The organism is Methylobacterium sp. J-068 (assembly GCF_022829445.1).
GTDB lineage: Bacteria > Pseudomonadota > Alphaproteobacteria > Rhizobiales > Beijerinckiaceae > Methylobacterium.
The window spans coordinates 391,459-563,432 of the sequence record NZ_JAKSXY010000122.1 but is presented as its reverse complement, the minus strand read 5'-3'; the positions used below and the strand labels follow the sequence as shown (position 1 = coordinate 563,432).

Genomic DNA, 171,974 nt, shown 5'->3' with positions numbered 1-171,974 from the left:
GTTCGTCGTCGTCCGCGCCGGCGTGAACTACAAGTTCGGCACCTACTAGGATCGGATGTCCGACGCTCCCTCGGAGCGTCGTCGATCCCGAGAGCCCGGCCGCGAGGCCGGGCTCTTTTGCGTTCGAGGGCGGAGTTCGAGTACGCGAACACGCCGTTGTTGGCGTTGTCGCGGTCGAGGTTCACGTACAGGCCTTCGACCTTCAGCGTCACGGCCGCGGACTTGAAGACGTTCAGGAGCGAGTCGGTGGGCAGGGCGTACTCGATGCCGCCGCCGGCGGTCCAGCCGGTGCGGAAATCGTTGCGGCTGCTATTGGGCAGGCCGCAATCGGTGCCGCCGCCGCCGCCATAGGCGAAGCCGCCGGTGCCGTACACGAGGGTGCGGTCGAAGGCGTAGCCGAGGCGACCACGGACGGTGCCGAAGTAGTCGAGGCCCGACAGGCCGTTCGGGTTGACGGCGGTCAGGTCGGGGTTCAGCACGCCGACGATGTTGGAGTAGCGGTTCCGGCTGTTGCCGAAGTCGACGTACTGGGCGTCGGCCTCGATGCCGACCACGACGCCGGAGCCCGGGGTGAACTGGTAGTTGTAGCCGATCTGGCCACCGCCGACGAAGCCTTCGTTCGAGTCACGGCCACCGAAGGCGCCGGCGCCGCGACCGCCGACCAGCGGGCTGGCCGCCGTGCCGAGGAAGATCGGGGCATTGGCGACGATGAGGGCCGGGCCGTTGGAGCCGCTGCCGGCATCGAAGCCGTAGCCGGCGTTGAAACCGGCGTAGAAGCCGGTCCAGGTGAACACCGGCACCGGCACGAACACCGGCGGCGCCGCGCGGCGCGGAAGGTCGGCGGCCGAAGCGGCGGCGGTGAGGCCTGCCAGAACCGTGGAGGCGAGGAAGAGCTTCTTGAACATCGCGGGTCTCATCCAGATCAGAGGCGCATTCGGGATGCGGATGAGTTGGGTTTAATGGTCGCGATCCCCGCGCCATAGTGTATCCAAGTCACACTCGTCGCGGACTTCGAGCGCGGTGGATTGTCTGCATAAGACGGTGCATTCCGTGTTCAAGGAGGCGTTTCTTAAGGATTTCGCGGCGCCCGGCAAAAGCGCCCGCGAGCCGGGCGCCAGCGGGCGCTGACCTCGACGCGCAGAGCGCCCGAGGACCGGCACGGGCGCTGCCCGCGGAGAAGCGATTTCGCATCGTCCGGCGAGACGAAGGAGCGGTCTCCGCGACGCGACGGAGCGGCTCCTACACCGTCCCCCGGCGAAGCCCTTCGGCGAGCCGAAGGGCTTCGAGGACGGCCTTGCCGATCCGGTCCGCCTCGTCCTCGCCCGCCGCATTGGCGAGGACGACCGCGACCTGACGCGGAACCGACAATCCCTCCGCGCTGACGGTGACCTGAAGCTCGTCTCCGTGCGGTGCCTCGATCCGCCGGAGGCCGACGCGGAGTCCGGCAACATCCCCGAAGACATGTTCGAGCCCGGCCAGTGCCTCGCGTCCGGTGCCGAAATCGCCCGTGATCACATCGGCCATTATGTGCCCCCGTGCCTGCGCGCGCTCAGGAGGTCGACCATTCCCGCTCGACCTCCTCGGACGGCCGATCGAGCCGGACGGTGCCGCCCTCGACGGACCGGACGAAATCCACGGGCATGAAGTGGTGGAGGCCGCCCGCCTCCTGGCCCTTCCGAGTCAGCTTGATCTCGCCCTTCTCGACGTGATCGACCGTGCCGACATGCGCGCCGTCCGATCCGACCACGTCCGCGTGTTCCTCGATCCGGGATACATCGACCATCTGTTTCACTCCCTGTTTCGACGTCAATCGAAGGGGCTGCGCGGTGTTCCCGAGACGGCTCAGGCCGCCATCAGGCGCTTGGTGTTGGCCGCCACGTGCTCGCGGTAGCGGGCGATGACGCTCTCGGGCGAGCCGCCCACCATGAGCGTGCCGGTCGCCTCCATCGCCGCCTGGATCTTCTCGGACACCATCGACTGTATCTCGGCCTGCGCCTCGGTGCCGCCCCAGGCGATCCTCACGAGGCGGAGTTCGATGACCTTCTGCGCCTCGAAGGCGAGCATCAGGATCGAGAGGAAGGGATTGTGCATGCCGAACTCCTGCCGCGCCGTGCGGCGGACGGAAACGCCGGGGCCGGGAAAACGATGCAAGCCGTACGCGGAACCCCTCGGCTCCTCCGCGCTGCGGCGCGCCGCCAGACGCGGCTTGTGGGCCGGCCGAGACGGTGCTCGGCCCGACACGTCCGCTCCCACTGCACAATTTGCGCAAATCGATTGACGCAATGCGTGTTATGCGCAGAGTAATGGTCGAATGTTCCGAGGCTACCGGGAAAATCCGGCTGGGCGCGGATCGATAACGATCAAAATGCGCAAAATGCGCAGTCAAAATCACAGGGATGACACGCGCCATGCAGATTCCGATCAAACGGTCCATCGAAGCGGTGCCGGGCGGCATGATGGTCGTGCCGCTGCTGGCCGGGGCGCTGATTGCCACCTTCTTCCCCGGCACCCCGAAGCTGTTCGGATCCTTCACGGGCGCGCTCTTCTCCGGCGCCCTGACGATCCTCGCCGTGTTCTACGTCTGCATGGGCGCGAGCATCGATTTTCGCGCGACGCCCTACATCATGAAGAAGGGCGGCACGCTGCTGGCCGTGAAGGTCGGCATCGCCATGATCCTCGGCCTGGTCTTCGGGCAGGTCCTCGGCGAGGCGCCGGTGGCCGCCGGCATGTTCGCGGGCCTCTCCACCCTGGCGATCGTCGCCGCGATGAACGACACCAATGGCGGGCTCTACATGGCGCTGATGGGCCAGTACGGCCGCCCTCGGGATGTCGGCGCCTACACGGTGATGTCCCTGGAGAGCGGGCCCTTCCTCACCATGATCACCCTCGGCGTCGCCGGCCTCTCGGCCTTTCCCTGGCAGACCCTCGTCGGCGCCATCCTGCCGCTGCTGGTCGGCATGATCATCGGCAACCTCGACCGCGAGATGCGCGCCTTCCTGGGACGGGCGATCCCGGTGATGATTCCGTTCTTCGCTTTCGCGCTCGGGGCGGGGCTCGACCTGTCGAAGGTCTGGCAGGCCGGTCTTCTCGGCCTCGCCATGGGCGTCGCCGTGGTGGTCGTCACCGGCATTCCGCTGTTCTTCGCCGACCGCATGACCGGCGGCACCGGCGTCGCGGGCGTGGCCGCCGCCTCGACCGCCGGCAACGCCGCCGCCGTGCCGGCGATCGTCGCCTCCGCCAATCCGGCCTATGCCGATGCCGCCGGGCCGGCCACCATCCTGGTGGCGGCCTGCGTCGTGGTCACGGCGATCCTGGTTCCGATCGCGACGGCCTGGGCCTCCCGGCGCTTCGGCGGCTCGCAGATGTCCGAGGGCGAAGCCTCCGGGATGGAGAGCGCCGACACCAAGCCCGCGCCCGTGGCCGCCGGTCACTGAGATGGCCGGGCGCTGGCTCATCCTCGCCGACGACCTGACGGGGGCCGCCGATTGCGCCATCGCCTTCGGGCGGCGCGGTCTTCCGGCCGCCGTCACGTGGGGCGAGGTCGCTCGGGGCGAGGCGAGGGGCGTCGTGCCCCGGGACCTCGCGGTGCTGTCCTACGACGCGGACAGTCGCGGCCTCTCCGCGCCCGCCGCCGCCGAGCGGCATGCCGACCTCCTGCGGCGCCTGCTCGAACCGGAACGGGTCCTGTTCAAGAAGATCGACTCGACGCTGAGAGGGCAGCCCGCCGCCGAGACGGCCGCGACGCTGGCCTGCCTGAAGGCCCGGACCGGCGCGGCCTTCGGCATCTGCGCGCCGGCCTTTCCGGCCACCGGACGGACCACGGTGGCGGGCCGCGTCCGCGTCGACGGCCGGCCGCTCGAGGAGGCGGAGGTCTGGCGGCGCGACCACAGCTACCCGAGCGCCGATCTGGAGGAGGTCCTCGGCGGCGCCGGCATCGCGACGCAGGCGGTTCCGCTCGCGGACATCCGCGCACCGGACCTCGCCGCCCGTCTCGCCCGGATCGCCGAGGCGGGTGCGAGCGTGGCGATCTGCGATGCCGAGACGGATGCGGATCTGGCCGCCATCGCGGCGGCGAGCCTGCGCCTCGCGCCGTCCCCCTTCTTCATCGGCAGCGCGGGCCTCGCCCATGCCCTCGCGGGCGTCCTCGAACCCGTCGCGACCGCGCCGGTCCGCGTCTCCCCGAACCCGGCCGGCAGCCTGATCGTGGTCGGGTCCCTCGCGGCGGCCTCGCGCGCGGCCACGCGCCGCCTCGCCGCGCGGGACGGCGTCGTCCACCTGCCGGTTCCGCCGCACATCCTGTTGGACGACCCGGCCGGTCGGGCGGCCCTGGCGGAGCGCGTCGCCGCCGTGATCGCGTCCGGGGCGGATGCCCTGGTCGAGATCGCGATGGGCGCGGATCTCGACATGGCCCTCGGTCCGCGCCTCGCGCGCGGCCTCGCGGAAGCCCTCGATCCGGTCGCGGGGCGGATCGGTGCCTTCGCGGCCACCGGCGGCGAGACCGCCGCCGCGCTCCTCGCGCGCTTCGGCGTCGACGGCATCCGCCTCGTCGACGAGATCGAGCCCGGCGTCTCCCTCGGCCTGACGCTGGGGCGCCTCTCCGTCCCGGTCGCCACGAAGGCCGGAGCCTTCGGCGACGCCGATTCTCTCATCCGTATCGGCGAGCGCCTGCGCGCCGTCAGACTCGAAGGACGCTTCTCATGACCCGCCCCACCATCGCGATCACCATGGGCGACCCCGCCGGCATCGGGCCGGAGATCATCATGAAGGCGCTGGCCCGGGCGGAGGTCCGGACCCTGTGCCGGCCCCTGGTGATCGGCGACGCCGAACGTCTGCGGCAAGCGGGCCGGATCGTCGGCTCGGATCTGGCCGTCGCGTCCCTGTCCGATCCCGGGGCGGCGGATTTCGACGGGGCGGCGGTGCAATGCGTGGACCTGAAGGTGGTCCCGGCCGACCTGCCCTTCGGACAGGTCTCGCCCGTCGCGGGCGAGGCGGCCTATCGCTACATCGAGCGGGCCGTGCAGGTGGTGCAGGCCGGGCAGGCGCAGGGCATCTGCACCGCGCCCCTGTCCAAGGAGGCCCTGCACGCCGCCGGCCATAAGTATCCGGGCCACACCGAACTCCTCGCCCATCTCACGGGCACGCCGGAAGTCTCGATGATGCTGGTCTCGCCGAAGCTGCGGGTGATCCACGTCACCACGCATATCGGCCTCATCGACGCCATCGCGAAAATCGAGCCCGGCCTCGTCGAGCGCGTCATCGCGCGCGGCCACGCCGTCCTGGTGAAGGCGGGAATCGCGAACCCGAAGATCGGCGTCTGCGCGATCAACCCGCATGCCGGCGAGAACGGCCTGTTCGGGCGCGGCGAAGAGGCGGAGAAGATCACGCCCGCCATCGAAATCTGTCAGGCGAAGGGCTGGGACGTGCGCGGCCCGCTGCCCGCCGACACGCTGTTCTTCCTCGCCGGGCGCGGCGACTACGACATGGTGGTGGCGATGTACCACGACCAGGGCCACGGCCCGATCAAGGTCCTGGGGCTGGAAGCCGGCGTGAACATCACCGTGGGCCTGCCGGTGATCCGCACCTCCGTCGATCACGGGACGGCCTTCGACATCGCCGGCAAGGGCATCGCGGACGAGCGGAGCCTGATCGAGGCCCTGCGTCAGGCGGTCGACCTCGCGCCGAGAGCCCCGGCGGCCTGAGGAGGGCGAAGCCGACCTCCGACGAGAGCCCGACGGCGAGAAACATCCTGGCCAGCGCCGCCGGCCTCGGCCATGACGCGGGAACGAAGTCCGGAGAACCGCCACCCATGTCGATGCGCAGCCAGGAGCGCCGCACGTTGCTGCTGGAGGCGCTGAGCCTCGGGGAGATCGACGTCGACGACGTCGCCGCGCGCCTCAAGGTCTCGGCCTCGACGGTGCGCCGCGACCTCCAGCACCTCTCGGCCACGCGCGCCGTCCGCCGGACCTATGGCGGCGCGATCCTCGCGGCGCATCCGCCGGAAACCACGCTGACGGAGCGCCTCGCCGTGAAGGGGGCCGAGAAGCGGGCGATCGCCCGCGCCGCCCTCGAACTCGTGGCGGACGGCGACACGCTGATCCTCGATGCCGGCTCCACCGTGGCGGCCTTCGGCCAGCTCCTCGCCCGGCGGCGGCTCCGGATCATCACCAACAACCTGGCGCTGCTGCCCTTCCTCACGGAGGCCCCCGGCCTCGAACTCGTGGTGCTCGGCGGCGCGCTCCGGGCGACCAGCATGAGCACCGTCGGGCCGCTCGCCGTGGAGGCCCTGCGCCTCATGACGGCGGACCACGCGATCATGAGCGCGGACGGCGTCGTGGCCGGGCGCGGCCTCTGCGAGGCGAGCCTGGATCAGGTCACACTCAAATCCCTGATGATGCGGCAGGCGCGCGAGGTGGTCGTGCTGGCCGACACGGGCAAGCTCGGCCGCGCGGAGCAGACCGCCTGGGCGCCCCTGCCACGGAGCTGGACCCTGGTGACGGACGCGCGCGAACCGGCGGATCAGTTGCGGCGACTCGCCGAGGCGGGCGCCAGGATTCGCGTCGCGGAGGACGGCGACGCGGCGCAGGGCGCTTAGGCGGCGTCCGCGCCGCGAAGGGCGATGCGCGGTGCCGGCAGCGCCGAGGCCGCCGGCACCGCCGCGCTGTCAGGCCGCCACGGCCATCGGGGCCGGGGAGGGCGCGTCCATGGCGCGCAGGTACACGTCGAGCAGGGTCTCGTGCTCGTCGCGCGCGTCCTGGTCGAGTTTGCGCAGCTTCAGGATCTCCTTGAGGATCTTCACGTCGAGGCCCTCGCCCTTCGCCTCCAGGAAGATCTCCTTCTTGGCTTCCATCAGGTCCTTGATCTCTTCCTCGACCTTCTCGACGCGCTCGATGATCGAGCGGATGCGGTCGCCGGCGATTCCAACGGTGTCGGTCGTCTCGGACATGCTGTCTCCTTGGCCAATCCGGACCGGCACCCTTGCGGGTTTGGGTAAGCGGGAGGTTAAGGGCCGCCGTGGCTTCACGACTCGTCAACCGCGCGGGCGGCAGGATGGCGCCATGCCGAAGCTCTCGCCGCCCCGCGCCGTCACCTTCCTCGTGTCCCTCGCTCTGATCGGTTTGGCCCTCGCCAGCCTGTACCTGCGGATTCCGACGATCGGCCCCACCGTCGTGAAGTTCAGGACGTGGTTCTTCGTCGGCGGCTACGTCGTGCTCGCCCTCGGCGTCGTCTCGCGCAGCCTGTGATCGGACGGGCCGGCGCATCGCCGGCATCCTGTTCTGGCAAGATGCCGAACGTCGGATGTCCGGTGCGGTCAGCCCTTCGAGCCCTGGAACGGCCGCAGCAACCATGCGAGGCGGCCGGCATCGTCTTCCTCCGCGAGTCCCGCGCCCGCCTCGCTCTCGGCAGGCTGGGCCGCGTCGATCTGATCGACGATCCGCGCGAGGGAGGGCGGCAGGGCGACTTCGTACTTGTCGAGCACGATGGCGGCGTCGATCAGGGCGTGAACATGCGCTTCGGGCACCGGATGGCCGGCGGCCTGTGCCGCCAGGACGCGCTCCGCGAGCAGGGTCGCGAGCCGGGACACCTCCGCGAGCCGTTCCGCCGCCGCGCCGTGCGCCGTCGCGCGACCGGGCTCGCCGGAACGACCTTCGTCGGAGGACCGGGTGTCGGGGGCCGGCCTCAAGGTGCCGGCTCCTGCAAGGGCTTGCCCTTGTCGACGACGTAGACCGACAGGATCTTGATCGTCCGGTCCCCGACCACCGTGTAGCCGGCATGCGCCAACCCGCGCGGATTGATGCCGCGCTCGCCCGCCGGGCGCTCCCGGGGCTCCTTGCCGGGCACCTGCACGGTGCCGCCCTCGATCACGTAGAAGCTCTCCTCGCCGTTGTGGACGTGGCGCGGCGAGGTCGCGCCCGGCGGGAACTCGACGAGTTGCATGATGATCTCGCGGGTGTCGTCGCCCGACACCGGCGCGCGGCCGAGTTCCGTCCGTCGGATCTCCTGCGCCGCCGCCGCGCCCGCGGCGGCGATGCCGCTCGCCGCGCAGGCGACCGCGAGCCCCAGAATTGCGAACCGTCGCAGCATCGAACCGCGCCTCCTTTTCCGCCAGGACCATGGCACGGACGGGGCTACGCAGGAAATGCCTGGCGGGCGATTCGTCGTGTCGAACGCCATCGTGCGCGATGTTCGGCGCGGGACGGACGGCAACACGTCGAAGGAGGGTGGTCTTCGCGTGTCGATGAGTTGATGGTTTCGGAGATGAGGCATGGTCGGATTTGAATAGCGCCCAATGTCGGCGCAATCCGGCCACAGAAATGCCGACCCCCTCGGATGGGATGCCATTCGTGACGGTCCAATACTTTCGAATCCGTCGCCCGCGCATCCGATCGCGCGGTGGACAGGGCCGGCCCGGAACGACGGATGGCGGTGACGATGGATGCGGACACCCACGAACTCACGACGGGGCGGGCACGGCGTCCCGGGCGAGGCGTCCTGGCGGCGGCGCTCATTCTCGGCGGCGGTCTTCTATATACTGCCGTGACCGGGATCACCCCCTGGTCCCGGCCCCCCGCCCCGCTTCCGTCACCCACGCCGCTGGACGCGGCCGCGGCGACGTCGCGGGCCGCCGGCTCCGAGGCCTCAGAGAGCGCGGCACCGTCCGAAATGGCCGCGACGGCCCCCGACGTCGCCGCGACGCCCCCCGATGAATCCCCCGGCGCGGAGCGGGCCGAGGCGCCGGTTTCGCCGTCGGAAACCGCAACCTACGCGGCCGCGCCCGATCCTGCGGTCCCGGCCGACGCCCCCCCGCCCTCGGCCCCCGCGCCGGCCGTCCTCGCATCGCGGCTCGTGCCCCTGCCGGTGCCGCGTCCGCCAGAGTTTCGTTCCGGCCGCTCCGCCGCCACCGATTACCGCGCCGTGGCGCGCCGGGCGCCCCGCGTGTCGGCCGCGCCCCCGCCCCCGGAGGACGATCGCTCCTTTGTCGAGAAGCTGTTCGGCATCGAGCGGGCGGAGCCGCCCCGGCTGGCCTACGCGGCCCTGGAGACCAAGCCCGTCGAGAACGTCTTCCGCCGGGCCCTCAACGTCGTGCCGGGCGGCGGCGTCGCGGTCTACGACATCCGCGCCAAGGTGGTGACGCTTCCGAACGGCGAGAAGCTCGAGGCTCATTCGGGCCTCGGCGCGAGCATGGACGATCCCGGCCACGTGCATGTGCGCATGAAGGGCCCGACCCCGGTCGGCACCTACGACATCAGCGAGCGCGAGCAGCCCTTCCACGGGGTGCGCGCCCTGCGCCTCCATCCCGTGGGGGGACCGGAGGCGGTGCATGGCCGGGTCGGCCTGCTCGCCCATACCTACATGCTCGGGGCGAGCGGAGCCTCGAACGGCTGCGTCTCATTCAAGGACTACGACAAGTTCCTGCAGGCGTATCTGCGCGGCGAGATCCAGCGCCTCGTCGTGGTCGCGGGCGGCTGAGAACAGGCGCGTCGCGCGGGCGTCGATCGGCGGCCGCGACGCCCGCATCGTCCGGGACTTCGAGGCCGCTCCTTCCAGCGCGCGATGGCCTCGATCGGGGCATCGCGCGCGGCGCGCCTAACCGTCCGGTTGCGACGCCTGACGCTCCTCCTGCCGGCGGCCGAGCCAGAGGCTGTTCAGGAGCCAGGCGATCGAGAGGGGCACGGCGGTCACGGCCACCGCCGTCGAGCCGAGCCCCAGCGCGGCGATGCCCGCGAAGGACCACGCGCCGAGCTGGTCGCCGGTGCGATAGACCACCGTGTCGATGAAGTTCTTGGCCTTGTAGCGGTCCTCGCGCGGCACGACGGTGAACAGCACCTCGCGGATCGGCCGGGCGATGGCGAAGTTGCCGGCCCGGCGCAGGACCTGGAACACCACGATGGCGGTGATGGTGGGCGACACCGCGAGGGCGGCGAAGCCCAGGATGCTCGCGGCCGGCAGCAGGGCCAGCGCCGGGCCGACGCCGATGCGCCGCACGATCCGCCCCGTGAGGAAGAACTGCACCCCGAGCGTCAGCAGGTTCACGAGCAGGTCCACGCTCGCGAAGAAGGCCGTCTGCGCGCCGCGATCGGGGAAGCTGCGCTTCGCGATGCCGGCCTGCTCGAAATACAGGAAGGTCGAGGTCACGGAGAACAGCAGCAGGAACAGGCTGATGTTGAGGAGGTAGGGCGAGCGGAAGGTGCGGGTGATGCCCGCGAAGGCGCTGCCGCCGATCGCCTCCGCCGGCGTGGCGTCGCCGGCGGCGGGCGCCTGACGCAGGCGATCGGACAGGCGCGCGAGGCCGCGCATGCTGAACACCGCCACTTCCAGCAGCAGGGCCGCGCCGACGAGGAGCGCCCAGGTCGGCACGTCGCGCGCGAGGATCGCGGTCGTGGCCGAGCCCGCGATGGCGCCGAGCGTGGCGCCCGCCGCGATGAAGCCGAACAGGCGCTTGCCCTGCTCGGTGGAGAACACGTCGACGATGGTGGCCCAGAACACCGAGACCACGAACAGGTTGAAGATCGACAGCCAGATGAAGAAGGCCCGGCCGATCCAGACGTCGCCCTCCGGCCCCGCGAGGTAGAGGCCGGCGGCGAACAGGAGGATGTTGGCGGCGAAGAACCGGTAGGTCAGCGGCACGAACCGGGCGCGCGGCAATGTCTTGACCAGCCAGGCGAACGGCACGTTCAGGGCGAGCATCCCCACCAGCGTGCCGGTGAAGAGCCAGGGCAGGTTCTCGATGCCGCCCGCGACCCCCATCTGGTCGCGGATCGGGCGCAGAACGTAATAGGCGGCCAGGATCGAGAAGATGTAGGCCCAGGACCAGGCCAGGGCCGGCGCCTCACCCGGCCGGACGTCCACGAGGCGCTCGAGCCAGGAGGATGCCCCGCCCCCCGCCGCGCGCTCCGGCTGCGGCGCGGCCACCCCGGCCTCGCGGCTCAACGCGCCACACCGAGGCGCGTGGCGAGTTCCGGGGCGGTGAGGTCGAGGCCGAAGCCGGGCGAGCCCATGGCGAAGCTGTCCGCTTTCGCCAGCGGTCCGACGACCACCGGATCGAAGCCGGCATCGCTCACGAGCTTGGAGACCGCCGCCAGGGCCCGCGGATCGTCGCCCGCGATCGGGATGGCCATCCGCCCGCCCTCGCGCTGGGCGGCGTTCTTGGCGAAGAGCTTGTAGTTCGCCGCGTTGAAGCCGCGCACGATCCGGGCGCCGGCGAGATACTTGGCCGAGACCGCCGCGATCCCGCTCGCCTGCACCTCGCCGTAGACCTCGCCGTCGCGGGCCTGCGTCGCGTTGCCGGCGTCGATGACGATCTTGCCCTTCAGGGCGGCGCCGTAATCCTGTGCGAGCTGCGGATAGGCCTTGTAGGGCACGGCGATGAGGATCACGTCGCCGAAGGCGATGGCCTCGGCCGGCGTGCCGGCGCGGGCCTTGGGGCCGAGCCCCTCGACGAGACCCTTCAGCGTCTCGGGGTGGCGGGAGGAGAGCATCACCTCGTGCCCGGCCTTGGCCCAGAGGCCCCCGATGGTGCTGCCGATGTTGCCGGCGCCGATGACGCCGATCCGGGCCGGTTGCGGCGCGGTTTGCGCCCAGGCCGGCACGGCCGAGACGAGCGCGGCGGAGGCGGCGAGCGCGAGGATCGCGCGGCGGGACATGGTCTCAGAGTGCATCGACGAGGGCCTCCATCCGGGTACGCTGAGCGGCGTCGGGCATGCGGCCGCGCGCGGCTCCGAGGTTGTCCTCGACATAGGCCGCCTTGGCCATGCCGGGGATCGGGCAGGTCACGGCATCGTGCGCGAGCACGTACTTCAGGAAGAATTGCGGCCAGCTCGCACAGTCGAACTCCGCGGCCCAGGCGGGCAATTCGCGCCCCTGCACCGCCTTCAGCAGGCGGTCGCGGCCGAAGGGGACGTTCACCATCACGGCCATGCCGCGCTCGGCCGCGAGCGGCAGGATCCGCTCGGCGGCGAGCCGGTCGTCCATGGCGTAGTTCACCTGGATGAAATCGAGCGTCTCGCGCCGCATCAGGGCTTCGAGATCGGCGAACTGCCCGTCGCGCCAGACCGTGACGCCGAGATAGCGGATCTTCCCCTGTGCCTTGAGGTCCCGCAGGGTCGCGAGGTTGGCGGTCGGGTCGATCAGGTTGTGGACGGCGATCAGGTCGATCGTCGCGGTGTTCAGGCGCTTGAAGGAGCGCGCGATCTCGGCGGCCCCGCCCTCGCGGCCGGGCGTCCCGACCTTGCTGCACAGGAACACCTTTTCGCGCAGGCCGTCCTGCAGGATGAGGCCGAGGACGTCCTCGGCCGTGCCGTAGCTCGGGGCGGTGTCGATCACGGAACCGCCGAGGGCGACGAAGCGCTGCACCGCCTCGCGCAGGGGCGCGACCTTCTCCGGGGTCGGCTCGACCTCGTAGCGGCGCGAGGTGCCGATGCCCAGGACGGGCAGGGTCTCGCCGGAGGATGGGATCGGGCGGCGCAACAGGCGATCGGCTTGCGCGCGGGCGGGCCCGGCTCCGAGGAGGGGCACCGCCAGGGGAAGGAGGGCGGCACCGGCCAGGACGGTGCGTCGGGACGGGGGCATGCGGGAGGAAGGGGGCATGCGGGTGCGGGCTCCGGAAGGGACGGCTCCGATCAACCTAGGGCCGGGCGGTCGCTTTCGACATGGGCCATCTGCACCGGCCGGACGATTCGGGCGCCCGGAGCGGCCGGGCGGGACGGGGCCTCCGCGCGGTGGCGCGGGCGAGACGAGGGCTTCCTTAACCGGGGCAGGCTTAAAACCGGGCAACTTCGCCCTTCGGTTACCCGAGAGTTCCCGCCCGATGAGCCACCATACGGAAACGCTCGTGATCGGCGCCGGCCCGGCCGGCCTCACCGCCGCCTACCTGTTGGCGAAGGCGGGGCGTTCCGTGACGGTGCTCGAGCGCGATCCGGTCCAGGTCGGCGGCATCAGCCGGACCGTGTCCCACAACGGCTACCTGTTCGACATCGGCGGCCACCGCTTCTTCTCGAAGTCGAAGGCGGTGGTCGACCTCTGGGACGAGATGCTGCCCGACGATTTCATCGAGCGGCCGCGCCTGTCGCGGATCTTCTACAAGGGGCGGTACTACGCCTATCCGCTGAAGGCCTTCGAGGCCCTGCGCAACCTCGGCCTGATCGAGAGCGCGGCCTGCGTCGCCTCCTACCTCTATGCCCGGGCGCGGCCCATCGCCGAGCCGAAGAGCTTCCACGACTGGGTCCGCAACCGCTTCGGCGAGCGCCTGTTCTCGATCTTCTTCAAGACCTATACCGAGAAGGTCTGGGGCATGTCGTGCGATGACATCTCGGCGGATTGGGCGGCCCAGCGCATCAACGGCCTCGACCTCGGCGCGGCGATCCGGGACGCGCTGGTGCGCTCGCTCGGCCTGCGCAAAAGCCCCCGCGCGGGCGAGCCCGTGATCAAGACGCTGATCGAATCGTTCCGCTACCCCCGCAAGGGGCCGGGCATGATGTGGGAGGCCGCGGCCGCCCGGATGACGGCGCTCGGCGGACGCCTGCACCTCGACCGGGGCGTGGACGGCCTGCACTACGAGGCGCGCACCGGGCTCTGGACCGTGACCGCCAAGGGCGGCGACGGCACCCGCGAGACCTTCACGGCCCGCAACGTGATCTCGTCGGCGCCGCTGCGCGAACTCGTCGGCGCGATCACGCCGAGCCCGATCAGCACCTTCCAGGCGCGCGCGCTCCAGTACCGCGACTTCCTCACCGTGGCGCTGATCGCCCGCACCAACAAGGACTTCCCCGACAACTGGATCTACATCCACGATCCCTCGGTGCAGGTCGGGCGGGTGCAGAACTTCCGCTCGTGGTCGCCCGAGATGGTGCCGCACGCGGACCATACCTGCCTGGGGCTCGAATATTTCTGCTTCGAGGGGGATGGCCTCTGGACCGCGTCCGACGCGGAGCTGATCGCGCTCGCCAAGCGCGAGATCGGTCAGATCGGGCTGATCCGGCCCGAGGACGTGGTCGATGCCTGCGTGGTGCGCCAGCCCAAGGCCTATCCGGTCTACGACGCGGACTACAAGGCGCATGTCGCCACCGTCCGGCGCGACCTGGAGCACGCCTGTCCGAGCCTCCACCTCGTGGGGCGCAACGGCATGCACAAGTACAACAACCAGGACCACGCGATGATGACCGCGATGCTGACCGTGGAGAACATCCTGGCCGGCGAGCGCCGCTACGACCCGTGGTGCGTGAACGAGGACGCGGAATACACCGAGGCCGGCGTCTCGGGCGCGGCCGGGGCGCTGACCAGCGAGCGCCTGGTTCCGCGCCGGGCCGCCTGAGCCCCGGCGTGACGACCATCGCGCGGGCAGGGGAGTCGGCACGCCTGTCGCGCGGTCCGGAGGCGCCGGCACGCGGATCGGCAGCGTGGCGCGAGGCGCTCTGGCCCGGCCTCGGGGCGGCCGGCCTGTTCCTGCTGATGCATCCCTATCGCGGCATCGAGGGGGATGCGCGCCTCTATGTCGGGCGCGCGCTCGCCGACCTCGATCCGGCCGGGATCGGGCAGGACCTGATGTTCGTGCAGGACGGACAGTCGCGCTTCAGCCTCTTTCCATTGGCGCTGCGCTGGCTCGTCGAAGCCTTTGGCCCCGCGCAGGCGGCGCTGGCCGTCGGTCTCGCGGGTCTCTGCGCCTGGTTCGCCGCTGCCGCCGCCCTGGCGTACGGCCTCGGAGCCGACACGAGGGCGCGCTGGCTCGTCCTGGCGAGCCTCGTGATCCTCCCGGCCTGCTACGGTCACCCGGGGGTGTTCCGCGTCGGCGAGGCCCTGGCGACGCCCCGGACCCTCGCGGAGGCGGCAATCCTCGCCGGCCTCGCGGCGTTCCTGGCGGGCCATGCCGGGCGCGCCTTCGCCTTGGCGCTCCTCGGCTGCCTCGTCCATCCGATCATGGGGCTGGCGGGGCTCGCGGTCCTCGCCCTCGGCCTCGCCTTCGAAGACCGGCGACGGCTCGCGATCCTCGCCGCGCCGCCCCTCGCCGCGCTGGGGGCCGCGCTTCTCGGCGTGCCGCTGTTCGAACGCCTGCTCCAGGGGCTCGACCCGGAGGTCGCCTCCATCCTGCGCGTGCGCTGCGCCGAGCTCTTTCCGGGCTTCTGGCCGGGGGCGGCCTGGGCGCCGATCCTGGTCCAGGCGGCCTCGATCCTCGTGGCGGCCACGCTGGTGCGGCCGCGCGCGCGCCGGGTCCTCCATGCGGCCCTCGCGGCGGGCCTCCTCGGCGTCGCCGTCTCCGCCCTGTTCGGCGACCGCTGGCCCTCGCTCCTCGTCGTCCAGGTCCAGCCCTGGCGTCTGCTCTGGCTCACGGCGGTCGTGGGGGCGGCCGCCTTCGGCCTCTGCGCCGCGCGCCTGCGGGACACGCCGGGCGGATGGATCACCCTCCTGCTGCTGGCGCTCGCCTGGGTGTTCGCGGACGACCTCGCCATCGCGGCCGTGGCCGGCGGGCTCGCGCTCGCGCTCCACGAGGCGTCGCGCCGGGGCCGGATCGCGCCGAACGGATCGCTCGTGCGCGTCGCCGGGGCGCTGGTCGGCCTGTTCGTGCTGGGCCGGTCGCTCCTCGAAGGCTCGGCCCTCGCCTGGCTCCTCGCGCAGAGGCCCGAGGGCGCTGGGATCGGCCTCGGCATGATCCGGAACTTCACCTTCGTCCTGCCCCTGGCGCTGCTCGCAGGGCTCGCCTGGGCGCGGGCCGCCCGGCATCCCGCGCCGAAGCTCCTGCTCGGGCTCGCCCTCGGCCTCGCGCTCGCGGGATTGTGGGACGAGCGCTCGGCCGAGGCGCGCCGGATCGAGCAGCGCGAGGCGCCGCCCGGTCTCGCCCGCGCCGTCGCGGCCCGGCCCGGCGCCGTGCTCTGGCTCGACGGCGAGACCGAGGCGTGGCTGCTGCTCGGGCGCGCGAACTGGAGCAGCAACCTCCAGGGCGCCGGCATCGTGTTCTCCCGGACCCTGGCGCTGGACTGGGCGGCCCGCATCGACCGCCTGATCGCGGGCGGCCTCGCCTCCGAGATCGACCGGGCGCCATTCCACCCGGCCGGCCCCCGGCGCCCCGACGATCCGCCGGCGGCCTCGGTCGCCACCCTCTGCGCCGCGCCGGATGCGCCCGCCTGGATCGTGGTGCCCCTGCGGGCGGGGCAGGCGCTGCCCGGTCATCGCGGGATCTTCCCGCTCGCGACGCCCCTCGTCCGCTCGGTCGCCGCGCCCGAGGGACTGGCTTGGAACCGCACCGTCGCCTACGGGCTGCTCGCCTGCGGCGCCTGATCAGGCGTCGAGCAGGAGCATCAGGCCGCAGAGCACCGCGACTGGAACCGCGAGGCAGCCGAACGACCACGCGGCCACGCCGAAGGCGCCGGCGAGCGCGCCGACCGCGAAGGCCAGCACCGCCGGCAGCATCCGGCGCATGCGGATGCGGGCCGGTCCATCCGGCGTCACGGCGCCGCGCGCGAGATCCACGAGGTCGATCACCGCCTGGGTCACGTTGATGGTCATCACCGTGGTGGCGGCCAGATGCGGCAGGCCGAGGCGGCCGATGGCGTTCTGCACCCCCATGGCGGCGACGCCGAGCATGCCCACCGAGACGGCCCTGACGCCATCGGGCGAGCCGAGCGGCGCCAGGCCGAGGCCGGCGAGGCCGAACCCGGCCAGCAGCAGGATTTCCAGGCCGAGGAGCCAGCGCAAGGGCGCCCGCCCGCGCCGCTCCAGCGCCAGGGCGAACAGGCGGGTCGCCGCCACCGCGAGCACGAAGGCCGGCAGGGCGAGGAGCTTGGCGACGACGCCGACGGAGGTCGAGACCAGTTCGGCCCCGATCAGCACGAAGTTGCCCGTGACGTGCGCGGTGAACAGACCCGCCAGGGCGATGAAGGCCGCTGCGTCGACGAAGCCCGCCACGAAGGCGAGGCCGATGCCGGCGCAGAGATCCGTGTCCGGGACGGCGAGGCGCGCGCCTCCGGCCCCGGGTCCTTGTGTGGGTGTCATCGCGCGTCCGCCTCGTGACGTGGTTCAGCGTGCCGGGTTCTCTGCTGGAAAGCGCTCCGGAACGGAAGCGGGCAGAGGCCGGATCTTCGCGAAACCTTGGACAGGGCCGCTCGTTGTGGTCTCATGACCAACGCCGCATCCGACGCACCGACCGCCGCCCTCGCCGAGGCCCGCCACCGCGAACTCGCGATCGAGCACCTCCTCTTCGGCACGATCCAGTTCCTGGCCCGCCAGAACCCGGATCTCCTGACCAGCCTGGAGGGCAGCCTCGACCACCTCTGGGACAAGGCCGACGACGACACGCGCGACGACGCGGCGGTCCGCGAGGTGGCCCGTCGCTTCCTCAAGAGCCTGAAGGCCGAGCGCTAGGACGCGCCCGGCCTCGCCGACACGCCAAAGCATCCCAAACCGCGGCGCCCCGGCGGTCGGGCCGACCCGGCATCGAAGGAGGTCTCCATGTCGACATCGCTCACCCGCAAGACCCTCCGGAACACGCTGGCGGCGGCCCTGGTGCTCGGCCTGTCCGGCGCGGCCCTGGCGCGTGGGGGCGGCAGCGGCGGCGACGGGCTGTCGCCCTACGCGGCCCTGAGCGGCAACGACCGTTCGGCGGGCGTGAACAACGGCAATTACCGCGATCCGCGCCTCGATCCCTATCTCGGCGCCTATGAGGGCCGCTACGACCGTCCGGTGCGGGAGCGCTACCGCCCGAGCCGCCAGCCCTATTACGGGTACCCCTACTGACGGTTCTCGTCCGATCGTGGCCCGGCCCGTCTCCGGAAAGGCGGATCGGGCCCGATCTTTCCGAGCCCGTCCGCGTTCATGCCGGAACGGCCGCGATTTCCGCCGCCGGGAGCCCGCCATGGACACGACCCCCGACACGACTCCCTTGCCCGCCTCCGCTTTCGGCGCGCCCGCCGTCCTGCTCTCGGGACCGGTCGACCACGACATGTACCGGGCGTTCCGCCGCCAGCTCGATGCGGCGGCCGAGCGTGATCTCGTGGTGGTCGAACTGACGACCCTGGGCGGTGATCCGGAAGTCGCCCGGATGATGGGCGAGGACATCCGCTTCAACACCGACCTGTCGCCGAACCGGCGCTTCGTCTTCCTCGGCAAGGCCGCGATCTACTCGGCCGGCACCACCTTCATGAGCTTCTTCGCCCGGCCGAACCGCTACCTCACCCGGGGCACGCGCCTGATGATCCATGAGCGCAAGCTTGCCAAGGAGGTGAAGCTCAACGGGCCGCTCACCACCTGCATCGCCTCCGTGAAGGCGACGCTGCACGAGATCGAGTGTTCGATCGAGATCCAGAACGAGGGCTTCGCGAACCTGGTGCGCGGGTCGCGGGTGAGCCTGGACGAGGTGCTGAGGCGCGCGCCCGAGAACTGGTACATCGAGGCCGGACAGGCGCGGGAACTCGGTCTGATCGAGGGCGTGCTCTGAGAGCGTCTTTCGCCTGATCGAAAGCGGGGACGGTCTCGCTCGGGCGCCGGACCCCGCCGGCTCAATCCGCCGCGATCTCGTCCCTCGCGGTCGGGTCGCGCCATTCCGGGTCCGCGCCGTCCGGGAGTTGGGCGGCGGGACGGGCCGCGCGGCGGCGCTCGGCCCGTTCGCCCGCCTCGAGGCCGCATTTCTCCACGTGGACCACGCGGTTGACGACCTGGAGGTTCGGCGTCCCCCAGAAGCCCAGCAGGGTCGGCCAGGGATCGTTCCGGTGCTCGCGCCAGACGCGGTAGAGCGGAACCCGGTGATCGACCTCGGCGGTCCTGAGCAGGCGCTTGCCGGACGCCGCGCAGCGATGGCGCTGGCGAGCCTTCAGCAGCTTCACCTGATCGCTCGGGGCGACCCACAGCTTCCAGGCGGTGACGCAGGCGGCGTGCCAGCGGGCGTTCTTGTTCGGCACGCCCGCCCCCCAGAGGTCGCGGTGCCAGCCGAAACGGTAGACGGGCTGTCCGCAGAGGCAGCAATGCCCCTTGCCGCGCGCATGCGCCGGCTCGCGGAAGGGCGAGGGCGGCAGCCGGAACGTCGCGGCGAGCCCCGAATCCTTGAATCCCGCGTCCTGAATGCTGCCGAGGCGCCAGGTCCAGCCCTCGGGATGGCCCGAGCGCAGGGCGAGCGCGCGGGCGAGCCGGTCGGCGCGCAGCAGATGCGCGCGCCAGTAGCTCTCGATGGCGAGGCGCGGCGTCGGCGGGATCAGCGGGCGCGCCAGGGCGTGCCGCAGCACCGCGCCCGGAAACACCGCCGGCAGGGCCCGGTCCAGCCGAGCCCGCGCCGCGACGTTGCGCTCGGCGCGCCACTCGGAGGTCTTGCTCACGCGGAAGCCCTGCTCACTCGGAGGTCTTGCTCACGCCTCGACGCGGGCGCTGTCGCCGGATGCCGGCGGGAGGGACACCGACTGCGCGGGAATCGCTTGCGCGGGCGTCGTCGGGATCGGCCGCCCCGCCACCGCATCGGCCAGGCGGTTGAGACGCCGGCCGAGATCCACGACCTCGTTCAGGGCGATGGACTTCTCGCCGTTCTTCACGGCGCGGGTGATATCGCTGAGCTGCAGCTTGGCGATGCGCAGCAATTCGGCGGCCAACTGGTCTCGTGTCATCATACGGATCGCGGATTTCCGAAGAACGGGGTTCTCCAGGCCTAAAGCGCAAGGGTTACCGAGGCGTTGCCGGTTCTCCGGCGCGGCCGCCGAGCGCACCCGTGCCTCGCGCTCGGCCACGCGCGATATGTCACGACACGCCTGTGTCTGCATGACAACCTGACCGTTCTTTATGCGCCACATCCTGATGTTGCTTTGGGGATTTCATGAAATCAGTCGATCAGCCGGGATGATCTGCGGGAAAGCTTGATCGACGGGCCTTGGTGTCGAAAAACATCGAAACTTCCTTGCGGTCTTCACGGAAGCGTGAGTTTTGTTTAAGTGCAGGAACGCGTTAGAGTTGCGGCCCATTCGTGGACATCCCGTCCCGATGCTCGTCGATGACGCCCTCGAATTCGCTTTCCTCTGATCCGGCGCTTCCAGGTCCTCGCAACCGTGTCGCTTCCATCGATCGACTTTTCCACCCGGCGCCTCGGCCCGGAGGTCGCCTTCGGAGCGTATCACGACCTGTACGCCACGGGGGCGGACGTCGCGCGCGTCGGCGACGCCTTTCACGCCGAGGTCCGGGCCTACCGCTTCGACCGGATGATCCTGTTCAATCGTCATCTGAATGGCCTCGCGCACAGCCGGAACCCGACGCGCGTTCGGCGGGATGCGTTCGATCACATCACGCTTCACCTCCTGGTGACGGGAGAGATGCTCGCCGGGCCGCCCGGATACGAGCGCCGCATGCGGCCGGGCGAGATCCTCGTCCTCGACAGCAGCCTGCCGCAGCAGAGCCGGTCCTACGGCGTCAACGTGATTTCCACCCCCGTCGCCCGTGACCTGATCGAGCCCCTGGTCCCGAACATCCGAACCTTTCACGGAGCGATCCTTCCGGAATCGGTCGGGGGGCTCGTCTGCGACTTCCTGATCTCCCTGACCCGTCGCTCGTCGGTCGTCGAGTCCGACGTGGCCGCCCGTTCGAGTTCGGTCGTCGGCACGCTGCTGGCCTGTGCCCTGCGCGGGCAGGCGCCGCCGGTCGATGCGATCGTCTGGGCGGGAACGCACGATCTGCGGGAGGATCTGGCCCGGCGCCGGCAGGCGGAGGCCTTCATCGAGGCGAATCTCGGCGACCGGGACCTGAGCGCCGACAGCGTCGCGGCAGGGGTCGCGGTCTCCCGCAGCATCCTCTACCGGAGCTTCGCGCCGGATGGCGGCGTCGCACGCTTCGTCCGGCAACGGCGCCTCGAGCGCATTCGCCAGATGCTGCGGCGCCAGGGCGAGACGCGCTCGATCGCCACGCTCGCCTATGCCTACGGCTTTGCCAGCGAGCATCACTTCAACCGCAGCTTCCGGACCGCGTTCGGGCAGCCCCCCGGCCAGTTCCGCGCGGGCCTGAACCGGCGGCGCATCGAGGCCCGCGGCCATGGCGAGGCCGCGGCGACCCTCGCCGACTGGCTCTGCGAACTCGCCTGATGCCGGCACCGATCCCGTTCGACGGGCGGCCCGTCCGATCGCCCGGCCGGTGACGGCCCCGGGCCTCGGCGCGCGCGCCGTCCCCGAGCGGGCGGGCGTGAGCGGCTGGACGCTGGCGGCGCTCCTGACGGGGGTGCAACTCTCCGCTGCCAGCGACCGCTTCCTCGTCACCCTGGTGACCGCGCCGGTGAAGCAGGCCCTGGCCTTGAGCGACGCGGAGCTCGGCTTCCTGCTCGGCTCCGCCTTCGTGGTCCTGTATGCGCTGACGATGCCGCTCTTCGGCACGCTGGCGGATCGCGGCCATCAGCGGAGAATCCTCCTCGGGAGCCTCCTGGTCTGGACCCTGGCGACCCTCGGCTTCGGCCTGGCGGGCTCGTTCGCCGCCCTGGCGCTCGCCCGTCTCGTCCTCGGCCTGGGACAGGCCGGGCTCGCGCCGGCGGTCCTCTCGCTCATCGCGCACCATTCCGAACGCCGCCGCATGGGCCTGGCGGTCTCGCTGTTCACGGCGGCCGGCAGCCTGGGGCAGTCCTTCGCGCTGCTCTCCGGCGGCGCCCTGTTCGCGTGGCTGACGGCGCGGGGCGGCGCGTGGTTTCCCGGCCTCGGCCCCCTACCGCCCTGGCGCGCCCTGTTCGTCCTGGCCTGCCTGCCCAACCTCGCCCTCATCCTCTTCGCGGCCTCGATCCGCCTGCCGCCGACACCGCCGGTGACGCGGCCGCGGCTGGGAACCGCCTTCGCCTGGATCCTGCGCCGGCGCTCCATCTACCTGCCGCATTTCGCGGCCGCCGCCGCCGCCGTCCTGATGGGCCGGACCCTGGCCGCCTGGGGGCCGACCTTCTACGTCCGCAACCACGGCATGAGCCCGGGCGAGAGCGGGGTCACGCTCGGCCTGTTGCTGCTCGTCGGCGGTCCCCTCGGGCACCTGTTCGCGGGGCTGATCCTCGACCGGCTCGCGCCCGAGCGGCGCAGGCCGGCGGCCTCGTGGATGCTCGGTCTCGGCCTCGTCCTGGCCCTGCCGCTCGTTGGCGTGATGGCCCTCGCTCCCGGCCAAACGATCTCCCTCGGCGCCTACGCCCTGCTGGTGGCCACCCTGGGCTTCACCTCGCCCGCCGCCCTGACCGGGGTTCAGTGGCTGACGCCCGTCGCCCTGCGCGGGCGGGTCAACGCGCTGTTCATCGCCGCCGTGACCCTCACGGCCTCGGGCACCGGCCCGCTGATCCTCGGCCTCCTCGCCGACACGGTCTTCGGCGCCGATCACCTCGGCCGGGCGATGATCGCGCTCTTCCTCTGCGTGGGTGGCGCGGGGGCCGGTTTCGCCGCCCTGGCCGCGCGCGGCCGCCAAGCCTCGGCGCGTCCCATCCACGCGCGGGCGTGAGCGCGGGGAGGATTCAGCGCCGGAGCCCCGCGAACCAGGACGAGACCGGATCGATCACCTCGGCGGCGACCGATGCGGCCCAGGCCCTGGCCCGCTCCGTAAGCCCTCGGCGCGTGCCGGGGCCCGCCGCCTGCCCGGCCATCCGCATCGCGGCGGCCACGGTGGCGTCCTCCCCGGCTTGGCACTCGTCGAGGGCGCTGCGCTCGGAGGCCGCCCGGCTCAGGCCCCGGGGCTGACGCGCGAAGGCCGCGCGGACGCAATCGTGCCACGCGCGCTCCAGGCCTTGCAGATCTCCGCCGGGCAGATCGCCGGCCGCCCCATCTCCATGCGCCGGCTCTCCGGCGGGCAGGCTGCCGGAGCGATGGGACACGGGCTGCGCCATCGCGCTCTGCGCGATCAGGCCGAGGGACAGGAGGGCACCGAGGACGTGCATTCGCATGAGACGATCATGGCCGATTCGCACGGCCCGATCCAGGAACAAAATGGCAACAGGACCGACTCTTTTGGCGCGATTCTTTGATGTGCCGCGCAAGGCGCTCCGGCCGTGTCGGCGCGAGCGACCGTTGCCGCATCCGCCGGTTGATAGGTCCGCTGTCGGTCGCGGGCCGAAGCGATCGAGTTCGCCATCTTGGCGCCGAGGGCGTCGGCATCTGCTTTGGCCTCGTTGGCTCTGGGCCGGGTCACGCGACCCCTTGGCCAGCGCATGCAGGGCCTCGGCATCAAAATCCGAGCGCAGCGGCACAGGAGCAGCCATCGCATCCTCCTCGAGCTTCAAACCCGAAGACTGAGTCACAGCCCGCGCGGCACCGCGACTCGGCGTGAGGCCTGCTCAGCGAGTCTCGGTGGAAGGAGTTGCCTCGCCCAGAATTTTCTCGCGTAACCAAGTGCCGCCCCAGTGGCTGACATCTGTCGCGCTTCGCAGATAAAAAATTTGATCATCTGTCATCATATCCGGGTTGATGTACCAATCGAGGTGCCTGGCGGCATAAGGCGCATAAGTTCTCAAACCAGATCGTAAACGCTTGAATTCGGTCCCTTTTCTATACATACCGAAAGTGGTATCTATCAGCGCGTGCTGATATTGCAGGGGCCGACCATTCCAATTGCAAGACAACGGCGGTTTGTGCCAAAATTGCTCAAAATGTCTTTCTATGACCTTTTCTTTCAGAGGGTAAAAACTCGGCAGATCGTCGATACGCAACATGGGGCCAACAACTTCAATGTCCGGCATAGTTTCTAATAAATAGGCATATGCCTTGAATATATCTGCGTATCCGTCCCCATCTAGTTCAATATCAGGGTCGGTAACAACGTAATATGGCGCATCATTATTCGAATACCAGTCAGAAATAGCATAAGAAATATTATTCAGATCAGAACCTGAGAGAATTCTCTGGCTTGTGCGATAAATTTTATATCCTGAGTTCTCTAGCTCCAATAGATAATCGATGGTTGGCTGAAATGTCGAGCCAACGTCATAAAAGACAAGCTCTACATGAGTGCCGATTTTCTTATATGACGCTATGGATTGTTTCAAAACCTTCAGGCGATCACAAGTAAAAACGAAGATTGGAATTCGATCTTGCATTGCGAATACTCCGAAATAACCAAGTCGTAAGTTCGCTGGGCACTAGCTCGGGCCAAGCCTCGGTCGGGATCGTCTACACGCGATCCGTGTCGAAGACACCCGGCGCATTCATCGCCACCCTGTTCGAACCCTCCGAACAATCCGGAGAACCACCATGGACCTCTCGCCCATCGGCGAAGCCGTGCTCATCGCCCGTGAGGGGCGAAGGCTGCCCGTGACGCCCGCTGGTCGCTCGGCAATTGGCTGGCCACCTGGCTGATGACACCGTTCGACGGCCGACCCTGTCCGATCCGGACGGCAATATTCCAGACCCGTCCCCGAGCTGGCCGGGCCCACCGCGCAACCCCTGACATCGAGAGACCGACATGACCGACCGCACCGTCGAAGCGATCGCGCGCGCCTGCCATGAGGCGAACCGTGCCATCTGCGAAACCTACGCAGATCAATCGCAGACGCCGTGGAGCGAGGCCGAGGGCTGGCAGGGAGACAGTGCCGTAAAGGGGGTGCGTTTCGCCCTCACCACACGCCCAACTTGACCCTGACAGGGTACGAACTTCATAGCCCAAAACAGATGGGCGTCCCCTCGTGGAGACGCCCTCGCTGCGATTAGAAGAAGCGGCGCGGCGGTCCGTAACCACCGCCGTAGCCATACTCAGGCAGCGGGGGCGGCGGCGGGCGACGGTAGCCGTACCCATCACCCCAGTACGGCGGGGGACGCCGGTTCGGACGGCACTCACCCCAGGGGTTCGGATGCCAACCCGGCCCGCAGCCTCCAGCCACCAGTTCGATTCTCGGGCCGCCGTCGATCGAACCGAGCGAACCGGGCGCGATCGGCGCGGCGCTCACCGCTGTTACGGTACTGATGCTGCCCGCGAACACCGCAGCCATTCCAAGCACCTTCATGTGCTTCATGACAGGATCGTCCTCTATCAAGCCCGCCCGACCAATCGAGCGGCACACGTCAAGATTGATCCGCAGCCCGTGAATGGAGCCTGACGGAATCGTGGCACTCCGAAGGCCATGGTCGGCCCGGGGACACCGGGTCGTCCCATCGCTCCACGATGGAGGCTTACGTCTCAAACGCCCCGGTAGCGGACGGCTTGAAACACCCAGTCCGACCGGTCAGCATGCCTCCGGCGATCTCCTGGGGCGTGACCATGATCTACGACTGGGTGCACAGGCTGCGTCTCTGGCTCTGGCGGCGTCAGGAGAGAATGCTGGAACGCACCTACCGGCTGAAGCGAACGGACGGCGACTCCAGCGTCCCGAACGTCTCTGCAACGGCGGGATACGGCGCGGGTGCCGACGCTGGGGCTTACGCCGGCGCAGGCCTGGGCTACGCGAACACGAATATCGACTCGACGACCTGTTCCGTCAGCGGAACGTCCTGCTCGTCCGGTGGAGATGGCGGATCGTCGGGTGGGGGTGGCAACTAACCCCCGAGGGGCGATGGGGCGCCGTTCTGAAGGCGTCGTCGCATGCGGCCGATTGCGAGCCACACGGGCATGGCGTAGCAGTCGACCCGCCCGCAGGAGCGCCGTGGGTGTCGCGGCCGCTTCATGCGAAGCATCCCGCGTCGAACGCAACGTAAGCGCCCACCGTGACACAGCTTCGGCATCGAAGGTCATGAGCGTTGGCAGGTCCGAGGAAGGCTATGTCTGATATCGAGGGTGGACACCGCTCGCTGGAGGCGGGCCGGCAGGCGGAACGCCTCGGAGATCTGGCCGAAGCACGCCGATGCTGGCACAAGGCCGCCGAGGCCGCCTCGGGCGACGTGCCTCTTCAGCTTTTGGTCATCGAAGCGTTGGCCTCGGCGGGACTCCAGGGCGAGGCGGATACGATCCTCAGCCGCGCCCTCGCGCGTTTTCCGGACAACATCTGGATCGCGCGCCTGGCGCCCCTCGCCACCCAACGCAAGGGGGATTGGGAGGGCGCTCTCGTGCAATGGCGAGCGCTTGTCGAGACCTTCCCGCGTGAGGGGATCGCCTATATCGGTTTCGCCGAGGCGTTGCGGCATCTCGGACGACTGGAGGAAGCCGAGACGATGGCGCAGCAGGGCACATCGGGAGATCCCGGATTCCCTTGGCTCTACGACCTGCACGCGACGCTGGCCGAATCGCGCGGCGCCTGGGACGAGGCCGAGGCGCGCTGGCAAGTCATCAGGTCCCGCTTTCCTGAACACGGACGGAGCTATGCGAGCCTCGCCCGCATCAAGGCGCAGGCCGGGCAACTCGATCAGGTCGAAACCATCCTTCGCTCCGGCGTCGAGGCTTTGCCGAACGATGCCGAGCTGGTCTGCGCCCTGCTCTCGAACCTCGTCGACCAGGAAAAGGTCGAGGCGGCGGCCGACCTCATTCGGGACCGGGGAGCCGTCGCCGATCGGGACGACAGATTCTATCCGCTGATCGCCCGAGCCTTCGTGAAATTCGCGGCCCACCCTTCGGCGGACGCGTTCGTTCAGACGCTGCTTCGCCAGCCCTGGACCGTCGAGCGGCAATGGTTGCCCGCCATCGTGGGGCCCTTCGCCATCGCGTTGGCTCGGCAAGATCGGACCGCCGGACCCGCCGAGGAGCGGATCCGGCGCGTCTTGGCTTCGGACGAGAGGACCCGGGTCGAAGAGTACGTCGCGGTCTGGCTCAACTTCGATCGGATCACGGATGAGGATCGCCGCAGGGTCGTCGAGCGCCTGATCCGGGACGGTCAGGTCTCAGCCGTGCTCGCGCTCTCGCAGGACGCCGTTCAGAACGAAAACGACCTGTCGCGCTACGGCATCCGCGAGACGGTCGCGGAGGTCGTGCGAGATCTCTGCGACGCCGCCGATGACGGCCTTTCCGACGGAAGCGCCTTCGCACTCCTCGTCCTCAGCTTCAGGTTCCAGCCGAAATCGTTCCGGTCACTCCTCGAAAGGGTGCCGCCGGCCTTCGGCCCGGCGATCGAGCGATGGTTCCGGCCCATCGCGCGGCCCGTCGAGGCTCCGGCCCTGGTCCCCAAACGTCTGCGGATCGCCGTCTGCGTGTCGGGGCAGCTCCGGGGATACAGGGCCGCCCTGGCGACATGGGCAAAGCTCGGGCTCGACGCGCACGACGTGCATTACTTCGTCCACGCCTGGAAGGACGTCGGGCGAAAGTTGCCCGTCTCCCCCTCGTCCGGGAGTGGTTCGCCGAACCTCTTCGCGGCCTACAGCCGGTTCATGCACGAGATCGACAACGATCTGCTGCGCCGATGGTATCCGTCGTTCTTCTCGCAGGAACTCGTGACCGAAGCCGAGTTGTACGACCTCTACAAGGCCGACCGGGTCGTCGTGGACGACGATACGCTGCCGCCCTTCGCGGCGATGAACAACTCCGAGAAGATGCACTACAAGATCCACGCGGCTGGACGCTTGGCGCGCGAGGCCGGGGATTTCGACCTCGTCATCCGGATCAGGCCGGACAAAGAGGTTGCGGCATCAAACGCGGACTGGATCGACTTGCTCAGCTACTCTGAGAGAAACGATACGATCTTCGTCGATCGAGGAAAGGTTTCGGATGGGCACTTTAACCTTCTTATCGGCGATCAATTCGCATTCGGGACACAGCGCTTGATGCAGATCTACGAGGATACATACAATTTTCAGACGGAGAGTTGGGCCGTGCGGCGCCCCCTGTTTGGGCCGCCGCATCAGGCTCATATCAGTCTCGCACTAACGTGTTTCTACCAAGCGGTAGACGTCGAGGCAGCCGATACAATCCGCTTCGGGAGATTATTGGATGCCCAGGCGCGAAGCCCAGCTCTGCTACTGCAGGCGCTACAGCACGATATCGGACCGGTTCCGCGCAACCATGCGGACAGTGCCCTCCTCGCCGCGGCTCGTGCCGACGTCGCGGCGCTTGGTGCATCAATGCGCTGAGGTCCGGTTGGCTTCGCGGCCGACCGGACTTCAAAGCGAGGCTGCATATCCGCATCCAATGTCGTGCTACCGCTAGCCTAATCCCGCCGAAGCGTCACGCCATGGCTACGAGACTGGGTGCGCGCAAAGCCAATTCCAATGCGCGACCCGTGTTCCCCGGTCCCCGGCACGCTCAGGAGTTCGCGTCCGGCCGGCGTGATGAACCGGCCTGCGTCCCCTTAGCTGTGCCCCGTCCCAGCGGCGCCTGTCGCTCTGTGACACAGCCGCGTTCGATCAAGGCGGCCATGGCGGACGGATGGGCTGAGAGGCGAAGCCCGCGCGGGTGGAGGGCGACGGCCCGGAGCGCTTGAAGGGCGCGGCCCCGGATCGGTGGGCCACCCGTCGTCAAGTTCTCAGACATGGCACCGGGATAGGACGCTGCGGGCCCGCGTCACGTCCCGAGGCGAGGACGTTTGAGGTTCGGAACGGAATTGAATTTTTTCAATGGTTCAGGCTTGAAGGGGTGTTGGCCGGCGCGGAAGCTAACACTTCCCGTTTGCCGAGGGGCCAAACCCATTTTGTGCACCCGAGTTGAAACCGAAAACCGGAGTTTCAACTCGGGCCGGAAAAAGTGGTGCCGGTTGCGGGACTTGAACTCGCGACCTACCGCTTACAAGGCGGTTGCTCTACCAGCTGAGCTAAACCGGCGCGCTCCGACTGCGCTACCAGCGCCGTTCGTCCCGCGCAAGCCTGTCCGCGCGGCTTCCCGCGCGGCGGCTCAGGCGACGCGGCGCGTGTCGGCAAAGGTGCGGCCATCGGCGAAGCGGTAGCTCACCGCCTCGGTCAGGCGGCCGCTGGCGCGGACCTGGATCGCCTGCGGGCACACGAGGCCGTGCTGGCGCTCGACGGCCTCCGCGACCGTCATCGGCGCGTCGCGCCCGCCCCCGTGCTGGCGCCACCACTGCACCGCCTTCTCGCGCGGATAGCCCGCCTGCTCGAGGCCGAGGACGATCCTGTGCGTCCGGTGTCCGGTCAGCAGAAAGTCGACCGTCAGATCGTCGGGCAGGCCCGGGCGGGGCTGGCGCGCGAAGCGCCAGTCGAGGACGTCCTGCCAATCCGGGACCGTGCCCGAGAGGATCGGGTGCGCGTCGTCCGCCGCCGCCTCGTGGCTCGGCTCGGATTCCTCCGCCTCCGGCTCGACCCAGCAGGCCTCGCAGGTGCTGGCGTTGAGGGCGATCAGGGCGCCGCAGCCGGGGCAGGGCTTGGCCCGCACCATGTCCTCGCGGCCCCGGATCGCGGCGGCGCTGCGGGCCGTGACGATGTCGACGGGGCCGTGCATCCGGACGAGGCCGGCATAGTCCAGGATCAGCGCGTCGCGCTTGCCCGGCGCCCGCCGCAGGGCCCGGCCGACCTGCTGCACGTAGAGGCCGGTGCTCTGGGTGGGGCGCAGCAGGGCGACGAGGTCGACCTCGGGCACGTTGAAGCCGGTGGCGAGCACGCCGACCGAGGTCAGGCAGCGCACCCGGCCCGCCCGGAAATCGCGCACGATGCGGTCGCGCGCCCGCTTCGGGGTCTCGCCCGAGAGGGTCTCGCAGGAATACCCCTCGGCCCGGATCGCGTCGCGCACGGCCGTCGCGTGGGCGATGCCGGCGCAGAAGGCGAGCCAGGCGCGACGGCCGCTGCCGTAGCCCACCATCTCCTCCACCGCCGCGCGGGTGATCCAGTCCTGGTTGACGGCCGCCTCGAGCGCGCCCGGGATGTAGTCGCCCCCGCGCCGGGGCACGTGGCTGACGTCGAGGGCGGTGGCGGTGGCCTTGGAGATCAGCGGCGCGAGGTAGCCCTGATAGATCAGGTCGCCGACATTGGCCTCGTACACGATGGCGTCGAACAGGCGGCCCTGGCCCTCGTCGAGGCGGCCGCTGTCGAGGCGGTAGGGCGTGGCGGTGAGGCCGACCACGCGCAGATCCGGGCACGCCGCCCGGAGCGCGGCGAGGAAGCGGCCGTAGCGGGTCTCGGCGTCGCGGGGGATCAGGTGCGCCTCGTCCACCACGACGAGGTCGAAGGGCGCGAGGTCCTGCGTCCGGTTCCAGATCGACTGGACGCCGCAGAACAGCACCTGTGCGCCCCCGTCTCGGCGTCCGAGCCCGGCGGAATAGATGCCGGCCGGCGCCTCGGGCCAGAGCGCGAGGAGTTCGTGGTGGTTCTGGGCGATCAGTTCGCGGGTATGGGTGACGACGGCGACGCGGTGGTTCGGGTGCTCCGCCAGGATCTCGCGCACCAGGGCGGCGATGACCAGGGACTTGCCGGCCCCCGTGGGCAGCACGATCAGGCCGGCACCCTGGCCGCGCATCCAGGCGGAACGGAGCGCGTCGAGGCTGGCGCGTTGGTAGGGGCGAAGTTCCATCGGCCGGGCTTCTAGCGCCGGCGCCCGCCGCTGTCCGTGTCCATTCTGCCGCGCACCGTGCCGTCCCCGAAACGCGGCACGCCCCGCGTGCCGAGGCGCACGGGGCGTGAGGACGTCAGTCGGTCGACCGGCGCGGAAACCGTGCCGGCCGATCGCGGGACCGGATCAGCAATTGTCGGCGCTGCCACCCTTCACGACCTGACCCTCGGCGGGCTTCTTCTCGCCCGGGGCCGGCTGCGTGTTCGCGCCCACGTTGTTCATGGCGCCGACGGTGCCGGGGGTCTCGCCCTTGGCGCCCGGGGTCACCTTCGCGTCGGACTTGCCGTCCACCATCGACGACTTGTCGTTCGAGGCGGACTTGTCCTTCATGCTGCTGGTCGTCCCCGTCGCGCAGGGGGCCGCGAACGCGGTGGTCGCCGTCAGCATCAGGGCGGCGGTGGCAAGGCCGAGATTTCGAATGGTCATGTTTCCTCCAGAAACGTTTGTTCTGGAGCCCAACCCGGTTCTCGGACAGTCGTTCCGTCGATCGACAGGCAAAAGTGGCAGAATAAATCCGGCGGAGCGGCAACCCCGCCGGAGAATCGTCGGTGGTTTTGCGGCGTCAGGCCGCCGCCAGCGCCGCGGCCATCTTCTGCGCGAAGGCGACGGGATCGCGCGGTGTGTCGCCATCCTGCACGCGGGCGAGGTCGAGGAGCGTGCCGGCGGCGTCGGCGATGTCCTCCTGCGCCTCGACCCTGGCGCTCAGCGCGCGGATCAGCGGGTGGCGCGGGTTGATCTCCAGCACCGGCATGCCGCCGCCGCCACGTCCCGCCCGGCGGAGCAGGCGCTGCATCTGCAGGTCGGGCCCATGGCCGGAGGCGGCGAGCACGACGGCGCTCTCCACGAGGCGGTCGGTGGCGCGGACATCCGAGACGTCCGGGCCGAGCGTCGTCTTGAGGGCCGCGACGAGGGCCTCGACGGAGGCCGGTGCCGCCTCGTCCTCGGGCGAAGCGCCCGCGAATTTCGAGAGGTCGACCGAGCCTTGCGTGACGGAGCGCAGGGGCTTGTCCTCGAACCGGGCCAGCGCCTCGGGCCAGAACGCGTCCACGTGGTCGGAGAGCAGGAGCACCTCGACGCCCCGAGCCCGGAATCCTTCGAGCTGGGGCGAGCGCTTGAGCGCGTCGACGTCGTCGGCCACGAGGTAGTAGATCGCCTCCTGGCCGTCCTTCATGCGGGCGACGTAGTCCGGCAGCGACGTCCAGCCCTCGACGGCCGAGGAGTGGAAGCGCAGCAGGGGCGCGATCTCGGACCGGCGCTCGTGGTCCTCGTAGATGCCCTCCTTGAGGACGGGCCCGAAATTCTCCCAGAACGGCCGGTAGCCCTCGGCGTCCTTGGCCCGGTTGGTGAGCTCGCTCAGCACCCGGCCGGTGACGGCGCGGCGGATCCTGGTGAGCACCGGGGTCGCCTGCAGCATCTCGCGCGAGACGTTGAGGGGCAGGTCCTCGGTGTCGACCACGCCCTGGACGAAGCGCAGCCACGAGGGGAGAAGCTCGGCCTCGTCCGTGATGAACATGCGCCGCACGTGCAGGCGCACCTTGCTGGCGCGCTCGCCCTCCACCGCCTGGAACGGCTTCATGCCGGGCACGAACAGCAGGGCCGAGAATTCGAGCGCGCCCTCCGCGCGCCAGTGCAGGGTGGCCCAAGGTTCGTCGAAGTTCATGCCGACATGGCGGTAGAACTCCGTGTACTGCTCCGGGGTGACCTCGGACTTCGCCTTGCGCCACAGGGCGGTGCCCTGGTTGGCGTTCTCTTCCTTGCCGTCCTCGCCCTGGATCGCGATCGGCACCGTGATGTGGTCGGCCCATTTGCGCACGACGTGGTCGAGCCGGTAGCTCTCCAGGTACTCGTCGGCGTCCGCCTTGAGGTGGAGCACGATGTCGGTGCCGGGCTCGGCGCGCGTGGCGGGCTCCAGGGTGTAGCTGCCCTGGCCCTCGGAGGCCCAGGTCCAGGCCTCCTCCGCGCCGGCGCGGCGCGAGGTGACGGTGACCCGGTCGGCGACCATGAAGGCCGAGTAGAAGCCGACGCCGAACTGGCCGATCAGGCTCGGCTTGTCCTCGGGCTTGGCGTCGCCGAGGCTTTGGCTGAAGGCGCGGGTGCCCGAGCGCGCGATGGTGCCGAGGTTCTGGGCCAGCTCCGCCTTGGTCATGCCGATGCCGGCATCCGAGAGGGTGAGGGTCCGGGCCGCCTTGTCCGGGACGATGCGGACCTTGGCGTCGGGCGGCAGCGCGGAGGCCTGATCGGTCAGCGCCTCGAAGCGGCGCCGGTCCATGGCGTCGGCGGCGTTGGCCACCAGTTCGCGCAGGAAGATCTCACGGTCGGAATAGAGCGCGTGGACCACGAGGTCCAACAGGCGCCCGACCTCGGCACCGAACTCGTGCCGCTCCACGGTGTCGCTCAAGGGATCGCCTCCGGATGGGGATTAAGGGTCGTATCGAGCGCGGATATGCCGTCCCGACCCCGGAAATTCAATGCCGGTCAAGGTTCGGCCAGGCGGCGCGCGGCCCGCCCGGGGGGAGGGGCGTCCCTGGAGCCCCGCCTCAGGTCTTCGTCGCAGGGCCGGACGCAACCTTGGGGCATCTCGGGCGTAGCCGTGACTTCACGCAACCCGTGCCCGGAGCAGACCCCGATGGAACCGATGAAACCGATGGCCCCCATGAAGCCGATGGAACCCATGAAGCCGATGAAGGCGCCGGAGCCGTGGTGGCCGCAGGAACTCGGCCAGCCCTCGACGAGCGGCGGCCAGAACGACATGCGCTACGCGTTCTTTCCCGACAAGCAGCGGCTGCTGGTCGAGGCGGAGGGCAAGCTCACCACCTACGACAGCGGCGCGCACCGGATCAGCGGCGTCTCGCAATCGAACGGACGCGCGCCGACCTTCTCGAGCCAGGACGGCGACGTGAACGTGAACGACCTCAAGGTCGTCGGCTGACCGGGGAGCCGCGCGCCGCCCCGCCGCGCCGGCCCCGCCTCAGGCCACGGCGCGCGAGGCGCCGTTCGGCCCCGCCGACCAGCGCTCCAGCACCGCCGGCACGTCGCGGGCGGGGCCGGGCTTGGCGAAGTAGTAGCCCTGACCCTCGTCGCAGCCCTCGTAGCGCAGGCGGTCGAACTGCGCCTCGGTCTCGATGCCCTCGGCGGTGGTCCGCATCCCGAGGCTGAGCCCGAGGCCGATGACGGCGCGCACGATCAGCCCGGAATCCGTCTTGCTCGTGATGTCGCGCACGAAGGACTGGTCGATCTTGATCTTGTCGAAGGGGAAGCTGCGCAGGTAGCTGAGGGACGAGTAGCCGGTTCCGAAATCGTCCATCGCGATCCGCACGCCCATCCGGCGCAGGGCGTAGAGGGTCGCGAGCGTCGCGATGTTGTCCTTCAGGAGCACCGATTCGGTGATCTCCAGTTCCAGGCGGCCGGGCGGCAGGCGGCTCTGGACCAGGGCCTGTCGCACCGCCTCGACGATGACCTCGTCGCGGAACTGCACGGCCGAGACGTTCACCGCCACCTTGATGCCGTCGGGCCAGCGCATCGCCTCGGTGCAGGCGGTGACGAGGCACCACGTGCCGAGGGGCACGATGAGGCCGATCTCCTCGGCCACCGCGATGAATTCGCCGGGCGGCACGAGGCCGCGCACCGGGTGGCGCCAGCGGACCAGCGCCTCGAAGCCGCCGATCCGCCGGCCCCGGAAGTCGTAGATCGGTTGGTAGTGGAGTTCGAACTCCTCGCGGGTCAGGGCCTCGCGCAGGTCGAGTTCGAGGGCCCGGCGCGTCTGGAGGCTGATGTCCATCTCCGCCTCGAAGAAGCGCCAGGTGCCGCGCCCGTCCGCCTTGGCGCGGTAGAGCGCCACATCGGCGTTCTTCAGGAGCTTCTCGCAGGAGGTGCCGTCGCCGGGCGCGAAGCAGATGCCGATGCTGACCCCGACGCTGGCGCGGTGCCCGTCGAGATCGTAGGGCGCGCTGACGACCTCCACGATCCGCCGCGCGAGCCCGGCGGCGTCCTGCGGCCGCTCGGTCTCCGTGAGGATGATGGCGAACTCGTCGCCGCCGAGGCGCGCCACGGTGTCGACCTCGCGCACGCAGGCGCGCAGCCGGTCGGCCACCGCGCGCAGAAGCGCGTCGCCCACCGGATGGCCGAGGGTGTCGTTGACCTCCTTGAAGCGGTCGAGGTCGAGGCAGAGCACCGAGAAGGGGCTGCCGCGCCCGAGCTGGGCGACCGCGTCCTCGATGCGCTCGCCGAACATCGCCCGGTTCGGCAGTCCGGTGAGGACGTCGTGGCGGGCCATGAAGGCGATGCGGGCATCGGCCTCCCGGCGCTCGGTCACGTCCTCGAAGGTCGCCACCAGGCCGCCGCCCCGCACCGCCTTGTGCGAGACCGCCACCACGCGGCCGTCGGTGAGGTGCAGGAAATCGGAATCGGTCGGCCGGCCCGAGGCCGTCTCGGCCAGGGCCAGCGCGAAGGCGTCTGGCTCGGCGTGCGGGTACTCGGTGCAGGCGGCACCCAGGGCCGCGACGGCATGATAGGGCAGGCCGAGGGGCAGCGCCTCCGGGCCGAGGCCGAAGATCTCGCAATAGCGCCGGTTGACCACCGTGAGCCGGCCGGCGGCGTCGAACAGGCAGAGGCCCTGGGACATGTTGTCGAGGGCGGTGTCGAGGCGCAGGTTCGTGGATTGGAGCGTCGCTTCCTGCTGCTTGAGCAGGGTGATGTCGCTGCAGACCGCGATGAAGCCGCCGCTGCGCGTCGCGTTACGGCTGATTCGGAGCCAGCGGCCGTCCTCGAGGCGCAGCTCGCTGCGCTCCTCCGTGGCGTCGATGAGCGCCCGGGCGAGGCTGCCCGGACCGGCGGCGTCCCGCGCGAGGCCCGCGATGGCGCTGCCGGCCGGCAGGGTGCCGGCGGGAAAGCCGAGGTAATCGTCCGCCTGGCTGTTGGTGAGGGTGACGCGGCCGGCCTCGTCGACCACGACGATGCCCTCGCGGGAGGTTTCGAGGGCGTCGGCGAGCTGGTCCTCGGCCGAGATGCGCTGCGCGACCTCCCGCTCCATGGCGTGCCGGATGTTGTCCCGCATGACGCCCATGGCGGCCAGCAGCGTGCCGACCTCGTCGCCGCCGGCCGTCGGCATCGTGCCGCCGAGATCGCCGGCCGCGATGCGGGCGGCCGCCTGCGAGGCTTCGGCCAGCGGCCGCATGATGCGGCGCGCGAGGCCGAACGCCACGATGCCGGAGAGGAGCACGGCGAAGAGGGTGCCGAACAGGTTGAGCCGCGTCTCGCGGGCGACGATGGCCCGCGCCTGCTGGCGGTAGATGAAGCCGTCGCCGGCCGTGTAGTTGATGAAGAGGTCGAAGTTCTCCTCCGCGGCGGCGGCATGCCGGTCGAGCACCGCGTAGGCGGCCGCGTCCCGATGCGTCTCGGACAGCCTGGAGCGGGCCGCGTTCCAGGCCGCGACGGCCTGCTCGGCCGCCCGCGCCGCCCCGGTGGCACGGTCCGACTGGGCGCGCTCGACGGCGATCTCGAGATCCTCCGCGAGGAGGCGCTCCAGGCTGGCGAAGCGCTCGTCGAGGAGGGCCCGGGCCGCCGGATCGGCGGCCAGCCCGCGCCGCGCCTCGACGGTCCGCATCCCGGCGAAGTCGGTGGCGGCCGCGCGGGCGTAGTTGATCGACATCAGCGACCGGTCGAAGGTCTGGCTGACGAGTTCGTCCGCCCGGCGGATGCTCGAGGCCGCCGACAGGCCAAGCGCGCCGGTGATCGCACTCATCACCAGGAACGCGATCACGATCCGGCCCCGGATCGTGCCGAGCATCGCACCGACCGTGTCGGCCGCGCGTCGGCGCGGGCGCATGGGGATCGGTGTTTCGGGAGATGTCATCAAGCCTGTCCCGTCCAACGATAGGCCGCAGAATGACAGGAAGATGTTAAGGTGCTCTTGAGATATCCGCGCCTTAGATTTCAGCCTTAACAGGTGCTTCATCTCGGCATGGGATGCTTGTGATGTCGAAGAAATCAAGCCGGGCGCGGGGCTCGATGTCAGTGTCTACATCCAAGCGTCATCCTTCCCGGCATCGCTTCACGAGCGAGAAAACGATGCGGAGATTGTCTCTCGCGGCCTTCATCTTCGGCGCCGTCGGCGCGGTCACGGGCGGCATCGCCCTGGCGGCCATCGGGCCGCCGACCCTGCACGTGTCCCAGAAGGGGCGGGCGTTCCAGCCGAACGCCGTTCTCCTGCCGCGCGGCGCCTCCGTCGAGATCGTCAACGACGACGGCGACCTGCTGCACCACGTCTACGTCGATTCCCCCGAATTCAGCTTCGATTCCGGGGATCTGAAGCCCGGCAGCCGGACCCTGGTGACCTTCACGGTGGGAGGCACCTTCGCGGTCCTGTGCGGCATTCACCCCAAGATGAAGCTCGCCGTCCGCGTCGAGGGCCGCTGAGCCTGCGGATGCGTGTCCCTTGGCGCGTGACGTCAGGTCCCGCCTAAGAGACGTTCGGTTCCTGGAAAACGAAAAGGCCCCGCCCGGGAGAGGCGGAGCCCTTCGGCCGCGATGCGGGGCCGCCCGTCAGAGCATGGTCGTGCCCTGGAGCACGGCGTGGGCGCCGTAATACAGCCCGATGAAGGCGGCGAGCGCGGCGCCGTAGCCGACCGGCGTCAGGACCAGGTTGCGCAGGCGGTAGGGCGCCGCGGCGTTGTCGGCGGCGATCGCCACCATGGCGACGATGATCGGCGCGTGACCGATGGCGTCGACCTTGCCGAACTCGAAGATCGCCGAGACGAAGGTGGCGGCGAGCAGGATCGCGGCGATGCGGCGGACCAGCGGCGTGCAGATCAGCGCGAAGGCGAGGACGAACTCCACGGCGCCGGCCGCCTTCATGAAGAACTCGCCGGAAAAGCCGAGCGTCATCGCCGGATGCTCGACGAAGAGCGGGAACGACCATTGCGGGTAGGCCCACTTCTCGACGGAGGCCCACATCAGCGTGACGGCGGCCGTGTAGCGCACCACGTCGAGGGGGCGGATGCCGCCCGGCAGCGAGCGGCCGAGGCCGGTCAGCGCGATATAGGCCGCGACTCCGAGGAAGACCGGGTAGTCGGCGAGGTGGAAGGCGCCGTATTCCCGCACGGCCGTGGCGAACAGCACCACGATGCCGAGGGCCGAGAGCGGCATGGTCCGGCGCCACAGGAAGCCCGTCGCGATGGCGAGCTGAAACCAGGGCAGGACGGCGTTGGCCGTCTTCAGCTCGGGGGTGAGGATGATGCCGCCGAGGGTCCAGAGCGAGACGAAGAACGCGCCGCAGACCGCGCGGAACAGCAATTCCGTGTTCTCGCGGGCCCAGGCCGTGGTCCGATCGAGGGACCGGATCAGCGCTGCCCCCAGCACGGTCCCCTCGAGCAGGCCGCCCACCACGAGGGCGAGCACGGAGAGGCCGATCAGTTTCTCGAAATCCGCGCACAGGACGTCGCCGAGGCCGCGCGGCGCGCCGACGAGGTCGTAGGCGCAGAACCACTTCACGTGGGCCGTCGCGGCGGTGGAGCCCGCGAGCGTGAGCAGAGCCGCCGTCACCATGGCGGTGGGACGGGGGAGCCAAAACCTTCCGGATTGCATGGGGGGCCTTGTCATCAGCGTCGGCGATCGGGGACTTGCCGGCCCGATGAAAACTACGCGCATTGGCGCGTATTCGGAAGGAAGTTGTTAACGGAACTTGCCAAATGGTTAACTCGATCGGATCGGCGAACGCTTCCGGGGAGGGCGACGTGGAAAGGGCCGGGGCGGCCGGCAGTCTTCGTCGGATGCACGACTGTCCGGTAACGATTCGATGACGGTGCCATCCGAAAGCCATCGCTCGGCGATGGTTCGCTAACCTCGGGGGGACTACGAGGACAGCATCCGAAGCATTTCACCCGAGGGCCCGATGATCGCGACCCTGAGCCTGTCGAGCCTGATGGTGGGGACCGGCCTGTCCTACGCCGCCCTGCGCACGCCGAGCCGGGCCGAGGCCCTCGAACTCTGGTCCGGGCGCCTGCTCCTCACCGGCCTCGGACTCCTCGGAGCCAGCCTGCCGCTGTTCCGGTGAGGGGCGGTCAGCCGGCGCTCAGTTCAGGCGCGGCTGGCCCGGCACATCCGCCGTCAGGGTCTTCAGGAAGGTGATGAGGTCGCGCTTCTCGGCGTCCGTCAGGCCGAGCGGCCGGATCGCGGGTGACCGGCTCGGCCGCGCGATGCCGCCGCGATCGTAGAGGTCGATCACCTGCTCCAGGCTGCTCAGCGAGCCGTCGTGCATGTAGGGGCCGCGCTCGGCGACGTCGCGCAGGGTCGGAGTCTTGAAGGCGTAGCGCAACTGCTCGGAATTCGTGAAGAACGCGGCGCGGCCGATATCGTCACCGGTGCCGACCCCGATGTCGTGGAAGGACCCGTCCGTGAAGGTCCAGCCGGAATGGCAGGCGGCGCACTGGCCGCGGCCGTTGAAGACCGCGAAGCCCGCCTTGGCGCGGGCGTCGATGGCGGTCTCGTCGCCCAGGACCCAGCGGTCGAAGGGGGACTGGCCCGAGACGATGGAGCGCTGGTAGGTGGCGAGCGCGCGTTCCACGTTCCGACGGCTGACCGCCGCGTCCTCGCCGGACCCGGTCCGCTCCGGAAAGGCTTGCGAGAAGTCCCGCACGTAGGTGGGGTCCCGCTCCAGCCGCGCCAGGAGCGTGCGCTCGGGCAGGTTCATCGCGCTGGCGCTGGTGATCGGCGTGAAGGCCACGGCCTCGAGGTCGCGGAACTTGCCGTCCCATCCGAGGATCGGGTTCTGGGCCACGTCGAGGAGCGTCGGCGTGCGCAGCTTCATCGCCGCGCCGGTCTCGCCGATGCCCCGTGGCCGGCCGTCGCTCCAGGATTGCGAAGGGTTGTGGCAGCTGGCACAGGTCATGGTGCCCGCGCCCGACAGGACCGGATCGAAGAACAGGCGCCGGCCGAGCTCGGCCTTGGCCGGGCTGTAGGGGTTGTCCGCCGGATGGGCGATCGTCTCGTCGCGCCGGTAGGCGTCCCGCGCGGCCGCCAGCTCGGCCTGCGACGTGGGCGACGCCACCGGAGCCGGCTCGCCGGCACGCGTAGGATGGCGGCTGATTTCCGCGGTCACGACGGCGAGCAGAGCCGCGCCGGCGAGCGCGCTACTGATCCGTCTGCGCATCGCGATCTCCTGATCCTTTCAGCGCTAGGTCCGAACCCGTTAACGAAGTCTCACGCGACGATCGGATGTTCATGTGCCGCATCCGGATCGGGAGAACGTCTGGCGCGCTCCTTGCTTAGGCCGCCCCAGCCAGCGATGGCTGCGAATCCCGCCAGCGGTGCCGGATTTCGCATCGCTTCAGGACGAGAGACTCGGAATGACCAAATACAAACTCGAGTATATATGGCTCGACGGCTACACTCCGGTGCCGAATCTTCGCGGCAAGACCCAGATCAAGGAATTCGACGCGTTCCCGACCCTCGAGCAGCTTCCGCTGTGGGGGTTCGATGGCAGCTCGACGATGCAGGCCGAGGGCGGCAGCTCCGACTGCATGCTCAAGCCGGTGCGCCACTTCCCCGATTCCACGCGCAAGAACGGCGTTCTGGTGATGTGCGAAGTGATGATGCCGGACGGCGTCACGCCCCACGCCTCCAACAAGCGCGCCACCATCCTCGACGATGACGGCGCCTGGTTCGGCTTCGAGCAGGAGTACTTCTTCTACAAGGACGGCCGCCCGCTCGGCTTCCCCGCCTCCGGTTACCCGGCGCCGCAGGGCCCGTATTATTGCGGCGTCGGCTACAAGGAAGTCGGCAGCATCGCCCGCAAGATCGTCGAGGAGCACCTCGACCTCTGCCTCGACGCCGGCATCAACCACGAGGGCATCAACGCCGAGGTGGCCAAGGGCCAGTGGGAATTCCAGATCTTCGGCAAGGGCTCCAAGAAGGCCGCCGACGAGATGTGGGTCGCCCGCTACCTGCTCCAGCGCCTCTGCGAAAAGTACGAGATCGACGTCGAGTACCATTGCAAGCCGCTGGGCGCGACCGACTGGAACGGCTCGGGCATGCATGCCAACTTCTCGACCGAGCACCTGCGCACCGTCGGCGGCAAGGCGTATTTCGAGGCGCTGATGGCGGCGTTCAAGGAGAACCTCGACGACCACATCGCCGTCTACGGTCCCGACAACCACATGCGCCTCACCGGCAAGCACGAGACCGCCGCCATCGACCAGTTCAGCTACGGCGTGGCCGATCGCGGCGCTTCGATCCGCGTGCCGCACAGCTTCGTCAACAACGAGTACAAGGGCTACCTGGAAGACCGCCGTCCCAACAGCCAGGGGGACCCCTACCAGATCGCCTCGCAGATCTTGAAGACCATCGCCTCGGTTCCCACCGCCGGTGAGGCCCAGGCCGCCGCCTAAATCTTAGGCGAATTATTGGGCATTCTGCCTCGTTCGACATCAGAGCCTGCCGCATCACCGCGGCAGGCTCTTCTGTTTGCGCGTTTGCCGGGCGTCGATCAGGCGGATCGGGGCGTGGCGTCGAAATCAGCGGCGAAGCGCGCGCCGGGGCGGGCCATGCAGCGGTCGATCCAGGCGTCGAGGACCGGGTCGCCCGGCTTGCCGAACCAGGCATAGGGCGAGTGGAGCAGCAGGTCCGCCGCCGTGAACCGGTCGCCGAACAGGAAGGGGCCTTCCGCCAGGGCTTCGCGCAGGCGCTGGCGCAGCGCCTCACCGTCCCGGAAGGTCGCCGCGAGGGCGGGATGCGCGAGCCCGGCGGCCTCGAACACCATCACCGGCTCGACCACGCCCGCGTACCACGCGAACCAGCCGAGATAGGCCCCGCGTTGGGGATGCCCCGGCGGAATGGTGAGGCCCGCCTCCGGGAACAGGTCGGCGAGGTGGAGCATGATCGCGCTGCTCTCCCGGACCGCAACGCCGTCATGGACCAGGAACGGGACCTTGCCCTCCGGGTGAGGATTGCGCGGGTCGCGCCCGCCCGAGCCGTCCCGGCGCGGGATGGTGACCCGCTCGATCGCCACCGCGTCCAGCGCATCGAGTTCATGGAGGAGGGCGACGACGCGGGTCGAGCGGCTCTGGGGCGCGTGATAGAGGGTAAGCATGGGGCGGCTCCGCTTGGCGGTTTCGACACCCCCGCTTATACGGGAGCCCAACTGCCACTTTCCGTCAGTTGCGCGATGCCCCGCACGGACCGCCTGTTTCGCCTGCTCCAGGCCCTGCGCATGCTGCCGGCGCCGGTGACGGCCGCGCGGCTCGCCGAGGAGACGGGCGTCTCGCCGCGCTCGCTCTACCGCGACATCGACAGCCTGCGGGCGGCCGGAGCCCGGATCGAGGGCGAGCGCGGCTACGGCTACCGCCTGATCGAGGACGGGGCGCTGCCGCCGCAGGTCTTCGACCGGATCGAGATCGAGGCGCTGGTGCTCGGTCTCTCGGAGGTGCGGCACATGGGGGACCCGGCCCTGGCGCGGGCGGCCGATGCGGTGCTCGCCAAGGTGGCGGCCACGCTGCCGGACGCGAGCCAGCAGCACCTGCTCCACGCCGTCTCCCGGGTCCGACGCTCCGAGGCGCGCTTCGCGCCCGCCATCGGCCTGGCGACGATCCGGGAGGGCTGCTGGCGCGAGGAGGCGGTGACGATCCGCTACGCCGACAAGGAGGACCGCGTCACCGAGCGCACGATCTGGCCCCTCGCGATCGTCTATCTCGACAGCAAGCTCGTGGTCCTGGCCTGGTGCTGCCTGCGCGAGGCGCACCGGATGTTCCGCGCCGACCGGATCGCCGCCGCCGAGACCGCCGGCACCAGCTTCCGGCCGAAGCGCGTCGCCCTGCTGCGGGCCTACCTCGCCGCGCTGGCGCAAGGGGCCTCCGCCGGACCGGCGGCCTGATCGGCCTCACGCGCCGAAGATCGACCAGCCGAGGCGCTTCGTCAGCATCTCCAGGGCGATGCGGCCGAGATGCGAGTTGCCCGAGGCGTCGAGGCCGGGGGCCCAGACCGCGATCGAGGCCTTGTCCGGCGCGATCGCCAGGATGCCGCCGCCGACGCCGCTCTTGCCCGGCAGGCCGACCCGGTAGGCGAATTCCCCCGAGCCGTCGTAGTGGCCACAGGTCAGCATCACCGCGTTGATGCGCCGGGCCCGCTCGGGCGAGACCACCGAGTGGCCGGTGGCGGGGTTGCGCCCCGAATGGGCGAGGAAGCGCCCCGCCATGGCGAGCTGCCGGCACGACATGCTGATCGCGCAGTGGTGGAAGTAGACGCCGAGGGTGAAGTCCACGGGATTGTCGAGCACGCCGAAGGACTTCATGTAATTGGCCAGCGCCACGTTGCGAAAGCCCGTGCGCAGCTCGGAGGCGGCCACCGCCTCGTCGATGGTGATCGTCGAATCCTGCGCCAGGAACTGCATGAAGCGCAGGATCTCGCCCAGCGCCTCGCGCGGCTGGTGGCCCGAGAGGATCAGGTCCGTGACCGCGATGGCGCCCGCGTTGATGAACGGGTTGCGCGGGATGCCACGCTCGCGCTCCAGCTGGACGATGGAGTTGAAGGGACTGCCCGAGGGCTCGCGTCCCACCCGGCGCCAGAGCCGGTCGCCCGCCATGCCGAGGGCCAGGGTCAGGGTGAACACCTTCGAGATGCTCTGGATCGAGAAGGCCACGTCGCTGTCGCCGCCCGCCGCCACGTGCCCGTCCGCGTCGATCACCACGAGGCCGAAGGCGTTTCCGTCGACCCGCGCGAGTTCCGGGATGTAGGTCGCCACCTCGCCCCGGTCCGTCCGGTCCCGCATCTCGTCGGCGATCTCCCGGACGACGTGGTCGAGATCGGGCACGCTCAGGCTCATCGGGGCTGTGGCTCGGACAGGAGGGATCGGTGCGCGGCCCCGCGCGCAAGGGGCGGGCCATTCCGGGATCAGGCACGGGCGCGGCCTCGGGGACAAGGGGCGGCCCCGTCGCACGGTACGCCTTCGCTCCGAATCGCGCCCTTACTGTTCAGCTTCGCGACAGGATGTCCGAAATATAGGATTTCAACGGTCGCGCTTGTTCGTGGATTGGTCTTTGTAACCAATCGTTTCTGGATCGTTGAATTGGGTCTTTCGCCTGCATTTCGCGGCTTAAGATCAGATGAATGCTTTTTTCAGAGGTCGTTAAATCGGTCGTCGCTAGCACCTCTGACGAAATGACGGCGCTCCGGAGATTCCGGCCCCGGCCGTCGAGCGATGAGCAGCGATGACCATTGATTCGAACGACCCGAACCTCAGCGCCGATCCGGGCGAAACCGCGTCCGCCACGGCCGCCTCCGCCATCCTGGCGACGGCCGGCTCCGCGCCGGCCCGGGTCCGTGGGCGGGCGGATCGCGAGCCGATGGGGGACGAGGCCGCCGGCATGTCGCCGGAGGCCCGCCGCCGCATCGGGCGCAACCTGCGCCTGCTGTACGCGGAGGTCCTGAACCAGCCGCTTCCCGAACGCTTCGGCGCCCTTCTCGCCGATCTGGCGGCCCGCAGCGAGACGCGAGGTTCCTCATGACGAACGCGATGCAAGCCCCGGTCGGCACCCCGTGCGGCGCCGACGACGAGATGCGCGGGCTCCTGCTCGGCGCGATCCCGGCCCTGCGCGCCTTCGCGTTCTCGCTGACCTACGACCTCGATCGCAGCGACGACCTCGTGCAGGACACCCTGGTGCGCGCCTGGACCAAGGCCGACAGTTTCACGCGGGGCACCAACCTCACCGCGTGGCTGTTCACGATCCTGCGCAACCTGTTCTATTCGGAGCAGCGCAAGCGCAAGCGCGAGGTGGAGGATGCCGACGGCGTCCTGGCCGGGCGCCTGACGAGCCTGCCCGAACAGGAGATCCGGGTGGAGATGCGGGAATTCCAGGCGGCCCTGGACGACCTCCCCTTGAGCCAGCGCGAGGCCCTGGTGCTCGTCGGCGCCCAGAACTTCACCTATGAGGAGGCGGCGGAGATCTGCGGCGTCGCCGTGGGCACGATGAAGAGCCGGGTCAGCCGCGCGCGCGGCCGGCTCATCGAGACCCTGGGCATGAACGGCACCGACGATATCGGCGCCGATGCGGTCACGCGCGCGGCCCTCGGGGCGCCGCCCTGAGGGCGCCTCAGACCAGGGTGGTCCGCACGGCGCGGGCGACCGCGTCCGGCGCGACCTCGCTGCGGTCGCCGAGGAGGCGCCGGCCGGAGGCGATCACCTGAAGCGCCTCGCGGCTGCTGCCCTCGCGCAGGGCGACCGCCTCGAGGTCGCGCAGATAATCCAGGACGCCGTCGCGGGCCGTGCCGTCCTGCCGTTTGCCGTCATGAGCCAGCACCGGCTCGACCCGGGCCGTGACGTCGCTCGCCACCGAGGCCCAGAACGCGGCCGATCCGGCGGAATTCTCGTGCATCGCGCTGCCTTCCTGACGTGCGGGCTCGGTTCGAACCGGGGGGCGAACGTCGCCGCGCGGACCTCGCGGATCCGGCCCGGCGGCCAAACAACGTGGCTCGAGCGGCCCGCTCGAACGCCCTGGGGATGTTCGGCCCGAGCCTAGGGATCGGCTTGCGGAAGCGGAGTGCGGGGGAGCACAAGGCGTTGGAGGCCGGTTTTCCGGGGCCCCTCGCACGGCCCGCTCGCCCGTCGGCGGCGGCTGACGACCCACACGACGAGAGGCCCATGGCCCGCAAGCGCGCGCGACCGACCAACGAGATCCTGCTGGAGGCGGCGATGCGCCTCGGCCTTCCGCCCCGCAGCGTCGCGGCCGAAGCCCTGCGGCTGCATCTCGGCCTGCCCGAACTCGGCGGCTTCGTCGAGGATGCGGTGGTCGCCAAGGGCCTGCGCGAGCTGAAGGCGCGGCGCGTCTTCTCGGAGGGTGGGGTCGTCACCCTGAAGAAGGCGGTCCCGGCCCTGCGTGCCGCCGTGATGCGCGACGGCGGCATCACCTGGACCATCCGGACCCTCATCCCCGTCCTCGATGGCGGACGCCTCGACCTCCGGGTCGATGCCGCGCCCGAGACGGGCATCGCCGGCATTCTCGCCGGCATGGCCCACCGCAACGATCCGGCCTGGCGCCAGGACGAACTGCGCGCCGCCGTCGCCGAGACCTCGGTCCGGACCGCCAAGTCCCTGCGCCGGGCGGTCGAGCGCCTGCGCGATCAGGTGGCCGAGGACCTGCGCGAGGTCGGGGCCGACGCGGTGACGTATATCGACCACCTCGACCGTTCGCTGCGCTCGCGCGCCTTCCTGCTCTCGCCGAACCTGAACCAGTCGCTCACCGACACCCTGAAGGGCGTGCGCGCCCGCGCCCGCAACGTGGCGCGCGAGGATTCACGCCTGCGCCGCCTGCGCGATCAGGTCGGGTTCGGGGCCTATATCGAGAAATTCACCGCCGCGCGCCGCCTGAACCGGCGCATCGTCTTCCACATGGGCCCGACGAATTCCGGCAAGACCTACGCGGCCCTGGAGATGCTGCGCGCCGCCCCGACGGGCACCTACCTCGCGCCCTTGCGCCTCCTCGCCCTCGAGAATTACGAGGCGCTCGCCGAGCGCGGCCTGCGCGCCGGCATGGTCACGGGCGAGGAGATTCTGGGGGAACTCGACCCCACGCACACCGCCCGCACCATCGAGACCGCCGACCTGACCCGGCCCGTGGACGTCGCGGTGATCGACGAGATTCAGATGATCGCCGATCCGGACCGGGGCTGGGCCTGGACCAACGCCCTGTTCGGCGTGGCCGCCCGCACCGTGGTGGTCTGCGGCTCGGACGACGCGCTCGCGGCCGTGCGACGCGCGGCGGAGGCCGCCGACGAGTCGCTCGAGGTGGTCACCTTCGTGCGCAAGACCCCGCTGGTGCTGCAGGAGGCGCCGGTGCCCCTGGAGGAGGTGGCGCCGGGCGATGCCGTGGTGGCCTTCTCGCGCCGGGCGGTCCACGAGAACCGCGAGATCCTGGTCGCGGCCGGGCACAGGGTCGCGACGATCTACGGCGCGCTCTCGCCGGAGGTGCGCCGGGCCGAGGCCGCGCGCTTCCGCGCGGGCGAGGCCGATGTCCTCGTCACCACCGACGCCATCGGCATGGGCCTCAATCTCGGTCCCCTGAAGCGCGTGGTGTTCTCGGCGGTGCGCAAGTGGGACGGCGTCGGCGAGCGCGCGCTGACCAATTCCGAGATCCGTCAGATCGCCGGCCGCGCCGGGCGCTTCGGCCATCAGGACGAGGGCTATGTCGCGGCCGTGGACGAGACCGGCCTGGAGCCGATCCGCGCGGCCCTGGCCGGGGCCCCGACGGCGCCGGCCGCCGACACCCGGTTCTTCGTGCGGCCCGACCTCATCGCCATCACCTCGGTGGCCGAGGAGATGCGCACCGACAGCCTGCGCGAGGTGCTGGCGCACTTCGCCCGCGCCACCTTCTACGCCGGCTCGCCGTTCCAGCCCTCGGCCCTGGAGGAAATCCTGGAGATCGCCCGCACCGTCGACAAGGCGCGGCTGCCGATCGCGGAGAAGTTCGCGTTCTCGGTCTGCCCCGTGGACCGGCGCGATCCGGTCTCCCTCGGCATGCTCGAGCGCTGGACCCAGGCGCGCGCGCAGGGCGCCACGGTGCCCGCCTTGCGGGCGAACCTCGCGGGCGAACTCGATTATCAGGAACGCACGGTGAAGCTCGCCAGCGCCTATCTCTGGCTGTCCCGGCGCTTTCCCGAGACCTTCGACGATGCCGAGGCCATGCAGGCGATGCGCGCCCGCGCCAACGGCGCCATCGAGCGCCACCTTCAGGAGACCGCGACCCGCAGGGTCGAGCGGCGCTCACGCCGGGCGGGGGGGCAAGGGCTGACGGTCGGCGGCTGACCGGACCGGGCGGAATGGCCGGCCGGCCAAGGGGGAGGGACGGTCCCTCCCCGACGCCGATCCGGATCGTCGAACGCGCTGCCGGGCTCAGGCCGACTTCAGGTGCGCGGCCAGGTGCTTGTTCATCTCGAACATGGTGCACTTGTCCTTGCCGAAGACCTTCTTCAGCTTTTCGTCGGCCAGGATCTCGCGCTTGTTCTCGGGGTTCTGCAGGTTGTGCTTCTTGATGTATTCCCAGACCTTGCTGACGACCTCGCCGCGCGGCAGGGCGGCGTCGCCGACGACGGCGGCGAGCTCGGCGGTGGGCTTCAGGGGCTGCTGCAGGGCGTTCGGCTTGGCGCCATCGGCCTTCGGCGCGGCGACCTTCTTGCCCTTGGCGGCGGCTGCGGGCTTCTCGGCGGCCTTGGGGGCCTCCTTGGCGGTGTCCTTGGGGGCCGCCTTCTCAGCAGTCTTGGTGGTGCTCTTTGCCATGGGGTGTTCCTCCGGATGTCGGCGGTGAGCGCCGGTACGCCCACGGCCTGTGGCCTCGCAGCGCATAGCTGCAACAACTAAGCGGTGCCGCGAGCGTTCCAAGGGAAATCCGCCCCGATCCCGCCCGTCATCCACAGGCGTAGTGGTCGGGCGCGGGTTCTAGCCCGCTCGGGACCCAGACGAAACGCGCTCGACTTGCACGAGAACTTGGTCTCCACCACCCTGTACTTGAGGGCCGGCCCGCCGTCGAGGCAGAGCATGGTTGCACGGGCCGCATCGACAAAGACATGATTCCTTAAGGAGTTAAGGAGGTCGTCCGCGGAACGCGGCGCGCCCGCCACGGGGCCCGCGCCCGCCGCGCGATCCGCTTGCCGGCGCCCTCGATAGGCCGGTCCCCGCCTCGCCCGGGCGGTGCGACGCGCTCCGCCGGGACCGCCCCGCGTTTTTTGCCGATCCGCTCAAGAATTGATGAGCGACGCCGGATGTCCTTCGTCCGGCCATCGACGCCTCCGGCCGATTCCGGGACGTCGTCCCTGACGGGGCCTCACCGAACCTTAAGGAGGATCGGGCTATCCGGCGTCATGATCCTCATCGCCCTCACGCTCTCCCTCGGCGCGGCCGCCGCGCTCATCGTCGGCCTCGGCGCCATCGTTTCGGTCGAGGCGCCGGCCACGTCCGCGAGCCGGGGCGCCGCCGGGCTGATCTGAGGCACGGCCGGCCCCTGCGCGCGCCGGCCCCCGAACCCGCGCCGATCCGGAGCGTTGCGCCTGGGGCCCGTCTCGCGGGCCGCGCCACCGGACCCCGATCGCACGCATGCTCGACGCCTCCGTCGCCACGTCCCTCGACAGCACGGCGCACATCATCCAGATCGCGCTGACGCCGGTCTTCCTGCTTTCCGGCATCGCCACCCTGCTCAACGTGTTCGGCACGCGCCTGGCGCGGGTCGCCGATCAGGCCGAGCGCATCTCGCAGGCGATCGAGGGCGCGTCCGGCCCCGAGCAGCACCGCCTGGCGCTCCGCATGAACGCCCTGCGGCGGCGTTCGCTCGCCCTCGACGCCGCCGTGATCCTCGGGGCGCTCGGCGGGGTCGCCACCTGCGGCGCGGTCCTCACCCTGTTCGTCGGCGCCCTGCGGGACGCCACGGTCGCCGACATCCTGTTCCTGCTCTTCGGCCTCGCCATTCTCTGCACCCTGAGCGCCCTGGTGGTCTTCGGCTTCGAGATGCTGCTGGCGAGCCAAGGCATGCGCCAGCGGGTCGCCCGGCGCCAGTCCGAGGTCGCCGAGGAGACCGGCGTCCCGGTGGACGAGCGCGCCTGAGGCCGGAACCCGCGCGGCGATCGGGCTTTGTCCGCTCAGGCGCCGGCCGCTCCGGCACCGCGTGAGGAGTGCACATGCCGACGGATCTCCCGAACGAGCGCAGCATCCGGCCCGCCGGCTCGATGGAACTCGATCCCACGTCCGAGGGCGTCGCCATCGACGAGACGAGGCGCCTCATCGCCTCGAACAAGGTCGAGGGCACGTCGGCCTATGGCCGCGACGGCGAGCACATCGGCACGGTCTACAACTTCATGGTCGACAAGGTCTCGGGGCAGGTGGCCTACGCGGTCCTGTCCTTCGGGGGCTTCCTCGGGCTCGGCGAGAGCTATCATCCGGTGCCCTGGCGCGCGTTGACCTACAGCGTCGATCTCGGCGGCTACATCGTCGACATCGACCGCGATACCCTGGCGGGCGCCCCGACCCACGGCCCCGGCGAGGACCCCTTCGCCGACCCGGCCTTCGGGGAGCGCGTCGACGGCCATTACGGCGGCCGGAAGGCACCCACCGCCTGAGATCGGCCGGGGGCTCGGCCTTTTGATCGAGGCTCGTCTCCCGACAGGTCCGGATCTTGCTAACCGCTTCCCGACAGGCATCGCGCGCATCGCCTGCCGTGGGCCGCGCAATGGAGCGTGGCCGGATGTCGGGACTCCGTTCCCGGTGGTCCGGCGAGCCTCGCGGAAGATCCGAACCGAAAAGGACCCGATATGGCCTATCTCGCCCCGGCTGAGTTCGTCACCAAGATGGTGGATGCAGGCGAAGCCAAGATCTTCATGTCGACGCGGGACACCGTGATCCGCGCCTATATGGCCGGCGCGATCCTGGCGCTCGCCGCCGTCTTCGCGGTCAGCATCACGCAGCAGACCGGCATTCCGATCCTCGGGGCCGCCCTGTTCCCGGTCGGCTTCTGCATGCTCTACCTGCTCGGCTTCGACCTGCTCACGGGCGTGTTCGTGCTGGCGCCGCTGGCCCTGCTGGATGGCCGGCCCGGCGTGACTTGGGGCGGCGTGCTGCGCAACTGGGGCCTCGTCTTCCTCGGCAACTTCCTCGGCGCGCTCACGGTCGCCTTCATGATGGGCTTCGTGTTCACGTTCGGCTTCACGGCGCCGGCCGACAAGGTCGGCGAATTCATCGCCCATATCGGCGAGCGCCGCACCGTCGGCTACGCCTCGCACGGGGTGGGCGGCTGGTTCACGATCTTCGTGCGCGGCATGCTGTGCAACTGGATGGTCTCCACCGGCGTCGTCGGCGCGATGATCTCGACCACGGTCAGCGGCAAGGTGATCGCCATGTGGATGCCCATCATGGTGTTCTTCTACATGACCTTCGAGCATTCCGTGGTGAACATGTTCCTGTTCCCGTTCGGCCTGCTCATGGGCGGCCAGTTCTCGATCGGGGATTACTTCTTCTGGAACGAGATCCCGACCGTGCTCGGCAACCTCGTCGGCGGCCTCGCCTTCACCGGCCTGACGCTCTACACCACCCACGTCCGGACCGCCCCGAAGCGGACCACCCTCCAGACGGAGCGCCGCCTCGCGGCCTGATCGGCGCGACCGGGCCTCGCGCGCCGAAGCGCGGGGCCCGTCCGCCGGAATCCGTGGCATGGCTTCCACTCTGACGCTCTCCCTCGGCCAGCACAGCGAGCGCGGCCGCAAGGAGACCAACCAGGATTTCCACGGAGCCCTCGTCCCCGAGGGCTCCGTGCTCGCGCTCAAGGGAAGCGCGGTCGCCATCGCGGACGGGATCGGCAGCAGCGCCGTCAGTCACGTCGCGAGCGAGACGGCGGTCAGGAGTTTCCTGACCGACTATTACGACACGCCCGAGACCTGGTCGGTGAAGACGGCCGCGAGCCGGGTCATCGCCGCGACGAATTCGTGGCTCCACGCCGAGACCCGGCGCAACCGGCACCTGCACGACCCGGATGGGGGCCGCGACCGCGGCTACGTCACCACCTTCACCGTACTCGTCCTGAAATCGCGCATCGCCCACATCTTCCATGTGGGTGATGCGCGCGTGTCGCGCGTGGCCGGGCGCTCGCTCGAAGCGCTCACCGAGGATCACCGCGTCGTCCTCGGCCCTGGGGAATCCTATCTCGGGCGGGCGCTCGGCGCCGCCCCGCACGTTGAGATCGACCACCACGCGGTCGCGATCGATCACGGCGACATCTTCGTCCTGATGACGGACGGCGTGCACGAGCACGTCCGGCCCGAGGCCATCGTCGCGACCATCACCGATCACGCCGGCGATCTCGACCGGGCTGCCCGTGAGATCGTCAGGCGTGCCTATGAAAACGGCAGCCCCGACAATCTCACCGTCCAGGTGGTGCGGGTCGATGCCGTGCCGGACGGCGATCCGGCCGATCTCTCGGGCCGGGTCGACGCCCTGCCTCCGGCTCCGCTCCTCGACCCGCCGACCACGTTCGACGGCTACCGCGTGCTGCGCACCCTGCACGCGAGTCACCGCAGCCACGTCTACGTCGCGCTCGACCCCGAGACCGGGCGCACGGTGGCGCTCAAGGTGCCGTCGACGGCGCTGCACGCCGATCCGGCCGGCCTGCGCCGGCTGATGATGGAGGAATGGGTCGCGCGCCGCATCGACAGCCCGCACGTGCTGAGAGCCGCGCCGCAGACGCGCCGCCGCAGCCACCTCTACACCGTGATGGACTACGTCGAGGGCCGCACCCTGGCCCAGTGGCTGCGCGACGACCCCCGGCCTGACCTGGAGGAGGTGCGCCGCATCGTCGAGCAGATCGCGGCGGGCCTGCGCGCCTTCCACCGGCGCGAGATGGTGCACCGGGACCTGCGCCCCCACAACATCCTGATCGACACCGCCGGCACCGTCCGGATCATCGATTTCGGCTCCACCCGGATCGCGGGCATCGCGGAGGACGAGCCGGACGTCCACGAGGCGGTTCACGGGACGGTGCAGTACACCGCGCCGGAATGCCTCGCCGGACGTCCCGCCACGCCGGAATCGGACACCTTCTCGCTCGGCGTGATCGCCTATCAGATGCTCACCGGGCGCCTGCCCTACGGCGCCGAAGCCGCACGGGCCTTCAGCGAGGCGCATGGACGGCGCCTGCGCTATGTCTCGATCGCCGCCGCGCGCGCGGGCCTGCCGGCCTATGTCGACGCCGCGATCCGCAAGGCGGTCCATCCGAGCCCGGCCCAGCGCTACGACGCGCTCTCGGCCTTCGTCCACGACCTGCGCCATCCGAACCCGTCGCTTCCCGGCATCCGGCGCGCGGCCCTCCTGGAACGCGATCCGGTGCTGTTCTGGAAGCTCGTCTCCCTCGGGCTGGCGGTCGCCGTCATCGTCCTGCTGGCGCGCTAGGCCTTCGGCGCGCCGGCTCGCGATCGAGGGGTGGGCGGAAATCCGGATCAGGCCTCCGGCCCGGCGGTGATCCGGTCGAAGTCGAGGAGCGCGGTCTCGATCACGATCTGGGTGCGGCTGATGACGTCGAGCTTGCGCAGGATCTCGGAGACATGCGCCTTCACGGTGGAATCCCCGACCTGGAGCTCGTGCGCGATCTGCTTGTTCAGCTTGCCCTGGCGGATCATCGCCAGCACCCGCAACTGCTGGGGCGTCAGGCTCGCGACCCGCTCGGCGAGCGGCGCCTTGCGGGCCGCCGGGGCCGTCGGCGACCGGGACGCCGTGTTGGCCAGGGCCTTGACGTCCAGGGCCGTCGGGATGGAGAGCCCGCCGGCCAGCACGTCGGCGATGGCCCGCGTCAGGGTCGCCTTGTCGACGGCCTTCGGCACGAAGCCGGCCGCGCCGTGGTCGAGGGCCTCGCGGATGATGCGCGGGTCCTCGAGGCCGGACACCACCAGGATCGGCACCCGCGGCGCCTGCGCCCGGATCGCCATCAGGCCCTCGAAGCCGGTGACGCCCTGCATCGAGAGGTCGAGCAGGATGATCTCGATGGCGGGCTGGGCGCCCAGCACCGCGCAGGCGCTGGCGATGCCGTCGGCCTCGTGCAGCGTCGCGTCCGGATAGGCGAGGCCGACCGCGCTGGCGAGCGCGTCGCGAAACAGCGGATGATCGTCGACGATGAGGAGATGCATGCCCGTTCCGCCCGGCGCGTGCGCCCCTGCTCCGGAGCGGTCCGGCCTCGCATTGCGTGCAGACCGGTCGCCCGACATACTCGTGTCATCGCGGAGAACCGGGCGTCAAGCCCGGCCCGCGCCGAACGGGTGAGGGGGACGACGTGGCGGAGGGGACGCGGGTGCGCACGCATCTGTGCGGCATCACGACGGCCTGGACGGAGGCCCTCGACGCCGAGGCGGCGATCACCGAGATCGGCGCCGCCATCGGTGCGCGCCGCGTCGCGCAGGTCATCGCGTTCTTCTCGGCCGATTACGACGTCGAGACCCTGAACCGTGGGCTCATCGCCCGCTTTCCCGGCGCGGGCATCGCCGGCTGCACCATGTCGGGCGGCATCTCGCCGGCGGGCGGCCTGGAGCGCGGCCTCGTGGTCATCGCCTTTCCGGTGGAGGGCTTCCGCATCGTCTCGACGCTGCTCGACGCCATCGACCATCTCGACGTCGAGCGCACCGCCTCCAGCGTGCGCGCCCTGCGCCGGAGCCTCGGGAGCACGGGCGACGAGGCTGGCGCCGATCCGGCCTCGGGCGGCCGCTTCGCGCTCTCGCTCATCGACGGCCTCGCCAATGCCGAGGAGACCGTGGTCTCGGCCATCGCCTGGGCGCTCGACGGCATCCCCCTCGTCGGCGGATCGGCGGGGGACGACCTCACCTTCCGCGAGACCGTGCTGCTCCACGACGGCCGCATCCACCAGCGCGCCGCCGTGCTGCTGCTGGTCGAGACGGCCTTCCCGATCCAGATCTTCAAGAGCGACAATTTCGAGCCGACCGACACCAAGTTCGTGGTCACCGCCTCGGACGACGAGCAGCGCACCGTCCACGAACTCAACGCCGAGCCCGCAGCGCGGGAATACGCCATGGCGGTGGGGCTCGACCCCGAGCGGCTCTCGCCGATGAGCTTTGCCGCCTATCCCCTCGCGGTGAAGGTGGGCGGCGAGTATTTCTGCCGCTCGATCCGGCGCATGAACGCGGACGGCTCGCTCAGCTTCTTCTGCGCCATCGACGAGGGCGTCGTGCTCACCCTGGCGCGGCCGCGCGACATCGTGGCGGCCACCGCCGCCGAACTCGCGCGCCTCGACGCCGATCTCGGGGGCATCGACCTCGTCATCGGCTTCGAATGCGTGCTGCGCCGCCTCGACGCCGAGAGCCGGCAGGTGCGCCACGGCATCTTCGATCTCTACCGGCGCTACGATATCGTCGGCTTCGACACCTACGGCGAGCAGTACCGGTCGATGCACCTGAACCAGACCTTCACGGGCATCGCCATCGGGCGCGGCATGGCGGGGCAGGACGGGGCAGGACGGCGCAGGGGCGCGAGGTGATGGTCTCGCCCTGCGATCCCGAGAGCCTCCCGGCGGGCGAGGACGCGAATCTGCGGCGCATCGCCAAGCTGGAGCGCATCAACGCGGCGCTGATGGCGCATGTCGAGCGCAGCATGGACCAGCAGGGCGGGGCCTACTCGCTGTTCCAGACCGCCACCATGCTGGAGGGCCGGGTCCGCACCCGCACCGAGGAGCTGACGGGGCTGATGCGCCGCCTGGAGCGCTCCAACGAGGCCCTGGTGGCGGCCAAGGAGGAGGCCGAGAACGCCAACCGCTCGAAGACCCGCTTCCTGGCAGCCGCGAGCCACGACCTGCTCCAGCCGCTCAACGCGGCGCGGCTCTCGGCCTCGGCGCTCGCCGACCTCGCCCTCGGGCCGGAGGCGCTGGCGATCTCGGGCCAGATCGAGCGCGGGCTCCAGATCATCGAGGATCTGATCAAGACCCTCCTCGACATCTCGAAGCTCGATGCCGGCGTGGTCCGCCCGGCGGTCAAGCCCGTGGCGCTCAACGAACTCCTCGACGGCATCGCGGCGAGCTTCCGGCCGCTGGCCGAGCGTAAGGGCCTGCGCCTGACCGTGCGCGGGCCCGACCTGGTGGTGGCCAGCGATCCGATGCTGCTCCAGCGCATCGTGCAGAACCTGGTCTCGAACGCCATCCGCTACACCCGCCAGGGCGGCGTGCTCGTGGCGGCCCGCCGGCGCGGGGGCGCCTGCCGCATCGAGGTGCTCGACACCGGCTGCGGCATCGCGCCCGCCGAGCACGACCTCGTGTTCGAGGAGTTCTTCCGGGGTGGCGGGGAAGGGGAGGGGGGCGAGCCCGGCCTCGGCCTCGGCCTCTCCATCGTGCGCCGGATGGCGGTCGCCCTCGACCATCCCCTCGAACTCGCCTCGCGGGTCGGGCGCGGCACCCGCATGGCCCTGACCCTCCCGTCCAGCCTGACGCCGCCGGAGCGCACGGTGCCGGTGGCGCCCGTGGCGACGCGGCTCACCGGCGCGCGCATCCTCGTGGTCGAGAACGACCCGCCGACGGCCGATGCCCTGGAGCGCCTTCTGCGGGCCTGGGACGCCGAGGTGGCCGTGCATCGCGACCGCGCGGGCGTCGAGGCGGCGCTCGCCGACGGGATGGAACCGCCCGACCTCCTGGTGCTCGACTACCACCTCGACAACGGCGCCTGCGGCCTCGACGTGGCGGCCCATCTCCAGGCCTGCACGGGCCTGCGCCGTCCGGTCATCGTCACCACCGCGGACCATTCGCCCGAGATCGAGGCCGAGGTGACGGCCCTCGGGGCGCAGCTGATCCACAAGCCGGTCCGCCCGGCCCAGCTGCGCGCGCTCCTGACCTACATGCTGGCCTGATCCCGGCCTCCGCGCGGGGCCGGTTCGTCGCGGTTCGAGCGCGCGGCAGCAGGCGTCACGCGGGGCATGCCGCGGACCTCGCGCGCACCATCCGCGTGGGCCTTGCGCCGGTATTATGAATAATCCCGAGTGGAGATCCGTCGCTTCGGCGCTCCCGCCTGCGCTTCCCCCGTCCCTGCGAGATCTTTCCGAGGCGGGGCCTCAGTTGAATTTGAGGCTGCATTGAAAAATTTGCACCGCACCAAGCTCAAATTGCGCCGCAACGTCACCCCGGTCGCTCTTGCGAAGCTTCAGGCGGCTCTTTACGCTGCCGCACGAGAACAAGACTTTCCCGTGCGCGCCCTCCGGCAGGTTCCGATCCGCCGCCCGGCGCAGCCGTGGGAATGCGGAGGACGGCCCGGCCCATGAAGAAGAACAAGGTCATCACGGCCAGCGAGGCGATCGCCCTGATCCGGCACAACGACGTGGTCACCACGACGGGCTTCGTCCAGAGCTGCATCCCGGAGGCGCTGCACGCCGCCCTCGAGAAGCGCTTCGTCGAGACCGGGGCGCCCCGCGACCTGACCCTGATCATGACGGCGGGCGCGGGCGACAGCAAAGGCCTCGGCACCGGGCGCCTGTACCACGAGGGCCTGCTGCGGCGGGTCATCGCCGCCAATTTCGGCCGCATGCCGAAGGTCGCCAAGGCCGCGCAGGAGGACAAGATCCTGGGCTACAACCTGCCCCAGGGGGTGATCTCCCAGCTCTACCGGGCCTGCGCCGCCGGTCAGCCCGGCCTGTTCTCGAAGGTGGGGCTGCATACCTACGTGGATCCGCGCCACGGGGGGGCGCGCGTCAACGGCGTGACGGAGACCGAGATCGTCAAGCTCGTGGAGGTCGATGGCGAGGAGTGGCTGTTCTACACCGCCACCAAGATCGACGTGGCCTTCATCCGCGGCACCTCGGCCGATCCGTCGGGCAACATCTCCTTCGAGAAAGAGGCCCTGACCCTCGACTGCCTCGCCCAGGCCATGGCCGCGCGCAACAACGGCGGCATCGTCATCGCGCAGGTGGAGCGCATCGTCGACGACGGATTCCTGCTGCCCAAGGACGTGCGCGTGCCCGGCATCCTCGTGGATTGCGTGGTGCTGGCCGAGCCCGAGATGCACCGCATGAACTACGGCGTGCAGCACGATGCGGCGCTCGCGGGCCAGATCCGCGTGCCGGTCAGCGGCATGAAGCGGATGCCGCTCGACGCCCGCAAGGTCATCGCCCGGCGCGCCGCCTTCGAGCTGCCGCCGAACGGCGTGGTCAATCTCGGCGTCGGCGCGCCCGAGGGCATCTCGGCGGTGGCCAACGAGGAGAAGGTGACGCCCTACATCACCCTGACCACCGAGGCGGGCGCCGTCGGCGGCGTGCTGGCCTCCGGGTCGAGCTTCGGCGCCGCGACGAACGCCGATTGCGTCATCGACCAGAACCAGATGTTCGATTTCTACGACGGCGGCGGCCTGGACATGACCTGCCTCGGGCTGGCCGAGTGCGACCAGCACGGCAACGTCAACACCAGCATGTTCGGCGGCCGCCTCAACGGCTGCGGCGGCTTCATCAACATCAGCCAGAACGCCCGCTCGGTGGTCTTCGCCGGCACCTTCACGGTGGGCGGCCTGGAGACCGTGATCGAGGACGGGCGCCTGCGCATCGTCACGGAGGGACGCTCGCAGAAGTTCCTGCCTCAGGTGGAGCAGGTCACCTTCAGCGGGCGCTACGCCCAGATGCGGGCGCAGCCCGTGATCTACGTCACGGAGCGCTGCGTCTTCCAGCTCACCGACGAGGGCCTGGAACTCATCGAGGTGGCCCCCGGCATCGACATCGAGCGGGACATCCTGCCCCATATGGGCTTCCGGCCGATCATCAAGCAGCCGGTGCCGATGGATGCCCGCCTCTTCCGCGAAGAGCCGATGGAACTGCTCGCCGACCTGCTCAACCTCAACCTCGCCGAGCGGGTGAGCTACGACTCCGAGCGCAACATCCTGTTCGTGAACCTGGAGGGTTGGCACGCCCGCGCCAAGAGCGACCTCGATGACCTGCGCATGGTGCTGGTGGGCGCGTGCAAGAAGGCCGGTCAGCGGGTCAACACCGTGGTCAACCACGACGGGTTCCGCATCAACGAGAACCTGTACGACGACTACGCGCACATGATCCAATACCTTCAGGCGAACTACTACCTCACGACCACCCGCTACGCGACCAGCGCCTTCCTGCGCCTCAAGATGGAAGAAGCCCTCAACCGGCGCGGCCTCGCCCCCCACGTCTTCGAGCGCAAGGAGGACGCCCACGCCTTCCTCGAAGGCGCCGGCAAGGTCCGCCGGGCCTCGACGGCGATCGCCTCGGCGGCCTGATCCCGCGACCGCGAGGAACCGGGCCGGGCGCGCCCGCCCGGCCGGCGCGGTTCAGCGCGCGCCCATTGCCGGGGCAGTCGAACGGGCGGCATCCCGAAGGTACTGGAGGCAGGAGCCGCGCACCTCCGGGTCTCCGATCGCCTGAAAGACCGTCAGAAGCTCGAGCTGTTCCGAGACGGCCGCGAAGCGCGCGTCCGGTCGCCCGCCATCCTGTGTCCAGAACGTGCTCTCGCAGATGTCGAGTGCTGCCGCGATCCGCCGCAGTACCGAGCGCGTGCTGTCATCGTCCATGTTCGCCACCCTCCCTCTGCCGAGATCGCGGTCGAATTCAATCTTCAATATCGCGATATGAGGTCGCATCACAATTTGTTTTGTCCTTACGCCATCGCATGGCCGTCGAGCGGCTGGGGAAAACCCAATGCCGCTCTACTTGTCTCCTGAGTTGCACTAGATCATTTGTTAAGTGTGACTGCGGAGGATCCGAATGGTGTCGATGACGACGGCGATGCCCGCGCTCCGGGCGGCGGGCCTGATCGGCACCTGGAGCACGGATGTCGCCGCCGGCCGCTCGATCCTCGATCCCGGCGCGGCGGCCATGCTCGCCGGCGATCCCGGCCTCGCCGACCAGCCGCTGCCCCTCGAGGCCGCCCTGGGCTGTACGCATCCGGACGACCGGGACTGGGTCTTCGCGCGCATCCGCCGGGCCCGCCTGACCGGGGGCCCGTTCTCGGCCGAGTTCAGGATCCGGTCGGCGACCGGCGAGGTGCGCTGGGTCCTCAACCGCGGCACCCTCCTGCGCGACGTGACCGGCGCCATGCACGGCTCGGGTGCCTATATCGACACGACGGACAGCCATCCGAAGCGCTTCCTCTCGGCCGCGTCCCTCGATCGGGAGGGCGACGATCCCCTCGTGATCGCCGCGGACCGTTGCCTCGAAGTCCACGCGGCGCTCCAGCGGACCGGTCACGCGGACTTGCGGGACCTGACGGGCATGCTGCTGACCGGGATCGGCATGGCCCTCGCCCGACGCCGCGACGGGTGACGGACGCCGACGCTCGGACGCCCGGTCCTCCGCGCGTCACCGGGGATAATCGGCGATTGCGGGACGAGCCGAGGCCTGAGAAGACGGTGCGATGATCGTCCGTTCGCGTCCCGGCCTCCTCGAGATCCTCTTCACGCTGCGTGGCTCGGTCCTGCCGCAGGTCGCCCCCAAGGTCCTGGGCATCACCCTCGTGGCGGTGATCGTGGTGGCGGGGGAGCGGCACTGGCCCGAGGCCTTCCCGGTCACCGCCGGAATCGGGCCGTTCACGCTGATCGGGATCGCCCTCTCGATCTTCCTGAGCTTCCGCAACGGCGCCTGCTATGACCGCTGGTGGGAGGGCCGCCGCGCCTGGGGCAGCCTCGTGGTCGAGACGCGGGGCCTCGCGCGCCTGATCAATGCCCTGCTGCCGGGAGAGGCCGAGGCGCCCTGGCGCGGACGCGCCCTGCGGCGCCTCTCCGCCTTCGCCCACGCCCTGCACGCGCAGCTGCGCGGCGGCGATCCGGGCCAGGCGGCGCGATCCTGGCTTCCCGCGAACGAAGCCGCGACGCTGGCGCGGCACCCGAGCGCGCCGGACGCGGTGCTGGCCCACCTCACCGGCGACCTCGCGGAAGCCTATCGCCGCAACGCCCTGACCGACGTGCTCTTCGCCGCCCTGGAGCACCGGATCGCGGCCCTGGCGCAGGTCCAGGTGGTGTGCGAGCGCATCCGGAACACACCACTGCCCTTCGCCTACACGCTGCTCCTCTACCGCACGGCTTGGATCTACTGCCTGCTGCTGCCCTTCGGCCTCGCGGCCTCCCTCGGCTGGGCGACGCCGGTGGCGACAGCCCTCGTCGCCTACACCTTCTTCGGCCTCGACGCCCTCGGCGACGAACTGGAGGAGCCCTTCGGCCTCGCCCCCAACGACCTGCCATTGGACGCCCTGCTGCACACGATCGACGGCATCGTGCTCGACGCGCTGGGCGAGGCGGCCCCGCCACCGCTGGAGCCGGAGCGGTATCTGCTGACGTGAGGGGGCACGTGGCTCACAATTTGATGGCTGGCTTCCTTCGCTGATGTCCAGGATGGATGGTTTTGCGACGGTCCACTTTCGAGTAGGAGACGGCGGGATCGGACGCACATCCGAGTTTTGACCAGAATGTCTCCTGATCTATGCCATCACTCCCCCAGATAACTACGAGGCAAGCCTTTGCAAATCGCTTCCGGTGGAGCAGGATCTGCTTCGCAAGCAATTGGCGGTGGGAACGAATAGATTGCGATGGATGTCGGATTTCGGCTGTCGAGGTATAGAGCCCAAGGCTGACCTGCCGGTGGAGCAGGCTGCCCATCATCACAGGCAGCTTGAGACCCTGACCTATGGATCGGTATCGTTCCTTGATCTGCGCTTCCTCTGACGACAGTATCGATGCCGACTATGCCTTTCCACGGATGATAGTCTTCCTTGGCCTCGCCGATGTATTGGGCTTCTTTTATTCGGCCTATGACAAGAGTATCAAATCCGCCAAGTTTAATCTTATCGTGAGGTGCTCGCATGATCCGACATGCAAAACTTTGAGTCGGGAGCATCGACATGTAAAATGCAAAAACGAGAACCCCGGATAGATATTTCATTAAAATCTCGTTCGTATAGATTGTCGAGATTCACATTTTTATTTCATAAATCATCTCGCGGTGATTGATTCAAAATTTGAGATGTGCTGAATGAAAAGCAATGTACTGATGGTCGACAGTTGTCGTATTACAAACTGTCGACCATCGCTCTGATATTTTCAATACTCCCAGAAAATCCGCTGCAGGTCCTTCGTGTCCTGGGTCTTCGTCAGTGCCACGGCGGCGAGGATCTTGGCTTTCTGCGGGTTGAGGTCGTGGGCCACCACCCAGTCGTACTTGTCGTCGGGCTGCTCGGCGTTGCGCAGGACGAACCCGTCGCCGACGCGCGAGGAGCGGATGACCTGCACGCCCTTGGCGCGGATGTCCTTCAGGGTGTCCACGAGGTAGCCCGCCACCGAGCCGTTGCCGGTGCCCGCGTGGATGATCGCCTTGGCGCCGCCCGCCACCGCCGAGGTGTAGGCCTCCGGATGCATGTTGCCCGAGCCGTAGACGATGGCGACCTCGGGCAGGCTGTCGATGCCGTCGATGTCGAACTCGGAGGTGGTGCCGTGGCGCTTCACCGGCGCGCGGAACCAGTAGGTCTTGCCCTCCACCACCATGCCGAGGGGGCCCCATTGGCTGAAGAAGGCCGAGGGCTTGATGTTGACGCGCTTGGTGGTGTCGCGGCCCGCCTGGATCTCGTCGTTCATGGTCAGCAGCACGCCCTTGGCGCGCGCGTCCTTGGCGCCCGCCACCACGACGGCGTCGAGGAGGTTGAGCGCGCCGTCCGCCGAGATCGCGGTCGAGGGACGCATCGAGGCCACCATCACGATGGGCTTGTCGGTCTTCACCACGAGGTCGAGGAAGTAGGCCGTCTCCTCCACGGTGTCGGTGCCGTGGGTGATGACCACGCCGTCGACGTCGTCGCGCTTGACCAGGGCCGAGACCTGCTTGGCGAGCTGGATCAGCTGCGCGTTGGTGAAGCTCTCGGAGGCGATCTGGAAGGCCTGCTCGCCGCGCACCTCCGCCACCTGCGCGATGGCCGGCACGGCGGCGATGAGCTTGTCCACCGGCACCTTGGCGGCCTGGTAGGTGGCGCTGTTGGCCGCGTCCGCGCCCGCGCCCGCGATGGTGCCGCCGGTGGCGACGATGACGACGCGGGGCTTGGCCGCCGCGGCCGGCGTCGTCGCCGCTTCGCCGGGCCTGGCCGGGGCCGGCCCCTCCAGCGCCGTCGCGGGGAGGATCGTGCCGGCCATCAGGGCCATCAGGGCGATCGGCAGGGTGGCGCGCATGTCGGAGCCTCGAGGTCGTTTCGGGTCCGGCATTGTGGCTCCGCGAACCGGGAAGGCCCAGTCGAAAAACGCGGCCCCGTGGCGAAATCCGCGTTGTTCGTGCGCTGCGAAGTCTTCCGGTCTCGGGCCTCCGCTTGGAGCATCATGCAGGATGCTCTTGCGTCGAAGACGGATAGGCTGTGCCGTGCGGCATGGATCGCGTAAATCGAAACGAACATGACCATTGATCACATCGATCTCTCTCGCGTCGACCTGAACCTGCTCGTGACGCTGGACGCCTTGCTCGCCGAGCGCAGCGTCACCCGCGCCGCTGCCCGCATCGGCATCGGCCAGTCGGCGATGAGCAGCAGCCTCGCGCGCCTGCGCCTCCTGTTCGCCGACGAACTCCTCACCCGCGCGCCGGAAGGGATGCGCCCGACCCCCCGTGCCCTGGCGCTCGCCGAGCCGGTCCGCACCCTGCTGCGGCAGGTGCAGTCGCTGGTGCGGCGCGACGACGCGTTCGACCCCCGCACGGTGACCCGCACCTTCACCATCGGCCTGCCGGACAGCGCGGAGGTGCTGATCGGCCCGCGCCTGCTCGCGCACCTGCGGGCCGAGGCGCCCGGCATCAGCCTGCTCCTGCGCTCCATCGACCGCATCCGCATCCTGCAGGAGCTCGATGCCGACCGCGTCGATCTCGGCATCGGCTTCTTCACGGAGGGGCAGACCCACCACAAGCAGCGCCTGCTCTACCGCGACAGCTACCTCTGCATGTTCAACGCCGACCTCGTCGGCCTCGCGGCCCCGATCTCCCTCGACGACTACCTGCGCTTCCCCCACGTGCTCACCAGCCTGAAGGAGACCGCGCACGGGGTGGTGGACGACGCCCTGGCCCGTCTCGGACGCAGCCGGACCCTGGCGGTGACGACGCCGCGCTTCCTCGCCGTGCCGTTCCTGGTGCGCAGCGCGCCCGTGCTGACCACGATGCACGCGCGCCTCGCCACCTTCTTCGCCGGGGCCCTCGGCCTCACCGTGAGTCCGGCCCCGGTGGCGCTGGACGACGTGGCGATCTCGATGCTGTGGCACGCCTCCTACGACGACGACTCCGCCCATCGCTGGCTGCGGCGGACCCTGCTCACCCTGGTGGAGGCGCCGACCGGCGCGATCTGAGACCGTCGCCGCTCGATCGAAGCGGAGGACGGTCTCGCTCAGCCCGCGCGGCGCCGGAGCGAAGCCCGAATCCGCCATCCCGAACGCGATCCCTCAGGGATCGCCGGAAGGGATCGACCGGATTTGGAATGACGGGTCCGCCCGGTGCCACGGAACCGGCGAAATCCTGCGCGAATCTCCGGCGCGGGTGAGGGATCGCACCTCGGCGCGCGCGGGACGGCAAGGGCTCCTTACCGTTCATCAACCGTTCGGTGATCCTCTCCCACTGTGACGCTTCTGATGTTCGCACAGGCCCATCTTTTCGCACAGACTCATCGGGATCGAAGGAACGGAGCTATGAAGAACTCGCTGATCGCGGCCCTCGTGGCCGCCTCGGTCGCCGTCGTGGCGACCCCGAGCGCCCAGGCGCGCGACGGCATCGGGGCCGGCGGCGCCGCCGCGCTCGGCGTGCTCGGCGGCCTCGCCATCGGCGGCGCCATCGCCTCGTCGCAGAACGACGGCGGCTACTATCCGGGCCGCCCGGTCTACCGCGCCCCCCGCCCGGTCTATGTCGAGGAAGAGGTGTGCCACATGGAGCGGCGCGGCTACGTCGACGCCTACGGCTACGAGCACATCCGCCGCGTGCGCGTCTGCGAATAGGACCGATCCGGGACTTCTCGCGAGGTCCTTTCGCGTCGCGCCCGAGGGCGCGGTCCTGATGGGAGAACGAAGAAGGGCCCCGCCGTTTCCGGCGGGGCCCTTCTTCGTTTCAGGCGGACCGGAATTCGGTCCGGCTCACCACTTGTAGCCGACGCTGGCGATGATCCGGCGCTGGGTGCCGTAGAAGCAGGCGCCGGCCGAGGAACAGGATGAGACGAAGCGGCGGTCGCCCACGTTCTGGATGTTCACGGCCGCGCGCCAGCCGTCCCGCTCGTAATGCACCGCCGCGTCGAAGGTGACGTACTCGGGCACCGTCAGGGTGTTGGCGACGTCGGCGTAGGAACGGCCGACATAGTTCACGCCGCCGCCGAATCCGAAGCCGCGGAACTCGCCGACGGGAATCGTGTAATCGGCCCAGAGCGAGGCGAAGGTCTCCGGAATGCCCACCGGCGTCTTGCCGAGGTCGAGGGTGGTGCCCTCGATCGTGCGCAGGCCGTAGAGCGTGTAGGACGCCACCACGTTCAGGCCCTCGGCCAGGGTCGCCACGGCGGAAGCCTCGAAGCCGCGCGAGCGCACCGCGCCGATCTGCAGGCTGGAGAAGATGTTGTTGGGGTCCGGCGTCAGCACGTTGGAGCGCACGATGTCGAAGGCCGCCACGGTGAACAGGGTGTTCCAGCCCGCCGGCTGGAACTTGGCGCCCACCTCGACCTGCTCGCCGCGATCGGACTTGAACGGCCGGTTGTTGGCGTCCACGCCCACCGTCGGGTTGAACGAGGTGCCGTAGGTCACGTAGGGCGCCAGCCCGTTGTCGAAGTTGTAGATCAGGCCGAGGCGTCCGGTGAAGGCGCTCTCGTCGCTGCCGACCGAGTTCGACGGCAGCAGCTTGTCCTGGACGTTGTTGCTCACGAAGTCCTGGCGGCCGCCGATCAGGAAGGTGAGGTGATCGGTGAGGGCCACCTGATCCTGGGCGTAGAGGCCGACCTGCTGGAGCTGCTGGTTGATGATCCGGTACGGCGTCGGGGCCGCGGCCGACTGACCGTAGCGGGGCGACAGGATGCTGAGTGACGGCACCGGGAAGGTCGAGGCCTGATTGTCCGACAAGCTGTAGCGCTTGTAATCGACGCCCATCAGCAGGGTATGGCCGAAATAGCCGTCGCTGAAGCGCGCCTCGGCCTGGTTGTCGACCGTGAACAGGCCGGCGCGCGGCGCGGTCAGGAAACCGTAGCGGGCGAGTTCGGTCTCGGCCGCATTGGCGTAGCCGTTGCCGACATAGCGCCGGTCCGTCACCTCCGTGAACGAGAAGCGGAAGTTCTGGCGGAAGGTCCAGACGTCGTCGAAATGATGTTCGAACTCGTAGCCGAGATTGGCTTGGTTGCGGGTGTATCGGTCGATGAGGGGGTCGCTGGCATTGAGGCTGCGCGAGATGCGCAGGCCCGACGCGTTCGGCCGCACCGTGCCCGAATAGGGCAGGAACTGGCCCGCCCCGCCGGTCTCGTCGCGCTGGAAGCTCGTCAGCACCGTGAAGGTGGTGGCGCCGTCCGGCTTATAGGTGAAGCTCGGGGCGATGTAGTACCGGTCCTCGGGCGCGAACCGAACCTGGGCGTCGCTGTTCTGCAGGCGGCCGGTCAGGCGGTAGAACCAGTGGCCATCAGCGTCCGCCGGGCCGCCGAGATCGAAGGCGGCGTAGCGCTGGTTGAACGACCCGCCGCCGAGTTCGAGGTAGCGCAGCGGCTCGGCGGTCGGACGCTTCGAGACGATGTTGACGAGGCCGCCCACGGGGCTGCCGCCGAACAGGGTGGCGGCGGGTCCGCGCAGGATTTCGATGCGCTCGGCGCCGAACGGATCGATGCGGAAATTCGCGAACGAGGTCTGGAACAGCTGGAGCCCGTCCCGGAACAGGCCCGTCTCGGTGGCCGAGAAGCCTCGGATCAGGAACCAGTCGAGGCGCGTGTCGGGGCCGAACTGATTGGCGTAGACGCCCGGCGTGTAGCGCAGGGCCTCCGCCACCGTCTGCGAGCGCTGCGCCTCGATCTGCTGAGCGCCGATCACGCTGATCGATTGCGGTGTGCGGATGATCGGGGTGTCGGTTTTGGTCGCGCTCGCGCTGCGGTTCGCGACGTAGCCATCGACGGGACCGCGCGCCGATTCCAGCGCCCGCGCGCCCGGCGCGGCCACGACGCCGTTGCCGTTGCCGCGCGCGGCGCCCTCGACGCTCAGCGTCTCGAGGGTGACCGTACTCTGCTGCGCCCGGGCCGGCGCCGTGAGAGCAGCGAGGGAGAGCCCGGCCAGCATCCAGCGGGACAGGGACTTCCGGCGCATCCGAGATGCGGACATGATCATCGATCCTCGCGGTGGCGCAGCACGACGGGCTCGCCGAAAGGGCGAGGAGGGACGCGGGCGCGCAGATTAGAATTTATGTAAAGTGTTGTAATACAATGTTTTTCTGAGCTCTCGCTACGGCCCGGCCTGGAGCTTTGCAAGGCCCTCGAACGCAAACTCGGATGGCCGTTGCCGCCAGAGCACAGAGGGCCGGCGGGCTGGATTCGCCTCGCCGTACTCCGTTCCGGTCTGCGCGTGACGGGCTCGGGTCCAGGCCGGACGACGAAGCGCATTCGTCTCGGGCTCGGTGGCCTGATCGTGTCTTCGCGCCTCGTGCGCAGGCCGACCCGGTCCTGTGATCTCCGGCGTCGTTCGAGGCGTCGGCGTCAAATCCGCTGGAGCCGATCGAAATCCGCGCGTGGTACGAACGGGCCCGCATTGATCGGGCCGTCCGTCGCGGAGACGCGCGCCGTTCGGCGATCGGAGTTTCCCGCTGCTCGCGCGACCCTGGCGCGGGCCGGGAGCCGCGCGTCAGCGTGGCCCGGGCTCAGAGCGGCTGATAGGTGTGTTCGTCGGCCGGGAAGGTGCCGGAGCGGACCTCCTCGGCGTAGTCCTTCACGGCCGCCTCGATCTGGCCGCGCAGGGTGCCGAAGCGCTTCACGAATTTCGGGACCCGGTCGCTCAGGCCCAGCATGTCCTCCAGGACGAGGATCTGGCCGTCGCAGGCCTGGGTGGCGCCGATGCCGATGGTCGGGGCGGTGATGTCCGGGGAGGTCGCGATGGCGCGGGCCACCGGCTCGACGATGCCTTCCATCACGATGGCGAAGGCGCCCGCATCGCTGATGGCGCGGGCATCCGCCATCAGGCGGCGCTCACCGTCGGCCTCGCGGCCCTGCACCTTGAAGCCCCCCATGGTGTTCACCGACTGGGGCGTGAGGCCGATATGGCCCATCACCGGCACGCCGCGCTCGACCAGGAAGGCCACGGTCTCGGCGAAGCGCGCGCCGCCCTCCATCTTGATGGCGCCGGCGCCCGTCTCCTTGAGCACGCGGGCGGCGTTGAGGAAGGCCTGCTGCGGGCTGGCCTCGTAGGAGCCGAAGGGCATGTCCACCACGACGAGCGCCCGCGAGGTGCCGCGGATCACCGCCTGCGCCTGCACGATCATCATCTCGAGGGTCACCGGCAGGGTGGATTCCATGCCGTGCATCAGCATGCCGAGGGAATCGCCGACGAGGATGAAGTCGCAATAGGGGTCGAGGATGCCGGCCGTGTGGGCGTGGTAGGCGGTCAGCGCGATGATCTTGCGCCCCTCGCTCTTGCGCTTGGCGAGATCGATCGCGCGGATGCGGCGGGACTGCACGGCTTGCGACATGGAACTCCACCCGGCTGGTTCGGGCCGCAGGAACGCGGCGGCCCGTCTGTGGGTGGAGCCTCTATACACGGCCGGCGCCCGGATCGCGCGGGGTCCCGTGACGGTCCCGGCGCATTGTCGCCGTCCGCGCGACGCCCCAGTCCGGTGCCGGATACGATGGGAGAGCGAGAGCGATCGTGGATCCGAACGGCCGAAACGATCGGCCGGACGGTCTTGCCCGGGGGCTTCGATAGCGGCGATGGCGTCGCGGCTTCGTGCTCTCTCCGGGCGGTCCCTCCCTAGACTTCGGGGCACCTGTGGGCGCCTGTATTCCGCCACGACCGGACGCGTGTCAACTGCGGTCATGCCGGCGAACCCACTGGGGCGTGCCGATATTTTGAGCGCGGCCGTGGAGGCGAAAACGGGCGGGCCCGAGGTCGCGGGCCCCGCGTCGGATCGGCTCACCGCCCGCGCGGGCGGGCGTCTCGGTCCTCACCGAGAGTCGTGCCGGGTGGGGCCTTGCGTCCGGAGGGGCCGGGCGTTGCGCCATCCGGGTCCGCTCCTCCGGCGAGGCATCCGGTTTAAAGTTATGAACATCACCATTTCAAGTCAGTGCGTTCGGGGAAAGCCCGAGGATGTCGATACGGTCGGCAAGCATATCGTTTTGTGTGTTTCACACGAATCGTGATGAGGATCGATCTAATTTCTCGAGATCTGATCTGTCGTCATTCAATATGAAGTGGCTGTCCCTGGCGCTGCGTATTGCAGTTGTTCCAATCGGCTTGCGTTGCGGCTCGATGGGCGATCATCCGTTTCGCCCCGGATGGAAGTGCGAGGAGGTGAATGATCACCGTCGACGTCCAGCACAACATCGTCTTCGGCGCCGAAGGCGGCGGGAGCCGAGGCGGTGGCGGATCGGGCCGGCTTCGGACGCGCGATCACCGCCGGGGAAGAGGGAACGCACCCCGCCGCGAACGGAACCGCCTCGCCGTCACCGGTCGGACCCGTCGATCATCCACGCTGTGGTGCCCGTCCGCGTCAGCGACGGGCCTCGCTGCCCGCGCGCGCCGTCCAGGCCGTGTCCTCGGGGATCACCGTGGTGGGGTGGCGCTCCTGCCAGCCCTCGATGCCCTCGGGGAACCAGTTCACGCGGGTGTAGCCCTGGAGGACGAGGCGCTTGGCCGCGTTCCAGCTGCCCCAGCATTCGGGATGGCAGAAGACGACGACGGCCCGGCCCTTGTCGCCCCCGGTCAAGGCCTCCACCCGCTTCAGGAACAGGGCCTCGTGCGCCGGGTCGAGGGGGGCGGCGCCGGCATTGGCCATCCAGACCGCGCCCGGCAGCGAGCGGTGGGCCGGCAGCCAGGGCCGGTCGGCGGGAAAGCCCGCCGGGCGTCGGTCGGCCAGGGAGACGTCGAGCAGCACAGGCGCGTCCCGCGCCATCAGGGCGTCGAGCGCGTCGATGTCGATCACATGCGCGCCCGACAGGGTGGCGGGGGTGTAGCCCCGCTGCGGCCCGGTCCAGATCCCCTCGGGCTCGGGCACGTTGACGGGGGAATCCGCCGGGTTTGTCGAAGCCGGGCTCGCCGCCCCCAGGAGGAGGGCGGCGAGCCCGGCGGCCGCGATCCGGGCGAGGCGCTGCATCCTGTCCGGCCCGCTCAGTTGGTCGCGCTCGGCACGGTGAAGCTGTGCTCCCAGTGCCCGTTCTGGTTGTCCGAGGCCGTGACCTTGATCGGGCCCTGCCCGCCGGGACGCAGGCCGAAGTTGATGACCGGGTTCGAGGCGATCGAGATGTCGCCGTCGAGGGTCAGGACGGACTGGCCCCCGCGCGTGATCGCGAGCTTGTTGACGTAGCGGGCGGGGGTGTAGTCGCGCGTGACCTGGTTCATCTGCATGCCGCTGAAGTTCGGATGGCGGACCATCAGCGTCGTCTCGACCGGTTGGCCGGGCTGGCTGTCCGCGAACTTCATCTTCATGTCGCCCATGCCCTTCATCGCCTCCTCGTCGCTCATGCCCATGGGGGCCGAGCAGCCGCCGGAGGCCTTGACAAACTTCGTCGCCTCGAAGAGCCGGCCATCCTTGGTCTCCACCACCGCGTGGATGTTGGTGTAGTTGTTCACCCGCACCCGGAGCTTGACCTCGCCCGGATCGGCGCCCGGACCGAAGGCGATGTGCGCGGCGTAGGGCGACGGGTTGTCGTCGATGATGAGGTGGACGCCCGCCACCTGATCCTTCTCCGGCATCGTCAGGGTGATCGGCACCAGGGAGGCGTCGAGCGCCCGCACCGGCGCATCGACCTTGATCAGGCTGTCGCTGGCCTCGATCCGCTTGTCGCCGAAGATCGACTTCTGGATCTCCTTCCAGCGGGCGAGCCGCTCGGCCTCGTCGTCCGAGGCGCCGGCGGCCTGGACCAGGGCGGGCTTCAACACCGCGCCGGCGCCGGCGAGCGGGAGCGCGAGCGTCAACGCCGTGATCGCGCAGCGCAGGACGGGACGGATCAGGACAGGGTTGGCGAGGACGGACGGCATGGCGTGTCTCCTTGAGTGTTTTGCGTTGGTCGATGCGGTGCGTGGCGAGGGCGGGCGATGTTGTGCACGCCGGATGGGGTCTCGAGGGCGTTCCGTCACTCCCATTCCAGTTCCTTGAAGGCCTGGGTGACGTTGCGGCCGTTATAGGTCTCGAACAGGACCCACCTGTCCCGCTCGGCCTGGCCGACGGTCCGAACGGCCTTCTCGATCGGCATGTCCGCCGCGATCGCCCGGCGGGTCTCGTCGCGAAGGGTCGTAAGGTAGCGGGTCAGGTCGTCCATGGCGGGGGCGAAATCGACCAGCGTCGGGCCATGGCCCGGCACCGCCTTCACCGCGTCCATCGCCCTCAGCACTTCGGCCTCCTTGAGCCAGCCCACGAGACTGCCGTCGAGCGACGGGATGCGGGTCACGAACAGGAGGTCGGCCGGAAACAGGATTCCGGAGGCGGAATCACGCATGGACAGGTCGCAATTCGTGTGCGCCGCTCCGTGGGCGGTGAAGCGCAGGGTTCGCCCGCCGAGGTCGATCTCGGTGCTCTCCTTCACCTCGAGGGTGGGGTAGACGACGCTGCCGGCCCGGTCGGCCCCCAGGATCTCGACCAGACGGGTGCGATAATAGTTGCCGCGCGCGTCCAGCGCCGCCCGCAGCGCATGGTGGCCGACATAGACCGGCTTGTCCTCGGCAAAGGCCGCCGCGCCGAAGCAATGATCGGGATGCACGTGCGTCAGCACCACGTGACTGATCGGCTTGTCCGTGCGCCTCCGGATCTCGCCGCGCAGCCAGGCACCGTCCGCGGCGCTGCCGCCGGACTCGGTGACCATCACCGACCGCTCGCCCACGATGAAACCGATATTCGCGATGGCGTCGTCGTTCTCGCGGCTCGCCTCGGTGTCGGATCCCCGCCGGATGAAGATGCCTGGACCGACCTCGTTCAGCGCGAAGCCCTCCGCCGACCGCCCGAGCGTCGGCAAGCAGCACAGGCACAGGCCCCCGAACAGGGCGCCGCGCCGCGTCGCCTGCGAGCGTGACCGGGTCGTATCGACCGGCATGAATTCCTCCGTTTTTCTTTCTACCGATTAGTAGGTAGATATTTGGCGCCGTCAATGGCACAAGACGGCCCATTCCGGTTTCGAACGTTCGACGTCGTGTTCGGAGCCAGGTCTCGCGCGGTCGATGGCGACCAGGAACGATGAGGGACGATGAGGGACACCCGCGCCGAGTTGCTGCTGCAGGCCGAGTTCCTGGTGCGCCGGCGTGGCTATGCGGGCTTCAGCTATGCCGACCTCGCCGAGGCGGTGCAGATCCGAAAGGCCAGCATTCACCATTACTTCCGCACCAAGTCCGACCTCGCCCATGCCCTCGTGGCGGCCTACGATGCCCGCTACGACGCGGCCCTGGCCGAGATCCGTGCGAGCGAGCCGGAGGCGATCCGGCGGATTGCCGCCTACGGCACGCTCTATCTCGGTGGCGTCGAGGCGGGCCTGGGTTGCCTCTGCGCCGTCCTGGCGATCGAGGGCGACGCCCTGCCCGAGTCCCTGCGCGCCGACATCGCCCGCTTCTTCGACAAGCACATCGCCTGGCTGGAGACGGTTCTGGCGGAAGGAATCACGGCCGGGAGCGTGCGGGACTCGGTGGTGCCGGCGACGACGGCCCGGATGGTGGTGGCGACCCTGGAGGGCGCGCTCCTGATGGAGCGCCTGCTCGCGGGACCGGTGGGTTTTCGCGGAACGCTCGACGCCCTCTGCGACGGACTCCGGCCCGACGGGCTTTCATCGCGCGCCGATGATACAATATAACAGGCTCCAGCGACGCCACCCGCGCCATTCGAAGAGCCTCCATGTCCGACAACCCGAACTCCGACAGCCCGACCATCGCCGCGAAGATTCCCGTCACCGTGCTCACCGGCTATCTCGGCGCGGGCAAGACCACGCTCCTCAACCGCATCCTCACCGAGAACCACGGCAAGCGCTACGCCGTGATCGTCAACGAGTTCGGCGAGATCGGCATCGACAACGACCTCATCATCGGCGCCGACGAGGAGGTGTTCGAGATGAACAACGGCTGCGTCTGCTGCACCGTGCGCGGCGATCTCATCCGCATCATGGACGGGCTCGTGAAGCGGCGCGGCAAGTTCGACGCGATCATCGTCGAGACCACGGGGCTGGCCGATCCCGCCCCCGTCGCCCAGACCTTCTTCATCGACGAGGATGTGGGCGCGGCCGCCCGCCTCGACGCGGTGGTGACGGTGGCCGACGCCAAGTGGCTCTCGGACCGTCTCAAGGACGCGCCGGAGGCCAAGAACCAGATCGCCTTCGCGGACGTCATCCTGCTCAACAAGTCCGACCTCGTGGAGGAGGCCGACCTCGCCCGGGTCGAGGGCCAGATCCGGGCGATCAACCCCTACGCCCAGGTCCACCGCACCGAGCGCTGCGCCGTGCCCCTCGAGGCGGTGCTGGAGCGCAACGCCTTCGACCTCGGCCGCATCCTCGACATCGAGCCCGACTTCCTGGAGGAGGGCCACCACCATCACCACGACGACGACATGCGGTCGGTCTCGGCCAAGATCGACGGCCCCGTCGACCCCGAAAAGTTCATGCCCTGGATCTCGACCCTGACCCAGGTCCAGGGGCCCGACATCCTGCGCTGCAAGGGCATCGTCGCCTTCCCGAACGAGCCGCAGCGCTTCGTCTTCCAGGGCGTCCACCAGATCCTCGACGGCGACCTGCAGGGGCCGTGGAAGGACGACGAGGCGCGGGTCTCGCGGGTGGTGTTCATCGGGCGCAAGCTCGACCCGGAGGAGATCCGCGCCGGTTTCGAGGATTGCAGAGCGGCGTAAGGGCGGGGGGCGGCCCGAGGCGCGGACGGGCGAACCGATTCCGGATGCGGGCGTTGTTCGCGCGCCGCCCCTCCCGGACAACGCCCATGCGCCTCCGCCTCCCCCCTGCCGCCCTGCTCCTGTCCGTCCTGATTCCCCTCGGGACCGCCGCGCCGGCCGAGGCGCAAAGCCCGGCACAGGATTATCAGTACGGGCAGGGCCGGTTCCGGCAAGCCTGCCGGCCGCCGCTGAAGTTCGCGGCCGGGGCCTGCGTGCGCCGCTGCCCGGCCGGGTATCGCGATACCGGCCGCACCTGCCGCTTCAAGAACATGAACCGCTGACGCGGTCGCGGGCCGGTTTCCGCAACACCCTGTTTTCCGCAACACTTGGTTTACCATTCCGGCACAGGATCGAGTCCGTGCCGGCGTGACGCCGCCGGCCGCGACCGGCTGCCCGTCTCGGGCGCCGGCGAGGCTCCGGAGAGCGCTGATCCCATGATGTCCCGCGCGGAACGCACGCCCCTGACGGATTGGTGGTGGACCGTCGATCGCGGCCTGCTCGCCGGCCTCGGCGCGCTCATGGTGGCGGGCCTCGTCTTCCTCATGGGCGGCGGTCCGCCCGTGGCGGAGAAGATCGGGCTGCCGACCTTCCACTTCCTCAACCGGCAGGCGCTCTATCTGGCGCCGACGATCCTCATCATCGTCGCGGTGTCGTTCCTGTCCCTGCGCCATATCCGGCGGGTCGCCCTCTTCACCTGGATGATGGGCGTCGCGCTGTGCATCCTGGCGGGCAAGTTCGGCCCGGAGATCAAGGGCGCGCATCGCTGGATCCAGTTCGGGGCCATCGGCATCCAGCCCTCGGAATTCGTGAAGCCCGCCTTCGTGGTGGTGGCCGCCTGGGCCTTCTCGGAGGGCGCGCAGCGGCGCGACATGCCGGGCGGCCTCCTGGCGATCCTGCTCCTGCCGGTCACGATCGTGCCGCTCGTGCTGCAGCCGGATTTCGGCCAGACCATGCTCATCACCATCGTCTGGTGCGCGCTGTTCTTCGTGGCCGGCCTGCACTGGTTCTGGGTGGCGGGCCTGGGCGCCGGCGGCCTCATCGGCGTCGCCGCCGCCTACCGCTTCCTCTACCACGTCCGCGAGCGCATCGACCGCTTCCTGAACAGCGATTCCGGCGACAACTTCCAGGGCTTCTGGGCCCAGCAATCGTTCAATTCCGGCGGCTGGCTCGGCACCGGGCCCGGCGAGGGCGTGGCCAAGCGCCACCTGCCCGACGCGCATACCGACTTCATCTTCTCGGTGACGGGCGAGGAGTTCGGCACCCTGGTCTGCCTCGGCCTCGTGCTGCTCTTCGCCTACATCGTCATGCGGGGCCTGAAGCTGGCGCGCCGCACCGACGACACCTTCTCGCGTCTCGCCATCACGGGTCTCACCACGCTGTTCGGGCTCCAGGCCTGCATCAACATGGCGGTGAACGTGCGCCTGATGCCCGCCAAGGGCATGACGCTGCCCTTCGTCTCCTATGGCGGCTCCTCGCTGATCTCGCTGGCGCTCGGCATGGGCTTCCTCGTGGCCTTGACCCGCAAGCGCCCCCGGACCACCACCCTGAGCCAGAAGCCGCCGGGCACCGCCCCGGCGACCATCGCCGGAGTGATGCGTTGACCGTCGCGACAGCCACGATCCTGCTCTGTGCCGGTGGCACGGGCGGGCATCTCTTCCCCGCCGAGAGCCTGGCGCACGCCCTGCGCGCGCGCGGCGTGCGGGTGGCGCTGGCCACCGACGCCCGCGTGGATTCCATCGCCGCCGGCTTCCCGGCCTCCGAGATCGTCACCATCGCCTCGGCGACGCCCTCGGGCCGCTCGCTGATCAAGCGCGGCGCCGCGCTCCTCACCCTGGGGCGCGGCTTCGGCGTCGCGGCCCGGCAGATCAAGCGCATCGACCCGGCCGCCATCGTGGGCTTCGGCGGCTATCCCACCGTACCGCCGATGCTGGCCGGGCAGATCCTGCGGGTGCCCACCGTCCTGCACGAGCAGAATGCCGTGATGGGCCGGGCCAACGCCTTCCTGGCTCGGGGCGCGCGGGCCATCGCCACGGGCTTCCGGGACGTGCGCGGCGTGCCCGTGAAGGCGCTCGCGCCCCGCACGCACACGGGCAATCCCTTACGCCCGGCGGTGCTCGAGGCCGCGAAGATCGCCTATCCGCCCCTCGGCGCGGGCGACCCGCTGCATCTCCTCGTCTTCGGCGGCAGCCAGGGGGCCCGCGTCATGGGCGAGGTCGTGCCGACCGCCATCGCCAACCTGCCGGCGGACCTGCGCGGCAGACTCCGCCTCGTGCAGCAGGTGCGGGCCGAGGACCTGACGCAGGTCCAGAACCTCTATCTCGGTTTGGGGCTCGCCGGCTTCGAGGCCGCGCCCTTCTTCAAGGACCTGCCGGCGCGCATGGCGGCGGCCCATCTCGTCATCGGCCGCTCCGGCGCCTCGACGGTGTCGGAACTCGCCGCGATCGGCCGGCCCGCCATCCTGGTGCCGCTCCCCGGCGCCCTCGACCAGGATCAGGCGGCCAATGCCGCGACGCTGGCCGCCATCGGCGCCGCGCAGGCGATCCCGCAGACCGCCTTCACGCCGGACCGCCTCACGGCGGAACTGGTGGAGCTCTTCTCGAATCCGCCAAAATTGACCGCGGCGGCTTCAGCCGCCAAAAGCGCCGGTATCCACGATGCCGCCGAACGGCTCGCCGACATCGTCATCGCGACGGCGGCCGGCTCCCGAATCCCTGTCGCCTGATTGATCCCGTTCGAGTCGGTCGACCCGCGCTCCCGACGCTCCTGAGACTGGTCCTTCCCATGAAGCTGCCCGACAAGCTCGGTCCCATCCACTTCATCGGCATCGGCGGCATCGGCATGTCCGGCATCGCCGAGGTGATGCACAACCTCGGCTACACCGTGCAGGGGTCGGACGCGAACGACAACGCCAACGTCCGGCGCCTCGCCGAGAAGGGCATGCGCACCTTCATCGGGCATGAGGCCGGCAACGTCGAGGACGCCGCCCTGGTGGTCGTCTCCACCGCGATCCGGCGCGACAACCCCGAACTCGTCGCCGCCCGCGAGCGCCGCCTGCCCGTGGTGCGCCGGGCCGAGATGCTGGCCGAGCTGATGCGCTTCAAGTCCTGCGTCGCCATTGCGGGCACGCACGGCAAGACCACGACGACCTCCCTCGTGGCGACCCTGCTCGACGCCGGCAACCTCGACCCCACCGTGATCAACGGCGGCATCATCAACGCCTACGGCACCAACGCCCGCATGGGCGAGGGCGAGTGGATGGTGGTGGAGGCCGACGAGTCCGACGGCACCTTCCTGAAACTGCCCGCCGACGTCGCCATCGTCACCAACATCGACCCCGAGCATCTCGACCATTTCGGCTCGTTCGAGGCGGTGAAGGACGCCTTCCGGCGCTTCATCGACAACATCCCGTTCTACGGCTTCGCCGTGATGTGCATCGACCATCCGATCGTGCAGGATCTCGTCGGACACATCGAGGATCGCCGCATCATCACCTACGGGGAGAACCCGCAGGCCGATGTCCGCCTCATCGACGTGGACCTGCGCGGCGGCCAGAGCAAATTCCGGGTGATGATCCGCGACCGGCGTCCGGGCTTCCGCCTCGAGATGGAAGACCTGATCCTGCCGATGCCCGGCAAGCACAACGCCCTGAACGCCACGGCGGCGCTCGCCGTAGCCCACGAACTCGGCGTCGAGCCGGAAGCCATCCGCAAGGCGCTCGCCGGCTTCGGCGGCGTCAAGCGCCGCTTCACGAAGACCGGGGAATGGAACGGCGCGCTGATCTTCGACGATTACGGGCACCATCCGGTCGAGATCAAGGCGGTGCTGAAGGCCGCCCGCGCTTCGACCGAGGGAAACGTTATCGCCATCGTGCAGCCGCACCGCTACACGCGTCTGGCCTCGCTGTTCGACGATTTCTGCACCTGCTTCAACGATGCCGACACGGTCATCGTCGCCCCCGTCTACGCGGCGGGCGAGGCGCCGATCGAGGGCATGGACCGCGACGGCCTCGTCTCGGGGCTGAAGTCGCGCGGCCACCGCGATGCCATCGCGCTCCAGCGCTCGGAGGACCTGGCGGGGATCGTCGCGGGGCGGGCGAAGCCCGGCGACTACGTGGTCTGTCTCGGCGCCGGCAACATCACGCAATGGGCCTACGCGCTGCCGGGTGAACTCGCGGCCCTGGACGGTGTGCCGGCGTGAGGCGAGTCTCCGCGTCGCTGCCCTTCGGGTGCTTCGGCGCGTTGGCGCGGCTTCCCGCGAACGAGGGTCTCGGTCTTCGGAGCCATCCGGGGCCGCATCCGGGTGAGGGCGCGCGCCGCCGGACGTGTTTAGCCGACTGTCCGGGCCATCGCGCACCTCGTCCTTACACCGTTTCGGCCTGATCCGTTCGGTGATGGGGTGGCTCGCGGGTCCCCTCTCCTGGAAGGAGAGGGACAGGGTGAGGTGTGAGACCTTTCCGGAGATGGACCACACCTCTCCCCAACCCTCTCCTTCCAGGAGAGGGAGCCCGTCGCGTCCGATCGTCTCGAAGTGATCAACCGGAACCGGTATTAGTCGTGCAATCGTTCGCTGTTTCATCCGAGAAGCACCAGCCGCAATGACCGCCTTCCCGGACATCACCCCCGACATCCGCGCCCGGGCTCCGGCCCTGCGCGGGCGGCTCATCGCCAACCAGCCGCTCTCGGACCTGACCTGGTTCCGGGTCGGCGGCCCGGCGCAGGTGCTGTTCAGCCCGGCCGATGCGGAGGACCTCGCGGCGCTGCTCGCGGCCCTCGACCCCGAGATTCCCGTCACGGTGATCGGCCTCGGCTCGAACCTCATCGTGCGCGACGGCGGCGTGCCGGGCGTCGTGATCCGCCTCGGCGGCAAGGCGTTCGGCTCGGTGGCGGTCGACGGCGAGACCCTGTTGGTGGGCACGGCGGTGCCGGACATGCGCCTCGCCAAGGCCGCGGCGGAGGCCGGGCTCGACGGGCTCGCGTTCTTCCGCGGCATCCCGGGCGCGGTCGGCGGGGCGCTCCGCATGAATGCCGGCGCGCACGGGGGCGAGACCACGGACGTGCTGGTCGAGGCCCACGGCATCGACCGACGCGGGACGGCGCGCCGGTTCACCCACGCGGAGATGGGCTTCGCCTATCGCCACAGCGGCGCCCCCGACGACGTGATCTTCACGCAGGCCGTGTTCCGGGGACGACCGGGCGAGCGCGCGGCCATCGAGGCCGAGATGGAGCGGGTGACGGCGGCGCGCGAGGCGGCCCAGCCGATCCGCGAGCGCACCGGCGGCTCCACCTTCAAGAATCCGCCCGGGGCCAAGGCCTGGCAACTCGTCGACGCGGCCGGCTGCCGGGGCCTGCGGGTCGGGGGCGCACAGGTCTCCGAGATGCACTGCAACTTCCTGATCAACCGCGACGGCGCCACGGCCGCCGATATCGAGGGGCTCGGCGAGGAGGTCCGCCGACGCGTGCGCGAGACCTCGGGCGTCGATCTGCACTGGGAGATCAAGCGCATCGGTCTCCACGCGGAAGTGCCGGGCCGGTAGGACGTGACGCCTTGGGATCGGGCCGGATGCCGATGGCGGAAGCGGCCCTCGATCCAGGGCGGGATGCGGCTCCCGGTCGGACCGGAACGAGAGGCAGGAAGCGCATGATGACGGTTGACGAGGCGCTGGAAACGGCGTTGCCGGAGCGTGACGATCCTTTCGTGGCCTTCACCGAATGGGGCGGACGAGCCGACGACGAGGCTTCTACCGACCTTTGATATCCCTGCGTCCGGGCCGATGATTCCGGTCCGGGATCATACCGATCAGAGCCCCATTCTCCACGGAGTCCCCATGTCCAAGCACGTCGCCGTCCTCATGGGCGGATGGTCCTCCGAGCGCCCGGTCTCGCTGAATTCGGGGACGGCCTGCGCCGATGCCCTCGAAGGGCAGGGCTTCCGCGTCACCCGCGTCGATGTCCAGCCGGATATCGCGACGGTGCTGACCGCCCTGCGCCCCGACGTGGCCTTCAACGCCCTGCACGGACCGGCGGGGGAGGACGGCACGATCCAGGGTCTGCTGGAGCTGCTGCGCATCCCCTACACGCATTCGGGCGTGCTCGCCTCGGCGCTGGCCATGCACAAGGAGCGTGCCAAAGTGATCATGCGGGCGGCCGGCGTCAGCGTTCCGGAGGGGCGCGTCGTTAACCGTCACGAGGCGGCGAAGTCGCACGTGCTGACGCCGCCCTACGTGCTCAAGCCGGTGGCCGAGGGCTCCTCGATGGGTGTCATCATCGTGCGCGACGGACGCTCCCATCCGCCCCAGGAAGTGGGCCGGGAGGATTGGGCCTATGGCGATGAAATCCTTGCCGAAACCTACGTCGCGGGGCGCGAGCTGACCTGCGCCGTGATGGGGGACAAGGCCCTCGGCGTGATCGAGATCAAGCCGGCCTCGGGCGAGTGGTACGACTTCGACGCGAAGTATGCGGAGGGGGGGTCGATCCACGTCCTCCCGGCAGAAATTAAACCAAATCTTTACCAGCGTGTCCAAGAGTTGTCGTTAACGGCGCATCAAGCACTCGGGTGCCGGGGCATCAGCCGTGCGGACCTTCGCTACGACGACACACCGGGTGGAACCGGTGCCCTCGTCGTCCTGGAGGTCAACACGCAACCCGGCATGACGAAGACGAGCTTGGTCCCGGAGATCGCAGCCCACGCGGGCTTTAGTTTCGGTGAGCTCGTCCAATGGATGGTGGAGGACGCAACGTTGGGCCGGTAGGGGCCGAAGGCCCGTTCGGCGGCCAAGGTTCCCTGAGCCAAGGTTCCCTGGGGCCCGCCGCCGGCACGATCGCCTCCGTTCGCGCCGCGCTCGCCGCGCGCCTGCGCCGCTTCACGCCCCCCGGCCGCCGCTCCCGCCTCGCGGTTCCCATTGAGCGGCGCGTCCCGCGCCATCTCGGCACGGCGGTGTTCTCGGTCTCCTTCGCGACCCTGGCGCTGGCCGGGTTCGTCGGCAGCGGCGCGTATGACCGCTTCGTGGTCGAGCACGGCCGCCCCCTCGACATCCTCGCCCGTTTGGCCGGCTTCGGCGTCGAGCGCGTCACCATCTCGGGGATCGCCCGGCTCTACGAGCGCGAGGTGCTCCAGGCCGCCGGCATCGACGGCCATTCCTCCGTCGTCTTCCTCGACGTGGCGGAAGCCCGCGAGCGCCTGCTGGCGGTGCCGCTCATCGCCAGCGCCTCGGTGCGCAAGGTCTATCCGAACGAGATCGTCATCACCCAGGTGGAGCGCGAGCCCGCCGCCCTGTGGCAGCGCAACGGCGAGATCGCCGTGATCGCCGCTGACGGCACTGTGATCGACCAGATGCGGGACGACCGCTACGCCGCGCTCCCGCTCGTGGTCGGCGACGACGCCAACCTCAAGCTCAAGGATTACCTCGCCCTGATCGAGGCGGCGGGCTCCCTCGCCGAGCGCGTCAAGGCCGGCACCTACGTCTCGGGCCGGCGCTGGACGCTCAAGCTCGACGGCGTCGACATCCGCCTGCCCGAGACCGGCGCCATCGAGGCGCTGGCGCGCCTCGTCAAGCTCGAACGCGACAATCGCATCCTCGAGAAGGACATCATCGCGGTGGACCTGCGCATGCCCGACCGGGTCGTGGTTCGGCTCACCGAGGAGGCGGCCGCCGCCCGCGCCGAATCCCAGAAGAAGTCCAAGCCCAAGGGGACCAGCACATGAGCCGCACGATCCGTCCGGCGCATCGCGCGCATCCGTCCCGCTTCACCCCTTCCGCTCGGTAGCCCGATGCACGACCCGCACGGCCTCACCCCACGCCTGAAACCTCTCTCGGCCCGGCGCAGCACCACCCTCTCGGTGCTCGACATCGGAACGAGCAAGATCGTCTGCCTCATCGCCGAGCTTCAGCCGGCCGAGGCCCTCACCACCCTGCGCGGGCGCACCCATTTCGCCCGCGTGATCGGCATCGGCCATCAGCGCTCGCAGGGGCTGAAGGGCGGCGTCATCGTCGATCTCGAATCCGCCGAGACGGCGATCCGTCAGGCGGTCCATGCCGCCGAGCGGATGGCCAAGGTCGAGGTGCAGTCGGTCATCGTGAACATGTCCGGCGGCCGCATCGGCTCGCAGCACTTCGAGGCCCGCGTCAACACCCGCACCGGCACCGTCACCGGCGCCGACGTGGAGCGCGTGCTCGAGACCGCCTCGGCCCACGGCGTCAGCCCCGGCCGCGCGGTGCTCCACGCCCTGCCGACGGGCTACGCCATCGACGGCCAGGGCGCGGTCATCGACCCCTCGGGCATGATGGGCGACGCGCTCGGCGTCGACCTTCACGTCGTCACCGGCGAGGCGGCCGCAGCCCGCAACCTGATGCTGGCCGTCGAGCACTGCCACCTCGGCGTCGAGGCGGTGATCGCCACGCCCTACGCCGCCGGCCTCTCGGCCCTGGTGGACGACGAGGCCGAGATGGGCGTCGCCGTGGTCGACATGGGCGGCGGCACCACCAGCGTCGGCGTGTTCTCCGGCGGTCACCTCGTCCACGTGGACGCGGTCGCGGTCGGCGGCCACCACGTCACCATGGACATCGCGCGCGGCCTCTCCACCCGGGTGGCGGCGGCCGAGCGCCTCAAGACCCTCTACGGCTCGGCCCTGCCCACCGCGTCCGACGAGCGCGACATGATCGCGGTCCACGGCGTCGGCGAGGACGAGGGCGACGCCCCCACGCACGTGCCGCGCTCGCAGCTCGTGCGGATCATCCGTCCGCGCGTGGAGGAGGTGGTGGAACTGGTGCGCGACCGCCTGCGCGCCGCCGGCTTCTCCGCCCAGGCCGGGCGCCGGGTGGTGCTGACCGGGGGCGCGAGCCAGCTCGTCGGCCTGCCCGAAGTGGCCCGCCGGGTCATGGAGGGGCAGGTCCGCATCGGCCGGCCGCTGGGCATCCGGGGCCTGCCGGAAGCCGCCAAGGGCCCCGCCTTCTCGGCGGCGGTGGGCCTCCTCGTCTACCCGCAGGTGGCGCATGCGGAGCATTTCGAGCCGCGGGGCCACGGGGCCTTCGCCGGCACGGGAACGGACGGCTACCTCTCGCGCGTCGGACGCTGGATCCGCGAGAGCTTCTAGGAACGACGGCCGCCGCGCTCGAAACCCCGCAGGGTGAGCGTGACCGGCTCTGACAAATCGGCGCTTCCTCCGGGCGAGCGTCAAACGAAACGTGAAAGGCACGAGAGGCTCGACACCATGGCCATCAGTCTGCAGGCGCCGGATATCCGGGAACTCAAGCCCCGCATCACCGTCTTCGGTGTCGGCGGAGCCGGCGGCAACGCCGTGAACAACATGATCGAATCCGGCCTGCTGGGCTGCGAGTTCGTGGTCGCCAATACCGACGCGCAGGCGCTCACCTCGTCCAAGGCCGAGCGCGTGATCCAGATGGGTCTCGGCGTGACGCAGGGCCTCGGCGCCGGCTCGCACCCGGAAGTCGGTTCGGCGGCCGCCGACGAGGTCATCGACGAGATCCGTGACCAGCTCTCGGGCGCGCACATGTGCTTCATCACCGCCGGCATGGGCGGCGGCACCGGCACGGGCGCGGCTCCCGTCATCGCCCGGGCTGCCCGCGACATGGGCATCCTCACCGTCGGCGTCGTGACGAAGCCCTTCCAGTTCGAGGGCGTGCGCCGCATGCGCACGGCGGAAGCCGGCATCCAGGAGCTTCAGGCCGCCGTCGACACCCTCATCGTGATCCCGAACCAGAACCTGTTCCGGGTCGCCAACGAGAAGACCACCTTCGCCGACGCCTTCGCGATGGCCGACCAGGTGCTCTACTCGGGTGTGGCCTGCATCACCGACCTCATGGTCAAGGAAGGCCTGATCAACCTCGACTTCGCCGACGTCCGCGCCATCATGCGGGGCATGGGCAAGGCCATGATGGGCACCGGCGAGGCGTCGGGCGAGAACCGCGCCAACCGCGCGGCGGAAGCCGCCATCGCCAACCCCCTCCTCGACGATGTCTCCATGAAGGGCGCGCGCGGCCTGCTGATCTCGATCACGGGCGGCAACGACCTCACCCTCTACGAGCTCGACGAGGCCGCCACCCGCATCCGCGAGGAAGTGGATTCGGACGCCAACATCATCCTGGGCGCGACCTTCGACGAGAGCCTCGACGGCATCATCCGCGTCTCGGTGGTCGCCACCGGCATCGAGCCGGCCCTGATCGCCGCCAATTCCCAGAACAACCCCGACATCGTGCAGACCGAGCAGCGCATCGCCGAGGTCGCGGAGCGTCTGCGTGCGGAAGCGAGGGCGCGGGCCGCACAGCCCGCGCCGACCTTTCGCCCCGCCGGACAGGAGCAGGCCGTAGCCGCTCCGGCCGCCGCTCCGTTGCCCGTGCAGGCGCCCGCCCAGGCCGCTCCGCTCCAGGCTCCCGTCCAGATGCTCCGCGCTCCCGAGCCGGTGGCCCTGGCGCCCGAGCCCATGCGGATCGAGCTGCCGCAGGCCCCCGTCATGCGCGACGAGGTCATGCTGACCCAGACGCAGCCGCGCGCCGCCATGGCCTACGAGCCCGCCCCGGCCCCGGTGGCCGAGCCCGCGCCGCAGCCCGGCACCGGCGCCTTCGTGCCGCCGCGTCCGGCCGTCGCCGTGGCGCGCGCCCCGCGCATGCCGCAGATCCAGGACCTGCCGCTTCCCGCCCAGGCCCAGCTCCGGGCCCGCGAGGAGCAGCCGGCCGAGCCGGCGACCGATTCCAAGCGCATGACGCTTTTGCGCCGTCTCGCGACGGTGGGCTTCGGCGGACGCCGTGAGGATGTCGAGGCCGCGCCGCTCCCGCCGATGCGGGCGCCCGCCGCTCCGACGCCGCAGGCCCCCGCGCCGACCGACTACGCCAAGCGTGCGCCGGTCCAGGCTCCGCCGTCCTACCGCCCGGCTCAGGGGAACCTCGATCCGCAGGGCCGCGTCGCGCCCCAATCCCGGATGATGGACGACGACCAGCTCGAAATCCCGGCCTTCCTGCGCCGCCAGGCCAACTGAAAGGCGAGGGTCCACCACCCCCGCGACCCACAGGCTGAGATATTTCAGCCACAGGCCCGGAGCCCAGCGGCTCCGGGCCGTTCCTGTTGTTAAGTCATTGTTTAGAAACGGCTTCCGGAATCGCTCGATGAAACCGGGGCTGTAACACAGCGTAAGAATCCGTGATTTGGCCTCGCTTTGGGGCACGGCTATACGAAATTTGGAACGACAAGGCGCGGCGGTTTCGACCGTCAAGCGCCGGCAGGGGCTTCAAGCAGCGGACGGATCGCAGGGGCTGAAGGCCCATCCCAACGGGATGGGCACGCCCGATCACGGCCGAGGGCTATGGAATGCGAACGAACCAACAGACGACTCTCAAAGCCCCCGCGACCCTGAGCGGCATCGGCGTCCATTCCGGAAACCCGGTCGAGATCACGCTGCATCCAGCGCCCGCCAACCACGGCATCGCCTTCCTCCGCACCGGAATGCCCACCGGCAACGACCGGCTCATCAAGGCCCATCACGCCTGCGTCTCCGCCACCGAACTCTGCACCGTCATCGGTGACGTCGAGAGCGGCGCCGTCGCCACCATCGAGCACCTGATGTCGGCGCTCTACGGCCTCGGCATCGACAACGTCCTCGTCGAGATCGACGGCCCCGAGATGCCGATCCTCGACGGGAGCGCGCTTCCCTACGTACGGGCGATCGACGCCGTCGGCACCGCGACCTGCGGCGCCGCCCGCCGCTGGATCAAGGTGCTCCGCTCCGTCCGCATCGAGGTCGGCCGCGCCTTCGCCGAGCTTCGCCCGATCGACCGGGGCTTTCGCCTCGACGTCGAGATCGATTTCGAGAATCCGGTGATCGGCCGCAGCCGCAAGGCCATGGACCTCACCCCCTCCGCCTACCGTCGCGAGATCGCGGGCGCGCGCACCTTCGGGATGATGCGGGACGTGGAGCGCTACTGGAAGGCGGGCTTCGCCCTCGGCGCTTCCCTCGAGAACACGGTGGCGGTCGGTGAGACGGCCGTCGTGAACCCCGAGGGCCTGCGCTACGCGGACGAGTTCGTCCGCCACAAATTCCTCGACGCGGTCGGCGATCTGGCCCTGGCCGGCCTTCCGCTCCAGGGCGGTTACCGCTCCTATTGCGGCGGCCACCGCATGAATGTCGGCGTCCTCACGGCCCTGTTCTCCGATCGCGCCAACTACGCCATCGTCGAGGGCCCGGCCCCCCGCCGCGAGACCAGCCTGACCGAGTTCGGCGCGAGCCTGGGAATCGCCGCCTTCGTCGGCGACTTGTAGCGGCACCGCCACACCTCTCTGCTTTCTGTTAAGGGCGTGGCCCGCCCGCCGCTTTCGCGCCCAAATCGCGCTCCACGGTGAATCGAGCGTGAAAACGGGACGTCCGTCCGGTGTGCAGCGCACCCGGATCGTGGCATGAGGCCGTCAGCCACGCGACCGACCTTTGTGATGGCTTGACGACGCGCGTCCGTGAACGGACCCGTCTGTTGGGGGAAGACCGGAATGCGCCTTACTCATCCCAACCGCGGTGCGATGGCGGCCGTGCTGGTGACCCTCGTGGGCCTCGGGCTCGGTGGCTGCGACGCCCTCGACTCGATCAATCCCTTCGCCGAGAAGTACAAACCCGAAGTCATCCCCGATGTTCCCGCCGACAAGCTCTACAGCGAGGGCTTGGCGCGGATGGAGGACAAGGACTACGAGGGCGCCTCGAAGAAATTCGGTGAACTCGATAAGACCTACAGCTACTCGGACTGGTCGCGCAAAGCGCTGCTGATGACCGCCTATTCGAACTACGAGGGCGCGAAGTACGACGACGCGATCAGCGCCTCGAAGCGCTACCTCCAGCGCCATCCGGCGAGCAAGGACGCGGCCTACGCCCAGTACCTGATGGCGATGTCGCACTACAAGCAGATCCCCGACGTGACCCGCGACCAGGAGCGCTCCGAGAAGGCGCTCGCCGGCCTGCAGGAACTCGTCCAGAAGTACCCGACCTCGGAATATGCCGCCGACGCCAAGGCCAAGATCCAGATCACCCGCGACCAGCTCGCCGGCAAGGAGATGGAAGTCGGCCGCTTCTACCTCGAGCGTCGCAACTTCCCCGCCGCGATCAACCGGTTTCGCGATGTCGTCAGCAAGTATCAGACGACCCGCCATGCCGAGGAAGCGCTGGAGCGCCTGACCGAGGCCTATATGGCCCTGGGCCTGACCCAGGAGGCGCAGACCGCCGCCGCCGTGCTCGGGCACAATTTCCCCGACAGCCCCTGGTACAAGGACGCGCACGCGCTCCTGCAGAATGGTGGCCTGGAGCCGCGCGAGGAGAAGACCTCGTGGCTCAGCAAGGTCTATCGCGGCGTCATCGGCCGGACGGCCGAGGCTCAGTAGCGCGGCCCGCCCCTCACACACCGAGGGCCGCCTTGCCGCTCCCTGCCGGGGGCGGCATCTTTTTTACGTGAAGCCGGCGGCACTTCGCCGTAAAGACAGCGCCAGCGTTCACAACGGGGCCCCATACGCGGCATGCTGAGCCAGCTCGCGATCCGCGACATCGTTCTCATCGACAAGCTCGTCCTGAACTTCCGCGAGGGCCTCAGCGTCCTCACGGGCGAGACGGGCGCGGGCAAATCGATCCTGCTCGATGCCTTCGCCCTGGCTTTGGGCGGGCGCGGCGACGGCCGGCTCGTGCGCCATGGGGAAGGGCAGGGCGCCGTCACCGCCGTCTTCGACGTGCCCCTCGACCATCCCGCGCGCGCACTCGCCGCCGAGGCCGAGATCGACACCGAGGGTGACCTGATCCTGCGGCGGGTCCAGATGGCCGACGGGCGCACCCGGGCCTTCGTCAACGATCAGGCGGTGGGCGTCCAGGTCCTGCGTGCCATCGGGGCGGCTCTGGTGGAAATTCACGGGCAGCACGACGACCGGGCGCTCGCCGACCCCAGCACGCACCGCGCCATCCTGGACGCGTTCGGTGGCCTGCAAGGGCCGCTCGCCCAGGTCGCGGCGGCGGCCAAGCGCGTGAAGGCCGCGCGCAGCGCGTTGAGCGAGCACCGCGCCCGGGTGGAGGCCGCCGCCAAGGAGGCCGATTTCCTGCGTCACGCGGTCGCTGAACTCGAAACCCTCGCGCCGGAAGCCGGCGAGGAGACCACGCTGGCCGAGCGCCGGACCGTGATGCAGCAGAGCGAGAAGGTCGCGCGCGAACTCAACGAGGCGATCGAGGCCTCGGGAGGCGGCATCGTCTCCCACCTGTCCTCGGCCCTGCGCAAGCTGGAACGTCGGGCGGCGCAACTGCCCGCTCTCGTGGAGCCCTGCGTCGCCGCGCTCGATGCCGCGCTCACCGCCCTCGACGAGGCCCATACCATCCTCGACGTGGCGCTTCGCGAGGCCGAGTTCGATCCCCGCGAACTCGAACGCGTGGAGGAGCGGCTGTTCGCTCTGCGCGCCGCCTCGCGAAAATATCAGGTCGCGGTCGACGATCTCGCGGCCCTGCGGGAGCGCTACGCGGCCGATGTCGCGGCGATCGATGCGGGCGAGGAGGCGCTGGCCGGCCTGGAAGCAACGCTGGCCGGCGCGGAGGCCGCCTATGCCAAGGCGGCGACCAAACTGACGGAGGGGCGCGGGCGGGCCGCGAAGGCCCTCGACGCGGCGGTGAAGGCGGAACTGCCGCCGCTGAAGCTGGAGCGCGCCCGCTTCATCACCGAGATCGCCACCGATCCGGAATCCCGAGACCCGGCCGGCAGCGATCGGATCGAGTTCTGGGCACAGACCAATCCGGGGACGCGCCCGGGACCGATGATGAAGGTGGCCTCCGGCGGTGAATTGTCCCGCTTCATGCTGGCCCTGAAGGTGGTGCTGGCCGACAAGGGGTCCGCGCCGACCCTGATCTTCGACGAGATCGATACCGGCGTCGGTGGCGCGGTGGCGGATGCCATCGGGGCCCGCCTCGGCCGGCTGTCCACCCGCGTGCAGGTGGTGGCGGTCACGCATGCTCCGCAGGTGGCGGCGCGGGCGGTGACGCACTTCCTCATCGCGAAGGATCCCGTCAAGGGCAGCGACCGTGTCGCGACCCGCGTGGCGTCGCTGGAGGCGCCCGCCCGCCGCGAGGAGATCGCGCGGATGCTCGCGGGCGCCACGGTGACGGACGAGGCGCGGGCCGCCGCGGCGCGCCTGCTCCAGGCGGCCGACGCCTGAGGCACCCGGTTCGTGGTTGCGTTAACGCGCTCTTAACCATGCTCGGTAACACTCCCTGAACGGCGAGTGCGCTCCGATTCGGCGCCGACGTTGGATCACTCGAACGAGGGACTGAGACGTTGGACCAGAGACTCTGCGACAGTGAACGGCGGGCCGACATCGAGACTTCGTGCCAGCCCAACCTGCCCGACGACACCCGCTACCGGCTGGGGACCGCGCTGCGGTCCATCTACGAGGAAACCTGCGACACCCAGCCGATTCCCGACAGCCAGATCGATCTGCTTCTGCGCCTGAGGCACAAGGAGCGGGACCGGCGGCGGCTCGATTAGAGCGCTTTGCGCCGTTGAGGGTTTGGGCTCGACGGTGTGTCGGGCGAAGTCCGAGAACCGGTCGCGTCCGGCTCTGATGAAAGCGCCTACCAGCGGCGCGAATTCGGCTGCCGCTTGTATTCGGCGGCCCGAATGAGGGTGAGGACCCGATCCAGGCTGAGCAGCAGCGACTGCTCCTCGCTGGTCGCGCGGGCGACTTCGTCCTGTCCCGTTCCGAATTGCTGGCGGAGTTGAGCCAGGGACAATTGCCGCTCCAGCGCCTCGCGCTGGGCATGCAGGTCGAGGAATGCCGCGTCGGCGTCTTGGGTTGTGCTCGAAGTCTCCGTCACGATGCGTCACCTTCCAGCGCCGATCTTGCATCGGCGACGGAACTCAACGCGCGAAACCGGAAAACCGTGCCACTCCGCCGCGCCGCCGGCTCAGCGGAAGCCGCCGATGCGCCGATCCCGCTTGCGCTCCGCCGCCGGCTGATAGGCGATCTGCGCGTGCGTGGTGCAGTAGGGCAGGCCCGTGATCGAGCGGTCGCCGCAATAGTGGAAATCCGGCGAGGTCGGATCGCCGATGGGCCAGCGGCACATCGATTCCCGCAGATCCATGATGGTGACGCGACGCGATATCGTGAGCGCGACGGGCGCGGGCGTTGTCGAGGGGGGGATCTCCACCGGCAGGTCCACCATCGGGATCACGTCCTCGACGACGGCCAGGGCGGATTCGCTCTCGGCGTCACGGCCGGTCCTGCGCGACGCGGTCCCTGCCATCTCGGCCGACTTGACCCGGCCCGAGAGGCCGAGGCGGTGAACCTTGCCGATCACCGCGTTGCGCGTCACGCCGCCGAGCTGTGTGGCGATCTGGCTGGCGCTCAGGCCCTCCTCCCACAGCCGGCGCAGCTGATCGACGCGCTCGTCCGACCAACTCGGGACCGTATCCACCATCGCTCCCTCCGAAATCGTCCACACCCGACCGGTTCACGCCGCCCATGACGGGCGGACGCCATGCGAGCAGGGCGGGACCGTCGGATGATGGCCGAGCGGCTCCCCGGCCGTCGGCTGAACGAACCGTACAGGACGCTGCGACGCGGAAGCAAGTGCGCGTCCGAAGCCCGCGAAGAGCGTGCGGCACCTGTCCACCGGCAAAGGTCGCGCCGGAAAACCGGGCTCGCCTCGCCGGATCGCCGGGGATGGTCTAGAGCCGGGGCGAGCCAATCCCGGGCCCGACGCACGATGCGCGGCCGGCCCTACCCGTCTGCGAGCCCTCATGACGACCCTTCCCCCCATCGCCGTGTTCGATCTCGACGGAACGCTCGCCGAGACCGCCGGCGATCTCATCGGGACCCTCAACGTGATCCTGCGGCGCGAGGGGCTCCAGACCCTGCCCCTCGCGCAGGCCCGCGACATGATCGGCGCCGGCGCGAAGGCCCTGATCCAGCGCGGCTTCACCACGGCGGGCGAGCCCCTGAGCACGGAACGGCTGGAGGCGCTGTTCTCCGACTTCATCACGCATTACGGCGATCACCTGTGTGATCACTCGCACCTTTTCCCGGGCGTCACCGAGGCGCTGGACGCGCTGCGCGCGCGCGGCTTCCTGCTCGCGGTCTGCACCAACAAGTACGAGCATCAGGCGGTGCGCCTGCTCGGACTTCTCGGCATTGCGGACCGCTTCGCCACGATCTGCGGCCGCGAGACGTTCCCGTACTTCAAACCCGATCCGCGCCACATCACCCTGACGATCGCGCGGGCCGGAGGCGACCCGGCCCGCGCCGTGATGGTGGGGGATTCCCGCGCCGACATCGACGCCGCCAAGGCGGCCGGGATTCCGGTGGTGGCCGTGCCCTTCGGTTATACCGACCTGCCGGTCACCGAACTCGGCCCCGACCGGGTCATCGCGCATTTCGACGAACTCGGTGACGCCGTCGATGCCCTGATGAGAGCCGCCTGACGGTTCTCCGGCGCGAATGCGCGAAGGGCCGCCCCCAGGGGGGCGGCCCTTCCTCGTCTCACAATCCTAGTGGTCGGGCGGTCAGTTCACCCGATCGGCGAGATTGGCCGAGTGCGCATGCTCGCCCGCGATGTAGGGCAACGCCTGATTGGCGAATTCGCGGCCCTGGGCGCTGTCGCCGTTGCGGGCATAGGAGGCGTAGAGGCCCAGCGTGCGGGCGTCCGAGCGGGCCTGCTGGTCCACATAGGTCCGGTCGAAATCGCGTGCGGTCGGCGCGGACTTCAGGCGATCGATGCGGGCCTGACCCTCGGCGCCGATGGCGACGCGGCGGCCGGGCTCGGAGGGGCTGTTGTCCACGAGGCCGACGCCGCCAAGCACGCCGCCCACCACGCGCTGGGCGATGGTGGCCGAGATCGTCACCGGGGCGAGCACGACGCCGACCGGGTTGTCGAGGCGGGTCTCGAAGGGCTGGGTGTCCGAGATCACGGTGCCGCCGGCGGTCAGCGAGGTGCCCTCGGGCAACAGGGCCTGGGTGGTGGCCTTGCGCTCCACGAGAACGTTGTGCGCGTACTGCCGCACGCGCGGGTTGCGCGACCGCTCCAGGGCGATGCGGCTCGACTCGATGCTGACGGCATCCGAGCGGAGCGCGGCGGCCCGGAAGTCGGAGGTGTCGGTCACGGCCGGCTGGTTGCCATCGAACTGTGGCGCGACGCGGAAGGACAGCGGCTCCTGGGCCAGCGCCGGCGTCGCGAGGGCGGCGACCGAGAGGCCGAGGGCGGCGAGCAGGGTGGATTTGGTCATGGCGGAAGCTTCCTGTGACGCCGTGCTGGCGCCGTTCATCGGGTTCGTTTGCGGTGCGGCAACCCATGGCCCCGCTCCCCGTTCCAACTCTGCGTCGCATTGGAGCCCTGCATTCGTGGGGGTGTTTTTCTCGGCGCGAAACTCCATCGGTGGTGCCTGCCGAAGGATGGGCGAACGCGATCCTTCCATGCCGGCGTGGGGCCGGCCCGACGGTTGCGAGAGACCCGGTCTCGCCCTCACCATGGCTGAGCATCGTTCGAACCGAGGACTTCCATGATCGAACCTCAGCCCCTGTTCGACGACCTGACGCGCCTCCACCTCGCCCGCGAGATCCTGCGCTGGGGCTGGTCCATCGGTGCGCACACCTACGGCTGTCCGCGCATCCTCGAACCGGATCTGGCCAGCCTCACGATCGGACGCTTCTGCTCCATCGGTCCGAATGTCACGATCGCGCTCGGCAACCATCGGACCGACCTCGTGACCACCTATCCGTTCAAGGCGATCGCGGGGATCGTCGGCGGCGGCGTGTGGGCGCAAGCCCTGTCGGCGGAGCCGGATCACGTCACGCGCGGCGACGTGGTGATCGGTGACGAAGTCTGGCTCGGGGCGAACTGCACCGTGCTCTCGGGCGTCACCATCGGCACGGGTGCGGTCGTCGGGGCGGGCGCCGTGGTGCGGCGCGACGTGCCGCCTTACGCGATCGTGACCGGCAATCCGGCCGAGGTGGTCCGCACCCGCTTCGACGACGCGACGATCGCCCGATTGCTGCGGGTGAACTGGTGCGCGTGGCCGGACGAACGCATCGCCGAATACCTGCCCCTGATCCTCAGCCCCGACATCATCGGCTTCCTCGATCGAGCCGAGGCGGAAGCGGCGCCCAATGTGGTGACGCCGTACGAATCGTCGCCCAAGGCATGATGTAGACGGACAAGCCGCCTGCCGCCTTCGGGCGGATTGGCTGTTCATAAAAAATTTGGCCGACGCAGAATCTAGACAGCGTGAGGAATTTTTTCTTGAAATCGCCCCGATTTCGATTAGGATTATAGGCTTACAGAATCGGAGGTTCGACGATGGCGCTTCGAAGTCTTCTTCAAATTAGATCAGATTTGGACGCCGCCGCTTGCCAAGTTGCATTTCAAAAGATCCGACTGTTATTGAAATTTGACAAAAATCAGCTTCGGGCTCCTGCTGGGACCACAGGTGGCGGCCAATGGGTCGCGGAAGATAATACCGGATCAGATTTTAGTAACTTGGTTGAAGGCAATGCATCTTCGCGCCGTTATGTTCAGCTTTCGGAGCGTTCTCAAGAATATTGTGACGATCAATATAAGCGAGACGTATTTCATTGTGGAATCGTAGGACTAAGAAGCTGCTATGCGCAAGCAATGGTCAGGCTTGTCGCTTGTGAGCGGGGGCACTCGATTCCACCGTTGAACTATTAGGAGAAAAGCGATGGTCATTGCGGAGCGCACGCTTCAGTACGAAGTCGGCGGCGATGACGTGCCGATCAAAATAACGATGTTTGCCCCAGAGCAGGATAAATCCTCATGGATTTGTCGATATAAGATCGATTGGCCCTCGGGTGTCAGGTCGAGTTTCGGTGCCGGTTTCGATGCCGTTCAAGCCCTTCATTTGACGCTGCAAAAAATTGGCGTCGAAATTTACATGAGTGACTACCACGCGAGCGGTCGCCTCTTTTGGGGTGAGAAGGGGACGGGTTACGGATTTCCCGTCCCCAAGAATGGGCGAACGTTCCTGATCGGCGACGACCTGAAGTTCGAGGGTTGAGTGCGCCTCCTGGCGCGCTTCAGTGCGCCTCCTCCCAGTTCAGGGCCGCCCGCGCGTCGACCACCAGCGGCACCCGCAGGGTCAAGGCGGGGGCGGGGGCCTCGACCATGATGCGGGTGATGACGGGCAGGGCCTTCTCGACCTCGTCCTCGGGGGCCTCGAACACGAGTTCGTCGTGGACCTGCAGTAGCATGCGCACGTTGAGGCGCTCGGCCTTGAGCGCGTCCTCCATGCGGATCATCGCGCGGCGGATGATGTCGGCGGCCGAACCCTGGATCGGCGCGTTGATGGCCTGACGCTCGACGGAGGCGCGCTCGTTCGGATTGTTCGAGCGGATCTGCGGATAGTGGCAGACGCGGCCGAACAGGGTGGTGACGTAGCCGACGTCCCGGCACAGGCGCTTGGTGTCGTCGATATAGGCGCGGATGCCGGGGAAGCGCTCGAAATACTGCTTGATGAAGGCCGAGGCCTCCTCGCGGCCGATGCCGAGACGGTCGGCGAGGCCGAAGGCCGAGATGCCGTAGATGATGCCGAAATTGATGGTCTTGGCGCGTCGCCGAAGATCCGGCGTCATCTCAGGCAGCGGCACCCCGAACATCGCGCTGGCGGTGGCCGCGTGGATGTCGATGCCGTCCGCGAAGGCCTGGCGCAGCTGCGGGATGTCGGCGATATGCGCGAGCAGGCGCAGCTCGATCTGGCTGTAATCGGCCGAGATCAGGCGGTTGCCCTCCGCCGCCACGAAGGCGCGGCGGATGCGCCGGCCCTCCTCGGTGCGGATCGGGATGTTCTGCAGGTTCGGCTCCGACGAGGAGAGCCGCCCGGTGGTGGTGGCGGCCAGCGAAAACGAGGTGTGGACGCGGTCGGTCTCGCGGTCGGCGTGCTGCTGCAGCGAATCCGTGTAGGTGGATTTCAGCTTGGCGAGCTGGCGCCATTCGAGGATCTTCTTCGGCAGATCGTGCCCGGCCTGGGCCAACTCCTCGAGCAGCGTCGCGGGTGTCGCCCATTGGCCCGACGGCGTCTTCTTGGCGCCGGGCAGGCCCATCTTGCCGAACAGGATGTCGCCGATCTGCTTGGGCGAGGAGACCTGGAACGTCTCGCCGGCATCCGCCTGGATCTCCTCTTCGAGACGAACGAGAATCTGCGAGAAGTCGCCCGACAGGCGGCTGAGCATGTTGCGGTCGATGCGGATGCCTTGCGCCTCCATCCGGGCGATCACCGGCACCAGAGGGCGCTCCAGGGTCTCGTAGACGGCGACCCGCTTCTCGGCGACGAGGCGCGGCTTCATCATCCGCCACAGGCGCAAGGTGACGTCGGCGTCCTCGGCCGCGTAGGCGGTGGCCTTGTCGAGGGCCACCCGGTCGAAGGTGATCTTGGCCCGGCCCGTGCCCGCCACGTCCGAGAAGGTGATCGGCTGGTGGCCGAGATGGCGCCGCGCGAGCTCGTCCATGCCGTGCCCGCCCCTGCCGGCATCGAGCACGTAGGAGATCAGCATGGTGTCGTCGAAGGGCGCGACGCGGATGCCGTAGCGCGACAGCACGACCCAGTCGTATTTCAGGTTCTGGCCGACCTTGAGCACGCCGGGATTCTCGAGGAGCGGCTTCAGCCGTGCGATCACGGCGTCGAGGTCGATCTGGCCCGCGGCCGGCTGGAACACGTCGGTGGCCGTCTTGGCCTCGCCGAACAGGTCCCCATCGGCACCCCGGATGGGCTCGACGTGCCGGAGCGGGATGTAAGCCGCACGGCCCGGCGCGACGCAGAGGGAGATGCCGACGAGGTTGGCGGTGTTGGCGTCGAGCGAATCGGTCTCCGTGTCGACGGCGATCACGCCCGCTTCCTCGGCCTCGGCGATCCAGGCATCGAGCTGCTCGACGGCCTGGATCGTCTCGTAGGCGGCGGTGTCGAAGGGCTTGACCGATTCCGCCGCCCGCGCCGCCACGAGGTTGGCGGGCGTCGGCTCGGACGGACCGCGCGGCTTCGGCGCGACGTCGGGCAGCCCGAGATCGGCGAAGGGATCGACCTCCCCGCGCGCCGCGCCGGAGACGGTTTCGGGATCCAGGGGCACCGGATCGCCGTGCGCGTCGGGAAAGAACGGCGCGTCCGCCTCGGGCTTGCGGTGCGGCAGCAGGGCCGGGTCGGGTTGCACGGCCTCCGGATCGACGTGGAGCATCTGCGCGATGCGGCGCGTGAGGGTGTTGAATTCCATCGCCTTGAGGAAGCCGACGAGCTTCTGCGGGTCGGGCTTCGGCAGGCGCAGGTCGTCGAGCGCCACGGGCAACGGGACGTTCTCCTCCAGCGCCACGAGCCTTCGCGAGAGCCGGGCCTGGTCGATGCTGGCGAGCAGGGTCTCGCGGCGCTTGGGCTGCTTGATCTCGGCGGCCCGCTCCAGCAGCGCGTCGAGGCTGCCGTATTCCTTGATCAGCGCGGCGGCCGTCTTCAGGCCGATGCCCGGCACGCCCGGGACGTTGTCCGAGGTGTCGCCGATCAGCGCCAGGGCGTCGCCGATCTGCTCGGGCTGGAGGCCTTCCCACTTGGCGATGATCGCGTCGCGGTCGAGGTTGCGCTCGGGGCGGTAGCCGGGCTTGCCCTTGGCGCCGGATTCGAAATCGTAGAACCGCACCAGCGGCCCGACGAGCTGCATCAGATCCTTGTCGGAGGAGACGATGATGACGCCGGCGCCGCGCGCCTCGGCCTGGCGCGAATAGGTCGCGATGAGGTCGTCGGCCTCGTAGCGGATGAGCTCGATCGGCTGCAGCCCGAAGGCCCGCACCGCATCGCGCATCAGCGGCATCTGGCGCTTGAGGTCGTCCGGCGCGTCCGGCCGGTGGCCCTTGTAGTCGGGGTAGAGTTCCTTGCGGAACGAGCCTTCCGACTTGTCGAACACGATGGCGAGATGGGTCGGCATCACGCCGGCGGCCCCCTCCTGCACGAACTGGGCGATCTTGGTGCAGAACAGGCGCACCGCGCCGGTGGGCAGGCCGTCCGAGGGCCGGGTGTTGTACTTCTGGTCCTGGTTGATCGACTGGAAGTAGGCCCGGAAGATGAACGACGAACCGTCGACCAGGATGATCTGATCGCCGGGGCCGACGGGCTTTTCGGATGGAGCAGCGGTCATCGGGCGACACGGTCTCGCGAAGGGGGCATCGGGGCGGTTCGCGTTCACGGGGCCGGCGGTCGGCTCAGTTCGGCGTGGCAGGCCGCGATGCTCGGTTTCAGGTGGTCGTGGACGGTCTTCCAGACGATGTCCAGCGCCACCCGATGGTCGGCGTGCCGGTAGAAATTTCCGGCATCCGCGACGTTGCGCCAGGGAATGCCAGGATGGCGCGCGCGCGCAGAACACCCTCGTGGGTCCGCAAGATCTCGATGGCGGCGTCGCGTTCCATGGCGGGAACGTACCGCAGGGCACGCGGTCGCCGGAAGCCCCTTCAGGCCGCCGCCCCCACCGTATCCGCCATCCGCGCGTCGCGGGCGCCCAGCGGCTGCTCGGGGCCGCGCGTGGTGTCGGCCTCGGTCTGATGCTCCATCTCGGCATTGATCTCGGCGCCGATGAGCACGATCGTGGTCGAGATCCAGATCCAGGTCATGAAGCCGATCACGGCGCCCAGCGAGCCGTAGGTCTCGTTGTACTTGCCGAAATTGGCGACGTACCAAGAGAAGCCGAGCGAGGTCGCGACCCAGGCCACGGCGGCGATGGCGCTGCCCCAGGTCACCCAGCGCCAGCGCGGCGCGTCGCGGCTGGGGCCGTAGCGGTAGAGCAGGGCGAGGCCGCCGAGCACCGCGAACAGCAGCACCGGCCAGCGCAGCAGGGCGATGTACCAGGCCTTCGCGCTCAGGCCGACGATGGCGATGGCGGCCGGCACCACCACGATGCCGACGAGCGCCAGGATGATGAACAGCAGCGCGCCGGCGGTGAAGGCCAGCGAGCGCAGGTTGAGCCAGACGAAGCTGCGGCTCTCACGCTCCTCGTAGACGATGTTGAGGGCGGAGAAGACCGCCTTCATGCCGCCATTGGCGCTCCAGAGCGAGAGGACGATGCCGGTGAAGAAGGTGAGGCCCAGGGTGGTGTCGCCCTTGGCGGCGATGCGCTTCACCTGCTCGCCGATGATGTCGAGGGCGCCGGAGGGAACGACGCCCTGGAGGTTCTGAAGGTGCTCGTTGATGGTGGCCACGTCGGCCACCAGCCCGTAGCAGGAGACGAGGGCCGCGACGGCGGGAAAGATCGCCAGCAGCACGTAGAACGTGACCCCGGCGGCGACCGAGACGATGTTGTTCTCCGACACGTCGTGGAACACCCGCAGGCCGATGTCCTTCCAGCCCTTGGCCGGGATCTCGGACGGCGTCCGCGCCTTGCGTCCGCGCTCCGGTTGGCTGTCGGCGACGCGCCGCGCATCCGGGCCCGCATGGGACGGGGAGGGCTGGCGCGTCGGGTCCGCCGGCATCGCGCGGGCCGATGGTCCTGCGCCGCTCCGGCGGGGAAGCGCCACGAAGCCCAGAAGGGCGGTGGCGAGGGCAAGGGTCCAGATCGTCGAATTCTTGGTTTCGGCCGCGCTGGGCGCAGTCGAACGCTCGGTCGGTGATGTCATCGATCGTCCGCCCTACAGGATACATGGTTCTTGAAAGATGATGCGGGCGTCGTTCGCGTCACCACATCTTGTCTCGACAACCGAGCGTGGCGGCTGCGGGTTTCATCGCGGCTCACGGAAATGCGAGGGCGCACGCCGCGCGATTAGTCCCCGAAACTCCCCTCGGGCGGGAAGCGTTGTGCGTCGCGGCACCCGGGACGCCACGGGCGGTGGAATTTCGGGCACATCGCGGACGTGATGGCCGATGCCGGCTTGCTCTCGACGGCGTCAGGCGGCACGGCCCATAGACCCCTTTGTCCGACCCGGAGACCACTGACCCGTGCCGCACGCGACCGAGCTGATCGCCATCATCGCCCTGGGCCTCGTCCTTGCGTTCGTCTGCGGAATGCTGGCCCAGCGCCTGCGCCTGCCGCCCCTGGTCGGTTACCTCCTCGCGGGCGTCCTCGTCGGCCCCTACACGCCGGGCTTCGTCGGCAACAGCCAATTGGCCGGGCAGCTCGCCGAGATCGGCGTGATCCTGCTGATGTTCGGCGTCGGCCTGCACTTCTCGATCAAGGACCTGATGGCGGTGCGCACCATCGCGCTGCCCGGTGCCATCGTGCAGATCGTGGCGGCGACCGTCATGGGTGGCGCCCTTGCCCTCGCCTGGGGCTGGGGCCTAGGCGCCGGCCTCGTCTTCGGCCTCGCCCTCTCGGTGGCGAGCACGGTGGTGCTGCTGCGCGCCCTCGAGGAGCGCCAGCTCCTCGACAGCGACAAGGGCCGCATCGCGGTGGGCTGGCTCATCGTCGAGGATCTGGCGATGGTGCTGGCCCTCGTGCTGCTACCGGCGCTGGCGCCATCCCTCGGGGGCGACGGGGCGGGCGCCGCGCACCACGCGGGCGACGGCAACCTCTGGCTCACCCTCGGACTGACCCTGGCCAAGGTGGGAATCTTCACCGCCGTGATGCTGGTGGGCGGCCGGCGCTTCGTGCCCTGGCTCCTCGATCAGGCGGCGCGCACGGGCTCGCGCGAGCTCTTCACCCTGGCGGTCCTGGCCCTGGCGCTCGGCATCGCCTTCGGCTCGGCCGAACTCTTCGGCGTCTCCTTCGCGCTCGGCGCCTTCTTCGCCGGCATGGTGCTCGCCGAATCCGACCTCAGCCACCAGGCGGCGGCCGATTCCCTGCCGCTGCAGGACGCCTTCGCGGTGCTGTTCTTCGTCTCGGTGGGCATGCTGTTCGACCCCGGCATCCTGATCCGCGAGCCGCTCTCGGTGCTGGCCGTGCTCGGCGTCATCCTGGTCGGCAAGTCGCTGGCGGCGGTGGCGATCGTGCTCGTGTTCCGGCACCCGCTCGGCACCGCCCTCACCATCGCGGCGAGTCTTGCCCAGATCGGCGAGTTCTCGTTCATCCTCGTCAGCCTCGGGCTGTCCCTGAAACTCTTGCCGGAGGAGGGGCGTGACCTCATCCTCGGCGGCGCCATCCTGTCGATCACCCTCAACCCGCTGTTCTTCGCGCTCACCGACTGGGTCGGCCGGAAGGTCGCGGAGCGTCCCCACCTCGCCGCGCGCTTCGAGCGCAAGGGCGCCGATGCGCTCGCGGTCGCCATCGAGAGCCCCCCGCATCGCGGCCACGCGATCATCGTCGGGTACGGCCGCGTCGGCAGCACCATCGGCAATGCGCTCAAGGCCTGGGACCTGCCCTACGTCGTTCTCGACCGCGACCGGCGCCGGGTGCTGGATCTGCGCCGGGACGGTATCGAGGCCGTGTTCGGCGACGCCACCGCGCCGGGCATCCTCCAGGCCGCCGACATCGCCCAGGCCAAGCTGATCGTGGTGGCGACCCCGGAGGCGCACACCACCCGGCGCATCGTCGAACTCGCGCGCGAGGCGTATCCGGGGATCGACACCCTGGTGCGGACCCACAACGACGCCGAGCGCCGCCACTTCGAGGAGCAGGGCGTCGGCCTCGTCCTCATGGCCGAGCGTGAACTGGCCTTCGGCATGACGCTCTATGCCCTGCGCAGCCTCGGCCTGAAGGAGGGCGAGGCCCGCATCTTCGTGGACAGCACCCGCGTGGAGAGCCGGTCGGCGCCCGTGGAGGCCGAGATCGACCACGGCGCGCCGGAACTGCGCCCGCACAAGGGCGAGGCCGGGGAAGGCTGAGGCCTATACCCGTAGCGACTGCCCGAGTTCCTGGACCCGGCGCAGGTCGGCCACGAAGGCGGCGTAGGCCTCGGCCTTCGCCTCGTCCGGCAGGCGCAGCAGGTAGGAGGGATGCACGGTGATGAAGCCCGCATAGGGCTTCTCGAACTGCGCGGGTCCACGGGCCCGGGTGATCGGGATCGCCTTGCCGGTCAGGGCCAGCACGGCGGTGGCGCCGAGGGCCACCACGAGCTTCGGCGCGACGAACTCGAGTTCGCGCTCGAGCCACCAGCGGTAATGGCTGACTTCGCCGGCCGTGGGCTTCTGGTGAATGCGGCGCTTGCCGCGCTCCTCGAACTTGAAGTGCTTGACCGCATTGGTGAGGTAGGCCTCGCCGCGCGCGATGCCGGCCTCGCCCATGGCGCGCGACAGCAACTGCCCGGCCGGTCCCACGAAGGGACGCCCCTGGCGATCCTCTTGGTCGCCCGGCTGTTCGCCCACGAAGGCGATGGTGGCGCCCGCCGGCCCCTCGCCGAGGACGGCCTGGGTCGCGCCCGGCACCAGCGGCTCCGAACGCCTGATGATGGCATTGAGCGCCTCCAGTGAGTCCGGGGCCTGGTCGGCCATCGCGGCGACGGCCCGGGCGGGGTTGCGCTTGACCGGCATCTGCGGCTCCCTCTCGATCATGGCGCCCGTCCGGGCCGCCGCCTGCCGGACGAGGCCCGGAATCGCGGCGGTCTCGGGCATGTTGCGCCAGTACTTCTTCGGCATCTCGGCCCGCATGGCGGTGAGGTTGGTGCGGGCGGGGTTGAACGTGCTCTCGTAGTAATCGCGCCAGCCCGCCTCGAAGCCGTCATGGGCCGGTGCGTCCTCGCGCCGGCCCGGCGGCCCGAAGGTCAGGGTGGTGCCATCCCAGGACACGGAGGCCTCGGGGGTCAGGATCGTCCAGGTCAGGGCGCGGAAACGCCCGACGAAGAACGGCGCGGCGGCGGCCAGGATGTGGTGGTCGGGCTCGAACCAGGCCACGAAGCGTTCCGGCCCCTCGGCCTCGACCCGCCGGAAGCGCAGGAAGGCGTGCATCTTGTGCAGGTCGCGGCCGATCGCCTTGCGCATCCGCTCCAGGCGGTGGACCAGCGGGTCGCTCGACACTTCGAGGAGTCGACGCTCGCCCTGCAGGATGCGCCAGATCAGTTCGTAGAGGAGGGCGTAGCGTTCCGGATCGCGGTGCGGCACCACCGCGCCGACCATCTCGGCGATCCCGCGCGGCAGGCGCAAGGGGGCTTCGGCGGCGGGGCCGTCCGTGGCTTCGCCGAACAGCCCGGGCGTTTCGCCGATGGACCAGAGCACCCGCTCGGGCGGAACGCCCCGCCCGGCGAGGCGACGGGTGGCGGCGCGAAACCCGTCGAGGTCGGCGCCCGCGCGCAGGAACACGGCTTCGAGCGGCCCACCACCCGTTCTCCCCTCCTGCGCGGGGCCGGGGGGAGGGGGATCCAGGCGCCGGTTCATCCTCAAAACAGGCTCAGCTGCTGGGGCGGATCGGCCAGTCGCGCGCGGAGATCGAGGCGGTCGGTCAGTCCGCCGGCGGGATGGTAATCGGCCGTGATCAGGAAGGGCCGCGCCCGCTTCAGGGCCGAGGTGAGCCGGGCGACGTCGTCGAGGCGCAGCCGGGTATGGCGCCGCGCCCGGACGATCTTGTCGACCGCCCGCGCCCCGAGGCCCGGCACCCGCAGCAGCATCTCGCGGTCGGCGGCGTTCACGTCGACGGGGAAGCGGTGGCGGTGCTTCAGCGCCCAGGCGAGCTTCGGATCGATGTCGAGGGAGAGCATCCCGTCCTCGGTCGCGTCCGCGACGTCGTCGGGAGTGAAGGCATAGTACCGCAGCAGCCAGTCGCCCTGGTACAGCCGGTGCTCGCGCTGGAGCGGCGGCGATTTCAGGGGCAGGATGGTCGAGCCGTCCGGGATCGGGCTGAAGGCCGAGTAATAGACGCGCTTCAGGTTGTACGAGCCGTAGAGAAGCGCGCTCTTGCGGATCAGGGCCTCGTCCGTCGTGGCATCGGCGCCCACGATCACCTGCGTCGATTGCCCGGCCGGCGAGAACCGGCGCTTCTCGGACTTGGCCTGCGTGATCCGCTCGCCGATCTGCGCGATGGCGTTCTGGATGACGGCGCCGTTCTTCTCGGGCGCCAGGCGCTCCAGGCTCGCCTCGGTGGGCAACTCGACGTTGATCGACAGACGGTCGGCATAGAGGCCCGCCTCCTCGATCAGCCACGGGCTCGCCTCCGGGATCGACTTCAGATGGATGTAGCCGCGAAAGCCGTGGTCGCGCCGCAGGGATTTGGCCACCCGCGTCAGCAGCTCCATCGTGTGATCGGGCGACTTGATGATGCCCGACGAGAGGAACAGGCCCTCGATGTAGTTGCGCTTGTAGAATTCCACCGTGAGGGTCACGACCTCCTCGACGCTGAACTTCGCCCGCGCCACGTTGGAGGAGCGGCGGTTGACGCAATAAGCGCAGTCGAACAGGCAGTAATTCGTCAGCAGGATCTTCAGGAGCGAGATGCAGCGCCCGTCCGGCGTGTAGGCGTGGCAGATGCCGGCGCCCGTGGTGGAGCCGAGTTCGCCCTTGCCGGCGCTGCGCTTCGGCGCCCCGGAAGAGGAGCACGAGGCGTCGTACTTGGCGGCATCGGCAAGGATGCGCAGCTTCTTCGCGAGCGTCTCGTCCATCCCTCGGAAATGCGCTTCGTTCGTGATTCGTTCAAGCGCTCGCGGTGAATTCCCGGCGCTGTCCGATGCCCGGTTGTCGCAGGCTCATGCCGGGTCGTCCGGCGCCTCCTCGATGATCCGGCGCCCCAGGCCGTAGCCGAAGCCGGCCCGCGCCATCGCGGCGAGGTCACGCTCGCGATACGCCTCGCGGGTCTCCGGCCGGCGCCAGGGGCCGAGCCGCCGGCGCTTGGCGTAGGCCCGCGCGGCGGCCTCCTCGAGATCGGTGCCCGCATCCGCCGCCTCGCGCTCCTCCTCCATGGCGGTCTCCACCTGCGCGCGCGACACGCCCTTGGCGGCGAGCTTGGCCGAGACGGCGCGAGCGGAGGCGCCGCGCCGGCGCAGGGCCGCCAGGCGGCCGGCGGTGAAGCGGGCATCGTCCACGAGGCCCGCGGCGACCGCGCGCGCCACCGTGGCCTCGATCGCCTCCGCGAAAGCGCCGGCCTCCTCGCCGCGCAGGCGGCACCGCTTGTCCACCCGGCGCTTCAGGGTCTGCCGCAGCATCGCCACGGACGCGCTGTAGCGTTCGAGGTAATGAAGCGCCGCGCGCTCCAGGTAGGCGGGCGTGACCGGCGGTGGCGGCTTGATCTCGGCCGGTCGGTCGTCGGCCGGCGGTTTCCCGGGAGCGCGCGACGCAACATTTCGCAGTGTCATCGGTTCATCACGATCCGGATGTGTTTCGGGAGCGGGCCTCTCAAGATGGTGATCACGCGGGACAAAAGCGCGAGCCTGTCATGCCGGCATTCCTTGTGAGACGCGAGTGGCTTCTCGTCCTCCTGGCGCTCGGCTTCGCCATGGTGGCGGGCATGCTGGTCTACCTGTCGCGGCCCACCACCCTCACGGTGGCGGTCGGCCCGCGCGAGGGCGCGGAGGCGGTGCTGCTGCAGACCTACGCGCAGGCGCTCGCCCGCGGCCATGAAGATGTGCGCCTCAAGCTGAATTTCTACGACGACGTCCGCGACAGTGCCGAGGCGCTTCAGCGCAACAAGGCCGATCTCGCGGTGGTCCGGCCCGACGTGCTCCTGCCCGAGAACGGCCTGACGCTCGCCATCCTGCACGACGAGGCCCTGTTGATCGCCGCTCCCGAGGCGGCCGGAATCGAGAGTTTTCCCGACCTCGCGCGCAAGCGCCTCGGGGTGGTGGAGCGACATGCGGCCGACCTGCCGTTCCTGACGAACCTGCTCGGCTTCTACGACTTCGTGCCCCAGGCGCCGGGCGAGGCCGGACCGGAGGTCGTTCTCGGCCTGGCCCGCGTCGCCCTCATACCCTTGAAGCCCAACGAGGTGACGAGCGCCATCGCGGACGGGCGGGTCGATGCCGTGGCGGTCATCGCCGCTCCGGCCTCGAAGGCTGCGATCTCGACGGTGCGTGCGGTCGAGGCGGCCTCCGCCGAGAAGAAGATCACCTTCGTCTCGGTCTCGGACGGCGAGGCCATCATCCAGCGGATGCCGGAACTGCAATCCGTGACCATCCCGGCCGGCACCTTCGGCGGTCGCCCCAAGCGTCCCGACGAGGACGTTAAGACGGTGGGGGCCTCCTACCGGCTGATGGCGCGAGGCGGCGTCAGCCGCTTCACCGTCGCCTCGGTGACCCAGCACCTGTTCGAGTGGCGCTCGAAGCTGGCGCCGCTCGCACCCATCGCCAACCTGATGAAGGCGCCCGATTTCGATTCGACGGTGGCGGCCACCAGCGCCCGCCTGCCGAACCATCCGGGGGCGGTGGATTACTTCGAGCGCGAGCAGCAGACGATGTTCGAGCGCTACGAGGATTACATCTACCTGCTCGCCTTCTTCGGCGGCACGGTCGGTTCGGGCGTCGCCTGGATCGCGCAGCGCCTCGCCCGCAAGCGGCGCGAGCGCATCGATATCGTCCTCGACCGCCTCCTCGACATCCTGCGCGAAGTGCGGACCGCCACCGCCAAGGCCGATCTCGACGGCCTCGTGCGGGAGACCGACGAACTCGTCTCCGACGTCGTCCAGCACGCCCGCGAGCGCAACATCGACAACCGCACGGTCAGCGCCCTCATCCTCGCCATCGACGCGGTGCATGCCGCGATCAACGACGAGCGGCGCAATCTCGGCGATACGGGGGCCGAGGGAGGCCGCGCCGTGGACCATGCCCGCACGGCCCGCCTGTTGTCGCTACACACGCCGGCGGCGGAATAGCCGTCAGTATCGGATCGTTCCGCGCAATCCGAACACGGCCGCGTTGCGGATGCGGGCGCCGCCGGCGTCGCGCGGGTTCGGGATGCCGCCACCCGGACGGAACACGTACTGGAAATCCGGCTGCAGGGTCACGCCGGGGCCGAGCACGGCCTGGTAGGTCGCCTCCAGCACCGCCTCGCTGCTTCGGCGCGCGGTGGCGATGCCGGTGACCCGGATGGTGTCGGTATCGAGGCCGCGCGCCTGGGGCGAGATCCGCGACAGGCCGAAGGCGAGGCCGACCGTGTCGTCGGAGCGGCCCGGCAGCAAACCCTTATAGGCGATGCCCACATCGGCGTAGAAATCCACGAGGCTGCGGTCGGAGGGCGAGCCGGAGGCACGCAGGAACACGCTGGCGCCGTCGTTCGGGTCGTCGGGCTCGCGGTAGATGGTCTGGTCGATGAGGCCGTAGAGCCCGGCCTGACCGCGAAAGCGGCGGGCGACGCCGGTGCTCGACGGGGCGGCGAGGGAGGCCCCGGTCTCGTCGTAGCGCAGGCTGTCGAAGCGGCCGAAATGGGACCAGCCGCCGAGCGTCACCGTTCCGGCCTCGCCCGTGCTGCCGGGCGCGATGTTGTAGGCGTAGGAAACCTCGGCGATCACCAGGGCGGGGTCGCCGGTGCGGAAGTTGGTGCCGGTGCGGTTGCGGCGCTGCGGATCGGGGTCGAGGGTGCCGCGCGCGGGGCCTGCCGGGTCACCGTCGAACAGCCCGACCTGGAACGAGAGGTTGGCGTCGGGAACGTATTTCGCCCGCACGCCCGGCACCGCCAGGGGATAGATCGGCCCGCCGCTCGGGACCACCACCGCCATGTTGTTGGGCCAGCCGAAGGTGGAGTTCACGAACACCGTGCCGGTCTGCGTCACGGCGAACTCGGTGTCGGCTGCGATCTGCCCGAACTTCAGGCCGAATTGGTCACCGAAGACCTTCTGTTCGAACCACAATTCGTAGAGGCGCGAGGACGGCAGCGCCTCAATGCCGCTCACCGTGATCAGGTTGCCCACCGCGCCGCGTGACAGGCCAGCCCCGTGGATCTGGAACAGGTTGGTGTGGAGCGCGCCCCCCTTCCAGCCGAGCAGGGGTTCGAGGTCGACGTCGATCTCGAGGTCGAGCAGGCCTTCGTAGATTCCGCGATGGCGCAGGCCCCCGCTGACGTTGCCGAGGCTCTCGCCGATATAGGTCAGGCTGTAGGTCACGCCGCGCGCCTTCAGGGCGGCCCGGACGCCGAAGGGATCGCCGTAGGAGCCGAGCTGGTCCTGGATCGACGTGTCGAGGTTGGCGGATGGCCGCGAGGAGGTGACGGATTGGGCGACCGAGGTCTGCGGGTCGCCGCCGGCGCCACGCGGTGAACCGATCGCGATTCCCTCGGCGGCGAGGCGCGCGGCCCTCTCCGCGGGGGTTTCCGCCCGGACGGCGGTCCCGGCCGTGACGACGAGGAGGAGGAATCCGCCCAGGATGGCGGCAACCGGCCGTCTCGGGGTGGAGGCATGCGGAAACTGGATCAAGCGTCTCGAGGGTCCCGGGGCGGTCCAACACCGTGCCGAGGCGCAGTCTATCCGGTTCGCGTGACGCTGAGGCAACCGTCCTCGGGAGGGGTCAGCCGGCTTCGTCGAGTTCGGGGCCGCGGGTCACGTCGAGGCCGCCGCCCGCGCCGGGGGGCGGACCCACGGTGACCGGCCTTCCCGTGCGGGCGGCCTCGTAGATCGCCTCCATCAGGACCTGGTCCTGCAGACCTTCCTCGCCGGGCGTGCGCGGTCGCCGATCCTCCAGGATGCAGCGGGCCATGTGGTCGATCTCCAGGGCGAACTGGTTCTTCTGGGTCAGAACGCGCGTGTCCTGGGATTCCACCTGTCCGTCGGGGCGCGCCACGACGAGCTGCTGGCCGCGATAGGCGAAGGCGTTCCGCAGGTCGATGTCGGCCCGCTCGGTATGGACCTGGAGGCGGCGCGACTCGTGCACGCCGTAGCTCGTCATGCACTGGGCGATGACCTGGGACGGAAAGCGCAGGGTGAAGGAGACGGTCTCCTCGACCTCGGCGAATTTCGCATCGCCCGAGGGCGCGTGGATCTGCGCCTCGATCGAGACCGGCTCCTCACCGGTGAGCGCCCGTACGCCATTGAGGCAGTAGAGGCCGATATCCGGCAGGGCGCCGCCCCCGGCGAGCGCCTTCTTCAGCCGCCATTGCTGGGGCAGTCCGGTGGTCTGGCCGTTGAAGGCCTGGATCAGGCGCGGCCGGCCGAACTCGCCCGAGCGGGCGAGGCGCACCACCTCGCGATTGTAAGGCTCGTACTGGCAGCGATAGGCGATCATCAGCTTGACCTTGGCCGCCGCGCAGGCCGCGATCATCTCGCGCGCCTCGGCCGAGGAGGTCGCCATCGGTTTCTCGCAGAGCACGTGCTTGCCGGCCTTGGCGGCGGCGAGCACGTCGCCGCGATGGACCGCGTTCGGCGTCACCACGTAGACGGCCTGGATCGCGGGATTCTGCGCCAGCCTGTCCCACTCGTCGTAGCCGTAGACCGCCTCCGGCGCGATGCCGTACTGCTCGGCGACCAGCTTCGCCTTGGCCGGCGTACCCGACATCACGGCGACGACGCGTGCCTTCCGGGTCTCGCCGAAGGCCGGCAGGATCTCCTCCAGGCTGAGCCGTCCGAGGCCCACGATGGCGAAGCCCACGCGCTTGCCCGGCGGCATCGGGGCGGGCGGGGGCGGAGGCGCCCGGTCGCCGGGGCCGCGCCAGTTCGGGAACATCACCCTGCCCCCCTGCACCGCCCCCGTATCGGCCGGGACCGAGGGGCCCGGCGGCCCGGATTGCGCCCCGGCGCTCGTGGCCCCGAGGGCGAGACCGGTCAGCGTGGCGCTGCCGGCGCGCAGGACGTTGCGGCGGGAGAGCGGAATGTCGTCCGTCATGAAACTCGCTGTCGATTCGGCGGGACCCGGCATGGCACGCGGACGCGCCGGCCGTACCGTGCGGGAACGTCGCCGCCCGAAACGCAGTTCCGGCAGCCGCGAGGTCCCCTGCCGTCGCACCGCGTCGACGAATGTCCGTTCAGGCCTCGTCGCCCAGGCGCGACAGGCGCGCGCGCAAGGTCGCGATGTCCTGCCGGGCCGCATGCAGATCGCGCATCAGGCTCAAGGGAATCACCTCCGCGTCGGACGGCTTCACCGAGACGAACCTGACACCCATCGCGCCTTCGTCGCGCCAGACGACCTCGACCTGCCGCGTCTCGCGGGTCTTGGGGATGTGGATCTCGAAGCTGTGCGGGAGCGGGACCGCGTGGCTGAGTTCGAGGCGCAGGCCCGCGACGCCCCTGTCGCGCACCACGCATTCCGTCTCGGACGGATGCAGGTCCGTCCGGATCGCGGCTCCGAGCAGGCTGCGCCTGCGTGTCGCCATGCGACGATCAGGGAGTGTGCCTGCCATTGGGATCGCTCCGGACGCTGCCTGATGCGACAACGGGATCAGGGCCGAGCCGTGCCCTGCCCGACCGGCCTGCGCCCGTCTTTATCTCCGGTTAGGGTTAAGAGCGTCTCAGAAAACTCCCGCCCGTCTCGGTTCTCGCTCCGAGCACCACGGTGCCGCGGGCGTCTTGTGAGCGGCACTAAGGCTCGCTCCTCGCTGCTCCCGGGTTGCTCGGCGCTTCCACCTCGCCCCGTTGCTGCAGCACGAGGGCGACGAACCAGCACAGGGCGGCCCAGGCCGCGCCGACGCACCAGCCGGCGAGCACGTCGCTCGGCCAGTGAACCCCGAGATAGATCCGGCTGATGCCCACCAGCAGCGTCATCGAGACGCCGATGGTCAGCACCAGCACCTTGACGCCGCGCTGCCGGTCGACCCGGGCGATCAGGCTCGCCAGCGTCAGGTAGGCGATGGCCGACATCATGGCGTGTCCGCTCGGGAAGCTGGCGGTGAACACCTCCATGCCGTGGGGCACGAGATCAGGCCGGGGCCGGTGGTAGAACAGCTTCAGGATCGTGGAGGCGACTTCTCCTCCGCCGATCGCCGCGATCACGAACACCGCGATGCGCCGGCGCCGGGTGATCGCGAGGTAGGTGCAGGCCGCCGCCGTCACGAACACGATGGTGAACACGCTGCCGAGGCCCGTGATGTCGCGCATCGTCTCCTCGAGCCAGCGCGGGCCGATCGGGTCGGACAGGTCGGCCGGGTTGCGCAGGCCCAGGAGGATCTTGCGGTCGAGGGCGGCGGTCGAGCCTTCCCCGACCTCGTGGGCGAGGGCGAAGAACCCGTAGCCGAGCAGGCTCACCGCCAGCAGCGTGAGAACGGGACCGACCTCGTTGAGGCGCAGGGCGAGGCGCAGGGCATTGGCGCGGCTGACGAGCGGGTTGTTCCGGTAGCCGGAGGGCAGGGCTTTCATGGAACCGTCCTTAGCGCGCTGAGACCCGGACGTAACCCCGTCTCGGCGGCCGCGAGGCCGCGAGGCCCGTCATCCGAACCGGAAGGTGGCCCGGCGCTCCCAGGGGCCGCCGAGGTAGCGCCAGAGCAGCAGTCCCGGCGCGGTGAACCGATAGGGCGCGAAATCCGCCTCGAGTTCGGCGTGCAGCCTTCGTGCCGTGGCGGGTTCGACCTTGTTCTGCACCGTGACGTGCGGGCGCCAGCCCTGGCGGTCCTGCGCGGTGAGGCCGCCGTCGAGGGGTTCGAAACGCTCGACCAGCCGAGCCCGGAAGCCCGACAACGCCTCCGAGGCGAGCACGTAGGCGACCCCTCGCCCGATGAAGCGCAGGCCCGTCACCGCGACCTCGGGCGGAGCCTGGCTCCGCATCAGCGCCGCCAGGGTCTCGACGATGCCGGCCTCGCTCGCGCCCGGCATGTGATGGAACAGGGTCACGTGGGCCGGGATATGGTTCAGCGCCTGCGGGAAGTGCCGGCGGCGCAGGCCGTCGAACCGCGCGAACGTCTCCGGGTCCATCGCGAGCGTCAGGATCAGCGGGTCGGTGGTGGGAGCGGGGTGTGTCATGCCCTTGGGGAGATGGCGCGCGCGGATGGCGCGTCCAGCCGCGCCCGAGGCGCAATCGGCCCGTGCGGGCCGCGCCGGGCTCCCGAAGCCTGCGCGTGCGCGCCCTGTTCAGCACGACCGGAGGCGGCTAGAGAGCCCCGATGCGGCGCAGACACCAGGACTTCGTTCATGTGGGTCGGGATGGTTGGCTCTTCCTGATCGGGGGCACCAACGGTGTTCTGGAACAGTACCGCGCGACGTTCGCCCGCTGGCGGCTGCTGCGCGGCTGGCGCAAGCTGCTCGAGACGCGGGCCGCCCGCGCCCAGGCGCTGGGAATCCGCTACCTGCACGTCATCGTGCCCGAGAAGCTCTCGGTCTACGACCATCTGACCAAGGACCTCGACTACAATCCGCGCCGCTCGCCCGCGCGCGCGCTGGCCCGGCGCCTCATCAACAATCCGGCATTCGTCGACCTGCTCGCGCCCCTGCGCGCGGCGCGCGACGGACCGGTCCCGCTCTACTACCGCACCGACACGCACTGGAACTACGACGGCTGCCTGCTCGCCTACCGGGTCCTGATGCGGGCCTGCGGCGCGGTGCCCCCCGCCGACCTCGACCGGCGCGAACGCTACGAATCCACCTCCGCGCGCGACCTCGGCTCGAAGCTGCCCGATCCGCCGATCGAGACCGCGACCCACGCGGTGATCGATCTGAACGCGCGCCGGGTCTACGCGAGCCCGCTCGTCGAGGCCTACGAGGCGGCCGGGCGGGCGGTCGATCTCCATGTCGGCGCGCATGTGCGCTTCCGCAACGAGTCGGACGGGGCCGACCCCCGCACGGTGGTCCTGTTCGGCGATTCCTACGCGCATTTCGCGCCGATCATGCTCAGCGGCCTCATCGCGGAGACGTTTCGCGAGGTCCACTTCATCTGGTCGTCGAGCATCGACTGGGACTACGTCGCCGCCGTGAAGCCGGACCTGCTGCTGTTCGAGATCGCGGAGCGCTTCCTCGTCCGCCTGCCCGACGACACCTTCGACATCGCGACCTACCAGACGGGCGAGCATCTCGCCGAAGCGGCTGCGCCGCCGCCCGAGGCGCCCGTGTCCGAGGGGCTGTCCGCCGAGGCCTGAGCGCCCATCTTCGCCTGTGATCACCGCAGGAGGGATGGCACATGGGTCTGCTCGTGGACGGGGTTTGGCAGGACACCTGGTACGACACCAAGGCGAGCGGAGGCCGCTTCAAGCGGACCGACGCCAAGTTCCGCAACTGGGTGACGGCCGACGGCGCCCCCGGTCCGACGGGGGAGGGCGGGTTTCCGGCCGAGGCCGGGCGCTACCATCTCTACGTCTCGCTCGCCTGCCCCTGGGCGCACCGCACCCTGATCGTGCGCGCCCTCAAGGGCCTCGAGGAGGCGATCTCGGTCTCGGTGGTCGATCCGCACATGGGCGCGGAGGGCTGGGTCTTCGGGGATTCGCCCGGCGCCACGCCCGATCCGGTGAACGGCGCCGCGCGCCTCTACGAGGTCTACCTCAAGAACGATCCCGCCTTCACCGGACGCGTCACCGTGCCGGTGCTGTGGGACAAGCGACGCGCCGCCATCGTGTCCAACGAATCCGCCGAGATCATCCGCATGCTGAACGGCGCCTTCGGAGCGGCCGGGCCGGACCTCTACCCGGCGGACCTCGCCGAGGCGATCGATGCGGTGAATGCGCGCGTCTACGACGCGGTGAACAACGGGGTCTACAAGGCGGGCTTCGCCACCGAACAGGGCGCGTACGAGGAGGCCGTCACCGCCCTGTTCGCCGAACTCGATGCCCTCGAGGCCCGCCTCGACCGGTCGCGCTATCTCTGCGGCGACCGGCTGACCGAGGCCGACATCCGGCTGTTCACGACGCTGGTGCGGTTCGACCCGGTCTATGTCGGGCACTTCAAGTGCAACCGGCAGCGCATCGCCGATTATCCGAACCTGTCGCACTATCTGCGCGACCTCTATGCCCTGCCGGGTGTCGCCGCGACGGTGAACCTCACCCACATCAAGCGGCACTATTACGAGAGCCACCCGACCATCAACCCGACCGGAATCGTTCCCCTCGGGCCGGATCTCGACCTCGACGCGCCCAACGACCGGGCCGCGCGCTTTCCGGCGTGATTCGAAAACCCGGCGGTCGTCACGACGCGCCGGACCCTCGACAGATCGACGCTCGGCCTTACATCGGGATCATGATGCTGCTCTCGCCCCTCCGCCTCGTCCTCGCCGCCGCTCCGCTGCTCGCCGGCCTGCCCGCCATGGCGCAGACCGCCGTCAAGCTCGACGGCCGTTGCGAGAAGCTCGTGATCGCCGGCAAGGACGTGACCGCGACCTGCAAGGGCACGCTGATGAACACGGTCTCGCGCAGCCGGACCAGCTTCGACTTCGCGGCCGAGGGCCGTTCCCTGAGCTTCAGCGGCAACGGCGCTCAGCAGGAGCGCACCGAGGAGACCGACCCGCTTCAGCCGATCAACCTCGTGATCCCGAGCGAGACGACGAAGGACGGGGTGGTCCAGGGCCCGCTCGTGGCGGTGGGCTCCTGTACCTTCAGCACGCCGCAGCCGGGCAAGACCGCGATCACCTGCGAGGCCAACGCGGCCAAGGGGGCCTACCAGGGCACCTTCGTCACCGACGCCAAGGCGCCGGATGCCGCCAAGGAGAACGGCAGCGCGCCCGCGCGCTGACGGGAGAGGGCCCCCGTCCGTTCCGTCGATGCCGGCCGGATCGGGGTATGGCGCGGTGTTGGCCGCCCACCCTGGTCCGAGCGCGCGGAGTTCCCATCTCTTGACGCACGAGGGGCCGGTGGACAGACCCGCCTCTCACGCCGATCCAATGACTGCCTTGAGGACGTTATGCTGAACGATGCGCCGATGCCGGGCGAACCCACCAAGGACGTGACCACGGCGAGCTTCCGCCAGGACGTCATCGCCGAGTCGATGCAGCAGCCCGTGCTGGTGGATTTCTGGGCGCCGTGGTGCGGGCCCTGTAAACAGCTCGCGCCCGTGCTGGAGAAAGTGGTTCAGGGCTCCGCCGGCAAGGTCAAGCTCGTCAAGATGAATATCGACGAGCATCCCTCCATCGCCGGACAGCTCGGCATCCAGTCGATTCCCGCCGTCATCGCCTTCGACAAGGGCCAGCCGGTGGACGGCTTCATGGGCGCGGTGCCCGAGACCCAGATCAAGGAGTTCATCGCGCGCCTCGCCGGCCCGGCCGGTCCCACGCCGATCGAGGAGGCGATGTCGGAGGCCGAGGCGCTGCTCGGGGTCGGCGACGTCGCCGGAGCGGCGCAGCTCTACGCCGCCGTGCTGGCGGAGGAGCCGGAGAACGTCGACGCGATCGCGGCGCTCGCCAAGATCCAGCTCGACCTCGGCGACATCGAGAACGCCAAGCAGCTCGTCGCGATGGCTCCCGCCGACAAGGCCGGGCATGCGGGCCTCTCCAGCGTGCGGGCGGCGATCGAACTCGCCGAGCAGGCGGCGGCCCTGGGCGATCTCGGCACGTTCCAGTCCCGCATCGAGGCCGATCCGAACGATTTCCAGGCTCGCTTCGACCTCGCGCTCGGTCTCAACGGCCGCAACATGCGCGACGAGGCGGTGGACCAGCTGATCGAGATCGAGCGGCGGGACCGGACGTGGAACGAGGGGGCGGCCCGCAAGCAGCTCCTCACGTTCTTCGAGGCCTGGGGTCTGATGGACAAGGCGTCGATTCGCGGACGGCGGCGGTTGTCGACGCTCGTCTTCGCGTAAAGCGGCCAACGAACGGCGGGGTGACGCGATGAGCACGCATGCGGGCTACAAGGGACCGGCCGATTGCCCCGGAGTCATCCCGGTGTTTCCCCTGCCCGGTGCGCTGCTGCTGCCGCGCGGACAGATGCCGCTCAACATCTTCGAGCCGCGCTACCTCGCCATGGTCGACGACGCCCTGCGCGGCGACCGGATCATCGGCATGATCCAGCCGGACGTGGAGGCCGGTTCCTCGCCGATGACCCCGAAGCTGTTCCGGGTCGGCTGCGCCGGACGCATCACCCAGTTCGCCGAAACCGGAGACGGGCGCTACCTCATCTCGCTCACCGGAATCGCGCGGTTCCGGGTCGAGAGCGAACTCGCCACGACGACGCGCTACCGCCGCTGCCAGGTGTCCTACGACGACTTCGCCACGGATTTCGAGGCGCGGGCCGGCGAGGAGGCGGTGGACCGCGAGGGCGTGCTGAAGGCCCTGCGGGACTTCGTCGAGGTCAACGACCTCAAGGTCGATTGGGCGGGGATCGAGGAGGCGCCGAACGAGGCGCTGGTCAACGCGCTCTGCATGATGAGTCCGTTCGGCGCGCGCGAGAAGCAGGCCATGCTCGAGGCTCCGGACCTCAAGACGCGGGCGGAGGTCTTGATCGCGGTCACCGAAATGGAGTTGGTGCGCGGGTCGGGCTCCGAACCCACGCTGCAATAGCGCTCCCGTTCGCGGGAGCTTTCCCACGCGAAGGACACGCCACCCATGGCCGATGACACCCCGAGCCCCGTCGAGGCCACCCGCGTCGACCCCAAGCTCCTCGAGCTTCTCGTCTGTCCCCTGACGAAGGACACGCTCGAATACGATGCCGCCCGGCAGGAACTGGTGAGCCGCTCCGCGCGCCTCGCCTACCCGATCCGCGACGGCATCCCGATCATGCTGCCCGAAGAGGCGCGGACCCTGACCGACTAGTCGCGCATGTCCGATCCCGTTCGGCCGACCATCGCCATCGTGGCGACCGGCGGCACCATCGCGATGAAGAACGACCCGGTGACGGGCGCTCCTGTCCCGGCCCTGACGGGGGCGGATCTCGCGGCGGCCGTGCCGCGCCTGGCCGATCTGGCGCGGATCGAGGTGGTGGAATTCGCCAACGCGCCGAGCGCCTATATGGGCCCGGCGCTGTGGCCGGACCTGAGCCGGACCGTGGCGGGCCTGCTGGACCGTTCCGAGATCGCGGGCGCGATCGTCCTGCACGGGACCGACACCCTCGACCAGACCGCCTATTTCCTCGACCTGACGCTCGCCGGCGACAAGCCCGTCGTGATGGTGGGCGCCCAGCGCAATGCCTCCGATCCGGATGCCGACGGCGCGCGCAACCTCCTCAACGCCGCCCGGCAGATCCTGGCGCCGGGATCGCGCGACATGGGCGTGACGGTGACGCTGAACCACAACGTCAACGCCGCGCGCGAGGTGCGCAAGACGCACACGAACAACGTCGAGACCTTCAATTCGGGCGAGGCCGGCTTCCTCGGCCACGTGGACGAGGACCGGGTAGTGTTCTGGCGCAAATCCCTGCGGCGCCAGACCCTGCCGCTGCCCGCCCGCCTCGCCCGGGTCGGTCTCGTGCCGATGGTGGCCGGGGACGATGGGGAGCAGCTCCGCCACGCGGTCGCTCGCGGCGCCGAGGGCGTGGTGATCGCCGCCTACGGCTTCGGCAACGTCAACGACGCGCTGTTCGATGCCGTGACGGAGGCGATCGCGGCGGGCGTCACCATCATCGTGGCGAGCCAGGTCGCGCAGGGCCGCGCGCTCCCGGTCTATGGCTTCAAGGGGGGCGGCAACACGCTGCTCAAGGCCGGCGCCGTGTTCGCCGACGACCTCACCCCCGACAAGGCCAGGGTCCTGGCCCTGCTCGCGCTGCCGCTCACCCGCGACCGCGAAGCGTTGCAGGCGTATTACGATCGATAAGCGCCAAGCTTCTGCTTGATCATCGCCCGTTCAGGTGGTGTCCGCGACAATGCTCATCACACGAATTCGGCGTCTGTCACAATCCTGCCGCTTCGGCGGGTATGATGTGCGCACTCTCACCTGATCGTCTGCTTGCGATGTCGCTTGGCCGCTCCGTGGTCGGCGCGTGAACGGACGGCTTTGTCGAAGGATGACGCATGTTCAAAGTCGCGGTGGTTCTGGCGCTCGGAGCCGGCCTGTCCTCGCCCGCGCTGGTCCCGGCCACCGCGCGTGACGGCGGGAACTTCAACGGCGCCTGGTCGGTGGAACTCGTCACCGAGAGCGGCATGGTCTGCGACAGCCGCTACACCTACGCGGTCTCGGTGCAGGAAGGGCAGGTGCGCCTCGCCTCCGCGTCCGGCAGCGCCACCTTGAGCGGTCGCGTCGGTCCCGACGGGTCGGTCGGCCTCAACGTCTCGAACGGCACCGCCAGCGGCGCGGTCTCGGGCCGTCTCCAGGCCCAGAGCGGTGGCGGCACCTGGAAGGTCTCGTCCCTGTGCTCGGGCCGCTGGACGGCCCGGCGTCAGACGACGCGGACCGCCCAGGCCGAGTAGCGCGTCAGGCGGCCGCGAGCCACTTGCGCGCGTCGTCGATATGCGCGCGGTCGAAGGTCTTGATCTGGGCCGGCGAGACCTTGCCGAAGGTGTCGGCGATCATCCGCAGCCAGGAGGCGTCGGTCACCAGCGCGACGTGGCTGACGCCCTTCATCATGGCGAGGCCGAAGCGCGGGTCCTTGAAGAACGCCGCCGGCTCCATGCCCTTGAAATCGCGCACGTCCTCGAGGAGCTTAATCTTGCCGCCCTTGTCGAGGTCGGCCTGCATCGCGGTGATGACGGTGTTCATGTCCGCATCGGTGATCTGCCCGTCGACCACGATCTCGGCGACGCTCGAATCCGGCTTCTTGGTGTAGGTCAGCACGTGTGGCACTCCTCGGGGATCGAACGTGACGCAGCGAACGTCGGGCTCGCGTTATAGGAAACTCTGTGGGTCAACGTCGATGGCGACCTTCACGTTGCCGCGAACCTTCGGCCCCCGCGCCAGCCAATCCCGCAGGTAGGTCTGCAGATCGACGCTGCGCTCGGTCTTCACCAGGAGCCTGAAGCGGTAGCGGCCCCGGATCAGCGCCAGCGGCGCCTCGGCCGGGCCCAGCACCATCACGCCCTCCGGCGGCTCGGCCACGCGGGCCAGCGCCTGCCCGTGGGCCTCGGCGACCTCGCGCTCGCTGGCGGACACGATCAGGGCCGCGAGGCGCCCGAAGGGGGGAAGGCCGGCGGCCTCGCGCGCGCCGATCTCCTCCTCGTAGAAGCGCTCCGAATCGCCCGAGAGCAGGGCCGCGATCACCGGGTGGTCCGGCTGGTAGGTCTGGAGCAGGGCGCGCCCCGGCTTCTCGCCGCGCCCGGCCCGGCCGGTGACCTGTTGCAGCAACTGGAAGGTGCGCTCGGCCGCGCGCGGGTCGCCGGAGGTCAGGCCGATATCGGCGTCGAGGACCCCTACCAGGGTGAGGTGCGGGAAGTTGTGGCCCTTGGCCACGAGCTGCGTGCCGATGACGATGTCGCAGCCGCCCTCCGCCACGGTCTGGAGTTCGGCGCGCAGGCGCTCGGCCCCGCCGGGGAAGTCGCTCGACAGCACGATGACCCGCTTGTCCGGAAAGATCTCGGCGACCTCCTCGGCGATGCGTTCGACGCCGGGGCCGCAGGGCGTGAGGTTGTCGAAGGTGCCGCATTCCGAGCAGGAATCCGGGCGCCGCTCGGCGTAGCCGCACTGGTGGCAGACCAGGGCCCGGCGGAAACGGTGCTCCACCAGCCAGGTCGAGCAGTTGCGGCACTGGTAGCGGTGGCCGCAGGCCCGGCACAGGGTCAGAGGCGCGTAGCCCCGCCGGTTCAGGAAGAGCAGCGCCTGATCGCCGGATTCCACGGTCTCGCGCACGGCCGCGACCAGGGCGGGCGCGATGAAGCGGCCGCGCTCGGGCTTGTCGGCCCGCATGTCGATGGCGGCGATGTCGGGCAGGCGCCGTCCGCCGAAGCGCTCGGGCAGGGCGACGCGGACGTAGCGCCCGCGTGTCGCATTCACCCGCGTCTCGATGGAGGGCGTGGCGGAGGCCAGCACCACCGGGCAGTTCTCGATCCGCCCGCGCACCACCGCCATGTCGCGGGCGTGATAATGCACGCCGTCCTCCTGCTTGTAGGCGGCTTCGTGCTCCTCATCGACCACGATGAGGCCGAGATCGGCGAAGGGCAGGAACAGGGCCGAGCGGGCGCCCACCACCACGGCGATCTCGCCCGCCGTGACCCCGGCGCGGATGCGCTCGCGCCGCTTCCCCCCGACGCCCGAGTGCCAGGTCGCCGGGCGCACGCCGAAGCGCTCCGCGAAGCGATCGAGGAACTGCGCCGTGAGGGCGATCTCCGGCATCAGGATCAGCGCTTGGTGCCCGCGCCGGACGCAATCGGCCACGGCCTCGAAATACACCTCCGTCTTGCCCGATCCGGTGACGCCCTCCAGCAGCACGGTCGGGGCCTTGTGCTCCGCGCCGGGGGGCGGGACCTTGCCGTCCGCCGGAAGCGGGTCGCCGATTCCGTCCGTCGGCGGGGGCTGCGCCGGGCCGGGATTCATCAGGCCGACGAGCTCCCGCACCGCCGCCTCCTGCGCCTCCGACAGGGGCACGCGGGCATGGTCCGGGTCAGGGGGCAGGGCGACGGGCTCCGGTGTCAGCGCCATCGCCTCCAGGGCGCCGTCGTCGATGAGGCCGTCGACCACGCTGAGGGAGACGCCGGCTTGTTTGGCAAGCGCGCTCTTGCCCCGCATGGCGCCGTCCGCCGCCACGGCCAGGACCTTGTCGCGGGCGGCGGTCGGGCGCGCGGGGGCCTTGCCGGAGGCGCGCACGCCGACCCGCACCGTCTCGGTGAGCGCCGATTCGTCGGGCAGCCGCAGCGCCATGGCCAGCGCCGAGCCCTTCGGCGCGAGGGTGTAGCGGGCGAGCCAGTCGACGAGTTCGCGCAGCGCGTCGGGCAGGGCCGGCACGTCGAGGCGGCCCGTCACGGCGCGCAGGTTCGAGCCGCCGGGACTCTGGCGCACGCCCCAGACCACCCCCACCGTCTCGCGCGGTCCGAGCGGGATCTGCACGACCTCGCCGACCGAGAGGTCGAGCCCGGCCGGCACGGCGTAGCTGTAGGCGCTGTCGAGCGCCAGCGGGATCAGGATCTCGGCGACGCAGGGCATCGGTCGGGGCTTTGATGGAACATAACCGGAATATAAGCATGCCGGAGGGATTGCGCGACCGGCAGGCCGCTCGACCATCGCGGATGAGGCCATGACGGGGTGCGAATGACCACGCGCGAACCCGAACGATCACCCGGGACCGGGGGGCTGGAACGGGCGCCCGAGGGCGTCCTCCTCCTGCACGGCATGGCGCGCCGGGCCTCCTCCTTCGCGCCGATGGAGCGGGCCTGCCGCGAGGCCGGGTTCGCGACGCTGAACCTCGACTATCCCTCCCGCGTGGCGGCACTGGAGGACCTCGTGGACGTCGTCGCGCCCCGCGCGGCGGCCTTTGCCGAAGGCACGCGGGCGCTCCACGTGGTCACGCATTCCATGGGCGGCCTCCTGGCCCGCGCATGGCTTCGCGCCCACCGGCCGGCCAGGCTCGGCCGCGTCGTGATGCTGGGGCCTCCGAACGGCGGGAGCGAGATCGCCGACCGGCTCCACACGCTGTGGGCCTATCGCCGCTTCTTCGGTCCGGCGGGTGCCCAGCTGACGACCCGGCGGGACGACGGGCTGCGCGCGCTCCTCGGACGCGTCGACTATCCGCTCGGGATCATCGCGGGCGACCGCTCGCTCTATCCGCTCGAATCGTGGCTGATGCTGCCCGGCGCCAATGACGGCCGGGTCACCGTGCAGCGCACGCGGGTGTGCGGTATGACGGACCACGTCACCCTGCACGCGAGCCACGGCCTGATGATGCGCAACCCCAGGGTCATCGACGAGACCCTGCGCTTCCTCCGCACCGGCGCGTTCTCGCGGCCCGGCGCCGGTAACGCACGAAGGCGCGCATGATCCCGTCCGAGACCCGACCCGACCTCCCGCCGCCGCGCCTCGACCTGCGCGGGATCGGCCTGCGCTTCGGCGCCGTGCGGGCGCTCGACGACATCTCCCTGCAGGTCCGGGCGGGCGAGATCCTCGCGCTGCTGGGCGATTCCGGCTGCGGCAAGAGCACGCTCCTGCGCGCCATCGCGGGCCTGGAGCAGCCCGAGACCGGCACGATCCGCCTCGACGGAATCGTGGTCAGCGAGGGCCGCCGGGGCCTCCCGCCCGAGAAGCGCGGTGTCGGGCTGATGTTCCAGGACTACGCGCTGTTTCCCCACCTGAACGTGGACGAGAACGTCCGCTTCGGGCTCCATGCCAAGTCCGGCGCCGAGGCCCGGGCGATCGCCGCCGCACGGCTTGCGCAGGTGGGGCTGAGCGATCGGGCGAAGCAGTATCCAGGCACGCTCTCGGGCGGCGAGAGCCAGCGCGTGGCGCTCGCGCGCGCCCTGGCGCCGGGTCCGCGCATCCTCCTCCTCGACGAGCCGTTCTCGAACCTCGACCGACGCACCCGCGACCGGGTCCGCGACGAGACGCTCGCGGTCCTGCGCGCCAATGGCGCGACCACGCTCCTCGTCACCCACGATCCCGAGGAGGCGCTGGGGTTCGCCGACCGCATCGCCCTGATGCGCCGGGGGCGCATCGTCCAGATCGGCACCGGGCGCGATCTCTACCGGCAGCCCGAGACGCGGTTCGCCGCGCGCTTCTTCGGCGACATGATCGAGATCGCCGGCACCTGCCGCGCGGGCGGCGTCGCCACGCCGTTCGGGCGCATGCCCGCGCCGGGTCGGCCCGAGGGCGCGCGTCTGACCCTGTGCCTTCGTCCGGAGGCGATCCGGCTCGACCCTCCGGACGCGCGGCTTCGTGACGTCGCGCGGCTTCGCGGCGTCGTCACCGCGCGCCGCTTCCTCGGAGCCCATGCCCTCCTGACCCTCGCGGTGGAGGGGTTTGCGGAAGTCCTGCGTCTCCCGGTGCCCGATCACGACCCCCGCCAACCGGGCGACGCCGTCGGCCTGACCCTCGATCGGGAAGGGTTCTTTATTTTTGAAGATGAGATGGATTAAAACGCAAGACTTGTCCGAAGGGGCATGTCGCGAGGAGATGTAGTTTTTAACTGGTTTAAGTCGAAGATATCGTTCTTGCTTTTTCCTCGCCGATGCTTCTGAACACCCGCCACGTTCAACGGGAAGGGGGTCGGTCATGGTGAGTGGGATGAAGGCGGCCGGGTTCGCGGGCATGGTTCTCGCGGCCGCGATCGGTACGGCGTCGGCGGCGGAGGTGAACCTCTACACCACCCGCGAGCCCGGCCTGATCCGCCCCCTGCTCGATGCCTACACGGCCAGGAGCGGCGTCACCGTCAACACCGTGTTCGTCGACAAGGGCCTCGCCGAGCGCGTGGCGGCGGAGGGCGCGCGGGCCAAGGCCGACGTGCTGATGACCGTGGATGTCGGCAACATCATCGATCTCGTCGACCGCGACCTGGCCCAGCCCGTGCGCTCCGGCGTGCTGGAGGCGGCGGTGCCCGCCACCCTGCGCGATGCCGACGGCCGCTGGTTCGCGCTCTCCATGCGCGCCCGCGTGCTATACGCCGACAAGGACCTCACCGACCTCGAAGGGATCTCCTACGAGGGGCTCGCCGACCCGAAATGGAAGGGCGGCCTCTGCCTGCGCTCGGGTCAGCACCCCTACAACACGGCGCTGATCGCCCATCACCTCGTCAAGCACGGTCCGGCGAAGACCGAGGCGTGGCTGCGCGCCCTGAAGGCCAACCTCGCGCGCAAGCCCGCCGGCGGCGACCGGGACGTGGCCCGCGACATCCTCGCCGATACCTGCGAGATCGGGCTCGGCAACTCCTACTATGTCGGCCTGATGCGCTCCGGGCGCGGCGGTCCCGAGCAGCAGAAATGGGGGGATGGCATCAAGGTGGCGATGCCGACCTTCGCGGGCGGCGGCACGCACGTGAACATCTCCGGCGCGGTGGTCGCCAAGAATGCGCCCAACCGCGACGAGGCCGTCAAGCTCCTCGAATACCTCGTCTCCGACGAGGCCCAGGGGCTCTACGCCAAGGCCGATTTCGAGTATCCGGTGAAGGCCGGCGCGCCGGTCGATCCCCTGCTGAGCGCGCTCGGACCCCTGACCATCGATGCCGTGCCGCTGGTCGAGATCGCCCGCAACCGCAAGGCGGCGAGCCTGCTCCTCGATACGGTCGGCTTCGACAATTGAGGCCGGACGCGGCGGCCCTGCCGGACAGGCCGTGAGGGCTCCATGATCGGGGCCGCCCCCGCCCCAGCCGGGCCGCGCGCCGCGCGGATCCCCGCCCTGGCCTGGGGGCTTGGCGCCCTGGCGCTCTGCGCCGTGGTGCTGAGCCCCGTCGTCGCCCTCGTGCTGGCGGCCGGGGAAGGCTTGGGCGACGCCGCCTCGGGCGCGCTCTGGCCCCACCTCCTCGCCCACGTCCTGCCGCGGGCCCTGCGCGACACGGGGCTGCTGCTCGCCGGAACCGGCGCCCTGGTGATCGTCCTCGGGGCGGGGTCGGCCTGGCTGGTGGCGGCCTACGCGTTTCCCGGCCGGCGCCTCCTGGAGGCGGCCCTGCTCCTGCCGATGGCGGTGCCGACCTACATCGTCGCCTTCGCGTATCTCGACCTGATGCATCCGATCGGCCCGGTGCAGACGACCCTGCGCGATCTCCTCGGCTATGCCCGCCCGCGCGATCTCGCGCTGCCGGACATCCGCTCGCTGCCCGGCTGCATCCTGCTCCTCGGCTTCGTGCTCTACCCTTACGTCTACCTGCCGACCCGGGCGCTGTTCCTGATGCAGGCCGCCAACCTCATCGAGGCGTCGCGGATGCTCGGCCGCTCGCCCTCGGCCACGTTCCTGCGCGTCGCCCTGCCGATGGCGCGCCCGGCCATCGCGCTGGGGGCGAGCCTCGCGCTGATGGAGGCCCTGAACGACATCGGCGCGGCGGAATTCCTCGGCGTGCGCACGCTCACGGTTCAGGTCTACGCCACCTGGATCAACCGCTCCGACCTCGCCGGGGCGGCACAGATCGCCCTCGTCATGCTGATGGCGGTGGCGGCCCTGGTGGCCCTGGAGCGCTGGGCGAGGGCCGGGCGAGGCTTTGCCGGCACCGCCCAACGCCCGCGCGGGCTGGCCCGCCGGCGCCTCGCCGGCCCGCGCGGCTGGATCGCCCTCGCGCTCGGGCTCGTCCCGGTCGCGATCGGCTTCCTCATCCCGGCGAGCTACCTCGCGCATTCCGCCGCGCGGCGGGTGATGCGCCACGGCCTGCCGGAGACGATCCTGTCCGAGATCGGCCACACCCTGCTCTATGCCGGCGCCGCGACCGGCATCGCGGCCGCCCTCGGCTTCCTGGTGGCCGCCGGTCCGCGCCTCGTGGCACGCCGGTTCGGGCTGGCCCTGATCCGGGTGGCGAGCCTCGGCTACGCGCTGCCCGGCGCGATCCTCGCCATCGGCCTGCTCGGCCCCCTGGCGCTGGCCGATTCCGCCCTCTCGGCGGGGATGACCCAGGTCTTCGGCGCCGCCCCGGCGCTGATCGGTCTCGGCACCGGCGGGGCCCTCGTCACCGCCTACCTCCTGCGCTTCCTCGCGGTCAGCATCGGCACCTGCGAGGCCGGGCTCGGTCGCCTGCCCCGCAGCCTGCCCGATGCCGGGCGGATGCTCGGGCACGGCCCCGGTGCGACGCTGCGGCGGGTGCAGCTCCCCCTGGCTTGGCCGGCGGTGCTGAGCGGTGCGCTCCTCGTCTTCGTCGATTGCGTCAAGGAATTGCCCACGACCCTGCTGCTGCGCCCCCTCAACGTCGAGACCCTGGCGACCCACCTCTACGGCGAGGCCGCGCGCGGCACCTACGAGGACGGCTCGGTCGCGGCCCTGCTCATCGTGGCCGTCGGGCTCGTGCCGGTGGTGATCCTTCTCCGGCTCGGAACGCTGCAAGAACCGCGCGATCAGCGCTTGACGGGGCCGCGCCCATCGCCCTAGAAGGCCCTCGTCCCCGGCGCGCTGTCGAGTGCGTACGCCTCCGCTCCACGGGCAGAGGCTTCGCCGAACGGGCGTAAGGGATTGGTCAGGACGGTTAGCACAGCGGTAGTGCGTTCCCTTCACACGGGAAAGGTCGCAGGTTCGATCCCTGCACCGTCCACCATTCTGATCCGGTAAGGCCGGCAGTCGTTTTCCAACGACACTCCTGACGATCCACCCCTCAACGAACCCAGTCGAGACCAAAGTCTGTGACCTTGCCGCTTGCTCGATCGCTGCAGCGAGGCCGCTCGCTCTGGTCAGAGCGGCTCCGCGCGACACTGGGCATGGGTGTTGATGGCTTCCAGGGCGAAGGAGGCTGCCCCCAGAATGCAGAGTGCGCCTCCGGTCGCCACGCAGGTGAACGTCGATACGCCGGCATTAACGGTCAATGAGGCGAGCGCGGCTTTGCACTTGTTGACGTTGCCCAGCCCGACTGCGGATACGACCTTCTCCGCGACTTTCAACGAGATGTAGACCCCCGCACGCCCTGGACTTGCGAGCCTCATCGCCTCGGTGCCCATCTCGACCGTCGTCAGGAACTGACTTCCCATGAAGGTCGCCACCTTTATTCCTTCTCCAGCATCCTTCATTCCGGCGGCCGTGGCGCCGATCGCGAGCGTTTTCTTGGCTGCGAACATGGTCGCGGACGTACCTGATATGTTGCCTTTCTCGTGAACGCTTTCCGCCATTAATTCGATTGATGTATTGAGAATCTTGTACACATTGTTGACCGTTTCGACATCTTCGGCAAATTTCTTTGCGTCTGCGTTAGAAGATGACTTCCAAGTATTTTTCAGGTCATCTTTCGTGAATGTTCCCATCTTTCTAATCTCTGTGTGATCTGGTGGCCCGTATCCCATTGATCCGAATAGATGTCGGAGAAGTCAAGTGTGGTCCGGGATTTTCCAGGCCTCCAGATTCATGTGGACGACTGATGATTGCCCAGACGATCCAAGCCGATCTTGACTGCAACGCCAGCATTCCAGATCGCTGCGGGCGAACTCGGAAGCCAGACACGCCGCGTGTGCCCCGTCGACCGCAGGTTGTGGCGCGGCAAGCGTTCAGGACGCGTTGCGCGCGTGCGCTTGCGGCGCGACGAGCAGCACCAGCGCGCCCGCCAACATGCAGACGATCGAGCCCGTCAGAACGCCGACCTTGGTCCCGGATTCGAGCTCCGGCGCGTTGGCGAAGGCGAGGAGCCCGATGAACAGGCTCATGGTGAAGCCGACGCCGCACAGGAGCGAGACGCCGTAGATCTGCGCCCATCCCGCGCCGGCCGGTCGCTGCGCCAGCCCGAGCTTCACCGCCGCGAGCACGAAGCCGAACACGCCGAGCTGCTTGCCGAGGATCAGCCCGAGGGCGACCCCGAGGGTGACGGGATCGAGCAGCATGCCGGGCGCGAAGCCGGCCAGCGACACGCCCGCATTGGCGAAACCGAACACCGGCAGGATCAGGTAGGCCGACCACGGATGGATCGCGTGCTCCAGGCGGTGCAGCGGCGAGGTCGGATCGTCGGGCCGACCGACGCTCAGGCGCAGCGGGATGGTCAACGCCAGCAGGACGCCCGCCACGGTGGCGTGAACGCCGGATCTCAGTACGAAGAACCAGAGCAGGATTCCGAGCACGAGATACGGCGAGAGCCGGCGCACCCCGGCCCGGTTGAGGCCGCAGAGCGCCGCCAGCGTCGCGGCGGCACCCCCGAGCATCGGCAGGGACAGGTCGGCCGTGTAGAACAGCGCGATGATCAGCACCGCGCCGAGATCGTCGATGATGGCGAGCGCGGTGAGGAACACCTTGAGGGAGATCGGAACGCGTTTGCCGAGCAGTGCCAGCACGCCGAGCGCGAAGGCGATGTCGGTGGCCGCGGGAATCGCCCAGCCGCGGATCGTTTCGGGCGCGTGGCGATTGACCGCCACGTAGACGAGGGCGGGAGCGGCCATGCCGCCGAGGGCCGCGAGACCGGGCAGGATCCGGTCGGGCCAGGTCCGCAGGCGCCCATCGAGCATCTCACGCTTGATCTCGAGCCCGACGAGCAGGAAGAACACCGCCATCAGGGCGTCGTTGATCCAGTGGAGGACGCTCAGACCTCCGACATACGTCTTGAGCAGGCCGAAATACGCCTCGGCGAGCGGTGAATTCGCGACCCCGAGCGCCAGGGCGGCACTCGCCATCAGGACGAGACCCCCGCCGGCCTCGCTGGTGAGCATCCTGCGAAGGGCGGAGACGGGGCGCCGGAGCGGTGAGGGTGCCTGCATGGCCCTGCCTGACAAGGATGGAGCCGCGGTTCAAGCCGCCCGCGTCCATGGGCCCGGATTTCTCCGGTGCCGACGTGCGAGGCGTCCCAGGGATGGGCGGAGGTGCGGGGCCGGCGCGGCGCGTTCTCCTCGCGCGATCGCGCCTGCGATCAGCGGAGGTTGGCCGAGCGGGCCGCGGCACGCCCCCGCGTGCCGCCGTCGAACACGCTGCGGCATCCGGCGCTGAGGCTGGTCCGGTTGACCTTCATGCAGGACACGATCGCGTCCCGGTCGGGCACCGCGCTGAGGCACAGGCGCATGACGTCGCCGCGACAGAGCGCGGCCTGCTGATCCTCGTTCGCGCCGGCCCCACCGGCGGCGAGGACCGGAAGGACGAAGCACGCCGCGAGAGCGATACGGCCGATCATGCGTTTCTCCATGTCCCCGCATCGGGGTTGGATCGGCCTCACGGTCGCCGATCCCCTGCGGTCGGAATGCGAAAGGCCAAGCTAAGTTCCCGTCGATCGCCCGTCCCGCGAACGCATCGCGCGGGCCGTGCCACGTCCATGTTCCGATCGAAGCGGAGTTGTCCATCCGGGGCCAAGTCGACCGCCTGGCTGCATCGAGGTTTCGCATTTCATGCAGAAGACGTGTAAAACTTTATCGAATAACATCGAGCGATATGGATTGAATATTCACAGGCGAAGACGTTCCGTTCCGATGCGGTAAGACTTTGTAAAACACTCGGGTCTCTTGTGTGGCGGATCGCATTCATCCGATGGGGCTGCGCGTGGCGACGGCATTCTGCAAGCTGCCCGTGAGTGCCGGCGAGACGATCTCTCTTCGCGAGCGATTGCAGGACTTGGGAGGCGCTCCCGGCGTCCTCGCGACGATGCTGCGCAGCATGGTCGATGCCTGGCCGGAGGAGGTCTATGCCAAGCCGTTGATCGAGACGCGGCTCCTTGGGCAGCAGACCGTGTTCGTGATGGAGCCGGGGCTGATCCGGACCCTTCTCGTCGACGAGGCCGGCTCGCTCCAGCGGGAGGCCTTCATGACGCGCGCCCTGGCCCCGGCCCTCGGCGCCGGCCTCCTCACCTCAGACGGAGACCGGTGGCGGGCACAGCGCCGGACCTCCGCGCCGGTGTTCCGACCCGACCGCGTGCGCGACTTCGTCCCGGCCATGGCCGCGGCGGCCGAGGCGACCCGGGAGCGCTGGCTGAACCGGCCGGCGGATGCGGGCGCCTTCGACCTCGTGCCCGAGATGATGCGCACGGCCCTCGACATCATCCTGGCCACGATGACGCCGGGAGAGGGCCTCGACGCCGAGCGCTTCGGCGCCGCCATGGAGGATTATCTCGGCCAGACGAACTGGAAGATGGCCTACGTCATGCTCGGCCTGCCCGCGTGGCTGCCGCATCCGGGAGGGCGCCGGGGTCGGGAGGCCGCCCGCGAGCTGCGCGCCGTGGCGGCCGGCCTCGTGAACGCGCGCCGGGCGCGCGGCGGCGGGGGCTCCGATCTGCTCGGCCTTCTGCTCGCCGCCCGTGACCCCGCGACCGGCGCGCCCCTGTCGGAGGCGGAACTCGTCGACAACCTGCTCACCTTCGTGGCGGCCGGTCACGAGACCGTGGCTCTGGCCCTGACCTGGACCCTTCGGCTCCTGGCCGATCACCCGGACGTCGAGCGTCGGATCCTCGACGAGATCGCGCGGGTCGGCACCGGTTTCGCCGACGATCCCGCACGCCTCGACGCGTTGTCCTACACGCGACAGGTGGTGATGGAGGCCATGCGCCTCTATCCCCCGGCGCCGCTCCTCGTCCGCCGCGCGGCGCGGAGCATCCGCCTCGGCGACACGCTGATTCCCGCCGGTCGATCGGTGCATGTGCCGGTCTACGCCCTGCACCGCCACCGATTGCTCTGGGATCGGCCGGACACCTTCGATCCGGACCGGTTCGCTCCTGCCATCCATGCGGCGCGAGACCGTTACGCCTATCTGCCCTTCGGGGCCGGTCCGCGCGTCTGCATCGGCATGAGCCTCGCTCTCAGCGAGTGCCTCGTCGTGCTCGCGACGCTGCTGCCGAGTGTGAGGCTGCGCCCCGTGCAAGCCGCGATGCCGGAGGCCCGGTTCCGCGTGACCCTGCGGCCGCATGGCGGGATGCCGATGCTGCCGATGCGGCGGGCCGCGTGACATGCGCAGCCTGCGAACCCTGCTGGCCACCCGCCTCCGGGCGCCGGATTCCGTCTCGCCGGCGGGCGGATCGGCCCTGACCTCCGAGGAGAGCTACCGGACCGAGACGCGGGCCGAGTTGCTGAACGAAACCCTTCAGGTGGCCAATTACTCCGCGGTGACGCACGTCGTCGTGGTCTTCGCCCTGGCCTACATGTTCTGGGACACCGCCTCCCACATTTATCTGGCCGGCCTGATGGCCGCGATCTCGCTGATCGTCGCCGCTACGCTGTTCACGACCTGGTACTACCGCAACACCTTCCGCAGCGAGGTGACCGAGACCGCCGTCCGGCACGGCGAGTGGATCTCCAAGGGCCTCGCCCTCGCGCTCGGCCTGACCTGGGCCACGATGCCGGCGATCCTGATCCCGCCCTCGGATGGCGGGCACCGGATGCTCGCGGTCGCGGTGACCGCCGGGCTGATCTCCGATGCCTACGTCGTCGGCCCGTTCTTCTCCGTGGCCCTGCTGCTCGCCGGACCCATCGTCGCGGGCGGGTTCATCGGGCTCGCCGGCTGCGAGGCGCCGTTCGGCGCCTACGTCTCGGTCATGCTGGCCGTCTACGCGCTGTTCGTCTGCTTCAGCGTTCGGCGGATGGCCATCCTGTCGTATCAGCGGATCTGGCACCGGGTCGTGGTGCAGCACCAGGGCGAGACCATCGGCCTCCTGCTCAACGATTTCGAGGAGGGCGCCAGCGACTGGCTCTGGGAGACCGATCCGGAGGGACGCCTGCGCCACGTGCCGGCCCGCATGGCCGCGACCCTGTCGCATGATCCGGCCGCTCTCCGGGGCGTGACCCTGCTGGCGATCCTCCGGGGCAAGGGGGATGCCGGGCAGCGCGACGCGGGCGCCGCCGCCGTGCTCGCGGCCATGGCGGCGCGGGCGGCGTTCCGCGATCATGCCGTTCGGGTCACGACCGCCGACGGAACGCGCTGGTGGAGCCTCAACGGCAAACCCGCCTTCGACCGGCACGGAAACTTCCTCGGATATCGGGGTGTCGGCTCGGACACGACGATCAGCCGCGAGGCCCAGGCACGCATCGCGTTCCTGGCGGGGCACGACACCTTGACCGGCCTGCCGAACCGGGCGGCCTTTCAGGACGCGATCCACGATGTCTGCCGGGAGCGCGGGGGCGAGCCAGGGGGGCCGCTAGGGACCGGCGGCCCGGACGTCGGGACGACCCTGCTCTGCCTCGATCTCGATGGCTTCAAGGCGGTGAACGACAGCCGGGGGCACGCCGTCGGGGACCAGTTGCTGGCCGATGTCGCCCAGCAACTGACCCGCCTGACCGAGGCGCGCGCGCGCACGTTCCGCCTCGGCGGCGACGAATTCGCCATCCTTCTCCCCGATCAGGCGGGGGAGGACGCCGAGCGATTGGCGCGGCAGGTGATCGCCGAACTGCGCCGGCCCTATCAGATCCGGGATGCCCATCTCGAGATCGGCGTCAGCATCGGCATCGCGCACGCCCCCCGGGACGCGCAGGATCCGGCCAGCCTGCTCAGCCGCGCCGATCTCGCGCTTTACAGCGCGAAGGCCGCCGGCAAGGGATGCTGGCGCCGCTTCGAGATGTCCCTGGAGGATCGTGGCCTCCGGCAGCGTCAACTCGACCAGGACATGCGGACGGCTCTGCGCGCGGGCGAGATGGTGCTTCATTACCAGCCGCTGATCGACCTCCGGAGCGAGCGCGTCGTCGGCTTCGAGGCCCTGCTGCGCTGGCACAGGCCCGAAGAGGGCTGGATTTCGCCGGCCGAGATCATCGCCATCGCCGAGGGCACCGGCTTCATCGTCGAGATCGGCCGCTGGGCCCTGGCCCGCGCCTGCACGGACGCCCTGGCCTGGCCGGGCCTGCGGGTTGCCGTGAACATCTCCTCGATCCACGTGCGCGGACTCGACTTCCACGACGAGGTCGCCCGCATCCTGCGGGAGACCGGGTTGCCCCCTGAGAACCTGGAGATCGAGATCACCGAATCCGTCCTGCTCGACCGGGAGGCCGAGGTCCTGACGAACCTGAAGCGGCTGCGCGCGCTGGGCGTGCGGATCGCGCTCGATGATTTCGGCACCGGCTATTCGAGCCTGAGCTACCTCACGGATTTTCCCTTCGACAAGGTCAAGGTCGATCGCTCCTTCGTGCGCGACCTGCAATTCCGGCCCGAGAAGATCGCCGTCGTCGAGGCGATCGCCACCATGGCTCGGGCCCTCTCGATGGACGTGACCGTCGAGGGCGTCGAGACGCGCCAGCAGGAGGCGGTCCTGCGCCACAAGCACTGCGGCACCGCGCAGGGTTTCCTCTACAGCCCGGCGCGTCCCGCCTCCGAGATCGCCGAACTCATCCGGCGGCTCGACGCCCGGAAGGCCTCGGTCGCCTGATCCTGTCGCCGCTCGATCGAAGCGGAGACGGTCTCGCTCGGCCCGCGCGGCGCCTGAGCGAAGCCCCGATCCGCCATCCGGAAGGAATTTTTTCGCGACTGCGGCGATCGATGCTTCGATTACCGGCGAGCCGGGTGACGGCGTCCCGGCCGCATCGTCGCCGAGGCGAGCCTGAACCGTCGTCGGAACCGGGACGGCGAGACTAGCGAGGCGGCGACCGGCATGATTCGAGGTGAGGCACCGAAACCCGACCGGGCCGTAGCGGATCGATGACGTGGCGTGCCGCTCCAGATCCCGCGACCGCGCGCGAGGCCACGACGCTGCGCCTGATCGCTCGGCCGCCCTACGACTGGGCCGCCATCCACGCCTATCTCGGCGTCCGGGCCATCCCGGGCGTCGAAGTCACCCGGCCCGGACGCTATGCCCGCACCGTGGCGTTCGGCGTCCATCGCGGCACCCTCACGGTGACGTCGCCGGGAGGCGATGCGCTCACCGCGACGCTGCGGCTGCCCGCGACGATTCCCGATCTCCCCGAGCGTGTCCGCCGCCTCTTCGACCTCGATGCGGACCCGGTCGCGATCGGCCGCGCGCTCGGGCGTGATCCCTTCATGGCCGGTCTCGTCGCGGAGCGCCCCGGCCTGCGCGTGCCAGGCGCCTGGGATGGGTTCGAGCTGGCGGTGCGCGCGATCCTCGGGCAGCAGGTCTCCGTCGCCGCCGCGACCCGGCTCGCCGGAACGCTGGTCGCCGCCTTCGGCACGCCCCTGGCGCCCGGCGCGGCGGAGCCCGGTCTGACGCATGTCTTCCCCGCTCCCGAGGCGCTGGTCGAAGCCGACATCGCCCGCATCCTGAACATGCCGCGCGCCCGTGGCGCCGCGATCCAGACCCTGGCGGCGGCCTGTCTCGCCGAGCCGGATCTTCTCGCGCCGGGGCAGGGCATCGCGCGGGCGACGACCCGGCTGAAGGCCCTGCGCGGCATCGGCGACTGGACGGCGCATTACATCGCCATGCGGGCCCTGCGCGAGCCCGATGCGCTGCCGACGGGCGACATCGGCCTGCTGCGCGCCCTCGCGGACGCGGCGGGGCGCCCGACCGCCAAGGCGTTGGACGCGCGGGCGAATGCCTGGCGTCCGTGGCGGGCCTATGCGGTGCTTCACCTCTGGGCGCATGATGCGGCGCGGAGCGCGGATGTCGAGCCCGGGACGGCCCGAATTCCAGAGCAGGAAACGGGATGCGGCCCCACCCGTCGGCGTGCAAAACCGCCGTGACGAGCCGGTGGACCGAGGCATTCGGGGCCGCCGACAGGCATCTCGAACGCAAGGGAGTGTTCGCCATGGGTTTCGCTGAACCGACGACCGGGCCCGGCATCGCGGTCCTGATCCGGGACGATGACGCGGCGCGCTGGGCCGCCCTCGCCACCCGCGATGCCGGCGCCGATGGGCGCTTCGTCTACGCGGTTCGGACGACCGGCGTGTATTGCCGCCCGAGTTGTGGTGCCCGGCCGGCCAAGCCCGGAAACGTCGCCTTCTACGCGACCTGTGCCGAGGCGGAGGCCGCGGGCTTTCGCGCCTGCCGGCGCTGCCGGCCGAACGCGCCGGCTCTCGCCGAACGCCGGGCCGCGATCGTGACGGAGTCCTGCCGCCGGATCGACGCGGCCGAGACCGTTCCGAGTCTCGACGGGCTCGCGCGGGACGCCGGAATGAGTCCCTCCCACTTCCACCGGGTGTTCCGCGCGATCACCGGGGTCACGCCGCGCGCCTACGCGGCGGCCCGGCGTGCCGAGCGCCTCGCCTCCGGTCTCCAGGGGTCCGGGTCCGTGACCGAGGCCCTGTACGAGGCCGGCTACACCGCATCGAGCCGGTTCTACGCCACGGCGTCCCAGCGTCTGGGCATGTCTCCGGCCGCCTATCGCAGGGGCGGCGCCGGCACCGAGATCCGTTTCGCCATCGGACAATGCAGCCTCGGCGCGATTCTCGTCGCGGCGACGCCGCGGGGCGTCTGCGCGATCCTGCTCGGCGACGATCCCGACGCCCTGGCGCGCGACCTTCAGGATCGCTTCCCGCGCGCGACCCTCTCGGGCGGGGACACGGATTTCGAGCGGTGGATGGCCGGCATCGTGGGGTTCGTCGAGGCACCCGGTCGCGGGCTGGATCTGCCCCTCGACATCGGCGGCACCGCCTTCCAGCAGAGGGTGTGGGCGGCCCTGCGCGCCATCCCGGTCGGCACGACGGCGAGCTATGCCGAGATCGCACGCGCCATCGGCGAACCGGGTGCCGTGCGGGCCGTCGCCCGAGCCTGCGCCGCCAACGCCCTGGCGGTGGCCATTCCCTGCCATCGGGTGGTGCGCACGGACGGCGCCCTGTCGGGCTATCGCTGGGGCGTCGCGCGCAAGCGCGCGCTTCTCGCGCGCGAACGGGGCGCCCCGTGACGGGCGCCCCTTCCCGGCCGTAACTCAGCTTCCGCCGGGATCGGTCTCGCCGTCGGGTTGCGCGCCGCCCTTCGGGCCTTCGCCCGGCTTGCCCTCGGTCTTCTCGTTGGGGTCCATGACCGCGTCGGGCGCGGCGTTGGCGGGCTTGCCCTTGGGCACGGCCTTGGACGAATCCTCGGGCGGGTCCTTGTCGTCGGTCTGCATGGGGTCACTCCTCGGCTTTCGGCGAACGGGGACGGTCGGACTGGCCGTCCGACGAGCCGCCGGCCGGCGCCGGGTTGCGGCCCTTCGGCGTCCCGTCCCAATCCGCGTTGCGGGCCGCGTCTGTCTTGCCGCCGGAGCCCTGTTGCGTGATCGCGGATTGCTCGGCCGATTGCTTGCCGCCGGCGATTGCGGGTTCGCCGGGCGAGCCGACATCGGCATCGGGCTTGCGCGTGCCCACGATCGGGATGTGGTCGTTCGGCATGCTCAGCCCTCCTTGCCCGGCGCGTCCGGATCCTGGCCGACCGCCGCCGTCGCCCGGTCGATCGCCTCGGCGGCATCGCCCGAGGGGGTCGAGCCGGCCGTCTGCGCGGCGTCGCCGATCCGTCTCAGGTTGGCGGACGGCGTCTCGGCGGCGGTCTCGTCCGTGGCGTCGGAGCCCGGTGTCCCGGAGGCGATGCGGGCGGTCTCGGCCTCGCCCATCGGATTGCCCTTGAGGTCCCCTTGCGTCCGGGACGGGAGGCCGATGTCGCGGGCGTCGTCCTGGCCGAGATCCTGACCGTTGCGGTCCGCGTAGGCGTCGAAGTCCTTCAGCGAGGGGCGCTCGCGCGGCTCGTCGGTCATGGTGTCCTCCTGATGTTGGAGGTTCAACCCGTCGCGGCGCCCGAGGTTGCTTTCAGGCGAGGGTCGCGCGGGCCTCGCGCAGGCGCGTCAGGTCCGCTTCCAGCGTCAGGGCGCCCTCGGCGCGCAGGAGGGCGAGATCGGCGTGGGCACGGGCCGCCGCCTGGAAGTCCGGTCCACCGATCGCCTGCAGGGCGGCGAGCGCCTTCTGCAGGCGCAGGCCCACGAGGAACGTGCCCGCGCCGTCGCGCGCGATCGGGTCGAAGGCATCCTCGAACAGTTCGGCGGCGGTGATGCCGGGTACGCGCAGGCGCGGATGGATGCCCGCCTCGGGCGCGGCCGCGCGCCGCGCGTCCCAGAGGGCCAGCACGCGGACGAGGGTGCCGATGACGTCGATCGCCGTGCCGGGATCGTTGATGCTGGTGGAGAGGGCCCGCTGCGCCACCTCCGAGAGCACGATGATCCCGAAGCGCGGATCGTCGTCGAAGGTGCGCCGATCCCCGATGACGAAGGCCTTGGCGATCCGGTCGCGCAGGGCGGCGTCGGTCGCCCCGTCGATCGCGACGAGGAGGCGTCCGGGATGCACGAAGGTTCCGGGCAGGACCGCGAGGTGCAGGGTGAGGCCGGCTGCCTCGGCCAGCGCGTCGAGCGCGGCGGCATCCACGTGCTGAACGTAGCCGGTGGTCGCGGCATCGAGCCGCTCGGCACCGGCGGGGGCCGGCGCCCAGGGCAATCCGCCGAGATAGGGCGCCTCGGCGCGCCGCCGCACGGCGTCGCTGGCCGCCGCCTCGATGGCGTCGATGGTCTCGCCGACGCGGCCGAGATGCGTCAGGGTGTCGATCCAGCGAACCAGGGTCACCACCACGCTGACGAGCACCAGCAGCGTGAGGCCGAACAGGATGACCCGGCCCTGGTCGCCGTAGAAATGCGTCTTCAGCGCGATCAGCCCGACGACGCTGTAGACGAAGGCGCCGATGAAGCTCGCCACGGCGGTCTGGGCCCGCGTGTCCTGCATCAGCAGGGTCACGGCGCGGGGCGTCACCGTGTTGGTCGCGCCGCCATAGGCCTGAACGATGGTGGAGAGCGAGAAGGTCGCCACCGGCAGCATGCTGGTGGCGAGCACCGACAGGATCTGGTCGACCGCGTCGGCGCCGATCGAGGCGCCGAGATCGGCCGGGACCATCGGCGCGAGGACGGCCGAGGCCAGGGCCGCCACCACCCCGCCGACGCTGAAGGCGGCGACCCGGATGAACGGGCGCCGGCCCCAGCGGCGAAGGGTGTAGAATGCGGTGGACACGGGACGGGCTTCCGGGCGGAAGGCTCGAAAGCCGGAGTCGACAGGTGTGGCGATCCGGGCGTCCCGCCCGGATCGCGGGTTCGGCTCAGACCAAATCCGCTCGCTCCCCTTCGGCAGGACGGATTCGGGCTTCGCTCAGAGGCCTTCGAACAGGGCCGAGGAGATGTAGCGCTCGGCGAAGGAGCAGGCGACGGTGACGATGCGCTTGCCGCGGAAATCGGGGCGCGCGGCGAGCTTCAGGGCCGCGGCGACGTTGCCGCCGGTGGAGATGCCGCCCGGAATACCCTCGAGGCGCGAGAGCAGGCGCGCGGTGTCGAAGGCCTCCTGGTTCGAGACCGTGATGACCTCGTCGATGATCGTCTTGTCGAGGTTGTCCGGAATGAAGCCGGCGCCGATGCCCTGGATCTTGTGCGGGCCGGGCTGGCCACCGGAGATCACCGGCGAGTCGGTGGGCTCGACGGCGACGATCTTCAGGCCGGGCAGGCGGGGCTTCAGCACCGAGCCGACGCCCGTGATGGTGCCGCCGGTGCCGACGCCGGCCACGAAGGCGTCGAGATGGCCCTGGGTGTCGTTCCAGATCTCCTCGGCGGTCGTCTTGCGGTGGATCTCGGGGTTGGCGGGGTTCGAGAACTGCTGGGGCATGATCGCGCCCGGGATCTCGTTGAGGAGTTCCTCGGCCTTGGCGATGGCGCCCTTCATGCCCTGCGGGCCGGGGGTCAGCGCGAGTTCGGCTCCGAGGAAGGCCAGCATCTTGCGGCGCTCGAGCGACATCGTCTCGGGCATGACCAAGATGAGGCGGTAGCCGCGCGCGGCCGCCACGAAGGCCAGGGCGATACCGGTGTTGCCGGAGGTCGGCTCCACCAGCGTGCCGCCCGGCTGCAATTTGCCCGAGGCCTCCAGCGCGTCGATCATGTTGACGCCGATCCGATCCTTCACGCTCGCGATCGGGTTGAAGAATTCGAGCTTCAACAGGATCTCGGCCTCGACGCCGCGCTCCTTGGTGATGCGGTTGAGGCGCACCAGGGGCGTGTTGCCGATCGTCTCGGTGATCGAGCCGAAGATGTGGCCGTGGCCGGGCGTGCGGGTCGAAGCGGGGCTCTGGGTCTCGGCCATCGGGAATCTCCTGGTCTGCCTGAGAGGGTTCGCGCACCCGGCCGATACGGCCTCGGGCCGGATCTCGCGTGCGACGGACGCAGGGCCGGGAGATATCGCGTCAGTTCTGCCGAGGCAATCGACAAAGTCCCGCAATCAAAGGCAAATCTTCTCCGTCATGCGGGGACTTTTTCGTCTGGGGAAGTTTTCTATTGTAGATCGGAAGCAATGGAGAATGTCATTCCAAGTTCCGGGGCCGATGCCTGTGCCTCCGGGGGATCAGGCGGCGAGCAGGGCGGCGCAGAGCACCACGACTGTGGCGACGACGGGGCTGGCCGCTGCGATCACCGCCGCGCCCGCGTGCAGGGACGGGGGCCAGGCATAGCGGGTCTCTTCTCGGGCGCCACGCCGGAGGCCGTTGCTGCCGGTGGTCCATTCCAGCCTGGTGCCCATCGCGTTCCTCAGCCCCGCCGGCCCCATCACCCGACGGGATGCCGGACCGTGGCGGCAGAAGGCGCGGAGGGCCTTGAACAGGGCGTAAACCCGCGGTCACGACCGCGGATCGTCGTCAATGGGGGGTTAAGAGGACCGGGAGGATTAAGAGGCTCGGGACGACCGGGTGCTCAGAGCGCGCGTTCGAAGCGCAGCTCACCCTTCTGGCTCTTGATCACCAGTTGCGAACCGACGAGATCCCACTGGGCCGCCGTGCGCAGGGCGATGAAGTAATCCTGCTCGCTGACGCTGAGGCCCTTGTCGCAGGGCTTCTTGGTCAGGGCGAGGGGGCCCACGGCGATGTGCTGTTCCTTGAGCGGGAAGGCGGTGGCCGCGAAGGTGTTGCAGCCGCCGTAACCGCGGGCGCGGTACTGCTTGTCGATCATGAAGCTCGGACGGTCGCCGCCGCCGAACGCCTTGCCGTTCAGGCTGACGGCGGTCCAGGTCGCATCGAGGGGGAAGATCTTTTCCTGCGGCTTGGCGGCCGGGACGTACTGCTTCTTCTCGGGCTTCTCGCGGGCGTCGCGGCCGAAGCCCGTGACGTTGTTCCCCATCTGCGCGGTCGCTGCGGTGCTCATCGCTCCGGTCGCGATGGCGCCGGCCACCACGGCGATTCGAAACGCTCTCATCGTCCAGCTCCCGTCCAAGGTTTCGTTCCTGCATAGAGCGCGTCGCGCGCCGCAACGGTGTCGTCCCGGACCTTGAGGAAGCGGCGATGTTCGCGCGCGAAACGCATCGGTCGGGATGGTTGTTGCGCCCCATCCGATAAGATTCCAGCACAAATATGGTCAAGACGGCGCGAGGCCCGATTCAGCCCTCCGTCGAACTGATCCCCGGCAAACCGCTCGGGCGGTCGTGACGTTCGCGTTGAACGAACCCGTCACGCTGCCGTTGTCCGCCTGAACGTGGTCGACGAGGGAGACGAGACGGTGGTGGGATCGGATGAGGGAGCGGCGAGTGGTCTGCGGCTCGATGGCCTGGGCGTGAACATCATCAGCCCGGCGCAGTCACGGGCGGCGCGCGCCCTGCTGAACTGGTCCGAGGCCGACCTCGCGGGAAAGCTCGGGCTCGGAGAGGACGTGGTGCGCGACTTCGAATCCGGTGGCCGGACGCCACCCTCGGGCCAGATCGAGGCCCTGCGCAGCACCCTGATGACGCACGGCGTCGTCTTCAGCGAGGCGGGCGGCTCGGACGGTGTCCGCCTGAGCGGACAGGGTCAGGGTGAGGGCACGCGCCTCGATGCCCTCACCACCGAGAACGACCGCTAGGCCTCCGCCCCCGCTCCGGAGCGAGGGCCTCCAGGCGTTCTTGCCTGAGGCACTCTTGCTTCAGGCGCTCTTGGCGAACGCCTTCAGGTCGTGCCGGGGATCGGCCGCCGCCTCGGGCGTCAGGGGCAGGCCGAGGCTGAGGATGCGCCGCGCCGCCATGTGGTCGGCGGGGCGGTCCACCGATTCGACGCCGGAGAGAACGCCGTCGCGGTAGCGAAAGACCGAAAGGCCGGTCTCCGACGCGCGCGCCACGCTGGTGTCCGACGGCCGCGTCAGACCGGCGATCTGCAGCTTGTGCGGGCCCTGGTCGCTCCAGAACCACGGCACGGCCGCGTAGGCGGCGGGGCGGCCGGTGAGGCGCGCGGCGAGGCAGCGGGCCTGGTCGACCGCGTTCTGAACCGATTCGATGCGCACCGGCGCACCCTCGGCGAAGCGGCTCGGCACGCGGGCGCAATCGCCGAGCGCCGAGATCGCCGGATCGGAGGTGGCGAGGAACGCGTCGGCATGGATACCGTCGCCCACCACGAGGCCCGCCGCCTCGGCGAGTTCCTGATTCGCCACGACGCCGATCCCGACGAGGACGAGGTCCGCCGCCACGACCGACCCATCGCCGAGCCGGACGCCCGTCGCGACGCCCGCCTCGCCTTCCACCGCCCGCACCGCCGCACCGAAGGCGAATGCGACACCGGCCTCACGGTGCGCCCGCGTGAAGAACGCCGCCATCTCCGCCGAGACGGCCCGCGCCATCGGCCGGTCGGCGGCCTCGATCACCGTGACGGGGAGGCCGCGCCCGGCGCAGATCCCGGCGAATTCGAGCCCGATGAAGCCGGCGCCCACGATCGCGATGGCGCGCGCCGCGCTGAGCGCGCTCTTGAGCGCATCGGCATCGGCGAGCGAGCGCAGCTGATGCACGCCGGCAAGATCGGCGCCCGGGACCGGCAGCGCCCGGTTGCGCGAGCCGGTGGCGAGGACGAGGTGGTCGTAGGCGAGCGCGCTGCCGTCGCTCAGTTCCACGAGGCGCGCCGCGCGGGCGATCGCCGTCGCGGTAACCCCGGCGCGATGGAGGATGCGGTGCTCCGCGAAGAAGGAGGCGGGGCGCAGGCAGAGGCCCGTCGCATCGGTCTTTCCGGCGAGGTAGGCCTTGGAGAGGGGCGGGCGCTGGTAGGGCAGGCCCTCGTCTCCCACCAGGGTGATCGGATCGGCGAAGCCCGCCTCGCGCAGGGACGCCGCGACCTGGAAGCCGGCCTGTCCCGCGCCCAGGATGACGACGCCGGGCGCGCTCGCATCCTGAGCGTCGCCTCGGGGGCTCATGCCTCGAACTCCGCCGTGACGGGTGACGGGTTGGGCGAGAGCCGGAGTTGCGGCAGCCAGCGCCCGCCATCCTTCGCCACGTAGTCCCAGAACGCCGCCGCCGCCGGTCCCAGCACCTTGTCGGCGCGGCGCACGGCGTACCAGTCGCGCCGGATGGGCAGGCCCTGGACGTCGAGGACGATGAGGCGGCCGCTCTCGAGTTCGGCAGCCACCGTGTGGGCGGAGATGAGCGCGATGCCGAGGCCGGCCATCACCGCCTGCTTGATGGTCTCGTTCGAGCCGGAATCGATCCCGAGGCGCGCCCGCCGGATCATGATCCCGCTCATGAATTCCTCGAACACCGTCCGGGTGCCGGAGCCTTCCTCGCGCACCAGGAAGGATTCCTGAGCGAGTTCGGCGCGGGTCAGCCCGGTTCGGCCGGCGAACGGGTGGTTCGGCGCGGCGATGATGACGATCGGGTGCGGACCGAAGATTTCCGCCTCGATCGCGAAGTCGCGCGGCGGCCGCCCCATGATGGCGAAGTCGATCTCGTAGTTGCGAAGCGCCTCGACCATGTTACCCCGATTCCCCACCGTGAGGTTGATCTCCACCCCCGGGTACAGCCCGACGAACCCGGCGATCACCCCTGGGGCGAAGTACTTGGCCGTGGAGACCACGCCCATCGCCACGCGCCCGCCGCTGCCCCCCTTCAGGGTCTCGAGGCGGTCGGCGCAGGTTTCCAGCACCGTGTTGATGCTGTTGATCGCCCAGAGCATTTCGCGGCCTGCATCCGTGGGTTTCAGGCCGGTGGGCGTTCTGTCGAACAGCATCAGGCCCGCCTCCTCCTCCAGCTGGCGGATGCGCGCGTAGAGCGCGGCCGAGGTGACGTTGAGCTCCTGCGCGGCCCGCGTCATGGTGCCGAGGCGGGCGACCGCGGCGACGGCCTGGAGCTGTTTCAGGGAAAGGTTGCGCATGAGGCGGTTCTAGTTTTTTTGGAATGGCCCGCAAGTTTTTTCAGAATTCTTTCGGTGATACGATGCGGGGGATCGCGGGTCGGATGCGCCGGCGGCCCTGGTGTCGTCGTGCGTTCCCGTGCCAAGGGCAGGGCGTGACGGGCCAGGACGCGACGGCGACGCGGCGGGACGTCGGGTTGCCCGGGATCGCCCGGCCGGGAATTGAAGAAGGACGGACATTCATGTCGACGGTGTCTCTGGAGTTCGGGTCCACCCTCGCGGATTGCCTCGCGCGGGTGGTCGCGGCCGATGCGCGGCTCGCCGACGCGGCCGCTGTGGTCGCGGCCTGCGCCGAGGCGGCCGTCGACGTCAGCGAGGTGATCGGCCGGGGCATGCTCGGGGGCGCGGACCTCGCCGCCACGGGCGAGCACAACAGCGACGGCGACGTCCAGAAGGCCCTCGACGTGCTGGCGCACGAGCGCTTCACCGAAGCCCTGCGCGGCGCGCCGGTGGCGGTCGTGGCCTCGGAGGAGGCCGAGGGCATGATGCTGCTCGATTCCGGCGCGCCGCTCGCCGTGGCGATCGATCCCCTCGACGGCTCGTCGAACATCGGCGTCAACATGGCGGTGGGCTCGATCTTCGGCATCCGCCCCGTCGTTCCGGGGGAGGCGGGCTCCATCGCCGCCTTCACCACGCCGGGTTCGGAGCAGATCGCCGCCGGCTTCGTCACCTACGGCCCGGCCACCTCCCTCGTGGTCACCCTCGGCCACGGCACCCAGATCTACACCCTCGACCGCGCCGAGCGGACCTTCCGCCTCACGCATCCCAGGATCGAGGTCGTTGCCGCGGCCAAGGAATACGCGATCAACGCCTCGAACGCGCGGAACTGGGACGGCCCGGTGAAGGCCTATATCGAGGATTGCCTGCGCGGCTCGGAAGGCCCGCTGGACAAGGACTTCAACATGCGCTGGCTCGGCTCGCTGGTGGCGGACGCCCAGCGCGTGCTCCTGCGCGGCGGCGTGTTCCTGTATCCGGGCGACAACCGGAAGGGCTATGCCCAGGGCCGCCTGCGCCTGCTCTACGAGGCCGCTCCCATCGCCATGCTGATGGAGCAGGCCGGGGCGGGGGCCATCGACGGCGAGGGCCGCATCCTCGACATCCGGGCCACCGGCATCCACGAGCGCGTGCCGCTGATCTTCGGGTCGATCGACGAGGTGGCCTGCGTCGCCAAGTATTACGGCGGCCGCAATCCCGCCGCCGGCCGCTCGCCTCTCTTCGGGCAACGCGGCCTGATGCGCAGCTGACCCGCGTTCCGAGAACGTCATGTCGGCGCGTCACCCCATCATCTCGGTCACCGGCTCCTCGGGCGCCGGCACGACCTCGGTGCGCAACACCTTCGAGCAGATCTTCCGCCGCGAGGACGTGAGCGCGGTCTATATCGAGGGCGACGCCTTCCACGCGTTCGACCGCGACACGATGCGGCGCAAGATGGTGGAGGAGCCGAACCTCAGCCACTTCGCCCCGCGCGCCAACCTGCTGCCCGAGCTGGAGGAGGTGTTTCGCACCTACGCCGAATCGGGCGGCGGGCGCACGCGCCACTACGCCCACGATGCGGCGGACGCCGCCCATTACGGCACCGAGCCCGGCACCTTCACGCCCTGGGAGGATTTTCCGCCGGGCTCCGACCTGCTGTTCTACGAGGGCCTGCATGGCTGCGTCGTCGACGACAACGTCGACATGGCGCGCTACGCCGACCTGAAGATCGGCGTGGTGCCGGTGATCAACCTCGAATGGATCCAGAAGCTGCACCGGGACCGCTCGTTCCGGGGCTATTCGACGGAAGCCGTCACCGACGTGATCCTGCGGCGGATGCCCGACTACGTGCAGACCATCTGCCCGCAATTCACCTGGACCGACATCAACTTCCAGCGCGTGCCCACGGTGGACACCTCCAACCCCTTCATCGCCCGGTGGATTCCGACCGCCGACGAATCGATGGTGGTGATCCGCTTCAAGGACCCGAAGGGAATCGATTTCTCCTACCTGATCTCGATGATCCAGGGCTCGTTCATGAGCCGCGCCAATTCCATCGTGATCCCCGGCGGCAAGCTCGACCTCGCCATGCAGCTCATCCTGACGCCGATCATCATGCAACTCGTCGAGCGCAAGCGCCGGATGGCGTAGGGCTCCGGACGCTCCGCAAGAGGACCCACCCCATGAACGGCCCGATCATCTCGCCCTCGATCCTGTCGGCGGATTTCGCCACGCTCGGCGAGGAGGTGCGCGCCGTGTCCGAGGCGGGCGCCGACTGGATCCACCTCGACGTCATGGACGGGCACTTCGTGCCGAACCTCACCTTCGGCCCGGCGGTGATCAAGGCCCTGCGCCCGTACTCGGCCAAGCCCTTCGACGTGCACCTCATGATCGCGCCCGCCGACCCCTACCTCGCGGCCTTCGCGGAGGCCGGCGCCGACACGATCTCGGTCCACGTGGAGGCGGGACCGCACATCCACCGCTCGCTCCAGGCGATCCGGGACCTCGGCAAGCGCGCCGGCATCGCCCTCAACCCGGGCACGCCGGCGAGCGCCGTCGAGCCGCTCCTCGACCTCGTCGACCTCGTCCTGGTGATGACGGTCAATCCGGGCTTCGGCGGCCAGAGCTTCATCCCCTCCACGCTGGAGACGATTGGCCGCCTTCGCGCGATTTGCGCCGGGCGCGCCATCGACATCGAGGTCGATGGCGGCATCGGTCCCGAGACCGTGGCCCTGGCCGCGCGCGCCGGCGCCAACGCGTTCGTGGCCGGCAACGCCGTGTTCAAGGGTGGTCCGGCGGGCTATGCCGAGCGCATCGCGGCGATCCGGGCCGGCGCCGCAGCGGTGGGAGGCGGCCCCCTCTCATGCTGAGGGCGCTGATCTTCGACGTCGACGGGACCCTGGCCGAGACCGAGGACCTGCACCGGCAGGCCTTCAACGGCGCCTTCGCGGGCCTCGGCCTGGACTGGTCGTGGTCGCCCGCCCGCTACGCCGATCTCCTCACGGTGATGGGCGGCAAGGAACGCCTGCGCCACTACGTCGAGACCGAACATGGCGCCGAGATCGAGACCCTGCGCCCGCGCCTCGGCGAGATCCACGATCTCAAGACCCGTCTCTACGGGGATCTCGTGGAGGGCGGCGGCCTCACGCTCCGCCCCGGTGTCGCGCGGCTGATCGCGGAGGCGCGGAGCGCCGGCATCAAGCTTGGCGTCGCCAGCACCACCAGCCGCCCCAACGTCGATACCCTCCTGCGGGTCAACTTTCCCGAGGGTGATCTGCCCTTCGACGTCATCGCCTGCGGCGACGAGGCGGCTCGCAAGAAGCCCGCGCCCGACGTGTTCGACATCGCCCTCGAGCGCCTCGCCGTCGCGCCCTCGGAGGCGGTGGCGTTCGAGGATTCCGGTCCCGGCATCCGCTCCGCCCTCGATGCCGGCCTGCCCGTGCTGGCCACCCGCAGCCGCTATACCGAGAGCCACCGCCTCGACGGCGCGTTCTCGGCGGTCTCGGATCTCGGCGAGCCCGGCGCGCCGCACCGGCACCTCGCCGGCCATGCCTGGCCGGGCGGAATCGTCACCCTGGATGCCCTGCGCGCCTGGCACGCGCGCGGGACGGCCTGAGGCCGCGGGCGTCAGCGCGGCCCGCGCCGGCGTCCCTCTGTCCGACCTCGCGTCTCGCCCTCGGCGCGCGTGGCGAACAGCATCGTGCCGGCGACGATCCCGAGCGCCCCCGCGAGCCCGAGCTTGAGCCAGCGCGGATTGGCCGCCACCACGTCTCTCCGCGCCCGCGCGTCGAAGCGGCCATGGGCACCGGGATCGGGGTCGGTGAGGTTGTCGGGGCGGTCCCGGTTCGCGGCCTTGCTCGTCATCTCCCCACGATAGCCGTTGCGCGCCAGATAGCCATCGATGAAGCGACCGTGATCATGGCGTTGTCGACCCGGACGTCGATGCCGCCCCTTGCGCGACCACGATCTCCCCGACCGCATCGGCCTCGGCCGCCGCATCACCACCTCCCACGCTGCGGCGCAGCGTTGTCATCGGTCGCGCCTGCGGCCTATAAGCCGGCCAACCCCGTCCCACCGGCATCGTGGACTGAGCCGCCCGGCATGTGGCCCTCGCGATCCGGCCTCCTTACCTTCAGGGTCACGTCATGGCCGGCCATTCCCAGTTCAAGAACATCATGCACCGCAAGGGCCGCGTCGATGCGGTCCGGTCGAAGATCTTCGGCAAGCTCGCCCGCGAGATCACCGTGGCGGCCAAGCTCGGCCTGCCCGATCCGGCCATGAACGCCCGCCTGCGCGCTGCCATCATCGCGGCCCGCGCCGAGAACGTGCCCAAGGACAACATCGAGCGCGCGATCAAGAAGGCGCAGGGCGCCGATGCCGAGAGCTACGACGAGATCCGCTACGAGGGCTACGGCCCCGGCGGCGCCGCGCTGATCGTCGAGGCGCAGACCGACAACCGCAACCGCACGGCGAGCGACGTGCGCTCGGCCTTCACCAAGTCCGGCGGCAGCCTCGCCGAGACGGGCGCGGTCTCCTTCATGTTCGACCATGTCGGGCTCGTGGAGTTCGACGCCAAGGTGGCGGATGCCGACACCATGCTGGAAGCCGCCATCGAGGCCGGCGCCGACGACGTGCGCTCGGACGAGACCGGACACGAGATCACCTGCGCGCAGGATGCCTACGGCGAGGTCTCGAAGGCCCTGGAGGCCCGCTTCGGCGAGCCGCGCCGCACGGCGCTGGTGTGGAAGGCGCAGAACACCATCGAGGTCGACGACGAGACCGGCGAGAAGCTGATCCGCCTCGTCGAGGTGATCGAGGACCAGGACGACGTCCAGAACGTCTTCGTCAACTTCGCCCTCTCGGACGCCCTGATGGAGAAGCTCCAGGGCTGAGCGCCCAGGAGTTCGGGTTTCACGCGGCCTCGACGGTGTCGAGAAAGCGGTTCACCTCGGCGCCGAGCCGATCGGCCTCGCGCGCGAGGACCGAGGCCGATGCGAGAACGTCGGCCGCGGCCGTCCCGGTCGCTCCGGCCGAGCCCGCGACGCCCCCGATGGTAGCGGTGATCGCGCCGGTGCCCGTGGCGGCCTGAGCCACGTTGCGGATGATGGCCTGCGTCGCCGTGCTCTGCTGATCCACGGCGGTCGCGATCGCATCCGCCGCGCTGCTCATGGTGCGGATGCGCGCGGCGATGCCCTCGATGGCGGCCACCGCCTCGCTCGTCGTCCCCTGGATCGCGTTGATCTGCTGCGCGATCTCCTCGGTGGCCCGCGCGGTCTGGTTGGCGAGTTCCTTCACTTCCGCCGCGACCACCGCGAAGCCGCGCCCGGCCTCGCCGGCGCGGGCCGCCTCGATGGTCGCGTTGAGGGCGAGCAGGTTCGTCTGCCCGGCAATGCCCGTGATCATCCCGACGACGTCGCCGATCCGCGCGGCGCCCGCGCTGAGGGCCTGGACCAGCCGGCCCGTCGCGTCGGCCTGCCCGACCGCGCCCTGCGCCATGCGTGCCGATTCTCCGACCTGACGCCCGATCTCCCGGACCGAGGCGCCGAGTTCCTCTGCGGCGGCGGCGACCGTCGTGACGTTGCTGGCCGCGCCCTCGGCCGCACTCGCGACCGCGCTCGCCTGTCCGGCCGTGCTGTCCGCCGTGCCCGCCATCGCGCGGGCGGTCCCCTGCATCGCCCCGGCGGCCTGCGTGACCCGGCCGAGGATGCCGCTCACCGTCGACGCGAAGGAATGGGCCGTCTGCTGCATCGCGGCCTTGCGCTGGGCCTCCGCGCCGGCGCGCGCCAGGGCCGTCTCCGCTTCGAGCGCCCGCATGCGGTCCATCTGGGTCCGGATGGCCTGCTCCGAGGCCGCCTCCGCGGTGAAGGCCGCCGCGATGGTGTTCGCCACCCAGGCCAGCACGCCGGTCTCGAGGACCAGGATGACCGCGTGCAGGACTACGCGCCCCAGGTTCGAGCGGGCGACGGCCTGCGGGAAGATCAGCATCGGCATCGCGAGGTCGAGGGTGAGGTGGTGCCCCGCGATGGCGGCCGCGCAGGCCACGAGCACGTGCCAGTCGCACCAGGCCACGGTCAGCGCCATGCAGGCGAAGAAGTACACGTGCAGGTCGATCTGCCACGGATGTCCGGCGAAGGCCGCGAGCAGGACGGCCGCCATGCCGATCAGCGACAGGCTGCTGACGAGGCGGGTCGTCACCCCGGTGGGAGAGCGCCGCCATGCCAAGGTGCTGATCCCCGCCAGGAAGACCGCCACCAGGACGCAACCCGTCATCGGGTTGCCGCTGAACCGGGCGGCGAGCGCGACGACCGGCAGGTGCAGCCAGAGGAAGACGATGAGGAACCGGCCGAACGTCCGCCGGAGGGGTTCGAGGTTCGTCATCGCCGGTTCGGGTCCTTCAGAGGCGCTGGGATTGGGAAACGGGATCACAGCCGCTCGCGAAGCCGGCATCGGCGACGAGCCGGGCGCCGGAGGCGTAGAGGGGAGCGACGAGGTCCGAAGGGCCGGCGGTGACCACGATAACGTGGCTTCTTCCGCCCATGCGGAGGATCGATCCGCCCGCGCGGGCGGCGAGCCCGGTCATGTCCTGGCCGGGCGCACCGATGACCGCCACCGTCCGGGATGCCGGAGCGGCCAGGAGATCGCGTGGGGTCAGGAGACCGCGTGGTGCGAGGTCGGCCGCGACCACCGCGAGACCGGCGGCGCACCTGTTCGGAAGACGCGTGTCCGGGCGATTCGAAGACACATCGTTGACCACGAGGAATCCAATCCCGCATCGGACCATCCTCGATGAATAGACGTCGATCCTCTAAGAACCTCTTACGCGGCCTGTCTTCGCTCGCGGACCTGACTGGCCGAAATCGGATCCGCCGGCTTTCAAGGCGCGCGCGTCTCGTCGAATCAGGACAATGTCGTGGACGACGACTGTCGCGCTGCCATCACGGCGCGAGTTCCTCGGAAACGATGCGACGGCGTCTTGCCGATTGTTTCGCTCGACGGCAGCAGGGCGTGCCATGCCTCAGACGGTTGCTCCCTTCGGGATGGCGGATTGGGGCTTGGCTCAGGCGTTGTGCTGGCTGAGCGAGACCGTCTCCGCTTCGATCGAGCGGAGACGGTCTCGCATGGCATGCCCCGCATCGGCACCGAGGCTTCCATGTCCGGGGCGCGCCTTGGCATAACACTCCGTTCACGGTATGTCCCTAACGCTCAGGTCGGCGCGATGCTCGCGCCCGGAGCCCTCCGATCCATGTCCGTTCGTGCATGACTCTTCCCGTCCGCATCCTCGGCATCGACCCCGGCCTGCGCCGGACCGGCTGGGGCGTCGTCACGGCCACCGGCACCAAGCTCGCCTATGTGGATTGCGGCGTCGTCACCTCCGACGGGGACCTGCCGCTGGCCCTGCGCCTGCGCGAACTCTACGAGGGCATCACCCGCATCGTGGAGGCGTTCCGGCCGGACGAGGTCTCGGTGGAGGAGACCTTCGTCAACAAGGACGCGCAGGCGACCCTGAAACTCGGCCATGCCCGCGCGGTGGCGCTGCTCGTTCCGGCGCTGGCCGGGATGCCGGTGTTCGAGTACTCGGCCAATCTCATCAAGAAGACGGTGACCGGCTCGGGGCACGCCGAGAAGGCGCAGATCCAGGCGATGGTGAAGTTCCTGCTGCCGACGGCCGCGTTCAAGGTTGCGGATGCCGCGGACGCCCTCGCCATCGCGATCGCCCATAACAGCCACCGGGGCTCGCACGCCCTGAAGCGCACCCATGCCCCGCTCGCCGGCACGAGCGCGCTCGCCGCCGCCCGCATCGCGGCGGCGCTGGCGCGCGCCTGAGCGCGCTTGGCCCTCACTCCACGGCCTTGAACTCGCCCTCGAGCCGCAACGAGACCTCGTCGCCCAGCACCGGCAGGAAGGCGTTGATGCCGAAATCCGAGCGCTTGATCACCGCCCGGCCATCGAAGCCGACGGTGTAGGCCTTGTTCACCGGGTTGATCCCGGCCTGGTTGAAGGTGGCGTCGAAGGCCACCGGCTTGGTGATGCCCTTCAGGGTCAGGTCGCCGTTGACCCGCGCCGTGGTCGGGCTCGTCGGCTCGATGGCGGTGGCCGTGAAGGTGGCCTTCGGAAACTTCGCGGTGTCGAAGAAATCGGGTGTCTTGAGGTTCTGATTCAGCCGGTCGTTCAGCCCGTTGACGCTGTCCGTGCCGATCGTGACCGTGAGGCGAGATTTCGCCGGCTCCTTCGGATCGAGGACCGCCTCGGCGCTCACATCCGTGATCTGCCCGTAATAGGTCGAGAAGCCGAGATGGCTGACCGACCAGGTGATCTTGCCGTGCGCGGAATCGAGCACGTAGGCGCCGGGGCGCACCTGGGTCGGATCGGTGGTGGGGCCGGCCGGTGCGGGCCCCTCGGCGGCGACCGGCCCGGTGAGGAGCGTCAGGACGAGGCAGAGAGGCAGCGCGATGGGGCGCATCGGGTTCGTCATCCGTGGCGTTCGAGGCATGGCCGTCCTTGATTCCACGAACCTTCGTCCGCCTCAAGGCACCGCGCCGAGGCGAAGGGTGCGGGGTGACGCGGGACGACCGCATCGGCGCATGGCGTTCGCGCGTGCGGACTTGTAGGCAGGCGCCGACGGCGCGAAGGGCGGTGGTGCGATGATCGGCAAGCTGAAGGGCGTGGTGGATTCCTACGGCGAGGATTTCGTGATCCTCGACGTGCAGGGCGTCGGCTACGTGGTCCATTGCTCGGCGCGCACGCTGCAGCGCCTGCCGGCCATCGGCGAGGCGGCGGACCTGGCGATCGAGACCCATGTCCGCGAGGACATGATCCGCCTCTACGGCTTTCGCTCGGATGCCGAGCGCGAGTGGTTCCGCCTGCTCCAGACCGTGCAGGGCGTGGGAAGCAAGGTGGCGCTCGGGCTGCTCTCGGTGCTCGAACCCTCCGCGCTCGCCTCCGCCATCGCCATGGGCGACAAGGGCGCGGTGGCGCGGGCGCCCGGCGTCGGGCCGCGCCTCGCCGCCCGCCTCGTGGCCGAGCTCAAGGACAAGGCGCCGGCCTTCGCGCCGATCGATCCGGCCGTGATCGCCCTGTCGGGTGCGGTCGAGGCTCGCACCGCGCCGCAGCCCGTCAGCGACGCGATCTCGGCCCTGGTCAATCTCGGCTACGCGCCGGTCCAGGCCTCCGCCGCCATCGCCGAGGCGCTCAAGGGGGCCGGCGAGGGCGCCGAGGCCAAGACCCTGATCCGCCTCGGCCTGCGCGAACTCGCGCGCTGAGCGACGGGCGTCGACGCGTGGGCCGGGGGAATGCTTCGTGCGCGAGGAAATTGTGCCCTTGAATGGGCTCACTCCCGTTGCCAGCTTGGATGAAGGACGCTAACCTGCTGAAAATAAAGCAGTTTTCAATCGTTCTAAACTAACGTCCAATGCGGTGCGGGGGCTTCACTTTCGAGCTTCGGCCCCAACACCGCCTCAGATCCGACGAAGTGACCGGGTGAAGAACGCCTGCCCGGTTGCCTCACCCCACGGCACACGCTTCGCACGAGTTACGGTCCCGCATGATCGTCTGTTCCTGCAACGTCCTGTCCGACCGCGCGGTCCGCGCCTGTCTCCACCGGGGGCCGGATTGTCCGCGCACACCGGCCCAGGTTCAGGCCTGCCTCGGGTGCAGCCCGAAATGCGGGCGTTGCGCCCGCACCATCCGGTCCATCCTGCAAAATGCGCTCGACGAGGCCGCGCATGCGTGTACGGCGACTTGCGCGAGCACCTGTAGTTTGGTCAAGGTCCAAACTGCGGAGGAGGGGATCGCCGCCTGAGCGCCCATGACGGGTGCTGACGCTCCCTTCCGGCTGGTTATGCCTCAAGGGAGATTGGGCGGATGAAGGGTGATGCGAAGGTCGTCGAGTACCTCAACCGGGGACTGCGCAGCGAGCTCACGGCGGTCAGCCAGTATTGGCTCCATTTCCGCATGCTCAACGATTGGGGATACATCGATCTCGCCAAGTTCTGGCGCAAGGAATCCATCGAGGAGATGAACCACGCGGACCGGTTCGTCGATCGGATCCTGTTCCTCGACGGCTTCCCGAACCTTCAGGAACTCGATCCGCTGCGGATCGGCCAGAACGTCCAGGAGATCATCGAGTGCGATCTCGCCGCCGAGAACGAGGCGCGGTCGCTCTATCTCGAGGCCGCCAAGTACTGCGATTCGATCAACGACCGCGTCTCGAAGCGCCTGTTCGAGGATCTGGCCGAGGACGAGGAAGGCCATATCGACTTCCTCGAGACGCAGCTGGAGCTGATCTCGCAGGTCGGCCTGCCGCTCTACGCGCAAAAGCATATCGGCGGCCTCGAGGCCATCGCGCCGGAAGCCGAGTGACGTGACGTCCCCGCGGCGCATCGCGCGCCGCGGGGTTTTTCAAGATTCGAACACGCTCCAGTAGACCTCGCTCAAGGGGAGCGACGCCTGGATCGCGAAGAGGTCAAGGGTCGCGTCGATTCCATCGACCACCCGGAAGCCGCTCCAGGCTCCATCGACGCGATCGTAAACTTCGAGGTGGGGCCGGTCGCGCGCCGCGAGAACGTAGTGTTGCAAGGCCGGCAATTGCTGGTAGATCCGCCACTTCTCCAAACGGTCCCGCGCCTCCGTGCCGGGAGAAAGCACTTCGATCAGCACCGTGGGATTGTCCACCGAGGTCGCGCCCGCTTCGATCCCGCCGCACACGACGAGAACGTCGGGCAGCAGCGCCGCGTCGAGAGGGCGGCTCTTCATGTAGAAGGTCTCGGCGAACGTCTGGCAGGACGATCCTTTCGCCCGGAAGCCCTGATGCAGGTGGCTCGCGATGTTCTGGACGATCCGACCGTGCTCCCAGCGCGCGCCGACCATCATCCGGACGACGCGGCCGCTGATCAGTTCCCAGCGCTCGTTGCGCGGCTTGTCGGCCAGCAATTCCTCGAAATCGTCGAACCCCATCCTCTCGAATTCGGCGGAAGCGTTGCCCATCGTGCGCGTCCCTGGCGGCCACCCGCCGCTTCCGCGAATGTAGCGCGATCGGTGTCGTTGTGCGACATCGGCCCTGAGAACAGACGATGGACGCGGCCCCGCCGGGCCCCACCGAGAGCCCGTGTGAGCAAGTCACCCAGAACGCCGAAACCGCCGGCGCCGAAATCGCCGACCCTGCATCCGCTCCCCGAATCGCTCCTGACGCCCGAGCGGCGCGAGGACGATCTGGAGCAGTCGATCCGGCCGCTCAACCTGTCCGAATTCATCGGGCAGCGGGCGGCACGCGCCAACATGAGCATCTTCATCGAGTCGGCGAAGAAGACCGGCTCGGCCCTCGACCACGTGCTGTTCGTCGGGCCGCCCGGACTCGGCAAGACCACGCTCGCCCAGATCGTGGCGCGGGAACTCGGCGTGAACTTCCGCTCCACCTCCGGTCCGGTCATCGCCAAGGCGGGAGACCTCGCGGCGCAGCTGACCAACCTCGAGGAGCGCGACGTGCTCTTCATCGACGAGATCCACCGCCTCAACCCGGCGGTGGAGGAGATCCTCTATCCGGCCATGGAGGATTACCAGCTCGACCTCATCATCGGTGAGGGGCCGGCCGCGCGCTCGGTGAAGATCGAGCTGCCGAAGTTCACGCTCGTCGGCGCCACCACCCGCGCCGGCCTGCTGACCACCCCCCTGCGCGACCGTTTCGGCATCCCGATCCGCCTCGAATTCTACGACGTGGACGAACTCGAGCTCATCGTCAGCCGCGGCGCGCGGGTGCTCGGCCTCGGCATGTCGCCGGAGGGCGCCAACGAGATCGCCAAGCGCGCGCGCGGCACGCCGCGCATCGCCGGGCGCCTGCTGCGCCGGGTGCGCGATTTCGCCATCGTGGCCGACGCGCCGACGGTGACCCGGGCCATCGCCGACCGGGCCTTGCAACTCCTCGACGTGGACCCCGCCGGCCTCGACGTGATGGACCGCAAGTACCTCACGATGATCGCGGCCTCCTTCAACGGCGGTCCCGTCGGGATCGAGACCATCGCGGCGGCGCTGTCGGAGCCCCGCGACGCCATCGAGGACATCATCGAGCCGTTCCTGATCCAGAAGGGCTTCGTCCAGCGCACGCCACGGGGGCGCATGCTCACGCCGCACGCCTTCCGCCACATGGGCTTTCCCGAGCCGCGCCGGGAATCCGGCTCGCAATTCGGTCTGTTCGGGCGCGACGAGCCGGAGGCGTGACGGATCGATCCGCCACGCCTCCGCCGCTGCGATCGTCCGGGCAAGCGGCGGAGAGGCCGATACCGTAGCGAACCGTTCCCCGACCTCGTGCCGGGGAACGGTCGGGGTCCCTCAGGGGGCCTTCTTGGTCTCCATGCAGGTCGAGAGGTCCGCGAAGGCCTGCTTCATCGGTCCGAGGGCGAAGGGCACCTGCGTGCCGTTGGCCTGGATCGTCACGCTCTGGCCGGACGTCAGGCTCTGCACGGCGGCGGGGTCGTGCGGAATGTCGATCGTCACCGTGTGCGCCGTGTCGGTCTTCGTGGTGAAGGGCATCGCCGAACCATTGTCCACGGCCCAGGTGCCCTGCACCGCGACGCCCTTGTCGAAGGGGAATTTCGGCGTGTTGGCGATCAGCGCCAGATTCTGGCCCACGCCGACGAGGCCGAGGCCGAGGGACTCGCTGTGGGCGAGGCAGCCCACGAAGTCGGGGCCGGTCCCGCCAATGGTCATCACCGAATAGGCGCCGGTCGCGGCGGGCGCCGTCGCCTTCGGGGCGGGCGCCGGGGCGACGGGACTCTGGGGCGCGGCCGCCATCGGGGCGGCGACCTTGGTCGCATTGCAGCGCCGCAGCGATTCGTAACCTTCGGCGAAGCCCCCGATGTTGAAGTCGGCCTTGCCGTTGTCGAACTGCAGGACGATGGTCTTGGCCGCCATCAGGTTCGGGACGATGCTGTCGGGAAACGCTGCCGTCAGGGTCTCGGCATCCCCGACCCAGGCCGACTTGGCGGCATAGCGGTTCTTATCCAGGAACATCGGGGCCTTCACTTTCTCGTCCTTGTCCCACCCCCACTTCTCGTAGACGAGCACGAGGACGGCCTCCGATCCGTTGAGGGCGAAGATGACCGCGTTGACGGCGTTGTCGTCCTCCTTGTCCTTGTAGGTGTGGCTCATCAGGCAGGCATTGGGGCTCGTGCTGCCGACCGTGCGCTCGATTTCCCAACCCTTCACCGTCTCGAACGCCTGCCGGTCGGCCGCCGAGGCAGCACCGGGCAAGATCATGGACAGCAAAGCGGCCGAAGCCGAAACCAAATTCAGAATTGATCTCACGATTTTTCTCCGAAACGCTCGATATTCTATTTTCTTGGACTCGTGTCGCAGTGCGTTGACGTGAGATCATTCAAGACAGGATCTGTCTCGAAATCGAACCGGTCCGGCAGTGCCGACTTTTTCGCGAATCGATCAGGAATTCGATTGCAGATATTTTCTTAAAGGCGACATATTGCGGGTCAAGCGCGCGTTCACGGAAAGCACAGGACAAGTCGCGCGCGAGGGCGAGCGAGCGTGGCCCGGCAACGTGTCTCGCGGAACGTCGCGGAGCGGGTGTGCGGCGGACGGGAAACCCTGAGCGCCCGCCATCGGTCGACGGATCGACCGGCGATGACCGGGATGGGCCGGATTACCGGATGTCCGTAATCTGGTAGGGCGGCCCGCACGAACAGGGACGGCGCCCGGTGACAGGCCGGGACCGCCTCACGGCCCTCGAATCCGGGAGTCTCGCGTTGAGCGGAACCGATCCATCAGGACTGCACAGTCTTCCCGTCCGCGTCTATTACGAGGACACCGATTTCTCCGGCTTCGTCTACCACGCCAGCTACCTGCGCTTCATGGAGCGGGGACGGACCGAGCTGCTGCGTGGATTGGCGGGCGACCAGTCGGACCTGCACCGCGACGCGGCCGGCCTGCATTTCGTGGTGCGCCGGATGGTGATCGACTACGTGAAGCCCGCGCGGATGGACGATCTCCTGGAGATCCGAACCTGGACCGCCGCGATGAAGGGCGCCTCGATGCACCTGGCCCAGGAGGTTCGGCGCGGCGATCTGGTGCTGGTCAAGGCCGAGGTCGTCGTCGCCTGCGTCCGGGACGGCCGGGCGATCCGCCTGCCGGACACCCTGCGCGCCGCCCTGATGCCCGGCGGGCTCCAGGCCGACACGGCGCTCCCATAGCGCGCCGCCGCCCTTCCCGCCACTGCGTCCGTCGCCGTCCGGTCCCGCGTCCGGGGCCTCGCCTCGCGCCCATCGGGTAAGACGATGTCTTCGGCGGCCGGGACGGGAACGGGGCGCAAGGGAATATTAACCCTGCGGGGCGCTTAAATGCGTCCGGGCCGCATCTGTGCAGTGCACAAGTCCGGCCCATACTTTCGACAGATTCGCAGACCATTGAGCCTTGAAATCGCTCACGGTTCCGGTTGAAGCGCGAGAGACCGGCCCATCGGTTTCGCGGCGGCTCTGCGCGGGGTTTTTCGAGGATCGAGTCATGAACCCAGCCGATGCGATGCAGGCGATGCCGGCACCCGACATGACGCTGCTCGGCCTGTTCCTGCAGGCCCACTTCGTCGTCAAGGTCGTGATGCTCGGGCTGATCGGCGCCTCGGTCTGGTGCTGGTCGATCATCGTCGACAAGACCCTGCTGTTCCGCCGGACCAAGGCCGAGATGGATGCCTTCGAGGAGGCGTTCTGGTCGGGCCGCTCGCTGGAGGAACTCTACCGCTCCTTCAACGACCGGCCGGCGGTGGGGCAGGGCGCCCTGTTCGTGGCCGCCATGCGGGAGTGGAAGCGCTCCTTCGAGGGCTCGGGCCGCCAGATCCAGAGCCTGTCCCAGCGCATCGACAAGGTGCTCGACGTGACGATCCAGCGCGAGGTCGAGCGCCTCGAGTCCCGCCTGCTCTTCCTCGCCTCGATCGGTTCGGCCGGCCCCTATATCGGCCTGTTCGGCACGGTCTGGGGCATCATGACCGCCTTCACCTCGATCGCGGCCTCGAAGAACACCTCGCTCGCCGTGGTGGCGCCCGGCATCGCCGAGGCCCTGTTCGCCACCGCGATCGGCCTGTTCGCCGCGATTCCCGCCGTGCTCGCCTACAACAAGCTGCAGGCCACCGTGGCCAAGAACCAGTCGCGCCTCGAGGGCTTCGCCGACGAGTTCTCCGCCATCCTCTCGCGGCAGATCGACGAGCGCCTCTCGCTGGTCGCCTGACCCGAACTCGAAAGTCGAGGAACCATCATGGGCATGGCCCACGGAGCAGCGCAGGGTGGTGGCAAGCGGCGCCGCCGCGGCCGTCGCCACGGCGCGATCAACGAGATCAACATGACGCCGTTCATCGACGTCGTGCTCGTGCTGCTCATCGTCTTCATGGTGGCGGCCCCGATGATGACGGTCGGCGTGCCCCTCGACCTGCCGCAATCGAAGGCGAGCCCGCTCAACTCCGACACCAAGCCGGTGACGCTCTCGATCCGCCAGTCGGGCCAGGTCTTCCTCGGCGAGTCCGAACTCTCCGACGACACCATCGTGCCGAAGCTGACCGAGAGCTCGAAATCCGGCTTCGAGGAGCGTGTGTTCGTGCGCGGCGACAAGCGGGTCGATTACGGCCGCGTCGCCCAGGTGATGGCGATCGTGACCGGCGGCGGCTTCAAGAAGGTCGCTCTGGTCACCGAGCCGGACCAGCGGTAGCGGGCGCCGGCGGTGCGGATCCCCTTCAAACGCAGTGAGCCGGGTGTCTGGGTCTCGGCGGCGACGCATGTCGGCCTGCTGACGGTCGCCCTGCTCTCGGTTGCCGCCCCGGCCCTGCCCGATGCGCAGGAGGGCGTGCCCGTCGAGGTGATGACCGAGCAGCAATACTCGGAACTGACCAAGGGCGAGCGCAACGCCGACGCGCCGCAGCCCAACGCCATGCCGCGCGCCGACCGGCTCGCGCAGAAGGTCGAGGAGCGCGAGCCCGAGAACGCCCCGGTCGATGCCCCGGCCCCGCCGAAGCGCCCCGCCGACATGAAGGTGGCGAGCGCCGAGGAAATGCCGCTGCGTTCCAGCGAGCCCGATCCGAACGCGGCGGCGGAAGCCGCCAAGGCCGCCAAGGCGGAGGCCGCGAAGGCGGAGGCGGCCGAGAAGGCGGCCAAAGCCGCCGAGAAAGCGGCCGCGGCGGAGGCCAAGGCTGCGGCCGAGGCGAAGGCTGCGGCAGCCGCGGAGGCCAAGGCGGCCGCCGCCAAGGCCAAGGCCGAGGCGGTGAAGCGCGAGCAGCTCGCCGAACTGATCGAGAAGCAGGAGGCCGAGGCGGAAGCCAAGGCGGAGGCTGCGGCCAAGGCGGAAGCCGCAAAGGCCGAGGCCGCGCGCAAGGCGAAGGCCGACGCGAAGGCGCGGGCCGAGGCGGAAGCCAAGGCCGAGAAGGAGGCCGAAGCCAAGGCCAAGGCCGTGGCGGACGCCAAGGCGAAGGCGGAGGCCGAGCACCAGAAGGAACTCGCGGAGGCCAAGGCCGAAGCGGACGCCGCCGCCAAGGCCGACGCCGCCGCCAAAGCCAAGGCCGACGCGGCCGCCAAGGCGAAGGCCAAGGCGATGGCCGATGCCAGGGCGAAGGCCGACGCGGAAGCCAAGGCCAAGAAGCAGGCCGAACTCGCCGACAAGTTCAGCGCGGGCGATATCCGCTCTCTGCTCGCCTCGAAGGCGCCGTCGCAATCCACCGGCGCCACCGGGCGCGAGGTGCAGCGCACGGCGTCCCTGGGGGCCGCCACCGGCAACGCCCAGCGCCTGTCGCCGTCCTTGCGCGACGCGCTCGTGGGTATGCTCCAGCAGCAGATCGAGCGCTGCTACGTGGCGCCGCCCGGCGCGACGCAGGGCGTCGTCCTGCCGATGCTCGACATCCGCCTGAACCCGGACGGCACGCTCACCACCGAGCCCCGCATCATGCGCGGCGGCGCCAACGCGGTGGACCGCTCCATCGCCGAGGCCGCCCAGCGCGCGGTGCGGCGCTGCGCGCCCTACAAGATTCCGGCCCAGTACGCGCCCTACTACAACGACTGGAAGGCCATCAACGCCGAGTTCGAGTTCTCTCGGGTGTGATGGGACCTATGGTCGATGATCCTGGACTCGGACCGATGCCCGATCGCGAAAGCCCTGCGCGGCATCCTGCTCCCGAGCGGCGGGGCACGGGGTGAGGCGGCACGTCCCCGGAACCCGCTCGTCTCCCCCGACCTCAACCCGTCACGAGAGGGCGCGCATCGCGCCGCCAAGCCCCTCACGACCACGGAATCGCCCATGCACCGACGTATCCTCCCGCGCCCGGCGTCGCTTCTCGCCCTCCTGGCGCTCGTCCTGTTCGGCCTGAGCCCGGCGCAGGCGCAGCTCAACCTGCGCATCGGCGGCGGGTCGTTCCAGCCGATGCCGATCGCCGTCACGGATTTCTCGGGCGATCCGAGCCTCGGGCTCCTCGTCTCCAGCGTGGTGACCAACAACCTGCGCCGCTCCGGCTATTTCACCCCCGTCGAGAAGGCGAAATTCCCCGAATCCCCCGGCTTCGACGCGGTGCCGGGCTTCGAGAAGTGGAAGGCGGCCGGCGTGCAGGCGCTGATCACCGGCCGCGTCGCGCGCGACGGCTCGGGCAAGCTCAAGGTCGAGTTCCGGCTCTGGGACGTCACCTCGGGCCAGCAGATGACGGGCCAGCAATACGGCACCGACCCGGCCAATGCCCGCCGCACCGGCCACCTCATCTCCGACGCGGTCTACACCAAGATCACCGGCCTCGGGCCCTGGTTCGACAGCCGCATCGCCTTCGTGGACGAGTCCGGCTCCAAGGAGCACCGGCGCAAGCGCCTGATGGTGATGGACCAGGACGGCGCCAACGTGCGCGCGCTCACCAGCGGCGAGAACGCGGTGGTCGCCCCCCGCTACTCGCCGGCGACCCAGGACATCGCCTTCATGACCCAGACCACCGGGCAGCAGCCGCGCATCCAGGTCCTCAACCTCGAGACGGGCGGGCGTCAGGCGCTCGGCAAATCCGATTCGATGAGCACCAGCCCGCGCTTCTCGCCCGATGGCCGCCGCCTCGTGATGAGCGTGCAGCAGGGCGGCAACGCCGACATCGTGCTGATGGATCTCGGCTCGAAGGCCCAGACGCCGATCACCAACGGCAACGCCATCGACACCTCGCCCAGCTTCTCGCCGGATGGCAGCCAGATCGTGTTCGAGTCCGATCGCGGCGGCTCGCAGCAGATCTACATCATGAGTTCCACGGGCGCGAACCCGACCCGGATCTCGTTCGGCGAGGGCTCGGCCTCGCAGCCGGCCTTCTCCCCGCGCGGCGACCTCATCGCCTTCACGCGCCAGCGCAAGGGGGGCTTTGCCATCTGCGTGATGAAGCCGGACGGCTCGGGCGAACGCGTGCTGACGGAAGGCTTCCACAACGAGGGGCCGACCTTCGCGCCCAACGGCCAGTACGTGCTGTTCTTCCGCGACCCCGGCGGCCAGGGCGGCGGCAAGCTCTACATGGTCGACATCACCGGCAAGGTTGAGCAGCCGGTACCGACCCCCTCCTATGCGTCGGACCCGACCTGGTCGCCGCTGCTGTCGGGGAAGTAGGGGCTCATACCGGGGCGCGCTCGGCGGGCCGCCCCCGCGACGGCATGGCTCTGTCGGAGCTTCAGCCGCGCTCGTAGCCGGCCGTCCGGCGCACGAAGCCAAAGGCCGAACTGAGCGATGCGCCGGCAGCGCCGGTCACTGCCTGTACGGCGCCGACGGCCGCCTGAGCGGCATCGCCGGCCGTGGCCATCAGGGTCGACTCGGAGGAGGGCGCCGGCCCCTCGACGGGCTGCGCCACGCGCTGCGCCGCCCGCGCGAACCCCCGTCGCAGGACCTCCCGATCATTGGTGATCAGCGCCGGAAGGCGCGGGTCCGCCAGGGCGATCAGCAGGCCGCCATCCTGGAACGTGATCTCCAGCAGAGTCTGGGGCTGGGATTCGTCGGCCGAGACCGAGCTCAGCGCGGTGGCGGCGAGGAGCGCCGTTCCGCTCAGGTCGATGTTCGAGGCAAGGGCGAGGCTTCCCTTCAGCCCATCCAGAACTTGGCCACCCCAATTCCGTGCACCCGCGACGTCGCCATGCGCCTCGACGGTCAGGAGGCACTCCACGGAGCGCTCGATCCCATCCGGGCTCGTCAGGACGCCCGCCTGATAGGTGCCCCTGCCCTTGCCGCAATTCCCGGCAACCACCTTGATGTCGGCCGTCACGTCCTCCCGCGATGGTTCTACCCTCGCGTGTGCGGGGCTGTCATGTGCAAAAGCTTGGCACGAAGCCCAGTGGTCGAGGCAGGGGCGTCCCCAGAAGGTAACGGCGGCCCGGATCATCGAACTGGAGATGGAGCAGCCGGCTGGTGAGCCGGGTCGCGGTGAGGTGCGCCTGCGCTTGGTCGCGTCGCCGCTTGACCGGTAAGCCTATGATGTCGTGGGTTTTATCCCTCGTGCGGCCAAAATGCCGTCCGCCAGGGATAAAACCCCGTTCACTCCGCCGGCATCAGCCGGTCCCGTGCCCGCAGCGCCGGAAACACCCGCCCCCAGAGCGCGGCGACGAGCAGCGTCGCGAGGCCGCCGGCCACCACCGCCGGGACGGCGCCGATCAGGGCCGCGAGGGTGCCGGATTCGAATTCGCCGAGTTCGTTCGAGGCGCCGATGAAGACGGCGTTCACCGCCGAGACCCGGCCCCGCATGGCGTCCGGGGTCTCGCCCTGAACGAAGGTCTGGCGCACGAAGACGCTGATCATGTCGGCGGCCCCCGTGACGAACAGGCAGGCCATGGAGAGGGGCAGGGAGGTCGAGAGGCCGAACCCCACCGTGGCGAGACCGAAGATCCCCACGGCCTGGAGCATGCGCAGGCCGGCATGGCGCTCGAGTGGGACGTAGGCCAGCGTGACCGCGGTGAGCACCGCGCCGGCCGCCGGCATGCTGCGCAGGACCCCGAGGCCGAGCGGGCCGACATGCAGCACCTCCGCGGCGAAGATCGGCAGGAGGGCGGTGGCGCCCCCGAGCAGCACCGCCACGAGATCGAGGCTGATCGCGCCGAGCACCACGGGGTGGGTGCGGATGTAGGTGAGCCCGGCCGAGAGGGTCTCCCAGGTGACGGGCGGACGCTCGGTGACCGGGGCGGGCCGGAACCGGATCGCCAGGATCAGCGCGCTCGCCAGGGCGAAGCTCGCGGCGGCCGCACCGAACACCACCGCCGGCCCGAGGGCGTAGAGGAAGCCGCCGGTGGCGGGCCCGAGGATCGAGGCGCTCTGCCACAGCGAGGCGTTCCAGGCGATGGCGGAGCCGAACAGGTTGCGCGGCACCAGGGTCGGCAGCAGCGCCTGGAGCGTCGGGTTGGCGAAGGCCCGGCCGGTGCCGATGACGATCACGAGGAGGTAGATCGGCCACAGCGTCGTGGAGCCGGAATGGGCCGCGACGAGCAGCCCGAGATCCGCCAGCGCCAGGGCGGCGTAGGCGATGGCGGCCACGAGGCGCCGGTCGTAGGTGTCGGCCACGTGCCCGGCCACGAGCGCCGAGAGCATGGCGGGCAGGAAGCTCGCGAGCCCGACGAGGCCCAGCGCCAGGGCCGAGCGGGTGATGTCGTAGACGAACCAGCCCACCGCCACCGCCTGCATCTGGTAGGCGAGGCCGGTGAGGAAGCGTGCCGTGCCGAAGAGGCGGAAATCGCCGTTGCGGAAGACGGTCCAGCGCGGCGCGGAAGCAATGCTCATGCTGCCGTGCTGCGGGAGGCGCGTGTCCCCGTCAAGTCGAGGATTATCGCGTTTCGCGAAACGTGCATCCATCGGGCTCGGCGCAGCCCACCGGGGGGGGGACCGCGATGCCCGCTAGCGCTCCGGGGTCAGGGCCGCGCTCCGGTCCGCCGCCGCGAGGGGCACCGCCTTCAGGGCCTCCAGCACGAGGCCCGAGGTGAGAATCTGTGGCAGGACCGTCGGCTCGCCAGCGCCCGCGTAGAGTAGGTAGAGCGGCACGCCGCTGCGGCCATGGCGCTCCAGCAGGCGGGTGATCTCGGGGTTCTGGTTGGTCCAGTCGCCCTTCAGGTAGGTGATGCCGCGCGCCTTCAGGGCGGCCTGGACAGACTCTGAGCCCAGCGCCGTGCGCTCGTTGACCTGGCAGGTGATGCACCAGGCCGCCGTCATGTTGAGGAAGACCGGTTTGCCCTGCGCCAGGAGTCCGTCGAGGCGGGCCTGGCTGAATCCCTCGGCGCCGGACCGCGCGGTCGCCATCCCGGCCCGGTCGCGGTCGAGCCCGAGGGTGAGGAGGGTGAGCGCCGCCAGGGCCGCGACCGCCGTGCCGCGCGCGATCCAGCCGCCGATCGGTCCGGCGCCGTGTCCGCGCTCCCAGGCCCAGGCCGCGAAGCCCACGAGGACGAGGCCGATCAGGGCCCCGAGGAGCCCCGCCGAGCCGACCTGCTGGGCCAGCACCCAGACCAGCCACGCCACGGTGGCGTAGATCGGGAAGGCCAGCGCCCCCTTCAGCGTATCCATCCAGGCGCCCGGCCGGGGCAGGCGGCGCAGGGCCGCCGGCCAGAGCGTCAGAACCAGGAAGGGCAGGGCGAGACCGAGGCCGAGGCTGGCGAAGACCGCCAGACTGACGCCTGCCTCCTGAGTCAGCGCGAAACCCACCGCCGAGCCCATGAAGGGGGCGGTGCAGGGGGTGGCCACGACGGTCGCGAGCACACCGGTGAAGAACGACCCCTCCAGCCCCGCCCGCCGGGTCAGCCCGTCGCCGATCCCGGCGATGCCGGCGCCCAGATGCACCACGCCGGAGAGGCCGAGGCCCATGCCGAACAGCAGGTAGGCGAGGCCCGCCACCACCAGGGGCGATTGCAGCTGGAAGCCCCAGCCGATACCCGCGCCGGCGCCCTTCAGCGCGATGAGCAGGCCCGCCAGGGTCAGGAAAGCCGCCAGGACCCCGGCGGTGTAGGCAAGCCCGTGCAGACGGACGCGCCCTGCCGGTTCGCCGGAATGCCCGACGAGGCTGAGCACCTTGATCGACAGGACCGGGAAGACGCAGGGCATCAGGTTGAGCAGGAGACCGCCGAGGAAGGCGAGGCCGGCCGCGCTCCAGAGGGTCAGGCTCTCATCCGGTGCCGATACGGGCGCGGCCGGAGACGAGGCGACCTGCGCCGCCGCGGGCGTGGAGACCGTGGGGGCTTCGCCGATCGCGTAGGCGCGGCGCACGCTCCCGTCCGGCGTCGCCTCCTCGAAGGTGAGCACGCCCGGCAGGGCCGTGGGGGGCGCCTCCGTCGCGTCGCCGCGCGCGAGGTCGATATGCAGGCCGGCGGCATCGCTCGTCGCGTCCTGCGGTGCCGCGTTCTCGATCGCGGTCTCGGCATAGGGAAAGTAGGCGACGGACGCGGCGCGGATGTCGGGCGCGGCGAGATGCACCTGCAGGCGCCCGTTCTCCGCGCCGTAGCGGACCGGCCAGGGGGCAGCCACCGGCAGGGCGGCGCGGGCCGCCTCGAACAGCATCATCGAGCCGGGCGCGAGACCCGTGCTGGTGCCGGCCGGGGCCACCGGCAGGGTCAGGCGCAAGTCGGCCGAGCCCGGCACGCATTCGCGCTCGCAGACGAGATAGGTGAGCTTGGCCTGGAGCGTCGCCGGCTTGCCCGAACCCAGGCTCGCCGGCGGGGTGATCTCGGTGAGGAGAACGGTCTCGCCCTCGTAGCCGAAGTTCATGAGGTGCGCGACCGGGATGCGGCTCGGCGCCGGCCACTGGATCGGCCCCGCCGAGAACCCGGCCGGCAGCGTCCACGCGACTTCCGGAGCCAGCCCGGAATCGCCGGGATTGCGCCAGTAGACGTGCCAGTTCGGCCGCATCACCATGCGGATCGCCACCGTGAAGGGCGCCCCCGGCCGGATGGCCGAGGGCTCCCCGACCAGACTCGCCTTCAGGAGGTCGGTCGGCATCTTGAACCCTTGCGCCCGCGCGGGCGGAAGGGCGAGGCCGAACAGCGCGAGCGCCAGGGCGAGAAGCCGAATCATCAGGTCCTGTTCGGTGATGGAAACGACGAGATTAAGTCCGTTCGGCGTGCGGGTGAAATCCCGAAGCCGAGAGGTCCCGACCGGACGATTCGGGCGGCGAGACCCGGAGCGGTGAACCTCTTGTCCCCTCGTTTCCGCCGCGCCGGAATGGGCGGGATCGTCGCAAGCGTCGCCCGAACCCTACTGCCCGGTCGGTTCAGGCGAGGGCGACCATCGGCAGGGTCGCCTTTTCCAGCCAGGCCCGCGTGGCCGCGTCGAGATCCGGCCCGAGCGCCGCGCGCACCCGGGCATGGTAGGCGTCGATCCAGGCCATCTCCTCCGGGGTGAGCAGGTCGGCGCGGATCAGGCGGCGATCGAAGGGCGCGAGGGTCAGGGTCTCGAACCCGAGCATCGGGCGCTCGCCGCCGGGAACCGTGCGGGGCTCGACCAGGACGAGGTTCTCCAGGCGGATGCCGTAGGCGCCCGTCCTGTAGTAGCCGGGCTCGTTCGAGAGGATCATCCCCGCTTCGAGGATGACCGTCCCGGTCTTGGCGATGCGCTGCGGCCCTTCATGCACCGAGAGGAAGGCGCCGACCCCGTGTCCGGTGCCGTGGTCGAAATCGAGGCCGGCGTCCCAGAGCGGCTGTCGGGCGAAGGAATCGATCTGCGCGCCCGTGGTGCCTTTCGGGAACACCGCGCGGGCGATGCCGATATGGCCCCTGAGCACGCGGGTGAAGTGTTCGCACATGGCCTCGGAGGGCTGCCCGACCGCCACCGTGCGGGTGATGTCGGTGGTGCCGTCGGCGTATTGCGCTCCGGAATCCACGAGGAACAATTCGCCCGCCCGGATGCGCCGGTCGGTCTCGCGCGTCACCCGGTAATGCACGATGGCCCCGTTGGCCCCGCTGCCCGAGATGGTCGGGAACGACACGTCGCGGAGCAGGCCGCCCTCGGCGCGGAAATCCTCCAGGGCCTCCACGGCCGCGATCTCGGTGAGCGCCTCGCCCTGCGCGTCGAGCCAGGCGAGGAAGCGCGTGACCGCGACGCCGTCGCGGTGGTGGGCGCCCCGCGCGCCGGCGATCTCGGCCGGGTTCTTGACCGCCTTCATGGCGGTGATCGGGTCGGGTCCGAGATCCGCGACGCCCCCCGCCGCCTCGACCCGGAGCTTGAGGGCGAAGGCCGCCGTGCCGGCATCGAGACGGATTCGGGCCGCATCCGCCGCCAGGGCGGACAGGGCGTCCTCGAAGGCGGCGCGGGGATGAACCGCCGCGAGCGGGGTAAGGGCGGTCCGGAGCTCCGGGCTCACATCCCCGGATGTCAGGAAGAGGGCCGCACGGCCCTCGCGCGGCACCAGGGCGTAGCCGAGCGCCAGGGGCGTGTGCGCCACGTCCGCGCCGCGCAGGTTGAAGGCCCAGGCGAGGTTGTGGGGGTCGGAGATCACCAGGGCGGCGCAGCCCGCCTCGGCGAGAGCCGCGCGGATGCGCGCGAGCTTGTCGGTGGCCGATTCGCCCGCGAGGTCCGGGGGATGCGCCACCACGGCGCCGGAGGGCGCGCCCGGCCGGTCGGCCCAGACGGCGTCGACGAGGTTGGACGCCACCGGCCGCAGGGTCGCGCCGGCCTTCACGACCGCGCGCTCCAGGCGCGCCACGCCGTCGGGCGTGTGCAGCCAGGGATCATAGGCCAGGACCTCGCCGGCCTTCATGCGCGCGCCGACCCAGGCGGCGGCGCTGGTCTCGGCGAGCGGCACCGGCGTGATCACGGCCGTGTCGATTTGGGCCGGAGCCTGCAGGGTGTAGCGCCCGTCGACGACCAGCGCCGCCGCATCGCGCAGGATCACGGCGGTGCCGGCGGATCCCGTGAACCCCGTGAGCCAGGCGAGGCGCTCGGCCTGGGGGGGCACGTATTCCGACTGGTGCTCGTCGGCGCGCGGCACCACGAACCCGTCGAGCCCGGCGGCATGCAGGGTTTCGCGCAGGGCCCGGATGCGGGCGGCGCCCTGGCGGTGGCTCGGATCGTCGAAGGTCTGGAAGCGGGGGCGCGTCATGGCGCCCAGGGTTACGACGGGCTCAGAAGGGCCGCAACCGATCCCGGCGCGGGCGCGGTGCCGCGCCGCCGCGCGTCAGCACCAGGGTGGCCCAGCCCTCGATCAGGCCGTGCCGGGCGAGGTGGAAGCCGCGATGCCGGTAGGTCGAGAGCACGCCCGGCACGTCGCGCTCGATGAGGCCGGAGAGAATCAGCACGCCGTGGTCCGCCACGACCGCCGTGAGCGAGGGCGCCAGGGCCTTGAGGGGGCGCGCCAGGATGTTGGCGAAGACCACGTCGAAGCGGCGCGGCCGGTTGGCCAGGGCGTGGCGCACGCCCGGTCCCTGGTAGAGGCGCAGCACCGGCCCGAGACCGTTGAGGCGGGCATTGCCGATGGCGGTGGTCACCGCCTCCGGATCGAGGTCGCCGGCGATGACGGGTTTGTGCAGGAACTTGGCCGCCGCGAAGGCCAGGATGCCGGTGCCGGTGCCCACGTCGAGCACGTGGGCGGGGCGCCCGCGCTTGAGGATTCCGGCGAGTGCCCGAAGGCAGCCGAGCGTGGTGCCGTGATGGCCCGTGCCGAAGGCGAGCGCGGCCTCGATCTCGATGGCGAGGTCGTTGACCCGCACGTTCTCGCGGTCGTGGCTGCCATGCACGAGGAAACGCCCGGCCCGAACGGGCTTGAGGCCTTCCAGGGAGGCGCGCACCCAGTCCTGCTGGTCGATGGTCTCGAAGGTCGCGACATCCGCCTGCGCGCCGACCACCGGACGGATCAGGTCGCGGATCATGTCCTCGTCGGGCGCATCGGCGAAATAGGCCTCCAGGCGCCAGGTCCTGCCGTCCTCGGCCTCGAAGGCGGCCACCGCCGTCTGGGTCGGATCGAACATCTCGCCGAGAAGGTCGGTCATCGCGCGCGCCGAGCCTTCGTCGGTGAGCAGGCGGAGCACGTGGGTCGGACGATGGGGAGGCAGGCCTTCGAGCATGGCCCGGGCTCTACCATCCGCGACGCCCCGCCGCCACCATGCGCGCAAGCGTGGCCGGAACGGATTCGCCGCAGCCGCGTTTGTGGTGGCTTCTCCAGGCTCACGTCGACGTTGGAGCGTGCGTTGTGCGTATGAAAATCAGAAGAACCGGCGGTCGAACGCCGGTCGTCCTCGCCGAGAAATCCAAGGCCCGCCGTCGCCTCGCGCGCGAGCGGGGAATCTTTACCGATGCCGAGACCCTGACCGGGCCTCTGCCGGGCTCGATGCTCGTCCTCCTGAGCCGGTTGCACCGCTCGGAGCATGCGGTGTCCGACGAGGACGAGCGCGGTGCCTGATCCCGCTGGATTCGGAACGAATCACCGGCATCCGGCGGGATCGCTAAAAAGCGCCCTATCGTCTTGATGTCGCCTTGAGGATGCCCGGCGGAATGGTCGTGGGGCAACGAAGTTCTTAAGATCCGATTCACGCCCGGCGCTTTGTCTGGTGACATGCCGCATCAACCGAAAAAGGGCGTGCGATGTCGATCTCCAGCATAGGCGCCGTGCCCGCGTTCCGGGGCACCGGTGCCGGGCCGTCTCCGATCCCGCCGGTCCAGCCCGTCCAGGCGCCGGCGCCCCTCGCGCCCGCGGTGCGGGTGGATATCCAGAGCCAGGAGCGGGGATCCGATCCCCGCTTCGGGACGAGGCCGGCGCCATCGCAGGAGGCCAAGGCCGGCGCGGCCGCGGCCGAGCCCCGCATCCGGATCGACCAGGACACCAAGACGGTGGTCTACCAGGAGGTGGACCCGAGTTCGGGTGACGTGGTGATCCAGCTTCCCGATCCCGTGGTGCTCAAGGCGCGTGCCTATGCCGAGGCGTCCGAGATGCGCGCCCACCCGGCGGGACGGCCCCTCGATCGCACGGCCTGACCTGTCTTCTCCGAGACGGCTGAACGCGAAAAGGCCGGGGCGACGCGCCCCGGCCTTTTCGTCGTTCGATACGAGCCGAGGGCAAACCGCCGGCTTGTCGGTGAGTGTGCCTTGGAAAGGAAGAAACCGCCGGCCCGAAGGCCGGCGGCGTGCCGAGCGACGGAGAGCCGCTTAGCGGAGGAGCTGCAGGATGCCCTGCTGCGCCGTGTTGGCGAGCGAGAGCGCCGAGATGCCGATCGACTGACGGGTCGACAGCGCCTGGGAGTTGGCGGCCTCTTCGTTGAGGTCCGCATTCGTCAGGTTGGCCGAGCCGGTGTCGAGGATGTTGATGAGGTTCTTCGAGAAGTCCTGACGGTTCTGCACCACCGAGAGGTTGGAGCCGAAGGTCGAGGACTGTGCGCGAAGCGAGGCGGTTGCCGTGGTCAGCTGGTTGAGAGCCGTGTTGATCTCGTCGTCCGACTGGAAGTTGTTGGTCGTCGCCTTGAGGCCGAGGCCGTCGGCGTCGAACTTCACGCCGGCGATGTCGAGGGTCGAGGTGCCCTTCTCGTTGAAGGTCAGCCGAAGTGTGTTTTCGTTGGCCGAAGCTCCGTTACGGAACAGCAGGTTGACACCGTTGTAACCGGCATCCTGCGCCTGCTGAGAAATCTGCGTGAGCAGATTGTTGTACTGGGTGGCCAGAGTGGAGCGCGTCGAGCTTGTGCCCTTCGAGCCGCCGATATCCGTGCCAGCACTGGTCTGGGCAACGGCACCCGACACACCAAGGCCGATATCGGTCGATCCGGCAGCCTTCACGGTCAGGGTTTGATCGGAGCCAAAGGCCGTGGACTGAATCGTGAGCTTATTGTTCACGAAGCTGGCCGTGACCTTGCCCTGCAGGCCCGTGTCGGCGTTGATCTGGTCATTGATCGCCTTGGCCACACTGGCTTGGCTGACGGCAGCACCGCTACCGAGCGTCGCCGTGCTGACGTCGATCAGTTTGGACGCGCCGGAACCGAGTTGCAGCGTGAACGAGGCGTTAGGAGGCGTACCACCGCTGAAATCGAACTTGTTCGTGGTAGTATTGTAGATGCCGCTGTTGGCAGTAGTCGGCGGAGTTGCCCCCGTGATCGAAGCCTTGGACGAGCCGTCCGAGGCGTCGGTGCCGTTGGCGACAATGGCGGTCACGGCTGCACCGAAGCCAGCGGCAAAGGACCCACTGGTGGCACCCGCGGTTCCAAAGCCGAGACCGATGGTGTCATTGGTGGCGCTGGCAGTGAAAGCGACGTTTGCCGCGCTGGCGGTGAACACCAAGCCGCCAGTGCTTGCGTCGATAGAAGCGACAGCCGCGCTGCTCTGCGCCTTAAGCTGGGCGTTGATAGCACTCACGATCTTGGCGCCCGTGGGATTGTCGCCGAGGGCCGCACCCGTGGCGGCATCGCCAGGGTTTGTACCTGCGGTGTCCAACGACCGGCTGTCGATGGTGATCGTCTTGGTCGTGCCAGCATCGGTGATGCTGAAGGTTGCGGACTTACCGCCGGCGAGGCTCGGGGGCGTCGTACGCAGATCGACACCGCCAGTTGCCTTCGCGGTGACACCGGTAGCCGGGGCAACCACGGTTCCAGGCGAGGCGGTGAAGGTCGAGAAACCAATGCCGGTGGCGCCCCCCGCCGTGTTGCTGATCGGGTTGATCGAGAGTTGCGCGTCGGGACCAAGGTCCTGCGACGTCAGAACGATCTTGCCGTTCGCCGCGGCACCATCCACCGCCGTGGTGCCGATCTTCGCCGTGATGGTCGAACCGGCATCCGACAGCTGTTTGTTGATCGCCTTGATGACGTTGGCGTCGGTGGCGGAGTCGCCAAGGGTCCCGCCGAGGTTGTCGGTGGCGGTGGTTGAGTTCAAGGTCACGCTAACGGACTTGTTGCCGTCCGTGATGCTGAAGACCGAGCTTTTTCCGTTGGAGAGGTCGGTCGTTGCGCCGAGAGCTGCCCCGGCAACGACCGTCGCGGCCGTCGGGGTGGTTGCGGGCTTGCCGAAGCCGATATCCGTCGTCGCGTTCAGCGATCCGCTGACGCTCAACTTAGCGGCAGCGCCGGTATCCGTGGTGGTGAAGCTGATACGGCCGTTCGTGCCGATGGAGGCCGAGACCTTGCCAGCGAGGTTCGAATTCGCGGCAATCTGGCCGTTCAGGGCCGTGACCAGCTGGTCGGTCGTGACCTTCGAGGTATCGGTGGTGACGCTCTTCAAGGTCGAGGAGTCGAGGCGAAGGGTGCTCTTCGTGGCGCCGCCGTCGAGGGAGATGTCCACAGATGCGTCTTTGGCCAGGGAAGACAGGTCGAGGGTGCCGGTGATGGCCGAGGTACCGGTGGTCACGGCCGACTGAGCGGCGACGCCGCCGAGAATCGTGCCCTTGCCGCCGCTCTTGTCGGCGAGCGCCTGCTGCGCGGTCGATTTAGCCGAGTCGACGAGCTTCTGGAGCGAAGTGATGCCCTGGTTCGCGGCCTGGATCGTCTGCACGCCGTTCGACAGGCCATCCAGGAGGCCGCTGAGGTCCGACGAGCGAGCCGACAGGCTCTGCGAGGTGAAGAAGTTGGTTGGGTTGTCGAGGGCCGAGGTCACCTTCTTGCCGGTCGACAGGCGGTTCTGAGTGGTGGTCAGGAGGTCAGCGGTGCCCTGGAGCGAGAGCAGGTTCTGACGGGTCGCGGCGGTAAGGGTGATGCTGGAAGACATAGGGGACGATCCGTTCTGATCGATGCGCCCCCTTTTTGGAGGCGGGGCCAAACAACCATGCCGGACTTTCCATCCCCTTAAGCGAGGGCCTGAACAAACCTTTGCTTGTGAGGGTTAAATACGTTCTCTTCGTAGACAAATCGAACAAGTTCAAAAGCTTAGCGTGCCTCATTCGGTTTCAGCTTCATGTTCCGTTAACCATGTTTGGCGATGGTGAGGAACAGTTCCGCGTTCCGAGGCTCTCCATGCCCCTTAAGATCGAACTTAAACCCGGGGAACGCTTGCTCATCGGTGGAACCGCCATCCGCAATGGCCCCCGACGGTCCAGCTTCGTCATCGAGACGGTGACGAACTTCCTGCGTGAGAGCGATATCATCCTGGAGAGCGAGGCCGACACCGCTTGCAAGCGCCTGTATCTCACGCTGACCGTTCTGTATCTCGCCGAGCCGACGCCCGAGGCGGAGAATCTCTTCATCAGCCAAGCCAACGAACTGATCGCGGCGGCATCCAGCATGGCCCCTTATCTGCGCGATATTCACGAGCTCCTGGCGAAGGGCGAACGTTATCGCGCCCTCAAGCGCTGCAAGGACCTGATCCAGTACGAGCAGTCCCTGGCCGAGCGCCTGTCCGCACCGGGTGATTTGGACCCTGCGTCGAAGGGATGACCGGGAAAGTCTTTCGTCGCAAACGGACAGGGCCCGCCGCTCGTGAAGCGACGGGCCCTGTCCATCCGGGGCGACCGTAGCCGCAAGGCTTACATGCGCAGGCCGGCGGCGATGTTCTGGTTGATGCTGATGAGCGCGCTGAGCTTCTCGGCGCTCGGTTCGATCAGCGTGTCGATCATCCGCTTGAAGACGAAGGTCGAGAGTTCGGCGATGTTGTTCTTGATCTCGACGGGCAGCGGGCTTTCAGGGGCGGTCGCGCCACCCGCGATGATCGTCCAGACCTTCTGATTGAAGCTGAGGGCCTCGCTCAGGGCGGACGCCTGGTTGGTCCAGTCGGATTGAATTGCCTGGAGGCGGCCCGCCGCCTTGATCAGCACGGCCGCTTCCGCCTCGCGCGGCGACAGGGCCGTCTGTGCAACTCGGGCGTAGGCGCTGGCTCCGTATGACATCGCAGATCATTCCCCAGGGCACCAAGGGCCCGAATCGGGCCGGCGGGGAGACCTTAGCCATTTCATCGTTAACGGATCGTAAGACGTGGCCGTGCCGTAATCATGCCGAGAAGTGCGACGAGGGAGGGCGCGCGATCCCGCTCTATACGCGGGGCACGCCGGATTCCACCACCATGATGAACTTCGTTCTCGGCACGATCGCGGGTGGGCTGCTGGTGGGGATCGTCACGATCTCCGCGGTCCGCCAGCCCGCCGTGCAGGCCAAACTCGGCCTCTTTCCGGTCTCGACCGCCCTGATGATGCCGGCTGCCAGGTCGGTGGAGCCTGCGCCGCGGAGCGAGACGGTCTGCCCGCCTCACGCCAGCGTCGGGGCGCCCGACATGCTGTTCTCGAAGCGTCGCTTCTGGTTCGTCGCCCCGTGACTTCCGGGGTGCGCGCCCTCAGACGCTGCTGATCAGGAACATCACCATGGTGGTCGCCACGGTGGTGCTGAGAAAGCCGCAGAGGGCGGCGGCGAAGGACGGACCGGTCGGGATGGCGCGGTCGAGAGCCTTGGGGTCGAGGGCGGCGATGGCGTTCATGGGAGCTGACCTTGGCGCCGGCGAATCACCGGCCGCGTGCGAGATGAGACTGGATCGAAGCGAGGCGGGACGGCGTGTGGCGACGCACCCGCTCAATCGCAGCGGTTGACGGCCTTGGCGGCGCGCAGGGCGCGGGACTCGCTGCGCAGGTCGATGGCGGCCGCGCCGGCCCCGCAATCCTCGAAGGCGTCGCGGGCGTCGGCGTAGCGGTCGCCGATCTCATCGAGCGTGTCGCAGGCGCGGTCATGGTTGCCGAGGCGCGCCTCCTGACGGAACTGGTAGCGCAGGGCGTTCGCCTCATCGACCTTGCGCTGCGCATCGAGGCAGGCCGGAGCGGCGAGGGCGGGGGCCGCGAGGCTCAGGGCGAGACCGGCGGCGAGGGCGAGACGAGGGGAGGGACGCATGAGGGGCACCTGATGCTGGGGACACCTGATCGTGCGCGTGTCGAAAAGATTTCGACGCGCGTTCGGAAGTGTCCGCAAGATCAAGTCCGTCCTGTCCGTGTTGGGACTGGATCAGAGCTGATCAGCTTGCGTTCATGTGGCTGAAACGGCAAACCCGCCGCTAAGGTTCCACGGGTTTGTGCGCCGCCGTCCGACGCCGGCGCGACGCCAGGATCGCGGCGAGGCCGACCGGGGCCGGTCCCTGCGCGTCGACGCCGACATCGTACTGCCGGGGGATCGGCTTCAGCTTGTTGTGCGAGTGCCCGTGCAGGTTGACCGCCCCGCGCCCGATCCCGTTCCAGGTCCGGAAGGCGTAGTGGCAGAGTACGAGGCGTCGTCCGTCGACGGTGGTCTCGGCGTAATGCGCCACCGAGGTCCAGCCCGGCGCCTTCAGGGTGCCGGGTCCGTCGTTATTGCCCGCGATGAGGTGCTTCAC

The 171,974-nt window shown here is 69.7% G+C and carries 170 protein-coding genes and 2 tRNA genes (1 of these 172 running past the window's edge); 92 read left to right on the top strand and 80 right to left on the bottom strand.

Going from position 1 to position 171,974, the window contains the following annotated elements; genetic code table 11:
- The 4 genes from MKK54_RS22975 to MKK54_RS22960 all read right to left on the bottom strand — a co-directional run.
- The coding region (locus MKK54_RS22975) for an outer membrane protein (RefSeq protein WP_244014602.1) at window positions 1-905 on the bottom strand (905 nt) is incomplete at its 3' end.
- A 334-nt stretch (window positions 906-1,239) separates the two neighbouring features.
- On the bottom strand, window positions 1,240-1,524 hold the full coding sequence (locus MKK54_RS22970) for a hypothetical protein (protein ID WP_244014601.1): 285 nt from the start codon (window positions 1,522-1,524) through the stop codon (window positions 1,240-1,242).
- Window positions 1,525-1,549: 25 nt separating this feature from the next.
- Complete coding sequence (locus MKK54_RS22965; RefSeq protein WP_244014600.1) at window positions 1,550-1,783, bottom strand: DUF2171 domain-containing protein; 234 nt, start codon at window positions 1,781-1,783, stop codon at window positions 1,550-1,552.
- A gap of 59 nt (window positions 1,784-1,842) precedes the next feature.
- Entirely contained in the window at window positions 1,843-2,091 is a 249-nt protein-coding gene (locus tag MKK54_RS22960) for a hypothetical protein (protein WP_244014599.1), read from the bottom strand.
- Between the two features lie 317 nt (window positions 2,092-2,408).
- Between MKK54_RS22960 and MKK54_RS22955 the strand changes: the two genes are divergently transcribed.
- From MKK54_RS22955 to MKK54_RS22940, 4 genes are all read left to right on the top strand, one after another.
- Complete coding sequence (locus MKK54_RS22955; protein WP_279597480.1) at window positions 2,409-3,434, top strand: 2-keto-3-deoxygluconate permease; 1,026 nt, start codon at window positions 2,409-2,411, stop codon at window positions 3,432-3,434.
- Between the two features lies 1 nt (window position 3,435).
- Window positions 3,436-4,701 (top strand): four-carbon acid sugar kinase family protein, encoded by a 1,266-nt coding sequence (locus MKK54_RS22950; protein ID WP_244014598.1) that lies wholly within the window; start codon window positions 3,436-3,438, stop codon window positions 4,699-4,701.
- On the top strand, window positions 4,698-5,699 hold the full coding sequence (gene pdxA, locus MKK54_RS22945) for a 4-hydroxythreonine-4-phosphate dehydrogenase PdxA (RefSeq protein WP_244014597.1): 1,002 nt from the start codon (window positions 4,698-4,700) through the stop codon (window positions 5,697-5,699). The genes MKK54_RS22950 and pdxA overlap by 4 nt, the downstream gene beginning before the upstream one ends.
- Before the next feature lie 107 nt (window positions 5,700-5,806).
- The gene (locus MKK54_RS22940) at window positions 5,807-6,592 is read left to right on the top strand and encodes a DeoR/GlpR family DNA-binding transcription regulator (protein ID WP_244014594.1); all 786 of its coding nucleotides are present in this window, start codon (window positions 5,807-5,809) and stop codon (window positions 6,590-6,592) included.
- A 69-nt stretch (window positions 6,593-6,661) separates the two neighbouring features.
- On the opposite strand, the gene MKK54_RS22935 is transcribed toward MKK54_RS22940, so the two are convergent.
- Window positions 6,662-6,943 carry a DUF2312 domain-containing protein gene (locus MKK54_RS22935; protein ID WP_244014592.1) on the bottom strand — a complete coding sequence of 94 codons (282 nt, stop codon included), beginning with the start codon at window positions 6,941-6,943 and terminating at the stop codon, window positions 6,662-6,664.
- Between the two features lie 112 nt (window positions 6,944-7,055).
- On the opposite strand from MKK54_RS22935, the gene MKK54_RS22930 reads away from it, so the two are divergent.
- A complete protein-coding gene (locus MKK54_RS22930; protein WP_244014590.1) occupies window positions 7,056-7,241 on the top strand; it encodes a hypothetical protein in 186 nt (61 codons plus the stop codon).
- A gap of 68 nt (window positions 7,242-7,309) precedes the next feature.
- Here MKK54_RS22930 and MKK54_RS22925 read toward each other — a convergent pair whose 3' ends face one another.
- Both MKK54_RS22925 and MKK54_RS22920 read right to left on the bottom strand, forming a co-directional pair.
- Entirely contained in the window at window positions 7,310-7,681 is a 372-nt protein-coding gene (locus MKK54_RS22925) for a hypothetical protein (protein ID WP_244014588.1), read from the bottom strand.
- Window positions 7,678-8,082 carry a cupin domain-containing protein gene (locus MKK54_RS22920; protein ID WP_244014586.1) on the bottom strand — a complete coding sequence of 135 codons (405 nt, stop codon included), beginning with the start codon at window positions 8,080-8,082 and terminating at the stop codon, window positions 7,678-7,680. Before MKK54_RS22920 ends, MKK54_RS22925 begins: the two co-directional genes overlap by 4 nt.
- 336 nt (window positions 8,083-8,418) lie before the next feature.
- Between MKK54_RS22920 and MKK54_RS22915 the strand changes: the two genes are divergently transcribed.
- Window positions 8,419-9,468 carry a DUF2778 domain-containing protein gene (locus MKK54_RS22915; protein WP_244014584.1) on the top strand — a complete coding sequence of 350 codons (1,050 nt, stop codon included), beginning with the start codon at window positions 8,419-8,421 and terminating at the stop codon, window positions 9,466-9,468.
- Between the two features lie 117 nt (window positions 9,469-9,585).
- Here the strand turns inward: MKK54_RS22915 and MKK54_RS22910 are convergent, their stop codons facing one another.
- From MKK54_RS22910 to MKK54_RS22900, 3 genes are read right to left on the bottom strand one after another with little or no spacing between them, the layout of a single operon-like run.
- Entirely contained in the window at window positions 9,586-10,911 is a 1,326-nt protein-coding gene (locus MKK54_RS22910) for an NTP/NDP exchange transporter (protein WP_244014676.1), read from the bottom strand.
- Between the two features lie 14 nt (window positions 10,912-10,925).
- Window positions 10,926-11,657, bottom strand: coding sequence for an NADPH-dependent F420 reductase (locus MKK54_RS22905; protein WP_244014582.1), 732 nt, complete (start codon window positions 11,655-11,657; stop codon window positions 10,926-10,928).
- The gene (locus MKK54_RS22900; protein ID WP_244014580.1) at window positions 11,647-12,585 is read right to left on the bottom strand and encodes an aldo/keto reductase; all 939 of its coding nucleotides are present in this window, start codon (window positions 12,583-12,585) and stop codon (window positions 11,647-11,649) included. Before MKK54_RS22900 ends, MKK54_RS22905 begins: the two co-directional genes overlap by 11 nt.
- A gap of 220 nt (window positions 12,586-12,805) precedes the next feature.
- On the opposite strand from MKK54_RS22900, the gene MKK54_RS22895 reads away from it, so the two are divergent.
- Together MKK54_RS22895 and MKK54_RS22890 are read left to right on the top strand one after the other, a co-directional pair.
- Window positions 12,806-14,308: an NAD(P)/FAD-dependent oxidoreductase gene (locus tag MKK54_RS22895; protein ID WP_244014578.1), complete on the top strand. Its 1,503-nt coding sequence runs from the start codon at window positions 12,806-12,808 to the stop codon at window positions 14,306-14,308.
- A gap of 8 nt (window positions 14,309-14,316) precedes the next feature.
- On the top strand, window positions 14,317-16,266 hold the full coding sequence (locus tag MKK54_RS22890) for a hypothetical protein (protein WP_244014576.1): 1,950 nt from the start codon (window positions 14,317-14,319) through the stop codon (window positions 16,264-16,266).
- Here MKK54_RS22890 and MKK54_RS22885 read toward each other — a convergent pair whose 3' ends face one another.
- Complete coding sequence (locus tag MKK54_RS22885) at window positions 16,267-16,980, bottom strand: YoaK family protein (RefSeq protein WP_244014574.1); 714 nt, start codon at window positions 16,978-16,980, stop codon at window positions 16,267-16,269.
- A 123-nt stretch (window positions 16,981-17,103) separates the two neighbouring features.
- On the opposite strand from MKK54_RS22885, the gene MKK54_RS22880 reads away from it, so the two are divergent.
- The 3 genes from MKK54_RS22880 to MKK54_RS22870 all read left to right on the top strand — a co-directional run bounded on the left by MKK54_RS22880 (window position 17,104) and on the right by MKK54_RS22870 (window position 18,421).
- A complete protein-coding gene (locus tag MKK54_RS22880) occupies window positions 17,104-17,349 on the top strand; it encodes a hypothetical protein (protein WP_244014572.1) in 246 nt (81 codons plus the stop codon).
- A gap of 87 nt (window positions 17,350-17,436) precedes the next feature.
- Entirely contained in the window at window positions 17,437-17,721 is a 285-nt protein-coding gene (locus tag MKK54_RS22875) for a hypothetical protein (protein ID WP_244014570.1), read from the top strand.
- A gap of 118 nt (window positions 17,722-17,839) precedes the next feature.
- Window positions 17,840-18,421: a peptidase S14 gene (locus tag MKK54_RS22870; RefSeq protein ID WP_244014567.1), complete on the top strand. Its 582-nt coding sequence runs from the start codon at window positions 17,840-17,842 to the stop codon at window positions 18,419-18,421.
- Window positions 18,422-18,482: 61 nt separating this feature from the next.
- On the opposite strand, the gene MKK54_RS22865 is transcribed toward MKK54_RS22870, so the two are convergent.
- The gene (locus MKK54_RS22865; RefSeq protein ID WP_244014565.1) at window positions 18,483-19,292 is read right to left on the bottom strand and encodes a hypothetical protein; all 810 of its coding nucleotides are present in this window, start codon (window positions 19,290-19,292) and stop codon (window positions 18,483-18,485) included.
- 30 nt (window positions 19,293-19,322) lie between these two features.
- Window positions 19,323-19,577 (bottom strand): hypothetical protein, encoded by a 255-nt coding sequence (locus MKK54_RS22860; protein WP_244014563.1) that lies wholly within the window; start codon window positions 19,575-19,577, stop codon window positions 19,323-19,325.
- A gap of 432 nt (window positions 19,578-20,009) precedes the next feature.
- On the opposite strand from MKK54_RS22860, the gene MKK54_RS22855 reads away from it, so the two are divergent.
- Both MKK54_RS22855 and MKK54_RS22850 read left to right on the top strand, forming a co-directional pair.
- On the top strand, window positions 20,010-21,032 hold the full coding sequence (locus MKK54_RS22855) for a helix-turn-helix domain-containing protein (protein ID WP_244014561.1): 1,023 nt from the start codon (window positions 20,010-20,012) through the stop codon (window positions 21,030-21,032).
- Between the two features lie 49 nt (window positions 21,033-21,081).
- Window positions 21,082-22,404: an MFS transporter gene (locus MKK54_RS22850; protein ID WP_244014559.1), complete on the top strand. Its 1,323-nt coding sequence runs from the start codon at window positions 21,082-21,084 to the stop codon at window positions 22,402-22,404.
- A gap of 13 nt (window positions 22,405-22,417) precedes the next feature.
- On the opposite strand, the gene MKK54_RS22845 is transcribed toward MKK54_RS22850, so the two are convergent.
- Both MKK54_RS22845 and MKK54_RS22835 read right to left on the bottom strand, forming a co-directional pair.
- A complete protein-coding gene (locus tag MKK54_RS22845; RefSeq protein ID WP_244014674.1) occupies window positions 22,418-22,843 on the bottom strand; it encodes a hypothetical protein in 426 nt (141 codons plus the stop codon).
- 390 nt (window positions 22,844-23,233) lie between these two features.
- A complete protein-coding gene (locus tag MKK54_RS22835; RefSeq protein WP_244014557.1) occupies window positions 23,234-23,992 on the bottom strand; it encodes a hypothetical protein in 759 nt (252 codons plus the stop codon).
- Window positions 23,993-24,357: 365 nt separating this feature from the next.
- On the opposite strand from MKK54_RS22835, the gene MKK54_RS22830 reads away from it, so the two are divergent.
- Window positions 24,358-24,528 carry a hypothetical protein gene (locus tag MKK54_RS22830; protein WP_244014555.1) on the top strand — a complete coding sequence of 57 codons (171 nt, stop codon included), beginning with the start codon at window positions 24,358-24,360 and terminating at the stop codon, window positions 24,526-24,528.
- Between the two features lie 70 nt (window positions 24,529-24,598).
- Here MKK54_RS22830 and MKK54_RS22825 read toward each other — a convergent pair whose 3' ends face one another.
- Window positions 24,599-24,904, bottom strand: coding sequence for a GCG_CRPN prefix-to-repeats domain-containing protein (locus MKK54_RS22825; RefSeq protein WP_244014553.1), 306 nt, complete (start codon window positions 24,902-24,904; stop codon window positions 24,599-24,601).
- Window positions 24,905-25,646: 742 nt separating this feature from the next.
- On the opposite strand from MKK54_RS22825, the gene MKK54_RS22820 reads away from it, so the two are divergent.
- A complete protein-coding gene (locus tag MKK54_RS22820; RefSeq protein ID WP_244014550.1) occupies window positions 25,647-27,881 on the top strand; it encodes a hypothetical protein in 2,235 nt (744 codons plus the stop codon).
- 611 nt (window positions 27,882-28,492) lie between these two features.
- On the opposite strand, the gene MKK54_RS22815 is transcribed toward MKK54_RS22820, so the two are convergent.
- The 4 genes from MKK54_RS22815 to htpG form a co-directional block, all read right to left on the bottom strand.
- Window positions 28,493-28,568, bottom strand: a tRNA-Thr gene (locus MKK54_RS22815).
- A 70-nt stretch (window positions 28,569-28,638) separates the two neighbouring features.
- Window positions 28,639-30,264 (bottom strand): DEAD/DEAH box helicase, encoded by a 1,626-nt coding sequence (locus MKK54_RS22810; RefSeq protein WP_244014548.1) that lies wholly within the window; start codon window positions 30,262-30,264, stop codon window positions 28,639-28,641.
- 165 nt (window positions 30,265-30,429) lie between these two features.
- Window positions 30,430-30,729: a hypothetical protein gene (locus MKK54_RS22805; RefSeq protein ID WP_244014546.1), complete on the bottom strand. Its 300-nt coding sequence runs from the start codon at window positions 30,727-30,729 to the stop codon at window positions 30,430-30,432.
- Between the two features lie 136 nt (window positions 30,730-30,865).
- Window positions 30,866-32,701, bottom strand: a complete 1,836-nt coding sequence (htpG, locus tag MKK54_RS22800) for a molecular chaperone HtpG (protein ID WP_244014544.1) — start codon at window positions 32,699-32,701, stop codon at window positions 30,866-30,868.
- Between the two features lie 228 nt (window positions 32,702-32,929).
- Between htpG and MKK54_RS22795 the strand changes: the two genes are divergently transcribed.
- Window positions 32,930-33,232: a hypothetical protein gene (locus MKK54_RS22795; protein ID WP_244014542.1), complete on the top strand. Its 303-nt coding sequence runs from the start codon at window positions 32,930-32,932 to the stop codon at window positions 33,230-33,232.
- A gap of 39 nt (window positions 33,233-33,271) precedes the next feature.
- Here the strand turns inward: MKK54_RS22795 and MKK54_RS22790 are convergent, their stop codons facing one another.
- A complete protein-coding gene (locus MKK54_RS22790) occupies window positions 33,272-36,154 on the bottom strand; it encodes an EAL domain-containing protein (RefSeq protein WP_244014540.1) in 2,883 nt (960 codons plus the stop codon).
- A gap of 215 nt (window positions 36,155-36,369) precedes the next feature.
- Between MKK54_RS22790 and MKK54_RS22785 the strand changes: the two genes are divergently transcribed.
- On the top strand, window positions 36,370-36,717 hold the full coding sequence (locus tag MKK54_RS22785; RefSeq protein ID WP_244014537.1) for a hypothetical protein: 348 nt from the start codon (window positions 36,370-36,372) through the stop codon (window positions 36,715-36,717).
- A 126-nt stretch (window positions 36,718-36,843) separates the two neighbouring features.
- Here MKK54_RS22785 and MKK54_RS22780 read toward each other — a convergent pair whose 3' ends face one another.
- Window positions 36,844-37,845, bottom strand: coding sequence for a hypothetical protein (locus MKK54_RS22780; protein WP_244014535.1), 1,002 nt, complete (start codon window positions 37,843-37,845; stop codon window positions 36,844-36,846).
- 346 nt (window positions 37,846-38,191) lie between these two features.
- Here MKK54_RS22780 and MKK54_RS22775 point away from each other — a divergent pair, with 346 nt between their 5' ends.
- Complete coding sequence (locus tag MKK54_RS22775; protein ID WP_244014533.1) at window positions 38,192-38,353, top strand: hypothetical protein; 162 nt, start codon at window positions 38,192-38,194, stop codon at window positions 38,351-38,353.
- Between the two features lie 18 nt (window positions 38,354-38,371).
- Here MKK54_RS22775 and MKK54_RS22770 read toward each other — a convergent pair whose 3' ends face one another.
- On the bottom strand, window positions 38,372-39,448 hold the full coding sequence (locus MKK54_RS22770; RefSeq protein WP_244014531.1) for a cytochrome-c peroxidase: 1,077 nt from the start codon (window positions 39,446-39,448) through the stop codon (window positions 38,372-38,374).
- Window positions 39,449-39,644: 196 nt separating this feature from the next.
- Here MKK54_RS22770 and MKK54_RS22765 point away from each other — a divergent pair, with 196 nt between their 5' ends.
- Window positions 39,645-40,685 (top strand): glutamine synthetase beta-grasp domain-containing protein, encoded by a 1,041-nt coding sequence (locus MKK54_RS22765; RefSeq protein WP_244014529.1) that lies wholly within the window; start codon window positions 39,645-39,647, stop codon window positions 40,683-40,685.
- 98 nt (window positions 40,686-40,783) lie between these two features.
- Here the strand turns inward: MKK54_RS22765 and MKK54_RS22760 are convergent, their stop codons facing one another.
- The gene (locus tag MKK54_RS22760) at window positions 40,784-41,386 is read right to left on the bottom strand and encodes a glutathione S-transferase family protein (protein ID WP_244014527.1); all 603 of its coding nucleotides are present in this window, start codon (window positions 41,384-41,386) and stop codon (window positions 40,784-40,786) included.
- Between the two features lie 75 nt (window positions 41,387-41,461).
- Here MKK54_RS22760 and MKK54_RS22755 point away from each other — a divergent pair, with 75 nt between their 5' ends.
- On the top strand, window positions 41,462-42,166 hold the full coding sequence (locus tag MKK54_RS22755) for a helix-turn-helix transcriptional regulator (protein ID WP_244014525.1): 705 nt from the start codon (window positions 41,462-41,464) through the stop codon (window positions 42,164-42,166).
- Window positions 42,167-42,172: 6 nt separating this feature from the next.
- Here the strand turns inward: MKK54_RS22755 and MKK54_RS22750 are convergent, their stop codons facing one another.
- Window positions 42,173-43,114 carry a glutaminase gene (locus MKK54_RS22750; protein ID WP_244014523.1) on the bottom strand — a complete coding sequence of 314 codons (942 nt, stop codon included), beginning with the start codon at window positions 43,112-43,114 and terminating at the stop codon, window positions 42,173-42,175.
- 385 nt (window positions 43,115-43,499) lie between these two features.
- On the opposite strand from MKK54_RS22750, the gene MKK54_RS22745 reads away from it, so the two are divergent.
- Both MKK54_RS22745 and MKK54_RS22740 read left to right on the top strand, forming a co-directional pair.
- The gene (locus MKK54_RS22745; protein WP_244014521.1) at window positions 43,500-43,796 is read left to right on the top strand and encodes a NepR family anti-sigma factor; all 297 of its coding nucleotides are present in this window, start codon (window positions 43,500-43,502) and stop codon (window positions 43,794-43,796) included.
- The gene (locus tag MKK54_RS22740) at window positions 43,793-44,374 is read left to right on the top strand and encodes a sigma-70 family RNA polymerase sigma factor (RefSeq protein ID WP_244014519.1); all 582 of its coding nucleotides are present in this window, start codon (window positions 43,793-43,795) and stop codon (window positions 44,372-44,374) included. The genes MKK54_RS22745 and MKK54_RS22740 overlap by 4 nt, the downstream gene beginning before the upstream one ends.
- Before the next feature lie 7 nt (window positions 44,375-44,381).
- Here MKK54_RS22740 and MKK54_RS22735 read toward each other — a convergent pair whose 3' ends face one another.
- A complete protein-coding gene (locus MKK54_RS22735) occupies window positions 44,382-44,663 on the bottom strand; it encodes a hypothetical protein (protein ID WP_244014517.1) in 282 nt (93 codons plus the stop codon).
- A 266-nt stretch (window positions 44,664-44,929) separates the two neighbouring features.
- Here MKK54_RS22735 and MKK54_RS22730 point away from each other — a divergent pair, with 266 nt between their 5' ends.
- Window positions 44,930-47,089, top strand: a complete 2,160-nt coding sequence (locus MKK54_RS22730) for a helicase-related protein (RefSeq protein ID WP_244014515.1) — start codon at window positions 44,930-44,932, stop codon at window positions 47,087-47,089.
- Window positions 47,090-47,176: 87 nt separating this feature from the next.
- Here MKK54_RS22730 and MKK54_RS22725 read toward each other — a convergent pair whose 3' ends face one another.
- Entirely contained in the window at window positions 47,177-47,560 is a 384-nt protein-coding gene (locus MKK54_RS22725) for an SWIB/MDM2 domain-containing protein (protein WP_244014513.1), read from the bottom strand.
- A 581-nt stretch (window positions 47,561-48,141) separates the two neighbouring features.
- Here MKK54_RS22725 and MKK54_RS24585 point away from each other — a divergent pair.
- The 5 genes from MKK54_RS24585 to MKK54_RS22705 all read left to right on the top strand — a co-directional run bounded on the left by MKK54_RS24585 (window position 48,142) and on the right by MKK54_RS22705 (window position 52,207).
- Window positions 48,142-48,267 (top strand): hypothetical protein, encoded by a 126-nt coding sequence (locus MKK54_RS24585; protein ID WP_279597477.1) that lies wholly within the window; start codon window positions 48,142-48,144, stop codon window positions 48,265-48,267.
- Window positions 48,268-48,373: 106 nt separating this feature from the next.
- Window positions 48,374-48,877, top strand: a complete 504-nt coding sequence (locus MKK54_RS22720) for a DUF2721 domain-containing protein (protein ID WP_244014511.1) — start codon at window positions 48,374-48,376, stop codon at window positions 48,875-48,877.
- A gap of 74 nt (window positions 48,878-48,951) precedes the next feature.
- Window positions 48,952-49,389: a PRC-barrel domain-containing protein gene (locus tag MKK54_RS22715; RefSeq protein WP_244014509.1), complete on the top strand. Its 438-nt coding sequence runs from the start codon at window positions 48,952-48,954 to the stop codon at window positions 49,387-49,389.
- A gap of 192 nt (window positions 49,390-49,581) precedes the next feature.
- The gene (locus MKK54_RS22710) at window positions 49,582-50,418 is read left to right on the top strand and encodes a formate/nitrite transporter family protein (RefSeq protein ID WP_244014507.1); all 837 of its coding nucleotides are present in this window, start codon (window positions 49,582-49,584) and stop codon (window positions 50,416-50,418) included.
- Between the two features lie 58 nt (window positions 50,419-50,476).
- Window positions 50,477-52,207 (top strand): bifunctional protein-serine/threonine kinase/phosphatase, encoded by a 1,731-nt coding sequence (locus MKK54_RS22705; RefSeq protein WP_244014505.1) that lies wholly within the window; start codon window positions 50,477-50,479, stop codon window positions 52,205-52,207.
- Window positions 52,208-52,254: 47 nt separating this feature from the next.
- Here MKK54_RS22705 and MKK54_RS22700 read toward each other — a convergent pair whose 3' ends face one another.
- Window positions 52,255-52,938 (bottom strand): response regulator, encoded by a 684-nt coding sequence (locus MKK54_RS22700; protein WP_244014502.1) that lies wholly within the window; start codon window positions 52,936-52,938, stop codon window positions 52,255-52,257.
- Window positions 52,939-53,081: 143 nt separating this feature from the next.
- On the opposite strand from MKK54_RS22700, the gene MKK54_RS22695 reads away from it, so the two are divergent.
- From MKK54_RS22695 to MKK54_RS22685, 3 genes are all read left to right on the top strand, one after another.
- Window positions 53,082-54,296 (top strand): FIST N-terminal domain-containing protein, encoded by a 1,215-nt coding sequence (locus MKK54_RS22695; RefSeq protein ID WP_244014500.1) that lies wholly within the window; start codon window positions 53,082-53,084, stop codon window positions 54,294-54,296.
- Window positions 54,296-55,651, top strand: a complete 1,356-nt coding sequence (locus MKK54_RS22690) for a hybrid sensor histidine kinase/response regulator (protein WP_244014497.1) — start codon at window positions 54,296-54,298, stop codon at window positions 55,649-55,651. Before MKK54_RS22695 ends, MKK54_RS22690 begins: the two co-directional genes overlap by 1 nt.
- Window positions 55,652-56,055: 404 nt before the next feature.
- Complete coding sequence (locus tag MKK54_RS22685) at window positions 56,056-58,029, top strand: acyl CoA:acetate/3-ketoacid CoA transferase (protein ID WP_244014495.1); 1,974 nt, start codon at window positions 56,056-56,058, stop codon at window positions 58,027-58,029.
- 51 nt (window positions 58,030-58,080) lie between these two features.
- Here the strand turns inward: MKK54_RS22685 and MKK54_RS22680 are convergent, their stop codons facing one another.
- Complete coding sequence (locus MKK54_RS22680; protein WP_244014493.1) at window positions 58,081-58,320, bottom strand: hypothetical protein; 240 nt, start codon at window positions 58,318-58,320, stop codon at window positions 58,081-58,083.
- Between the two features lie 193 nt (window positions 58,321-58,513).
- Here MKK54_RS22680 and MKK54_RS22675 point away from each other — a divergent pair, with 193 nt between their 5' ends.
- Both MKK54_RS22675 and MKK54_RS22670 read left to right on the top strand, forming a co-directional pair.
- Complete coding sequence (locus MKK54_RS22675; RefSeq protein ID WP_244014491.1) at window positions 58,514-59,071, top strand: PAS domain-containing protein; 558 nt, start codon at window positions 58,514-58,516, stop codon at window positions 59,069-59,071.
- Window positions 59,072-59,162: 91 nt separating this feature from the next.
- Window positions 59,163-60,083 carry a bestrophin family protein gene (locus MKK54_RS22670; RefSeq protein ID WP_244014489.1) on the top strand — a complete coding sequence of 307 codons (921 nt, stop codon included), beginning with the start codon at window positions 59,163-59,165 and terminating at the stop codon, window positions 60,081-60,083.
- A 146-nt stretch (window positions 60,084-60,229) separates the two neighbouring features.
- On the opposite strand, the gene MKK54_RS22665 is transcribed toward MKK54_RS22670, so the two are convergent.
- A complete protein-coding gene (locus MKK54_RS22665; RefSeq protein WP_244014487.1) occupies window positions 60,230-60,682 on the bottom strand; it encodes a hypothetical protein in 453 nt (150 codons plus the stop codon).
- Between the two features lie 158 nt (window positions 60,683-60,840).
- A complete protein-coding gene (locus tag MKK54_RS22660; RefSeq protein ID WP_244014485.1) occupies window positions 60,841-61,953 on the bottom strand; it encodes a type II asparaginase in 1,113 nt (370 codons plus the stop codon).
- A 216-nt stretch (window positions 61,954-62,169) separates the two neighbouring features.
- Between MKK54_RS22660 and MKK54_RS22655 the strand changes: the two genes are divergently transcribed.
- Together MKK54_RS22655 and MKK54_RS22650 are read left to right on the top strand one after the other, a co-directional pair.
- On the top strand, window positions 62,170-63,102 hold the full coding sequence (locus tag MKK54_RS22655; protein WP_244014483.1) for a LysR family transcriptional regulator: 933 nt from the start codon (window positions 62,170-62,172) through the stop codon (window positions 63,100-63,102).
- 336 nt (window positions 63,103-63,438) lie between these two features.
- A complete protein-coding gene (locus tag MKK54_RS22650) occupies window positions 63,439-63,741 on the top strand; it encodes a hypothetical protein (RefSeq protein ID WP_244014481.1) in 303 nt (100 codons plus the stop codon).
- A gap of 135 nt (window positions 63,742-63,876) precedes the next feature.
- Here the strand turns inward: MKK54_RS22650 and MKK54_RS22645 are convergent, their stop codons facing one another.
- The 5 genes from MKK54_RS22645 to MKK54_RS22625 form a co-directional block, all read right to left on the bottom strand.
- Window positions 63,877-66,075 carry a TonB-dependent siderophore receptor gene (locus MKK54_RS22645; protein WP_244014479.1) on the bottom strand — a complete coding sequence of 733 codons (2,199 nt, stop codon included), beginning with the start codon at window positions 66,073-66,075 and terminating at the stop codon, window positions 63,877-63,879.
- Between the two features lie 532 nt (window positions 66,076-66,607).
- Complete coding sequence (gene panB / locus MKK54_RS22640) at window positions 66,608-67,432, bottom strand: 3-methyl-2-oxobutanoate hydroxymethyltransferase (protein ID WP_244014477.1); 825 nt, start codon at window positions 67,430-67,432, stop codon at window positions 66,608-66,610.
- Between the two features lie 1,017 nt (window positions 67,433-68,449).
- Window positions 68,450-69,052, bottom strand: a complete 603-nt coding sequence (locus MKK54_RS22635; protein ID WP_244014475.1) for a rhodanese-like domain-containing protein — start codon at window positions 69,050-69,052, stop codon at window positions 68,450-68,452.
- A 14-nt stretch (window positions 69,053-69,066) separates the two neighbouring features.
- Window positions 69,067-69,936, bottom strand: a complete 870-nt coding sequence (locus MKK54_RS22630; RefSeq protein WP_279597476.1) for a quinoprotein dehydrogenase-associated SoxYZ-like carrier — start codon at window positions 69,934-69,936, stop codon at window positions 69,067-69,069.
- Window positions 69,937-70,031: 95 nt separating this feature from the next.
- The gene (locus MKK54_RS22625; protein ID WP_244014472.1) at window positions 70,032-70,985 is read right to left on the bottom strand and encodes a quinoprotein relay system zinc metallohydrolase 2; all 954 of its coding nucleotides are present in this window, start codon (window positions 70,983-70,985) and stop codon (window positions 70,032-70,034) included.
- 150 nt (window positions 70,986-71,135) lie between these two features.
- On the opposite strand from MKK54_RS22625, the gene MKK54_RS22620 reads away from it, so the two are divergent.
- The 15 genes from MKK54_RS22620 (at window position 71,136) to MKK54_RS22550 (ending at window position 88,307) form a co-directional block, all read left to right on the top strand.
- A complete protein-coding gene (locus MKK54_RS22620) occupies window positions 71,136-71,732 on the top strand; it encodes a TetR/AcrR family transcriptional regulator (RefSeq protein WP_244014469.1) in 597 nt (198 codons plus the stop codon).
- 41 nt (window positions 71,733-71,773) lie between these two features.
- Window positions 71,774-72,772 (top strand): CobW family GTP-binding protein, encoded by a 999-nt coding sequence (locus MKK54_RS22615; protein ID WP_244014467.1) that lies wholly within the window; start codon window positions 71,774-71,776, stop codon window positions 72,770-72,772.
- 86 nt (window positions 72,773-72,858) lie between these two features.
- Window positions 72,859-73,092, top strand: coding sequence for a hypothetical protein (locus MKK54_RS22610; RefSeq protein ID WP_244014465.1), 234 nt, complete (start codon window positions 72,859-72,861; stop codon window positions 73,090-73,092).
- Window positions 73,093-73,245: 153 nt separating this feature from the next.
- Entirely contained in the window at window positions 73,246-74,412 is a 1,167-nt protein-coding gene (locus tag MKK54_RS22605) for an FtsW/RodA/SpoVE family cell cycle protein (RefSeq protein WP_244014463.1), read from the top strand.
- Window positions 74,409-75,533 (top strand): undecaprenyldiphospho-muramoylpentapeptide beta-N-acetylglucosaminyltransferase, encoded by a 1,125-nt coding sequence (gene murG / locus MKK54_RS22600; protein WP_244014461.1) that lies wholly within the window; start codon window positions 74,409-74,411, stop codon window positions 75,531-75,533. Before MKK54_RS22605 ends, murG begins: the two co-directional genes overlap by 4 nt.
- 59 nt (window positions 75,534-75,592) lie before the next feature.
- Window positions 75,593-77,008, top strand: coding sequence for a UDP-N-acetylmuramate--L-alanine ligase (gene murC, locus MKK54_RS22595; protein WP_244014459.1), 1,416 nt, complete (start codon window positions 75,593-75,595; stop codon window positions 77,006-77,008).
- Window positions 77,009-77,405: 397 nt separating this feature from the next.
- Window positions 77,406-78,344, top strand: a complete 939-nt coding sequence (gene murB / locus MKK54_RS22590) for a UDP-N-acetylmuramate dehydrogenase (RefSeq protein ID WP_244014457.1) — start codon at window positions 77,406-77,408, stop codon at window positions 78,342-78,344.
- Between the two features lie 291 nt (window positions 78,345-78,635).
- A complete protein-coding gene (locus MKK54_RS22585) occupies window positions 78,636-79,559 on the top strand; it encodes a D-alanine--D-alanine ligase (protein WP_244014454.1) in 924 nt (307 codons plus the stop codon).
- Window positions 79,526-80,512: a cell division protein FtsQ/DivIB gene (locus MKK54_RS22580; RefSeq protein WP_244014451.1), complete on the top strand. Its 987-nt coding sequence runs from the start codon at window positions 79,526-79,528 to the stop codon at window positions 80,510-80,512. The genes MKK54_RS22585 and MKK54_RS22580 overlap by 34 nt, the downstream gene beginning before the upstream one ends.
- A 66-nt stretch (window positions 80,513-80,578) precedes the next feature.
- On the top strand, window positions 80,579-81,901 hold the full coding sequence (gene ftsA / locus MKK54_RS22575) for a cell division protein FtsA (protein WP_244014449.1): 1,323 nt from the start codon (window positions 80,579-80,581) through the stop codon (window positions 81,899-81,901).
- Window positions 81,902-82,018: 117 nt separating this feature from the next.
- Entirely contained in the window at window positions 82,019-83,800 is a 1,782-nt protein-coding gene (gene ftsZ, locus MKK54_RS22570; protein WP_244014447.1) for a cell division protein FtsZ, read from the top strand.
- A gap of 329 nt (window positions 83,801-84,129) precedes the next feature.
- Window positions 84,130-85,077: a UDP-3-O-acyl-N-acetylglucosamine deacetylase gene (gene lpxC / locus MKK54_RS22565; protein WP_244014445.1), complete on the top strand. Its 948-nt coding sequence runs from the start codon at window positions 84,130-84,132 to the stop codon at window positions 85,075-85,077.
- Between the two features lie 222 nt (window positions 85,078-85,299).
- Complete coding sequence (locus MKK54_RS22560) at window positions 85,300-86,178, top strand: outer membrane protein assembly factor BamD (protein ID WP_244014443.1); 879 nt, start codon at window positions 85,300-85,302, stop codon at window positions 86,176-86,178.
- A gap of 132 nt (window positions 86,179-86,310) precedes the next feature.
- Window positions 86,311-87,978 (top strand): DNA repair protein RecN, encoded by a 1,668-nt coding sequence (gene recN, locus MKK54_RS22555; RefSeq protein WP_244014441.1) that lies wholly within the window; start codon window positions 86,311-86,313, stop codon window positions 87,976-87,978.
- Between the two features lie 119 nt (window positions 87,979-88,097).
- Complete coding sequence (locus tag MKK54_RS22550; RefSeq protein WP_244014681.1) at window positions 88,098-88,307, top strand: hypothetical protein; 210 nt, start codon at window positions 88,098-88,100, stop codon at window positions 88,305-88,307.
- A gap of 86 nt (window positions 88,308-88,393) precedes the next feature.
- Here the strand turns inward: MKK54_RS22550 and MKK54_RS22545 are convergent, their stop codons facing one another.
- Window positions 88,394-88,636 (bottom strand): hypothetical protein, encoded by a 243-nt coding sequence (locus tag MKK54_RS22545; RefSeq protein ID WP_244014439.1) that lies wholly within the window; start codon window positions 88,634-88,636, stop codon window positions 88,394-88,396.
- Window positions 88,637-88,726: 90 nt separating this feature from the next.
- Window positions 88,727-89,239 carry a GcrA family cell cycle regulator gene (locus MKK54_RS22540; RefSeq protein WP_244014437.1) on the bottom strand — a complete coding sequence of 171 codons (513 nt, stop codon included), beginning with the start codon at window positions 89,237-89,239 and terminating at the stop codon, window positions 88,727-88,729.
- 322 nt (window positions 89,240-89,561) lie between these two features.
- Between MKK54_RS22540 and MKK54_RS22535 the strand changes: the two genes are divergently transcribed.
- Complete coding sequence (locus tag MKK54_RS22535; protein WP_244014435.1) at window positions 89,562-90,242, top strand: HAD family hydrolase; 681 nt, start codon at window positions 89,562-89,564, stop codon at window positions 90,240-90,242.
- A gap of 81 nt (window positions 90,243-90,323) precedes the next feature.
- On the opposite strand, the gene MKK54_RS22530 is transcribed toward MKK54_RS22535, so the two are convergent.
- Window positions 90,324-91,043 carry a DUF4142 domain-containing protein gene (locus tag MKK54_RS22530; protein ID WP_244014433.1) on the bottom strand — a complete coding sequence of 240 codons (720 nt, stop codon included), beginning with the start codon at window positions 91,041-91,043 and terminating at the stop codon, window positions 90,324-90,326.
- A gap of 273 nt (window positions 91,044-91,316) precedes the next feature.
- Here MKK54_RS22530 and MKK54_RS24580 point away from each other — a divergent pair, with 273 nt between their 5' ends.
- Both MKK54_RS24580 and MKK54_RS22520 read left to right on the top strand, forming a co-directional pair.
- Entirely contained in the window at window positions 91,317-91,961 is a 645-nt protein-coding gene (locus MKK54_RS24580) for a CatB-related O-acetyltransferase (protein ID WP_279597475.1), read from the top strand.
- 534 nt (window positions 91,962-92,495) lie between these two features.
- Window positions 92,496-92,831 carry a DUF6968 family protein gene (locus MKK54_RS22520; RefSeq protein WP_244014431.1) on the top strand — a complete coding sequence of 112 codons (336 nt, stop codon included), beginning with the start codon at window positions 92,496-92,498 and terminating at the stop codon, window positions 92,829-92,831.
- 19 nt (window positions 92,832-92,850) lie between these two features.
- Here the strand turns inward: MKK54_RS22520 and polA are convergent, their stop codons facing one another.
- From polA to MKK54_RS22510, 3 genes are read right to left on the bottom strand one after another with little or no spacing between them, the layout of a single operon-like run.
- The gene (gene polA, locus MKK54_RS22515; RefSeq protein ID WP_244014429.1) at window positions 92,851-95,943 is read right to left on the bottom strand and encodes a DNA polymerase I; all 3,093 of its coding nucleotides are present in this window, start codon (window positions 95,941-95,943) and stop codon (window positions 92,851-92,853) included.
- Window positions 95,944-95,987: 44 nt separating this feature from the next.
- Window positions 95,988-96,257, bottom strand: coding sequence for a DUF86 domain-containing protein (locus tag MKK54_RS24810; protein WP_409564228.1), 270 nt, complete (start codon window positions 96,255-96,257; stop codon window positions 95,988-95,990).
- Window positions 96,254-97,411, bottom strand: coding sequence for a YihY/virulence factor BrkB family protein (locus tag MKK54_RS22510; RefSeq protein WP_244014427.1), 1,158 nt, complete (start codon window positions 97,409-97,411; stop codon window positions 96,254-96,256). Before MKK54_RS22510 ends, MKK54_RS24810 begins: the two co-directional genes overlap by 4 nt.
- Window positions 97,412-97,730: 319 nt before the next feature.
- On the opposite strand from MKK54_RS22510, the gene ybaL reads away from it, so the two are divergent.
- Entirely contained in the window at window positions 97,731-99,551 is a 1,821-nt protein-coding gene (gene ybaL / locus MKK54_RS22505; RefSeq protein WP_244014425.1) for a YbaL family putative K(+) efflux transporter, read from the top strand.
- Window positions 99,552-99,554: 3 nt separating this feature from the next.
- Here the strand turns inward: ybaL and MKK54_RS22500 are convergent, their stop codons facing one another.
- From MKK54_RS22500 to MKK54_RS22490, 3 genes are all read right to left on the bottom strand, one after another.
- Window positions 99,555-101,036: a UdgX family uracil-DNA binding protein gene (locus tag MKK54_RS22500; RefSeq protein ID WP_244014423.1), complete on the bottom strand. Its 1,482-nt coding sequence runs from the start codon at window positions 101,034-101,036 to the stop codon at window positions 99,555-99,557.
- 2 nt (window positions 101,037-101,038) lie between these two features.
- On the bottom strand, window positions 101,039-102,253 hold the full coding sequence (locus tag MKK54_RS22495) for a putative DNA modification/repair radical SAM protein (RefSeq protein ID WP_244014421.1): 1,215 nt from the start codon (window positions 102,251-102,253) through the stop codon (window positions 101,039-101,041).
- Window positions 102,254-102,337: 84 nt separating this feature from the next.
- A complete protein-coding gene (locus MKK54_RS22490; protein WP_244014419.1) occupies window positions 102,338-102,943 on the bottom strand; it encodes a regulatory protein RecX in 606 nt (201 codons plus the stop codon).
- Window positions 102,944-103,023: 80 nt separating this feature from the next.
- Between MKK54_RS22490 and MKK54_RS22485 the strand changes: the two genes are divergently transcribed.
- On the top strand, window positions 103,024-104,454 hold the full coding sequence (locus tag MKK54_RS22485; RefSeq protein ID WP_244014417.1) for a TAXI family TRAP transporter solute-binding subunit: 1,431 nt from the start codon (window positions 103,024-103,026) through the stop codon (window positions 104,452-104,454).
- Between the two features lie 3 nt (window positions 104,455-104,457).
- On the opposite strand, the gene MKK54_RS22480 is transcribed toward MKK54_RS22485, so the two are convergent.
- From MKK54_RS22480 to MKK54_RS22460, 5 genes are all read right to left on the bottom strand, one after another.
- On the bottom strand, window positions 104,458-105,990 hold the full coding sequence (locus MKK54_RS22480; protein WP_244014415.1) for a carbohydrate porin: 1,533 nt from the start codon (window positions 105,988-105,990) through the stop codon (window positions 104,458-104,460).
- 91 nt (window positions 105,991-106,081) lie between these two features.
- Window positions 106,082-107,392 carry a Gfo/Idh/MocA family protein gene (locus tag MKK54_RS22475; protein ID WP_244014413.1) on the bottom strand — a complete coding sequence of 437 codons (1,311 nt, stop codon included), beginning with the start codon at window positions 107,390-107,392 and terminating at the stop codon, window positions 106,082-106,084.
- Window positions 107,393-107,531: 139 nt separating this feature from the next.
- Entirely contained in the window at window positions 107,532-107,879 is a 348-nt protein-coding gene (locus MKK54_RS22470) for a hypothetical protein (protein WP_244014411.1), read from the bottom strand.
- 205 nt (window positions 107,880-108,084) lie between these two features.
- On the bottom strand, window positions 108,085-108,858 hold the full coding sequence (locus tag MKK54_RS22465) for a phosphatase PAP2 family protein (RefSeq protein WP_244014409.1): 774 nt from the start codon (window positions 108,856-108,858) through the stop codon (window positions 108,085-108,087).
- Window positions 108,859-108,927: 69 nt separating this feature from the next.
- Window positions 108,928-109,458, bottom strand: coding sequence for a 2'-5' RNA ligase family protein (locus MKK54_RS22460; protein WP_244014407.1), 531 nt, complete (start codon window positions 109,456-109,458; stop codon window positions 108,928-108,930).
- Window positions 109,459-109,598: 140 nt separating this feature from the next.
- Here MKK54_RS22460 and MKK54_RS22455 point away from each other — a divergent pair, with 140 nt between their 5' ends.
- From MKK54_RS22455 to MKK54_RS22420, 8 genes are all read left to right on the top strand, one after another.
- Window positions 109,599-110,567: an alginate O-acetyltransferase AlgX-related protein gene (locus tag MKK54_RS22455; protein ID WP_244014405.1), complete on the top strand. Its 969-nt coding sequence runs from the start codon at window positions 109,599-109,601 to the stop codon at window positions 110,565-110,567.
- Window positions 110,568-110,608: 41 nt separating this feature from the next.
- Entirely contained in the window at window positions 110,609-111,586 is a 978-nt protein-coding gene (locus MKK54_RS22450; RefSeq protein WP_244014402.1) for a glutathione S-transferase family protein, read from the top strand.
- 74 nt (window positions 111,587-111,660) lie between these two features.
- Window positions 111,661-112,149, top strand: coding sequence for a hypothetical protein (locus MKK54_RS22445; protein WP_244014400.1), 489 nt, complete (start codon window positions 111,661-111,663; stop codon window positions 112,147-112,149).
- Window positions 112,150-112,317: 168 nt separating this feature from the next.
- The gene (trxA, locus tag MKK54_RS22440; protein ID WP_409564226.1) at window positions 112,318-113,211 is read left to right on the top strand and encodes a thioredoxin; all 894 of its coding nucleotides are present in this window, start codon (window positions 112,318-112,320) and stop codon (window positions 113,209-113,211) included.
- 28 nt (window positions 113,212-113,239) lie between these two features.
- The gene (locus tag MKK54_RS22435) at window positions 113,240-113,908 is read left to right on the top strand and encodes an LON peptidase substrate-binding domain-containing protein (protein WP_244014396.1); all 669 of its coding nucleotides are present in this window, start codon (window positions 113,240-113,242) and stop codon (window positions 113,906-113,908) included.
- Between the two features lie 45 nt (window positions 113,909-113,953).
- The gene (locus tag MKK54_RS22430; protein WP_244014394.1) at window positions 113,954-114,160 is read left to right on the top strand and encodes a Trm112 family protein; all 207 of its coding nucleotides are present in this window, start codon (window positions 113,954-113,956) and stop codon (window positions 114,158-114,160) included.
- Between the two features lie 6 nt (window positions 114,161-114,166).
- Window positions 114,167-115,156 (top strand): asparaginase, encoded by a 990-nt coding sequence (locus MKK54_RS22425; RefSeq protein ID WP_244014392.1) that lies wholly within the window; start codon window positions 114,167-114,169, stop codon window positions 115,154-115,156.
- 197 nt (window positions 115,157-115,353) lie between these two features.
- Window positions 115,354-115,749 (top strand): hypothetical protein, encoded by a 396-nt coding sequence (locus MKK54_RS22420; protein WP_244014390.1) that lies wholly within the window; start codon window positions 115,354-115,356, stop codon window positions 115,747-115,749.
- Window positions 115,750-115,753: 4 nt separating this feature from the next.
- Here MKK54_RS22420 and MKK54_RS22415 read toward each other — a convergent pair whose 3' ends face one another.
- Complete coding sequence (locus MKK54_RS22415; RefSeq protein WP_244014388.1) at window positions 115,754-116,113, bottom strand: STAS/SEC14 domain-containing protein; 360 nt, start codon at window positions 116,111-116,113, stop codon at window positions 115,754-115,756.
- Window positions 116,114-116,164: 51 nt separating this feature from the next.
- Window positions 116,165-118,411 carry a primosomal protein N' gene (locus tag MKK54_RS22410; RefSeq protein WP_244014385.1) on the bottom strand — a complete coding sequence of 749 codons (2,247 nt, stop codon included), beginning with the start codon at window positions 118,409-118,411 and terminating at the stop codon, window positions 116,165-116,167.
- A gap of 105 nt (window positions 118,412-118,516) precedes the next feature.
- On the opposite strand from MKK54_RS22410, the gene MKK54_RS22405 reads away from it, so the two are divergent.
- The 5 genes from MKK54_RS22405 to MKK54_RS22385 all read left to right on the top strand — a co-directional run bounded on the left by MKK54_RS22405 (window position 118,517) and on the right by MKK54_RS22385 (window position 123,422).
- Window positions 118,517-119,242, top strand: coding sequence for an alpha/beta fold hydrolase (locus tag MKK54_RS22405; protein ID WP_244014383.1), 726 nt, complete (start codon window positions 118,517-118,519; stop codon window positions 119,240-119,242).
- Window positions 119,239-120,333 carry an ABC transporter ATP-binding protein gene (locus MKK54_RS22400; RefSeq protein ID WP_244014381.1) on the top strand — a complete coding sequence of 365 codons (1,095 nt, stop codon included), beginning with the start codon at window positions 119,239-119,241 and terminating at the stop codon, window positions 120,331-120,333. The genes MKK54_RS22405 and MKK54_RS22400 overlap by 4 nt, the downstream gene beginning before the upstream one ends.
- A gap of 136 nt (window positions 120,334-120,469) precedes the next feature.
- The gene (locus tag MKK54_RS22395; RefSeq protein WP_409564225.1) at window positions 120,470-121,492 is read left to right on the top strand and encodes an extracellular solute-binding protein; all 1,023 of its coding nucleotides are present in this window, start codon (window positions 120,470-120,472) and stop codon (window positions 121,490-121,492) included.
- 42 nt (window positions 121,493-121,534) lie between these two features.
- Window positions 121,535-123,259, top strand: coding sequence for an ABC transporter permease (locus MKK54_RS22390; RefSeq protein ID WP_244014379.1), 1,725 nt, complete (start codon window positions 121,535-121,537; stop codon window positions 123,257-123,259).
- Between the two features lie 88 nt (window positions 123,260-123,347).
- Window positions 123,348-123,422, top strand: a tRNA-Val gene (locus tag MKK54_RS22385).
- Between the two features lie 133 nt (window positions 123,423-123,555).
- On the opposite strand, the gene MKK54_RS22380 is transcribed toward MKK54_RS22385, so the two are convergent.
- The 3 genes from MKK54_RS22380 to MKK54_RS22370 form a co-directional block, all read right to left on the bottom strand.
- A complete protein-coding gene (locus MKK54_RS22380) occupies window positions 123,556-124,119 on the bottom strand; it encodes a hypothetical protein (RefSeq protein WP_244014377.1) in 564 nt (187 codons plus the stop codon).
- Window positions 124,120-124,359: 240 nt separating this feature from the next.
- Entirely contained in the window at window positions 124,360-125,553 is a 1,194-nt protein-coding gene (nhaA, locus tag MKK54_RS22375; RefSeq protein WP_244014375.1) for a Na+/H+ antiporter NhaA, read from the bottom strand.
- Between the two features lie 149 nt (window positions 125,554-125,702).
- A complete protein-coding gene (locus MKK54_RS22370) occupies window positions 125,703-125,960 on the bottom strand; it encodes a hypothetical protein (protein WP_244014373.1) in 258 nt (85 codons plus the stop codon).
- Between the two features lie 350 nt (window positions 125,961-126,310).
- Between MKK54_RS22370 and MKK54_RS22365 the strand changes: the two genes are divergently transcribed.
- The 4 genes from MKK54_RS22365 (at window position 126,311) to ada (ending at window position 132,546) form a co-directional block, all read left to right on the top strand.
- Window positions 126,311-127,717: a cytochrome P450 gene (locus MKK54_RS22365; protein ID WP_244014371.1), complete on the top strand. Its 1,407-nt coding sequence runs from the start codon at window positions 126,311-126,313 to the stop codon at window positions 127,715-127,717.
- 1 nt (window position 127,718) lies between these two features.
- Window positions 127,719-130,121: a putative bifunctional diguanylate cyclase/phosphodiesterase gene (locus tag MKK54_RS22360; protein ID WP_244014369.1), complete on the top strand. Its 2,403-nt coding sequence runs from the start codon at window positions 127,719-127,721 to the stop codon at window positions 130,119-130,121.
- A gap of 269 nt (window positions 130,122-130,390) precedes the next feature.
- Entirely contained in the window at window positions 130,391-131,386 is a 996-nt protein-coding gene (locus tag MKK54_RS22355) for a DNA-3-methyladenine glycosylase family protein (protein ID WP_244014367.1), read from the top strand.
- 65 nt (window positions 131,387-131,451) lie between these two features.
- Entirely contained in the window at window positions 131,452-132,546 is a 1,095-nt protein-coding gene (ada, locus tag MKK54_RS22350; protein WP_244014365.1) for a bifunctional DNA-binding transcriptional regulator/O6-methylguanine-DNA methyltransferase Ada, read from the top strand.
- A gap of 24 nt (window positions 132,547-132,570) precedes the next feature.
- Here the strand turns inward: ada and MKK54_RS22345 are convergent, their stop codons facing one another.
- From MKK54_RS22345 to MKK54_RS22315, 7 genes are all read right to left on the bottom strand, one after another.
- On the bottom strand, window positions 132,571-132,750 hold the full coding sequence (locus tag MKK54_RS22345) for a hypothetical protein (RefSeq protein ID WP_244014363.1): 180 nt from the start codon (window positions 132,748-132,750) through the stop codon (window positions 132,571-132,573).
- Window positions 132,751-132,754: 4 nt separating this feature from the next.
- Entirely contained in the window at window positions 132,755-133,012 is a 258-nt protein-coding gene (locus MKK54_RS22340; RefSeq protein ID WP_244014361.1) for a hypothetical protein, read from the bottom strand.
- A gap of 2 nt (window positions 133,013-133,014) precedes the next feature.
- On the bottom strand, window positions 133,015-133,371 hold the full coding sequence (locus MKK54_RS22335) for a hypothetical protein (protein WP_244014358.1): 357 nt from the start codon (window positions 133,369-133,371) through the stop codon (window positions 133,015-133,017).
- 52 nt (window positions 133,372-133,423) lie between these two features.
- Complete coding sequence (locus MKK54_RS22330) at window positions 133,424-134,665, bottom strand: DUF2254 domain-containing protein (protein ID WP_244014356.1); 1,242 nt, start codon at window positions 134,663-134,665, stop codon at window positions 133,424-133,426.
- A 135-nt stretch (window positions 134,666-134,800) separates the two neighbouring features.
- Entirely contained in the window at window positions 134,801-135,778 is a 978-nt protein-coding gene (cysK, locus tag MKK54_RS22325) for a cysteine synthase A (RefSeq protein WP_244014354.1), read from the bottom strand.
- A 258-nt stretch (window positions 135,779-136,036) separates the two neighbouring features.
- Complete coding sequence (locus tag MKK54_RS22320; RefSeq protein ID WP_244014352.1) at window positions 136,037-136,210, bottom strand: hypothetical protein; 174 nt, start codon at window positions 136,208-136,210, stop codon at window positions 136,037-136,039.
- 170 nt (window positions 136,211-136,380) lie between these two features.
- Window positions 136,381-136,878: an META domain-containing protein gene (locus tag MKK54_RS22315; protein ID WP_244014350.1), complete on the bottom strand. Its 498-nt coding sequence runs from the start codon at window positions 136,876-136,878 to the stop codon at window positions 136,381-136,383.
- Between the two features lie 300 nt (window positions 136,879-137,178).
- Here MKK54_RS22315 and MKK54_RS22310 point away from each other — a divergent pair, with 300 nt between their 5' ends.
- On the top strand, window positions 137,179-137,517 hold the full coding sequence (locus MKK54_RS22310; protein WP_244014348.1) for a multiprotein-bridging factor 1 family protein: 339 nt from the start codon (window positions 137,179-137,181) through the stop codon (window positions 137,515-137,517).
- A gap of 60 nt (window positions 137,518-137,577) precedes the next feature.
- On the opposite strand, the gene MKK54_RS22305 is transcribed toward MKK54_RS22310, so the two are convergent.
- Together MKK54_RS22305 and MKK54_RS22300 are read right to left on the bottom strand one after the other, a co-directional pair.
- Window positions 137,578-138,828, bottom strand: a complete 1,251-nt coding sequence (locus MKK54_RS22305) for an NAD(P)/FAD-dependent oxidoreductase (RefSeq protein WP_244014346.1) — start codon at window positions 138,826-138,828, stop codon at window positions 137,578-137,580.
- The gene (locus MKK54_RS22300) at window positions 138,825-139,781 is read right to left on the bottom strand and encodes a LysR family transcriptional regulator (RefSeq protein ID WP_244014344.1); all 957 of its coding nucleotides are present in this window, start codon (window positions 139,779-139,781) and stop codon (window positions 138,825-138,827) included. The genes MKK54_RS22305 and MKK54_RS22300 overlap by 4 nt, the downstream gene beginning before the upstream one ends.
- A 221-nt stretch (window positions 139,782-140,002) precedes the next feature.
- Here MKK54_RS22300 and MKK54_RS22295 point away from each other — a divergent pair, with 221 nt between their 5' ends.
- Genes MKK54_RS22295 through MKK54_RS22280 form a run of 4 tightly spaced genes read left to right on the top strand, consistent with a single transcriptional unit; the run spans window position 140,003 to window position 143,409 of the window.
- Complete coding sequence (locus MKK54_RS22295; protein ID WP_244014342.1) at window positions 140,003-141,064, top strand: class 1 fructose-bisphosphatase; 1,062 nt, start codon at window positions 140,003-140,005, stop codon at window positions 141,062-141,064.
- Between the two features lie 19 nt (window positions 141,065-141,083).
- Window positions 141,084-141,944: a phosphoribulokinase gene (locus MKK54_RS22290; protein WP_244014340.1), complete on the top strand. Its 861-nt coding sequence runs from the start codon at window positions 141,084-141,086 to the stop codon at window positions 141,942-141,944.
- 32 nt (window positions 141,945-141,976) lie between these two features.
- A complete protein-coding gene (rpe, locus tag MKK54_RS22285; RefSeq protein ID WP_244014338.1) occupies window positions 141,977-142,663 on the top strand; it encodes a ribulose-phosphate 3-epimerase in 687 nt (228 codons plus the stop codon).
- On the top strand, window positions 142,657-143,409 hold the full coding sequence (locus MKK54_RS22280; protein ID WP_244014336.1) for an HAD-IA family hydrolase: 753 nt from the start codon (window positions 142,657-142,659) through the stop codon (window positions 143,407-143,409). The genes rpe and MKK54_RS22280 overlap by 7 nt, the downstream gene beginning before the upstream one ends.
- A gap of 11 nt (window positions 143,410-143,420) precedes the next feature.
- On the opposite strand, the gene MKK54_RS22275 is transcribed toward MKK54_RS22280, so the two are convergent.
- Window positions 143,421-143,657, bottom strand: a complete 237-nt coding sequence (locus MKK54_RS22275) for a hypothetical protein (protein WP_244014334.1) — start codon at window positions 143,655-143,657, stop codon at window positions 143,421-143,423.
- Between the two features lie 281 nt (window positions 143,658-143,938).
- Between MKK54_RS22275 and MKK54_RS22270 the strand changes: the two genes are divergently transcribed.
- Entirely contained in the window at window positions 143,939-144,685 is a 747-nt protein-coding gene (locus tag MKK54_RS22270; protein WP_244014332.1) for a YebC/PmpR family DNA-binding transcriptional regulator, read from the top strand.
- Window positions 144,686-144,704: 19 nt separating this feature from the next.
- Here the strand turns inward: MKK54_RS22270 and MKK54_RS22265 are convergent, their stop codons facing one another.
- Window positions 144,705-146,171, bottom strand: a complete 1,467-nt coding sequence (locus MKK54_RS22265) for a methyl-accepting chemotaxis protein (protein WP_244014330.1) — start codon at window positions 146,169-146,171, stop codon at window positions 144,705-144,707.
- A 16-nt stretch (window positions 146,172-146,187) separates the two neighbouring features.
- Window positions 146,188-146,478 carry a hypothetical protein gene (locus MKK54_RS22260; RefSeq protein ID WP_244014328.1) on the bottom strand — a complete coding sequence of 97 codons (291 nt, stop codon included), beginning with the start codon at window positions 146,476-146,478 and terminating at the stop codon, window positions 146,188-146,190.
- A gap of 572 nt (window positions 146,479-147,050) precedes the next feature.
- Between MKK54_RS22260 and ruvC the strand changes: the two genes are divergently transcribed.
- Window positions 147,051-147,617: a crossover junction endodeoxyribonuclease RuvC gene (gene ruvC / locus MKK54_RS22255; RefSeq protein WP_244014326.1), complete on the top strand. Its 567-nt coding sequence runs from the start codon at window positions 147,051-147,053 to the stop codon at window positions 147,615-147,617.
- 13 nt (window positions 147,618-147,630) lie between these two features.
- On the opposite strand, the gene MKK54_RS22250 is transcribed toward ruvC, so the two are convergent.
- Window positions 147,631-148,254: a YceI family protein gene (locus MKK54_RS22250; RefSeq protein ID WP_244014324.1), complete on the bottom strand. Its 624-nt coding sequence runs from the start codon at window positions 148,252-148,254 to the stop codon at window positions 147,631-147,633.
- Window positions 148,255-148,435: 181 nt separating this feature from the next.
- Here MKK54_RS22250 and ruvA point away from each other — a divergent pair, with 181 nt between their 5' ends.
- From ruvA to bfr, 3 genes are all read left to right on the top strand, one after another.
- On the top strand, window positions 148,436-149,053 hold the full coding sequence (gene ruvA, locus MKK54_RS22245; protein WP_244014322.1) for a Holliday junction branch migration protein RuvA: 618 nt from the start codon (window positions 148,436-148,438) through the stop codon (window positions 149,051-149,053).
- Window positions 149,054-149,334: 281 nt separating this feature from the next.
- Window positions 149,335-149,592, top strand: a complete 258-nt coding sequence (locus tag MKK54_RS22240; RefSeq protein WP_244014320.1) for a bacterioferritin-associated ferredoxin — start codon at window positions 149,335-149,337, stop codon at window positions 149,590-149,592.
- 62 nt (window positions 149,593-149,654) lie between these two features.
- Window positions 149,655-150,152, top strand: coding sequence for a bacterioferritin (bfr, locus tag MKK54_RS22235; protein WP_244014318.1), 498 nt, complete (start codon window positions 149,655-149,657; stop codon window positions 150,150-150,152).
- Between the two features lie 39 nt (window positions 150,153-150,191).
- Here bfr and MKK54_RS22230 read toward each other — a convergent pair whose 3' ends face one another.
- On the bottom strand, window positions 150,192-150,776 hold the full coding sequence (locus tag MKK54_RS22230) for a Uma2 family endonuclease (protein WP_244014316.1): 585 nt from the start codon (window positions 150,774-150,776) through the stop codon (window positions 150,192-150,194).
- A gap of 174 nt (window positions 150,777-150,950) precedes the next feature.
- Here MKK54_RS22230 and ruvB point away from each other — a divergent pair, with 174 nt between their 5' ends.
- On the top strand, window positions 150,951-152,003 hold the full coding sequence (gene ruvB, locus MKK54_RS22225) for a Holliday junction branch migration DNA helicase RuvB (RefSeq protein WP_244014668.1): 1,053 nt from the start codon (window positions 150,951-150,953) through the stop codon (window positions 152,001-152,003).
- 111 nt (window positions 152,004-152,114) lie between these two features.
- Here ruvB and MKK54_RS22220 read toward each other — a convergent pair whose 3' ends face one another.
- Window positions 152,115-153,041 carry a hypothetical protein gene (locus MKK54_RS22220; RefSeq protein WP_244014313.1) on the bottom strand — a complete coding sequence of 309 codons (927 nt, stop codon included), beginning with the start codon at window positions 153,039-153,041 and terminating at the stop codon, window positions 152,115-152,117.
- Between the two features lie 500 nt (window positions 153,042-153,541).
- Here MKK54_RS22220 and ybgC point away from each other — a divergent pair, with 500 nt between their 5' ends.
- The 5 genes from ybgC (at window position 153,542) to tolB (ending at window position 158,381) form a co-directional block, all read left to right on the top strand.
- A complete protein-coding gene (gene ybgC / locus MKK54_RS22215; RefSeq protein WP_244014311.1) occupies window positions 153,542-153,985 on the top strand; it encodes a tol-pal system-associated acyl-CoA thioesterase in 444 nt (147 codons plus the stop codon).
- Window positions 153,986-154,295: 310 nt separating this feature from the next.
- On the top strand, window positions 154,296-155,012 hold the full coding sequence (tolQ, locus tag MKK54_RS22210; protein ID WP_244014309.1) for a protein TolQ: 717 nt from the start codon (window positions 154,296-154,298) through the stop codon (window positions 155,010-155,012).
- 27 nt (window positions 155,013-155,039) lie between these two features.
- Window positions 155,040-155,486 carry an ExbD/TolR family protein gene (locus MKK54_RS22205; RefSeq protein WP_244014307.1) on the top strand — a complete coding sequence of 149 codons (447 nt, stop codon included), beginning with the start codon at window positions 155,040-155,042 and terminating at the stop codon, window positions 155,484-155,486.
- Window positions 155,487-155,498: 12 nt separating this feature from the next.
- Window positions 155,499-156,866 (top strand): cell envelope integrity protein TolA, encoded by a 1,368-nt coding sequence (gene tolA, locus MKK54_RS22200; protein WP_244014305.1) that lies wholly within the window; start codon window positions 155,499-155,501, stop codon window positions 156,864-156,866.
- Window positions 156,867-157,061: 195 nt separating this feature from the next.
- Complete coding sequence (gene tolB / locus MKK54_RS22195; RefSeq protein ID WP_244014665.1) at window positions 157,062-158,381, top strand: Tol-Pal system beta propeller repeat protein TolB; 1,320 nt, start codon at window positions 157,062-157,064, stop codon at window positions 158,379-158,381.
- A gap of 61 nt (window positions 158,382-158,442) precedes the next feature.
- On the opposite strand, the gene MKK54_RS22190 is transcribed toward tolB, so the two are convergent.
- The 5 genes from MKK54_RS22190 to MKK54_RS22170 form a co-directional block, all read right to left on the bottom strand.
- Entirely contained in the window at window positions 158,443-159,027 is a 585-nt protein-coding gene (locus MKK54_RS22190) for a hypothetical protein (RefSeq protein WP_244014303.1), read from the bottom strand.
- 269 nt (window positions 159,028-159,296) lie between these two features.
- Window positions 159,297-160,529 carry an MFS transporter gene (locus MKK54_RS22185; RefSeq protein ID WP_244014301.1) on the bottom strand — a complete coding sequence of 411 codons (1,233 nt, stop codon included), beginning with the start codon at window positions 160,527-160,529 and terminating at the stop codon, window positions 159,297-159,299.
- Window positions 160,530-160,643: 114 nt separating this feature from the next.
- Window positions 160,644-162,803 carry a protein-disulfide reductase DsbD family protein gene (locus tag MKK54_RS22180; protein ID WP_244014299.1) on the bottom strand — a complete coding sequence of 720 codons (2,160 nt, stop codon included), beginning with the start codon at window positions 162,801-162,803 and terminating at the stop codon, window positions 160,644-160,646.
- A gap of 196 nt (window positions 162,804-162,999) precedes the next feature.
- On the bottom strand, window positions 163,000-164,826 hold the full coding sequence (locus MKK54_RS22175) for an aminopeptidase P family protein (RefSeq protein ID WP_244014296.1): 1,827 nt from the start codon (window positions 164,824-164,826) through the stop codon (window positions 163,000-163,002).
- Window positions 164,827-164,848: 22 nt separating this feature from the next.
- Window positions 164,849-165,787 (bottom strand): 50S ribosomal protein L11 methyltransferase, encoded by a 939-nt coding sequence (locus tag MKK54_RS22170; RefSeq protein WP_244014294.1) that lies wholly within the window; start codon window positions 165,785-165,787, stop codon window positions 164,849-164,851.
- A gap of 50 nt (window positions 165,788-165,837) precedes the next feature.
- Here MKK54_RS22170 and MKK54_RS22165 point away from each other — a divergent pair, with 50 nt between their 5' ends.
- A complete protein-coding gene (locus MKK54_RS22165) occupies window positions 165,838-166,122 on the top strand; it encodes a hypothetical protein (protein ID WP_244014292.1) in 285 nt (94 codons plus the stop codon).
- Between the two features lie 182 nt (window positions 166,123-166,304).
- Window positions 166,305-166,694: a hypothetical protein gene (locus MKK54_RS22160; RefSeq protein WP_244014290.1), complete on the top strand. Its 390-nt coding sequence runs from the start codon at window positions 166,305-166,307 to the stop codon at window positions 166,692-166,694.
- Between the two features lie 171 nt (window positions 166,695-166,865).
- Here MKK54_RS22160 and MKK54_RS22155 read toward each other — a convergent pair whose 3' ends face one another.
- Complete coding sequence (locus tag MKK54_RS22155; RefSeq protein WP_244014287.1) at window positions 166,866-169,400, bottom strand: flagellin; 2,535 nt, start codon at window positions 169,398-169,400, stop codon at window positions 166,866-166,868.
- A 245-nt stretch (window positions 169,401-169,645) separates the two neighbouring features.
- Between MKK54_RS22155 and MKK54_RS22150 the strand changes: the two genes are divergently transcribed.
- Window positions 169,646-170,065: a flagellar biosynthesis repressor FlbT gene (locus MKK54_RS22150; protein WP_244014285.1), complete on the top strand. Its 420-nt coding sequence runs from the start codon at window positions 169,646-169,648 to the stop codon at window positions 170,063-170,065.
- Between the two features lie 89 nt (window positions 170,066-170,154).
- On the opposite strand, the gene flaF is transcribed toward MKK54_RS22150, so the two are convergent.
- Window positions 170,155-170,514 (bottom strand): flagellar biosynthesis regulator FlaF, encoded by a 360-nt coding sequence (gene flaF, locus MKK54_RS22145; RefSeq protein WP_244014283.1) that lies wholly within the window; start codon window positions 170,512-170,514, stop codon window positions 170,155-170,157.
- A 173-nt stretch (window positions 170,515-170,687) separates the two neighbouring features.
- Between flaF and MKK54_RS22140 the strand changes: the two genes are divergently transcribed.
- The gene (locus MKK54_RS22140) at window positions 170,688-170,936 is read left to right on the top strand and encodes a hypothetical protein (protein WP_244014280.1); all 249 of its coding nucleotides are present in this window, start codon (window positions 170,688-170,690) and stop codon (window positions 170,934-170,936) included.
- A gap of 18 nt (window positions 170,937-170,954) precedes the next feature.
- Here MKK54_RS22140 and MKK54_RS22135 read toward each other — a convergent pair whose 3' ends face one another.
- The 3 genes from MKK54_RS22135 to MKK54_RS22125 form a co-directional block, all read right to left on the bottom strand.
- Entirely contained in the window at window positions 170,955-171,095 is a 141-nt protein-coding gene (locus MKK54_RS22135; protein ID WP_244014278.1) for a hypothetical protein, read from the bottom strand.
- Between the two features lie 92 nt (window positions 171,096-171,187).
- Complete coding sequence (locus MKK54_RS22130; RefSeq protein WP_244014276.1) at window positions 171,188-171,499, bottom strand: hypothetical protein; 312 nt, start codon at window positions 171,497-171,499, stop codon at window positions 171,188-171,190.
- A gap of 160 nt (window positions 171,500-171,659) precedes the next feature.
- On the bottom strand, window positions 171,660-171,974 hold the 3' portion of the coding sequence (locus tag MKK54_RS22125; RefSeq protein WP_244014274.1) for a metallophosphoesterase family protein. 216 nt of this gene lie beyond the right edge of the window; the window shows 315 of its 531 coding nt (coding positions 217-531); its start codon lies beyond the right edge, outside the window — the gene reads right to left on this strand; the stop codon is at window positions 171,660-171,662.

Excerpts from the sequence above, each read along its gene's own strand:
- MKK54_RS22370 (WP_244014373.1), bottom strand. The coding sequence starts at position 125,960 with ATGATCGGCCGTATCGCTCTCGCGGCGTGCTTCGTCCTTCCGGTCCTC.
- MKK54_RS22765 (WP_244014529.1), top strand. The coding sequence starts at position 39,645 with ATGACCAAATACAAACTCGAGTATATATGGCTCGACGGCTACACTCCG.
- MKK54_RS22400 (WP_244014381.1), top strand. The coding sequence starts at position 119,239 with ATGATCCCGTCCGAGACCCGACCCGACCTCCCGCCGCCGCGCCTCGAC.
- MKK54_RS22785 (WP_244014537.1), top strand. The coding sequence starts at position 36,370 with ATGCGGAGATTGTCTCTCGCGGCCTTCATCTTCGGCGCCGTCGGCGCG.
- ftsA (WP_244014449.1), top strand. The coding sequence starts at position 80,579 with ATGCACGACCCGCACGGCCTCACCCCACGCCTGAAACCTCTCTCGGCC.
- MKK54_RS22160 (WP_244014290.1), top strand. The coding sequence starts at position 166,305 with ATGTCGATCTCCAGCATAGGCGCCGTGCCCGCGTTCCGGGGCACCGGT.
- MKK54_RS22265 (WP_244014330.1), bottom strand. The coding sequence starts at position 146,171 with ATGACGAACCTCGAACCCCTCCGGCGGACGTTCGGCCGGTTCCTCATC.
- MKK54_RS22950 (WP_244014598.1), top strand. The coding sequence starts at position 3,436 with ATGGCCGGGCGCTGGCTCATCCTCGCCGACGACCTGACGGGGGCCGCC.
- MKK54_RS22805 (WP_244014546.1), bottom strand. The coding sequence starts at position 30,729 with ATGACCATTCGAAATCTCGGCCTTGCCACCGCCGCCCTGATGCTGACG.
- nhaA (WP_244014375.1), bottom strand. The coding sequence starts at position 125,553 with ATGCAGGCACCCTCACCGCTCCGGCGCCCCGTCTCCGCCCTTCGCAGG.
- MKK54_RS22885 (WP_244014574.1), bottom strand. The coding sequence starts at position 16,980 with ATGACACCCACACAAGGACCCGGGGCCGGAGGCGCGCGCCTCGCCGTC.
- MKK54_RS22750 (WP_244014523.1), bottom strand. The coding sequence starts at position 43,114 with ATGAGCCTGAGCGTGCCCGATCTCGACCACGTCGTCCGGGAGATCGCC.
- MKK54_RS22140 (WP_244014280.1), top strand. The coding sequence starts at position 170,688 with ATGATGAACTTCGTTCTCGGCACGATCGCGGGTGGGCTGCTGGTGGGG.
- MKK54_RS22770 (WP_244014531.1), bottom strand. The coding sequence starts at position 39,448 with ATGCGCAGACGGATCAGTAGCGCGCTCGCCGGCGCGGCTCTGCTCGCC.
- MKK54_RS22335 (WP_244014358.1), bottom strand. The coding sequence starts at position 133,371 with ATGACCGACGAGCCGCGCGAGCGCCCCTCGCTGAAGGACTTCGACGCC.
- MKK54_RS22845 (WP_244014674.1), bottom strand. The coding sequence starts at position 22,843 with ATGCGAATGCACGTCCTCGGTGCCCTCCTGTCCCTCGGCCTGATCGCG.
- MKK54_RS22485 (WP_244014417.1), top strand. The coding sequence starts at position 103,024 with ATGCCGGCATTCCTTGTGAGACGCGAGTGGCTTCTCGTCCTCCTGGCG.
- MKK54_RS22795 (WP_244014542.1), top strand. The coding sequence starts at position 32,930 with ATGGAACCGATGAAACCGATGGCCCCCATGAAGCCGATGGAACCCATG.
- MKK54_RS22775 (WP_244014533.1), top strand. The coding sequence starts at position 38,192 with ATGATCGCGACCCTGAGCCTGTCGAGCCTGATGGTGGGGACCGGCCTG.
- MKK54_RS22470 (WP_244014411.1), bottom strand. The coding sequence starts at position 107,879 with ATGGCGACACGCAGGCGCAGCCTGCTCGGAGCCGCGATCCGGACGGAC.
- trxA (WP_409564226.1), top strand. The coding sequence starts at position 112,318 with ATGCTGAACGATGCGCCGATGCCGGGCGAACCCACCAAGGACGTGACC.
- MKK54_RS22715 (WP_244014509.1), top strand. The coding sequence starts at position 48,952 with ATGCCGACGGATCTCCCGAACGAGCGCAGCATCCGGCCCGCCGGCTCG.
- cysK (WP_244014354.1), bottom strand. The coding sequence starts at position 135,778 with ATGGCCGAGACCCAGAGCCCCGCTTCGACCCGCACGCCCGGCCACGGC.
- MKK54_RS22960 (WP_244014599.1), bottom strand. The coding sequence starts at position 2,091 with ATGCACAATCCCTTCCTCTCGATCCTGATGCTCGCCTTCGAGGCGCAG.
- MKK54_RS22420 (WP_244014390.1), top strand. The coding sequence starts at position 115,354 with ATGTTCAAAGTCGCGGTGGTTCTGGCGCTCGGAGCCGGCCTGTCCTCG.
- MKK54_RS22755 (WP_244014525.1), top strand. The coding sequence starts at position 41,462 with ATGCCCCGCACGGACCGCCTGTTTCGCCTGCTCCAGGCCCTGCGCATG.
- polA (WP_244014429.1), bottom strand. The coding sequence starts at position 95,943 with ATGACCGCTGCTCCATCCGAAAAGCCCGTCGGCCCCGGCGATCAGATC.
- MKK54_RS22530 (WP_244014433.1), bottom strand. The coding sequence starts at position 91,043 with ATGACCAAATCCACCCTGCTCGCCGCCCTCGGCCTCTCGGTCGCCGCC.
- ftsZ (WP_244014447.1), top strand. The coding sequence starts at position 82,019 with ATGGCCATCAGTCTGCAGGCGCCGGATATCCGGGAACTCAAGCCCCGC.
- MKK54_RS22475 (WP_244014413.1), bottom strand. The coding sequence starts at position 107,392 with ATGACGGACGACATTCCGCTCTCCCGCCGCAACGTCCTGCGCGCCGGC.
- MKK54_RS22955 (WP_279597480.1), top strand. The coding sequence starts at position 2,409 with ATGCAGATTCCGATCAAACGGTCCATCGAAGCGGTGCCGGGCGGCATG.
- MKK54_RS22425 (WP_244014392.1), top strand. The coding sequence starts at position 114,167 with ATGTCCGATCCCGTTCGGCCGACCATCGCCATCGTGGCGACCGGCGGC.
- MKK54_RS22605 (WP_244014463.1), top strand. The coding sequence starts at position 73,246 with ATGATGTCCCGCGCGGAACGCACGCCCCTGACGGATTGGTGGTGGACC.
- MKK54_RS22360 (WP_244014369.1), top strand. The coding sequence starts at position 127,719 with ATGCGCAGCCTGCGAACCCTGCTGGCCACCCGCCTCCGGGCGCCGGAT.
- MKK54_RS22760 (WP_244014527.1), bottom strand. The coding sequence starts at position 41,386 with ATGCTTACCCTCTATCACGCGCCCCAGAGCCGCTCGACCCGCGTCGTC.
- MKK54_RS22135 (WP_244014278.1), bottom strand. The coding sequence starts at position 171,095 with ATGAACGCCATCGCCGCCCTCGACCCCAAGGCTCTCGACCGCGCCATC.
- MKK54_RS22520 (WP_244014431.1), top strand. The coding sequence starts at position 92,496 with ATGGTCATTGCGGAGCGCACGCTTCAGTACGAAGTCGGCGGCGATGAC.
- MKK54_RS22130 (WP_244014276.1), bottom strand. The coding sequence starts at position 171,499 with ATGCGTCCCTCCCCTCGTCTCGCCCTCGCCGCCGGTCTCGCCCTGAGC.
- MKK54_RS22690 (WP_244014497.1), top strand. The coding sequence starts at position 54,296 with ATGGTCTCGCCCTGCGATCCCGAGAGCCTCCCGGCGGGCGAGGACGCG.
- MKK54_RS22875 (WP_244014570.1), top strand. The coding sequence starts at position 17,437 with ATGTCGACATCGCTCACCCGCAAGACCCTCCGGAACACGCTGGCGGCG.
- MKK54_RS22725 (WP_244014513.1), bottom strand. The coding sequence starts at position 47,560 with ATGGCAAAGAGCACCACCAAGACTGCTGAGAAGGCGGCCCCCAAGGAC.
- MKK54_RS22430 (WP_244014394.1), top strand. The coding sequence starts at position 113,954 with ATGGCCGATGACACCCCGAGCCCCGTCGAGGCCACCCGCGTCGACCCC.
- MKK54_RS22535 (WP_244014435.1), top strand. The coding sequence starts at position 89,562 with ATGACGACCCTTCCCCCCATCGCCGTGTTCGATCTCGACGGAACGCTC.
- recN (WP_244014441.1), top strand. The coding sequence starts at position 86,311 with ATGCTGAGCCAGCTCGCGATCCGCGACATCGTTCTCATCGACAAGCTC.
- tolQ (WP_244014309.1), top strand. The coding sequence starts at position 154,296 with ATGAACCCAGCCGATGCGATGCAGGCGATGCCGGCACCCGACATGACG.
- MKK54_RS22355 (WP_244014367.1), top strand. The coding sequence starts at position 130,391 with ATGACGTGGCGTGCCGCTCCAGATCCCGCGACCGCGCGCGAGGCCACG.
- MKK54_RS22305 (WP_244014346.1), bottom strand. The coding sequence starts at position 138,828 with ATGAGCCCCCGAGGCGACGCTCAGGATGCGAGCGCGCCCGGCGTCGTC.
- MKK54_RS22790 (WP_244014540.1), bottom strand. The coding sequence starts at position 36,154 with ATGACATCTCCCGAAACACCGATCCCCATGCGCCCGCGCCGACGCGCG.
- MKK54_RS22645 (WP_244014479.1), bottom strand. The coding sequence starts at position 66,075 with ATGTCCGCATCTCGGATGCGCCGGAAGTCCCTGTCCCGCTGGATGCTG.
- murC (WP_244014459.1), top strand. The coding sequence starts at position 75,593 with ATGAAGCTGCCCGACAAGCTCGGTCCCATCCACTTCATCGGCATCGGC.
- MKK54_RS22930 (WP_244014590.1), top strand. The coding sequence starts at position 7,056 with ATGCCGAAGCTCTCGCCGCCCCGCGCCGTCACCTTCCTCGTGTCCCTC.
- MKK54_RS22170 (WP_244014294.1), bottom strand. The coding sequence starts at position 165,787 with ATGCTCGAAGGCCTGCCTCCCCATCGTCCGACCCACGTGCTCCGCCTG.
- MKK54_RS22665 (WP_244014487.1), bottom strand. The coding sequence starts at position 60,682 with ATGAAATATCTATCCGGGGTTCTCGTTTTTGCATTTTACATGTCGATG.
- MKK54_RS22745 (WP_244014521.1), top strand. The coding sequence starts at position 43,500 with ATGACCATTGATTCGAACGACCCGAACCTCAGCGCCGATCCGGGCGAA.
- MKK54_RS22900 (WP_244014580.1), bottom strand. The coding sequence starts at position 12,585 with ATGCCCCCTTCCTCCCGCATGCCCCCGTCCCGACGCACCGTCCTGGCC.
- MKK54_RS22365 (WP_244014371.1), top strand. The coding sequence starts at position 126,311 with ATGGGGCTGCGCGTGGCGACGGCATTCTGCAAGCTGCCCGTGAGTGCC.
- MKK54_RS22625 (WP_244014472.1), bottom strand. The coding sequence starts at position 70,985 with ATGCCGGTCGATACGACCCGGTCACGCTCGCAGGCGACGCGGCGCGGC.
- MKK54_RS22500 (WP_244014423.1), bottom strand. The coding sequence starts at position 101,036 with ATGAACCGGCGCCTGGATCCCCCTCCCCCCGGCCCCGCGCAGGAGGGG.
- MKK54_RS22320 (WP_244014352.1), bottom strand. The coding sequence starts at position 136,210 with ATGGGCACCAGGCTGGAATGGACCACCGGCAGCAACGGCCTCCGGCGT.
- MKK54_RS22495 (WP_244014421.1), bottom strand. The coding sequence starts at position 102,253 with ATGGACGAGACGCTCGCGAAGAAGCTGCGCATCCTTGCCGATGCCGCC.
- MKK54_RS22915 (WP_244014584.1), top strand. The coding sequence starts at position 8,419 with ATGGCGGTGACGATGGATGCGGACACCCACGAACTCACGACGGGGCGG.
- MKK54_RS22680 (WP_244014493.1), bottom strand. The coding sequence starts at position 58,320 with ATGGACGATGACAGCACGCGCTCGGTACTGCGGCGGATCGCGGCAGCA.
- MKK54_RS22650 (WP_244014481.1), top strand. The coding sequence starts at position 63,439 with ATGAAGAACTCGCTGATCGCGGCCCTCGTGGCCGCCTCGGTCGCCGTC.
- MKK54_RS22230 (WP_244014316.1), bottom strand. The coding sequence starts at position 150,776 with ATGGGCAACGCTTCCGCCGAATTCGAGAGGATGGGGTTCGACGATTTC.
- MKK54_RS22935 (WP_244014592.1), bottom strand. The coding sequence starts at position 6,943 with ATGTCCGAGACGACCGACACCGTTGGAATCGCCGGCGACCGCATCCGC.
- MKK54_RS22380 (WP_244014377.1), bottom strand. The coding sequence starts at position 124,119 with ATGGGAACATTCACGAAAGATGACCTGAAAAATACTTGGAAGTCATCT.
- MKK54_RS22675 (WP_244014491.1), top strand. The coding sequence starts at position 58,514 with ATGGTGTCGATGACGACGGCGATGCCCGCGCTCCGGGCGGCGGGCCTG.
- MKK54_RS22635 (WP_244014475.1), bottom strand. The coding sequence starts at position 69,052 with ATGCAGCGCCTCGCCCGGATCGCGGCCGCCGGGCTCGCCGCCCTCCTC.
- flaF (WP_244014283.1), bottom strand. The coding sequence starts at position 170,514 with ATGTCATACGGAGCCAGCGCCTACGCCCGAGTTGCACAGACGGCCCTG.
- MKK54_RS22450 (WP_244014402.1), top strand. The coding sequence starts at position 110,609 with ATGGGTCTGCTCGTGGACGGGGTTTGGCAGGACACCTGGTACGACACC.
- MKK54_RS22970 (WP_244014601.1), bottom strand. The coding sequence starts at position 1,524 with ATGGCCGATGTGATCACGGGCGATTTCGGCACCGGACGCGAGGCACTG.
- MKK54_RS22175 (WP_244014296.1), bottom strand. The coding sequence starts at position 164,826 with ATGACGCGCCCCCGCTTCCAGACCTTCGACGATCCGAGCCACCGCCAG.
- MKK54_RS22460 (WP_244014407.1), bottom strand. The coding sequence starts at position 109,458 with ATGACACACCCCGCTCCCACCACCGACCCGCTGATCCTGACGCTCGCG.
- MKK54_RS22560 (WP_244014443.1), top strand. The coding sequence starts at position 85,300 with ATGCGCCTTACTCATCCCAACCGCGGTGCGATGGCGGCCGTGCTGGTG.
- MKK54_RS22820 (WP_244014550.1), top strand. The coding sequence starts at position 25,647 with ATGTCTGATATCGAGGGTGGACACCGCTCGCTGGAGGCGGGCCGGCAG.
- bfr (WP_244014318.1), top strand. The coding sequence starts at position 149,655 with ATGAAGGGTGATGCGAAGGTCGTCGAGTACCTCAACCGGGGACTGCGC.
- MKK54_RS22395 (WP_409564225.1), top strand. The coding sequence starts at position 120,470 with ATGGTGAGTGGGATGAAGGCGGCCGGGTTCGCGGGCATGGTTCTCGCG.
- MKK54_RS22920 (WP_244014586.1), bottom strand. The coding sequence starts at position 8,082 with ATGCTGCGACGGTTCGCAATTCTGGGGCTCGCGGTCGCCTGCGCGGCG.
- MKK54_RS24580 (WP_279597475.1), top strand. The coding sequence starts at position 91,317 with ATGATCGAACCTCAGCCCCTGTTCGACGACCTGACGCGCCTCCACCTC.
- MKK54_RS22660 (WP_244014485.1), bottom strand. The coding sequence starts at position 61,953 with ATGCGCGCCACCCTGCCGATCGCCCTGATGGCCCTGATGGCCGGCACG.
- MKK54_RS22340 (WP_244014361.1), bottom strand. The coding sequence starts at position 133,012 with ATGCCGAACGACCACATCCCGATCGTGGGCACGCGCAAGCCCGATGCC.
- MKK54_RS22710 (WP_244014507.1), top strand. The coding sequence starts at position 49,582 with ATGGCCTATCTCGCCCCGGCTGAGTTCGTCACCAAGATGGTGGATGCA.
- MKK54_RS22490 (WP_244014419.1), bottom strand. The coding sequence starts at position 102,943 with ATGACACTGCGAAATGTTGCGTCGCGCGCTCCCGGGAAACCGCCGGCC.
- MKK54_RS22685 (WP_244014495.1), top strand. The coding sequence starts at position 56,056 with ATGAAGAAGAACAAGGTCATCACGGCCAGCGAGGCGATCGCCCTGATC.
- MKK54_RS22830 (WP_244014555.1), top strand. The coding sequence starts at position 24,358 with ATGACCGACCGCACCGTCGAAGCGATCGCGCGCGCCTGCCATGAGGCG.
- MKK54_RS22435 (WP_244014396.1), top strand. The coding sequence starts at position 113,240 with ATGAGCACGCATGCGGGCTACAAGGGACCGGCCGATTGCCCCGGAGTC.
- MKK54_RS22620 (WP_244014469.1), top strand. The coding sequence starts at position 71,136 with ATGAGGGACACCCGCGCCGAGTTGCTGCTGCAGGCCGAGTTCCTGGTG.
- MKK54_RS22240 (WP_244014320.1), top strand. The coding sequence starts at position 149,335 with ATGATCGTCTGTTCCTGCAACGTCCTGTCCGACCGCGCGGTCCGCGCC.
- MKK54_RS22405 (WP_244014383.1), top strand. The coding sequence starts at position 118,517 with ATGACCACGCGCGAACCCGAACGATCACCCGGGACCGGGGGGCTGGAA.
- MKK54_RS22835 (WP_244014557.1), bottom strand. The coding sequence starts at position 23,992 with ATGCAAGATCGAATTCCAATCTTCGTTTTTACTTGTGATCGCCTGAAG.
- MKK54_RS22780 (WP_244014535.1), bottom strand. The coding sequence starts at position 37,845 with ATGGTGACGGCGGCTCTGCTCACGCTCGCGGGCTCCACCGCCGCGACG.
- MKK54_RS22455 (WP_244014405.1), top strand. The coding sequence starts at position 109,599 with ATGCGGCGCAGACACCAGGACTTCGTTCATGTGGGTCGGGATGGTTGG.
- MKK54_RS22270 (WP_244014332.1), top strand. The coding sequence starts at position 143,939 with ATGGCCGGCCATTCCCAGTTCAAGAACATCATGCACCGCAAGGGCCGC.
- MKK54_RS22630 (WP_279597476.1), bottom strand. The coding sequence starts at position 69,936 with ATGCCGTCCGTCCTCGCCAACCCTGTCCTGATCCGTCCCGTCCTGCGC.
- MKK54_RS22540 (WP_244014437.1), bottom strand. The coding sequence starts at position 89,239 with ATGGTGGATACGGTCCCGAGTTGGTCGGACGAGCGCGTCGATCAGCTG.
- MKK54_RS22445 (WP_244014400.1), top strand. The coding sequence starts at position 111,661 with ATGCTGCTCTCGCCCCTCCGCCTCGTCCTCGCCGCCGCTCCGCTGCTC.
- MKK54_RS22895 (WP_244014578.1), top strand. The coding sequence starts at position 12,806 with ATGAGCCACCATACGGAAACGCTCGTGATCGGCGCCGGCCCGGCCGGC.
- pdxA (WP_244014597.1), top strand. The coding sequence starts at position 4,698 with ATGACCCGCCCCACCATCGCGATCACCATGGGCGACCCCGCCGGCATC.
- ada (WP_244014365.1), top strand. The coding sequence starts at position 131,452 with ATGGGTTTCGCTGAACCGACGACCGGGCCCGGCATCGCGGTCCTGATC.
- MKK54_RS22390 (WP_244014379.1), top strand. The coding sequence starts at position 121,535 with ATGATCGGGGCCGCCCCCGCCCCAGCCGGGCCGCGCGCCGCGCGGATC.
- tolB (WP_244014665.1), top strand. The coding sequence starts at position 157,062 with ATGCACCGACGTATCCTCCCGCGCCCGGCGTCGCTTCTCGCCCTCCTG.
- MKK54_RS22290 (WP_244014340.1), top strand. The coding sequence starts at position 141,084 with ATGTCGGCGCGTCACCCCATCATCTCGGTCACCGGCTCCTCGGGCGCC.
- MKK54_RS22345 (WP_244014363.1), bottom strand. The coding sequence starts at position 132,750 with ATGCAGACCGACGACAAGGACCCGCCCGAGGATTCGTCCAAGGCCGTG.
- MKK54_RS22300 (WP_244014344.1), bottom strand. The coding sequence starts at position 139,781 with ATGCGCAACCTTTCCCTGAAACAGCTCCAGGCCGTCGCCGCGGTCGCC.
- MKK54_RS22740 (WP_244014519.1), top strand. The coding sequence starts at position 43,793 with ATGACGAACGCGATGCAAGCCCCGGTCGGCACCCCGTGCGGCGCCGAC.
- MKK54_RS22155 (WP_244014287.1), bottom strand. The coding sequence starts at position 169,400 with ATGTCTTCCAGCATCACCCTTACCGCCGCGACCCGTCAGAACCTGCTC.
- MKK54_RS22860 (WP_244014563.1), bottom strand. The coding sequence starts at position 19,577 with ATGATGACACGAGACCAGTTGGCCGCCGAATTGCTGCGCATCGCCAAG.
- MKK54_RS22880 (WP_244014572.1), top strand. The coding sequence starts at position 17,104 with ATGACCAACGCCGCATCCGACGCACCGACCGCCGCCCTCGCCGAGGCC.
- MKK54_RS22965 (WP_244014600.1), bottom strand. The coding sequence starts at position 1,783 with ATGGTCGATGTATCCCGGATCGAGGAACACGCGGACGTGGTCGGATCG.
- MKK54_RS22275 (WP_244014334.1), bottom strand. The coding sequence starts at position 143,657 with ATGACGAGCAAGGCCGCGAACCGGGACCGCCCCGACAACCTCACCGAC.
- MKK54_RS22510 (WP_244014427.1), bottom strand. The coding sequence starts at position 97,411 with ATGACATCACCGACCGAGCGTTCGACTGCGCCCAGCGCGGCCGAAACC.
- MKK54_RS22670 (WP_244014489.1), top strand. The coding sequence starts at position 59,163 with ATGATCGTCCGTTCGCGTCCCGGCCTCCTCGAGATCCTCTTCACGCTG.
- MKK54_RS22580 (WP_244014451.1), top strand. The coding sequence starts at position 79,526 with ATGGATGGTGGAGGACGCAACGTTGGGCCGGTAGGGGCCGAAGGCCCG.
- MKK54_RS22610 (WP_244014465.1), top strand. The coding sequence starts at position 72,859 with ATGCGCCTCCGCCTCCCCCCTGCCGCCCTGCTCCTGTCCGTCCTGATT.
- MKK54_RS22825 (WP_244014553.1), bottom strand. The coding sequence starts at position 24,904 with ATGAAGCACATGAAGGTGCTTGGAATGGCTGCGGTGTTCGCGGGCAGC.
- MKK54_RS24585 (WP_279597477.1), top strand. The coding sequence starts at position 48,142 with ATGATCCTCATCGCCCTCACGCTCTCCCTCGGCGCGGCCGCCGCGCTC.
- MKK54_RS22295 (WP_244014342.1), top strand. The coding sequence starts at position 140,003 with ATGTCGACGGTGTCTCTGGAGTTCGGGTCCACCCTCGCGGATTGCCTC.
- MKK54_RS22720 (WP_244014511.1), top strand. The coding sequence starts at position 48,374 with ATGCTCGACGCCTCCGTCGCCACGTCCCTCGACAGCACGGCGCACATC.
- MKK54_RS22730 (WP_244014515.1), top strand. The coding sequence starts at position 44,930 with ATGGCCCGCAAGCGCGCGCGACCGACCAACGAGATCCTGCTGGAGGCG.
- MKK54_RS22250 (WP_244014324.1), bottom strand. The coding sequence starts at position 148,254 with ATGCGCCCCATCGCGCTGCCTCTCTGCCTCGTCCTGACGCTCCTCACC.
- MKK54_RS22315 (WP_244014350.1), bottom strand. The coding sequence starts at position 136,878 with ATGAGAGCGTTTCGAATCGCCGTGGTGGCCGGCGCCATCGCGACCGGA.
- murB (WP_244014457.1), top strand. The coding sequence starts at position 77,406 with ATGACCGCCTTCCCGGACATCACCCCCGACATCCGCGCCCGGGCTCCG.
- MKK54_RS22870 (WP_244014567.1), top strand. The coding sequence starts at position 17,840 with ATGGACACGACCCCCGACACGACTCCCTTGCCCGCCTCCGCTTTCGGC.
- ruvC (WP_244014326.1), top strand. The coding sequence starts at position 147,051 with ATGACTCTTCCCGTCCGCATCCTCGGCATCGACCCCGGCCTGCGCCGG.
- MKK54_RS22940 (WP_244014594.1), top strand. The coding sequence starts at position 5,807 with ATGTCGATGCGCAGCCAGGAGCGCCGCACGTTGCTGCTGGAGGCGCTG.
- MKK54_RS22700 (WP_244014502.1), bottom strand. The coding sequence starts at position 52,938 with ATGCATCTCCTCATCGTCGACGATCATCCGCTGTTTCGCGACGCGCTC.
- MKK54_RS22655 (WP_244014483.1), top strand. The coding sequence starts at position 62,170 with ATGACCATTGATCACATCGATCTCTCTCGCGTCGACCTGAACCTGCTC.
- lpxC (WP_244014445.1), top strand. The coding sequence starts at position 84,130 with ATGCGAACGAACCAACAGACGACTCTCAAAGCCCCCGCGACCCTGAGC.
- MKK54_RS22465 (WP_244014409.1), bottom strand. The coding sequence starts at position 108,858 with ATGAAAGCCCTGCCCTCCGGCTACCGGAACAACCCGCTCGTCAGCCGC.
- panB (WP_244014477.1), bottom strand. The coding sequence starts at position 67,432 with ATGTCGCAAGCCGTGCAGTCCCGCCGCATCCGCGCGATCGATCTCGCC.
- MKK54_RS22410 (WP_244014385.1), bottom strand. The coding sequence starts at position 118,411 with ATGCCCTGCGTCGCCGAGATCCTGATCCCGCTGGCGCTCGACAGCGCC.
- MKK54_RS22735 (WP_244014517.1), bottom strand. The coding sequence starts at position 44,663 with ATGCACGAGAATTCCGCCGGATCGGCCGCGTTCTGGGCCTCGGTGGCG.
- MKK54_RS22180 (WP_244014299.1), bottom strand. The coding sequence starts at position 162,803 with ATGATTCGGCTTCTCGCCCTGGCGCTCGCGCTGTTCGGCCTCGCCCTT.
- rpe (WP_244014338.1), top strand. The coding sequence starts at position 141,977 with ATGAACGGCCCGATCATCTCGCCCTCGATCCTGTCGGCGGATTTCGCC.
- MKK54_RS22280 (WP_244014336.1), top strand. The coding sequence starts at position 142,657 with ATGCTGAGGGCGCTGATCTTCGACGTCGACGGGACCCTGGCCGAGACC.
- MKK54_RS22585 (WP_244014454.1), top strand. The coding sequence starts at position 78,636 with ATGTCCAAGCACGTCGCCGTCCTCATGGGCGGATGGTCCTCCGAGCGC.
- MKK54_RS22205 (WP_244014307.1), top strand. The coding sequence starts at position 155,040 with ATGGGCATGGCCCACGGAGCAGCGCAGGGTGGTGGCAAGCGGCGCCGC.
- MKK54_RS22810 (WP_244014548.1), bottom strand. The coding sequence starts at position 30,264 with ATGGAACTTCGCCCCTACCAACGCGCCAGCCTCGACGCGCTCCGTTCC.
- MKK54_RS22905 (WP_244014582.1), bottom strand. The coding sequence starts at position 11,657 with ATGCACTCTGAGACCATGTCCCGCCGCGCGATCCTCGCGCTCGCCGCC.
- MKK54_RS22615 (WP_244014467.1), top strand. The coding sequence starts at position 71,774 with ATGTCCGACAACCCGAACTCCGACAGCCCGACCATCGCCGCGAAGATT.
- MKK54_RS22220 (WP_244014313.1), bottom strand. The coding sequence starts at position 153,041 with ATGATCTTGCCCGGTGCTGCCTCGGCGGCCGACCGGCAGGCGTTCGAG.
- MKK54_RS22150 (WP_244014285.1), top strand. The coding sequence starts at position 169,646 with ATGCCCCTTAAGATCGAACTTAAACCCGGGGAACGCTTGCTCATCGGT.
- ruvA (WP_244014322.1), top strand. The coding sequence starts at position 148,436 with ATGATCGGCAAGCTGAAGGGCGTGGTGGATTCCTACGGCGAGGATTTC.
- MKK54_RS22705 (WP_244014505.1), top strand. The coding sequence starts at position 50,477 with ATGGCTTCCACTCTGACGCTCTCCCTCGGCCAGCACAGCGAGCGCGGC.
- MKK54_RS22185 (WP_244014301.1), bottom strand. The coding sequence starts at position 160,529 with ATGAGCATTGCTTCCGCGCCGCGCTGGACCGTCTTCCGCAACGGCGAT.